This is a genomic window from Teredinibacter haidensis (genome assembly GCF_014211975.1).
Taxonomy (GTDB): Bacteria; Pseudomonadota; Gammaproteobacteria; order Pseudomonadales; family Cellvibrionaceae; genus Teredinibacter; species Teredinibacter haidensis.
Genome location: NZ_CP060084.1, coordinates 4,460,481 through 4,691,166 on the forward strand (window position 1 = coordinate 4,460,481; position 230,686 = coordinate 4,691,166).

Annotated in this window: 177 protein-coding genes and 1 tRNA gene (2 of these 178 only partly in view); 107 read left to right on the plus strand and 71 right to left on the minus strand. The window is 48.1% G+C overall.

Annotated elements, in window-relative coordinates; genetic code table 11:
• A protein-coding gene (locus H5715_RS18230) for a response regulator (protein WP_075184951.1) crosses the window boundary here: on the plus strand, positions 1-142 show its 3' end. It extends 2,804 nt beyond the left edge of the window; only the last 142 of its 2,946 coding nucleotides appear in the window; its start codon lies beyond the left edge, outside the window; its stop codon occupies positions 140-142.
• A gap of 29 nt (positions 143-171) precedes the next feature.
• Here H5715_RS18230 and H5715_RS18235 read toward each other — a convergent pair whose 3' ends face one another.
• The gene (locus tag H5715_RS18235) at positions 172-420 is read right to left on the minus strand and encodes a DUF6316 family protein (RefSeq protein ID WP_075184952.1); all 249 of its coding nucleotides are present in this window, start codon (positions 418-420) and stop codon (positions 172-174) included.
• A 306-nt stretch (positions 421-726) separates the two neighbouring features.
• On the opposite strand from H5715_RS18235, the gene mpl reads away from it, so the two are divergent.
• From mpl to H5715_RS18250, 3 genes are all read left to right on the plus strand, one after another.
• A complete protein-coding gene (gene mpl / locus H5715_RS18240) occupies positions 727-2,127 on the plus strand; it encodes a UDP-N-acetylmuramate:L-alanyl-gamma-D-glutamyl-meso-diaminopimelate ligase (RefSeq protein ID WP_075184953.1) in 1,401 nt (466 codons plus the stop codon).
• Positions 2,124-2,744, plus strand: coding sequence for a flavin prenyltransferase UbiX (locus H5715_RS18245; RefSeq protein WP_075184954.1), 621 nt, complete (start codon positions 2,124-2,126; stop codon positions 2,742-2,744). Before mpl ends, H5715_RS18245 begins: the two co-directional genes overlap by 4 nt.
• A 292-nt stretch (positions 2,745-3,036) precedes the next feature.
• Positions 3,037-5,601: an efflux RND transporter permease subunit gene (locus H5715_RS18250; protein ID WP_075184955.1), complete on the plus strand. Its 2,565-nt coding sequence runs from the start codon at positions 3,037-3,039 to the stop codon at positions 5,599-5,601.
• Here H5715_RS18250 and H5715_RS18255 read toward each other — a convergent pair.
• From H5715_RS18255 to H5715_RS18280, 6 genes are all read right to left on the minus strand, one after another.
• A complete protein-coding gene (locus H5715_RS18255) occupies positions 5,598-6,020 on the minus strand; it encodes a VanZ family protein (protein ID WP_075184956.1) in 423 nt (140 codons plus the stop codon). The two genes, H5715_RS18250 and H5715_RS18255, sit on opposite strands and share 4 nt — an antisense overlap.
• 1 nt (position 6,021) lies before the next feature.
• A complete protein-coding gene (locus tag H5715_RS18260; RefSeq protein ID WP_075184957.1) occupies positions 6,022-7,368 on the minus strand; it encodes an ATP-binding protein in 1,347 nt (448 codons plus the stop codon).
• Between the two features lie 11 nt (positions 7,369-7,379).
• Positions 7,380-8,057, minus strand: a complete 678-nt coding sequence (locus H5715_RS18265) for a response regulator transcription factor (RefSeq protein WP_075184958.1) — start codon at positions 8,055-8,057, stop codon at positions 7,380-7,382.
• A 35-nt stretch (positions 8,058-8,092) separates the two neighbouring features.
• Complete coding sequence (locus H5715_RS18270; protein ID WP_075184959.1) at positions 8,093-8,422, minus strand: PepSY domain-containing protein; 330 nt, start codon at positions 8,420-8,422, stop codon at positions 8,093-8,095.
• A 69-nt stretch (positions 8,423-8,491) separates the two neighbouring features.
• Entirely contained in the window at positions 8,492-9,070 is a 579-nt protein-coding gene (locus tag H5715_RS18275; protein WP_075184960.1) for a glycine zipper 2TM domain-containing protein, read from the minus strand.
• 118 nt (positions 9,071-9,188) lie between these two features.
• Positions 9,189-9,845, minus strand: a complete 657-nt coding sequence (locus tag H5715_RS18280) for an HAD family hydrolase (RefSeq protein ID WP_075184961.1) — start codon at positions 9,843-9,845, stop codon at positions 9,189-9,191.
• Between the two features lie 117 nt (positions 9,846-9,962).
• On the opposite strand from H5715_RS18280, the gene H5715_RS18285 reads away from it, so the two are divergent.
• The 11 genes from H5715_RS18285 to H5715_RS18335 all read left to right on the plus strand — a co-directional run bounded on the left by H5715_RS18285 (position 9,963) and on the right by H5715_RS18335 (position 21,605).
• Complete coding sequence (locus H5715_RS18285; protein ID WP_075184962.1) at positions 9,963-10,718, plus strand: ATP-dependent zinc protease family protein; 756 nt, start codon at positions 9,963-9,965, stop codon at positions 10,716-10,718.
• A 22-nt stretch (positions 10,719-10,740) separates the two neighbouring features.
• Positions 10,741-12,255: an inactive transglutaminase family protein gene (locus H5715_RS18290; RefSeq protein WP_075184963.1), complete on the plus strand. Its 1,515-nt coding sequence runs from the start codon at positions 10,741-10,743 to the stop codon at positions 12,253-12,255.
• Between the two features lie 2 nt (positions 12,256-12,257).
• The gene (locus H5715_RS18295) at positions 12,258-13,217 is read left to right on the plus strand and encodes an alpha-L-glutamate ligase-like protein (RefSeq protein WP_083607952.1); all 960 of its coding nucleotides are present in this window, start codon (positions 12,258-12,260) and stop codon (positions 13,215-13,217) included.
• A 423-nt stretch (positions 13,218-13,640) separates the two neighbouring features.
• A complete protein-coding gene (locus tag H5715_RS18300) occupies positions 13,641-14,897 on the plus strand; it encodes a glutamate-5-semialdehyde dehydrogenase (protein WP_075184965.1) in 1,257 nt (418 codons plus the stop codon).
• A complete protein-coding gene (gene nadD / locus H5715_RS18305) occupies positions 14,890-15,525 on the plus strand; it encodes a nicotinate-nucleotide adenylyltransferase (RefSeq protein WP_075184966.1) in 636 nt (211 codons plus the stop codon). The genes H5715_RS18300 and nadD overlap by 8 nt, the downstream gene beginning before the upstream one ends.
• Positions 15,526-15,547: 22 nt before the next feature.
• Positions 15,548-15,895, plus strand: a complete 348-nt coding sequence (gene rsfS / locus H5715_RS18310) for a ribosome silencing factor (protein WP_075184967.1) — start codon at positions 15,548-15,550, stop codon at positions 15,893-15,895.
• A gap of 8 nt (positions 15,896-15,903) precedes the next feature.
• A complete protein-coding gene (gene rlmH / locus H5715_RS18315) occupies positions 15,904-16,380 on the plus strand; it encodes a 23S rRNA (pseudouridine(1915)-N(3))-methyltransferase RlmH (RefSeq protein ID WP_075184968.1) in 477 nt (158 codons plus the stop codon).
• Between the two features lie 26 nt (positions 16,381-16,406).
• Positions 16,407-18,290, plus strand: coding sequence for a penicillin-binding protein 2 (mrdA, locus tag H5715_RS18320; RefSeq protein ID WP_075184969.1), 1,884 nt, complete (start codon positions 16,407-16,409; stop codon positions 18,288-18,290).
• Positions 18,287-19,435, plus strand: coding sequence for a rod shape-determining protein RodA (gene rodA / locus H5715_RS18325; protein ID WP_075184970.1), 1,149 nt, complete (start codon positions 18,287-18,289; stop codon positions 19,433-19,435). Before mrdA ends, rodA begins: the two co-directional genes overlap by 4 nt.
• Positions 19,436-19,691: 256 nt before the next feature.
• Positions 19,692-20,696 carry a lytic murein transglycosylase B gene (gene mltB, locus H5715_RS18330; protein WP_075184971.1) on the plus strand — a complete coding sequence of 335 codons (1,005 nt, stop codon included), beginning with the start codon at positions 19,692-19,694 and terminating at the stop codon, positions 20,694-20,696.
• Between the two features lie 45 nt (positions 20,697-20,741).
• Complete coding sequence (locus H5715_RS18335; RefSeq protein ID WP_075184972.1) at positions 20,742-21,605, plus strand: septal ring lytic transglycosylase RlpA family protein; 864 nt, start codon at positions 20,742-20,744, stop codon at positions 21,603-21,605.
• A 13-nt stretch (positions 21,606-21,618) separates the two neighbouring features.
• On the opposite strand, the gene H5715_RS18340 is transcribed toward H5715_RS18335, so the two are convergent.
• Positions 21,619-22,713 (minus strand): GGDEF domain-containing protein, encoded by a 1,095-nt coding sequence (locus H5715_RS18340; protein ID WP_075184973.1) that lies wholly within the window; start codon positions 22,711-22,713, stop codon positions 21,619-21,621.
• A 198-nt stretch (positions 22,714-22,911) separates the two neighbouring features.
• Here H5715_RS18340 and H5715_RS18345 point away from each other — a divergent pair, with 198 nt between their 5' ends.
• The 14 genes from H5715_RS18345 to H5715_RS20120 all read left to right on the plus strand — a co-directional run bounded on the left by H5715_RS18345 (position 22,912) and on the right by H5715_RS20120 (position 38,666).
• Positions 22,912-24,663: a glycoside hydrolase family 9 protein gene (locus H5715_RS18345; RefSeq protein ID WP_075184974.1), complete on the plus strand. Its 1,752-nt coding sequence runs from the start codon at positions 22,912-22,914 to the stop codon at positions 24,661-24,663.
• Positions 24,664-24,835: 172 nt separating this feature from the next.
• A complete protein-coding gene (locus tag H5715_RS18350) occupies positions 24,836-26,008 on the plus strand; it encodes a D-alanyl-D-alanine carboxypeptidase family protein (RefSeq protein WP_075184975.1) in 1,173 nt (390 codons plus the stop codon).
• A 6-nt stretch (positions 26,009-26,014) separates the two neighbouring features.
• The gene (locus H5715_RS18355) at positions 26,015-26,293 is read left to right on the plus strand and encodes a YbeD family protein (RefSeq protein WP_075184976.1); all 279 of its coding nucleotides are present in this window, start codon (positions 26,015-26,017) and stop codon (positions 26,291-26,293) included.
• 48 nt (positions 26,294-26,341) lie between these two features.
• Positions 26,342-27,007, plus strand: coding sequence for a lipoyl(octanoyl) transferase LipB (gene lipB, locus H5715_RS18360; RefSeq protein WP_075184977.1), 666 nt, complete (start codon positions 26,342-26,344; stop codon positions 27,005-27,007).
• Positions 27,008-28,003, plus strand: coding sequence for a lipoyl synthase (gene lipA, locus H5715_RS18365; protein ID WP_075184978.1), 996 nt, complete (start codon positions 27,008-27,010; stop codon positions 28,001-28,003). It abuts the gene before it with no gap.
• A 4-nt stretch (positions 28,004-28,007) separates the two neighbouring features.
• Entirely contained in the window at positions 28,008-28,547 is a 540-nt protein-coding gene (locus H5715_RS18370; protein ID WP_075184979.1) for a GNAT family N-acetyltransferase, read from the plus strand.
• 116 nt (positions 28,548-28,663) lie between these two features.
• A complete protein-coding gene (rimO, locus tag H5715_RS18375; RefSeq protein ID WP_075184980.1) occupies positions 28,664-29,995 on the plus strand; it encodes a 30S ribosomal protein S12 methylthiotransferase RimO in 1,332 nt (443 codons plus the stop codon).
• Positions 29,996-30,054: 59 nt separating this feature from the next.
• Positions 30,055-31,878: a putative bifunctional diguanylate cyclase/phosphodiesterase gene (locus H5715_RS18380; protein ID WP_083607954.1), complete on the plus strand. Its 1,824-nt coding sequence runs from the start codon at positions 30,055-30,057 to the stop codon at positions 31,876-31,878.
• Positions 31,879-33,287: 1,409 nt separating this feature from the next.
• Positions 33,288-33,764 carry a hypothetical protein gene (locus tag H5715_RS18385; RefSeq protein WP_139309742.1) on the plus strand — a complete coding sequence of 159 codons (477 nt, stop codon included), beginning with the start codon at positions 33,288-33,290 and terminating at the stop codon, positions 33,762-33,764.
• Positions 33,765-33,940: 176 nt separating this feature from the next.
• Positions 33,941-34,315 (plus strand): hypothetical protein, encoded by a 375-nt coding sequence (locus tag H5715_RS18390; protein ID WP_075184983.1) that lies wholly within the window; start codon positions 33,941-33,943, stop codon positions 34,313-34,315.
• A 574-nt stretch (positions 34,316-34,889) separates the two neighbouring features.
• Positions 34,890-35,567 carry an IS630 family transposase gene (locus H5715_RS18395; RefSeq protein WP_185906569.1) on the plus strand — a complete coding sequence of 226 codons (678 nt, stop codon included), beginning with the start codon at positions 34,890-34,892 and terminating at the stop codon, positions 35,565-35,567.
• A gap of 13 nt (positions 35,568-35,580) precedes the next feature.
• Entirely contained in the window at positions 35,581-35,877 is a 297-nt protein-coding gene (locus H5715_RS20670) for a transposase (RefSeq protein ID WP_185906620.1), read from the plus strand.
• 264 nt (positions 35,878-36,141) lie between these two features.
• Positions 36,142-37,254 (plus strand): carbohydrate-binding domain-containing protein, encoded by a 1,113-nt coding sequence (locus H5715_RS20335; RefSeq protein ID WP_075186420.1) that lies wholly within the window; start codon positions 36,142-36,144, stop codon positions 37,252-37,254.
• A gap of 584 nt (positions 37,255-37,838) precedes the next feature.
• Entirely contained in the window at positions 37,839-38,666 is an 828-nt protein-coding gene (locus H5715_RS20120) for a carbohydrate-binding domain-containing protein (RefSeq protein WP_246434611.1), read from the plus strand.
• Positions 38,667-39,092: 426 nt separating this feature from the next.
• Here the strand turns inward: H5715_RS20120 and H5715_RS18415 are convergent, their stop codons facing one another.
• The 7 genes from H5715_RS18415 to H5715_RS18445 all read right to left on the minus strand — a co-directional run bounded on the left by H5715_RS18415 (position 39,093) and on the right by H5715_RS18445 (position 44,868).
• On the minus strand, positions 39,093-39,866 hold the full coding sequence (locus H5715_RS18415; protein WP_075186421.1) for a hypothetical protein: 774 nt from the start codon (positions 39,864-39,866) through the stop codon (positions 39,093-39,095).
• Positions 39,867-40,154: 288 nt separating this feature from the next.
• A complete protein-coding gene (locus tag H5715_RS18420; RefSeq protein ID WP_075186423.1) occupies positions 40,155-40,559 on the minus strand; it encodes a hypothetical protein in 405 nt (134 codons plus the stop codon).
• Positions 40,553-40,930 (minus strand): hypothetical protein, encoded by a 378-nt coding sequence (locus H5715_RS18425; protein WP_075186424.1) that lies wholly within the window; start codon positions 40,928-40,930, stop codon positions 40,553-40,555. Before H5715_RS18425 ends, H5715_RS18420 begins: the two co-directional genes overlap by 7 nt.
• 31 nt (positions 40,931-40,961) lie before the next feature.
• Positions 40,962-41,384: a hypothetical protein gene (locus H5715_RS18430; protein WP_075186425.1), complete on the minus strand. Its 423-nt coding sequence runs from the start codon at positions 41,382-41,384 to the stop codon at positions 40,962-40,964.
• A gap of 288 nt (positions 41,385-41,672) precedes the next feature.
• Positions 41,673-42,149, minus strand: a complete 477-nt coding sequence (locus H5715_RS18435) for a DUF3592 domain-containing protein (RefSeq protein ID WP_075186426.1) — start codon at positions 42,147-42,149, stop codon at positions 41,673-41,675.
• Between the two features lie 16 nt (positions 42,150-42,165).
• Positions 42,166-43,020, minus strand: a complete 855-nt coding sequence (locus tag H5715_RS18440) for a hypothetical protein (protein ID WP_139309817.1) — start codon at positions 43,018-43,020, stop codon at positions 42,166-42,168.
• Positions 43,021-43,032: 12 nt separating this feature from the next.
• Entirely contained in the window at positions 43,033-44,868 is a 1,836-nt protein-coding gene (locus H5715_RS18445) for a hypothetical protein (protein WP_075186428.1), read from the minus strand.
• A 757-nt stretch (positions 44,869-45,625) separates the two neighbouring features.
• On the opposite strand from H5715_RS18445, the gene H5715_RS18450 reads away from it, so the two are divergent.
• The 4 genes from H5715_RS18450 (at position 45,626) to H5715_RS18465 (ending at position 53,135) form a co-directional block, all read left to right on the plus strand.
• Positions 45,626-48,010 (plus strand): CotH kinase family protein, encoded by a 2,385-nt coding sequence (locus H5715_RS18450; RefSeq protein WP_083608091.1) that lies wholly within the window; start codon positions 45,626-45,628, stop codon positions 48,008-48,010.
• 435 nt (positions 48,011-48,445) lie between these two features.
• Positions 48,446-50,512, plus strand: a complete 2,067-nt coding sequence (locus H5715_RS18455) for an endo-1,4-beta-xylanase (RefSeq protein WP_075186430.1) — start codon at positions 48,446-48,448, stop codon at positions 50,510-50,512.
• A gap of 114 nt (positions 50,513-50,626) precedes the next feature.
• Complete coding sequence (locus tag H5715_RS18460) at positions 50,627-51,949, plus strand: family 8 glycosyl hydrolase (RefSeq protein WP_075186431.1); 1,323 nt, start codon at positions 50,627-50,629, stop codon at positions 51,947-51,949.
• A gap of 139 nt (positions 51,950-52,088) precedes the next feature.
• Positions 52,089-53,135 carry a substrate-binding periplasmic protein gene (locus H5715_RS18465; protein WP_139309819.1) on the plus strand — a complete coding sequence of 349 codons (1,047 nt, stop codon included), beginning with the start codon at positions 52,089-52,091 and terminating at the stop codon, positions 53,133-53,135.
• Between the two features lie 43 nt (positions 53,136-53,178).
• On the opposite strand, the gene hypE is transcribed toward H5715_RS18465, so the two are convergent.
• The 6 genes from hypE to H5715_RS18495 are packed head-to-tail and all read right to left on the minus strand — an operon-like array spanning position 53,179 to position 59,180.
• Entirely contained in the window at positions 53,179-54,186 is a 1,008-nt protein-coding gene (hypE, locus tag H5715_RS18470; RefSeq protein ID WP_075186433.1) for a hydrogenase expression/formation protein HypE, read from the minus strand.
• 25 nt (positions 54,187-54,211) lie between these two features.
• Positions 54,212-56,482 (minus strand): carbamoyltransferase HypF, encoded by a 2,271-nt coding sequence (gene hypF, locus H5715_RS18475; RefSeq protein WP_075186434.1) that lies wholly within the window; start codon positions 56,480-56,482, stop codon positions 54,212-54,214.
• A gap of 12 nt (positions 56,483-56,494) precedes the next feature.
• Positions 56,495-57,622, minus strand: coding sequence for a hydrogenase formation protein HypD (gene hypD / locus H5715_RS18480; RefSeq protein ID WP_075186435.1), 1,128 nt, complete (start codon positions 57,620-57,622; stop codon positions 56,495-56,497).
• A complete protein-coding gene (gene hypB / locus H5715_RS18485) occupies positions 57,619-58,401 on the minus strand; it encodes a hydrogenase nickel incorporation protein HypB (RefSeq protein ID WP_075186436.1) in 783 nt (260 codons plus the stop codon). The genes hypD and hypB overlap by 4 nt, the downstream gene beginning before the upstream one ends.
• Positions 58,394-58,915, minus strand: a complete 522-nt coding sequence (locus tag H5715_RS18490) for a hydrogenase maturation nickel metallochaperone HypA/HybF (RefSeq protein WP_075186437.1) — start codon at positions 58,913-58,915, stop codon at positions 58,394-58,396. Before H5715_RS18490 ends, hypB begins: the two co-directional genes overlap by 8 nt.
• Entirely contained in the window at positions 58,908-59,180 is a 273-nt protein-coding gene (locus tag H5715_RS18495; RefSeq protein WP_075186438.1) for a HypC/HybG/HupF family hydrogenase formation chaperone, read from the minus strand. The genes H5715_RS18490 and H5715_RS18495 overlap by 8 nt, the downstream gene beginning before the upstream one ends.
• A 518-nt stretch (positions 59,181-59,698) precedes the next feature.
• Here H5715_RS18495 and H5715_RS18500 point away from each other — a divergent pair.
• The 8 genes from H5715_RS18500 to pfkA all read left to right on the plus strand — a co-directional run bounded on the left by H5715_RS18500 (position 59,699) and on the right by pfkA (position 69,036).
• Entirely contained in the window at positions 59,699-60,820 is a 1,122-nt protein-coding gene (locus H5715_RS18500) for a 4Fe-4S dicluster domain-containing protein (protein ID WP_075186439.1), read from the plus strand.
• On the plus strand, positions 60,808-61,692 hold the full coding sequence (locus tag H5715_RS18505; protein ID WP_185906570.1) for an FAD/NAD(P)-binding protein: 885 nt from the start codon (positions 60,808-60,810) through the stop codon (positions 61,690-61,692). The genes H5715_RS18500 and H5715_RS18505 overlap by 13 nt, the downstream gene beginning before the upstream one ends.
• A 2-nt stretch (positions 61,693-61,694) precedes the next feature.
• Entirely contained in the window at positions 61,695-62,492 is a 798-nt protein-coding gene (locus tag H5715_RS18510) for an NADH-quinone oxidoreductase subunit B family protein (protein ID WP_075186440.1), read from the plus strand.
• Positions 62,489-63,796, plus strand: coding sequence for a Ni/Fe hydrogenase subunit alpha (locus H5715_RS18515; protein ID WP_075186441.1), 1,308 nt, complete (start codon positions 62,489-62,491; stop codon positions 63,794-63,796). Before H5715_RS18510 ends, H5715_RS18515 begins: the two co-directional genes overlap by 4 nt.
• Before the next feature lie 4 nt (positions 63,797-63,800).
• Complete coding sequence (locus H5715_RS18520; protein ID WP_075186442.1) at positions 63,801-64,307, plus strand: hypothetical protein; 507 nt, start codon at positions 63,801-63,803, stop codon at positions 64,305-64,307.
• Positions 64,308-64,423: 116 nt separating this feature from the next.
• On the plus strand, positions 64,424-65,479 hold the full coding sequence (dctP, locus tag H5715_RS18525) for a TRAP transporter substrate-binding protein DctP (protein WP_075186443.1): 1,056 nt from the start codon (positions 64,424-64,426) through the stop codon (positions 65,477-65,479).
• Positions 65,458-67,845 (plus strand): putative bifunctional diguanylate cyclase/phosphodiesterase, encoded by a 2,388-nt coding sequence (locus H5715_RS18530; protein WP_139309820.1) that lies wholly within the window; start codon positions 65,458-65,460, stop codon positions 67,843-67,845. The genes dctP and H5715_RS18530 overlap by 22 nt, the downstream gene beginning before the upstream one ends.
• Before the next feature lie 228 nt (positions 67,846-68,073).
• Positions 68,074-69,036, plus strand: a complete 963-nt coding sequence (gene pfkA, locus H5715_RS18535) for a 6-phosphofructokinase (RefSeq protein ID WP_075186445.1) — start codon at positions 68,074-68,076, stop codon at positions 69,034-69,036.
• 84 nt (positions 69,037-69,120) lie between these two features.
• Here pfkA and H5715_RS18540 read toward each other — a convergent pair whose 3' ends face one another.
• Positions 69,121-72,930 carry a two-component regulator propeller domain-containing protein gene (locus H5715_RS18540; RefSeq protein WP_075186446.1) on the minus strand — a complete coding sequence of 1,270 codons (3,810 nt, stop codon included), beginning with the start codon at positions 72,928-72,930 and terminating at the stop codon, positions 69,121-69,123.
• Between the two features lie 454 nt (positions 72,931-73,384).
• Here H5715_RS18540 and H5715_RS18545 point away from each other — a divergent pair, with 454 nt between their 5' ends.
• Positions 73,385-75,574: an FdhF/YdeP family oxidoreductase gene (locus H5715_RS18545; protein WP_075186447.1), complete on the plus strand. Its 2,190-nt coding sequence runs from the start codon at positions 73,385-73,387 to the stop codon at positions 75,572-75,574.
• A 25-nt stretch (positions 75,575-75,599) separates the two neighbouring features.
• Here the strand turns inward: H5715_RS18545 and H5715_RS18550 are convergent, their stop codons facing one another.
• Positions 75,600-76,328, minus strand: a complete 729-nt coding sequence (locus H5715_RS18550; RefSeq protein WP_075186448.1) for an NYN domain-containing protein — start codon at positions 76,326-76,328, stop codon at positions 75,600-75,602.
• Positions 76,329-76,553: 225 nt separating this feature from the next.
• Positions 76,554-77,393 (minus strand): hypothetical protein, encoded by an 840-nt coding sequence (locus H5715_RS18555; RefSeq protein ID WP_075186449.1) that lies wholly within the window; start codon positions 77,391-77,393, stop codon positions 76,554-76,556.
• A gap of 148 nt (positions 77,394-77,541) precedes the next feature.
• Between H5715_RS18555 and H5715_RS18560 the strand changes: the two genes are divergently transcribed.
• The 3 genes from H5715_RS18560 to H5715_RS18570 all read left to right on the plus strand — a co-directional run bounded on the left by H5715_RS18560 (position 77,542) and on the right by H5715_RS18570 (position 80,355).
• Entirely contained in the window at positions 77,542-78,402 is an 861-nt protein-coding gene (locus H5715_RS18560; protein WP_075186450.1) for a TolB family protein, read from the plus strand.
• A gap of 63 nt (positions 78,403-78,465) precedes the next feature.
• Positions 78,466-79,455, plus strand: a complete 990-nt coding sequence (locus tag H5715_RS18565) for a lysophospholipid acyltransferase family protein (RefSeq protein WP_246434612.1) — start codon at positions 78,466-78,468, stop codon at positions 79,453-79,455.
• Positions 79,456-79,557: 102 nt separating this feature from the next.
• Positions 79,558-80,355 carry a type 2 periplasmic-binding domain-containing protein gene (locus H5715_RS18570; RefSeq protein WP_075186452.1) on the plus strand — a complete coding sequence of 266 codons (798 nt, stop codon included), beginning with the start codon at positions 79,558-79,560 and terminating at the stop codon, positions 80,353-80,355.
• Positions 80,356-80,385: 30 nt separating this feature from the next.
• On the opposite strand, the gene H5715_RS18575 is transcribed toward H5715_RS18570, so the two are convergent.
• Together H5715_RS18575 and H5715_RS18580 are read right to left on the minus strand one after the other, a co-directional pair.
• Complete coding sequence (locus tag H5715_RS18575) at positions 80,386-81,342, minus strand: YbgA family protein (RefSeq protein ID WP_075186453.1); 957 nt, start codon at positions 81,340-81,342, stop codon at positions 80,386-80,388.
• A gap of 202 nt (positions 81,343-81,544) precedes the next feature.
• Positions 81,545-82,888: a substrate-binding domain-containing protein gene (locus tag H5715_RS18580; RefSeq protein WP_075186454.1), complete on the minus strand. Its 1,344-nt coding sequence runs from the start codon at positions 82,886-82,888 to the stop codon at positions 81,545-81,547.
• Between the two features lie 653 nt (positions 82,889-83,541).
• Here H5715_RS18580 and H5715_RS18585 point away from each other — a divergent pair.
• Together H5715_RS18585 and H5715_RS18590 are read left to right on the plus strand one after the other, a co-directional pair.
• On the plus strand, positions 83,542-85,236 hold the full coding sequence (locus H5715_RS18585) for a serine/threonine protein kinase (protein WP_075186456.1): 1,695 nt from the start codon (positions 83,542-83,544) through the stop codon (positions 85,234-85,236).
• Between the two features lie 107 nt (positions 85,237-85,343).
• A complete protein-coding gene (locus H5715_RS18590) occupies positions 85,344-88,133 on the plus strand; it encodes a TonB-dependent receptor domain-containing protein (RefSeq protein ID WP_075186457.1) in 2,790 nt (929 codons plus the stop codon).
• A 752-nt stretch (positions 88,134-88,885) separates the two neighbouring features.
• Here H5715_RS18590 and H5715_RS18595 read toward each other — a convergent pair.
• The gene (locus H5715_RS18595) at positions 88,886-89,689 is read right to left on the minus strand and encodes a UDP-2,3-diacylglucosamine diphosphatase (RefSeq protein ID WP_075186458.1); all 804 of its coding nucleotides are present in this window, start codon (positions 89,687-89,689) and stop codon (positions 88,886-88,888) included.
• Between the two features lie 287 nt (positions 89,690-89,976).
• On the opposite strand from H5715_RS18595, the gene H5715_RS18600 reads away from it, so the two are divergent.
• A complete protein-coding gene (locus H5715_RS18600; protein WP_075186459.1) occupies positions 89,977-90,180 on the plus strand; it encodes a DUF2061 domain-containing protein in 204 nt (67 codons plus the stop codon).
• 84 nt (positions 90,181-90,264) lie between these two features.
• Here the strand turns inward: H5715_RS18600 and H5715_RS18605 are convergent, their stop codons facing one another.
• On the minus strand, positions 90,265-91,833 hold the full coding sequence (locus H5715_RS18605) for an alpha-N-arabinofuranosidase (protein ID WP_075186460.1): 1,569 nt from the start codon (positions 91,831-91,833) through the stop codon (positions 90,265-90,267).
• Positions 91,834-92,059: 226 nt separating this feature from the next.
• Here H5715_RS18605 and H5715_RS18610 point away from each other — a divergent pair, with 226 nt between their 5' ends.
• Together H5715_RS18610 and H5715_RS18615 are read left to right on the plus strand one after the other, a co-directional pair.
• Entirely contained in the window at positions 92,060-93,655 is a 1,596-nt protein-coding gene (locus H5715_RS18610; protein ID WP_075186461.1) for a methyl-accepting chemotaxis protein, read from the plus strand.
• A gap of 53 nt (positions 93,656-93,708) precedes the next feature.
• Positions 93,709-94,500 carry a TatD family hydrolase gene (locus H5715_RS18615; protein WP_075186462.1) on the plus strand — a complete coding sequence of 264 codons (792 nt, stop codon included), beginning with the start codon at positions 93,709-93,711 and terminating at the stop codon, positions 94,498-94,500.
• A gap of 7 nt (positions 94,501-94,507) precedes the next feature.
• On the opposite strand, the gene H5715_RS18620 is transcribed toward H5715_RS18615, so the two are convergent.
• Together H5715_RS18620 and tcdA are read right to left on the minus strand one after the other, a co-directional pair.
• Positions 94,508-95,053, minus strand: a complete 546-nt coding sequence (locus tag H5715_RS18620; RefSeq protein WP_075186463.1) for a GNAT family N-acetyltransferase — start codon at positions 95,051-95,053, stop codon at positions 94,508-94,510.
• Positions 95,054-95,085: 32 nt separating this feature from the next.
• Positions 95,086-95,880, minus strand: coding sequence for a tRNA cyclic N6-threonylcarbamoyladenosine(37) synthase TcdA (gene tcdA, locus H5715_RS18625; RefSeq protein ID WP_075186464.1), 795 nt, complete (start codon positions 95,878-95,880; stop codon positions 95,086-95,088).
• A gap of 72 nt (positions 95,881-95,952) precedes the next feature.
• On the opposite strand from tcdA, the gene H5715_RS18630 reads away from it, so the two are divergent.
• Complete coding sequence (locus H5715_RS18630; protein ID WP_075186465.1) at positions 95,953-97,431, plus strand: FMN-binding glutamate synthase family protein; 1,479 nt, start codon at positions 95,953-95,955, stop codon at positions 97,429-97,431.
• 86 nt (positions 97,432-97,517) lie between these two features.
• Entirely contained in the window at positions 97,518-98,543 is a 1,026-nt protein-coding gene (locus H5715_RS18635) for a patatin-like phospholipase family protein (RefSeq protein ID WP_075186466.1), read from the plus strand.
• Between the two features lie 44 nt (positions 98,544-98,587).
• Here the strand turns inward: H5715_RS18635 and H5715_RS18640 are convergent, their stop codons facing one another.
• Complete coding sequence (locus tag H5715_RS18640; protein ID WP_075186467.1) at positions 98,588-99,925, minus strand: tetratricopeptide repeat protein; 1,338 nt, start codon at positions 99,923-99,925, stop codon at positions 98,588-98,590.
• A 9-nt stretch (positions 99,926-99,934) separates the two neighbouring features.
• Positions 99,935-102,175 carry a transglutaminase family protein gene (locus H5715_RS18645; protein WP_083608092.1) on the minus strand — a complete coding sequence of 747 codons (2,241 nt, stop codon included), beginning with the start codon at positions 102,173-102,175 and terminating at the stop codon, positions 99,935-99,937.
• A gap of 308 nt (positions 102,176-102,483) precedes the next feature.
• Between H5715_RS18645 and H5715_RS18650 the strand changes: the two genes are divergently transcribed.
• The gene (locus H5715_RS18650) at positions 102,484-103,593 is read left to right on the plus strand and encodes a GGDEF domain-containing protein (RefSeq protein WP_075186468.1); all 1,110 of its coding nucleotides are present in this window, start codon (positions 102,484-102,486) and stop codon (positions 103,591-103,593) included.
• A gap of 169 nt (positions 103,594-103,762) precedes the next feature.
• The gene (locus H5715_RS18655) at positions 103,763-104,884 is read left to right on the plus strand and encodes a GGDEF domain-containing protein (protein ID WP_075186469.1); all 1,122 of its coding nucleotides are present in this window, start codon (positions 103,763-103,765) and stop codon (positions 104,882-104,884) included.
• Between the two features lie 4 nt (positions 104,885-104,888).
• On the opposite strand, the gene pbpC is transcribed toward H5715_RS18655, so the two are convergent.
• Positions 104,889-107,231 (minus strand): penicillin-binding protein 1C, encoded by a 2,343-nt coding sequence (gene pbpC / locus H5715_RS18660; RefSeq protein WP_075186470.1) that lies wholly within the window; start codon positions 107,229-107,231, stop codon positions 104,889-104,891.
• 130 nt (positions 107,232-107,361) lie between these two features.
• On the minus strand, positions 107,362-112,350 hold the full coding sequence (locus tag H5715_RS18665; RefSeq protein WP_083608093.1) for an alpha-2-macroglobulin family protein: 4,989 nt from the start codon (positions 112,348-112,350) through the stop codon (positions 107,362-107,364).
• A 150-nt stretch (positions 112,351-112,500) separates the two neighbouring features.
• On the opposite strand from H5715_RS18665, the gene H5715_RS18670 reads away from it, so the two are divergent.
• The 7 genes from H5715_RS18670 (at position 112,501) to H5715_RS18700 (ending at position 117,769) form a co-directional block, all read left to right on the plus strand.
• On the plus strand, positions 112,501-113,175 hold the full coding sequence (locus tag H5715_RS18670; RefSeq protein ID WP_075186471.1) for a hypothetical protein: 675 nt from the start codon (positions 112,501-112,503) through the stop codon (positions 113,173-113,175).
• Between the two features lie 96 nt (positions 113,176-113,271).
• Positions 113,272-113,883, plus strand: a complete 612-nt coding sequence (locus tag H5715_RS18675) for a hypothetical protein (RefSeq protein WP_075186472.1) — start codon at positions 113,272-113,274, stop codon at positions 113,881-113,883.
• Positions 113,884-113,893: 10 nt separating this feature from the next.
• Entirely contained in the window at positions 113,894-114,451 is a 558-nt protein-coding gene (locus tag H5715_RS18680; protein ID WP_075186473.1) for a flavodoxin family protein, read from the plus strand.
• Between the two features lie 5 nt (positions 114,452-114,456).
• On the plus strand, positions 114,457-114,939 hold the full coding sequence (locus H5715_RS18685) for a GNAT family N-acetyltransferase (RefSeq protein ID WP_075186474.1): 483 nt from the start codon (positions 114,457-114,459) through the stop codon (positions 114,937-114,939).
• 25 nt (positions 114,940-114,964) lie between these two features.
• Entirely contained in the window at positions 114,965-116,554 is a 1,590-nt protein-coding gene (locus tag H5715_RS18690; RefSeq protein ID WP_221892320.1) for a glycoside hydrolase family 43 protein, read from the plus strand.
• 77 nt (positions 116,555-116,631) lie between these two features.
• On the plus strand, positions 116,632-117,135 hold the full coding sequence (locus tag H5715_RS18695; RefSeq protein WP_246434614.1) for a YgjV family protein: 504 nt from the start codon (positions 116,632-116,634) through the stop codon (positions 117,133-117,135).
• 145 nt (positions 117,136-117,280) lie between these two features.
• On the plus strand, positions 117,281-117,769 hold the full coding sequence (locus H5715_RS18700) for an asparaginase domain-containing protein (protein ID WP_075186476.1): 489 nt from the start codon (positions 117,281-117,283) through the stop codon (positions 117,767-117,769).
• Positions 117,770-118,082: 313 nt separating this feature from the next.
• Here the strand turns inward: H5715_RS18700 and fusA are convergent, their stop codons facing one another.
• Positions 118,083-120,173 carry an elongation factor G gene (fusA, locus tag H5715_RS18705; RefSeq protein ID WP_075186477.1) on the minus strand — a complete coding sequence of 697 codons (2,091 nt, stop codon included), beginning with the start codon at positions 120,171-120,173 and terminating at the stop codon, positions 118,083-118,085.
• A 421-nt stretch (positions 120,174-120,594) separates the two neighbouring features.
• On the opposite strand from fusA, the gene H5715_RS18710 reads away from it, so the two are divergent.
• Positions 120,595-120,837 carry a DUF6316 family protein gene (locus tag H5715_RS18710; RefSeq protein WP_075186512.1) on the plus strand — a complete coding sequence of 81 codons (243 nt, stop codon included), beginning with the start codon at positions 120,595-120,597 and terminating at the stop codon, positions 120,835-120,837.
• A 19-nt stretch (positions 120,838-120,856) separates the two neighbouring features.
• On the opposite strand, the gene H5715_RS18715 is transcribed toward H5715_RS18710, so the two are convergent.
• On the minus strand, positions 120,857-121,234 hold the full coding sequence (locus H5715_RS18715) for a DUF3301 domain-containing protein (protein ID WP_075186478.1): 378 nt from the start codon (positions 121,232-121,234) through the stop codon (positions 120,857-120,859).
• A 337-nt stretch (positions 121,235-121,571) separates the two neighbouring features.
• Here H5715_RS18715 and H5715_RS18720 point away from each other — a divergent pair, with 337 nt between their 5' ends.
• From H5715_RS18720 to H5715_RS18730, 3 genes are all read left to right on the plus strand, one after another.
• Complete coding sequence (locus H5715_RS18720; RefSeq protein ID WP_075186479.1) at positions 121,572-122,666, plus strand: sensor histidine kinase; 1,095 nt, start codon at positions 121,572-121,574, stop codon at positions 122,664-122,666.
• Entirely contained in the window at positions 122,667-123,383 is a 717-nt protein-coding gene (locus tag H5715_RS18725) for a LytR/AlgR family response regulator transcription factor (RefSeq protein ID WP_075186480.1), read from the plus strand.
• A gap of 126 nt (positions 123,384-123,509) precedes the next feature.
• Positions 123,510-125,378 carry a serine hydrolase domain-containing protein gene (locus H5715_RS18730; protein ID WP_075186481.1) on the plus strand — a complete coding sequence of 623 codons (1,869 nt, stop codon included), beginning with the start codon at positions 123,510-123,512 and terminating at the stop codon, positions 125,376-125,378.
• Between the two features lie 161 nt (positions 125,379-125,539).
• Here the strand turns inward: H5715_RS18730 and H5715_RS18735 are convergent, their stop codons facing one another.
• The 4 genes from H5715_RS18735 to H5715_RS18750 form a co-directional block, all read right to left on the minus strand.
• The gene (locus tag H5715_RS18735; RefSeq protein WP_075186482.1) at positions 125,540-126,142 is read right to left on the minus strand and encodes a response regulator transcription factor; all 603 of its coding nucleotides are present in this window, start codon (positions 126,140-126,142) and stop codon (positions 125,540-125,542) included.
• Positions 126,139-127,224, minus strand: coding sequence for a sensor histidine kinase (locus H5715_RS18740; RefSeq protein ID WP_083608094.1), 1,086 nt, complete (start codon positions 127,222-127,224; stop codon positions 126,139-126,141). The genes H5715_RS18735 and H5715_RS18740 overlap by 4 nt, the downstream gene beginning before the upstream one ends.
• A gap of 169 nt (positions 127,225-127,393) precedes the next feature.
• On the minus strand, positions 127,394-128,098 hold the full coding sequence (locus H5715_RS18745) for a tetratricopeptide repeat protein (protein WP_075186484.1): 705 nt from the start codon (positions 128,096-128,098) through the stop codon (positions 127,394-127,396).
• Between the two features lie 241 nt (positions 128,099-128,339).
• Entirely contained in the window at positions 128,340-129,542 is a 1,203-nt protein-coding gene (locus tag H5715_RS18750) for a glycosyl hydrolase 53 family protein (protein ID WP_075186485.1), read from the minus strand.
• A 316-nt stretch (positions 129,543-129,858) separates the two neighbouring features.
• On the opposite strand from H5715_RS18750, the gene H5715_RS18755 reads away from it, so the two are divergent.
• From H5715_RS18755 to H5715_RS18780, 6 genes are all read left to right on the plus strand, one after another.
• A complete protein-coding gene (locus H5715_RS18755; RefSeq protein ID WP_075186486.1) occupies positions 129,859-132,579 on the plus strand; it encodes a TonB-dependent receptor in 2,721 nt (906 codons plus the stop codon).
• Positions 132,580-132,707: 128 nt separating this feature from the next.
• Positions 132,708-133,916 (plus strand): glycoside hydrolase family 53 protein, encoded by a 1,209-nt coding sequence (locus tag H5715_RS18760; RefSeq protein WP_083608096.1) that lies wholly within the window; start codon positions 132,708-132,710, stop codon positions 133,914-133,916.
• A gap of 11 nt (positions 133,917-133,927) precedes the next feature.
• Entirely contained in the window at positions 133,928-136,297 is a 2,370-nt protein-coding gene (locus tag H5715_RS18765; protein ID WP_083608097.1) for a glycoside hydrolase family 2 protein, read from the plus strand.
• 143 nt (positions 136,298-136,440) lie between these two features.
• Positions 136,441-137,811: an MFS transporter gene (locus H5715_RS18770; protein WP_075186487.1), complete on the plus strand. Its 1,371-nt coding sequence runs from the start codon at positions 136,441-136,443 to the stop codon at positions 137,809-137,811.
• 7 nt (positions 137,812-137,818) lie between these two features.
• Positions 137,819-138,823: a LacI family DNA-binding transcriptional regulator gene (locus H5715_RS18775; RefSeq protein WP_075186488.1), complete on the plus strand. Its 1,005-nt coding sequence runs from the start codon at positions 137,819-137,821 to the stop codon at positions 138,821-138,823.
• A gap of 190 nt (positions 138,824-139,013) precedes the next feature.
• Positions 139,014-140,621 (plus strand): hypothetical protein, encoded by a 1,608-nt coding sequence (locus H5715_RS18780; protein ID WP_139309821.1) that lies wholly within the window; start codon positions 139,014-139,016, stop codon positions 140,619-140,621.
• Between the two features lie 4 nt (positions 140,622-140,625).
• Here the strand turns inward: H5715_RS18780 and H5715_RS18785 are convergent, their stop codons facing one another.
• Positions 140,626-143,748, minus strand: coding sequence for an ATP-binding protein (locus H5715_RS18785; RefSeq protein WP_075186490.1), 3,123 nt, complete (start codon positions 143,746-143,748; stop codon positions 140,626-140,628).
• Positions 143,749-143,908: 160 nt separating this feature from the next.
• Between H5715_RS18785 and H5715_RS18790 the strand changes: the two genes are divergently transcribed.
• Both H5715_RS18790 and H5715_RS18795 read left to right on the plus strand, forming a co-directional pair.
• Positions 143,909-146,332 carry a TonB-dependent receptor plug domain-containing protein gene (locus tag H5715_RS18790; protein WP_075186491.1) on the plus strand — a complete coding sequence of 808 codons (2,424 nt, stop codon included), beginning with the start codon at positions 143,909-143,911 and terminating at the stop codon, positions 146,330-146,332.
• Positions 146,329-146,856: a YfiR family protein gene (locus H5715_RS18795; protein WP_075186492.1), complete on the plus strand. Its 528-nt coding sequence runs from the start codon at positions 146,329-146,331 to the stop codon at positions 146,854-146,856. The genes H5715_RS18790 and H5715_RS18795 overlap by 4 nt, the downstream gene beginning before the upstream one ends.
• Positions 146,857-146,956: 100 nt before the next feature.
• Here the strand turns inward: H5715_RS18795 and nhaD are convergent, their stop codons facing one another.
• Both nhaD and H5715_RS18805 read right to left on the minus strand, forming a co-directional pair.
• Positions 146,957-148,198 (minus strand): sodium:proton antiporter NhaD, encoded by a 1,242-nt coding sequence (nhaD, locus tag H5715_RS18800; protein ID WP_075186493.1) that lies wholly within the window; start codon positions 148,196-148,198, stop codon positions 146,957-146,959.
• Between the two features lie 558 nt (positions 148,199-148,756).
• Positions 148,757-149,146 carry a hypothetical protein gene (locus H5715_RS18805; RefSeq protein ID WP_175574285.1) on the minus strand — a complete coding sequence of 130 codons (390 nt, stop codon included), beginning with the start codon at positions 149,144-149,146 and terminating at the stop codon, positions 148,757-148,759.
• Between the two features lie 480 nt (positions 149,147-149,626).
• On the opposite strand from H5715_RS18805, the gene yfbR reads away from it, so the two are divergent.
• Positions 149,627-150,250: a 5'-deoxynucleotidase gene (gene yfbR, locus H5715_RS18810; RefSeq protein WP_075186495.1), complete on the plus strand. Its 624-nt coding sequence runs from the start codon at positions 149,627-149,629 to the stop codon at positions 150,248-150,250.
• A 36-nt stretch (positions 150,251-150,286) separates the two neighbouring features.
• Here yfbR and H5715_RS18815 read toward each other — a convergent pair whose 3' ends face one another.
• Entirely contained in the window at positions 150,287-150,937 is a 651-nt protein-coding gene (locus H5715_RS18815; protein WP_075186496.1) for a hypothetical protein, read from the minus strand.
• Positions 150,938-151,102: 165 nt separating this feature from the next.
• Between H5715_RS18815 and H5715_RS18820 the strand changes: the two genes are divergently transcribed.
• From H5715_RS18820 to H5715_RS18840, 5 genes are all read left to right on the plus strand, one after another.
• Positions 151,103-151,798: a hypothetical protein gene (locus H5715_RS18820; protein WP_075186497.1), complete on the plus strand. Its 696-nt coding sequence runs from the start codon at positions 151,103-151,105 to the stop codon at positions 151,796-151,798.
• Position 151,799: 1 nt separating this feature from the next.
• The gene (locus H5715_RS18825; RefSeq protein WP_075186498.1) at positions 151,800-152,525 is read left to right on the plus strand and encodes a hypothetical protein; all 726 of its coding nucleotides are present in this window, start codon (positions 151,800-151,802) and stop codon (positions 152,523-152,525) included.
• A gap of 259 nt (positions 152,526-152,784) precedes the next feature.
• Positions 152,785-153,906 carry an SGNH/GDSL hydrolase family protein gene (locus H5715_RS18830; RefSeq protein ID WP_083608098.1) on the plus strand — a complete coding sequence of 374 codons (1,122 nt, stop codon included), beginning with the start codon at positions 152,785-152,787 and terminating at the stop codon, positions 153,904-153,906.
• A gap of 216 nt (positions 153,907-154,122) precedes the next feature.
• Positions 154,123-155,901: an ABC transporter transmembrane domain-containing protein gene (locus H5715_RS18835; RefSeq protein WP_075186499.1), complete on the plus strand. Its 1,779-nt coding sequence runs from the start codon at positions 154,123-154,125 to the stop codon at positions 155,899-155,901.
• A gap of 35 nt (positions 155,902-155,936) precedes the next feature.
• Positions 155,937-156,560 carry a class I SAM-dependent methyltransferase gene (locus H5715_RS18840; protein WP_075186500.1) on the plus strand — a complete coding sequence of 208 codons (624 nt, stop codon included), beginning with the start codon at positions 155,937-155,939 and terminating at the stop codon, positions 156,558-156,560.
• 313 nt (positions 156,561-156,873) lie between these two features.
• Here the strand turns inward: H5715_RS18840 and H5715_RS18845 are convergent, their stop codons facing one another.
• Genes H5715_RS18845 through H5715_RS18855 form a run of 3 tightly spaced genes read right to left on the minus strand, consistent with a single transcriptional unit; the run spans position 156,874 to position 162,661 of the window.
• Positions 156,874-158,292, minus strand: coding sequence for an efflux transporter outer membrane subunit (locus tag H5715_RS18845; protein ID WP_075186501.1), 1,419 nt, complete (start codon positions 158,290-158,292; stop codon positions 156,874-156,876).
• The gene (locus H5715_RS18850) at positions 158,289-161,486 is read right to left on the minus strand and encodes an efflux RND transporter permease subunit (RefSeq protein ID WP_075186502.1); all 3,198 of its coding nucleotides are present in this window, start codon (positions 161,484-161,486) and stop codon (positions 158,289-158,291) included. The genes H5715_RS18845 and H5715_RS18850 overlap by 4 nt, the downstream gene beginning before the upstream one ends.
• 23 nt (positions 161,487-161,509) lie before the next feature.
• Positions 161,510-162,661 carry an efflux RND transporter periplasmic adaptor subunit gene (locus H5715_RS18855; protein WP_075186503.1) on the minus strand — a complete coding sequence of 384 codons (1,152 nt, stop codon included), beginning with the start codon at positions 162,659-162,661 and terminating at the stop codon, positions 161,510-161,512.
• Between the two features lie 305 nt (positions 162,662-162,966).
• On the opposite strand from H5715_RS18855, the gene H5715_RS18860 reads away from it, so the two are divergent.
• Entirely contained in the window at positions 162,967-163,584 is a 618-nt protein-coding gene (locus H5715_RS18860) for a TetR/AcrR family transcriptional regulator (protein ID WP_075186504.1), read from the plus strand.
• A gap of 236 nt (positions 163,585-163,820) precedes the next feature.
• On the opposite strand, the gene H5715_RS18865 is transcribed toward H5715_RS18860, so the two are convergent.
• Positions 163,821-165,746, minus strand: a complete 1,926-nt coding sequence (locus tag H5715_RS18865) for a methyl-accepting chemotaxis protein (RefSeq protein ID WP_075186505.1) — start codon at positions 165,744-165,746, stop codon at positions 163,821-163,823.
• A gap of 431 nt (positions 165,747-166,177) precedes the next feature.
• Here H5715_RS18865 and H5715_RS18870 point away from each other — a divergent pair, with 431 nt between their 5' ends.
• Positions 166,178-167,185, plus strand: coding sequence for a hypothetical protein (locus tag H5715_RS18870; RefSeq protein WP_075186506.1), 1,008 nt, complete (start codon positions 166,178-166,180; stop codon positions 167,183-167,185).
• 703 nt (positions 167,186-167,888) lie between these two features.
• Complete coding sequence (gene katG, locus H5715_RS18875; protein WP_425507049.1) at positions 167,889-170,042, plus strand: catalase/peroxidase HPI; 2,154 nt, start codon at positions 167,889-167,891, stop codon at positions 170,040-170,042.
• A gap of 197 nt (positions 170,043-170,239) precedes the next feature.
• Here katG and H5715_RS18880 read toward each other — a convergent pair whose 3' ends face one another.
• The gene (locus tag H5715_RS18880) at positions 170,240-172,282 is read right to left on the minus strand and encodes a TonB-dependent receptor plug domain-containing protein (RefSeq protein ID WP_075186508.1); all 2,043 of its coding nucleotides are present in this window, start codon (positions 172,280-172,282) and stop codon (positions 170,240-170,242) included.
• Between the two features lie 821 nt (positions 172,283-173,103).
• Between H5715_RS18880 and H5715_RS18885 the strand changes: the two genes are divergently transcribed.
• Entirely contained in the window at positions 173,104-174,117 is a 1,014-nt protein-coding gene (locus tag H5715_RS18885; RefSeq protein ID WP_083608099.1) for a glycoside hydrolase family 11 protein, read from the plus strand.
• Positions 174,118-175,760: 1,643 nt separating this feature from the next.
• On the opposite strand, the gene H5715_RS18890 is transcribed toward H5715_RS18885, so the two are convergent.
• Both H5715_RS18890 and H5715_RS18895 read right to left on the minus strand, forming a co-directional pair.
• Entirely contained in the window at positions 175,761-176,201 is a 441-nt protein-coding gene (locus tag H5715_RS18890; protein ID WP_075185066.1) for a MarR family winged helix-turn-helix transcriptional regulator, read from the minus strand.
• Positions 176,202-176,252: 51 nt separating this feature from the next.
• On the minus strand, positions 176,253-176,735 hold the full coding sequence (locus H5715_RS18895; RefSeq protein WP_075185065.1) for a glutathione peroxidase: 483 nt from the start codon (positions 176,733-176,735) through the stop codon (positions 176,253-176,255).
• Between the two features lie 436 nt (positions 176,736-177,171).
• Here H5715_RS18895 and H5715_RS18900 point away from each other — a divergent pair, with 436 nt between their 5' ends.
• Entirely contained in the window at positions 177,172-179,280 is a 2,109-nt protein-coding gene (locus tag H5715_RS18900; protein WP_075185064.1) for a TonB-dependent receptor, read from the plus strand.
• Complete coding sequence (locus H5715_RS18905; protein ID WP_075185063.1) at positions 179,280-180,335, plus strand: PepSY-associated TM helix domain-containing protein; 1,056 nt, start codon at positions 179,280-179,282, stop codon at positions 180,333-180,335. The genes H5715_RS18900 and H5715_RS18905 overlap by 1 nt, the downstream gene beginning before the upstream one ends.
• A gap of 247 nt (positions 180,336-180,582) precedes the next feature.
• Here H5715_RS18905 and H5715_RS18910 read toward each other — a convergent pair.
• A tRNA-Ile gene (locus tag H5715_RS18910) sits at positions 180,583-180,659 on the minus strand.
• 146 nt (positions 180,660-180,805) lie between these two features.
• Between H5715_RS18910 and H5715_RS18915 the strand changes: the two genes are divergently transcribed.
• Positions 180,806-181,633: a M90 family metallopeptidase gene (locus tag H5715_RS18915; protein WP_075185062.1), complete on the plus strand. Its 828-nt coding sequence runs from the start codon at positions 180,806-180,808 to the stop codon at positions 181,631-181,633.
• A 71-nt stretch (positions 181,634-181,704) separates the two neighbouring features.
• Here the strand turns inward: H5715_RS18915 and rpoD are convergent, their stop codons facing one another.
• The 6 genes from rpoD to H5715_RS18945 all read right to left on the minus strand — a co-directional run bounded on the left by rpoD (position 181,705) and on the right by H5715_RS18945 (position 192,958).
• A complete protein-coding gene (gene rpoD, locus H5715_RS18920) occupies positions 181,705-183,537 on the minus strand; it encodes an RNA polymerase sigma factor RpoD (protein WP_075185061.1) in 1,833 nt (610 codons plus the stop codon).
• Positions 183,538-183,678: 141 nt separating this feature from the next.
• Entirely contained in the window at positions 183,679-185,658 is a 1,980-nt protein-coding gene (gene dnaG / locus H5715_RS18925) for a DNA primase (protein WP_075185060.1), read from the minus strand.
• Positions 185,659-185,704: 46 nt separating this feature from the next.
• A complete protein-coding gene (locus H5715_RS18930; protein WP_075185059.1) occupies positions 185,705-188,938 on the minus strand; it encodes an ATP-binding protein in 3,234 nt (1,077 codons plus the stop codon).
• Positions 188,939-188,942: 4 nt separating this feature from the next.
• Positions 188,943-190,781, minus strand: a complete 1,839-nt coding sequence (locus tag H5715_RS18935) for a GGDEF/EAL domain-containing response regulator (RefSeq protein WP_075185058.1) — start codon at positions 190,779-190,781, stop codon at positions 188,943-188,945.
• 247 nt (positions 190,782-191,028) lie between these two features.
• Complete coding sequence (locus H5715_RS18940) at positions 191,029-192,561, minus strand: TrkH family potassium uptake protein (RefSeq protein WP_083607964.1); 1,533 nt, start codon at positions 192,559-192,561, stop codon at positions 191,029-191,031.
• 100 nt (positions 192,562-192,661) lie between these two features.
• On the minus strand, positions 192,662-192,958 hold the full coding sequence (locus H5715_RS18945; protein WP_075185057.1) for a hypothetical protein: 297 nt from the start codon (positions 192,956-192,958) through the stop codon (positions 192,662-192,664).
• 511 nt (positions 192,959-193,469) lie between these two features.
• Here H5715_RS18945 and H5715_RS18950 point away from each other — a divergent pair.
• The 6 genes from H5715_RS18950 to H5715_RS18975 all read left to right on the plus strand — a co-directional run bounded on the left by H5715_RS18950 (position 193,470) and on the right by H5715_RS18975 (position 203,346).
• Complete coding sequence (locus tag H5715_RS18950) at positions 193,470-194,801, plus strand: ArsB/NhaD family transporter (RefSeq protein WP_075185056.1); 1,332 nt, start codon at positions 193,470-193,472, stop codon at positions 194,799-194,801.
• Positions 194,802-195,139: 338 nt separating this feature from the next.
• Positions 195,140-197,299: a DctP family TRAP transporter solute-binding subunit gene (locus tag H5715_RS18955; RefSeq protein WP_083607963.1), complete on the plus strand. Its 2,160-nt coding sequence runs from the start codon at positions 195,140-195,142 to the stop codon at positions 197,297-197,299.
• Positions 197,300-197,317: 18 nt separating this feature from the next.
• Positions 197,318-200,119: a PAS domain S-box protein gene (locus H5715_RS18960; protein WP_075185055.1), complete on the plus strand. Its 2,802-nt coding sequence runs from the start codon at positions 197,318-197,320 to the stop codon at positions 200,117-200,119.
• Position 200,120: 1 nt separating this feature from the next.
• On the plus strand, positions 200,121-200,507 hold the full coding sequence (locus H5715_RS18965; protein WP_075185054.1) for a response regulator: 387 nt from the start codon (positions 200,121-200,123) through the stop codon (positions 200,505-200,507).
• A gap of 143 nt (positions 200,508-200,650) precedes the next feature.
• Positions 200,651-202,141, plus strand: coding sequence for a diguanylate cyclase (locus H5715_RS18970; RefSeq protein ID WP_175574246.1), 1,491 nt, complete (start codon positions 200,651-200,653; stop codon positions 202,139-202,141).
• Between the two features lie 2 nt (positions 202,142-202,143).
• Entirely contained in the window at positions 202,144-203,346 is a 1,203-nt protein-coding gene (locus tag H5715_RS18975; RefSeq protein ID WP_075185052.1) for a response regulator, read from the plus strand.
• 88 nt (positions 203,347-203,434) lie between these two features.
• On the opposite strand, the gene gnd is transcribed toward H5715_RS18975, so the two are convergent.
• Positions 203,435-204,889 (minus strand): decarboxylating NADP(+)-dependent phosphogluconate dehydrogenase, encoded by a 1,455-nt coding sequence (gene gnd / locus H5715_RS18980; protein ID WP_075185051.1) that lies wholly within the window; start codon positions 204,887-204,889, stop codon positions 203,435-203,437.
• A 247-nt stretch (positions 204,890-205,136) separates the two neighbouring features.
• On the opposite strand from gnd, the gene H5715_RS18985 reads away from it, so the two are divergent.
• Complete coding sequence (locus H5715_RS18985) at positions 205,137-205,532, plus strand: MmcQ/YjbR family DNA-binding protein (RefSeq protein ID WP_075185050.1); 396 nt, start codon at positions 205,137-205,139, stop codon at positions 205,530-205,532.
• A gap of 354 nt (positions 205,533-205,886) precedes the next feature.
• Here the strand turns inward: H5715_RS18985 and H5715_RS18990 are convergent, their stop codons facing one another.
• The 3 genes from H5715_RS18990 to H5715_RS19000 form a co-directional block, all read right to left on the minus strand.
• Entirely contained in the window at positions 205,887-206,870 is a 984-nt protein-coding gene (locus H5715_RS18990; RefSeq protein ID WP_075185049.1) for a serine/threonine protein kinase, read from the minus strand.
• 18 nt (positions 206,871-206,888) lie between these two features.
• A complete protein-coding gene (locus H5715_RS18995; RefSeq protein WP_075185048.1) occupies positions 206,889-208,745 on the minus strand; it encodes a sensor domain-containing diguanylate cyclase in 1,857 nt (618 codons plus the stop codon).
• 91 nt (positions 208,746-208,836) lie between these two features.
• Entirely contained in the window at positions 208,837-209,547 is a 711-nt protein-coding gene (locus H5715_RS19000; RefSeq protein ID WP_083607962.1) for a ComF family protein, read from the minus strand.
• A gap of 108 nt (positions 209,548-209,655) precedes the next feature.
• Between H5715_RS19000 and bioB the strand changes: the two genes are divergently transcribed.
• The 8 genes from bioB to H5715_RS19040 all read left to right on the plus strand — a co-directional run bounded on the left by bioB (position 209,656) and on the right by H5715_RS19040 (position 218,157).
• A complete protein-coding gene (gene bioB, locus H5715_RS19005) occupies positions 209,656-210,711 on the plus strand; it encodes a biotin synthase BioB (protein WP_075185047.1) in 1,056 nt (351 codons plus the stop codon).
• 194 nt (positions 210,712-210,905) lie between these two features.
• Positions 210,906-212,081 carry an 8-amino-7-oxononanoate synthase gene (bioF, locus tag H5715_RS19010; protein ID WP_075185046.1) on the plus strand — a complete coding sequence of 392 codons (1,176 nt, stop codon included), beginning with the start codon at positions 210,906-210,908 and terminating at the stop codon, positions 212,079-212,081.
• 50 nt (positions 212,082-212,131) lie between these two features.
• Positions 212,132-213,844 (plus strand): malonyl-ACP O-methyltransferase BioC, encoded by a 1,713-nt coding sequence (bioC, locus tag H5715_RS19015; RefSeq protein ID WP_083607961.1) that lies wholly within the window; start codon positions 212,132-212,134, stop codon positions 213,842-213,844.
• Between the two features lie 15 nt (positions 213,845-213,859).
• Positions 213,860-214,558, plus strand: a complete 699-nt coding sequence (bioD, locus tag H5715_RS19020) for a dethiobiotin synthase (protein ID WP_075185045.1) — start codon at positions 213,860-213,862, stop codon at positions 214,556-214,558.
• A gap of 142 nt (positions 214,559-214,700) precedes the next feature.
• Positions 214,701-215,012 carry a hypothetical protein gene (locus H5715_RS19025; RefSeq protein ID WP_075185044.1) on the plus strand — a complete coding sequence of 104 codons (312 nt, stop codon included), beginning with the start codon at positions 214,701-214,703 and terminating at the stop codon, positions 215,010-215,012.
• A 187-nt stretch (positions 215,013-215,199) separates the two neighbouring features.
• Positions 215,200-216,063 (plus strand): putative metalloprotease CJM1_0395 family protein, encoded by an 864-nt coding sequence (locus H5715_RS19030; RefSeq protein WP_075185043.1) that lies wholly within the window; start codon positions 215,200-215,202, stop codon positions 216,061-216,063.
• Between the two features lie 95 nt (positions 216,064-216,158).
• Positions 216,159-217,937: an acyl-CoA dehydrogenase C-terminal domain-containing protein gene (locus H5715_RS19035; protein WP_075185042.1), complete on the plus strand. Its 1,779-nt coding sequence runs from the start codon at positions 216,159-216,161 to the stop codon at positions 217,935-217,937.
• Between the two features lie 43 nt (positions 217,938-217,980).
• The gene (locus tag H5715_RS19040) at positions 217,981-218,157 is read left to right on the plus strand and encodes a DUF3094 family protein (protein WP_075185041.1); all 177 of its coding nucleotides are present in this window, start codon (positions 217,981-217,983) and stop codon (positions 218,155-218,157) included.
• Here the strand turns inward: H5715_RS19040 and H5715_RS19045 are convergent.
• Together H5715_RS19045 and H5715_RS19050 are read right to left on the minus strand one after the other, a co-directional pair.
• The gene (locus H5715_RS19045; protein ID WP_075185040.1) at positions 218,138-218,608 is read right to left on the minus strand and encodes an EVE domain-containing protein; all 471 of its coding nucleotides are present in this window, start codon (positions 218,606-218,608) and stop codon (positions 218,138-218,140) included. The two genes, H5715_RS19040 and H5715_RS19045, sit on opposite strands and share 20 nt — an antisense overlap.
• A complete protein-coding gene (locus H5715_RS19050) occupies positions 218,608-218,922 on the minus strand; it encodes a hypothetical protein (protein WP_075185039.1) in 315 nt (104 codons plus the stop codon). The genes H5715_RS19045 and H5715_RS19050 overlap by 1 nt, the downstream gene beginning before the upstream one ends.
• A 420-nt stretch (positions 218,923-219,342) precedes the next feature.
• Here H5715_RS19050 and H5715_RS19055 point away from each other — a divergent pair, with 420 nt between their 5' ends.
• From H5715_RS19055 to H5715_RS19065, 3 genes are all read left to right on the plus strand, one after another.
• Complete coding sequence (locus H5715_RS19055) at positions 219,343-220,029, plus strand: GntR family transcriptional regulator (protein ID WP_075185038.1); 687 nt, start codon at positions 219,343-219,345, stop codon at positions 220,027-220,029.
• A 107-nt stretch (positions 220,030-220,136) separates the two neighbouring features.
• Entirely contained in the window at positions 220,137-220,565 is a 429-nt protein-coding gene (locus H5715_RS19060) for an FKBP-type peptidyl-prolyl cis-trans isomerase (RefSeq protein ID WP_075185037.1), read from the plus strand.
• Positions 220,565-220,966 carry an acyl-CoA thioesterase gene (locus H5715_RS19065; RefSeq protein ID WP_075185036.1) on the plus strand — a complete coding sequence of 134 codons (402 nt, stop codon included), beginning with the start codon at positions 220,565-220,567 and terminating at the stop codon, positions 220,964-220,966. The genes H5715_RS19060 and H5715_RS19065 overlap by 1 nt, the downstream gene beginning before the upstream one ends.
• Here the strand turns inward: H5715_RS19065 and H5715_RS19070 are convergent.
• The 4 genes from H5715_RS19070 to H5715_RS19085 form a co-directional block, all read right to left on the minus strand.
• Positions 220,963-222,168, minus strand: coding sequence for an acyltransferase family protein (locus tag H5715_RS19070; protein ID WP_075185035.1), 1,206 nt, complete (start codon positions 222,166-222,168; stop codon positions 220,963-220,965). The genes H5715_RS19065 and H5715_RS19070 overlap by 4 nt on opposite strands.
• A 100-nt stretch (positions 222,169-222,268) precedes the next feature.
• The gene (rdgC, locus tag H5715_RS19075) at positions 222,269-223,180 is read right to left on the minus strand and encodes a recombination-associated protein RdgC (RefSeq protein WP_075185034.1); all 912 of its coding nucleotides are present in this window, start codon (positions 223,178-223,180) and stop codon (positions 222,269-222,271) included.
• A gap of 17 nt (positions 223,181-223,197) precedes the next feature.
• Entirely contained in the window at positions 223,198-223,833 is a 636-nt protein-coding gene (bamJ, locus tag H5715_RS19080; protein WP_075185033.1) for a BamJ family beta-barrel-assembly machinery protein, read from the minus strand.
• Positions 223,834-223,943: 110 nt separating this feature from the next.
• Entirely contained in the window at positions 223,944-224,930 is a 987-nt protein-coding gene (locus H5715_RS19085; RefSeq protein ID WP_075185032.1) for an acetylating acetaldehyde dehydrogenase, read from the minus strand.
• Positions 224,931-225,573: 643 nt separating this feature from the next.
• Here H5715_RS19085 and H5715_RS19090 point away from each other — a divergent pair.
• The 3 genes from H5715_RS19090 to H5715_RS19100 all read left to right on the plus strand — a co-directional run bounded on the left by H5715_RS19090 (position 225,574) and on the right by H5715_RS19100 (position 228,434).
• Positions 225,574-226,824, plus strand: coding sequence for a hypothetical protein (locus tag H5715_RS19090; protein WP_075185031.1), 1,251 nt, complete (start codon positions 225,574-225,576; stop codon positions 226,822-226,824).
• 22 nt (positions 226,825-226,846) lie between these two features.
• On the plus strand, positions 226,847-227,863 hold the full coding sequence (locus tag H5715_RS19095; protein WP_075185030.1) for a DUF6976 family protein: 1,017 nt from the start codon (positions 226,847-226,849) through the stop codon (positions 227,861-227,863).
• A 244-nt stretch (positions 227,864-228,107) separates the two neighbouring features.
• Positions 228,108-228,434, plus strand: a complete 327-nt coding sequence (locus tag H5715_RS19100; RefSeq protein WP_139309747.1) for a hypothetical protein — start codon at positions 228,108-228,110, stop codon at positions 228,432-228,434.
• A gap of 114 nt (positions 228,435-228,548) precedes the next feature.
• Here H5715_RS19100 and H5715_RS19105 read toward each other — a convergent pair whose 3' ends face one another.
• The 3 genes in view from H5715_RS19105 to H5715_RS19115 are tightly spaced (at most 12 nt apart) and all read right to left on the minus strand, a layout consistent with a single transcriptional unit that may run on beyond the window.
• Positions 228,549-229,775: a YeeE/YedE thiosulfate transporter family protein gene (locus H5715_RS19105; protein ID WP_075185028.1), complete on the minus strand. Its 1,227-nt coding sequence runs from the start codon at positions 229,773-229,775 to the stop codon at positions 228,549-228,551.
• A gap of 12 nt (positions 229,776-229,787) precedes the next feature.
• A complete protein-coding gene (locus tag H5715_RS19110; RefSeq protein ID WP_075185027.1) occupies positions 229,788-230,330 on the minus strand; it encodes a YeeE/YedE thiosulfate transporter family protein in 543 nt (180 codons plus the stop codon).
• Positions 230,323-230,686 carry the end of a cytochrome b/b6 domain-containing protein gene (locus tag H5715_RS19115; protein WP_083607960.1) on the minus strand. It continues 1,598 nt past the right edge of the window, so only the last 364 of its 1,962 coding nucleotides appear in the window; its start codon lies off the right edge, out of view; its stop codon occupies positions 230,323-230,325. The genes H5715_RS19110 and H5715_RS19115 overlap by 8 nt, the downstream gene beginning before the upstream one ends.

Sequence of the window (230,686 nt, forward strand, 5' to 3'; positions counted from 1 at the left end):
CGAAACGCCGATCATTGCTGTCACGGTGTTATCCTCTAAGTCGGATATTGATGAGTTGAAATCCTGCGGGATAAACGAAGTTGTTTCTAAGCCTCTGGATCAGGAAGCGCTGCTTGAGGTTATTCATCGCTACATTGCTTAATCCTAAGGCTGTTTTGAATGATGTTGTTTCTAGTGCCATAAGGTTGTTGCCCACAGGCCTTGCTTTGCGATTTTGCTGGCGTACTGTTCCCCTTGTCCCGGGTTGGCTTGCATGTAGTGGATGTATAATTGCAATCCGTTACTCGCGTTTAATCGCGACGTATAGGGGCCAATATCAGTCCCTTCGCGAGTAGAAAAAAACCACTTCCCGTCAACACAAAAATAGCGCTCTGATCGATACCAAACCTTTTCTTCAAATTCACCGTCTCTAACTAGCATGCTTATCCCTTCACAGTTTTGGTGTTTTATTTCTGTTAAGGGTTAGTATATAAATCGTACAGCAAAGGGTTAGATTTTTTAGTGCTGGAAAGTGCTCAAAAAACGTTCAGTCGGCATGAAAAAGGCGTTTATTGGTCGTTTAATAATCTTTGGTTCAAAGGGTACACCCTTTTTATAATCATTCGTTTTTTTCGAGGGTAGGGAGAAGGAAAGGAGCGGGGTCGCGGCAGGTGGCGACAGCCGTGGTTCAGAAACCGTATTGCATGTTAAGCTCGGCGATTGTTTATAAAGAGAAATAACGCATCTATGCATATTCATATTCTTGGTATTTGCGGTACGTTTATGGGGTCGCTGGCACAGTTGGCTCGGGCTGTAGGTCACACGGTTACGGGGGCGGATGTGCGCGTCTACCCGCCGATGAGTACTCAGCTGGAGTTGGCGGGAATTGAGCTCATAGAGGGCTTTTCGGCCGATCAGGTTAAAATACAGCCCGATATGTTTGTCATTGGCAATGTGGTCAGTCGCGGTAATCCGTTGATGGAGGCCATATTAAATGCGGGCCTTCCTTATACGTCTGGGCCACAGTGGTTGAGCGAGCATATCTTACAGGGGCGATGGGTTCTGGCTGTCGCCGGTACCCACGGTAAAACCACCACAGCCTCCATGTTGGCCTGGATTCTTGAGTATGCGGGGATGCAACCGGGATACTTGATTGGTGGTGTACCCGGTAACTTTCCCTCCTCTGCACGCCTCGGCGAAAGCGATTTTTTTGTGATTGAGGCAGATGAATACGATACGGCTTTCTTCGATAAGCGTTCGAAGTTCGTTCACTACCGGCCCAGCACCTTGGTATTGAATAATCTGGAGTTTGATCACGCCGATATTTTTCCCGATCTAAAAGCAATTCAACGGCAGTTTCATCATCTTGTGCGCACGGTTCCTGAAAACGGCTTGATTATCTACCCGCAGGCATCGCAGGCCCTTAAAGAAGTGCTCGACATGGGCTGTTGGTCGGACAGGCAAACGACAGCCGTGGAGTCTGGTTCTGCCGATTGGAGCGCGTTGAAGGGAAGTGCTGATGGGGCACGGTTTGAGGTGAGCTTCGCTGAATATTCCGATGCTGTGGGCAATGTATCCTGGCAGCAGAGTGGTGAGCACAACCTGTGTAATGCGATAAGTGCTATTGCCGCTGCGAGGCATGTGGGGGTGTTGCCTCAGATATCTTGTGAGGCACTAAGCCAGTTTAGCGGAGTAAAACGCCGTATGGAGCTATTGGATATTGTTCGCGCTGTTCATGTCTATGACGATTTTGCCCATCACCCTACAGCTATCAAAACCACCCTGGAGGGCTTGCGCGCTCGTGTGGGTGAGGAAAAAATCCTCGCGATTGTCGAGCCCCGCTCCAACACCATGAGGGAGGGCGTGCATCGCCAGCAGTTGGCCGCTTCCGCTGCTGCGGCCACTCAGTGTTTTTGGTATCAGCCCAGTAACCTGAGCTGGTCTTTACAGGAGACTTTGGGTGATATTCCCGGTGCTCTGGTGCTTTACTCCGTCAACGATATTGTTGGAGCCGCTATTGATTACATCGGTCAGCTTGCTGAGGGGGAAGCTTTGCATATGGTCATTATGAGTAATGGCAGTTTCGACGGTATTCACCAGCAATTACTACAGGCACTAAAAGCCTGTTGTCAGGAGCGCATTAATTGAGCCACCAAAAAACGATTACATTGGCCATTACGGGCGCTTCCGGGGCCCAATATGGCCTGCGCCTGTTACAAACATTGCTGGTTTTGGATTGCCGTGTTTATTTGCTGATATCTCAGGCGGCAGAGGTGGTTATTGCAACCGAAACCGATCTTGTGTTGCCACAACAGAGTGGTCGAGAGCAGGAGCAGTTTTTGTGTGACCACTTTTCGGCCAGGCCAGGCCAGCTCAAGGTGTTTTCCGAAAAAGACTGGATGGCTCCGGTTGCTTCGGGTTCGAGTTCTCCCCACAGCATGGTGATATGCCCGGCCTCTGGGGGAACGCTTTCGGCCATTGCCACCGGTGCGAGTAACAACTTGATTGAGCGTGCAGCAGATGTTGCTTTAAAAGAACGGCGACAGTTGATCTTGGTCCCCAGGGAAACGCCCTATTCGGAAATTCATTTACAGAACATGCTAAATTTAACGCGCATGGGGGCAGTGATTCTTCCGGCAAGCCCGGGCTTCTACCACCGTCCCCAATCGATTGATGAACTTGTCGACTTTGTTGTTGCCAGAATCCTCGACCAGTTACATCTGCCTCAAACTGCCGTTCCTCGCTGGGGAGAAACGGAAGAATAAAATATATATCGCTACGTGGGTTTGATTTTGAGTCAATAATGGCGCCTATTTACGGTTTTTTACCTTTTGTCCATTAACGGTTCAGGCTAGTGCGCCGTATAATGCGCGCCTATTTATGAACACTGTGTCAGTACATGTACCGGTCAGCTGGTATATTGAGATCCCTACGACAGGCGCCACGAAACACCTGAAAAACATTTCATTATGTTTCATTATGTTTCACAGAGTCTGTTTTTCTGCCTAGCTTTCTGAAGCTATACTGCTTTTTTTAATCAGGATGTAGTCATACCGCATGTTCGGCCGTCTTTTTGACCGTTATATATCTGTAATAACACGCTTTCCCAAGTCGACTCTAGTGATGCTCGGCTGTGTGGTGCTTTGCGCTGTAGTAGGGCTGCCAAACTTTAAGCTCGACGCATCGTCAGACTCCCTCACACTGGAGAATGATACCGACCTTGATTTTTATCGCGATGTGATAAAAGCCTACGGTTCCGGCGACTTTCTGGTCGTTACTTTTCGCCCGAAAACCCCACTGTTTACTCAGGAATCATTGAGCACCTTACAATCGCTGCGCGATGATTTGGCGGCTATTGAAGGGTTTATCAGCATTAACACCATCCTCGATGTTCCTCTGCTGTATAGCCCTATGCAGGGCTTGTCGGAGATGGTCTCCAGTCCACGCAATTTGTTAACGCCGGGGATGGACTTTGCGCAAGCCAAAGAGGAATTTTTAACCAGCCCGGCCTATCGCGATTTAATTTTGGGGCCGGATGGCGAAACAACGGCTCTGCAGCTCAATTTAAAAGTCGATGAACGCTATATCGAACTTGTTAAGCGTCGTGATGCGCTGAACCTGAAAAAGAAAACGTCTGGCGATTTCGGTGTTGAAGAACGCCAGAATCTTGCGCGCGTTCAGGCCGAGCTTTTAGAGTACAGAACACAGGCGTCTACCCGAGACCACTTGCGCGTGGAAAATGTGCGTGAGGTGGTGGAGGGGTATCGCGATCGGGCGCAGATTTATGTCGGTGGCTTGACCATGATTACCGCCGATATGATCAGTTTTATTAAAAGTGATTTGGTGATCTTTGGTTCGGCTGTACTGCTCTTTATGGTCGTTGTGCTGGCCGTAATTTTTCGTTCCTGGCGCTTCGTCATAATTCCGATGGCCAGCTGTCTGGCTGCCGTATTGATTATGTTGGGCTATGTCAGTTGGGTGGATTGGCGGCTTACGGTCATCTCTTCCAATTTTGTGGCTTTACTGCTGATTATTTCGCTGGCCATTATTATTCATCTTATTGTGCGCTATCGAGAATTTGCTCAACAAAATGCCGACTGGGGGCAGCGGGAGCTGGTCACTGCGACGGTGAAGTTTATGATCTTGCCGTGTCTGTACACGGTGATGACCTCCGTTGTGGCATTTGCTTCACTGGTGGTCAGTAATATTCGACCTGTGATCGATTTTGGTTGGCTGATGACCATGGGTTTACTGCTGGCGTTTTTTCTCGCTTTTACCTTGTTGCCAGCGGCAATGATGTTGTTGCCAGCAAAGGGGGGGGGCAGTGGAGGCTCTTCTACTCAGAGCAGTGACAAGCCTATCACCCTGTTATTTTCCCGGTTTGTAGAAAAACGGGGCGCATGGGTATTAATCATCAGTCTTTTGTTGGCGATTGCCAGTGCTTGGGGCGTTACTCGGCTGGAAGTCGAAAACCGCTTTATCGATTATTTCCACAAGAGCACTGAAATTTATCAAGGCTTGTCGGTTATTGATAGCGACCTGGGTGGAACCACCTCCCTGGATATTATTATTAACCACCGTGAACAGACCGTTGACATTCAACCGCAGCAATTTGCCGATGAGAACGACCCTTTTGCCGAGGCCGACCCTTTTGATGAGGGGGATCCCTTTGAAGATCTGGAGCCCCTGGCGGAGCAGGACCCGTTTACGGAAGTGGACCCTTTTTCCGAGCACGGGGCCGACGATCCCAGCTATTGGATGACGATTAGCGGCTTGCGACAGGTCAATGCCATCCACAAGTATTTGGAAGATTTGCCCGAAGTAGGTAAGGTTCAATCATTGGCAATACTTTATAACATTGGCCTGGATATTAATGGTTCACTCAATGATTTTGAGCTGGCGATTATCCGTAAAAAACTGCCGCAGTCGATCAAAAGTTCGATGGTATCCCCTTTCCTCGACGCCGAGAACAATCAAACGCGCATAAGCCTGCGCGTTCACGATGGCTATCCGGGCTTGAACCGTGCCGAATTGGTGAAGCGTATTCACTACCATTTAACAGAGAGTAAACTGGTCAAGGAAGAAAGCCTTCGGTTTAGTGGTCTGTTGGTGCTCTATAATAATATGTTGCAAAGTTTATTCAGCTCGCAAATATCAACCCTGGGAACAGTCCTGCTGGCTATTTTAGTTATGTTTATGGTGCTGTTTCGTTCCATAAAAGTCGCTTTTGTGGCGATTATTCCAACCATTCTCGCGGCCGTTGGTATTTTAGGTTTTATGGGGCTTTTCGGTCTGCCGCTGGATATGATGACCATTACCGTAGCGGCCATAACCGTTGGTATTGGTGTGGATAATACCATCCACTATGTTCACCGTTTTCGGCGTGAGCTGGAACACGATGGCGACTATATTGCCAGTATGCACCGCGCCCATGCCTCTATCGGGCAGGCGATGTTTTATACGTCAGTGATTATTATTTTCGGCTTTGCCATTATGGTGTTGTCGGCGTTTATCCCCACCATCTATTTCGGGTTGTTAACGGGCCTGGCCATGTTCCTGGCGCTGCTTGGCGCCTTGCTGTTGTTGCCAAAGCTGATCCTGTTAACTCGCCCTTTAAACTAACTTTTCTTGGGGGCGGTCTTTAATTTATTTAAATACCGCTCCATCAATAAGCAAAAACCAAAACCCACCAAGATCCCGCTTAGGTTGGTCAGTGCGTCGAAAAAGTCTGGCTGCCGCATTTCGCTAAAACTCTGTAAGGCCTCGATCGTCATCGAATAAATAATGGCGAATACTATTGCCTTGCGGCGGTTTATGGCGCCAAAAAAAGCTACCCAGGTTGAGCCGATAAGAAGCAGGTTCCCGATAAAGTGCAGAATTTTATCGGAGGTTATGTGTGCCCACTGGGTGGGGGAGGCGCTTAAGGCCATATAGGCAAATATGAGGATAGCCGCAAAAAACTGAAGCCTGCGCAGCAGTTTACATTCGGGAGAAAAAAACAGGTAGGAGAGGAAGCGGTTAAGTGTAGAGACAACTGACATACTAGATTGGGAATAAGAGAGTAAATTTTGCGCCGCCGAGCTCGCTGTCGCTAACTTCCAGCTGCCCCTGGTAGCTGCTGAGTATATCAACAACAATTGATAGCCCGATACCCTGGCCTTGAATGGATGTGTCGGCGCGGGCGCCGCGGGTCAGCAAGCGCTGCTTGAGTTCATCAGCAATGCCGGGGCCATTGTCCTCAATACTGACGGTCAGTACGTCGTTGTTGGTTTGCGCGCCGATCTGAATTTTGTTTTGGCCATATTTAAAGGCGTTTTCCAGAATATTTCCGAACACCTCCAGCGCGTCACTTTCGTCACCGGGAAACTGTAAATTCTCGGGGATATTGATATCGACAGAGAATTGCTTCTCTCGAAAGACTTTGCGCAGTGCCGTTGACAAGCGGTTGATGGTGGCCGCAAGTGGTGTTTTTGCGCGAATACTGCTGGTGGCGGTCAGAGTGGCACGCTGTAGCTGGTGCTGAATGATGTCCGCCATTCTACTTACTTGCTCGTTTATGGCGTTTTGCTGCGTTGGTGAGTTGGATTCCAGCTCTGCACGAATAATGGCCAGGGGCGTTTTTAGGCTGTGTGCCAGATCTGAAAGTGTATTTTTATAGCGTTGCCGCTGCCCTTGCTCCGTTTCAAGAAGCTCGTTTAAATTGTGAATAACCGGTGCAATTTCGGTGGGGTATTCACCTTCCAGCTGACTGTTGTGGCCCTGCTGAAACTTTTTTAAGGCTTGCGCCAGTCGGTCCAGGGGCTTTAAGCCCCAGCGGGTAATAAGAAACTGGGCAATGATAAAAAGTATGGCAATACCGCCCAGCCAAAGCCAGAGCGCATCGCGATAGCCTTTCAATTCTTCCTGCAGCTGGTGTTGGTCGTGAATGATTGAAAATCGAAACAGCGTATCCTGTTGATTAATTTCCCATACGGAGTCAAAACTAAGGACAAAGTGCGGCTCCTCCCGTAAAAGCTGCTCGTTAAAAAGCTCCTGTCCGGGTGCCAATTGAGCCCTGCGGGGGAGGGAGAGTGAATCATCGGCAGGGAAGGAATCGCTCTTCCAGACAATTTCGCCCTTTGTATTGGTGACCAAACCGTAAAGCCCAGATTGGGGGCGGTTAAAGCGGGGTTCCGCCATGGTCTCGGGAAGGTACAGTTGGTGGTCTTCAGGTTCCGCCGCTCCCAAGAGAGAATAGAGGTGTGCCTGTAGGGCCTGCTGCTCAGCGTTTATTAAGCTGTTGCGAAAGGCGCGGTCGAGAGAATAGGCGCTAAAACCGAGAATAACCGGAAGAACCAGAACCGAGGACAGAGTGAGGCGCGCAGCAAGGGAGGGGAGTTTAAAGTCCATGCAATAATGTTTTATCCTGCTTCCAGCGCAAAACGGTAGCCCTGTCCGCGAACCGTTGTAATGGGTTTTAAGTTGTTCTCGGGATCCAATTTTTTACGCAGGCGACCAACAAACACTTCGATCACATTGCTGTCGCGCTCAAAATCCTGGTGGTAGAGATGTTCCGTTAACTCTGTTTTGGATATCGGTTGGCCGGGGTGCAGTGCTAAGTATTCGAGCGTGTTGTACTCGTAGCTGGTCAGTTCAATAAAGCTTCCGCCAACGGTGACTTGTTTGGTGGAGGTGTCGATAACGATTGATCCAAAGGTCAGCTGAGGTGTGGCGCTACCGCCAGAACGGCGAATCAAGGCGTTGGCACGAGCGCGCAATTCTTCGGAATGGAATGGTTTAACCAAGTAATCGTCGGCACCCGCCTCCAGGCCCTTTACCTTGTCTTGCCAGTGACCACGGGCGGTGAGAATAAGTACGGGGTATTTCTTTCCTGCTGCGCGTAAGCGGCGAATGATTTCTATGCCGTCTACCTTGGGTAGTCCGATATCGATAACTGCGAAATCGTAGTCGTATTCTGTGGCGTAGTAGCTGCCGTCTTCGCCGTCGGCTGCCGTTTCAATCACAAAATTCAGCGCGCTAAAATAGTCTGCCAGTTGCTGGCGAATAGCGGCTTCATCTTCAACGATCAACATCTTCATGCGAAGGTTCCTTTTGCTTGCACCGTTCGTGGGGTTTATTTTCCGAGCACTTTCCCGCTGCGGGCGTCTACGGTCACAATCACAACCTTACCGGTTTTCTGCAGGATTTTGACGCGATAGCGATCGCCGCTGCGGCTGACCTTTAGTACTTTGCCGCCGTATTGTCTCTGCGCAGCACTGGCGGCTCGGCTTTTGCTGATGCCTTTGTCGGCTTGGGCCAATTGCCAGTGCGGCTTTGCTGTTGTAACTGTCAGCTCAAATTCCGTTGCCTGGGGTTGGGCATGGCTGGCAGGTACCGCAAAGGAGATCAGGCTGGCCAATACCAGCTTATAGCGGGTCTTCGGGCGGAATAGTCGAGTGAACATAGCTTTTATAGCGAAGTGAGTGAGTGCGTATTGTATGACAAACACAGGTACCAGTTCACTCGTTACTGCTTAGTGTTCTAACGGCTGAATATTGATGGCAATTTTCAGCTTGTTGCCAGGGTCGCGGCGAGTGCGTGTTGTGTAGGTTTCGCCGTTGTAGCGGTAGGTTACGCTATAGCCGGCGGGCACTTCTTCCATTTCCACCCTTTCTTTAACCTCGCAGCGTTGTACATCGCGATAGCTGACTTCGGTGTGAGAATACTGCCGGTTACTGCCGTTACGGCTAATGTCACGGCCTACAGAAGCTCCAAGAATGGCACCCACAACGGTACCTACCTTTTTATTCTCATCGCCTGCACCTACGGCATTACCGATGGCGCCGCCGATTACGCTACCGAGAATGGTACCAGTGGCAGATTTTGGCTTGCCGCTAGAGGCGCGATAATAAACGGGCTGCTGTTCGCGAACTTGCTCGACCCAGCAGTTTTCTACCGGGATGCGTCGTTCGACGGTTTGATAAATGGGCCGAGCATCTACAACCTCGGCGTAAGCCACCATGCGGCTGGAGCCCTGCTCGCTTGCCAGCGTAGGCATTGCCAGACCAGTGCATAAGGCGGATATAGTCAGGGCAAGATTCAGGCGTTTCATTTTCAGTCTCCTTGTTTTTGGCGGCCCTCATCGGGGCATGCTTAAAAGGTACTCCTGTGGGGCTGAATAGAGCCTGAATAAGATTCGTATTGCCTGAGCGAGTCTGGCGCCCTTTTCTCTATAGCCCCAAAGCGATTTCCACAGCCTGTTTCAAATTGTCTACCCTGTAGTCCGCCAGCGATAAATCCTGATGTTTTGAAAAGGCGTAGGTCACGGCAATACAGGTCATTCCCGCGGCTTGGGCTGCTCGAATACCGGTTAGGCTATCCTCAATCGCCATACACTCCCTCGGCTCTACGCCCAGTTCTAACGCGGCCTTTAGATAAGTATCCGGTGCCGGCTTGCTGTTATCGACATCATCTTTACTGACTATCGTTTGAAAAAAGTCTTCCAGTTTGTGGCTGCTTATAGAAGAAGTAACTTCACTGTGATTAGCGCCAGTAGCAACACCCATTTTGACTCCGGCCTGTTTACCGAGATCCAGAGCTTCCAGGGCAAATGGCATTAAGGGGAAGGGATTACGGTTTAATACGACCTGTAATGCCTGTTGTTTGAGGTCGCACAAGTCTTGTGGATTTAGGTTGAGGCCATGTTGTTGTACGATAAGTTCTGCGTTCCGAAGCGTTGGCGTACCGCAGTGGTGGTTGAGATATTCCTGCTTGTTGAACTTAATCCCGAAGTTGTCCGATAATAATTGTTGCCAGATAGTGAAATGGACGCCTTCTGAATCCACCAGTGTGCCGTCGTGATCAAAAATAATAGCTGCAATGCCCAAATTTAGTCCCCTTTGTTGAATTGCTTGCGTGTTTATTCGCATTCGCAAAGTGAAACACTGCTAAGATAAGTTCCCGCAAAATGGGTCATTGTAGCAAACGAGAGTTGTTATATTTCTATGAGTCGAGTTGTGCGTTTTTTTATCCTGTTGGCGCTTATTCCGCTTTTGGTGAACTGTACCTTTATTCGTCAGAAAGAGGATCGGCAGTTGGCGTTACAGCAAACTTTGGACCAGCAGCGGCAATGTATGGAAGAGCAGGCCGAGCAGCTGGAGGAAATGACGCTCACGCAAAAACAAATAACGGAAGAAATGCAGTTACTGCGACGCCAGGTGCGGGAGGTGCATGCCGCTGTGACCCGTAACGATGAGCGGGGTGGGCCGGTTGTTCAAACCCAGAAGCCTACTCCAGCTGCGGGGGTTTCTGTGGGCGCCCAGGCCCAGCGGAGTAGTAAAATTGTTATTGGTCGTATTGAGTGGGCTTGGCTGGAATTGGCCGAGCAACGCTATAAAGCCCGGGTTGATACTGGTGTGGAGGGGTCGTCGTTAATGGTCAAGGATGTTCAGCCCTTTGAACGGAACGGCAGTAAGTGGATTCGCTTTCGCATTCCTACCACCGACGAAGCCCCCTTTCTTGAAACCCCACTGCTTCGCTATAAGAAAAATCGTAATGGTTCTGCAGAATCAGAACGGCGCCCGGTTGTGAACCTGCTTGTACGGGTGGGCGAAATAAACGAAGAAGTGGAATTTAACTTAATTGCACGCGACAGTATGGTGTATCCGGTTCTTTTAGGGCGAAATTTTTTGCGGGACATTGCTATTGTTGATGTCGCCCAAAAATTTATTCAGCCCAAAGTAGAATTCGCGCAGCCCTGAATTTTTCAAAAAGAAAAAGCCTGTGAATCGATCCCGTCTTTCAGTTATAACCCTTGTCGGCCTCTTGTTGTTGGCTGGCAGCCTGTTAACCTGGTATAGGCACCAGGCATTTGACGTCCCCTGGTTGCCGGGGGAAAAGCGTCAGGTATGGTCGATTGAAGCGAAGTTGGAGTTTATCGCCCGCGGCGATCCGGTAAAAGTTTCTCTGGCCATCCCCGGGACACAAACGCGCTTTGAACGCATTGCCGAGCATACGGCCAGCCCCGGTTATGGTTTGGCGTTTGTTGAACAGGGCAGTGAACGCCGTGCCGAATGGTCTATCCGGTCTGCCGAGGGAAGGCAAACGCTTTATTACCGGGTGGATATGCAGGTGAACGATGATTTGACTGTTCCCGGTTTCGCGCCGCAGTCAGACAAAAATAAACGCCTGATGGAGACGGGTCCGCAGGAAACCTCAGCCTTGCAACTGTTGAATAACGCCCTAGAACGTTCAGCCGATAACTTTACCCTCACGCGCGAATTAATTAACGAATTTAACAGTCAGGTGCAGAGCGCTCAGTTTCTTGCGCAGAAGCAAAGCCGTAGTCGCTGGCTGGCGCAGTTGCTTCAGCATGCGGGCGTTCCTGTGCGAGAGGTGCTTAGCCTAACACTGGAAGATGGTCGCAGGCGTCAGCCGTTAAACACCTTGCTGCAGGTGTTTGATGGTAAAGAATATCGCTTATTTAACCCGCAAACGGGTCGCCAGGGTCAGTTTAAGAACCAGCTGCTGTGGGAGTATCAATCGGGCTCTCTGCTGGATATTGTCGGTGGCTCCCAATCTCGTGTACTGTTTTCTATTATTGAACAGGAAGTCCCGGTAGCGCGGGTCATGGAAACCGAGCGGGCACAAAATGTTGGCTTGCTGGATTTTTCTATTCACAGCTTGCCAGTGGAAGAGCAGGCGCTGTTTAAAGGTATTTTTCTGATTCCTGTCGGTGTGCTGGTGGTAGTGTTTATGCGCATTCTGATTGGTCTACGTACTTCCGGCACCTTTATGCCGGTGCTAATCGCCATTTCATTTATTCAAACCAGTTTGTTGACGGGAATTATCGGCTTTGTGCTGATTGTTGGGGTTGGTCTGGTTATTCGCAGCTATTTCTCACGGCTTAATTTACTTTTGGTCGCCCGTATTTCGGCGGTGATTATTTCCGTTATCTCCATTATCGCCGTGTTTGCCGTGCTGGCCTTCCAGCTCGGTTTAAGTGAAGGTTTAAAGATAACCTTCTTCCCCATGATTATCTTGAGCTGGACCATTGAGCGCATGTCCATTCTCTGGGAGGAGGAGGGCTCGAAAGAAGTACTGATTCAAACGGGAGGCTCCCTGCTTGTGGCGCTGTGCGCCTATGTGGTGATGATTAACGATGTGGTGCGGCACCTCACCTTTAATTTTATTGGTTTGCAGTTAGTTATTATGGCGTTGGTGATACTGCTCGGTAGTTACACGGGCTACCGCTTACTGGAGTTTCGCCGCTTTAAAGCATTGGCAGGGAAGTGTTAATCATGAGTATCTGGCCATTCTCACGCTTGGCTGATATGCAGCGCCAGGGTGTTTTGGGTATGAATCGGCGTAATATCGGCTATATCTCTCGCTACAACAGTCGCAACCTTTTTCCACTGGTAGACAATAAGCTCAAAACCAAACAGTTGGCTTTGGAGTGCGACGTTGTCGTACCGGAGCTTGTGGGTGTTGTTGATAGCCAGCACGACGTTGCCTTGGTGGAGGCGCTGATTAATGGTCGGGAATCATTCTGTATCAAACCGGCCAAAGGCTCTGGCGGTAAAGGTATTCTGGTGATCCAAAAGAGCGCGGGTGAACGCTACCTGCGCACCAGCGGACAGTCGCTTTCTTTGGCCGATATTCAACGGCATATTTCCAATATTCTGGCCGGGTTGTTTTCTCTCGGTGGTGCTGTTGATGTGGCGGTTATAGAAGCGCTGATCGAGGTAGATGAAGATTTGGGCCGCTACTCATATGAAGGTGTGCCCGATTTACGGATGATTGTTTTTCGTGGTGTTCCGGTAATGGCCATGATGCGTTTGGCTTGTGCCTCCTCACAGGGAAAGGCGAATTTACACCAGGGCGCGGTTGGCGTGGGCATTGATATAGCGACAGGAGCCGCGATTCACGCGGTGCAAAAAGACCGACGCGTAGACATCCACCCCGATACCCAGCTGGATCTCACCCAGCTGCAGATTTCCCATTGGCCTGAACTGTTGGAGCTGGCTTGCGCCTGTGCGGATATGACGGGTCTTGGTTATTTGGGCGTGGATCTGGTGGTAGACAAAAATATAGGTCCGGCGCTGTTGGAGCTAAATGCTCGTCCGGGTTTATCCATCCAAATTGCGAATGGTGCAGGTTTACTGCCGCGCTTGAAAAAAGTGGAGCAGCTCGCTCGCCCCGAGCGCATGTCAATTGATAAGCGGGTGGGTTTCGCCTGTGAGCATTTTGCCGCTAGGTAAGTCTAGTGAATCTCTGATCAAACCAAGACATGCTCGGCGCGGTTCATCTTCTGCGTTGTTTTTTGTGCTAGGCCGACGTATTCCTACAAAGAGACTCTTTGATCTTGGAAAAGCCAGGAGGTCAGAACATATTTGGACGTTAATCTACGTTCCCTTGAGCGTTTTAGGCTTCGCGAAAAAGACAAATGGAATGGCTAAAGGACCAATCAACGCGCCCAGGACAACCCACGGAGCGATATTAGCTCGACGATTTTTAGCTACGCGATAGCATGTATAACAAGAAATAAGCGTAACTAAGGTTATAGTGAAAGCCATTGGCATTGTGAGTTCCTTTCTTTTTGGTGGACAACTTTTTCTACACTCTCCAATATGACACCAACCTAGGTATAATACCCCGTTTAATTCGTAACCAAAGTGTATGAAATGAGTGTAATAGACTATATGGCAGGGCTTGGTGTTCAGGCGCGTGAAGCATCGCGTTTGATGATGGCTGCCAGCACCGCAGCCAAAAACAATGCCTTGCTGGCGATTGCCGATGCGATCGAAGCCTCGCGTGAAACCATTGCTGTTGAAAATGCCCGCGATCTGGACAATGGTCGAAAGAGTGGCTTGGACGCAGCACTACTGGATCGTCTGGAGCTAACGCCGGCGCGTATCGACGGTATGATCGAAGGTCTGCAGCAGGTTGCAGCTCTGCCAGATCCCTGTGGTGAGATTACAGGTCTAAAACGCCGCCCTTCCGGTATCCAGGTCGGCAAAATGCGTGTGCCTCTGGGAGTTGTGGGTATTATTTACGAATCCCGCCCAAACGTTACTGTTGATGCGGCCAGTCTGTGTTTGAAGTCTGGCAATGCCACCATTTTGCGTGGTGGCAGCGAAGCTATTCACTCCAATCAGGCCATTGCAAAATGTATTTGTGCCGGCTTACTGCGGGCTGGCCTGCCCGAAAACGCTGTGCAGGTCGTTGAAACCACTGACCGTGCTGCAGTTGGCGAATTGATTACTATGCCGCAGTATGTCGATGTGATCGTGCCCCGCGGAGGACGCAGCCTGATTGAGCGCATCAGCAATGATGCCAAAGTGAGTGTGATCAAGCACCTGGACGGTATTTGTCATGTGTATATTGACGATGATGCCGATCTGGAGAAAGCCTTTAATATCGCACTGAATAGTAAAACACACCGCTATGGTGTGTGTAATGCCATGGAGACGCTGCTGGTGTCCTCAGTTGTGGCGGCGAGCATTTTACCAAAGCTGGCTGACGCTTACGGAGAGAAGGGTGTTGAACTGCGTGGCTGTGCTAAAACCCGCGAGTTCCTGCCCTCCGTTATTGAGGCCACAGATGCCGATTGGGACACTGAATATCTGGCTCCAGTGTTGTCCATACGCGTTGTAGCGGGTATGGATGAAGCCATCGATCATATTGCTGCGCACAGCTCGGGCCATACGGAAAGCATTGTGACCGAGAGCTACACCAAAGCGCGTGCCTTTTTGACGCGCGTGGACTCCAGCTCGGTAATGGTCAATGCGTCAACCCGATTTGCAGATGGTTTCCAATATGGATTGGGTGCGGAAATTGGTATTTCTACGGACAAAATCCACGCTCGTGGCCCGGTTGGGCTCGACGGACTGACCTCTGAAAAATGGATTGTGTTGGGTGACGGAGAAATCCTTGCCTGACACCGTTGTCCTCTTCGGTGGTAGCTTCGACCCGGTTCATCGGGGGCATTTACAGGCTGCCGATGAGGCCGCCCAGCAGTTGGGGGTTGATAAAGTATGCTTGTTGCCCTGTCATATCCCGCCGCACAAAGCCACGCTGAAGGCCAAACCCCGTCAGCGAGCGGAAATGCTCGAGCTGGCGGTGGCTGAATACCCCCGTTTGGCAATTGATACCTGGGAACTGCAACAGCACAAACCCTCCTATACTTTGGAAACACTAAAGCGTTATCGCCGCGAGCTTGGCGACAGCGCCTGTGTGATTTTTTTAATGGGTTGGGATTCCCTGCAATCGCTGCCGAGCTGGTACCATTGGCGGGAGTTGGAGAATCTAACGCATTTTGCGGTATGGCGGCGGCCGGGTTACTGTGAGTTGTCACCGCAGGTGCTTGAATGGCTGTCTAGCCGAGAAATGGCTATCGATCAAATAAAGCAGCGCAGCAGTGGCGGTGTGTGTTTTTTACAAACAACGCCAAATGACGTGTCTTCCACCCATCTTCGGCAGGTGGTTGATCTTGACGACCCCGCGGCGCTACTGATTCCCCCGGCGGTGCGCCGCTATATTTATGAACATAAGCTTTACACTCAGTAGAGCCAAATAACTGGAATTTTGAATGCAATCTGAATTATCAACAATCGTAACGAATGCCCTGGACGACTTGAAAGGGAAGGAAATCCAAAGCCTGGATGTCACCACGCTTAGTGATATTATGGATACTCTCGTTATCGCTACCGGCACTTCCAACCGCCATGTGAAATCACTGGCGAATAATGTAGTCGTGGACGCAAAAGCCAAGGGTTTTCGCCCTATTGGTGTAGAGGGTATGGAATCCGGCGAATGGGTACTGGTCGATTTTGGGGATATGGTGGTGCATGTGATGCTGGAGCAAACCCGCTCTTTCTATGAGTTGGAAAAACTTTGGTCCACTGAGCCCGCCTCCCGTCATCACCAACCTGAATAAATCACCAAATGAAAGTTTATCTGCTAACCGTTGGCAGCAAGATGCCGGGCTGGGTGCAGCAGGGATATCAGGAATACGCCAAGCGCATGCCGCGTGAGATGGAAACCCATCTTGTGGAACTTCCGCTGGCAAATCGTTCTAAAAATACGAACACCCAGGCAGTAAAAGACGCCGAAGCCGAGCAGATTCTCAGTGCGATTGATAGCCTGCCTGGCCATAAACACATTATTGCCCTGGATGTTCTGGGTAAAAATTTAACGACAGAAAAGCTGGCCGACAAAATGGCCGGATGGCAAATGGAAGGTGTCTGCCCTTGCCTGATCATTGGCGGGCCCGACGGTCTAGCGCAAAAAGTCTTGCAAATGGCGGCAGAGAAATGGTCGCTTTCTGGTCTGACCCTACCGCACCCTCTGGTGCGAGTATTGATCATGGAGCAGTTATATCGCGCCTGGACGATTCTTCAAAATCATCCTTATCACAAATAGAATGTAATGCGTAAAGTAGCCGTTCCATGATTTGGGCAGGAAAAGAACTGCATCAATTTAAAGATCACCACCACGAAGCCCGGGTGTTTGGGGTGCGGCTGGCCGTCAGTTTTTTTCTGGTTCTTATTCTCTTTGGAGTACTGATTGCTCGCTACTACAAATTGCAGGTAATCGATTATCAGGATTACGTCACCCGTTCCGATCGCAATCGCATTCATGTTCGCCCTATTCCACCTAACCGAGGGCTGATCTTTGATGCTCAGGGTGAGTTGCTGGCGGATAACCGCCCGACTTTTTCGCTTTCTATCGTAAAAGAACATACCAAAGATTTAGCAAAAACGATCGATGAGTTAAGTGCTCTGGTAGCTATCGACGAGGGGCATAAGGAAAACTTTTACAAGTTGTTACGTCAGCGCCGCCGCCCCTTCGAGGCTGTGCCTTTGCGCTACCGTCTCACCGAAGATGAAATATCTATTATTGCCGTTAATGAGTTTCGTTTAACCGGTGTCGAAATCGAGGCGCAGTTAACCCGCGCATACCCCAAAGGGGATTTGTATGCCCATACGGTGGGTTACGTCGGTCGAATCAATGAGCGGGAGTTAAGTGGTTTCGACGAAGAAACCTACCAGAGCTATATCGGTACTCACAGTATAGGTAAGGTCGGTCTGGAGAAATTTTACGAAAAAACATTACTGGGTAATGTGGGCAGTGAGAATATCGAAACTAATGCCCATGGCCGAGTATTGCGCAAGCTGGACTCCATCGACCCCTCCCCGGGAAAGGATCTTCACCTGTTTATTAACTCGCATTTGCAACAGGTTGCGACCACGGAATTACGCGAGCGTCGCGGTGCCCTAGTGGCAATAGATGTTAATAATGGCGGGGTATTGGCAATGGTGAGCGCACCAGGTTACAACCCCAACTTATTTGTGAATGGCATTAGTTATGCTGAATATCGCGAACTGAATGAGTCGCAGGATTTGCCGCTGTTTAATCGCACCATTCAAGGTCAGTATCCGCCAGGGTCGACACTTAAACCCATGCTCGGCATGGGGGCGTTGCACCACCAAATCGTAAATTTTTCCACCAGAATTGTCGACCCGGGTTATTATCAATTGGAAAATGATGAGCGTTTTTATCGCGACTGGAAAAAAGGTGGTCATGGTCGGCAGGTAAATTTGCGGCAGGCTATTATCGAATCCTGTGATACCTTTTTTTACGATATGGCGTTTCGCATGGGCGTGGACCGAATGCATTCTTTTGGCAGTCAGTTTGGTTTGGGGGTGCGCACCCGTATTGATCTTCCCAGCGAGCGCCCCGGTTTATGGCCCTCGCGACAATGGAAAAAAGAAAACCGCGGTATGCACTGGTTTCCTGGCGATAGCTTAAACGTGAGTATCGGCCAGGGCGATGTGTTGACAACACCCTTGCAGATGGCGGTTATGACGGCCACATTGGCTTCGCGAGGCAAACACATTCAGCCGCGATTGGTGAAAAAAATCGGTGGTGACGAAACCGAAATGGTGGTGGAACATCTTGTGCAAGTGGACGATCTCTATTGGGATTTTGTGCTCTCTGCAATGGAAGGAGTAGTACACAATCCAAGGGGGACGGCAAACCGTATTGGCCGCGGAGCAAAATACCGAATGGCGGGTAAGACCGGTACTGCGCAGGTAGTGGGTATTGCGCAGGATGAAGAATACGATGCGGAAAAGCTGAACGAGCGCAATTGGGATCACGCGCTTTATATTGGTTTTGCACCGATCGAAAACCCTCAAATCGCTGCGGCTATTATTGTCGAAAATGGCGAGCATGGTTCCAGTGCGGCGGCCCCAATTGCGAGAAAATTATTTGATGCCTACTTCGAGCAATTTCCTTTGGACAAAATTCTGGGGCAGGTTGCGCAATGAAGGGAGGTAGTAATGATTTTGTCCGGCAGTTACCGGATTCTAAGCAACAATTTTCTCGCGCCAAAGGGATGTGGCAGCGTGTTCATCTGGACCCATTTCTACTCCTTCTGTTGTTATTGCTAACCTGTTATGGACTTATCGTACTGTATAGCGCGAGCGGGCAGCAGGAGTGGATGATTCGCCGCCAGATAGCCTTTTTCTCCGTAGCCTACGTCGCTATGTTTATCACCGCCCAGCTGGACATGCAGATGTTGCGTCGCTGGTCGCCCTGGTTTTACATCGGGGGTGTGGTGCTACTATTGTTGGTTTTTGTTGTTGGCGTGGGCGCAAAGGGTGCTCAGCGCTGGTTAAGTTTGGGCTTTATGCGGTTTCAGCCATCAGAGGTGATGAAAATTGCCGTACCTATAGCCGCTGCAGCGTATTTTTCCTCGCGCAGTTTGCCGCCGCGGTTTAAAGATATTGTTGCCTGCCTCATTATTATTACGCTTCCTGCAATTCTGATTTTTCGTCAGCCAGACCTCGGCACGGCAATATTGATCTTTGCTTCGGGAATTATCGTGTTGTTCTTAGCGGGTTTGCCCTGGCGTTATATCATCGGCAGTGTACTGATCTTAGCCGCCAGCATTTACCCGATGTGGACCTGGGTGATGGAGTCTTACCAGAAACAGCGGGTGCTGACTTTGCTAGACCCGGAGGCCGACAAGCTGGGCGCGGGCTGGAATATTATTCAATCTAAGACGGCGATTGGTTCGGGTGGTCTGCAGGGTAAAGGCCTGTTTAATGGCACCCAGTCGCAGCTGGATTTTCTCCCTGAAAGTCATACGGATTTTATTATCGCGGTGATGGCCGAAGAGTTTGGATTAATTGGGGTTTTGCTTTTAATCAGTCTATATTTATTGGTGATTGGCCGGGGCTTATTTATTGCGGTAAGCGCACAAAATATGTTTAGCCGCCTTTTGGCTGGGAGTATTACGCTGACATTTTTTGTCTATGTGTTTGTAAATATTGGAATGGTGGCTGGTATGCTGCCGGTTGTGGGTGTACCGTTGCCGCTCGTGAGTTTGGGTGGAACCTCGATTGTAACTCTGATGACGGGCTTTGGTATTTTGATGGCCATAGCGACTGAGAAGAAACGACCGAGTTAACGTTTTTGATTCCGTTGAAGAAAATTTTCTAGTGATGCTCGAAAGCGCTTGAGCAGAACAGAGTGTAAGAAGTTGGGCATTCAGGGAAAGGTTTGACGTGCATAGGTGTACCGAGCTGATGCCGTTAATTCGTACCTGAGCTAATCGTATTGTGACCCTTCCGCGGGTATTAAAAACACAAAGTGCCATTGTGAATTTTAGATTCCCATCACGATGGGAATGACTCCTAATTATTAAAGAAGTTTTTGATTTGTCTATGTCTGTAAAGTTATTTCGTTCTCTTGTTGTTGTGATTTCACTGGTGTCAGCTGTTAGCCTTCCTGTCTCCGCCGACTATTCCACCCACCCAAAAGCCGAGAGCTTTATTCATCGCATGGTGAATGAACATGGTTTTGATGCGGTGGAAGTTAAAGCCTGGCTAGCCGCCGCAGAAAAGAAACAATCCATTCTTGATGCTATTTCACGTCCGGCAGAGAAAACCAAGCCCTGGAAGGATTACCGTAAGATATTTCTCGGTCAGGACCGAATTGATCAAGGTGTACAGTTCTGGAATGATAACCGTGAAACATTGCGGCGTGCGTCTGAGCAGCTGGGTGTGGATGAACAGGTGATTGTCGCCATTATTGGTGTTGAGACCCGATACGGTCGGCACACCGGGAAATTTCGAGTGATCGACGCCTTGGCAACACTGGGTTTTGATTACGAGCCGAGAGCAAAGTTTTTCGGTAAAGAGCTGGAACATTTTCTGCTCTTGGCTCGCGAGCAAAAGCAAGACCCTCTAAGCTTAAAAGGTTCCTATGCCGGTGCTATGGGTTATGGCCAGTTTATCCCCAGTAGCTATCGCAGCTACGCCATCGACTTTGATGGCGATAAAGTAGCGGATATTTGGAACAATCCGGTGGACGCCATTGGTAGTGTGGCCAATTACTTTAAAGTCCACCGCTGGGAAAAAGGTGAGATTGTCTTTAGTCGCGCGCGTATAAAAAGTGAATACGATAAGAGCGTACTTAACGAAAGAGTACGCCCCCACTATAGCTTGAATGATGTAGCTGATCTGGGTTTTACACCGATTAATACTCAGTTAAGCGGCGCAGAAAAGGTTGTGCCGCTGGTATACGAAGGCAGCCACGGCAAGGAATTTTGGTTGGGTTTCGATAACTATTACGTTATTACACGCTATAACCGCAGCCAGCTTTACGCTATGGCGGTGTGGCAGTTGAGTGAGGAATTGCGCTACGCCTACGAGCGCCAGTTGCACTGATAGCCGTCGGCTGTTATTTTGCGGTAAATAGCTTAGATCTTCCCCATGATTATTCGTGTAGTTTTCCAGTGTTTGCTTCCTGTTCTTCTCGCCTGTCTGTGTGCCTGTGAGGCGCCCAGCGTTTATACGATGAAAGAGGATGCAGGGCCATCCCAGTCCATGGGGGTGGATCATATTCCCGATGCCGTTCCGCGTTACGAGCCCCGTACTATTGCTGGCAACAAAAGCCCATACAAAGTGCTGGGTAAAACCTATCATGTACTGGCCTCGCCGGAGAAATATAAAGCGGAGGGAATGGCGTCTTGGTACGGCAAAAAATTTCACGGGCACAAAACCTCCAACGGCGAAATTTACAATATGTACGGTATGACAGCCGCACATAAAACGTTACCCATTCCCAGTTATGTCCGTGTGACCAATCGCAATAATGGCCACTCGGTGATTGTGCGAGTCAATGACCGTGGGCCGTTTCACGGTCATCGCGTTATCGATTTAACCTACACGGCGGCGAAAAAGCTGGGCTTTGTGGAGAAGGGAACGGCACCGGTGGTCGTGGAGTATATTGATCCTGCGAGCTACCAAAAAGTGGCTTCCGCCAACGCTCCGGCCAGAACCGCCCCGAGCTCACAGGGCGAGACGCCAGCCCCTACACCGGCCCATTCGGGTGGCTACGGTATTCCAGGCAACACCTTTTTACAGGTGGGAGCTTTTGGTCAGAGAGAAACAGCGGAAAGGCTGCAGCAAAAATTACAGGCGCTTACCGCATACCCGGTACACATATATTTTCCGGATAACGCCCGTTTGTATCGCGTACGTATTGGGCCACTAAAAGATAGTCTTGATCTATTGGCGCTTCGCGAAAAACTGGTGAACAATCAGTTGCACGATGCCCATGTGGTTTATCAGTAAAGGTGTCTGAGCTTTACAGGTCGACTGAGGAAATAGCGTAGTTATCGCCACCCTTATTTTTAACCTGCTCAACGGCCTTATCAGCGAGGGCTATTAAATCTTGTGGCCGGACGGAATGCTCGGGGAAAAGTGATATGCCGATACTCGCGTGAGTTTCGATACTCTTGTCGTTAAAGCTGATTGGGTTGTTTATGGTGGCTAGCAATTTTCTAGCGATCAGGTGAATCTGCTCGTGCTTAACCTGGTCGGCGAAAATGGCCACAAAGGTATCTCCACCAACCCGGCTGAGGGTATCGACGGCCCGAACCACACTGGCAACGCGTGCCGCCAGCGTGCGCAATAGCATATCGCCAGCTTCACTTCCGTAACGCTCGTTAACGCTGTTGAAATCGTCCACATCTATCACCATTACCGCACCCAGTTTGCCATCTCGCTTGCTGCGATCCAGTTCGTGGTGAAGCCGGTCCAGCGTTATTTGCAGGACTGGTAGGCCGGTTAAAGGATCGTACTGGATATTGCGGGGTAGGGCGTGTTCCTGTTTGATATTGGATAAAAACGTGTCGACATGATTTTTACTTTTGGCCAGAAAAAAGATAATAGGTGGGAGCAGAGCCACTGAGGACAGGGTAATGGTTACGCCGAAAAGATAGCGTCCTACGCCTTCGTTCCATTGCTGAAAGCTGGTTGGCAGATACAGGTAGCTGCCGGGAATCAGTATTGCCATGGCGAGCAGTGCAAGGCCTAAGCCCGTGAAATGGTTAAAGATTATGGTGCTAATAATAAGGGCGGCAACAAGTACCGGCAGTGCCGCACTGATCAGGCCTAACTGAAATAGGGTGATAATGACAAAACAAAAAAGTAACGCCAGCAGGCCGATGGCCAAGACTTGCAGGGATAGTTTGTCCCGACAGAACCAGCCCGTTATGGCAGCCAAGCTCAGGCTCAGTTGACCGTAGTCTAGAATCGACCAGCTTGTCACCAGAAGCCGACTGAAACTTAGCGCAATAGCCACGACCAAGGCTAAAAAGGCATATGATACTAACTGTTTTTTATGCTGGAGCAGGGAACGGTTGAATGCCGTGAGCCGCTTATTTTCGATTGTTATCATTGTGGCGGATCTGTCTGTTCGATAGTGTCAGTATAGTTGGCGCGAGCGGCGATGAAAGCGCGCGAGGTCTTTTCGGTTGAGTTAAGCGACGCATGGCAAGTGCAGGTTCTGTAAGTGAGGGCCAGGTAAATATAATTTACGCCTAACGCGGTAGAATGGCGCATAAATCAAAATATTAGTCTAGATACGAGGTTCGCTATGGCAGCACTAAGGCAATTTAACCTTCTGGTTTTGGCCACTTTTTCACTAACGTTAGTTGCTTGTGGCTCAGGCGGGGACGGCAACAGTTCTGTTAGCAGTAGTTCCAGCTCATCAAGCTCTTCGGTATCGACAACCGAGCGGATTAAACTGAATCAGATAGGTTATTTACCTGCCGCTCAAAAAGTAGCGATTGTGCCAGATGTGGCGGCCACTGCCTTTACTCTCGTAAATCAAGCCGGTGAAGTTGTGTATAACGGTAATTTACCGGCGGCCCAAACCTGGGCTCCGGCCGAAGAGTCGGTCAAAATCGCAGATTTTTCCGACTTTTCAACTCCGGGCGCTTACTACATAACCGTAGAGGGGGTGCAGAACTCTGATGGTTTTAGCATTTCCGATACGGTGTACAGTGATGTTCATGATGCGGCGATAAAGGCTTACTACTTTAACCGCTCCAGTTCAGAGTTACAGGCTCAGCATGCGGGCGATTGGGCTCGGGCTGCGGGTCACCCCGACACGAATGTATTGGTTCACGGTTCTGCCGTTTCTGCGGAGCGCCCCGAAGGTACCTCCATTTCTAGCTCAAAGGGTTGGTACGACGCGGGCGATTACAATAAGTATATTGTGAACTCCGGTATTTCCACCTACACCTTACTTGCTGCCTACGAGCATTTCCCTGCTTTTTATGCCGACCGGGAGTGGAATATTCCTGAGTCTGGCGGCGATCTGCCCGATTTGTTAGACGAAGTGCTTTGGAATCTGGACTGGATGGAAACCATGCAGGACCCCAACGATGGCGGCGTATATCATAAACTGACGACGCTTAGCTTTTCTGGTGGTGTTATGCCCGCTGCGGCAACCGCTCAGCGCTATGTGGTCGCAAAAGGCACCTCCGCAACCTTAAATTTTGCGGCGGTAATGGCTACTGCCAGCCGGGTATTTAAGCCGATCGATTCAAGCAAAGCCGCGGCCTATCTCGCCGCAGCGGAAAGAGCCTGGGATTGGGCGATAGCAAATCCCGAAAAGGCTTTCACCAACCCCAGTGATGTTAAAACCGGTGAATATGGTGATGGTGAGTTGAACGATGAGTTCGCATGGGCGGCGGCGGAGCTGTTTATTTCGACGCAAGAGGCTAGTTATCTAGCCGAATTCCAGAAACGAAACGCGGCCTCCGGTGTACCAAGTTGGGGTTACGTTTCACCCCTTGCGTATATCTCTCTGGTTCAGCACGCAGAAACCATGGTTGGTTCAGATGATTACAGCAGCTTCCAGAGCAGCTTGGTTAGCACTGCGGACGAACTTGAGAGTTTGTACCGTTCTTCCGCATACCGGGTTTCTATGCAGGTTTCTAACTTCGGCTGGGGAAGCAATAGCGACGCATTGAATCAGGCGATGATGCTGGTACAGGCATGGCGCATAACGGGTGAGCAGAAGTACCGTGATGCAGCGCTTGGCCTGGTGGACTACGCCCTGGGTAAAAACCCGACTGACTATTCCTACGTAACAGGCTACGGTGCTCGTCCGCCAATGGGTATTCATCATCGTCAATCCCATGCGGACTCTGTCGATGCACCGGTTCCCGGATTCCTTTCAGGTGGCCCAAACCCTGGTCAGCAGGATGGCTGTAACTACACTTCGAATGTGCCCGCGAAATCCTTTGTTGACGATTGGTGTAGCTATGCCTCTAACGAGGTTACCATCAACTGGAACGCGCCTTTGGTCTATGTGTTAGCCGCTGTGCAGGCAATGTAAGTTTTACAAAGTCTTACCCCTGACGCCAGTTCTCCGCTGGCGTCTGACCTTATCTTGGGCAGTTCGTCTAAATACTGTTACAATAGCTCCTCTTTCTGGGCACTAAATCGTGCCTATCCTGTCTTTAACAGAAATCACCTCCTATCTGTAAATAAAGGTAATTGTTGAAACGATGCGATCTATACTCCCGCGTGCTGCCTCCTGTTTGTTAAAACTGGCCATTATTCTCGTGGCCTTCCCTGTGTTTGCGGCTCAGGTGATTATTCCCGCGCCGCCACAGTTGGCTGCGAGCGCCTACCTGCTGGTAGATGCCGATACCGGGAAAGTCATTGTCGAGCACAATGCTGACGAGCAGCTTCCTCCGGCCAGCCTGACAAAAATGATGACCAGCTATATTGTGTCGGAAGAAATTGCCACGGGTCGATTAAAAGATACCGATCTGGTGCATGTCAGCGATGATGCCTGGCGACGGGGCGGCACCAAAAGTGGCAGTTCAACCATGTTTTTGAAAGCGCGTAGCGAAGTGCCGGTTATTGACCTGCTACGCGGTGTAATTATTCAGTCTGGCAATGATGCGTCCATAGCTCTGGCCCAGCATGTGGCTGGCAGTGAGCAGGCCTTTGCCGATGTAATGAACCAGCAGGCGCAATTGCTGGGTATGACGAGCAGTAATTTCCGTAATGCAACCGGTTGGCCTGCAGAAGGCCATATGACCACCGCGCGGGATCTCGCTGTTCTAGCACGCGCACTGATTAACGACCACCCGGAACACTATGCCCTGTATTCGGAAAGATTCTTTAAGCATAACGGCATCAGCCAGCCCAATCGCAACAAGCTGCTGTTTACCAACAAGTTTGTTGATGGTTTGAAAACCGGACATACACAAGAAGCGGGTTACTGCCTGGTGGCGTCGTCGGTACGCGACAATATGCGTTTGGTTTCGGTCGTAATGGGCGCTCGTTCAGAAAGCTCGCGCGCGACGGAATCGCAAAAACTGCTGGCTTACGGCTTTCGCTACTATCAAACCCACAAACTCTACAGTGCTGGCGATGTGTTGGGCACCGCTCGGGTATGGGGCGGCGATCCGCAACAGCTAACCCTCACGATCGCAGACGATATTGAGGCTACTATTCCCCGCGGCGCGCAGGACAAAGTAAAAGCTGAAATTCAGATCGATGCGGCCATCGAGGCTCCCGTCGCCAAGGGACAGGTTCTGGGCAAATTGTTAGTGGCCTTGGATGATGATGCTCTGGTGGAAGCTGATTTGGTTGCGGCTACCGATATTGCCGAAGCGGGATTGTTCGATAGTCTGTGGGATTCCGTTGTGCGACTGTTTGAGGAGTAATAAGCCGTGAGCGATACCCCTCTCGAGCCGCCAAAGATTGAATTCCCCTGTCCTGATTATCCTATCAAATGTATGGGCGAAGCCTCCGCAGGTTACCGTGAAGCTGTATTGAATGTGATGGAAATTCACGCGGCTGGTTTTAATATCGACAAGGTGTCTGTGCGTGATAGCCGTAAGGGCACCTTTCAGTCGGTAACCGTTTTTATCACCGCAACGGGTGAGGAGCAGTTGCAGGCCATTTTCGACGATTTAAAAAAATTGCCCGAAACCAAAATGGTGTTATAGCGCCAGACTGCTACAATCCAGAGCCCTTACCGCCTATTTGCCACTCCTATGATTCCTGAAACTTTACCGTCTCCCTTCGTTATTCGCCACCTGGGGGTGCAGGAATATGAGACTGTCTGGCGGGAAATGCGCGAGTTTACCGATGCTCGCAACAGTGAAACAGCCGATGAAATTTGGTTGGTACAGCATCCGCCGGTGTACACTCAAGGGCAGGCGGGCAAGCCGGAGCACTTGCTGAACCCCCAGTCGGTACCGGTAGTAGCCTCCGACCGAGGGGGGCAGGTAACCTACCATGGCCCCGGCCAACTGGTGGTCTACCCCTTGCTCAATCTCAAGCGTTTAACATTTGGCGTGAGGGATTTGGTTACGTTGCTGGAGGAGGCAGTGATTCAGTTTTTAGCCGGTTATGGCATAGAAGCTGCTGCCAAACCGGATGCCCCAGGTGTTTATGTTCAGGGTAAAAAAATTGCATCGCTGGGCTTGCGGGTGCGTAGGGGTTGCAGCTATCACGGATTGGCAATCAATATCGCCATGGATTTAAAGCCTTTTTTGAATATTAATCCCTGCGGCTACCAAGGGCTGGAGATGACCCAGCTTAGCGAGTGGGTAAGTGAAGATTTGCAGGTGGGGGATATTGCAGAGGAATTTTTGCAGATCCTCGTCCACACTTTAACGACGCAGAAACAACAGCTGCTTCCCAAAGAGAAAAAGTGAATGACCGATAGTTCAGATTTAAAGCCGGATACAACACCCGTAAAGCGTACCCGTCGTATTAAGCAGGGCGAGAAGCTGCGCGACGCCGATAAGGTAGAGCGCATTCCGGTGAAAGTGATTGCCAGCGACCAAATGCTGCGTAAGCCGGATTGGATTCGCATAAAAGTGAGCAGCTCGCCGGAAGTGGATCGTATTAAACAGCTGCTGCGAAAGAATGCACTCTCTACCGTATGCGAAGAAGCCAACTGCCCTAACCTCAGTGAGTGCTTTAGCGGTGGTACAGCAACCTTTATGGTTATGGGCGATATCTGCACCCGTCGCTGCCCTTTCTGCGATGTAGGCCATGGCAAGCCCAACCCTCTGGATGTCGAAGAGCCCAAAAATCTGGCCGCCGCTATTGCCAATATGCAATTGAAATACGTGGTGATTACCTCGGTAGACCGCGACGATCTACGCGATGGTGGTGCCCAGCATTTTGCCGATTGTATCCGCGAAGCGAGAGTCCTGTCTCCCAATCTGCAGGTGGAAATCTTAACGCCCGATTTCCGCGGCCGCATGGATGTTGCGCTGGATATTCTCGTGCAGATACCACCCGATGTATTCAACCACAACCTCGAAACAGTGCCGCGCCTTTATCGTCAATCGCGTCCCGGTGCGAACTATCAGTGGTCACTGGAGCTGTTGAAAAAATACAAAGCGCGCAAGCCGGAAGTGCTAACGAAATCCGGTTTAATGGTTGGTTTGGGTGAAACCAAAGAAGAAATTATTGAGGTGCTTAAAGATATGCGCGAGCACAATATTGATATGTTAACTATTGGCCAATACCTGCAGCCTTCCCGCGATCATTTGCCCGTGGCTCGCTATGTAGAGCCTTCCGAGTTCGATGAATACAGTGTGGTTGCCAAAGAACTAGGCTTTGTACACGCCGCCTGCGGGCCTTTGGTGCGCTCTTCTTACCATGCCGATAAGCAGGCACACGGCGAAGTTGTTAAGTAAGTTTATGATAGTGAGTTGTTCTGTTATTGAGATAGCGAACCTAAGGGATTATCCCGAGTTGGTTTCCACTGTGGCAACCTGGCATCACAATGAATGGTTGCACAGTTATCGTGTGTCAGGAAAAGAGTCGCTGCTGATTCACCGGGATATTGCCGAGGATATTCGTGAGCGCGAGCACAACCTGCGTACACATTTCAGTGAAGCAGCCGTGCCCAGTACATTTATCGCCCTAGCGGTGGACGAGAATACCGGGGGAAAAACCGTCATTGGTTCTGTTAGTGTTGTGTACTACCAGTTTTCCAAACAGCGTAAGCCCAACGAGTGGATTACCAATCTATTTGTGGTAGAAGCCTATCGCAATAAAGGTATCGGTCAGCAGTTGTTGGAATTTATTCATCAATTCGCCGCAGAAAGTGGTATTGCACACTTAAAACTGTACACGCGCGATAAAGAAGAGTTTTATCGCAAGCGCGACTGGCAGTTTAGCCATAAAGGGCTGGTGCAGGGCAACAGTGTTTCAGTGTTGGAAAAGCGGGTAATTTAAGCACCTGCTTGAGTCGGGCGCTGCGCGGCCATGTCACATTACGTATATCTTATATCTCTAGCGCGCTGGGTTTCGCCAGGGCTTAATCCACGCGATTTAATTTTGAGCAAAAAAGTATGAGTCAATCAAAAGTAGGATTTGTCAGCTTGGGGTGCCCTAAGGCCCTGGTCGATTCCGAACGCATCCTTACACAGTTAAAAATTGACGGTTACGAGGTTGTCCCCAGTTACGAAGATGCCGATCTTGTTGTGGTGAATACCTGTGGCTTTATCGATTCCGCTAAGCAGGAATCGCTGGAAGCTATTGGCGAAGCCATAAAAGAAAACGGTAAAGTTATTGTGACCGGCTGCATGGGCAAGGGAAATGATGCGAAAGTGATCAAAGAATCCTTTCCGCAGGTATTAAGCGTAACTGGCCCCGCAGCCTACGAAGAAGTGATGGGGGCGGTACACAATTATATCCCCAAACCCGCCAAGCATAATCCTCACGTGGATTTGGTACCACCGCAGGGCGTGAAGCTGACGCCGCGCCACTACGCTTACCTGAAAATCTCTGAAGGTTGTAATCATCGCTGCTCATTCTGTATTATCCCCTCCATGCGTGGGGATTTGGTTAGCCGACCCGTTGGCGATGTGCTGGATGAAGCAGAGCGGTTGGTCGCTGCCGGTACAAAAGAACTGCTTGTCATCTCCCAGGACACCAGCGCCTACGGTGTAGATTTAAAATACCGTACCGGCTTCTGGCAAGGGCGACCCGTTAAAACACGTATGTTGGAGCTGTGTGAGGCACTGTCTGAGCTGGGTGTGTGGACGCGTCTTCACTATGTCTACCCTTACCCTCACGTAGATGAAGTGATTCCGCTGATGGCAGAAGGTAAAATACTGCCCTACCTGGATATTCCTTTTCAGCACGCGAGCCCGCGTATACTCAAGGCAATGAAGCGTCCTGCACACCAGGAAAAAACGCTAGATCGCATCCACAACTGGCGCAGGCAGTGTCCGGAACTAGTGCTGCGTTCGACATTTATCGTAGGCTTTCCCGGCGAAACCGAAGCGGAGTTCGAACAGCTATTGCAGTGGCTGCAGGAAGCACAACTCGACCGGGTGGGCTGCTTCCAGTATTCCCCGGTTGAGGGCGCATCGGCTAACGCTCTACCTAATCAGGTACCCGATGAGGTGAAGCAAGCGCGCTGGGAGCGTTTTATGGAAACCCAGCAGGCGATCTCTGCAGCGAAACTGCAGGCGCGCGTGGGTACGACGGTGGACGTACTGATCGATTCCACCGAAGGTGAAAATGCCGTAGGCCGCAGTTATGCGGATGCCCCGGAAATTGATGGCGTAGTGATTGTTGAAGGCGGTGCTCACCTAGAGCCCGGTTCGATGGTCAAAGCGACTATCGTGGCGGCGGATGAATACGATGTATGGGCAGAGCTGCAGGCGCAGAATTAGTCTATGCTTAATGTTGGCTCGACCCGCACGGGTCAGAGATGTTTTATGAGCTGTAGAATATGGTCGAAAACGACAATCTGGATATAACCTCCCAAGAGTCACTCCTACAGTGGGTGCATGCGCACGAGCAGGCTCATATCTTTCTGGGGATACAACTGGAATATACACCCGCACTTTCGTCTTTGGTGACAGAGGGAGGGGAAGTACTGTTTGCTAGTCGCCGCCATATCTTACTTGAAGGGGTGGCCGAAAGCCCCGCTGCCATTCAATACGAATCGGATTTGTACCCCGCTTCAATACTGGAGCAAATCGAAACGATTGATGCTGCAGAAGAAATGGGTAGTGAGCGCACGTGGAGCGCTAGCGTAAAACATAAAGACGGTAGTCTGCACCACTACCAGATGCAGCGGTATTACATAAACCGAGAGGGTTTAGATAAAGACGCTTTTGCCAATATCGACACAGGGTCTTGCCTTATTTACACCATTGGTGTTGATGTTACCAAACGCAAATCTGCAGAATCGGCACTACAAAATCAAAAATCCCATCTCAATTTCGTTACCCTTCACGATCCGTTAACAGGATTAGCTAATCGCTCGTTATTTTACGATCGAATGAGTAAAAGTATTTCCCGAGCCAAGCGCAGTAAAAGCAGCATGGCAATTATCCTGTTGGATTTGGATCGTTTTAAAAATATTAATGACAGCCTGGGGCATGATGCGGGTGATGCCTACTTAATTCACGTTGCCCGGAATTTAGTTGATGAACTGCGCGATACCGATACCGTTGCTCGTCTAGGTGGTGATGAATTTGTTGTTGCTCTAGAAAATATTCACGATGCCGAGACAATCGAAAGAATAGCGCAAAAATTACTGGATTGTCTGGCACTACCGGCAGCTATAGAGGGGCAAGAAATTGCTACTACCGCCAGTATGGGCATAAGTGTTTTTCCAAACGATGGAGACACGGTTGATCAACTATTGAAGCATGCCGATACCGCCATGTATCGAGCCAAAGCCGCAGGTAAAAACCGATACCAGTTTTATCTGAGCGCTATGTCTGACACTGCTGTGAATTATTTACTGCTGGAAAATGATTTGCGCCGTGCGTTGGAACAGGACGAGCTCTGTTTGTATTACCAGCCGCAAATCGATTTACATAGTGGGCGTATCATTGGCCTAGAAGCATTGGTGCGCTGGCAGCACCGGGACAGAGGCTTGGTCTCGCCCATTCATTTTATTCCCCTGGCAGAGGAAACCGGCTTAATTGAGCCGCTCGGCGCCTGGGTTTTGGAACGAGCCTGCACACGTTTTCAAAGCTGGCTGGCGGGCGGCCTTAACCTAGGGAAGATCGCCGTCAATTTATCCACTCGTCAATTTCGTGTTAGACACTTTGAAAAAACCGTTGCAGACATTCTGAATCGTTCCGGCTTACCGCCTGAATTTTTAGAGCTGGAGATTACCGAAACCTCGGCTATGGAAAACGCAGCTGAGACGATTGAAATGCTCAAAGCGTTGAGCGAGATGGGTTTGTCATTGGCAATTGATGATTTCGGTACGGGATATTCTTCCCTGGCCTATTTGCAGCGCTTCCCCATTCAAAAGCTAAAAATCGATCGCAGCTTTATCAACGATATTGATACCAATCACCAGGATTCTGCCATAGCAAAATCCATCATCGACCTTGCACACAACATGTCCCTGCAAGTAATCGCCGAAGGGGTAGAGCGCCCCTCTCAATCACGCTGGCTTATTGATCGCGGCTGCGATCAGGTGCAAGGCTTCTACTACAGTCGCCCCCTTAGTGAAGAAAAGCTACTGGAGCTGATAAACGATAGTAGCAAAGCTGTTCGTGATGAGAGTGGGGTGCGACTGATTCTGTAGAAACAATACCGGCCAGCTATAGTCCCTCCTATCAGGCCGAAGCCCGTTCGGCCATCAGTTTGTTCAATGGGGGATGATCGCGCTAGGGGAAGTCTCTACGGATAACACTATCAAACAACAGCAAGTGCAGACGCCTTATTCTCAGTGATCAAATGCGGAGGGGGCGATGTTGATGATCAATCTTAGCCAAGCGGCGAAAAAATTGTTGTTGTATTCCTTGTTAGTTACTACGGTAATTTTATATGTTTGCGGTTTTTTTATAAAAACAGGAATTGATTTTTTTAGCAGCTATTTATGTCGTCTGTGGTTTGTTATATCCGCTACTTGTTTTTTATTGGCTTATTTTTAATAAAACTATGACTTTGGTTGGGCTTGATGTCGGAAGGGATTCCAGCGTGCTGCGACTTTTTTTGGGATAGCAGCCGTACTGTTTTGGACCATTATGTTTGTTTATTGGGTGAAGGGATAATAGAGTTAAAAGGACATCCACCTTTAGAAAAGAGATTTCGAGAGCGTGATTAACCAGTGATCTGATTAGTGATTAAGATAGATCCCAATCAAAATAGAAGGTAAATAGGGCAGGGAAGGAGGGAATAGCAAAAAGTACGCATTCAAGACGGGGGCTCTGTGGCCATGGCTTTGCCATTTTTGCAGTGGTGTAAATTCCAGCAGGGTTAATTGAATAGCAGCTTATCGGCGCTAAAGCTTGGTATTCGAGTATAGCCCAGCCGACTAGTGACATAGGCAGCCCCTACCAGTTATTTTAAACGGCTATTCAACAAAACAGATAGGAGACCCATCTTAAGAGTGAACGGGCATGCTTTGCTTTTGTCCTGTTTGAACATAATTTACTGTTTCCAAAGGTTAATGAGGTAAATAGACTTCAGGGTAAGACCTCTGCGTTTAGAGTTTGCCTGTGCGCTCTATCACGTTACTTCGCGCGACAATCTGCGAGAAGATATTTATTTAACGGATGAAGCCGGGCGTTGTGTTTATCTGTTTTAGGCGAGCTCTGCGAACGGTACAACGGGATTTACCATGCTTATTATTTTTAACCCCTTGCGTGCAAATATAGTGCACCATGTTAAGGGTTGGTTCTGGATTCGCTATCATTCTACCTTCGGTGCGCAGGTCGAAGCTGCACGGAAAAACACGAGCCATAGCCGCTTACAAAGCCGTTCGTGATGAGGCTGGGATGCGGCTGGTTCTGTAGAGAGGCCTATTTATCGTACACCACAAAAAATATGCTATGGGTGAAAACTGTAAAAAACAGCTTAAGCCTCTGAAGCGAATGTTGCTTTCGTGCTCTTTTGGCTGTTATCAAAAGCGCAGCCCGTTCCGAGATTGATCCAAAAGCTTTCGTTTATCAAAATATCAACATTAATTCAAAATCATGGAAGAAGAATAAAATGCTGAAATATTTCCCTACTATTGCAGCTTTAGCTGTACTGATTTGTGCGTTGGACTGGTGGTTAAAAGCTATCTACAAAGTTTCGTTGCACGAGGTTGTAACAACACTTCACAAAACTGATGTTCGATGGGTTATTAGGGGGTTTACTGGCGTAGGCTTTACCCTGTCATTTATGTTTTGCTGGTTCGTACTGGAAGGGATAATCAATATCCCTCTTTTGGAACTCGCAGGTAAAAAAACTGAATTGGTCTACGCCGGTAATCCAGCGGCAGGTGTTTCACAGTACTACGCTTTACCGCTGCATTCCGTGGAGCATGGCCAAACCCATCCTGTTGCCCTCGAGAAAATAAATTTATCCTTCGATCCTATCTTTAAAGCCATTACCTTTACGGGCGTACAGCCAGGCCCGGGGTTCTACGGTTCGCCGTATGGGGCTTTAATGTTTTTACCATTCTATCACCATTATCGGCACTAATATTTTGCGCAACGATTGTTATTGGCTGCTTTCATATTCACGCATTCGAGGCTGCGCGTATACATATCAATAGCGGTTTTTAGCAAATTCCGGACGCCTTCGAGGGTTTTGATTATGCGTTATCAAAGATTGGTATTAACAAGGGAAACTATGCGGGTATCTTGCTCGGCGCTGTTATGGCGGGAATTCCACTAGCCATGTTTCTACCACAAGCTGAGCTGAGGGAACCCATCGTTGAGCTGGCAAGCATCGTACAGCCAGGGAAAACAGTTTATGGTGTTCCTCAGGATGTTCACCATCACCTAGTTTGGAAAAAGCGCTACAACGATTCCGAAAGAAATGAGATGCACGATACAGGAATGCGAACTACGATTTTTAAATTCGACAATCTATTTAGGCTGCCAGTGTATGTAGGGCTGAAATTCGATGGCTTTGGAAATCCTGAAATCGAAAAATCACTTAAAAAACATATTGAAGATAAGCAGTGGGTAGAATTGAGCGTTACCGATGCTCTGAAATTAGAATTTATGACCGAGTGGCCATCGTCGTAGTAGTGTAACGACGCAGCGGGTTTTCGCTGCAAGAATTACCATGATCAATATTGAAACCAGTGTAATATTGCGCCATCCATGGATAAGAATCATTCATCGCTATTGTCGTCGCTAAAAAATAATTTCCAGGTAGGCGGTATTACCCAACACTAAAAAATTAGTTTTATAGGTCCTTGAATCGTCATGAATTCGTGGGGTTTATGGTTGGTCACGCCTCTGTAGGCTTCGTGCTGAATATGTGTTGATTAAGCGCTCCGGACAGAATGTCTCTAAAAGAGAGGGCGTAAGCTCAAATTTAACTGCAGTAGAGCATGTAAACCTTTTGTTTGCGGCAACAGCAGCGATCTCAATGATACATTCACATATGGTGAAGCTGCACGGTGGCTAAATGTCACTCCCGTTTTCGTAAACGCACTTCAACAACAGGAAATTCAGCGCTTGCGTTTCCTACGCGAACATTACGTAGGATGGATCAAATAAACGGGGGGTTGTTAAGGAGGCCTGAAAGGATGCTTCGTACTAGCAGGTCACTAATAATCAATACGGTTCATTTGAAACCTGTATAATAAAAGTCATGAAAAATGACGCAAGAAAACTTAGTACAGAAGAGCAGCATTTAATTCGTAAGATAGCAGTGCAGCGATTGCATGATGGTGAAAGTGCGGTCGAAGTGACACGCAGCTTCGGTCTTGGAAGCCGAACAATTTTCACTTGGTTGCGTTTAGCGCGTGAAAAAGGAATTGAAGCTCTGGCACCCAAAGCACGAACTGGACGCAATCGAACACTATCCAATCTTGAGGAGCAAGAAATAAAAAGGTGGCTAATTGGCGGAGACCCTCGACAGCATGGCTTTGATTTTGGTTTGCGGACACGCCAAATTGTTGCTGATTTAATTCTTGAAAGATTTGGTGTTGCCTTGAGCCCTTCCGGTGTTGGTAAAATTCTGCATCGGTTAGGTTTGACGCCACAAAAACCGTTACGTAGAGCGGATGAGCGAGACGAGAAAGCGGTGCAAGAATGGGTTGATGATGTTTACCCTAAAGTTAAGAAATACGATAGAAAGAAAGGGGCTGAGATATTTTGGTTGGATGAAGCCACTATTCGTTCAGATGATCCTTTACAGCGTACCTGGAGTGGAAAAGGGAATACACCTGTCGTCACAACAAGCGGTCAAAGACAGGCAATTAATGCGATCTCAGCGTTATCGAATAAAAGTGGCTTTTGGTATCACGTTTTTGACGTGAAAATTTAATGCGGATAAATGTATTGAATGCTTAAAAAGTTTCCAAAAAGGCCGTAACTCTCCCGTCATACTCATCGTTGATGGGCATCCTGTACATAAATCAAAGAAGGTCACGGACTATATTGAGTCACTTGAAGGAAAAGTTGAAATGGTATTTCTACCACCGTATGCGCCTGACTTAAATCCAGATGAGCTTGTGTGGAATCAGATGAGAAATATCGGCACATCAAAAAAGCCACTCAAGAAAGGAGAATCACTAAAGAATCGTGCCATTTTAGACCTGGAAAGTATCAAACGGGATAAGGCTCTGATTAAATAATTTTTCCAAGAGGCAACTGTATTGTTTGCTGCTGCCTAGGTAGTAAGTCTGTCGTTTAATATGTTTTTTTAGGTAACTCCCGCCGAATCGTTGCGGAAATCCGTCAAACAATTTCAATTTATTTCATATATTGCGATGCCCGCGTTTGTAACCGGTTACACCTGATGGCATTATCAAACCTGTTTGCGTAGTAAATCTAACGATAAAAGCAAACAAATTCCATATAGGTATAACAATCCTCTCTCCCCGAACGGAGCACAAAAAATGAAATATAAAGTTCCTTTTAAATTCAGTTTGTCCAAGCTGATCCTACCTCTGATAATTGTAAGTCTATTTATTGCTAGCAGCGCCAGTGCGGTGAAAATCATGCCTCTAGGTGATTCCATCACTGGGTCGCCGGGCTGTTGGCGAGCCATTTTATGGAACAATTTACAAAACAATGGTTATTCCGATATTGATTTTGTTGGCACGCTATACGCGCAAAGCTGTAGTCAAAACCATGATGCCAATAACGAAGGTCACGGTGGCTTTTTGGCAACAGATATCGCCAATAACAACCAGCTACCTGGATGGCTCTCTTCCACTAACCCGGATGTTGTGATCATGCATCTGGGAACCAATGATGTTTGGAACGGCGTTTCGACGTCGAACATCCTTAGTGCCTATAGTAAATTGGTCGATCAAATGCGTTCGAATAATTCAAATGTAAAAATCTTGGTTGCTCGGTTGATTCCAATGGATCCTTCCCGCTCTTGTTCGCAGTGTGCAAGCCGGATTACGGATCTGAATAACAATATTCCTAGTTGGGCGAGCGGAAAATCAACATCACAATCTCCCATCACTGTTGTTGATCAGTGGAACGGGTTTAGCGCGTACTCCGATACTGGCGACGGTGTTCATCCGAACGATTCTGGTGATCAAAAAATTGCGGATAGATGGTTTTCAGCCTTGACCTCGGTACTGTCAACCAGCAGTTCCGATAGCGGTTGCGGAACCTGCGGAAGTTACCCTTACTGCTGTAACAGCACAAGTGACGATTGGGGATGGGAAAATAATCAGAGCTGTATAACGCCAAACTCCAGCGCTGCCCAGAGTGTGTGCGGGGGAGGTGGTAACTCCAGTAGCAGCAGTAGTAGTAGCTCTTCAGGGTCAACTTACCCAACTTGTAGTAGTGCATCGGCTGATCCAGATGGAGACGGATGGGGCTGGGAAAACAACCAAAGCTGTGTTGTAAGTTCCGGAAGTGACAGTGGAAGTTCAGGCGGTGTGTGTGATTGGTATGGAACCAGTTATCCACTCTGCGCAAGTACAAGTAGTGGCTGGGGTTGGGAAGACAACCAAAGCTGCATTTCACCGAGTACTTGCAGCTCCCAATAAGCGAGTTAATTAGGGTGGCCCTAACAGGCCACCCACTCAGAGCTACTTAAACGTAATTGGCTAATCAATTGCAGCCTAGGTTCAAGCTTGCAAGAGAAGAAAAAACAGTTTCTCTCTTGCCCCGCCTAGTACACCTTCGCAATATTGAATAAGCCTTATAGCGACAAAGTAAATCCCGAACACCTATTAAATTTAAAAAATAGTGTTCGTAGCGTAACCATGTAGTTTCAGAAAAATCCGCGCGGATATTGTTCAATACTTCTTTACGTGCGTAACTCATACATTGGCACAAACACATTCAGATACTCCCAACGCCAGTTTAGCGGGCCAAAATTTTAATAAATATCGTTATGGGCACATTAAATTAATGGGAGCCTTCCGCCTTCCTACGCCCGCTAATTAGATAACGAAATATAGATAACGAGTTAATATTTCGAATTACAGGTTGTAACCGGTTACATAAGCTGTAAATATACTTCCGTTTTTACCGGTAAAGATAACAATAATATACCCGCACACATTTGTCGGCCGTTCAACGGTCGGCCCTGCCGTAGTGTATGCATAATTACATTTGGAGAAAAACGATGAAACAACGTAAAAAAATTGGTTTAGCTGGGGCACTTATCGCTAGCCTCTGCCTGCTAGCGGTTCATTCATTTGCGCAAGATTACCCTACCTGCAGTAGTGCATCATCCGATCCCGATGGTGATGGTTGGGGCTGGGAAAACAATCAAAGCTGTATTGTTTCCTCCAGCAGCGATTCAGGCGGAAGTGCAGATAGCGGTTACCCGACGTGTAGCAGTGCCTCTTCTGATCCCGACGGTGACGGATGGGGATGGGAGAATAACCAGAGCTGCGTTGTCTCGAGTGATGGTGGCTCTGGTGGTAGTTGTGGAACGGGTAGTTGCCCTAGCTCGCTCGCCTGTCCCAGCGGAATGAACTGCGGTTGTTACACCGTTTCTGGGTTGGGAGCGAACAAGCAAGCTTATCAGGACTCCGGTGCAGACCGTAGTTTCCTGGCCTCGGCCATGATGGAAACAGAAGTAATGGATACAAATTATGCCTACGGGGACAACAAAACCGGCGACTCATTCAACGCCGGTGCAGCCAAGCAAAACTGGGGAATGATGAGACAGTGTCATTCATCCTGGACAGGCTATAGTTCCGGCGACTATTCAGTTTCGGATCAAATGAACAGTAGTCGAGGCTTAGACGTACAAGTCTATTACGAGTGCCGCAATTACTTTGGCGACTCTTGGTTTGCAGGCCACCGTAATGGGTCGTCAGGTCTTAGTAACCCGAACACGACAGATATAAACAATTTTAGATCTGGTTATAACTGGACCTACAATCAACTTTCTGGCCATGAGTGTGATGACGTCCGCTTTTGGGTAGATATTCCAGCGATATAATTCGCATTATCCGTACGGGAAGACGTTTACTTCCTGTACGGATTATTTCGATGCAAGAAAGCCCCTTCCAATTAAGCAATATTACACCGCTTTTTTATAATTTTTTTCAAAATTAAATGAAGATCTAACAATTGGTTTTCGCCGTATGCTGGATTGAAAAAAAAGGTGATTTTATGGAAATATTTCTTATGCCTATCCTGGCGTATTACTGTGTCTGTTTACAGGCAGAACGTATTCAAAAAGTGGCGGTACTTGTAGTGCCAAAAGGGTAAAATTAATCGTGTTAAATAAGAAAATGAGCCCGCTACCGAATTTATTCCTGTATCGGTACGCAAATCGCCGGCCAGGTTAAAAGCATTTCTACCCACTGATATCCGCAAGTCCATTGAAGGAATTACAGCCAGCCATCACCACAAGCGAGTAACATCAGCCCGGGTTTGTCGAGCAGGGCTCTGATCCACGCGAACCAAGGGACGACTCGTCCGTGGTGAAATTCTGACATCTTTCCTCACCTAATCGTACCCAGCTGTATGGCAAGGCCATTCGCCAGCCATTGCCCCGGGTTTGTAAAGCTGGTCGGAATAAAAAACTCGGCCGCAAGCGACCGAGTTTTTTATCATCGCCGATTTTTGATAGTGTTAAATCTGGGTTATTGTATGTATTTAAAATAGCTTTTCTTAGATCAATTTCTGTGGTGCCTGGTTTTTCGTAAAAGGCCAAGTCTGTTTCTCTATTCCGCTCTTCAAATAGCTGCATGACAGAATCTATATCGCCGGTCTCTAGTGCACTTTCCAACAGCCTAAGAATTGGCAGCAATTCAGCTATCGTCTGGTAGTAGTTTTCGTCTGTCATACCATGTACGTCGGGTACTGGGTCGCTTTCAAAAAAACGCCAGAGGGGTAAAGACGAAGGAATGTATAATTTATTGGTGTATTGCCTGGCACCATCATATTCCCCCAAATTTGAATGCTGCGTCTCAAATATTTCGAGATCTCCATTTTCATCTCGTTGCAAATTTTTGTCTGCGCAATATTTTCCCGGCCTAGGCGATGTTTCAGTCGCAGCTAATCCTTCGTTGCGCCCAGAGAATTTAATACTGAAGATATCTATTGGTTTTTCTTTCGTATCGTTATCACGAACGACTATTTTTACATTTAAGTGAGAGCTTGGATTAATTCTCCAACCTTGTTCGTCAGGCATAACTTTTATTGGCAAAGTGTTCTCTCCAGATTTCATTCAAAGATTTATTGGGGATCTGGTTGACATTTGTACGCCCGAATTCATTTCGTCATGTATTACGATATCATTTGCTAGCACGTAATATGCAACACCAAAAACATCAATCTGTAATTCAAATAAAGGCTTATTCATCAATAATGTATGCACAGGTTTCCCCTCTTTACCACTCGCATTACAACCGCTAGCTACTATTAAGCATAGTGTTAACAAAACTCGATCAATTTTAAAAAAGTTAATCATGTCGTTATCCTACAGCTCTGCCTCTTCTAGACGCTTCGACGCGCCGTTACTATCAAACCACGTTTTACTCCCTACAAAAATCCATTTCCCTTCGATGGCCTTAGCCTTTCTTTCCATTTTGTGTGTAATATCACTATTCCCTCGACTATCTCGTTGACTAGCCTTGTCTTCTGTTGTGCTCTTTCGCAAAGAAGCCTCTGCACAATAAGCGTAATACATGGCAAGCCCAGTAACTTTAACCGTGCCATCTATAGCAGGCTTATCTTCGGCGCTAGCTCCCTTCAGGCTTGCTATAAACCCGGCACCTTCACCTGACTTTTCCGCGCCTTTTATTTGAACTTCCATTTCAGCCTTGCAGCTAACACTCCAAACCGTTTTTTTAGCGGAGACATCGGCTTCCAGCCCAATCAGCAAGGTGGCCGACGCTTCAGACTCTCCATCTCCGTCACCCCATTTTTTTCGGCTTCTATTTTATACTCTATTTTGGTCGCTATTTCTCTCGTTGCAACAAAGTCGACTTTAACGACTACTCCTTTGTCTGCTGCCCATGCTTTTACTCTAACAAGAAAGTCGCCGAATTTTTTCCCTCCGGGTCCTGCGACCATGGTCGAGCCGGCAATAATAGGCCAGTCAAAGATGTCCGTTCCTAATTTCATTTTACTTAGCGGGCTAAGCGCAAGATTGATGCTGCCCTCTAGGTCTACGATATTATTCCCGGAAACTTCTTTTAATTCTATCGCACCACCGAGCGAAATTTTAGGAGGAGAGAACGAAAATCGTACCAACTCATGATTCGAAGAGTTAAAGCCTTTCGCTTTAGCCTGGGCGTATATTTTTTTTCGATGGCTTGCCTGTGATATCTGATATTAGTTTTAAAAAATCATCCAAAGCACCCTGAACTTTTGGGAATAAGTTTTTTAATGTGATATCGGTTCCCGCTTCATATTTCCAGTCGGACCGGCCTAAGCTGCCATCGATTTTTCCCTTAATGCTCCACGACGCATCGTCCGCCGACTGGTTTCTGTTGGTTAGATCTGAGCACCCCAGCGATAGACTCCCAGACCATTTGAAATTGGGGAACACGTGTATTTTCGCGTTTTTCTCGTCAATGCCGTCGCAGCCGCAGGTCTTTAGTTCACAGGTTTGATAGGCAAAGGCGCTTCCTAGATCCGCGAGCAGATATTTTCTGTAAAACTCGAAAAAAGATTCTTTCTCGTAGTCCCTTGCTTTTGGATACACTTCCAGTTCATGGCTGCCAGTAGAGAAGTGCTCGTCTGGAAAATCTTCGCTTGTAACCGTTATAGAAGGGAAATCGTTGTGACCGTTAACGCAAGACCCTACGTGAGAAATGCTGAGTCTGTCTGGTGTAGTCGATTTAGAAATTACCTGCAGCCGTCCGTCGCCTGGCTGTATCTTTTAGATAGACAAAGATATCTCAATAGTTCCAAGCTATATCTGTTCGGTCGCATCTTTAGTTTTATGCGATTAATATGTGTGTCCGTTTTAGGGTTAATCGCTAGGCTAAATTCAAAGCTTGTTGAAAATGTAGATGCCGCCAACGACAAACGCCACGACAAAGAGGAAGGCAAGTACAAGAATAACGGCCTGTTTTATACTTAATAACTTACTTGTTATCAAACACGATATTCCTGGATTATCAGGGTTGTAAAACACGGTTAGGGTCAGCCCTTTTGGGTAGTTCGAAACAGATTCCTTTGCTACCCTTTCATCTGAGAATGTATTTTCTATTCTAGGGTATATATTTCTACCAATATATTGTTCTTCGCCTACCGTGTAGTGATATTCGATATCTGCCCTATAATCAAAAACACCACCTACAGAATTTTTAGCCCGCGCTGAGTTCGGGCCAACCGATATTTGTTTTAACTCTGAGTGAACGATTTTGCCTCTGACCGCCTCCCAGTTGGCGCTTCTAAGAAAGAGGTAGAGGGTAGATCCGGTAACCAATACGGCTAAACATACCAACAAGGTATTCATTTTCATCGCATTCTCTAATAGATTAACGAACTAGTTTCCACTCTCCATTAATTTTTGCCATATAAATGGGAATTTCAAAGAAAAGGTCATCTGATTCTAGCTGGAGTACATTGTCACCGTTAGCTTTGCTCACATACACTACTTTATTATCAGCTAGTAGTTTAAGCCTTATATCCTCAAGTGACACCGTGTTGCTCGTGAGGCCTTTTTGTTGAGAAAGCCATTGATAAGTACTGTTCGTAACGCTTATTATTTTTTTAAAATCCTTATTCTCTGCTAGTGCGTCTTCCTGTATTTTGTATATCTGGAGGTTTGTAGCTTCACTAGTATCCTTTGATAAAAGGGAATTTCTCAAGTTTTCTACAATATCGAAAATTATTTTTTTATCTCCATCACTGATGCCAGTCAAAGTCTTCGCATCTCTCCACAAATTCGTTATCACTTCGTCAGTAAAATTGAATTCGACTTTTTTACTAAATGCAGCTGAGTTCTCGTCGACATCTCCAGTGGGATACAGTACGTCCGCATATACTTTTGATGGGGTGGGGGAGTCTGATGATGGATCATGTAGAAAAATACTGACTTTAATAGAGCCTCGAATACGGGGTTCATTTGGCAGCGGGTTTAGGTTAACCTCTAGCTTGTTTTTCCCAGGCATTAGCCATGTTGTTACAGGCTTGTCGACAGTTAAACCGGTACCATCTTTGTGAACCACTAATGGAGCGCCATTCAACGTTACAGTTGCATGAATATTTACTGCCTCCACAGATAAAAAATAATAATCGGGCAAAATATGTTCCTCCGCCGCCATTGGGTTGAGTATTGGCCAGCCGATAAAAATAGCTAACACTAGCATTAATCGATACTTGAACTTCATTAGTTCATCCATCTACTTAGGTAAGACTTTAATTTTGTCGCTCTTATAGAGTTCAATTTTTCCCCATGGAACCCACTTTTTTTCTTCCGACTTAGTAAATATTACCAAGTACTTAATTTCAACTTTCGCAACCCCGATTAGAGGGTCAAGGGTAAACGTCGTTTGCGCAAAAACCCCCTCTCTATTAATATCTAGGACATCCTCTCCCGTAACTTTGGTCTCACCAGAAACGATCAAAGATGCTGAGACAATGTAGTCGCTACCGATTCGCCCTTTAATTGCCAACTTAACTCCACCTTCAACTGTAAATTTTGCTTGTCCATCTATTTTCTGTGTTCCTTCAGGATAAAATTTCGCATGAGGGGAGCCCTGCAGCATTCCTTTACAGCCAGCTCCTACCGAAACCAAAATATCGGCTAAATGATCAGCCGTTAACTTTGAAAGACTAGGAGGTATACCTGACGCAGTCATTGCTAGCGTCATCATGCTAACTGAAAGTGTTAATTCAATACCTAATATGGGGTTTAACCCAAAAGACGTAGATATATCATAAAACGCATTCCAGTCTGAATCCTCTTTCCAGCCCCAGCTTGCAGAAAATGAGCCTGTAGGGCCTGTAATAACTGGTTTTAGTGTGACGGGGCTGGCATTGAAATATTTTTCCCCCCACTTTTCCCAGGACTTTTGTACTTTATCTACCCAGTCAGCAAATATATCGAGGTTTCCTTCCACTGTATAATATTGGCTTGGGTATGTTTCTATTTCGACGCTTTTAATTTCGCCATCACACCCTTTACCTGAAATATTGGTGATCATAGGTTTAGCGTTAATGGGCCATTTATCTGCATCTTTATCTTGCAGGTCAGCAATTTCTACGTCTGATTCTCTTTCGTTTTTCCAAACACTATCGCCAATTTTTAATTGGTGACACTTGTCTGATTTGTTGTTTTTTAGTGTCGACGATACGGTAACGACATCCGTCCCTCCAATTTCCTTCTTAATAGAGATTTTGACCCCCATTAAGGCATATTCGCTTGACTGTGTTATGTCTGGAGTTGGAACAACTCTAATAATTTTGCTTGGTCCAACAGATCTCCCATGCGCGCATCTGACATTCAGGTTAACGATAGAGCAACACGTACATTGTTCACCTTCGTTACAACCGTCAACATGTGGCCCAAGGCTTACTGCTCGGCTTCCGGGCAAATGAGAGAACGCTTCTGGGTAACTACTTTCAGATTCGGCCTTTGGCGATGAGCTACTTTCGGCTTTTTCTACAACAACGATTTTCCCGGCTGCTACCTCCTCTGCTACGCAGTCTAGGGCCGAGATGTCTGGCCTGCGTATATATGGGGTTGTTGCGCCCATGTCGCTGAGTATTTTGTTTAGTTGCGTTTCTGTGAGCTGGAAGCCGGAGATGTAGTCGCTAGCGGCTTTCGGTGAGCCAAACTGCCGGTAATTTCCATTATGGGTGTCTTGCAGCAATGAGGCCGCTGGCAACAGTTGCATAAAGGTGTTGCTGCTACCTTTAAATGTTCGGTGTTCCATTCCGCGCTTGGCTACTTCGGCTTCGGTGATATTAAAGATTCTAATTCTGCCGTTGGTGACAAGTGTGGCAAAGCGGCTTTCCATGGACTGGTTTGAATCCGACGAAATGCTTTGCAAGCATTCCAGCGATACAATTTGCCGCCAATAGCTTTCTGGTGCGCGCAGGTTGCGAATAAATTGTATTGCCGAGACGGGATCTGTGAGCTCTACGGGTGCTAACCCTGGAGGTGCAATACCATCCCGAGAGGTGTGTATTCGGTAGTAGCGGCCGTGATTGTCTTGTATTGCCTGACCAAGCATTGCGGTATTTTCACACTCCCTGTTTTTACAATGGTAAAAATGCAAATGAGTAAGGTAGCCGTTGCGGGTTTTACGTTAATTGAATATGTTTATATTCGATTAAGTCACTTGCGTCCGAGTGATGGGGCTTTCAATTCACCGGAGACAACGCGAAGGCTGGTTACTTTACCCGTTGGCGATGTGGTTAACTTGCGTACAACTTTACCCGTTTACACGGGCTTTTTGCAGTGTGCGCGATTACGTATAGAACTAAGCACGCTCTCTCATTATGATTGATGCTAGCGGCAATATCTTCGGCTGAGCGCACAAAACGCACACATAAGGGGGTAATTATTGCCTTGATTTTTCATCGTAAGCGTGAGCGTGTTGGGCCGCCTTATTCGTGCGGGGAAACGGGGGCTTCACACTATAAAAACACCTAACTGCTGGACGCGGGCCGTTAAGCCAGATTATTTCCTGGAAAAGCACGCATAGTGTGCCCAGCCAGAGAATGATTTTTCTACCATTATCGCGCGGTTGGAACATGGCTACTTCGGTGTGTAGGCTCGTAACTCCTGCGCTCCGGTATAAACGCGGCTATTCTGAGTATTATAAATATAACTGTTCATCCCCTCGCCCTATATCAGGGCATGGCTCGAGTTAATACTTGTGAATAGGTGTTAATCTTAGGCGTTTGTCATTGTGGTTGGCCTTTTAACGGCTATTTTGCTGTGGGTGTTAAAGACCTAAGTTTCGTCGCAACTCTGGAGTGTTTTACATGATTCGTGTTACAGATCCGCTAAAATTTACTTGTTTCGAAAACGTATTGAGTTATGTGCGGGGGCTTCCCAGATATCTATATCCCTCTGTTTTCTTCTGCCTCCTTTCTTGCGGCGGTGGCGGGACTGGCGGTGAGACAGCGATACCGACGATTTCTCCCACGGCGATACCTACTTCGATGCCGACACTGGCCCCGACTCCCGCACCAACCGCAGCGCCGGAGCCTACCCCGGTACCGGTAGCCTGTACGGTGGATTGCGATGTGGATATTCGGATCAACGAGGCGGTGTCTTCAAACTCGATTTTTGAAGACGATGACGGCGATGAAGAGGATTGGTTTGAGCTTTATAATAATGGTACTTCCAATACTGATCTGGCGGGGTGGACGCTTACGGACGATGCCGACGAGCCGGATCAATGGACATTGCCTAGCTACATTTTTCAGCCGGGGGAGTACCTTGTTATTTGGGCGTCCAAAAAAGATCGTGCCAATGCTGATGCAGCCATTTTCCATACTAATTTCAAAATTTCTTCTAAGGGTGAAACCCTTTTCTTGTTTGATGCTACAGCAGCACAAATGGATTCGCTTGCGGTAGAGAACGTAGCGCCAGAAAAATCTGTTGGTATTTCAGCGGACGGCAATACCGTTGTTTATTATGATCAGCCTACGCCTGGCTCGCAAAATGCCACCAGCGAGTATGCGGGTATTACGACCTCGGAGATCGTTTTTTCGGATGATGGCGGTCTGTTTGAGGGTGGCGAAATAATCCTTAGTGGTAATGCGGAGGACGAAGTGATTCGCTATACGCTGGATGCAACTATCCCAACGAAGAGTTCGTCGCTTTACCGTGATCCTCTGGCCGTAAGCGAAAATACAGTTGTTCGCGCGCGAATTTTTCAAGAGGGTTACATTCCTTCTCGAACCGACAGCCGTACATATATTTTAAGTGATGCCCACGATATTCCTGTTATTACGCTGGCAACCGAGCCCGACAATTTTTTTGATAGCGATACCGGGATTTACATCTATGGCGACTCGTATGAGTCTGCTGATCCTCACTATGGGGCGAATTTTTGGGAGGATTGGGAGCGTGATGTTCACTTTGCGTTTTATGAGGAAAATGGTGATTTGGGTGTTGCCATTGATGGCGGAGTAAAAATATTTGGCGGTTGGAGCCGGGCGCACGATCAACGCTCTCTGTCGATTTTTGCGCGTGGTCGCTATGGCTTTAGTGAGCTTGAATACCCCTTGTTTCCGGATCTTGACTACGATGAGTTTCAGGCGTTGGTGTTGCGGAATTCGGGTAACGACTGGATGCGTACCATGTTGCGTGATGCAACGCTTACCAGCTTGATGGATGGTAGTGTTTTGGATCATCAGGCCTTTCGTTCCGTAGCGGTTTACCTGAATAAAGAATACTGGGGTATGTACAATTTACGCGAAAAAGTGAATGAGCATTTTCTGGCTTCGAAGCACGATATTGATGCAGACGATATTGATTTGCTGGAGCGCGATGGGGAGATAATCGAAGGCGATAACAGCGATTACCTCGCGCTTATCGATTACGTTACTACCCGCAATTTAGCCGTAACGGAGTACTACCAACATGTTGCGAGTGAAATCGATATCGAGAACTTTATAAGCTATGTTGTGGCTGAAATATATTTTAATAACCAGGACTGGCCGGGTAACAACATAAAGTTTTGGAAATCCCCCGAGACCAAGTGGCGCTGGATTTTGTACGACACGGAATTTGGTACCGGTATTTATAATAGCGTGGATTATTCTGATAACGCGTTGGTAAGAGCTTTGGCGAGCAACGGCCCCGACTGGCCAAACCCTCCCTGGTCAACGCTGCTGCTTAGGCGCTTGGTCGAAAACAGCAGCTTCAAAAACCAGCTGATTAGTCAATTTGCCGATGAGTTGAATTCCCGCTTTCTGCCAGCGAACGTGCGCTCGCGTATTTCTGCTGTGGCGGCAAAAATGGAAAATGAGATCCCTCTGCATTTTGCTCGCTGGGGCGAGTCCCCCGGGCGTTGGACGGATGAAGTCGAAAACTTTAAAAATTCGATTACAAATAGGCCGGGTTATCTGGTGAGCCATATCGAGAGTCAATTTGGTCTAGCGGGAACACATCGCTTAACGGTCACGAGTGAAAGTGCGGCCTTTGGCTCCGTAATGGTTAATTCGCTTAATATTGCTTCAACCTCTTGGAGCGGCAATTACTTTGAGGGGGTGCCGGTGGAGGTGACGGCGATACCGGCAGAGGGATACGAGTTTTCTCGCTGGACCGGTGCGAGCACCGCAACAACTGCTAGTATTCAGTTGAGTCTTACGGGGAGTGCCAGTATCTCTCCGGTGTTTGTTCTAGTATCAGAATAACCCCTTTGGCTTACAGCTTGCCACTGCAAATGATGGCGTGGCAGGCTGTGAAATAACAAGGGGTTCATTTATTTACAATAAGTCTAACTCAAGCCGCATTACCAGCCCGTTACGAAGAGGGTAGGCTTTGCGGCGTTTATGACTGGTTGGGGGGCGGAGAGTGAACACTGGAAATGGCCTTAGGGCTTATATGTTCGTTACCAGAATGAACTTTGTTTAATGCCAATAGAAGCTTATATTGGGGACAAAATTGTTGACCAGATAAGGCCAATAGCGTAGGTTATAGTCCTTCTGACAAAAAGGTGGGTGTTCTAAATATCCGCCTTGCGAGTGTAGCCGTTGTCAAGGTTTGTGATTGTCAGTTTTAGATCGATTTAAAAAGTATAATTCCTTGAAAATAGGCCAAATCTTCACTTTTAGAATAAGAGATATAGTATGAAAGCGATACATTCCATAGCTTTTGGCTTGGGGCTTGCCCTGGCCTCGGCTGTTCAGGCACAGTCCGACGTGGCTCCTGTCGTTATCGAAGCGGAAGATGGTACTTTGGGTGCCAACTTCGATACTGGTGTAGGCACCGATGACCCGTCCGAATATATTTATCCAAATAATGATCATGGTGATGTAGGGACAACGGATGAGCCAGGTTCTGACGGCCGCGTAGCGACCTACAGCGTTACCCTCCCGCAGGCGGGTGATTACGATATTTATTTCCGTTTTGCTGTGGGGCCAGATGTGGGAAGCGATGACAGTTTCTTTGTTGGCCTTGGCGCTTTAAACCCTTTAGCTGTAGATGGCTGGACTATGTGTAACGGCCTCTGGGAGTTTGGTTACACCGAGGCCAATATTGTCGTGGATGGTGCGGGCAGTAGTGGTGCTGGAGAGTCATTTAGGTGGGTGAGCATGACGGCATGGGATGGCTGTCAGCTAGGTGTAACTGCGACTGCCGATACACTTACCCAAACCTTTAGTTACGGTGCTCGTGAAAACGGCTTGTTTATTGATAAGTTCGTATTTGGATTGAAAGGTGACGAATTTACAGTTGCCGACCTCACCGAAGGTCGTGCCGCTACTGGAGCAGTACCTGTTGTAACACTCCCTCCAATTGCCAATGGAATTGAAGGTAAGTACCTTGGTAGTGCTTATAGCTCCTCCCAAAGTGTTCAGTTTACTGGTTACTTTAATCAACTTGTGCCAGAAAATGCCGGTAAGTGGGGTTCTGTTGAAGCAACTCGCGATACCATGAATTGGGGCACCTTAGACGAAGCGTATGATTTCGCTCAGAGCAACGATATTCCTTTCCGTATGCACGTATTGGTGTGGGGAAATCAACAGCCAGCTTGGATTGAAGGCCTTACGCAAGAAGAGCAATTGGAAGAAATTACCGAGTGGTTCGATGCCGTTGCTGCAAGGTACCCCAATATCGACTACCTTGAAGTTGCCAACGAAGTTATCAATGACCCTCCCTCTGGTGAAGGAAACGGTAATTACATCGATGCTCTGGGTGGTGCCGCTGATAACGCATGGCTGAAAACCGCGTTTAGCATGGCCCGCGATCGCTTTCCCAATGCCACGTTATTGATCAATGAATATAACGTTCTTTCTGGCGGTGTGCTGGATGACTACAAAGCAATAATTGAAGATTTACAGACAGATTCACTGGTTGATGGTATCGGTATTCAGGCTCACGCGTTCTCGACTCGTGGTCCAGCTTCGGGTATTCAGGCAGCACTGGATTCTCTCGCTGAAACTGGCTTACCTATTTACATTACTGAAATGGATATAGATGGTAACCCTACTGCGGCTGAAGACGAAGTCTTTAGCTCGGAAGAGTCCGATATGATTCAGCTTGCTGAATATAAGCGCCTTTTCCCGGTAATTTGGGATCATGATGCTGTTGCCGGTGTAACCCTATGGGGTTACCGTCCGGGTCTTTGGAGAGATGATCAAGAAGCTTTCCTTGTTAATGAGGATGGTGATGATCGCCCGGCTGCGAAGTGGTTGCGCAGCTACGTTCAAGGCTCCAATGCTGTTCCTGTGATAGATAGCAACAGTCTGCAACTTAGCGTTGACGAAGAAGTACTTGATGGTACTACCGTTGCGAATCTGATAGCGGATGACCCCGATGGGGAAAATGCGAACCTGACTAATTGGACGATTGTTGGTGGTACCGGTTTGGGTCGCTTTACTCTTGAAACAGATGCTGATGGCACAGGCCTGCTCTTCGTTTCTGCTGGATCCGTGCTCGATTACGAAACAGCCGCAAGTTATACGCTGGACGTGATTGTATCGGACGAAAACTATGCGGATTCGGCGGTTACAACAGTGACTATCAATCTAAACGATATTGAAAATGACGGTGTTGTCGGTGAGCAAACCATCTGGCCAGCCATTGGCGAGAACGATGGTAATGGCGAAGGTGGCGGTGGTGCTGCTAATGCTGCGTTCCTGCTGATGTTGGCCCTGTTTGGCTTCGGCGCGTATCGTCCACGACGTAAGCACTAGTTTTAATTAAAGACCCTCTCATAAGCCCGGCAATTGCCGGGCTTATTTCGTTCTGATGCATGAGGTGGTTGTTGTACTTGTTTTAATGTTTAGCAAAATGAAAGTGAGGCTGGTATGAATGGGGAAACGAAGGTAAATAGAGCCAGGAATAACATAATTGGAACGATGTTGATTGTTGTTGTGTTAGCGATTTTGGGGTGTGATAACACCGAAAAAGAGAGCGTAAACACTTCGGACAATTTGGCAGTGGGTGCGGTGGCAACGGGCCACTATGCCAATTTATTTGTTGCGGCGGGTTATTCTGCTGCCGACGTAAAAAATAGGATTGACTCTGCTTTCCAATTGTTATTTTTTGGTGACCCTGATACCCAGGCGATTTACTACCCCAGTGGCGGTAATGACAACGGTCCCCTAGCCTATATCTATGATGTTAACAGCAAGGATGTGCGGTCGGAAGGTATGTCTTACGGCATGATGATCGCGGTACAGCTGAATAAAAAAGAGGTATTTGATTCAATCTGGAATTGGTCGCTCACTTATATGTACAACAGAGGTGAAACGCATCCGGCAAAAGGTTTCTTCGCGTGGTCGGTGAAAACGAGCGGTGAGATTATAGATGAAATGCCAGCGCCAGACGGTGAAGAGTATTTCGCCACAGCATTGTATTTTGCTGCAGAGCGCTGGGGTAATGGGGAAGGCATTTATAACTACAGTCATTACGCAGATACCATTCTGCATGATATTCGTCACCGGGAAGTTATCACCGGTATGACCATGCGTGGCGAAATGACAGGCGGTAATCTTTTCGACGAAGATGCGAAAATGGTTCGCTTTACACCTGATATTGCCAATGCTGACCACACCGATGCCTCCTATCACTTGCCATCGTTTTATGAGGTTTGGTCAAGGGTAGGGCCAAAAGAAGATCGTGATTTTTGGAAGAAAGCAGCGCAAGTCAGCCGTGACTATTTTGTAAAAGCAGCTCACTCGGAGACGGGGTTAACTCCTGACTATGGTAATTTCGATGGCACGCCCTGGGCAGCGCCCTGGCGAGCTGAATCTGAGGATTTTCGCTACGATGCTTGGCGTACGGCAATGAACTGGTCGATGGATTGGTCGTGGTGGGCTGCAGACCCTCGTCAGCAGGAGTTGAGTAATCGTCTGCAGCGGTTTTTTGAGTCTCAGGGCTTGGAAGACTATCAAAGCCTCTATTCGCTTGAGGGAAAGATGTTGGGTGGTGGTCAAACAACCGGTATTGTTGCGATGAATGCGACGGCCGGCATGGCTGCAAATGAGGCCAGAAAACATGACTTTATTCGTGCCTTGTGGGAGCTATCTGTTCCCACGGGCCCTTACCGTTACTATGATGGAATGCTCTATATGATGGCGTTTTTACATTGTGGTGGGGAGTACAAGGCCTGGCTGCCGACACCTTAATAGAGGGGGGGCCGAAACCCCATCTGTTTTTTTTACCCGTCATAGGGTGCTAAGATATGGCCGTGTGCTCTGCTAGCTTACGGCCTGTTTTAATGGTTTGTGCTGAATAGCCCGGGGGGTGCGACTAAGCTGATTGTGTATGTCGTCGTTACACATTCAACCTGATCCCCGCTGTTGGGGTGTTTCTGCCTATGGATGCAACCCCATTCACATGATACCTATTCGGTTACTTCCCCTTGAAAGAGTTGTACTGAGTTCTCTTTTTGGTTTAGCCATTTTCCTGTTTATTTTACTGCTAAGTCTTCGGGCATTTTCTCAAGTTGATCTAATTAACTCCTCCGTTAAGCATATTCATATTCGCCATCCTCTGCATGAACAAGAAGAGCTATTGTATGCGAGAAGTACGCAATATTTTGTGAATTTGTTGAAGCTGGCTGCGAAAAATTCGGGGTATACCTTATCACGAGAGCCTGTTGTTCTTCCTTCTATTACGGGGAGCCGTAACGCGCGCAATCTGCAGTCTAAGCTGTACGATATCAACTGGATGCATACAAATAGTGAGCGAGAACAAGAGCTTCTCCCTATTCGGATTCCGTTGTTCCGTGGCTTAATTGGTTGGCGAATTTTTCTTGTGCGTCGAGAAGACAGCGAAAAATTTGCAGGAATAAAAGTTGTCGATGATATCCGTTCATTGACTGCAGGAATTGGACATGACTGGCCGGATATTGCAATTTATCGCCATAATAAATACAAAATATTTTCTTCTTCGGGACGACAAAGCTTGGTTTCCATGCTGAAAGGGCGGCGTATCGACTATTTTCCTCGCGCGATCCCAGAGGCTTGGAAAGAGATAGATCTTCTTAATGCTCATGACATTGTTGTGGAAGATACCTTGGCTCTTCGATACCATTCTGCGTATTATTTTTTTGTAACGAAGGAAAATAGAGAGCTAGCAGAGTTAATAGAGAAGGGGTTACAAATTGCTATTGACGATGGTTCATTCGAAAAAATGTTTTTTGAGTATTATGATGATTATTTGGCCAGAACAAAGCTTGAAAATCGTAAGGTATTCAATATGGCGAACCCTCATTTTCGGGACGTTGCGAACCCGGAAGATGCAAAACTCTGGTTTGAGATTGAAGACTATATACGTTACAAACGTACAAAAGCGGGTATTAAATATTAAGAGCTGCGCATACTAATTCTAGCTGCAAGTGATTCACTGAGGTTTAACAAATCCTTGGTAGAGGCTCATCTTCGAGAGGGTTTAATACGCGTTGACCGCCAATGGATGTGTGCATAACAACCCGTTGGTGGTTTTTTGTAAAGCGTCCAATAATGGCGGCACCTTTTCCATTGTCGCATTGTTTCCACAGGGCGAGCGTTTCTTCTGCGATTGTGGAATCCACAATCGCGACAACTCGGCCTTCACAGGCGAGGTTAAAAGGGTCATATCCAAGCATATCGCAAACAGATTGTACGGCCGGTTGAATAGGCAGGCTTTCTTCAAATAAATCTACGCCCAGAGTCGATATTCTGTTCCAGTCCTGTACTACCATATTCAGCCCGCCCCGGGTGGGGTCGCGTAGCAGTGTTACCTTATCGGGTTGCTGTAGCTTGCAGAGAATATTGACCAGAGGCCAGATGTTGGCCGAATCGCTGACAATATCACTGCGTAATCCAAAGGCTTCTCTTGCCATCATTACCGCAATACCGTGGTTGCCAATAGCGCCTGATACCAGAATAGCGTCGTCGGCTTTGATTTTACTTTCGTCTAATTGCAATTGCTCTATTCGTTTGCCAATGCCTGTTGTAGCGAAGTAAACTCCGCCGCCGTGCCCTTTGGGAACAACCTTGGTGTCGCCGGTTACAATGTTGATATTGGCTTGTTTTGCTGCACTGGCCATTGAATCGACTATTTTTTCCAGGTCTGAAAATTCAAGGCCTTCTTCAATAATGGCATTAAGGCTTAAATATTTTGGGGTCGCGCCCGATACAGAAAGGTCATTAACGGTTCCGTGGATAGCGAGGCTACCGATGTCTCCGCCCGGAAAAAATAGAGGCTGAACGGTAAATCCATCGGTTGTCATGGACCAGTTACCGCCATCGAGATGTAAATAAGCTGCGTCTTTTTCGGTGTTGAGGAAACTATTGGTTAGACGTTTGGCAAAAACGTTGTCCACCAGTTCGCGCATAAATAAACCGCCATTACCGTGTGCCAGCGTTATTTTCGCCATTCTGCTTACTCTATTTATTGCTTGTTTATGCGGGTATAACTTCGCTTAACTTTTTTGAACTCTTTTTCAATACGGCAGCGGCCTCTATCGCCTGGCCGATACACAGGCCTCCATCATTGACCGGAACAGATTGTGGGTGGTGAAGTTTTAATCCGTGCTCTGGTAATAAATGGCTAAGGTGTTCGATCAAAAGGCGGTTCTGGAATACACCGCCACTGACACCAACGGTTGTGATGTGTGTTTGTTCCGAAAGCAGCAGGGCTTGTCGCAACAGTGAATGAGCCAGTGTGTTGTGTACAACGCGCGCTGCAAAGGCTTGATCCTGCTGGTTGCGCATAAGCCATTTGATTAGGCCAAGCCAGATAACTTCTTCGCCAACAATAGGGAGATCAATATATTTATGGGTGTCGGAGGTTTCGGCAATGGCCGCGAGTTGCATTGGTGCCTGGCCTTCGAAGCTGGCGTTTTTACATACGCCCAGCAGTGCAGAGCAGCCGTCAAGCAGGCGTCCGATCGCCGAGGTTAAAGGCGAATTTATATTTTGTTCCCACATGGACTGCAGAAGGGGATCGTTGGATTTAAAGCTTTTCCCGCAGTGCAGCCTCAAGCTATCGGCAATGCGCCAGGGTTCTCGCGCTGCTCTATCTCCGCCCGGTATTTTAAAAGGCTTTAAGTGGAACATGCGCTGCCATTGGCCGGGTTTTCCGAACAGACATTCCCCCCCCCAAAGGCCATTGTCGCTACCGAGACCAACGCCGTCCCAGGTAAAGGCGATTATTGTCTCGTCTGCTTTTAAATCATTGCTTCCAGTTTGAGCATATAAGCTGCTTGCGTGAGCATCGTGGTGATAAACCGCGTGCTGTTTGACCTTTTGTTTTTTTGCCCAGCGGCTAGTGGCGTAATCCGGATGGGCGTCGTGGGCAATGATATGTGGTGTTCTCTGGTAAAGGCGCGCAAAGTCTGTGGCAAGCATTTCGAAAAGTTCCTGGCTGGGCAGGCTGTCCATATCTGCTATATGTGGTGAGACCACAAGCCGATTGGCGAAACTAAGGCACAGTGTGTTTTTACTTTGGGCTCCGGTTGCAAGTAGGGTTTCTCCGTCCAGAAGGGGGTACGGCGAGCGCAATTCTAGGGGAGCGAGGCCACGACCAATTCTAAGCGTATGAGCTTTTTCTGCACATATTTGTATAACCGAATCATCTGCGGGACGGCGAATAGGTCGATTGTGATCGAGTACCCCATCGATTAGATGTGACAGGCGGTTTAGCACGTCTTTGGAATCGGTTATTACCGGTTCACCACTGATATTGGCAGAGGTAACCACAAGCGGTCGCTGCAGTTGATCCATAAGCAAAAAGTGTAGGGGGCTGTAGGGAAAAATAATACCAATTTCGTTTAAACCCGGTGCAATTGAATCTGGTAGTTTCGACTCGGGTCGTTTGGGGCAAAGTACAATTGGTCGAACAGGTGAAATTAATTGTTGTATATGGGCTTCGCTGGCTAGGCTATGTTCACCCAATTGCGCTGGCAGTAGCATTACTGCCAAAGGTTTATGGGCGCGGGGTTTGGTCTGTCGTAACCAGCTAATTGCTGTCTGGTTATAGGCATCGCAAATTAAGTGAAAACCGCCGATGCCCTTTACAGCAATAATCTGACCGTTATCAATAGCTTTGCAGGCGGTATTTAAACTGTCCGCTTTTTTCCCTTCAAGCTTACTGGTAAATTCGATTTGAGGGCCGCATTTCGGGCAGGCAAGAGGCTCGGCGTGAAATCGTCTGTCTTGGGTGTTGTAATATTCTTTTGTACAGTCCTCGCATAGCTCAAAATCTCTCATAGAAGTTGAGCAGCGGTCATACGGAAGTTCATCGATAATGGTGTAGCGCGGACCGCATTGGGTACAGTTTATAAAAGCGTAACAGTGTCGGCGATCATCATCGTGTAGAAGTTCCCATTGGCAGTCGGGGCAGCAGTAAAGATCGGCAGGAAGGTGAATTTCGCTGATGGTATGTGTGTTTGCTTGTGCATCGCTACCGAGGATCACAAATGTTTTTAGTCGATGAACCGTTTTGTCGAGGCGATCGCGAATGGTCGGCTTTGCAAGTGGCGGCGCGTCGGTGATCAGCCTCTGTTCAAATTGTGTGATGGCTGCTTCGTCACCCTCAACTAAGACCAATACGCGGCCGTTAACGTTCTGCACCCAGCCGTTGAGATTGAGCTTGGTTGCCAAACCGTGTACAAAAGGACGAAAACCGACGCCCTGTACTAAGCCCCCCAAAATATAATGCCGGGCAATCATTACGTATTCCTTTTAAGTGCGAGCACTCCACCAAATCTTGCAGGCACCTTCGTCGGATACCATGCACGGGCCAACCGGTTGTCTCGGTGTACAGCTTGTCCCGTAAAGTGGACATTGGTTGGGACGTGTGCGAGCCATCACCACATCAGCGCACTGGCAGCTTTTCGGCATGGCATCTTGCGTGATAAGAGTATGGAGCTTGTCTCTATAAGACGAAAATGTTTTATCTGCATTGATGGTGTCTAGTTCCGGCTGTAATTGGTAGCCAGAATTGTCGATCATACCTATACCACGCCAGTTTGCACTGTTTATGTCAAAAATCTTATGGAGGATTGTTTGTGCGACGGAATTTCCCTTCGCTGTGACCGCCTCTGGATAACAGTTGACTAGTTGAGGGTTACCTTGCAGTGCGTGCTTTAGCACACAGTAAAAGGCGTGTAGCAGGCTTTCGCTTTGAAATCCAGCGATCGCGGTTGGCAATTGATAGTCGTCGACTACAAACTGCCATTCATCGGCGCCCATAATGGTAGCAACGTGGCCCGGGGCGATCATGGCGTTAATGGGGGCGGAGCGTTCATCACCCAAAAGCCGTGCGACCGCAGGCCAGGTGCGGCGTCCGGAAATCAAAAATTGAATGTTTTTTGGAAGACTGCCGCGGTATCGTTCGTAAACAAGTGCTGCCACCGGAGCCATCGTGGTTTCAAAGCCAGCGGCAAAGAACACGATTGTTCTTTCGGGATTGGCCAGCGCAAGCTTACGCACTTCCATCGGCGATGCAATAGCGCGAATATCGGCACCAGCGGCCTTTGCCAGCTCCATGGAGCGAATGGATTTCGGAAGCAGGTTCGTTTTGCTTGCGTTGTTAATCGGTACACGCAACATATCCCCAAAAGCAGCGAGTGTCACATCTTCGTTTAATGCGATACTTATCGCCAGAGCAATATCTGATTCTGGGCATACACACACGGGACAACCCGGGCCGGGGATTAACTTTAGCCAGTTGGGAAGTGCCGAACGTAACCCCGCTTGGGTAATACTGCGCTCGTGTCCCCCGCATACATTTAGCAAATTGAATGGCGATTTTGGCGCTGGAAGGCGATGAATTTTTTCCAGCCAATAGCGCGCATCAAGCGGGGTCATACGGTTTCGCCAATCACTTTTGTTGCCATATTCAGAGCTTGGGTGCGGGTGTTTAACCATTTCAGCCAGCCGTCCATGCCTGCCCCGGTTTTTGCGGAGACCTTCCATACGGGATTTTGGTTGGCCAGTTTACGAAAATTATTTTCGGCACGTTCTACAGAAAAATCATCAAAAAAATCCAATAGTTCGATTTTGCTTATAACCAAACCTTCAACTTTCTGAAACAAAATGGGGTACTTAAGCGGCTTGTCGTCACCTTCGGTTGTGGAGAGCAATGCAACACTCGCATTTTGACCCAAGTCGAAGGCGGCGGGGCAAACCAAATTTCCGATATTTTCAATAAATAATAGATCGATATTTTCCAGGTCTAATTGGTGCAGCGCCTGGTGAATATAGTGGGCATCTAGATGACAGGCACTGCCCGTCGTGATCTGCACCGCGGGAACGCCTTGCTGGCGAATACGGTTTGCATCGTTTTCCGTTTCGAGATCGCCTTCTATAACGGCAATTCGATATTTCTTGCCGAATTTTTTGATGGTGCTTTCAAGTAAAGATGTTTTCCCTGCCCCTGGCGATGACATAAGGTTCACACAAAATATGCCGTGGCGATTTAATGTTGCTCTATTGCGAGCAGCCTGGTGATCGTTGCGAGACATAATATTGTGCAACATATCATGGCTGTGTTCGTCGACGGCGATTTTTGCCGGGACAAAATGGGCTGTTGTCGATATAGGTTGTTGTTTTCTGGGGTGAAGGTTGCAGCCACAAGTTTCACACATGGGAGTTGTCCTCCTCGGGATTAGAAAAATGTCTAAAAATATTCAGTTTTAAATCTGCCGGCTCTTCATGCATTTTTATATTAACAAGCAGCATCTCATCGCCAGAAAGCATTTGAGTATTGTGATTCTCGTTGTTAAGACAGGCTAGGTAATTTTTGCGAAACCTCTGTGCGTCTACTTCGTACCTTTCTTCGCAGTCCCGGCAATAAATGGCGGCGGGAATTTCTTCTATATAAAGTGGAACGATGGGAGAAAAGAAAACACTATTGTGAGTACTGTTGGCGTGTTGTTTGTGGGAGGGCCAGTAACGGTGAAAATCGTGAAGAGCAACATCAAAAGCGCGTTTGAGTAAATGTTTGTCGACGCCTGAAAATAGACTCAGCTGAACCGTGAGCGCGGTAATAATGAGGTTACTGGTGGTGTCGTTGTAATTCGGGTGCAGCTGGCGATATTGGTCTTTTGCTATTTTCAACGCTTCTCGTAGGAGGTTTTGACATAGACTGAACTCATGCATGAGAGCCTCCAGAGTTAGCCCCTTCGTTACTTATTGCAGTTATTTGTTTTGCTTGCATTGCGTCGTAGGTTTCTCTGCTGGCCTGTGCATCGGGAGCAGGTACCTTTTGGATGGCGTAACCCAGGTGAACGAGCACGTAGTCGCCTTCTTGTGGCTGCTGCCCATCGATTAAATGAAGATTTACATCTCGAAAAACACCAGCTGCTTCGCAGTTGGCGATATCCTCACGGATCTCTCGAATTTTCATGGGAATTGCTAGGCACATAAAACAACCTTATGATAATGCGGGAAAACTATTTCACCGTTCAAGAGTTTATGCCCGGCAAAGGTTGTATTTATTGATATATCGCATATTTCACCTGTGTCTTTTGGATTACTTTTAAAAACGGGATTTTTTTAGGTAGAGCGAGTGAAGCAATGCCGGAAGAAACTCCCAATGTTCGCGTTATCTCTAGTACGGTGGAATTGGCTCCGTGCTGTGTATGATTGCGATCGATAAGTAGCAGCTCTCTTATAGCTGTTACTGGTGCTGTACGATATGGCGATTAAGAAAACTTTTTCGGCTCGCCGGGCTTTATTTAAGCTCACAATAATAATTTACTGAAGCAGCTGAAAAAACCTTCCTTTACTGTCTTCGCAGTCTACAAGGGATAGAACGCGGTGTTTATTAAGATCACCACCGTTCGCAACGATCCTTGTTATGCGTATTCTTCATTAAAAAAATATTTTTCGAAATAACAAGACCGTTGCATTGGCTAATGTTTTCGCAGAAGGAAGTTTGCTATGGCTGTTCATTTTCTTGCGCCAGAGAACTTGCCCAATTTACTCAGCACTTTAACCGCATCCGGTTATGAGCTTATTGGCCCAAAAGTTCGCGATGGCACTATTGTTTACGATCATCTGGACGATGTAACAGATTTGCCTCAAGGCGTTGAATCTGTGCAAAAGCCGGGCTCCTACGAGCTCATTGAAACCTCATCGAGCCGCTACTTTAATTGGGCCAACGGCGCTGCCGCGCTAAAGCCGCTTATCTATCAAGCGCGCCAACCTCTCTGGCACGCAGAGCAAGTAGCGGAGGTTCGTGACGGCGGTTTGGTTTTTCGCGACGCGGTTCCTGACCCTGTTCCAAGGGCGGTGATTGGTGTTCGGCCCTGCGATATTGCGGCTATGAAAATTCATGACAAGCACTTTTTAGAGAACGATTTTGTCGATGCTTATTATGAGGCAGAGCGCAAAAGCCTGTTTACGGTTGCGGTTAATTGTTCCTCCTGTAATGAAACCTGCTTCTGTGCTTCAACCGGTGATGGCCCAGCCGTAGAAGATGGTTACGATCTTTTGTTGGATGAACTGGATTCTGGTTTTCTCATTCGCGCGGGTTCCAATGCCGGAGCTGAAATTCTTGCCAAGCTACCGGTTATTAATGCTGGTAGTGATTTAATTGAGCTGGCGGAAGTGCAAACTTTGCAAGCCTCGGCAAAACAAAAGCGTTACCTCATTGATGAAAATATGCATGCGAATTTATTTTCTCAGTTGGATAGCCGCGAGTGGGATTCTATTGCAGAACGTTGTTTGGCTTGCGGCAACTGCACCTCTGTTTGCCCAACCTGTTTCTGTCATCGAGAAACTGAGTCGGCTGATCTTGACGGTAAAAGTACCACTCATTTTCGCGAGTGGGACAGTTGTTTTAATGATGACCATAGCGAGATGCACGGTCATTCGATTCGCGACAGCAGTACGTTGCGTTACCGTCAGTGGATGCTGCATAAATTGGGCAGCTGGGTGACACAGTATGGTCGTTCGGGTTGCGTGGGTTGTGGTCGTTGTATCACCTGGTGCCCAGCTGGAATTGATTTTCCTGCAGAAGCCAATGCTATAAGCGGGGAGTATGCGTTATGGGAACAATAGAGTTAGAGGAAGCCGCAGTGGGTTGTAACGCGAGTAAAATTATTCGTAACGATTATGTGCCAATTGCCGCAACCATTGTAGAGCGCATCGAAGAAACGCCCAATATCTTTACTTGGAAATTGCGCATCGATGACCCGAAGCTTAGGGGTGATTTCACGTTTAAATGTGGCCAATTCAATATGGTGTATTTGTTTGGTGTTGGTGAGGTTGCTATTTCTATTATGGGTAGAGACGGGGACTATCTTTTACATACGATTCAAGCCGTTGGTCGCGTTACCAATGCCATGTCCAATTTAGCCGTTGGACAGAGGGTTGGCCTCCGCGGCCCTTATGGTGTGGGTTGGCCGATGAATGAAGCCAAGAGTCGAGATTTGGTTTTTATTACCGGCGGTCTTGGTTGCGCGCCGGTCGCCTCCGCTATACACGAAGCGATTGCTCACAGGGAAGAGTACGGTCGAATTGTCATTATGCAAACGGTATTGCATCGTAACGATATGCTATGGGAACCCCAGTACGACGAATGGCGAAAAGTACGCGCAACGCAAGTTCTGCTCGCATCCGACCGTGATAAAACCGCATGGCCGAACTGGAAAAAAGGTCGCGTTGCCGCATTGTTTAGCGAGGCAAAATTCGACATTAAACACTGTGCTGTAATGTGTTGTGGCCCACACCCAATGATGACCGGAACATCGCGTGCACTGCTCAATATGGGTGTGAGGGAAGAGGATATTTACCTGAGCCTTGAACGCAATATGCAGTGCGCTTTGGGACATTGTGGCCACTGCCAAATGGATGAAGCCTTTGTCTGTAAAGACGGGCCAGTATTCACCTATCAGCGCATTAAAGATGTGCTTGAACGCAGGGGGTTTTAATCATGACAACGACAAAAAAACCGCGCGTAAGTGTGCACAAATTTGCATCCTGTTCTGGTTGCCAGCTGGCATTCATCAATATGGGTGAAAACTTGATTAAGCTCACCGAACTGGTGGATATCGTCCACTTTGCCGAGGCTGGAGCGCTGGGGCCAGACGATGATGTGGATATCAGCTTTATTGAGGGCTCGATTACTACGCCTCACGATGTAGAGCGCCTAGAACATATTCGCGAACACAGTACCTATGTGATTACGGTCGGTGCCTGCGCAACGTCCGGAGGGATTCAGGCACTAAAAAATAATGCCGATAGTGATGTTTGGATGCGTTCGGTCTATGCCAAGCCGGAATACATCAGTTCGCTCTCGACCTCTGCGGCAATTAAAAATCATGTGAAAGTTGATTTTGAATTGTGGGGCTGCCCTGTCGATGTTCGTCAGATGCTTGCAACGGTTCGCCAGCTATTGTTTGGTGTTATGCCTGTCGATAACAAGGAGAAAGTGTGTCAGGAATGTAAGCGCAGAGGTACAGCCTGCATTATGGTTACAAAAAAAGAGCCGTGTATGGGGCCGGTAACCCGCACCGGTTGCGGCGCTCTTTGCCCCTCTTATGGTGCGGCGTGTTATGCCTGTTACGGGCCGGCAGAAAATACCAATGTGAAAAGCCTGGGTAATCGGTTTATTGGTTTTGGGTTGGATCCGAACAGCGTAAAGCGCAAGTTCCTGTCCATACACAGTGCAACGCCGGAATTTTCCGAAGCCAATACGTTCTGGACCGATACTGGAGGTGTTGAATTATGACCAATATAAATCCGGAACGGGACATTGATATCAATGTCCCCGTAATGGTTCGCGTGGAGGGTGAAGGTGCGCTGGAATTTACGGCAAAAAGTGGTGAGATCGAAAAATTACATTTAAAAATTTACGAGCCTCCACGCTTGTTCGAAAAATTTTTGGAGGGCCAGAATTACACCGAAGTCCCGGTAATGGCCGCACGAATTTGTGGTATTTGTCCCATTGCTTACCAGATGACCTCTATCCGTGCCATTGAGCGTTTGTTCGGTGTTGATCCGGGCCCCTGGGTTCACGATATGCGTCGCGTCGTACAATGTGGTGAATGGTTGCAAAGCCATGCGCTGCATATCCACCTACTGGCAACACCAGACTTTCTCGGTTATGACAATGCCATTGCTATGGCGCAGGATCATCCTGAAACTGTTAAGCGAGGTATGAAACTTCAGGGCTTGGGTAATGATCTTTTGGCGCTGCTCGGTGGTCGCTCTGTTCACCCTATCGGTTTGAAAGTGGGTGGTTTTTATCGCGCACCGGAAAAACGTGAAGTCAGCGATTTGGTGGATCGATTGGAAAATGCGCTGGAAGATGCGCGCGGTGTGGTTGAGTGGACAGCGGGTTTGGACTTACCGATGGATCATCAGGCCTTCAACTGCGTTGCAGTACATAATGATCAGGAATACGGTTTGAACGAAGGTGTTCTGGTTACCACGCGTCATCAGCAAATCAACTTTGAGGATTACCCCACACGCTTTAAAGAGCATCAGGTGAAACATTCCACAGCCTTTTATTCCACTTTGGATAACGAAAGTTATTTCGTCGGACCTTTGGCGCGGATGAATTTGAACTTCGATCAATTGCCGCAGGAAGTAAAAAAACTGTGTGCCGATGTCGGCTTGAAATTCCCTAGTACCAACATGTTTGATAACGTGCGCGCGCGGGCTGTGGAAAGTTATTACTGTATTCTGGAAGGCCTTAGAATTTTGAAAAATTATCAGCGACCGAAGCATGCCTGTGTGGATGTAACGCCTAAACCGGGTATTGCTCGTCACTGCACCGAGGCGCCTCGCGGCATGATTTTCCATCAATTCAAAATTGACGGAAACGGTAAGGTAGAAACGGCTTGCATGATTCCGCCGACCAGTCAGAACCAGGCAAGTATTGAAGCCAACCTGAAAAATGCCGTACTGGAATACGGGCTGGATAATCCTGATGACGATTTACGTATGCTATGCGAGAAAATTATTCGTAATTATGACCCCTGTATTTCCTGTTCCACGCACTTTCTTAACCTCAAGATAAACCGGGAGTAGGGAAGTGTCTGTACTGATTGCCGCTTTGGGCTCGGCTCATGGAGCCGATAGCTTGGGCTGGGAGGTGGCAGATTTTATTGAGCGCCATCTTTCCGGTGGGTGCGTGTTATTGCCCGGCGGCGCCTTCGAAATAAAGGCGGGCGAACTGAGGATTAAAAAATACCTCCATCCGACAGCCATGCTCGCCGATCTAGCCTCCCATTCGCATGTTTTTTTTATCGATGCCTGCCGTTCCAGCGAACACAGCTACGGTGAGCTGCTCTCGTTTTCAGCCCACGAACTCCAGCCCGGAGCGGGAGTACTTTCCAGTCACGGGGCGGGGTTAAGCGATGCGGTGTGCTTGGCAAAGACTCTGGGCGTATTGCCCCTGGACTGCCATGTACTGGGCCTAAATGTCTACGGACAAGAAGCAACTGCTGTGGATGAAGGGCTACAGCAACGGCTGATTAGAGCCGTTTGGGAAGAGGTTTCAGCAGTCCTCACGCAGTCATATCTTCCCCCCACTGTTTAAGCGTGCAGCCTTATAAATTCTCGGTGCTCATAGCGCTATGATTTAGCGCTTCCTCTTATGCTGGCTATACTTTTGTCAGCCCCCCTAAAAATTCACGGTATGTGAGGACGTTTACCATGACGTCATCCTGGTTCTACAGGTTTGGTTTAATACTGATTTCACTGTGGTTATTCTCCTGTGACAAGGAGCGGTCGCAGTTATTTCGCTGGGATATGCAATCCCAGGCGGTTGCCACAAGTATGGATTTTCGTGAACTCGAGGTTTTCGCTCAATCCGTAGAGCGCATGAGTTCAGGCAGGCTTGTGATCACGGTACATTCTGCAGGCTCGTTAACCGATGGTCCCGATATTTTCCTAGCGGTGTCCGAAGGGCGTATACCAATGGGAAATGGCTGGCCTAACTGGTGGAACGGTCAACACCCTGCTTGGTCCGTGATGAATGCCATTCCCTTCGATTTTATGAATCTTGATGCTTCCATGATGTTTTTTATGGTGGGTGATGGAATGAAAATTGCCAATGAAATCTCCCAGCCCCAAGGTGTGATCTGGCGACCTGCCTGGTGGGCGGGAATGGAGTTTGGGCTACTTTCCTCCAGCACAATTACTGAGCTGTCGGACCTTAAAGGCAAGCGCGTTCGTATTGGTCCAGGTTTGCCCAGTGAAGTACTGGCTGCAGCCTCTGGCGCCTATACGATCCCCCTGGTTCCGGAGGAGATTCGTCCGGCACTTGAAGCAGGTGAGATATTCGCCGTAGAGTGGACAACAGCGTTTGGTGTGTTGGATCTGGATTTGCAGGGGCTCGCCCCCCATGCCATCACTCCCGCCGTCTGGCAGCCTTCGGTGTTGTCCGATTTTCTGATAAACGAAAAAGCCTATAACCAACTGCCGCAAGACTTGCAGGAAATACTGGAAACGGCCATGCGAGCATTTTCACTGACGGCGACACTAAAGTTAAAGATGGCAGATTTCAAAGCATTGGATGAGCTGATGCGCCAAGGGATGACTTTTACTCGCTGGAGCGCTACCGACCTACAAAAATGGCGAAGATCTACGGATACTGTGCTGGAATCCTATCGCGAAGGAGATGCAATAAGTGCGCATCTGCTGAATGAAAAGCAGAGATTTAAAACCATCTATGAAGACTACTATAAGTGGTTTGGGCCTTACGACTGATGCAATTTGGCTTATCGAAAAAAATCTTTATTCTGTTTATCGGCGCAACAGTTTTGGTCATGAGCACCTTTATGGGTCTTCGCTATTACCTTGTTTTCTCCCATTTTCTACTCGAATCTGAGCAACGTGCGTTTGAGGTTGCCGAGCGGGTAGCAGAATCGGTAACGCCCTCCATCTGGAGTATTCACCAAAAAACCTTCGACGAGCGCTATTCCACCGAAGTCGCCTCGGTCATTTTCGATGCAGAAATGGCCTCCGATCTAGTGGTGGCTGTGAGCGTTTACGGCAATTTCGGTCACCTCTATATGGGGCGTTATAAACTTTCCAGCGGTGAGCTGGTTGCTCTGGACCCCAAGCGCAGTGCCGAATTAAGTAAATTACACCAGTATCGCATTCGACAGCCGATTCGCCACGGCTCCATGACTATTGGCTCGGTTGAGGTTGTGTACAAGCCACAGAGTGGTGTGACGGCTATTTACAGCGGTTTACAGCTTGAGCTCCTACAGGTGGGCGTTATCAGCCTACTATTTGTTCTTCTGCTTTATTGGGCGCTGAGAAAGTCACTAATCCTTCCTATACGGTCATTGCAGGTTGCTCACCAAACGCTGGATTCGATTACCGAAGGGGTCGTTATGACCGATTCGGATTTTAAAATTGTGCAGTGTAATGTTGCCTACGAAACCCTCACTGGCTTTTGTAAAAGCGATTTAATCGGGCTGCGTCCGAAAATGAAATTGGCCGATCGCAACGTCTCTGAAACCCTTTGGCAGCAACTCAAGGCAAACTGTCAATGGTCGGGTGAGGTGGTGGTGCGCCGACGGGAAAAATTGTCGTTCCCCGCACGCTTAAGCTTTAATGAGGTGTGGCATAAGGGGGATTTGGTTTGCCATGTTGCCGTTATTACGGATATCAGTGTACAGAAAGAATCCGAGCAGAAGCTTGAGCGGATAGCTTATTACGATTCTTTAACTTCCCTGCCCAATCGCACCTATTTTCATAAAACGTTGGAACAGGAAATTCAGCTAGCCAAGCGTCATCGTCGTTCACTGGGGGTGCTGTTTGTCGATCTCGATAACTTCAAATGGATTAATGATCAGTACGGCCATGGGGTCGGTGACCGCTACTTGGAAAGCGTGGCTAAGCGGCTGAAGAAGCGGGTGAGAAATACGGATTTCCTGTTTCGATTGGGCGGGGATGAATTTACAGCCATCGCTACGGGCGTCTGCGATGAGGAAAGCCTGGAGATACTAGCTCGAGATTTGATTCGCCTAGCGGCTGAGCCGGTGCTTATCGATGGGGACAAAGTGTTTGCTGGCGCCAGCATAGGTATTGCACTCTTCCCAAGGGATGCCGGTAATGCCGAGCAGTTGATACAACGTGCCGATGCGGCCATGTATCAGGCCAAAGATGAGGGTGGTAACCATCTGGTCTTTTTCTCTTTAGAGCTTGAGACTCGACGTAAAAATAATCGCAACCTAGAGGAAGCGCTACGCCGGGGATTGGTGCGCGACGAACTGATTGTGTATTACCAGCCTAAAATTCACTACCAAACCTCTCAAAAAGGCGGCGAGCAGACGTTAAAGGGCAACATAATGGGGAGCCGGGTACAGGGCGCGGAGGCGCTATTACGCTGGTCCAGACCGGGTAACGGTATTGTTAATCCCTTTGAATTTATTCCCGTGGCGGAGCAAAGTGATTTGATTGTGGATATTGGTCACTGGGTTATCCGCGCGGCTTGCGCTCAGCTGGATCGCTGGCGTCACACTCCATTAGAGGATCTAACGGTGGCCGTCAATATTTCACCGCGACAGTTGAAGCGAGACGATTTTGTGCAGCGCCTGGGGGATACCATTCAGGAGTTTGGTGTGAACCCCGCACTATTAGAGCTGGAAGTTACTGAGAGTGCCGTAATTGAAAATATTGAGCAATCGGTCGATATTTTAAACCAACTGAAACAGTTGGGTGTCACCATTGCCATGGATGATTTCGGTACTGGTTTCTCGTCGCTTAGCTATTTGAAACAGCTGCCGATAGATGTGATCAAGATAGATCGCTCATTTGTTAATGATCTGCCCAATGACGGTGACGATGTGGTTATCGTCAATGCTATTTTCTCAATAGCGCGGGCGATGAATATTCGCGTTGTGGCGGAGGGTATCGAAAACTACGCTCAGCTACAGTTTTTGCTGGGCCAGGGTTGTGAGTGCAGCCAGGGCTATTTCCACTCGAGGCCCCTACCTGCGGCGGACTTCGAGCGTTGGGTGGGGTTGTTTAGGGTTCGCATCGAAACGGCACTGACAGAATCTACTCGTAATCACCTGTCTGGAAAAGCAGGCATTTCCCCGGCACTAACGGGCGGTTCCTGATATTATTACGCGGATTGGTACGTTATGTGGAAGAACGCCGCGATCTGCTGTGGATTGCTCAAAATATCACCTGGGCAGCTTCTAACGAACGGTACAAGCGGTATTGCGCCAGACGGTGCAGGTGTTACTTGTTCTTGGTCAGATGTTCTCCAAGAAAAACACTTTAAATCTGCGCAAGAATAATTAGCATATCGCGCAATGACTCAGCTAAGGCAACAGGAATAGAAAATGGTACAAAAAATAGGCGTTTTAACCAGTGGTGGCGATGCTCCGGGTATGAATGCGGCGGTACGTGCGGTCGTACGTAATGCCCTCCACTACGGTTTGGAAGTTTACGGTATATTCAATGGCTACTATGGCCTGTATCACGATGAAATCGAACTGCTGGACCGTCGCTCAGTGGCTGATATGGTTAATCGCGGTGGAACATTTTTAGGCTCGGCACGTTTTCCAGAGTTTAAAGAGGAGTCAGTTCGCCGTGAAGCGATTGAGAACTTGAAAGAGCGCGGTATAGAGGCATTGGTTGTTATTGGTGGTGACGGTTCCTATATGGGAGCCAAGAAACTCACCGAAATGGGCTTCCCCTGCATAGGCATTCCTGGCACGATCGACAACGACGTGGCGGGTACCGATTACACCATCGGCTACTATACGGCTTTGAATACTGTGCTCGAGGCTATAGACCGCTTGCGTGATACCTCCAGCTCTCACAAACGTATCTCTGTGGTTGAAATTATGGGACGTTACTGTGGTGATCTGACTATCTTTTCGGCACTGGCTAGCGGTGCAGAATATGCCATTATTCCCGAAAAGCCTTTTAACGAAGAAGAGTTTATTACCGATCTGAAAAACCACGTCTCGCACGGCAAAAACCACGGTATTGTCTGTATTACTGAGCATATTACCGACGTGTTTGCACTGGCCAAGCGTATAGAGGCAGAATCTGGATTAGAAACCCGGGCAACAGTTCTGGGTCATGTTCAGCGGGGTGGTGCACCAACGGCATTCGACCGCGTACTGGCCAGCCGTATGGGTGCTTATGCAGTTGAGTTGTTGCGTGAGGGGGAAGGTGGGCGTTGTGTGGGTATCCAGGCGAATGAACTGGTTCACCACGATATTATCGATGCGTTGGAAAATATGAACCGTCCATTTAAAGAATGTTTACTGGATCTCTGTCACCGTTTGGCTTAACAACCACGTAAATAAAAAAGCACCCTCAATATCGGGTGCTTTTTTTTGCCCGCAATTTAGGGACCTTGTGGAATGCCAACGCCATTATTTAGAGGTGTTCCGGCGTTTATGTGCGGTTAGTTTCAGGTGTAAACCTACCTTGGAAATTAGCTCGGTACTGGCAGCGGGTTTTGACAGGAAATCGCTTCCGCCGGTGCCGTATCCCGATACTATATCCTTGTCGCGATTGCTGGCGGAGAGAAACAATATCGGTAGTGAGTCGAGCGGATAATATTTGCGAATTTCCCGACAGGTATCGTAGCCGCTTATGCCTGGCATTATTACATCGAGAATAATAAGGTCGATCTGTCTAGAACCGCTGGAGAGTTGAGTTAGGGCTTGGGCGCCGCTGTCCGCTTCAATCACATTATAATGGTGAGCGGCGAGCATGGCTTTGATTACCATCCGGCTTACCGTGTCGTCATCAACTATTAAAATGGTGTGGTCGGAAGCGTGTTCTGGCGAGGGCGCTATTGCAAGGGCTTCTTGGGAAAAATCTTTTCCGTATATTACTGGTTGCAGCGTGGCTCTGGCAGCGATCGACTGCTCTAATCGGTGACGGGAGTAGTGGGGCGCCTGGGGCTTTTCCTCCGTTTTACTGTTCGTTTTTTCGATTTGTGCTCCGGCCAGGGCTAGGTCGAAAATGAATTCAGAGCCAGAACCCAGCGCTGATCGAACTTCTATGCTGCCATTGTGTAGCTCTATCAGTTTACGGCAAACCGTAAGGCCGAGGCTGGTTCCTTCTATGTAAGGGCTATCGTTATTATCCGCTTGTTGGAAGGGATAAAAAATAGCTTCGAGCCTGTCTGGCGCAATACCTATTCCACTATCTTCCACCGATACTCGAATACGAGAAGACTGCGCTTCGCCACTGACAGTAATAAAACCTTCGTGGGTGTACTTTATGGCATTGCTTACCAGGTTAAGCAATATTTGTTGGAGGCGTTCTTCATCTGCCCACACCTTAGGCATATTCGGGGATAAGGCGTTAATGAGGCGGATGGGTTTAGGGTGTAGAACAGGCGTTACCAGCGAAAAAACCAGTTCTGTTAGTACGAACAAGTCTACAGACTGGAAATTGAGTTTTAATTTATTGTCTGCCAATTGCGAGTAATCGATAATTTCATTGATCAGTGCGGTCAGCTGCTTACCATTGTGCAAGATGGTAAGCAGTTGGTTCTGTGCCTGTGCACTGCAGTTGTTGCTGTCATCGCACAATATTGCTTCCGAGAGGCCGATCATATTGCTCAGCGGCGTTCTCAATCTGTGAGAAACATTGGCCAGAAAATCGTCCTTGAGCTTGTCAACTTCTTCCAGGCGCTGACCCAGCATTTTTTCTTTTGAGAATGACTGGCGGCGAACCAGTACGGAGATAACACCGAAAATAACTAAAAGCGTGGTTATAAGGTAGAGCACGTAGGCCGTTGTTGTTTTCCAGGAGGGTGGTTTTATATAAAGGTTAAGGTGGCTGGGTTGCGTGCTCCAATCCCCATCGCTGTTGGCCGCTTTAACATGCAGGGCGTAGTGGCCGCTGTCGAGATTGGTATAGGTTGCATAGCGCCTGCTGCCGCTGTGAATCCACTCCCGGTCGAAACCCTCTAGCCAATAGGCGTACTGGCTAAGCTGAGGCGAGCGAAAATTTAATGCCGAAAACTCAAAAGTAATCATCGATTGGTTGTGATCAATCTCAATAGACCGGGTCGATTCAATTGTGCTTTGTAGTGGTGAGTCGGGCTGTTTGTGAGAGACAGGCTGGTTGAATATCCTCAGTTCTGTAAGGACTATTTTTGAATTAGAGGTAGTTGTGCGCAGTTCTTTTGGATCGAACAGAACAAAACCGGTGCTGTTGCCAAAGAATAGCTTCCCATCTCGGGTTTTTAAGCCCGTATTGCGGTTGAACAGGTTGCCGGAAAGCCCGTGGTGCTTATTGAAGTTGCGAATACTGCCGGTGTCGGGATCGTAGCGGCTCAATCCCTGTTGACTACTTAGCCAGAGCATACCGTCGTTGTCCTCCACAATGCTTGTGATCACATTGTCGGGTAGTCCATCGCTAATGCCTGTGTGGTAGAACTTGCCTGTATGGGGATCAAAGCGATTAAGGCCTCCGCCGTGAGTACCAACCCACAAGCGCTGTTGGCTATCTTCAAAAAGAGCGATAACAAAGTCGTTGCTCAGCGAAGCCGGGTTACCCTCTTGTCTGTGGTAGCGGGTGAAACTATGGCTTTCCGGCAACATTTGATAGAGGCCACGGATGGAACCCACCCATATGCGTCCGTGGGAGTCTTCCAGCAGTGCACGGGTGTACAAAGTGACATCGCCATCCATTTGATCCTGCCGGGGCAGGTAATGGGTGAAATTATCACTTTCGGGGTTATACAGATTGATGCCCGATTCTGTTCCCACCCACAGCCTTTTTTGCCGATCAACCAACAGTGCCCAGGGTTCTTTCCCTAGAAGCGAATTCGGCTCGCCCTTTTGCGGCAGGTAATGGCGGTATTGGTTAGAGCCTTTGTCTAGCCGGTTAAGCCCCTTGGACCAAATGCCTAGCCATAGGTTTTGCTGTGAGTCTTTGGCTATAGACAGAACCGTATTGCCACTAAGTCCATCGGGATTATCAGGCTGATAGGTGGCTCGCGTAATGGTATTGCTGATGCGGTCGACATAATTTAAGCCATAACCAGCGCCAACCCAGATATTGCCCTGTTCGTCCTCTAGAGCGGATATGACTCCGCCATCGGCCAAGCTGTTTGCCTTGTTGGGATTGTGTGTGTAGTTGTGGAAAGCCGCTCCTTGTTGATCGATGATATCTACGCCAGACGGAAAGTAGCCTGCCCAAACATCACCGTTTCGGTCGGTAAAAAGCGTGTTTACAACGAAGTTGCCGGGGGAGGATAAGGCGCTGACTTCGTGATGAAAGCGTTCGAATGCTCCGTTTACCGCGGCCAATTTGGACAGGCCGCCGCCGTCGCCAATCCACATATTGCCTTTGCCGTCTTCGGCAAAGTCCCATACGGTGTGACATTTCTCTAATTCTGGCGCGCAGTGGGAGAAAAAGTTGAAGTGGTCGATTGAGCGATCAAAAACAAAAATACCGCCGCCGTGAGTTGCTGCCCACACTTGGTTTTGCGGGTCGACATAGAGTCGGCGTACGTCGTTGGCGGCTTCGTCATCGACCGATAGCTTTGGGAAATGGTTAAAGCTGTTGGTCATCAAATCAAGTCGGCTGACACCACGTTGCTGATTGGCAACCCAAATAGCGCCCTTTTGGTCTTCCGTTATGGTCCAGACAACGTTTTCTTCCGTTAGTCCGCTGGCGGTGTTGCCGATTTTATACTGATGGTAGGTTTGATGGGTTCGGTCGAAAGAAAAGAGACCTCCTCGTGTTCCCAGCCACAAGTGGCCCTTGGAATCTTCGAACAAACTGCGAATATCATCGACACTAGGGGTGTAAGTGCTGGGGTTGGGCTGGCGGTACACGGAGAAGTCATCTGTCTGCGCGTTATACCGATTAAGGCCGCGGCTGGTGCCAATCCACAGAGCGCCTTCTCTGTCTACCAGAAGGGAATAAATATAGCTGTGAGAGAGTGTGCCCGGTTTGTTGTTTTGAAAGCGGTAGATCTTTAATCGATAGCCGTCGTAGCGCGCTAGGCCGTTCGAGCCTCCAAACCACATAAAGCCCAGCTCGTCCTGTGCTATGGCATTAATATAGCCCAGCCCCTCCATTTGGCTTTGTAGGATATGACGGAATGTTATATTCGCGCTGCTGCCCTCTGCAAAAGCAGGGCTGTTGTACACCGAGTAGAACAGCCAAAGCGAAAATACGACAATAAAGGGTTGGCGAAAATACGGGTTCAAGGGCTGATGTTTCCGGTTATGTTCGTTTTTTTAGAAAAGTACTCAGTTCCACCACTTTTTAGCTGCTTTATACTGGCTACTAGTCCCGTAACACAGCCCCTTGGGCTACGATTTATTGAATCGATCAGCGTTGATTGATTGGCGCGATTACGTCAGGATTATGGGCGATGGCCGAAATCAGATAAGAGGCTAATATACAACAATATCTCCGCCGTTACGCATAAGAAAGAAAACTGTAGCTGTTTCTCGTGCCGACAAGCACCTATTCACGGGTGGTAAGCACCGAGTTAATGCCCGCAGAGTGTGAATATCCTGGGGAAACGCCCAGAGAAAGTGCAAATTTATCCTCTGACGGTTACTTTCCGGCGCGCCGCGAGGGCTTATAGCCGAGTGAGTCACCCGTTGATTAAGCCTTTTATGGGACTTTTGAATAACAATAAAAAGCGAAAAGACTATGAAAAACCAAACAGCCATTGTCGGTGGTGGGTGGAAAGCCGTTGTTAGTGTATTACGTTACGCAAAGAAAATAGGCCCGCTCAATTTGATACAAACGCTTCGCTCCAGGAATGCCTGTAAAGCTTGTGCTTTTGGTACGGGTGGTCAAAATGGTGGTTTTAGAAATGAAGCGAGACGAGGAATAGAAATTTGCAATAAAAATATTCAGGCTCATCTGAGTGATGTCCGTGCCGGTATTCCCAATAGTGTTTTTCTTCAGTATTCAGTCGACGAATTGTCTGCAATGAGCGGCAAGCAGTTAGAAGATTTGGGGCGGCTTATTACGCCGCTGTACAAAAAGGCCGGCGATACGCATTTTTCGCCATTGGACTATCAAGAGGCTAAAGCTATTGTGTCCGAGCGAATGCGCGCAACAAAAGCAGAGCGAAGTTTTTTCTACGCCTCCGGGCGAAGCTCTAACGAAGCAGCTTTTTTGATGCAGCTAATGGCGCGACTTTACGGCACGAACAATATTAATAACTGCTCCTACTATTGCCATCAGGCTTCCGGTGTTGGTCTTACGGCAACGCTGGGTACCGGAACAGCGACCATTCAATATCGGGATCTAGATAAGGCCGATTGTATCTTTGTTTTTGGTGCAAACCCTGCCTCTAATCACCCGCGTTTTGTTAAAACCCTTATTCACTGTCGTCGCAGGGGCGGAAAGGTTATTGTTGTCAACCCAGCAAAAGAACCGGGCATGGTACGCTTTGCATCGCCTGCCGACTGGCGATCCATGCTCAAAGGCGGCGAAAAAATTGCCAGTACCTACGTGCAACCTCATCTCGGTGGTGATATAGCCTTTATGCAGGGGGTGGCAAAATATTTACTGGAAAAAAATGCCTGCGATAAGGCGTTTATTGCCGAAAATACGGAACATTTTGAAGCGTTTGCCGCTGGTATTCGCTCGTTGGAGTGGTGTGATATTGAAGCTAGTTCCGGCCTGGCGCGCGAGCAGCTAAATGAGGTCGCAGACATTTATGCCGCCTCCGAAAATACGGTCTTTGCTTGGAGCATGGGTTTAACTCACCACCATCACGGTGTGGGGAATATTGAAACACTTGTGGCCTTAGCGTTAATGCGGGGCATGGTGGGCAAACCGGGAGCTGGCCTGCTGCCGTTGCGGGGGCACAGCAATATTCAGGGTACGGGCTCCATGGGTTTTACTCCGACCCTAAAGCAGGCCGTAGAAACCAAATTGCAGCAAAAATTGAGCAGCGAACTGCCGAAAGCGAAAGGCCTGGATACCATGGCCTGTATTCATGCGGCCCATAAAGGTGAAATGGAATTTGCTATGATGTTAGGCGGCAACTTACTTGCTTCCAACCCAGATACCGCCTACTCCACGCAAGCTCTGGACCGCATTGCTGTGAAATGCTTTATTACCTCTACGTTAAATACTGGTCATGTTAATGGTGCAGGTGGAGAGGTGCTGATTTTACCGATTAAAGTACGTGATGAAGAATTACAGTCGACCACCCAGGAATCCATGTTTAACTTTGTACGTATGAGCAGTGGAGGTATTAATCGATTCCCGCACTTGCCTTCGGAAGTGCAGTTAATTCGCGAGCTGGGACTGGCGCTTATCAAGCCGGATATATTTGATTTTTCTGTCTTTTCTAATCACCACAGCATTCGTTCATTTATCAGTGATGTGGTGCCGGGATTTTCACGCTTGGCAACAATCGATGAGAGGGGTGAAGAGTTTCAAATCGATGGACGTACTCTTCACACGCCGGAATTTCCTACCGATAATGGGAAGGCCCTATTTTCTCTACACACGCTGCCAATTCGGAAGAAATGTGAAAGCACGAACGGCAAGCAGGCCTTTATTCTCACTAGTGTTCGCAGTGAGGGGCAGTTTAATTCGATTATTTATGATGAACGTGATACCTACCGTGGTCAAGATGATCGGTGGGTTGTGCTGATGCACCCAGAGGATATGGAGCGCTGTGGTTATAGCAGCGGCCAAACAGTAACGGTGAGTACTGATACGGGCAGCATGAAGGATGTGCGAGTAAAACCCTTTGATGTTCGCCCGGGGAATATTATGGTGTATTACCCCGAAGCGAACGTACTGATTTCTAAACAGCTGGATCAGCGAAGCTTTACGCCAGGATTTAAATCGGTGGCGGTTAGTGTTCAATAATATTCGCGCAGAATATATCTGAGCTTTAGTTGCGTACGTCTTTAATATACATGGCTTTTCCGTTGCTTCTCATGTCAATCTCAAATAATTCCGTGGCCCTAATAAGGTCGCCGAGTTTTTTGTAGCCGTAATTAATGGCGGAGAACGAGCTGTTATTAGAAATATAATGCCCAACTTTGCTCATATGAGACCACCCGTCATCATCTGATGTTTGTTCTGCGGCTGTTCGAAGGAGCTTGACGAGCGATGTATCCCCTCTTAATGTGTTTCGGTTCTTGCTGCTAGGCGTTTTGGTCGCAATAGGTTTGTCTTCTTCTTCGGGAATTAGGTTCTCTGTGTAAATAAACGGAGAGCATGCATCGACAAAGGGCTTAGGCGTTTTCTTCTCACCGAAACCATATACGGGCAGCCCGCTTTCGAGGATTCTAAGAACAAGAGGAGTGAAATCGCTATCACTTGTCATTAAAGCAAAGGCATCAATATTGTTACTATAGAGTAAATCCATAGCGTCGATGATCATTGCAGAGTCCGTTGCGTTTTTTCCTTTGGAGTATGCAAATTGTTGTATCGGTCTTATAGCATGAGGGTGTAAGCGATCAATCCACCCGGATAAGGATGGATTGTTCCAGTCTCCGTGTGCATGACGGACGTTGACCATCCCGTATTTTGCCAGCTCTTCCAATACGCCCTCAATTGAATTATGACTGACATTGTCACAATCGATAAGAAGTGCTATTCGTTTGCGTTCTGTCACCGGGGTCTCCTTAATTTATTAATGTCTTTACAGTAGATTTATACTGCTTTTTAAATGGATTCTGCTGTGAATATTTGAATTGAAGTATCGGCAACAGGCAGTGTTAAAGCAGAGCTAATGAATTCGGGTTTGTTTGTTGATATGGGTTGTGCAGTGTAACATTTTTTAATGCCCCAAAACGCGATACTATCTTGGTCATGGAAGGTTACTCCCAGGCTGGAGTGTCTAGTCTTTCGCGCCCGACGGGGTGTACCAAAGTTTAGATGTGTTTAGAGGCGTTCGTGGTGGTAATAGAGGGTTGTTGATGCGTAAAATTCGTCGCTTACCAATATTTGATTTGGCTATATCTTCGCCAAAGGTTTCTAGGAAAAGCGCGTTAAAAGAACCATCGGCAATCGCCGCATGCAGCCCTTTTTCGATCATTTTTGCCTGCTCTGAATATTGCTTGCCAACAAAAAAATAGTAGGCTGCAGGGTATTGCAGCACAAGTGTATGCTCCACAGTAAGATTTTTGCTTTTTATTAATTCAGCTTCTTGCCAAATTTCAGTTAATGCGCGGGGGAAATAGTCGATCCGTTTTAAGTGGGTAAGTTCAATCATACTTTCCCATTGCGGCGACAGGCTGAGGCGAAAGCCGTTACTTTTTAATACCGGCGAGTCTGGCCAATCGGTGCCCTGCACCGCGCGATAGCGCTTGAGCTTTTCGACATTGTTTATACCCGCAAATGTCTTAATGGATTCTGGGTGGATAAAGAACAGTCTCCATCCTGCAAGGCCTTTGTAAAGAGGGATTCGAATGGGGATAAGTCGTGTTTCGTGAATGTTGTTGGTCATAAACCAGTGGATGGTATAGCGATTTTGTTGCAGATATATCGCACTGCGGCTTTCGCTCATGGTAGGCAGTGTTTTTTTTGAAAGAGTATAAGACGCCCCACTTTTTTCCAGCGCCAATGTCAGTAACTTTACAAAGTAGGCGTCCCGCTGCTGGTAGTTGAGGGTGAGCGATTCTGGGTAGATAATATTACTGGGCGGCGATGAGCCTTCTGCGCACGCGGTAACGCTCATAAGCAGCGCCAGTAGACAGTATAAATACTGTATACAGAAGGGTGGGTTTCTACGAGTTGCTAACGCAGTTGGCACTATAATGGTGTCCATTGATAAAGACGGGTGACTTTCGCCCAAGTATAGCTATTAAAACATTGGAGAACTCCTTATGCCCCAAGATCTTTCCGTAGAAAGCCAACTCGAACTTCTTCAGGTTGCCACTGGCGAGCGAAGGGTTATCTATCGCGCTGAGGTTGTGTTTGAAGCGCCTAACTGGCACCCAGCCGATGGCTTTCTGGTTTTTAACCAACAGGGGAGGCTGTATCGCTTTGATTTGTCGGGAACCAAGGCAGAACTGATCAATAGCGAATTTGCCGGTCGCTGTAACAATGACCACGGAATTTCTCCTGATGGTAAACATATTGTGATCAGCCACCATGCGGAGGACAGCGAGGGGCAATCGGTGATTTACATTTTGCCTATTGATGGTGGCGAACCGCGCCGTGTCACGGAACGGTATCCTTCTTATTGGCATGGCTGGTCGCCTGATGGAAAAACCTTGGCTTACGTGGCGGGGCGGCCAATAAGCACAGACTACGACATCTATAGTATTGCGGTCGAGGGCGGTGAAGAAACCCGGTTAACATCCACGTCCGGTTTGGATGATGGGCCTGATTACTCCACCGATGGCCAGCATATTTATTACAACTCCTATCAAAGCGGCATGATGCAGGTCTGGCGTATGGATGCTGACGGCTCGAATCCAAAGCAGATGGTTCAATCGCCCCATTCCGATTGGTTTCCCCACCCGTCGCCGGACGGCAAGAAGCTGGTGTTTATCCGTTACCTCGATGACCAGCAGCAGGATCATCCTTTTGGGAGAGATGTGAAGCTGGTATTACTGGATTTACAAACCGGCGAAGAGCGGGATCTTACAGAGGTCTTCTACGGTGGCCAGGGTAGCTTGAACGTCCCCAGCTGGTCTCCAGACAGCCGTCAGTTGGCTTTTGTCAGTTACCGTAAAATGTGAGCCTCGCATTTTGCTTAAAGCTGCGAAATAATGCGCGCCCCAATGCTTTTGTAGTTCTCTGCCATGCCTGAAACATCAAGCTCTTCTGCTGCCTATCGTCCGCCAAACAACAGCGGTATTTCTTTCTCTATGTGGCGAAAGCTGTTTTTCAATGCTTCGCCGAAGTACTGGCTATTGGGGGTGGTATTGTTGCTGTGTCGGCTGTTGGCGTTGCTACCCCATGCCATATTACTGCGAATGGGCCGAGGCCTGGGCTGGCTAATCGCGCGATTGGGTAAGCGGGTGCGCCATATTGCCGAGACGAATATCGGCCTGTGTTACCCCGAGCTTTCAGATAAGGAAAAGCAAGACCGCCTTGAGGCGAGCTTTAGTGAGCTTGGTATAAGCATTGCTGAAACATTAGAGGTCTGGTTTGGAAATCCCGCCAAACGGTTTTGGCCAAATATTGAGCTGAAGGGGGCTGATCACTGGCAGGCGGCGCTGGATTCCGGGCGCGGAATTATTATGCTGTCCTGCCATTATGGTAGTCTCGATTTAAACGCTGCGCTGGGAGGCTATTTGGCGCGTAAAGATCGCACTTTCGCCTTTACGTATCGTCAGCCTTCGGACCCTATTGTCGATGCCTTTTTGCGCGATGCCCGCCACCAGTATGGCAACCATTTTTTCTCAGTGAGCAATTTGGTCGGTATTACTCGAACGCTCAAGCGAAACGGAGTGGTCTGGTATGCGCCGGATATCGAGGTAAAGAATAAAAATACCGTTTTTGCCGATTTTTTAGCAGTACCGGCTTCCACAACAATTGCCCTTAGCCGTTTGGCCGCGGCGACCAACGCACTAGTTGTGCCCTATGGCCACTATCGTAGTGCCGACAATACCCGCTATTGTCTACAGATTTACGCCGCCATAGCGAGTTTCCCCAGTGGCGATGCGCAGTCGGATACCCGGCAAATCAACCGCGAAATAGAGCGTATCATTGCTCCCCATCCTGAGCGTTATTGGTGGAGTATTAAGCGCTTTAAAAATCGGCCTTCGGGAGAAAAACCAGTGTATTAGCCAGCAGAACCCCGCATTTTTGCCTAAACTGTAAACAATGACTGATATGCAAATTTGTGGGTTCTTGTGAGAATGTTAAGAATTTTGGTCTGTATATGTCTTATGGTTATTGCGTGTCCACTGGCTATAGCTCAGGCGTCTTCCCAGAAGGTCTTAACCGTCACCTTTCCCTATCAACTTTCCCAAGATATTAATCACGAAGATTATTATTTTTCTCAGTTGCTGCGTCTAGCGCTGGATAAAACTGTAGCTCAAGAGGGGCCCTGGACTTATCGTTCCCACTCGTATTGGATGCGTGACAAGCGTTTGCGTATAGGTTTAACCAGAGGCTTTGTGGATGTCATCTGGTCTCCCGCCAGCGACGATTTTGAACAGCAGTTGCTAGCGATTAAAGTACCGCTACTTAAGGGGCTGAGTCAGTACCGCTTGCTACTGATACACGAAGACGATCAGACGCGCTTCGATAAGATTGATTCGCTAGAACAGTTGGCGGCTTTGACCGGTGGCATGGGTTCCCAGTGGCCGGATGTTAGTGTGATGGAGGTGAATGGCTTAAAGTTACTGACTGTTCCCGGTTATGGCCGACTGTTTAAAATGCTGGCTGCTCGACGTTTTGATTATTTCTCGCGAGGTATTTATCAAATCCAGTCGGAAGTAGATTTTTACCCCTCATTGCCGCTGGCAATCGAAAAACATTTGCTACTTAAGCAGCCAGGCGCATACTACTTTTATGTGACGAAAGAAAATCACGCGCTGGCGGATCGTATAGAGCGTGGTTTAAAACTGGCTCATAAAGATGGTAGTTTTGACGAGTTGTTTAGTAGTATTCCGCGCTACCGCTGGGCCTACCATGAGCTTGAGCGCAGAGGCCGAACCTTGTTGGAGCTGAAAACTCCATAAAAAATACACAGGCCTATTCCTTGTTATGTATCAAAAGTTGAGCTCGTCTGGGTAGGGGGAAAGGTAATAAGAATTATCGATATAGCTATTTGGGTGTTTGCGAAAATGGTGCCGGAGCAGCGTACGGGGAATGGTTAACGGGCCGCTTTTAATTCTGCAGGTTTCAATCGCCCGTAAGATCTCTTTTTTATCGTCACCATCAATTTTATTTTTCAAATAGCCAAAAATATGCATTAACACATTAACATGATTCTTTCGGCTCGCGAGCTGCGTAAGGGCCGCCATAAGTTGAGTAATATAGCTTTCCCCAAAGGCGTCTAGATTTTCGCCAGGGATATTCGATAGGTAGCGACCGAGCTCGCGATAAGCTTTTTGAGAGTGGCTCATCAACAAATATTTATGGCGGGCGTGAAAGGTAATAAGCGCTTTAGCTGTAAGCCCCCCGGAAAGCAGTTGTTTCCAGCGGTGGTACACATAAACCCGCTCTATAAAATTCTCCCTCAGTGGCAAGTCGTGTAAACGACCTTCCTCTTCGCAGGGTAGTAACGGATTATTGCTCATAAGCTGTGAAGAGAATAGGCCTACGCCTTTTCGCGTGGGGTGTTCATTATGGTAGGCCTTTACACGCGCCATTCCGCAGCTAGGCGAATCCTTTTTGAAAATATAACCGCAAAGGTTGGCCACCCACTCTTGCTGTGCGTCCGCGCAATTCTTTAGCTCTTGAGTAAATTCTTTGCTGGTATCCTTAGTTCCCAGGACTCGTTGCACAGGAGAACTCAAATCGCCCTCCAGCACAATGCGTATGGGTTCGCGTGGAATGCCAAGTCCTATACTCACTTCTGGGCAAAAGTGCGAGAATTCGAAAAAGTTACCCAGGGTTTGCGTAATGTATTTATCGTGTTTATGCCCACCATCGTAGCGAACCCGATCACCTAGGAGACAGGCACTAATACCAACTCTTATTGTGATGGGGTGCGGGCTATCCATGGCGCAGTTCAGGGGGGCTGATGATTTTCATTATTATAGCAGCGTGTTAAGTTTCGGTGAAAGGAGGGATAAACTTAGGGCCGCATAAGAGCTGCTAGTCGGTGGTTGAAAAGCTATCTGCGTTGCCAGCGCGGAGTTAAATATGGGAGAGAGATGCTCATCTATTCGCTATACCCTCCGATTTTTCACCCATTTTTTAGGTCTAATATAGCCATACTTCCACGCGGCTGTTTTTACCGCTGCCGCTGCCGTTAGAATTGGCGACCAGTAAATCGGACCCATAGCCTAAAACTGGCTCAGATTTTATACCATTTCGGAAAAGAGCAATTTTTACTGCGGATGCGCGCAGGCGCGATAATACTTCTGCCCGGTTGTCTGAATCTTCTGAATCGCTAAATCCCACTAGCTGGATTTTTAGTTTGTCCAATTTGTTACTCTTCAAATAATTCGTCAGTCGTATAATATCCTTTTTCGCTTTGTTATCTAGGGAAGATGCACCCGCTTTAAAGCGGAAGTTAACGGATAAGCGTTCTGCATATCTGGCCAGTTGCTGGTACTCCTTTGGACCTTCAAGCTCCGCTACTTTCGATTTAATGGGGTTTTGTGAAATAAAGCCAATTTTTTCTACGATTGTCTGCCCGGCTTCGCCGTGGGCGTATTCAATGAAATCGGTAACGAAGGTGTTGCGTGGTTGTTCCGGCGTGTACATATAAAGCCGACGAGAGAGTGCGTAGTCTTCGGTGGCGACATAAATTACCTCTGGTTTTAGCGGTGTTGTATTGTTTTCGTTGATGGCCATTGCCTTGGATTTTCGTACTGAGGCTAAACCAACAAAGCCGATACCACCCGCATCTGAACTTACGCTGTCGGAAAGCTCATCGTTTGATTCAAATCGCTGTGCTTTCTCCGATAGGGTATAGGTTTTCGCTAATACCAAATTTTTAAAGGTATCCCATGTACCCGATTCACTGTCACGGGCATAGATACTAATGGCTCTGTTTGCGCCACCGACATCGGCCCAGTTGTTAATCTCGCCAGAAAAAATTCGAGCAATTTGGCTAACCGAAAGGCTATCAACCGGGTTCTGGGAGTTTGCGATAATGGCTAAACCATCGATCGCAACCACATGCTCCGCAGACAGGCTATGCATATCGCCATAAGTGGCGCTGAGCGCGCTGACTTCGCTACTTTTAATGCCTCGAGAGGCCATCGCAATGTCTGCAGTGCCCACTAGCAGACCTTTAAAGCCAGTTGTGGATCCGTGGGCATGAAGATCAACATAAATGGATCCATTCTTTAGAGTACCGCTCACGCGATACTCATTTGGATTCTTTTGTGGCTCAACGGAAACATTGGTTGCACCCTTAGCCTCCATCCAAGATTTGACCCAGCTTGGTGCCAGCTTGGCGCCTACGGTATTAGAGCCTTCTACAGTGAAGAGTTTGCCGTCGGTACCTGAAGGAAAAGGTTCGATTGCGGCAACAGAAAAAGAGGAAAGAAGAATAAGAACAAAGAGGACGTGGCGTAACTTCACCAAAGTGTTCATAGCGATTCGCTTTTGTAAGTAAGGACTAAAGTTAGGGTTCATTTTGACTGCTTGGTACCCAGCGCAGCACTTTTATAACTAAAACGCCGTCCTTGTCGCGCGCACAACATACTGTTGAAATATTACAGATATATGACAACTTCAGTGTAGGTAATTTACGCATGTCCGTGTGGCGGTAATACAGTTTTACGTGACATTTTTTGCACGTAGACCAATATCTAAACAATGCCACTTTTGCGGCAATTTTTGCTGTCAATAAAAATTAATAAACTCTTGTTATGTTACTTCCCCATATTCTTTCGTACTTCGTCCTGACAAGTTAACAGCGGCTTTCTCGGACGTGCCAGTGCGAGTGGCAATGCTGGAAAAATGATCGCAAAGGGCATTCCATTTATGCTTTTTTGTCATTCAACCATCACATCTTTGTCATCCAGTTGTCACAAAAAAGCGGAAGTATATGCGCGCCAGATCAATGATTTATGGCGACGGCTTTTTGTACGGGCGGGGCGGGGCTTTCAGCTTTTGCGTGTAGTTGCTTACTTAGAGCCTTGATCAAAAATTTTAGAAAATGCATTTCGTGTTGTGGATAGAGCAGCGGGAGGTGGATTTTTATCAATTTCACATTACGTAACTTCTTAGAGAGAGTTAACACTATGAAAATTAAGAGCTTAGTTGGCATTTGCGCGGTTTCCGCAAGCCTGGTTGCTTGTGGTGGTGGAGATATTAAAATCGATGCAGCGAATAATTCACCCATCGATAACTCCGTTGCTGGTGACCAAATTGTAAATAGTAATAACCAAGCTGGTGACGGCGAACCAAGTACGGGTTCGAATCCATGCGCCTCCTATATTGACAGCAGTGTTACTCGTCAAGGTAGCTACGATGCAGCTACTGGCCACTGTACTTACGGTACAGACTTTGTTTCTCTGAGCAAGCCCTACGATCAGGAAGAAGACCTTACTTTAAACGACCTACCAAACGATGGTGTACATGTTTTCAACGGTAGCTTGGTTATTGGTAAGAACTATAGCTCTAATGCTGACCTGTCGGCTGCTGGTATTGCTCAGGGTGGTGACGGTTCTGTTCTTCGCATTGAAGCTGGCGCAACTTTAGCGTTCCGCTCTTCCGACGATTATTTCGTGATTAACCGCGGTTCACAGATGTTTGCTGAAGGTGCCGCAGATGCTCCCATTACCGTTACTTCTACTAGTGATGCCGTAGATGGCTCTGTAGCTGCTGAAGCTGACGGCGAGTGGGGCGGTATGCTTATCAACGGTTTCGGTATCACCAATAAATGTGAATATACCGGTACCATGGGTGTCGATATTGCCTTGGCAACTGGTGAGGAATGTCACGTAGAGGCTGAAGGTAAAGCCGGTGCTGGTCAGACTCATTACGGCGGTGACAATAATGCGGACAACTCCGGTATTTTGAACTACTTCATTGTTAAGCACACCGGTGCAGAAGTCGCCCCAGAAAACGAGCTAAATGGTATTTCCTTCAATACCGTAGGTTCTGGTACGACTGTTGATTATCTGCAGGCCTATTCAACTCTGGACGATGGCGTTGAAATGTTCGGTGGCGCAGTAAATATCTCTCACTATGTTGCGCTGTATGTTCGTGACGACTCTATTGATATTGACGAAGGCTACCAGGGTACGTTTGATTATGCGCTGGTAATTCAAAGTGAAACTTTCGGTAACCAGTGCGTGGAGTCGGATGGTATTGGTAGCTATAGCAAGAAAGACGCGGTTGTTATTGATGATTATATTGCTCGTGGCTTAAACAGCCGTGCAACCATCCGCAATCTGACTTGCATTATATCGCCATCTGATCAGGGTACTCGAGGTAACGGTGCTGGATTACGTGTTCGAGAAGCTCATTTCCCAACGATTGAAAACGCCATCGTAACGACTGCATACGGTGCCGATGCCGTGGTTGACCCAACTAAAAATGAACATTCCTGTGTACGTATTGAAAATGCCGGCGCGACGGATCTGGCGATAGTTGAATCTGTATTCGGTTGTTCTGACGTGACTAAAGGCGATCTGGATGGTGCTTCCACTCTGGATTGGCTGAACGCTAACAGCAATGACACTATGGCGACTAATGAAACCGGTGAGAATCCAAGTTTTGATGACACCGATGTAAATATTGCTTTGTTCGAAGCGAATAGTTTCTACTCACTGGCTTTGGGTGACATGGTTGTTAACGGTGGTGCAGTGACTGTAACGCCAACAGAAAGTCGTACTTTCATTGGTGCTGTGACTTCAGGTGATGACTGGACTGCTGGCTGGGCTTATGGCCTGGATCCAAGCAACCGTGGTCAGGCACTTTGGTTCGAATAATTATTCAGTGAGCCCTACTCACGAATAAGCAACGGTTTAGGGCGCCAATCGGCGCCCTATCTGTTGTACAACGAACAAAACATCAGTGAAACTACAGGTCGGTTCAGATGAAAACGAAATACTTTAAGGGCCGCGTTGCGCTGGCCGCATTTCCGCTGAGCATTCTCAGTGTTGCGATAAGTGCAGTGGTGCATGCCCAGGACCAAACTGAAGCACCGGTTCCTCCCGCTCATACAGCTCACCAGCTTGAAGAAACGATTGTATTGGGCCGCTTAAAAAGTGCCGCTAACGATGTAATTGTTGAGCGCATGGAGCAGTCGGTTGCTGTCGATATTATAACTTCCGATATGATTGGTCGTGTTGCTGACTCAACAGTTGCAGAAGCACTGCGACGTTTACCCGGCGTCACTACCGTCGATGATAAATATGTTTACGTACGTGGTTTGGGTGAGCGATACCTGAGCACTACACTGAATGGCGCAGTTGTTCCGTCGCCAGATTTAACACGTAATGTTATTCCTTTAGATATTTTTCCAACCTCTATTGTAGAAAATCTTTCGGTACAGAAAGTGGCTTCTGCTGACATGCCTGCTGCATTTGGTAGTGGTCATGTGGATATACGCACCACCGGTATTCCCGATGGATTTGTCTTTACCTTGGAGCTCTCAACGGGTTCCAATTCGGAATCGGATGGTGATTTCCTGACTTACGCTGGCGGTGATGATGACAGCTTGGGCGAGGACGACGGAACACGTGAGCTGAGCGCTGCTTTGCGATCGGGACTGGCTCAGTATCGAGGGAATTTTGATCCTTCCAATATACAATCCCTGTCTTCAGGTGAGCTATCTTTGGATGACGCAGAAGCTATTAATCGAAGTTTAGCCTCTGAGCTCTATCGAGATGTTTCAGTGAAAAAAGATTCCGGCGAGCCAGATGTCGGTATCGATTTGAACATCGGTAATGTGTGGGCATTTGACAATGGTATTGAGCTTGGATTTTTAGCCGGTGGTTCGTACGGTAGCAAATGGCGTAATGAAACCATTTACGAGCGCAGCTTTAGCGATCCAGAAGAGTTGCGGGGTTTTATTGAGCGTAGTACTTTCTCTGTTGATATAACGGGGAACCTGAGCTTGGGGATGGTGCTCAACAGTGAGAACCGTATTGATGCCACGAATTTATTTATTCGAAATACCGATGATCAAGTTCAGTACGATAACTTCCATAATGCCAATGACCAATACTCCAGTGGCAACGGCCGTCGCTATACCGAGTATGAATTTGAGCAGAGGGAAGCTGTTATTAATCAAATTCATGGTCAACACGAACTCGGCTATGAAACGCTGGAAGTTCTTGACCTGAGCGTTTTGAATTTCCTTGAGGGGCTTTCGCTGGATTGGTATTACTCCGATAGCGAAGCGACAACCGATATTCCGAGTAGCTTACGTGTAATTTCATTTACCGAGACTGATCCGAATAACGGTGGTGCAGTGCTAGAGAGCCGGGTAGGTTCCCAGGATAGAAGTTCTGCCCAATACCGGTTTTCTGACTTGAACGATTACTTGGAGAGCTCAGGCTGGGAAATGAAATTCCCTATCGAAACGGGTGATTTCCGCATTGAGTTAATCGGTGGTAGTGAGAGTTGGAAAAAAACACGCTACTTTGAACAGTTGCGTTTTAACTTAGGGGCAACGGCACAAGATTCGGAAGTTTTTATAGGGCCTTTAGGCGAGCTGTATAGTGATGCAAATGTTGTAAACCCCGATTACGGATTTGAAATTAGTGTGCAGGATGCAAGCAGTAGCTATCTAGCGGCAAATAAAGTGAATGCTGCCTATAGTAAACTGGACATTACTTGGAATGATGCTTGGCGTTTTGCTGGCGGTATTCGTTGGGAGGACTATCAGCAAGTAAACCTAGGGTGGAACCCTAATGAGTTTGACGCTAGTCCCATATCCGGTTTGTCGCAAGCGTTCGACAGCCTAGCTGGTTGGGTGGAGGGTGACCCCAACCCTGTGGCGGAATTTTTTGACGAAGCAACCTACGTTGAATCGGACTATTTTGGCTCTGCAGCATTTACATTTATGGCTCAGAACTTCTGGGCTGAAGACTTTCAGCTTCGTTTGAGTTACGCGGAAACGACAGTACGCCCGGATCTTCGTGATATTGCGAACTCTAGTTTCTTGGATCCAATTACGGATGTGTCTGTAAATGGTAATCCAAATGTGCGTCCTTCCATGTTGGATAATCTCGACCTGCGAGCGGAGTGGTATTTCAGCTCTGGCGATAACTTAACCGTAAGTCTTTTCTATAAAGATATTACTGATCCTATTGAACTGTTTGAGTCCGCCGCAACAGATGAGAATGTTGCAGCAGAAGTATTAAACGGTGAAAGTGCTGAAGTTTCTGGTCTAGAGTTTGAATACTATTTCTTGCTGTCTCATATTACGGATGTGCTAAGCCCATTTTTTACGCAGGGTAATGTGACCTTGCTGGAACATGAACTTATTGTTGGCGACGAGGCTGATTCTCCTACTAACGATGTTCGTGGCTTGCAAGGCGCTTCCGATTATTCGGCTAACTTCCTCATTGGTTTCGATGCCGATGATGGCATGCACTCAGCGACGTTAGCGTACAACGTGTTTGGTGAGCGACTATTCTTTGCGGGTCGTAATGGTTCGCCCGATACTTTTGAACAGCCGTTCAATTCGCTAAATTTCACCTATTCGTTCTATCCGACTGATTATTTTACTCTGAAATTTGAAGCGGAAAATTTGCTTGATGAAAGTTTGGTTATACAGCGAACATTTACTGAAACTGACGGCAGTGAAAGGGGTGTGGATGTTATTGAGACTAAGCCGGGATTGGGTTTGTCGTTAAAAGCCAAGCTGAAGTTCTAGTGTGAAAAACATTAAAAGAAGCACTTCAAGTGCGGCGATCATTTGATCGCCGTTTCATTTTGTGCTTTTTGATTGTGGATTTTTATATGAAAAGTGTTGGGAGTTGAGGGCCAGTGTCATTGGGTACAATGTTGTCTTCTCTGGCCGTTGCGGAGTATCTATCGTTAATTTTATTATCGATAAGTTCACCTAATTATTGTGAGTTCTGAATGATTTATCTGTTTTAAATTATTTCAGCTTGTCATATGTTTTTCAAAATCACACAATACAATAACGGCTATAAAAAAACGGAGTTTCAATAATCAAAAACAAACAATAACGATAGTGATACAGTTCGCAGGTATCCCTTATCTGGCATGGATGGTAGAACGAAGGGAATGGAAGAGTCTCTTCAATGTTTAGGACGAACGGAAAGGATTCATTGTTGGTTGTTACATTAGAATCGAAGATCGATTCTTCAGGCATACTTTTCCCGGCCCCTAAAAAGGCCGGGTTTTTTATGTCCAGTGATGGGCGGCAGGCATGTGGATGCTTAAGAGCGGTGTCTACCAGAATAAGTAGATCGCACGTTGAGCTTAAATAGGTGTGCGGCGAAGGGGCAAAGCCGGTTTGGCAGGGGAGCGGCGGTCTAGCCGCCCTCTTGAGCGTACGCAGTGGGACGCTACTGGAACCGTGAAACGAAGGCCGTAAGCAGGATAGGTTTCTGTCAGTGAAGCGCGTCAGAATCCAGCAGCTCACTCAGCCGCGAGCGGTTAAGCCGCATTTAAATCAGCCGCTTCGGGTTTCTGCGCAGGTTCTCTCCACTCTACTTTGTCTACAAAATGGAGTAAGCGCATTTTGCCGGAGTAGTCTTCGGTGAGCGCTGTACAGCTTTCAATCCAGTCGCCGGTGTTGGCGTAGGTAAAACCGTTGCTGGTGTCTAAATCGGAGCTGTGAATATGCCCGCAGATAACGCCGTCGTAGCCTTTCTTGCGGGCTTCGTCTATACACTGTTTTTTATAGCGTTGAATCGCGGCGCGTGCGCCGTGTACATTTTCTTTAATCTGGCCGGCGAGGGAAAAATATTGCATGCCGCATAGTCGACGAAAGCGGTTGCCCCAGCGATTCAAGAAAAGCAGAAAGGTGTAGGCAATATCGCCCGTTACTTTTGTCAGCCAATCGTATTTCATATAGGCGTCCATAGCATCGCCGTGAAGTATCCAGAATTTTTTACCTGCCACGGTTTCGTATTCGTGTTCGTGAAGTATTTCGATAGGGCCAAATTTTTGCCCATCGAAGCGACGCATGGGGTCGTCGTGATTTCCGGGTATATAAATAACGCGTGTGCCTTTGTCGGCCAGTTCATACAGCTTCAATAAAATATGGTAGTGCTCTTGCGGCCAAAAGAGGCGCTTTTTTAATGACCATAAGTCAACAATATCGCCAACCAAATACAGCGTGTCACAATTGAGCGAGCACAAAAATTTGTAGAGGTAATCGGCTTTACAATCTTTAAATCCCAAATGGACATCTGAAATCCAAACAGTTCGAGCATTGATATGGTTGGCAACGGTCATAGCGATCTCCCGAGTTATTTGCGCCAGTTTCGTAAAGGTCGGTGACGTTTTGTTAACAGCCATATGAAGCTTTGGTTAAAACAAGACCTTTTGTTGACGGTTGGATTTCAATTTAATGAAAAGCGCATTAGTTGCGCCGGGGCATTTTTTCTATTTATTGTGCTCAAGGGGCCCGACACGATTTAATAGTCAGAACCTATTACGGTCATTCTCCTGATTAACTATCGGCGGATGCAAATGAGAAGTATTATTGTTAGCATGTTTGGACACAGCAGGAGATCGAGCAAATGATTAAGTCACTTACTTTTACGGCCATGCACTTCGTTATCGCGTTTTCGGTTGCATGGGCGCTCACGGGCGATTGGGCTGTGGGCGGCATTATCGCGCTGGTGGAGCCCGCAGTTAATAGTGTGGGTTACTTTTTTCACGAGAAGGTTTGGGAGAAAATTAAGCGCGGGGAAGATTGGCGGGGTGTACCGCTTTCAGTGTGATGGTGGTATGTGGGTTCGTCTTGCTAAGTACCAATTGACACAAGAGCGTCGGGTGGTATTTAGCAAGACGAAACCCTGTAAAGCTTATTTCAACTCAACCACAACAACGGATTTTGCGGGTAAATCAAGTATCAAGCTACCGTCTTTAGCCTTGGCTTTGTATTCTTTAGGTTGCACAGATTCGGGTGAATCGAAGGTGTTATGGGCATCCATGGCGGCAGAGGTTAATAACTGACCTTTGGCTGTTCTCAGCTTGCCTGCGGTGGCAATGGAAACCGATTTTGCTTCTGAGGGGTGAGTGTTTACTAACGCCAGCCACAGCTTGCCATCTTTGCTCTTGGCTGCAGATGCGCTGATGCCTGGAATGCTTTCTTCCCCAAAGCGGTAGCCCTTGTCACCGGAAATGGAAACTGGGTAGGCGGTGGCATCCTGAAACGGAATATACATTTTGAATACGTGGTAGGTGGGTGTGAGCAGCATCTTTTCCTTATCCGTAAGAATCATTGCCTGCAGCACATTTACCATTTGGGCTATGTTGGTCATCTGTACCCGTTCAGCATACTGATGGAAGATGTTCAGGTTCATGCCTGTTAGCACCGCATCTCGAATCGTGTTTTGCTGATAGAGGAAACCTGGGTTGTCGCCGGGCTCTACATCGTACCAAGTGCCCCACTCATCGACGTAGAAGCCCACTTTTTTCTCCGGATCCAGCTTGTCCATAATAGCGATATTGGCTTTGATAAATTCTTCGATACGCAGGGTGTTTTTCAGGGTGGAGAACCACTCGTTCTCACCAAAGGCTAGCGCGCGGCCGTGCTTGTCCCAGTCGCCGGTCGGCAGGGTGTAATAATGGTGGCTAATGGCGTTCATGCGCAGGCTCCAGGTATTTGGCACCTGCTCCAGTAATGTTTGGGTCCATTCGGTCTGTTCTGTGTGGCCGCCACTGGCGATCATTATCGGGCGATTATTTTCGGGTGTTTTGGCAAAGGTAGCATAGTGTTTGTATAGGTTGGCGTAGTAGTCGGGCGTCATGGTGCCGCCACAGCCCCAGGCTTCGTTGCCAATGGCGAAGTAGTCAACCTTCCAGGGTTTGTCGCGGCCGTTGGCTCGACGTAGGTTGGCGAGGGTGGATTCGCCTTCAGCGGTCATATATTCGAGCCAGGCGGCCATCTCACGTGGGGTGCCGGTGCCGAGGTTGCCGTTGATATACACTTCTGCATCCAACATTTCTGCCAGTTCAAAAAACTCGTGTGTGCCGAAGGCGTTGTCGTCTGAAACACCGCCCCAAGTGGTGTTGATGGTGACCGGTCGTTGGTCCCGTGGGCCAACACCGTCACGCCAGTGGTATTCGTCGGCAAAGCAGCCGCCCGGCCACCTCAGCAGGGGAACCTCAAGGGCTTTTAAGGCTTTAACCACATCTTTGCGGTAGCCATTTTTATTGGGGATTTTTGAATCTTCTCCGACCCAAACGCCCTCATAAATGCCACGGCCCAAATGCTCCATAAACTGGCCATAGATATTGCGATGAATGGTGGCGCCGGGCTGGTCACTGTGAACCTCGACGGTAATGGTTGTCTCTGCGATGGCAGCGCTTGTAAACAGTACAAAGCCAACATATACAAGGAGGGAAAAAAGAGAGGGTCTTACGTTCATTAGGGCAACCTGTAGTTATTAAAATAACATGAATTATAACGTATGAAAGCCGTGAATGCGGGAGGGGGCGAAAGCTTTCGTCTGTGCCTATACTAACAATCCCAAGGTTCAACAATAAATTGGCGTATGTGTTGCGACGCTGGACACACAAACGGTTTGCGGGAGAGCTCCAACACAGCTTCCGGCCCCTACTAACTCAGAATGAATGATTATTTGAGGTTCTTTGATGCGCTATCAGCTTGGCTACCTGTTAAATGGAATCGTACGCTCTCTGGGAATCAAAACGATTGATGGTCAGTTTACGGTGTCTTTTATGCTAATTGTTCTTTTGGCATCTGTTTCTTCACTATCGCTCTACATTAGCATGTCGGTGAGCGCGAATACGGTCGATATCGCTGGCAGGCAGCGAATGCTAAGCCAGCGCCTGGCAAAAGAAGCCTTTTTGGTTGTGAACGGCGCCGAGCAGATGGAAGCTGTTCGCAGCACGATTGGTTTATTTGAAAACTCCCATAGGGATTTGTTGGCAGGTAACCGCAATGCTGATATTCAACCGCCTGCGACGAAGGCGATTGAGTCTCAGTTAAAAAAAGTTGAAGGTGTTTGGAATGGTTACCAGCAGTCCGTGACCCGTTACATCAATTCGCAGCAGCGACCGGATTTGGAACAGATTAAAAACCAAAGTTCGGCTGTTTTAAAAGAAATGAATATTGCCGTTGGGCTCATGACGGCTGAATCTACCAAGAATATGAAAAATCAGCAGTTTGTGGCGATGGTGGCAGCTATGTTGATTATTTTGATTGCACTGCTGGCAAAATTTCTCGGTCTTTATTGGTTAATGAATCAAGTGCGGCTGCTTCGAGAGCGCCTGCTAGGTGTTGCCGGCGGCGATTTTTCCAGCAAAATTGAGGAAGAGTCTAGCCAGAATGAAGTGGGCGATATGTTTCAAGCCTATAATTGTATGATCGATCAAGTGGGTAAAGTCGTAAGTGGTGTGCAGGCGCTTTCGCATAATATTTCGGGCCAAACCTCCTCTCTTAGTGCGGCGGCGCGAGATTCAGAGAACCATGTTGCTAATCAACATCGTGAGCTGGAGCAGGTGGCTACGGCGATGAACGAAATGTCTGCCACTGTAAATGAGGTGGCAAATCACGCGGCAGAGGCTGCTTCCAGTGCGGATCAGGCGAATCAGGATGCGGCTAGCGGCTACAAGATCATGAAGAAATCTTCCAACAGTATTGTTTTAATGTCTGATAATCTTGAAAGCGCCGTGAGTGTTATGCAGCAGTTGGATCTCGACAGCCAGGAAATTGGCAAGGTGTTAACGGTGATTACCGGCATCGCAGAACAAACTAACTTGCTCGCGCTCAACGCTGCGATTGAAGCCGCGCGTGCAGGTGAACAGGGCCGGGGCTTTGCCGTTGTCGCTGATGAGGTGAGAACCCTTGCGCAAAAAACGCAAAGCTCTACCGAGGAAATTCAGAAGATCATTGAACGCTTACAGAATCAAACCACAAAAGCTGTAAGTGTTGTCGAGTCCAGTACCAGTGCGGTGCAGAAAGGCGCTAGAGAAATGGATGGCGCAAATACAGAATTGCAGAAAATTGTTGAGGCCGTTGGTAATATTCAGCAGATGACAACGTTAATTGCTACGGCTGCGCAAGAGCAATCACACGTAGCTCATGAAATCGATAACAAGGTGACCTCTATTTCTGATGCCACCAGCGAAACCTCGCGAGTAGCTTCCATTGTAAAGGGCTTTTCACAAACTATTAATGACGAAGTGAATCAATTAAACAACGTTGTTCGAGAGTTGCGTGTTTAGTTCTTCTGCATGCAACATGTGTTACCGCGTTTTTTTCTGTGCAAAGGAACTCCATGCTAATTGACAGTCACTGCCATTTTGATTTCGACGCTTTTACACCTCAGCGTGATGCTCTATGGGAGAAATGCTTATTGCTGGGTGTAAAAAATATCGTTATTCCAGGGGTTGAGCCGCGACAGTGGCCGGCGCTGATTCCTTTGTGTGAGCGCTATTCGGGTGTTTATTTTTCTGTGGGTGTTCACCCCTGGTGGTTCGCTTCCGTTTTTACCGATTCAGCCAATGAATCGTCTGCTCTGGATGCGTATAGAGAGAAAATAGTACCTTACCTTCAGCACAAAAAATGCGTTGCCATGGGTGAGTGTGGTATTGACCTTTCGAGAAATTTTCCGCTGGAGAAACAAATACATATTTTAGAGTGGCACTGTGCACTTGCTGAAGATATGGGGTTACCCATTATTTTGCATTGCATAAAAGCTCACAACGAAACCCTGCAGTGCCTGAATAAGTTTAAGCGCTTAACCGGCGTGCTCCATGGTTTTAGCGGTAGCCCGGAATTAGCTGAGAGCTACTGGAAGCGGGGTTTCTATTTGGGGGTGGGTGGAACGATTACTTATCCCAGAGCCAGTAAAACGCGAAATGCGATTGCGGGCATGCCGCTGGAAAGCTTATTGCTGGAAACCGATGCGCCGGATATGCCCTTGAATGGCCGTCAGGGCGAAGCGAATAGCCCAGAGTATTTGCCGGAGATTGCTCAACATCTGGCAGAGTTGCGAAATGACAGTGTGGAGACCATTAAAAAAGTAACCACCGCCAATGCTTTCCGCTTATTCCACCGAATCGGCTAAGAAGCCCCTATTCACGCCAGTGCTCTGGCTTATCGAAAGCCCTGCAACAGGCTAGCCTAGCGCTATGGTGTTGCTGAATATCGTTTCCCAAGGTATGAACCATCCAGGCATCGCGCACTTCCTCTGCGATGGGGTAGGGCGGGTCCACGCTTATTTGGTACGCGGGAAAGAAGCCGGCTTTGGGGTAGTACGTAATATGGCCAAGCACAAAAACCCACTCTACCCTTTGCTGCCTGAGAATATCCAGCCCCTTGCGAACTAATTGAAGGCCGATACCTTGTTTCTGGTGGCTGGGAATGACTGCAAGTGGTGCCAGTAGGCGGAAGTTTTTTTGCGGGAGAGTTGCCAGTGTTGCCTTGGTAAAAAGGATATGACCCACGGCCAGCTTTTGATCGAATGCGAGGAGAGATAGATAGGGCTCGGCTGATGAGTCTTGGAATAGGTCCTTACACAGCTGCGCTTCAGATTCGCTCGCAAATGCTGCTTTTTCGACTTCCAGGGCAAACTCGATTTCGGTGGGAGACATTTCCTTTATTTCGATGGACGAAGACATTTGAAGTTTCCTTTTGGATTTGCTCCGAAGTCTTAACCTCTCGCTAGGTAACGTTCAATCGCTTTGGTTGCCGCGTTAAAACCAAAACTGCCCGTCACCATCACGGATGAGCCAAAGCCTCCTGCACAGTCTAGCTTCACTCCATCCTGCAAATATTGTTTACTACTACAAACTGAGCCGTCGGCCTTTGGGTAAACCATTTGTTCATCGGAATACACGGCATCAATACGGAAGCGGCGGTTTTTGCTACGCGCAAAATTATGCTTGTGGTATAGAAGGTTGCGCATTTTGGCCAGTAGGGGGTCACACTTGGTGCAGCCGAGGTCATCGACCATAATGCGGGCAGGGTTCAATTTTCCACCAGAGGAGCCGCAGGTAACCAGGCGAATTTTCTGTCGGCTGCAATAGGCTGCGAGCGCGGCCTTAACATGCACGGAATCAATGGCATCAATAATAACGTGGTGTTGCTCACCGATGTACTGCTCAAGATTGGTCTGAGTCAGGAAATCGTGGACGACGCGTAGCGTAATTTCCGGGTTTATGGCTTTAAGGCGATCGGCCATTACCTGATTTTTTGATTGACCAATATGGGGCTTTAGGGCATGAATCTGACGGTTGGTGTTGGTTACACAAACATCGTCCAGTTCAATAAGAGTTAGCTCTCCAACCCCCGAGCGGGCCAGCGCCTCTGCGGCCCAGGTACCAACCCCTCCGAGCCCGATAACGGCAAAATGTGCTTTTGCTAGGGCCGCCATTGCATCCGTTCCGTAGAGGCGTCCAATGCCTGCGAAGCGCGCGATATAGTCTGGAGAAAGTTCGGCAGTCATATAGAATCTTGATAACACGTGATGACGGACATTCTACCCTATAATGCTCTCGTTCTATTAAAGGAAATAATCATGGAAGCCAGTTTGCACTCTCTCCTCTCTTTACTCACCTTTATATTTGTTTTGGCTGTTGGCTTGGGCGCGGCTTATGCGTTGATTCTATTTTTTGTGGATATTAATCAATCCAAGTCTGCGATACGTCGAAACTATCCCGTCATTGGTCGTTTTCGTTATTTGTTTGAACATTTGGGCGAGTTTTTTCGTCAGTATTTTTTTGCCCTGGACAGGGAGGAAATGCCGTTTAACCGGGCGGTGCGTACTTGGGTGTACCGTGCAGCTAAAGACGTTTCAACTGAGCTGGCATTTGGCTCCACTCGTAATGACACCAATGTGGGCGATCATCATTTTGTGAATTCGGTATTCCCAGTGTTGGAAGAGGAAAAATCCTGTTCCACACCTATCGAGTTTGGGCCCTACTGTAAAACTCCCTATAGAGCGAAGAGCTTTTTCAATATTTCAGGTATGAGTTTTGGTGCGTTATCAAAACCTGCGGTGAGGGCGCTTGCAGGGGGGGCTGCTTCAGCGGGTTGCTGGATTAATACAGGAGAGGGCGGTGTTTCACCCTACCATCTGGAGGGTGGAGCTGATGTTGTTGTGCAAATTGGTACGGCGAAATACGGTGTGCGCAACGAGCGGGGCGAACTCAGCGTAAGCAAGCTAAAAGCGCTGGCGGAAAAGCCGAATATTCGCATGTTTGAAATTAAGCTCAGCCAGGGCGCGAAACCCGGAAAAGGAGGAATTTTACCCGCAGAAAAGGTTACCGCAGAAATTGCGGCGATTCGTGGGATACCGGAAGGCGAGGCCTCTATTAGCCCAAATCGACACCCGGAAATCAATAACACTCAGCAATTATTGGATATGGTTAATCGTGTACGTGACCTTACCGGTAAGCCTACGGGTATAAAACTGGTAATGGGTGATCCTGCGTGGTTAATTGAATTGTGTGATGTCATTCATGCGCGTGGCATAGAGCAGGCGCCGGATTTTATTACGCTCGATAGTTCCGATGGTGGCAGTGGTGCTGCACCTCAGCCTTTGATGGATTATGTGGGTTTGCCTCTGCGAGAAAGCCTGCCCCTGCTAGTGGATATTTTGAACGAGCACAACTTAAAGCAGCGCATTCGAGTGATTGCTTCGGGAAAACTGGTGACGCCTGGTTATGCGGCTGAGGCATTGGCTACGGGTGCAGATGCAATTGTGTCTGCACGCGGGTTTATGTTTGCGCTCGGCTGCATTCAGGCAATGCAGTGCAACAAAAACACCTGCCCTACCGGCATTACCACACACGATACAAGGTTACAGCGTGGGCTTAATGTTGAAGATAAAGCCTGGCGCGTGGCGAATTACCAGAAAAAAATAGTGCACGATGTGGAAATGATCGCGCATTCCTGTGGCGTGAATCAACCTTCTGATCTGGAGCGTAAACATGTGAGACTGGTGACGGAAAATGGTCGCTCTGTTAGCATGGCAGAACTTTACGAGCGTCGATAAGTTAGCACGTTAGCTTTTTCTGCTCGCCTGCAGAAGGCGCCGCTGTTTAATCGATCTTTCATCATTGGTTTAAAACGGAGTTTATTATGACTAAGTTAATCCTATCCCTAGACGGTGGTGGTATTCGCGGTGCAGCTACGACACAATTTCTGACCCGCCTGGAAGAAAAGTTGGTACGTGAACATAGCGCCTCGTCCATTCGTGACTATGTAGATTTCTATGCAGGAACCAGCACCGGTAGTATTATTGCGCTCGCCCTGGCGACAACAGATATGTCGATGAGTGATATCAACGCACTGTACAGCTATCCGAACGCTAAAAAAATATTTTCCGAAAATAAAGGATTTTTTGAGTTCGATGGTGTTAACGCACCGAAATATGATGGGGAAGGAAAAACAAAATTATTAAAAGAGAAAATGGGTGACGCCAAATTAAGTGATGTGCCGATTGACAAACATGTGCTTGCTGTTGCCTACGGAGTAGAGAGTCGCAAGCCTGTTGTTTTTAAGTCGACACACGATGGTCACTGCAAAATACCGTCTTATCGAGTCGCTGATGCTTCCAGTGCGGCGCCTACGTATTTTCCGACAAAAGAAATGGAAAGCCCTACGGGCTGTGAGGACCTATGGTTGGTCGATGGTGGCGTAACGGCGAATAACCCGACAATGTGCGCTATCGCCGAGGCGAGGAAAGCCTGGTCGGAAATCCCTATTGATAAGCTTCGTGTGTTATCCATCGGTACGGGTTACAGAACACGAAAAATTAATGGCCGGGCTTCCAGTAAATGGGGTGCGTTGCAGTGGTTTACCAAGGGTGAAATTCTCGATGTATTGACCGATGAGCGCGTCGTTGCATACCAGGTGTTGACGATCACCAACCCAGGCAGTTGTATTCGCGTAAATGCAGAAATGACAGTTCAGCCAGGTATGACAGATGTGCCCGACGATGCAATGGATGACATCAGCAAGGAAAACATCCGGCGCTTGAAAAAGATGGGCGATTTTTGGTTTGAGAGATACGGTGAAGCGGCAGCGGCGTTATTGCTGAATAGTTATGAGGGGCCGTCTTTGGATAGGATTGACCCTAAAACCGGAGAGCCAATCGAAAAATAACGCTAATAAAAGCGGTTCACAATATCGTGAGCCGCTTTTGCTTACTAATCTAACAAGGGTGAATTCAGCAACAGATTCGCCCAGGTATATTCATCATAAAGCGTTGTGTCACTATTGGCGGCTTTAGCTAAGTATTCCTTGGTTCGTACCATATCCCCCTGTAGCCAGTATTTGTAGGCGTCATAAAAGTAGGCTTCGGTCATTTCACATTGGTTCTCGGCTTGCGTAACCAATGATGGCGGCAGCTGGCCCTTCTCTGTCGAGAACTGAGTAAGTACCGTATTGACCCAGTTTTGTTCGTCATTTTTTAGAGAAACTGCCGGGGCATTTTTTTTTGAACTTAACAGTGAGTATAGCCACTCTTTATGTAACGCCTGAAGCGGGTATTGATTTCCTCTTGGATTTTCGGCCCAATAATTTTCCAGAGCATCTAGCGATTGTATGGCCTTGGCAAAGCTGCCCTGGCCAACATAAGCCTGTGCTTGCAAAATAAAGCCGGTAACGGCATCGTTGTTTTCGATAGAAAAACGTGCTGCTTCAAGCGCTTCATTGTAATGATTTAAATGTAATGACGCTTCACCGTAGTGGTATGCTGTCCACTTGTTTTTTTCTGCTTCCCAGGCTTTCTTACCCTGATGATAAGCCATCGGGAATAAACCGAGCCGCAGGTACTGGAGGCTGGCGTTATCCAAGTAAAGCTGGTTGGGTTCTTTTGCTGCTGCTTTTGCGATGTAAGAGACTGCGCGTTTTGCATACTCTTTTTGTTCGTAGACACAATCACTTTGCTGGATAACATCGTTAATACTGTCGCCCAGTTGATACAGTATGTTGATATTGTCCGGCTCCAATTGGTTGGCCTGTTTCGCTGCTGCGAGCGCCAGCCAATAGTTTTGGCGATTTTCGTAATACGTGGATAACGAATTCCAGCTACTTGCATTGATGGGTTGCTCGCGAATCATTTCGTGAATCAGGCTTTCAAATTCTTCGTCGCTGATGTTTTTATCTTCTTTTGCATCGAAATACAGCAGGCGTGTTGGTGGTGGCACTTCTTTTTGAATTGCGGGATGTAATGCGTAAAAAATATTGCGTAAAGGCGCAATGCTGTCGCCTCCAAAATAAGCTGTTTGCATATAGTGGCTGAGGTAATGATTTTTTTGCACCATGACTTTTTGTGGGTGCTCGAGCAAAGCCCTATTTAGGTAATAAACGGCTGCACTAATCTGCTCACTGGAGCCGCTGTTCAAAAAAGCTGTGTAGGCTTCTGTACCCATTGCAAAGGCGGTCTGATTTTGCGGTGCCTGTGGTTTTACTTGTGTTGTGTTACACCCACTTAGTAACGCGAGTAGAGCGCCTAGCAGGCTGATTTTGATTATCCCTTTCATTGTATTTCCTTAAGGTAGATAACCCAGAGATTTGGCTTTTTTGAAAGAGGCGTTGGCTTGATCGATCAAGGTGTTAAAGCCTTGGGCCGTACCCAGTACGAACCAGGCTTCAGCGCTATTGGGGTTCAAGCGAACGGCTTCTTCTGCCGGAATGAGCGCTTCAGGAAATTCACCCGCATCCAGGTATTTGCGAGCCAGTGCTAATTGATACTCCACACTTTCGAGACCGTGTTTTTGCTTAAGGTTGTCGGTTACGGCCAGACGCTGTTTTTTTGGGTCTTTCTGCATGCTTACAACCCAATTCTGCAATTCACCCAATTTCAGTAGTGCAGTAAAGTATCGCTGGTACTCGTCGACCGAGAGTTTCAAGGGCGGTTTGATAAAACTGATTTCTACGACGTAGTTATTGCCTTCTACTTTTCCGCTTTGCATCAATTCAAAGTAAGGGGTTTTAGTGAGGTCGGAGCTGCTTATCAACGCAGGAACCACGCCAGTATCGCCGTGCAGTAGACTCTTCAGACGGTATTCTAGCGGGTAGGGGTCATACCAGATATTTTTACGGCTTTCCGGAATCTGCATACTCTTGGCTTCGCCGACAAGGTTGTATAGTTGGCCAAAAGAAGTGCCGTAGGTAGGTATCTCCTGCGGCGATTTAAACACGAACTCCGCATGAAGTGCTGTGGGCTCAAAGAGATTCTCTGCATTGCGCACTTCACTGGTAACGGTGTATTGGCCTTTGTTCTCAAAAATGCCACCGAGGAATTGAGCTACGCTGGTGTCACGATTGGTGTCGTGCTTCCACCATTGGCGTAAGCTCTGTTCGAAACTTCCACTGCCAGAATACACGGCGTTCACAACCGTTAAGCCGTTGGTCTCTCGATAATCGAGGTTCAGTGTTGCGATATTGGCGGGCATCTCGGCGTCTACCGCTTTGAATATACCGCCGTTACCGTTCACAATCAGTGCGGGTTGGTCGGCGAGATAATTCGACATCCCAGGGTAAAGCGCCCGGTCTGCTGTGGTGTCCAGCCACAGCGCAGGTTCTTCTCCCTCAGGTGGAATCCAGACCAGCATATGGTCAAAAATCAGGTGTACCAGCGTGGTATCTGACTTGCCTGAACCGGGTGTTTCGACAAGTACCGGTAGAGCTTCGACTCCCAGTATTCGTAGCAGGGCAATGGTAAGCACTGTTTGATCTTTGCAATCGCCATAACCGTTTTTCAGTGCTTCATCCGGGTAGTGCGGCTCGTAGCCCCCGCGGCCCAGATGCGCAAATACATATCGAATATTGTGTTGCATAAACTGATAAACCGCGCGAATTTTTGTTTCGCGGCTGGCGTTATCTGGCAGCTTCAGTTGTTTTATTACTTTTTCCAGTGCCGGTGTTTTATTCAACTTGTCGGCAACTTTCTCCCATGTCCAGGCGTCTACCTGCGACCAGTCACGACTGGTTGAGACGCGAACGCTGGGCAGAATGTTATGCATGGGCAAGAGGTGGGATTCAAGTGGCGTGGAGGGAATGTCCTTCCAGCGCCATCGGCTTACCCTGCGGTCGCCCTGAGCAGAGACCTTGGGCTCTTTTTTAAAACTTCCGTTTGTCTTGGTGAGGAATTTCAGGCCGCGGGGGCTGCTGAGGGTGTATTGGAAATTGCGTACGGCGTCCGCTCTCCAACCATCGTGGCCAACCCTGCGCTGGAACCAGTGGGGGCCCGCGACGTCACTAGAAACCGTGGTGATGGCGCGTCGTTTAGTGGTGTTGACGTACTGGAACTCAATGGTGGAGCCGGGTGCAATATTAGGTAGAGAGAATACGATTTCGCTTCGGTCGTTATAAAAATCTTGCCCGCCGCCCGTCACCCGCAGTTGAACGGCATCTTCTGCCACAGCGGTAACCTTGCCATTCGGGGTTACAACATTGGCAAATTCCAGCAGGGCTTCCGAGTAGTAGTGGTTGTAGGTGATAGCAATACGACCGTAGTCGCGCGCGGCTTCCTGGTCGTTGATACGGATCGAGATATAGTCGCGCCTGGACCAGAAACCCTTTTCATCCAGGTTGGCCTCTGCGATGGAATGGAGCACTTCGGCACCGTCCGTACTGGAGCGCATTTTGGCTTGTTTTGACAGCTCTGGGCCAATGCTGGCGGAGGGTGAGTCCGACAGTGGGCTGGCGACCACGGAGTTGAAAACGGCGAGGGCGAAAAAAAAGAAAAGGCCAAAAAATGTGGCGGTTAGCGATAATGTTTTCTTCATAGCGGCTCCAGATGCTCCCTGAAATGGCTTATCCGTAGAATAAACATGCTAACACTATTTACTTGGTTTGAGGATTCCGGTGCCGTTATGGCAAGGGTATTTGTGTTGCTCTTAAGCTTTGTCGGTTTGCGGCAAAACATAGGGCTCTTTTGATCTGGATTGAGCTATAAGTCGAGAAGAACTCGTAAAACTGTCTAGAATGAAAAGATAATTACGATAACTAACAACCCTTTGTTCCTGAGGCGGCATTTTTTACGTCTTGGTTAACGGGGGCTAACCATTTTGGACGGTAGGCTTAGGGAGCAGTTATGCAATTTGAGCATATAGACGTTTTTCCTTGGAATCAGAACTTTGAAACAGGTATCAAGCAGATTGATGAGCAGCATCAAATACTGGTTGCGCTTATCAATACGCTAGCGAATAGCCTGGTTCATGAAGATCAGATTGAAATGATAAGCGTTTTTGAAGAGCTTGCAGATTACGCGTCCTATCACTTCGAAACGGAAGAGAATATTTGGAAGGAGTCTTTCGTTAGTGACCCTTGGTTCGAGACGCATATGGCGAGCCACACCTCTTTTTTACCCCGGTTGATGAAACTACAGGAAGATAAGAGCGAATCTCCGCAGGTGATTATCGAAAAGGTTGTACGTTTCCTGATTCGCTGGCTGGCCTTGCATATTATCGATGATGATAAAAAAATGAGCTATGTGGTCGACGGTGTGAACAAAGGCTTAAGTTTGGAAGAGGCCAAGCTGCGATCCAGTAAAAAAATGGGTGGCGCTACTCGTGTTCTAATCGATACTGTGATCAATATGTATGACGATCTGTCCTTGTGCGCGATGGAATTACTGCGCGAACGTCTCAAACGTAAAAACGCAGAACAGCAACTGCTTGAGGCGAAAAAGGGGTTTGATAAGCTATCGATAACGGATCAACTCACAGGCCTGTATAGTCGTGGCCATTTTAATGAAGTCTTTCAACGGGAATTTCGTCGGGCGAGAAGAAATTCGACGTATATAAGCCTCGTTTCGTTGGATATTGATTCTTTTAGAAACTTGAACGATGCTTATGGTCGTAAGCGGGGCGACGAAGTACTGAAAAGGGTTGGTGAAGCGATAGGTGGCGCTTGTTGTCGTTCAGATGATTTTGCTTTCCGGGTAGGTGGCGAGGAGTTTATGATTTTGTCGGTGAACGCCAATCATGACGATACTTTCTCCTTTGCGGAAAAAGTTAGAACTACCATTTCCGATCTAAAAATCCCTAATGCGGGCAGCGCTGCGGACGATTTCTTGAGTGTGTCACTCGGTGTAACCGCAAAAATTCCCGGCGACACTGATTCCACTGAGACCTTTCTGGTGCTTGTGGAGAAAAATTTGCACCGAGCTAAGTCCGAAGGTCGAAACCGAATAAACGGGTAAAATTTAGGGAATCTCTGATCAAGTTCAAATAAGTTTTGGTGTCCCGTTTAAACAGGACTGCTGTGCGTTGAGTGTCGCCAGCACAATAGTCGCGAAAAACAGCTAGAATAAATGAATAATGAAACCTGCATTCCCGGTGTATGGAGGTGTGAAATGGATATGGTGAACGATGGAGCTTGAGCATATAGAAGTTTTCCCCTGGAGCAGTAATCTAGAAATGGGGATTCCGCATCTCGATGAACAACATAAAACTTTGGTTGTGTTGCTGAACAGGTTGGCGGATACGCTTGTGCGTGAGGATAAGCTGGAAATTGAGTCGGTTTTCGAAGATCTAGCGGCTTACGCCGCCTATCACTTCAAAGATGAAGAAAAGGTTTGGAGTGAATACTTGGACGGTGATGAGTGGTGTGAATCTCACTTGTACAGCCATCAATCTTTCCTACCTAGGGTGAGAGAGATAAAGGAACAGGGTGAACACAAGCCTTTTCGTGAAGTAATAGAGGACGTTGTACGTTTCCTTATTCGCTGGCTTGCCATTCATATTCTCGATGACGACCGGAAGCTGGCTTTAGTGGTGAAAGGGATTCAGCAAGGGTTGGATATAGAGGCCGCTAAGCAACAAGCGGAGGAAAAGATGGAGGATTCCATCAATGTGTTCACGGATACGGTCTTGGGCGTGTGCAACAGCCTGTCCAGTAGAGCGCTTGAGCTTATGCGCGAAAGGTTACGGCGGCAGGAAGTTGAAAATGAATTGAAACAGGCGAATGCCGAACTGGAAAAACTCACGATTACCGATCAATTAACGGGGCTGCATAATCGACGTCATTTCGACGAGGTTTTACGTTTGGAGCTTCAGCGCGGAAGGCGAAATGCCAGCAGTGTTAGCTTGATCGCCGTGGATATCGATTTCTTTAAAAAATTGAATGATCGTTACGGGCATTCTTCTGGAGATGAGGCCTTAAAAAAAGTGGCCGATATGGTCGGGAAAGCGTGCCGTCGATCTGGCGATTTTTGTTTTCGGGTAGGGGGTGAAGAGTTTTACATCGTATCCTCGAGTCTAGCGCCTGAGGATGCATTAGCGTTTGCAGAAAACGTTCGGTTATCGGTTGAAGCACTAAAAATACCCAATGAGAGGAGTGATGTGAGTAATTATGTCACTATCTCTATTGGCGTTTTGACCAAAATACCGACTAAAGAGGATACCAAAGATGCTTACCTGATTAGTGTCGATAGAAATTTGTATAAAGCAAAAGGCGATGGTCGAAATTGCGTTGTCAGTACAATCACCTAGTCGTTTAGCGAACCTCCACTCTAACTTTATCCACATTTCCCCTGCTATCACTTACCACAATCTGGTACTCCCCAGCTTTGTCTATAATCGCCGTTCCGGCGGCTGAGGCGTGCGACTGGTGGTGAAAGTGGCCGTTAATATACCAACTGTGAATACCTTCCCCGCCACTGGCCTGTAGTGGAATAGCCAGCGCCCGATTAAGGTTTACGGGTGCCTGAAAAATACTGCCTGTTTCCAGACGACCAATTTTTATATCTACACCACTATCAACTGCTTGAGGGCATTCGGGAGAAAGAGGAGGTAGCTGCCGTCGCTGTCGATAGGCGGGCTTAATCCAGGGCTCCAATGACAACGGCCAGAGCGCGACGCTTTGCTGTTGGATGTTTTCGTTGCTACAACCACTGTGTACGCGATCCCCTGTTTTTGTGTCGGTACTGTAGAGTAGTGGGTTTTTTCTAAAGGGTTGTAGTTTGTCTGGCCAAGTAGGGGGCACGGTATCGTTTATTATCCAGGCGAGGTGGGTTGCATGACAATGTTTGAGCTCCTGCTCGTTCTTTAAGGTTCCCAGCGGCCAGCAAATTTCTTGCTGCTTAATCTTTTGAGGTTTTGCTATAGGTTGACGTGAATTTTCTAAATGATCGGCAATCGCGTGCAATAGTGGCCCTGCGTGTGATCGACCACTAGCGCCCGGGCTGGGAGTGCCGTCTGGTCGGCCAACCCATACACCGATGGTGTAATTGCGATCTAAGCCAATGGCCCAGGAGTCGCGAAAACCGTAGCTTGTACCCGTTTTCCAGGCAAGTTTATCGCGGCTCGCCAGCGCCGATATACGGTGAATGGCATCGGGCCTGTCGACGCCACTTAAAATGTGTTGTGTGGTCCATGCCGCCTGTTCACTAAAGAAAAATCTTTCTTGCTCGGGCAGAGATTTTTTTAAGTATTTGAGTGGGCGGGTTCGCCCCTTGTTGGCGAAGGCGCTGTAACCTATAACAAGATCCTCAAGCGTAATACCAACGCCGCCAAGAATTACCGCGAGGTTACCATTTTTATCCGTAGAAATTAATTGAAGGCCAGCATTCTGTAAACGCGCAGAAAAATTGGCGGGCCCAAATTTTTCCATCAGTGATACGGCTGGAATATTTAGAGATCGTTGTAGTGCCTCGGCGACACTTACCGGGCCGGAAAAGCCGCCGCTGAAATTTCCCGGTCGGTAGTCATGCCAGTTCTGTGGTGTATCGTTGAGCAGGGAATGTGAGTGAATAAATCCCTTGTCCATCGCCATGGCATATAAAAAGGGCTTAAGAGTGCTGCCGGGTGAGCGTATGGCTTGCACCATGTCCACGTGGCCAAAGCGTGTGGGGTTGCCGAAGTCTGCGGTTCCAATGTAGGCGAGCACGCTGTTGTCGGTATTATCCAGTACCAGTGCCGCGGCGGATGTTTTTTCCGCTTGGCCTTCCACGTAATAGTGCAGGTAGTCTTCCAGCGCTCTTTGTAGTTCGCCATCCACGGTGGTTTGAATGGTGTGGGTAATCCCTTGTTGTTGAGTGATAAGCCTGCGTGATAAAAGCGGTGCATATTGTGGTGGCGCATGGCGATAGGCTATCACCGGTTCCAGTTTCGCGCTGTCGACTTCATCTGTACTCCACTTGCCGAAGGCGTTTAAACGGTCGAGGACTTTATCTCTCGCGTTTTGCGCCGCCTGTGGGTGAAGGTCCGGGCGGAAGCGCGTGGGGGATTGAGGTAGTACGGCAAGCAGTGCGGCTTCTGCGCGTGTAAGTTCTGAAGCCGGTTTGTTTAGGTAGGTAAAACTCGCCGCCTGCACGCCTTCGACGGTTCCTCCGAAAGGGGCAATATTGCAATAGAGCGTAAGAATCTGCTTTTTACTTAAATGCCATTCCAATTGCAGTGTGCGCAATATTTGATACAACTTGCCGGAAATGCTACGCGAATGCGGATGCAGTAGCCTTGCGACCTGCATAGATAATGTTGATCCTCCGGAAATAATGGTTTTGTGGCGTATATTGCTGATGGTTGCTCGGGCCAAGGCGAGAGGATCGATGCCGGGATGTTGCCAGAATCGTCGATCTTCATAATTCAACAGCGCTTCGAGATAGAGAGGAGAGATGTCTTCCAGTGTGATCGCGTAACGCCAAACGCCTTTACTATCGGGAAATGCTCTAAGGGGGCGCCCGTCTTTATCGACAACAACACGCGTAAATAAATCGTCGGGGCTTGGTAGCTTTAAAGGGAATAGAAAATCGAGCAAGATTGTTGAACATAGTAGCGCGGTAATCACCATCGCTGCTGTGATTACCCGGGAGTATTTTTTTGCGTAGCGGTGTAGCATTGGATATAACTTAACGCTCGTATATAGGCTGACAGCGATGTTCGTGTTTTCGCACTCAATGTTTAGTCGCTAATGTGCGGGTTAATTATCGAACATCGTGCCAGCTGTGGTTTCGGGTATAGTTTTGGGTTTATTCCGCCACAATGGTCATACTTTCCAGTGAGTTTCCTATTGCGCGAATCTCCGGTCGGTACATATCCTCAATGATGGGTGGTGGCACAATGTATGTGCCGGGTGTAACCGCGCGCGCCATAAAAAAGATATGACTGGTACGGTAGTTGTGTTGGGTCAATGCGGCTACGAATCTATCGTCGCGGTATTCGCGGGTCTTAAATTCCGTTTCCTCTTCGAGTTTCGATACTGTCTGCCCGTCAATAATAAAATTATCCATTGGGGTAGCGTTATCAAGGTTTTGATTTTCTAATTCAAGCCCTGCAGGTAGCAGGTTAACTACCAGTGCATCGGGCACACGCCTGTTCGAGGTAACGATCAAATGCCCGAGTAAAAGGTCACCCGCTTTTACAGTGCTAGGCGTTATCGCCTCTCCCTTGCTGTTGTACCAGCGGCGCTCGATATCAATGTCGTGGCTTTGCGGCTTTGGGGCCACCTTGCTATAGCCATTTATTAAGGTACTGAGGTAAAGCGGCTTATCGTGTTGCGAGTGAAGACTAAAGCCTTGTTGAATGTGTTCTGCACTTAAGTTGCGGGACCAGGCTTGGGTTTGGTGCAGCGTTTCCGGTGATTCTCCGGTCAGTTGCCATTGAGCCTTCCAGGGTGTTTGCAGGTTTTGTTCCAGTGCGATACCAGCCATAAATAGGGATATTCGCTCTTGTGTACTTAGCCATTGTCGTGATCGAACGGACTGTTGCAATTGAATGGCAAGTTCCAGAGTGGCATCGGATTGATACTTGTTTTCTATTAAGAGATAAATACTCATACCGAGATCACGAATATTGCTGCCATAGTCGCCCCAGTAACGGTACTCCTCATCAAAATTATCGAGAGCTCTTTCTAGAGCCTGATTACCGCTTTGTTTATCACCCATTTTCAACAATGCCAAGCCGAGCTGAATTTGTGAAAAGCCCGAGTTGGCATCGTCAAAATCGCGAGTATAGAGATTGCGTAGTGCACCCAGCGGCGCTCGATTTAATTGGCTGAGTACGTAACCTGCATAGGCACGCGTGGCAAAGGCGTAGTGCTCTGGTGAATGGGACCAGCGCTGGTGAATGAAAGTACGGGAACTGTGTAAATACTGGTTGAGCCTATCCAATGCTTTTTTCAGAGGTTTGCTCGGTACATCCATGCCCATCTGTTTAGCGTTTAATAAAAAATCGGTTGCGTATACCGTTAGCCAATGTTCCTCTGGTGAATCTTTACTCCATAAACCGAAAGAACCGTTACTGCGCTGGAAGCTCAATATGCGGTCGATACCTTTTTGAATCATATCTCGCCGCGAGGCTTCTGCAATGGGGTTTAAATTGAATCGTGTCTGATTCTCCGGAGTAGCGAAGGTTAGTGGCCAAGCGCGACTAGAGGTTTGCTCAAGGCAGCCATAGGGGTAGGCCAGAAGATTGTTTAACTGATCATTAATATGCAAATTTATGGCCGGCGAGAGTGTCGCGCTGGCTTGTAGGGTACCGGGTAAGGCGTCGGCGAGTAGAGATGGAGAAATATCGAAGGGTTCTCCGGGTTTTAAAATACGGTGAATACTTTGGGTAATCGCCGGGTAAGCGGGTCTTGTGCCCAATTTCCAACTGCGGGAAAAATTTTCGATATCGTCACCGCTGATTTCGGCCCGAATGGTGGCCAGACCTTCATGCCCTACGGCGTGAACGTCGTAATGAAACGTTGTTTTCTCCTTTGGTTTAAGTGTAATGGCGCGATCGCTTGAAGCTAAGTCTAGCGGCCATTCGCTACTTAGATTAACCGTCAGGGCTTGGGGTTCTTCTGTTAGGTTTTGTACATCCAGGGCAATACTGCTGTGATCACCTGCGGCTAAAAATCGCGGCATAGCAATTTCTGCCACAATGGGGGCGGCCACAGTGACTTCTCTGTCACCGCTCCCGTAAGCATTGTCATTAAAGGCCAGCGCCATTAATTTCAGCCGCCCGTTAAAGTCGGGAATGTCGAGTTTAACTTCGGCTTTACCGTTGCTATCAAACTTCACCGGCCCGCGAAACAACGAGATTATTTGTACTTCACTTTGCGGATTCTTCCCTCCGCGAACCAGATCGGCATCGCCGCCGAAGCGGTACTGGGCGACGTTAGATTGATTCGCTTCAATAACATCGGCATAGATATCTTTTGAATCCACGCTGTAGCGGCGTTTACCGAAAAAAAACTCGAAGGGGTCGGGTGTTTTGAAGTCGGTAATATTGAGAACACCAACATCCACCGCTGCAAGTGTTACGTGGGTGTTCGTTTGCGTAAGCCTGTCGAGTGTGAGGGTCGCTGTAAGTGTGGATTCGGGCAGTAATTTTTCTGGGCTATCGATATCGAGTGTCAATTTTCGCGCTTCGCGATCCAAAGGCAAATGAATTAACCCCAATGCACGCTTGGGTGTGGTTTTGACTTTTTTCTCAATTGGTTGAAGCAGTAACGCCGAGATATACAGGTTGTGGCTGTCCCAGTTTTTATTGATGGGGATGTCAACAATAGTACCTTCCGTACTCACGGAGATTTTCTTGCTCCATAGTGGTATATCGGATTCCACCAAAATTAATACCTGACCATCGGCGGGAGGTAAAATTTTAAGTTGGGCGACGACGTCGCTTTTATAGGCATTTTTGTCTAATGCAAGGTTGATTTTATCGGGCCTTGCGGCTGCGGCTGCGGCAGTTTTCGCATTTTTCCAGTCATAGTACCAATCGCGACCAGCGAAAAATCGAACGCTCGTTAGCGTATTGCCATCACTGTTTCGGGCTTCGAGCCGGTAGCGTCCCCATTCAACAGGATAAGAAATGGTTTGCGCCTGTTTTTCATCAAGAGAAAGGGTTTCGCTAACAACGGCAAACTCTTTTTCCGTGTAGTTCCAGTGCCAGCCGCGGTGCTGGTTATATTCCCAAAAATACTGGCGATCTTCACGGATAAGCTTTACGTCCACGTTACTTACGGCTTTTAATTCGCCTGTGCTGCTTGCGTTAATTAAATCAAATTTTGCGTGGCTGCCGGGTTTGGGGTTTTTATTGCCAAAGTGTGGACGTATGCCGATCAGATGTTTTTCCGGCCAAATCAAGATGGGGTGTGCTCGGGTAATGGGACGACCACCGGATTCGAATAAATTGGCGATTAGGTTTACTTTTAGGGGCGAGACGGTTTTTTTCCATGAAGAGGGTATTTTGAGCGTGGTCTGACCATTTTTGTCGAGCAAGATATCGTCGAGTTTTTGCTGTTTTGAAAAGCTGCTATCGTTAAGGTTACCAAAGCTGAAGCCTTTGAACATTTCCAATGGTTCACGCCAGTGAGAAACCTGTACCATGCTACCAAGCTTATTTCCCGCAGCGGGCGCGCCGTAAAGGTATTCACCCAGTATTGGCAATTCAATGTTGGCAAGCTTGTTTGTTATCACGCTGCGCTCGTCACCATTAGCTAGTGTGAGCTTCATCCGCTCCGGCAGGAACTCTTCCACATTGAAGCTGTAACTCACTGGCTTCTCCATAATGCCGGAGACAACCAATTGCCATCTTCCTGTAGGTGCGGTGGAGGGTATTGCCCAGTTGTATTCGAAATAGCCTTGCTTATCCGGTTGCCACTTAAAGCTTTTTACATTGCTGCCAGCGGGGTTGCGGATATCGGCGCTCAGTACTGCAGTTTGCGCCAACCTGCCATCGTGATCGCGTAACAGGCCGCTAAATTGAGCGGCTTCCCCTGGGCGGTAGAGGTCGCGTGGGCTGTAAATAAATAGTTCGTTAGGTAGTTGTGGCCGGGAGCCTAAATCGAATTCGGACAGGTCTAGAGCCGGCTGCTGGAGGTTCAGCAGCGTGTATTGTTTGTTTGTTTTTGCAATCAGCAAGCGCGCGTTAGGAAAGTGCCCGCTAAAACTAGCGAGACCTTTTTGGGTGGTTGTATTGTTGGCGATTACTTGGTTTTGATTATCGATTAGTTGTAGTTCAATATCGCGCAAAGGTTTGCCGGTTGCCAGGGACGCTGCGTGGACATCCATCTGGTTTTTATACTGGCGAATATGCAGGCCAATATCAGTAATGGAGAACCAGGTAATTTCTTTTTCTTCATAGTTTCCCGCCTGGCGCATTATCGCGAGATATAATCCAGGTTTTTGTAATTGTTCGAACTGCTGAATATCGAGATTGCGTTTGACGCGGGTATTTTTCGGTGGGTTGAGGTGGAAGCGCGCACTGTAGATCAGTTCGCCAAAAGAGGACATACGCTCAGCGTACCAGCCCTTGCGACCGTAGTGTTTGGCGTGATCGGTAAAATCACTGATGTGCTTATCTTTTATACGAAAGAAATCCACATCAATTTCTGCAATATTAACACTAACGACGGGCAGTCCCGAAGTGTAGCCTAAGGGCAGAATTGCACCATCGGAATCGAAGTTAACACTGGGTTTAAGTGCGCGGGTGCTAATCATTTCGCTGCGGCTGTAAAACAGTTCGCTTTTGTTCTGTGCGGGTAGGCCAGGGTTTATGGTTACCTTGTAAGAACGTTGTGGCTCGGTATTAAGAAACCACACCTTGCGGGTGTCTTTACCAACAATCCAGCTGCCGTCTACCGGGCTACCGTTGCCTTGGTGAATAACAAAATAGCTTTGAATGTCATTACTCGTATCGACGGCTGTATTAAAGGTAACCGCAATGGCATTTTTCCCTTCGCGGTTGCTTTCGGATATATCCAGAACTTGTATGGGGATCTGGTTGCCTATATTGGCAGATAAATCATCTTCCTGATCGGAGAGTTCTTCGTCCGCGACGGCCGTTTCCGGAGCGCCAGCGGTGCCTTCGGAGGAAGCTTCTTTGGTTCGAGGTAGTGACGGTAATACCGCTGGTTCTACCGTGGGAGTTGGTATTGATACCCGTGCTTGGTCGGGCTCTTGTGGTGCATCGTTACATGCGGAAAGCAGCAGCGTTATAAGTAGGCACGGAAGCAGGCGTAAGTTCATATCGGATTCCCTCGAATGTTGTTCTTTAAATCCTACCTGGATGATGTGGCGTAACCTTGTCACAATTGTGATGAATTGTGGAGATTCTTCTGAGTAAAACGCTACGATAATATGATCGGGGATGATCGAAATTAATTATGGAGAGATTGAATGAAACTTAAAGAATGGAAATGTATTGCTGTTTCGCTGTTGTTTTCTATTGCTGTAGAGTCTCTTGCCACTATTCCGAAGATTGTGAGCACGGAAGGCCCGCTGGCCCACGGGGAAATAATTACGGTAAATGGATTGAGCTTTGGAACAAAGGCTTCTGTAAAGCCACTGCTTTATTGGTGCGCCGATGACGGAATGGAGCCTTCGAGGTTGGGAAGAAAAACAGAGTGGGATTCCACGTTTAACGGTGAGCGCCTAACGCTATCTGATCACGGTGCGATTGTCGCAGAGGGCTCATCTGCCGTAGTAAGGACGGACTTTGGCTTAAATAGTGGCGCCATTCTTGGTCGAGTAAGTTTCGTTTCCGATCGCGCCTATCTTTGGCGTAAACGCTATGACGATTTTGATGTTTCTAAACATTATGCGATCAGAACCCGATATGTTGATTTACTTCCTTTAGGGGAAGAGGCAGATCTGGCCACAGGCATGCTGATGGCCACGGAGGATCGCAACGTGGTTGGCAAAATAATACAATTGAAAGTTGATAGCTCTGTGAAAGGAACGGCTTACTATTCCAATGATTACGGCAATATTCATGACGCATCCGCGATTGAATCCGTCGTTACAGGAGACATATTACACCTCTATCAAAAAGAGGATACGGAACTGCTCTAGCCAATATTTTCTGCGAAAAGTAATGAAGGCGCAGGTATTTTTCATACCTTCAACCATAAGGTTTTAAGCTTTTGGGGAGATTTTGCTGGAGGGCAAATGAACAACTCCTACGTTGGATTAGGTGATGGTTCCTGGTTGCAGGATATGTTTGTTAGCGAATATACCCAGGTTTCCACTCTGTGGTCTAAAAACTGGGCGAATGTCATTGATGGTGCTAAATACCGCTGGGTTATTGAGGAAGCTCAGTATCAGGCAGGCTCGATAGACCAAGTCGATGGGCAATTTTATTTCTGGCAAAACCGCGTTAAGGGGTGGTCGAGTGATAAACGCTTTCGCTTTCGAACAACGGAATACCCCGAAAAATATGGTGATATCTACCAAAATCAAGTTTCAAACGGTGCCCAGCCTGGTTCCTATGAATACTTTGATACACTCTATGTTGACGATTCATGGCATAGAATCTTGATCTGCAGTCAAGCACAGTGGGAATCCTGCACCGATCCAGAGATCCAAATACCGATCGCGTGGTCGGACTCAAGCCTTAAATTTGCGACCAGGATGAATGGATTGCAGTCAAAGGGGGGCGGAGGCTTGTATCTATATGTTGTAAACAACGAGGGGGAAGTGAATGCACAGGGTTTTGCTTTGTGCCCCCGTTGTCCGTCGACAGTGGAAAACCTTTTATTTGAACCAATTAATAAAAATTAGAGGCCGTTGTATGGCAAAAATATTAGTGCTTTATCATTCTTTATCCGATTGTACTTCTGAAATGGCAGCGTTGGTTGCAGAGGGAGCTAAATCCACTGGCGATATGGATGTTCGTCTGGTGAGTGTTGCTGAGGCAACAGCAGAGGATATGCTTTGGTGTGACGGTGTGGCCGTCGGGTCGCCTACCCATATTGGAACGGTTTCTTGGCAGCTTAAAAAGTATTTCGATCAAGACCTTATCGATCACTGGGGGAAAATAGACGGCAAATTTGGTTGTGCATTCAGTACTTCCGGTGGCTGGGGAGGCGGCGCTGAACTAACCTGCCAGACCATTACTAATATGCTGATGAATTACGGCTTTCTGGTGTTTGGTGTGGTGGACTATGTTTCAAGAAATCACACCCTACATTACGGCGCGATTAATGCGAAAGCTCCTCGTGAGAGCTATGCTAAAAAGGCGAGTCACCGTTTGGGCCAAAGGTTGGCAGAGTGGTTGGCCGTTTATGTCGATGGCAAAAAGGAATCTCATCCATTGATTACCCGAACTGAAATCGTCCCAGCGGAATAAAATTTGTGGATATTCGACCCTGTGATTCGAGTGATTATCAGGAATTCTGCACTATCTATAATCACTACATTGAAAATACGGTCATCACGTTTGAAGAGGTACCGATAACCGTGTCGGATATGGCTGGTCGTGTTGAAAAAGTCACGGGGCAAGGCCAGCCCTGGTTAGTTGCTGAGCTGAACGGGGCTGTTATTGGCTATGCTTACGCCAGTCAATGGCACGAGCGCAGTGCCTTCCGTAATACCGTGGAAACGGCGGTTTATTTAAAGCCCGGCATTACGGGTAAAGGTTATGGGCGAGCCTTGTACGGAGAGCTGTTGTCTCAGAGTCGCTGCCACGTAGCCGTTGCCACTATCGTAGCGCCAAATGTGGCAAGTGAACGTCTGCAGGAGGCCTGTGGGTTTCGTCAGGTAGGGTACCTTCATGAAGTCGGTTTTAAATTTGGACGCTGGTTGGATGTGACGTACTGGCAAAAAACATACGTATAAAAATAATAGTCTGGAGGACGGTCGGGTGCGAGCTATTGTCTTTTCCTTTTTATTCCTCGTTTCGCTATTCATTTACGCCGAGCCCTGGGTTTCTGATCTGGGCAATGGTGAATATAAAAATCCGGTTTTATTTGCCGATTACTCGGATCCAGACTTAGTTAAAGTTGGCGATGACTTTTATATGGTTGCCTCCAGTTTTAATGCTATGCCGGGGATACCCGTATTGCATTCCAAAGACTTAGTAAATTGGGAAATTATCGGTCATGTCTATGAACGCCTACCCTTCGAAAAATTCGAACGACCTGCTCACGGTGATGGCTCCTGGGCCCCGTCCATTCGCTTCCATAACAGTGTTTTTTATGTGTATTTCTGCACACCGAATCGAGGCCTGTTTGTTGCAACCGCCAAACACCCTAGTGGCCCCTGGACGCTTGAACATATGGTGGATGTGGCGCTGTGGGAAGACCCCTCCCCGCTGTGGGACGATGATGGCAATGCTTATCTAGTGCGCTCCAAGGTGCGCGCCGATAATCTCTACTTACATCGAATGAGCCCGGATGGCAAAAAGCTATTGGATGATGGTGTGCTGATCTATCGTAATCTCGATGAGCAGCCGGTAATAGAAGGCCCCAAAATAATGAAGAAGGATGGCTGGTACTACATCCTTGCTCCCGCAGGCGGAGTACCCACGGGCTGGCAAGCGGTGTTGCGGTCAAAAAAACTTTACGGCCCCTACGAAACGAAAGTGGTATTACATAAAGGCAGCACGGAGATTAACGGCCCGCACCAGGGCGGACTTGTGCAGCTGGATTCTGGCGAGTGGTGGTTTATGCATTTTCAGGATCGCGATATATATGGCCGAATTGCACATCTGCAACCGGTTCATTGGCAAGATGGTTGGCCCTTAATGGGAGAGGATATTAACGGCGATGGCATTGGCGAGCCGGTAGCGAAATGGAAAAAGCCGGACGTAGGTAAAACCTGGCCTATTCAAGTGCCGCAAGCATCCGACGAATTTAATGTAAGTAAATTGGGTCTACAATGGCAGTGGCATGCCAATCCAAAAAAGGAGTGGTATTCATTAAACGATGCCGCCAGAGGGAAAATGCGTTTGTATGCGGTAAAAAACGTAACTCAGTTTGGTAACTTGCGTTTTGTGCCTAATCTTCTTCTGCAAAAAATCGCAGCGCCAAGCCTTTCCTTCACCACCAAAATCACCTTTGCTCCAGACAGCCTCAACGATAAAAGTGGATTGACGATTATGGGCCGCAGTTGGGGCTATATTGGACTTTATAAAGGTAAGGACGGCGTGAAGCTCGGGGTGTTTGAAGGGAAGTATGAACAGTATGACGATGCAACCGTAGAGGTGGCATCTTTGATGGCAAAGCCTTCAGGTAAAAATACCTATACTTACTACCTGAAAGTGGATGTTGCCGCGGGTGGAGAGTATCAGTTTTCATATAGTCTGGAGGGAAAAACGTTTAATTCGCTGGGAAACAAGATTCAGGCAACGGCCGGGGTTTGGATTGGAGCCAAAGTGGGGTTGTTTAGTGTGAGCCCCAATATTAACCCGAGCAAGGGCTATGCGGATTTCGACTGGTTTCGTACACAGTAAAACGTTGTTTTAGCGCTGGCGGGTTTGTTAGAATCCTGTCGCACTCCTCCATGCAGTAACATTCCATGTTCGATCACGTGTTTGCTCAGGCGCTGGGCTTCGTCAGCTTTGCGCTCGGGATTATGTGTTTCTATCAAAAAGACGATAAACGCCTGAAAATGGTAATGGTGATTATGAGTTTGAATAACATCATTCACTTTGGGCTTCTCGGCGCGCCGACCGCCAGCTTTGGGGCGGCGCTTTCAATGATAAGAGCCTGGATTTCGCTATATACATCTTCGCGCTGGATCGCTTTGGTTTTTATTGTTATCACGCTGGTTCTTGGTTTGTTTCTGTCTGAATCCATTGGTGACATGTTTCCTATTATTGGTACCTGTATTGGTACTTATGCGCTTTTTTGTTTAAAGGGCATAAAAATGAGGATTGCATTTTTATGCGGGGCGCTATGTTGGTTGGCAAATAATATTTTAGTGGGATCGATTGGTGGAACTCTGTTGGAGTTGACTTTACTTGCCGTGAATTTAAACACCATTCGCCGGCTGTGGTTTGGGCGTAAATTAGAATCTTCAGTTGCGAATTGAATGTTTGATGGCATAGATTTTATGTTCACAGTCGCGCTCGCGCAGTAAAAGAAAAAGGGGGCCCATTAACGTGGCCCTCAATGCTCAATACCAACTCTACTTTGGTCTTAGGCCATAGTGGTGTTGTGTAAAAAGGAGGTTGAACATGCCCATTAAAATTTTTACCACTGGAGGCACAATTGATAAGACCTACTTCGATCAAAAAAGTAGTTATCACGTCGGGGAGCCACAGGCGTCTGGCGTGCTCGAAAGAGCAAATGTGGTTGTCGGCTACGAAGTCGTCTCCTTAATGAAAAAGGATAGTCTGGATCTGGATGATTCTGATAGAGAAGTGATTAGAAATGCCATCGTATCGGCGCCGGAGGACAGGATAATCGTCACGCACGGTACAGATACAATGATCATTACTGCTGAATATTTGCAACAAACACCCAATAAGACCATTGTATTAACGGGCTCTATGTATCCCGCGCAGTATCGAGATAGCGATGCTGTTTTCAATTTAGGCGGGGCTATGATTGGGGTCCAGGTTCTGGATCCTGGAGTGTACATAGCAATGAATGGGCGTATTTTTGATCCACTAGCAGCCGTAAAAAATGTGCCGCTTAACCGGTTTGAAGAAAGGAGCCCCTGACTTCAATCTTGCCCCAAATTACGTTCACTGGTTACATTCTTCCCTTTACTTCTTGCTGAGCGGATGGGCAGGTGCCGTTACGCAGGCAGCACAAACGCCACGAACGGATAGGGTGAAAGGAAAGTCCTATATTGAACAAGCAGGGATTGAGGGTGATAGATGACTGAAAAATTAGCTGTGTGGCGTGCATGTGGAAATTAGGTCGCACTTTACGCGAGGATTCTGTACTTCAGGAATATTTGGTTAATAAAAAACCCCCGCCAATAAAATTGACGGAGGTTTTCATATCAACTTGCTAAATAATTAAAGCGGCTTACTTCTTGGCTGCTTCAGCTTTAGCTTTTTCAGCCGCAATAACCTCTTCCGCTACATTCGCAGGGCAAGGCATATAGTGTGAGAACTCCATAGAGAACTGACCGCGACCAGAAGTCATGGTACGCAGTTGTCCGATGTAGCCGAACATTTCTGCCAGTGGTACGTCGGCTTTAATGCGCACGCCGGTAACGCCAGCTTCCTGATCCTTGATCATGCCACGACGACGGTTGAGGTCACCAATAACATCACCTACGTGATCTTCCGGTGTAAATACGTCTACCTTCATAATAGGCTCAAGCAGTTGCGCGCCAGCTTTGGGAATGGACTGACGGAAAGCGCCACGAGCAGCGATTTCAAAGGCAACCGCTGAGGAGTCAACGGCGTGGAAGCCACCATCGTAGAGTTCAACTTCTACATCCAATACAGGGAATCCAGCCAAGGTACCAGCGTTCATCATGCTGGCGAAACCTTTCTCAATAGCAGGGAAGAATTCCTTAGGTACGTTACCACCCACAACAGTGGACTTGAATAAGAATCCAGAAGCCGGCTCCCCTGGGCGGATGCGGTAGTCGATTTTACCGAACTGGCCAGAACCACCGGACTGTTTCTTGTGCGTGTAGGTATCGTCGATTTCTTTTGTAATGGTTTCTCTGTAGGCAACCTGTGGCTTACCGACTTCCAGTTCAACGCCATAGGTACGCTTAAGGATGTCGACTTTAATATCCAGGTGAAGTTCGCCCATACCTTTCAGGATGGTTTCGCCAGAGTCTTCATCGGTTTCGACACGGAAAGAAGGATCTTCTGCAACCATTTTACCAATGGCGATACCCATTTTTTCGGAGCCGCCTTTATCTTTAGGCTTAACCGCAATTGAAATAACGGGCTCAGGGAACACCATAGGCTCAAGCGTACAAGGGTGCTTAGGATCACATAGGGTGTGACCGGTTTGTACGTTCTTCATGCCTACGATTGCAATAATGTCGCCGGCTTGTGCGCGGTCGATTTCGTTGCGATCGTCTGCGTGCATTTCAACCATACGGCCGATACGCTCGGTTTTGCCGGTGAAGGAGTTCAGAATGGTCGTGCCTTTTTCCAAAACGCCTGAGTAGATACGGATAAAGGTCAGAGCGCCGAAACGGTCATCCATAATCTTGAATGCCAGTGCGCGAAGCGGCTCTTCTTCAGATACTATAGCTCTCTCGCCGGTATCGTTACCTTCTTCGTCGGTTAGTGGCTGAGGCTCAACTTCTGTCGGACAAGGCAGGTAATCAATAACCGCATCCAATACCAGTTGAACACCTTTGTTTTTAAAGGCAGAGCCACAGTAGGTTGGGAAGAAGTCCAGAGCGATGGTGCCCTTGCGGATACACTTTTTAATATCTTCAATGGAGGGTATTTCACCTTCCATATAAGCCATCATTATGTCGTCGTCCTGCTCTACGGCTGTTTCAATCAGTTGCTCGTGGTACATATCCACATCGTCAACCATATCGGCAGGAACATCTGTAATTTCGTAATTTTCTGGTAGGCCAGTATCGTCCCAAATGTAGGCTTTCTTGGTGAGTACGTCGACAACGCCCGAGAAGTCCTCTTCGATACCGATTGGCAGGGTCATAATCAGAGCGTTGGCACCCAATACCTTTTTAACCTGTTCGGTAACACGGTAGAAGTCGGCACCCATGCGATCCATTTTGTTAACAAAGATGATACGAGCGACTTCAGATTCGTTAGCGTAGCGCCAGTTGGTTTCAGACTGGGGCTCAACACCACCGGAACCACAGAATACGCCCACGCCGCCATCGAGAACCTTCAGGGAGCGATACACTTCTACGGTGAAGTCCACGTGTCCTGGGGTGTCGATGATATTCATGCGGTGATCCTTCCAGAAACAGGTCGTCGCCGCCGACTGAATGGTAATACCGCGCTCTTGTTCCTGTTCCATAAAGTCGGTAGTCGCTGCACCGTCGTGTACTTCACCTGTGCGGTGAATTTTACCGGTGAGCTTCAGGATACGCTCGGTAGTAGTGGTTTTACCGGCATCAACGTGGGCGAAGATGCCTATGTTTCTGTAATGGGATAAGTCGGTCATAACGCTACTCTATATATATGCTTGGGCTAAAAATGTGCGCAAAGATACACGATTTCGACAAAGATTTTTACTAAAAATTGAACAGATTTTGTCTTAAGGAGGGGTTTTTTTTCGTAAGCCATGCTTAAGAGGGAGAAATGCGGGATTTGGGGGCCAACTCAAGTTACTTTCTACGTGAGAGCTCGTTAATAAAACCCGTCGCTGAAGCTGTGGGAGGGGAGCAGTTATTGCTGGATATTACAGGAGAGGTTCCGAGAGGTACGTCACAAAAATGTCAGATATGTTTACATTTTCGCGCCATTTTACCTGTGGCGCGGTAATTAAGTGGCTGAATTGTAAGGCACTTCTGTTTGTTGGCGCGGGTTTTGCTTTGTGGCGGGTGTTCCATTATTTCCAGTGTAGAAGATTAAGGAGGTTTAAGGTGGTTTACCGGAGAGGTGAAGATCAAAAAGTGTGGTATCGCGTGGATCGATGTTTTCGTATCGGTCTGGATTGGTATGTTTCTACTCGTGAGGAGGGCGATATTGGTCCGTTTAAGTCGCGTGTCGAGGCAGAGAATTCTGTGCCGCGTTATATCAGCGTTATGAAAGCCGACACTGAATACGGCAGTTTTGCACGCAAGCTTGCCATTCAGGGTATTTGGGCCTCAACGCATTATTCCTGAGCCCCACTGCAGTATTAACTTAATGTCTGTTACAGCAGCTCGAATGGTGGTGGGAGGGTTCTATGGTGGGCTCTTCTGAAAACGCTCGCTCCCTGAAGGGTTCCAGTTCTATTCGCTTTAGGCGTTTTCCAAGCATGGTTATCTGCCCGCGATAGCGCACATCACCAACGGACGAAAATTCAAAGCTGTAGTTGCGCTTAAATGCAAACAGTGAGTGGCTGGACCGGCATAGCGCGATTTTTCTCAACACAATGCTCTGATCTAGGAGCGTTACCCCGTTTTTTTCCGTATGGCTTTTGGCGACTCGAAAGGCGCGTTGGCTGATACCCAGGTGCTGCCAGAAAGCGATGCCGAGCAATAAGGCGATGAGTGTAATGGCGAGATCGTAAAGAGTCATGGGGAGTACCCTAGCTTAAACTTCCTGCTACAGCCAGCCCTTTTGCCGCGCTATGCGCGCGGCAATGTCGACGGTGATACTTGACGTTGTTTGCTAGGCGCGGAAGGGGGAATGTACCAGTGCCTTGAGGCTGCTTTTCACTAGGGCGATGTCGCTGATGTTTTCGCACTACCGCCGCTGAGTGCAGTGTATACGTCGTGTTATCGTCTGGTTAGTCTCGATGGGTGCTCGAGGCAAGGCTGGCGTTTTCGTACCAGCAGGGTTTAATATGACTGCACTGTAGAGTAATGATAACCCTATAAAAATCTACGCCAAGACCGGAAAATTAGTCGATAGGATGCCCACTCCTTTTCTCCCCGATAGCCGCAACTTCTGGCTGTACCACTGTTTTGGCTTGCTTGCGCTTGCCGTTATTGAGGTGGCCACTATTTTGTTTGCTCCCCACGCTGTGGGCTTCAAAATATGGGGTAGTCTCGTGTTGTGGCCGGTGTTATTTACGTTTTCAGTATTAGGTTTTCGCTGGCTCTATAAATTCAACCGCTTTTTTCAGGTGGGTGTGGGGCAGTTAATTCCTCTGATTGTGCTCTACTCATTGATCACTGCGACCGTTTCAGCAACGGCCATGACCTTTACTCTTTTACCCTTTTATCTGCCCGATTTTGTTTCTCCAGAGCAGTTGGCCGCCAACAGCTTTAACCTTTTGGATGTTGCTCTACCTATTATTATTGGTGGTTCGCTCTCCGGGCATTTATTTGTTATGGCTTGGGCTTTTATCTATGTGTTCGCCGCTGAGAACCGTCGTGCAAAACAGTCCGAGTTGCGTAATTTAAGGCTTCAAAATAACCTGAAAGAAATGCAACTAAGCCATTTGGCCAGCCAGCTGAATCCGCATTTTTTATTTAATGCACTGAATAATATTCGCTTTTTGATTCACGAAAACCCACAAAAGGCGGACGGTATGATTACCGTGTTATCTGAAATACTGCGCTATTCACTTGCCTGCGGTAGCCGGGAACAAGTTACGCTTGAGGAAGAGTTGGCCGTTACCCGTCAGTATGTTGATGTGGTAGCAGTGCAATACGAAGATAAGCTGACGTTTTCTTGCAGCGTGCCCGATGTACTCAATAAAATTCAAGTGCCGCCAATGTGTATTCAAATGCTGGTTGAAAATGCGGTAAAACACGGTTTGGAGCATTTGCGCGAGGGCGGCTGTATTGCTATACAGGGAGAGCTGGAAGCTCTGGGAGTGAAAGTTACCGTCACCAACCCGGTACCCGATACCGTTAAGTTAGATGGCGAGCGCAATACTGGAACCGGGTTAAAAAATATACGCGATCGCCTTCAGTTGTTGTATCAAGAAAATGCTGTCCTTAATACACGTTACGCGGGTCGTCAGTTTATCGCTGAGCTGTTTTTACCACGGGAGCAATAAGTGCGCGCAATTGTTATTGAAGATTCTCGCCTGGCTCGGCGTGGCTTGATTCGGATGTTAAGTAAGCACCCCTCCATTTCTGTCGTGGGGGAGGCAGAGCATCCTTCGGACGCCAGAGAGTTGATCGCAGTTGAGACGCCCGATTTACTCTTTTTGGATATCCACATGCCGGGCGAGTCCGGCTTGGAGTTGCTGGCATCCTTGGATTACTCGCCTAAAGTTATTTTTACAACAGCCTACCCAGATTACGCAATTCGCTCGTTTGAGCATGACACTGTTGATTATTTACTCAAGCCTGTTAGTGAGGATCGGCTTGAAGCAGCTATTGCCAAACTGAGATCGGATCAAACTGTTGTTAAACCCGTTCCGCTGGAGGCCGCTTTAACGTTGGATAGTAGGATTTTTGTTCAGGACGGTGATGCTTGCCATCTGGTGGTCTTGAATACCATTGAGTACATTGAAAGTTGTAAGAATTACGTGCGCATATTTTTCGAGGGCAAGAAGGCCTTCGTAAAAAAATCCATGACACAGGTCGAGCAGCGCCTGCCTTCCAATGTTTTCTTTCGGGCTAACCGGCAAATGATTGTTAACCTACAGGCTATCGCGGGTATCGAAGAATCTGTAGGTGAAGGCTATGATCTGAGAATGAAAGACGGAACAGTTGTAGAAACCTCTCGTCGCAATACGGCCCGGCTCAAGGAATTGCTAAGCCTTTAACCCCGCCGGGTATTATTTGTCCCTGTATTTTTCCATTCATACCTCTCTATCGCCATTCGGCACCCAATTCACTGCTTAGGGTGTTGTCGCGGGATACTGGGCTCCTCAAAAGATGGAGTCATAGCAATGAAAGCCCAATATAAGAAACTACTGATTGTTTTTACCCTGTTTATCGTTTTACCAATGTCGCTTGCCCAGGCGAGCCCCGCTAACCTTGCTGATCTCAAGCTAGAGATCACACGAATCTTGGTGGAAACAAACGTACCGGCCATAGGGATTGCACTGGTTGAAGATGGAAAACCTGTTTGGGTTGAAGGCCTAGGGACGGCCGACCTTGAAAAGCAGGTTCCAGCCGACAAGGACACAATCTTCCGCATGGGGTCGGTGTCGAAAATGTTCGCCGGTGTAGCGGTGATGCAGTTGGTGGATCACCGGCGCTTGTCACTGGACGACAAGCTGGCCGATATCCTGCCCGAATTTGTATTCGAAAACCCCTGGGAAGATACTCACCCTGTCCGCATTGCTCATTTACTCGAGCATACGACGGGTTGGGATGTTCACATGGGTGAATATTCGGGAGAGGCGCCAGACACCTTATCGTTGGAGGATGGGCTCAATTCGCATACGGATTCCAGGGTCTCCCGCTGGATACCGGGCACTCGTCAGACCTACAGCAATACCGGCCCGGTAGTGGCGGCCCTCGCGGTGGAAAAAATTACCGGAATGTCTTTTGAAGCCTACACACAAAAATATATTTTTGACCCGCTGAATATGCCATCAACGTCATTTTTCAAAACCCAGGCCTATGAGCAGAGGGGCGCCACGAATTACACCCCGAAGGGGCCGGCAGAGTATCTACATATCTTTTCCAGACCCTCTTCATCATTGAATACATCACCCAGCGATTTTGTTAATTTTTTAGCAATGTTTGTTAATCGTGGGCAGTCAGTTGATCAAACGATTCTCAGTGGCGGGGCGGTGGATCGAATGGAAAAATCAGAAACAACGCTGGGATTTAAGGCGGGTATTGAAGCCGGTTATGGTTTAACGGTAGACGCATTCGGATTCGAAAACTGGAACATGCCGTTTTATGGTCACACGGGGGGATTGCCGGGGGCTGTTTCCGAGTTGATTTATCAGCCCGAGCTAAATGCGGGATATGTCTTTATGATCAATCAGGAAAACCGTGCAGCGTTTGACCGCCTCTCCAGAACCTTAAAAGAATACCTGTTAAGAAACAGTGTAAAAGACAAGGCTGAAGTGCAAGTGATTTCCACGGAATTTAGGGGCATCAACGGCTTCTATACGCCTGTTAATCCAATATTCGAGTTGGGCAGAATTCAGTTTGATATTGCCAACGTAATGCGGATGTCCAGTGATGATATGTACTTGCACCGCAGTCCGTTTTGGGGGGGGTGGACAAGCAACGACTACGCACCGAAGAATTCCAGTGGGGAGTATCTTGTATCAGACTGGACAGGTCTCCCGTCAATTGCCATTGTGCATGATCCTCTTGTTGGTGAGGCTGTTCAGGTGGAAGGTGTGTTGTATAAGAAAACGTCGGCTATATTGGTTTACGGGCGATTGTTGGGGCTTCTTGTGAGCGTTACGATGATACTGTCGAGCTTGATCTACGCTCTTTATTGGTTCCCCAAGTCGGTATTCACCAAAAAGATTTTTTCCACAGAAAATCTCGTTCGGATGCCGACGCTACTGTTAAGCGTTACCTTGCTGGCCATCCCTGTCTGGTTGGGGGTGTCGGGAGTTGACCCAAAATTAATTATGCAATCACAAACCGTGATGTTCGCAATATTTGGAATAAGCAGCCTGTACCCTGTAATGGTTGCTTTAAGTCTTTATCCGTTAGTTCTGTATAGACGCTCGATAAAATCCGGAGTGCTATTCTATTACGTCGCTTTGTTGGTATTGACTCATGTGTTTATTGCGATCTATTTGGGTTACTACGGTCTGTTGGGTTTTAAAGTCTGGGCGTAGTTGATAATTTTCACGCAGCTATCAACCGAATCATCTGTCGGGGGCATATAGAAGCTCCCTTTGTCGCTCCCCTGTGTAGGGGAGTTTATTTGGCTGACAGGAACCTTTAAGAACGGTGCAACGTCAGTGACAAGTGTGTATTAGGAGTGCTGCTGCAAAGCTTACAGCCAGCCCTTTTGCTGGGCGATGCGTGCGGCATCGATACGGTTAGTGGCATTGAGTTTAGCAATGGCTTCCGATAAATAATTGCGCACGGTTCCCTCCGACAAAAACAGACTGGACGAAATATCGGAGGTGGACTTGCCTTCTCCGGCCAGGCGTAAGGCTTTACGTTCTTTATCTGTTAGTGGGTCGCAGTCATCCAGCGCGGCAATTGCCAGCTCCGGGTCAATCACTTTGCGCCCGGCCATTACTTTGCGGAGTGCCTGGGCGAGTTGCGCGGAGGGGGCGTCCTTTAACAGAAAACCATCCACTCCTGCGCTGAGGGCGCGTTTGATATAGCCCGCGCGACCAAAGGTGGTAACCACTACCGTTTTTAGATGAGGGAGCTGCTCACGGCATTTTTCGATAAGCTCGATACCGGTCATTTCCGGCATTTCAATATCGGTAAGCAATATATCGGTAGGGGTGTTTTTCAGCAGTGCCAGTGCCTTGCGACCATTTTCTGCCTGCCCGCTAATTTCCAGATCACCTTCCAGTTGTAACAGTGCGCAGAGCGCGCCGCGCACCAGTGCCTGATCTTCTGCTATCAGTACTTTAATCATAGGTTTTCCATCGGGAGGTTAAGGGCTAGGCGAAAGCCGTTGCTGTTGTCTGCAGTGTAATGTCCACCAAAGCTTTGCAGTCTTTCTTGAATGCCCACCAAACCGTTGCCAGGATAAAAACGCTCAACCTGACCATTGTCGTTAATGTGTATTTGGATAAACCCTTCACTGTTCTTCAGGGTAATGTTTACCTCGTTACCGCGGCAGTGACGGATAATATTGGTAACCGCTTCGGTTACCATCAGGATAATAGCGGCTTCTCTCTGGGCATCGGTTTGGTCTAATTGATTCGTGATTGTAGCTTTAAAATTGGCGGCCTCCAGTCGTGTTTGCAGGTGGGACAGTCGCTCGCCCAACCCCCGGTGGCGATAGCCGCTAATCGCCTGCCGCACATTACTCAGAGTTTCGCTGGCGAGTTTTGCGACCTCATCAATTTCAGCTAACGCTTTTTCCGTTTCGCCTCTATCGCCGAGTTTTTTGGCCAACTGTGCTTTCAGGGCAATGCTGGAAAGTGTATGGCCAAGGGTGTCATGCAGGTCGCGGGCAATGCGCTCGCGTTCTGCGACGGTGGCCAGTTGACGCTTCTCTTCTCCGCTTTGTCGTTCGCGCTCTTCGTAGCGTATGTTTTGTTGAATATAGGCGCCCATCAGCGCCATGGCAACAAGGGGCACGAGGCCGGGAAAAATATAGTAAGAGACCCACAGGTTATATACAGTGGCCGAGAAAAAAAGATTAGCGGTAATAATAAGCGAGGCAATAAGTACTTGTTGTCTGGTTAAGTAAAAGCCGGCAAAAAATGCGGCATAGCCATAAAATATACTGGAAGAGGGGTTTTGGCCGGAGCCGATAGTGCCGAGCACTGTCATGGCGACAATATAGAAAACGACATGTTTTTTGCTGCAGCGTGTGAGGCGAATAAAGAGCCCGACAAAGGTAAAGTATAGGGTTAGCGAGATTGTGATAAAGCCGAGTGTTAATGGGGTAAAAAAAAACGAGAAGAAATAAAAGGCGCTGAACATTAGCGATATCCAGCTCCAGGGTTGCTCCATGTGGGCGTTAGTTGTGTGATTGGGTGATGGCATAAATCTATCCAACAAAGGGTTTGGGAGCTTTTTAGTTGTGATTGTTCGTCTATTTTTGCTTGCGTGCAACAGGTAAATCGTTCGCGATGCTAAATCCGGGTGCAAACTAGTTCTCTACCGCAAGTGATTCCTTTATAAGCGAAAGCGCCCCAATAGTGAGGCGCCTTAGTTATGGGTTGGTGTCGAGAAGAGTGCTGGCCCAGTCGTTTTCGGGATTGACCGCCAGGGCTTTTTCCCAGTAGTAACGGGCCATTTGTTTATCGCCCAGTTCAAGGTAGGTGAGGCCTAGCCATACATGAGTTTCGCTAAAGCCCCAATGTTTGCCCGAGTTGTGATCACGGGAAAAGGCGTCGAGTGCTAAGGTAAATGCTGTCTTAGCGCTTTCTTTGCTGCCCCCAAACATGGCTGGCGTGTTGTAATCCAGAATGCCTTTAAACATCAGTACGCGCGGGTTTTCTTTGTCGATCGATAGTGCTGCATCGATTCGATTGTGCGATTTCGGCCCGTAGGTCATGCCCATAAAGGGATTTAAACCGATACTGTAGCCATAAATATTGGCTAACAGTGCCAGGCTCTCTTCATCTTTTGGATGGGATTTAAAGTGGCTTTCCATTTCCTGAATAAGCTTATCCAGTGTCTGCTTCGCTTTTTTTTCGTCCTGGGTAAAACTGTATTTTAAGGCCAGCCGATAGCTTGCGAGAAAGTGCTCGTAGCCCTGGGTGGAGTTACTTATCTCTCGCAATTGACCGATTTTGTTTGAGTAAAAGGCCTGCTCAATCGCATCGATATCACTTTGTGTGGCAATCGCGGTATGGGTGAACAGTAAAATGGCTGCGGTAAAAAGGCGGGTGTTTAGGGTTTTGATCGATTTCATTTGTAGATCCTCCATGGGCAGAATTACCGGTTCCGATATGGATGGTTTGTTTCTGCGATGGGTGTAGTTTCCGCTTTTAGGTCTTGCGGAATAATGGAGGTTTGTCATTGATACGGATGACAAATGTCATGATATAAAAGTGCTTCGGCGAAACTCGACAAAGTCGCAACGCAACAGATTGTGGGTGTGAGATTGCGGCAGGTTTTGTTAAGCCTGCCGCAATCTTTCAGTAGAAACTTGGTTATTGAGAGCTGCAGGTGCTAGCCGAAATACAGCTCTGATTGCTCTCCCAACCCCAGCCACTTTGTAAATTTACGCACAGGGGGAATTCTGTCCCGTACCAGTTGCAGGTTCCGCCGCTGGTACTGCTTTGCGACGAGGTAGAGCTGCTGGAGCTACTGTATGAGCTGCTCGAACTACTAGAGGTTGTGTTACCCTCTAGAAATGCATCCAGAGTAGTGGTCGGTCGTTGAGTGTCGGGATTCCAGGCGCCGAGGGTATAGCCCTTCCAGTTGTAACCCTGTGGCTCCCAGTAAAAAACGCCCAGGCCGCGACCGCCAGGTACTTGTCGTACTTTGTCTATCACATCGGCCACGATAGCTTTGCCTTCACTATGGTCCCAGGGAACTCCCACCTCAACGACCATGACCTCGGTGTTGTAGCGGTTTGCCATATCGTTCAGGTTGCTCTGGCACTGGCTGTTGGCAGTGCGCCAGTCCATGCCTTCTGCGTTGGTGGGGTAGTTGGAGGCTCCGATCACATCCCATTTACCACCGTTATCATTCAATCCATCGAATATCCAGCGAAATAGGCCGTTATCGTGGCAGTTGGAAATATGCACAATAACCTTGGCGGCGGGGAAGATTTCTTTTGTCGCGTTGTAGCCACTGTTTACCAGCCAGGTGAAGTTGCGCATATTTTCAGATGCGCGACCATCGCTCCACAGCATGCCGTTATTAGTTTCGTTCCCCACCTGCACCCACTCCGGGTTGATACCTGCATTTTTTAGTGCGCTAAGAGAGTCGTGGGTGTGCTGCCAAACGGCGGCCATCAAATCATCGAACGACAGGTTATTCCATGCCGAGGGCTTGTACTGCTTGCCTGGGTCGGCCCAGCTATCGCTGTAGTGGAAATCGATCATGATACGCATCCCTGCACTTTTGGCTCGGCGCGCCTTGGCAATCGTGTCCTCGATATTGTTCCAGCCGCCGTCTGGGTCAACCCACACGCGCAGCCGTATGGCGTCCATGCCGTGGTCTTTCAGTATTTGAAACAGGTCTTGTTGGTTACCGCTATCGTTATAAAAAGCGTAGCTGGAGGCTTCCATCTCGGTAATCCAGCTAACGTCGGCTCCTTTAGTAAAGGCATGCGAGAGCGGGGAGCTCAGGGCGGCCAGCAGGCTGACCATTAGTAGGGTACATCGTTTTTTTATTGTTGGAATCATGATGATTTTCCTCGGTGTGTTGAAAGGGCAGGCGAGGACGGCGGGGGTGTTAGCTGCCGAAATGCCATGCTAAAAATTAGCTCTTTACTAAATTAGGGAAAACGTTTACCTTGTTGTTTCGGCGGAGTATACACATAATTATGGGTGTTAATAAGGTAAACGTATAAGTTTGTGTGTTAACGCCTTTGCAAGAGTCGGGAAATCTGTCGCGATGCAGTACGTCTTATGGCTGAAACAGGTGATGAGGGCGGGGCAGGTTTAGAGAGAAGAGTGGTTACAGTACACCAAATAATAGAAATAAATGGGGTAAACCAAGATGAGATTAATTCCGTTCACGACAAGTGCCAGCCTTGGCGCATTAACTATGTTGCTCGGCATGGCTGCACCTGGAGTTTTAGCTCAGGAGGCTGCAGAAGAGGAATACGTAGAGGAAGTTTTTGTTCAGGGCACTTTCCAGAGGAGCCTTCAGTCGGCTCTGGATCAAAAGCGCGATTCTGCCAGTGTTATTGAAGCAATTTCAGCAGAAGATATCGGCCAGCTGCCAGATATTTCCATTACAGAAAGCCTTTCGCGCCTGCCAGGTGTAGCTCAGGACCGGGACCGGGGTAATGGTAGCCAGATTTCCATTCGCGGTATGGGTGGCCAGCTGGGCTTAACCACCTTGAATGGCCGCGAAGTCTCCACGGTCGAAGAGGATCGCAATGTTCGTTACGATCAATTTCCTGCAGAACTCATTAATGCAGCGCAGGTGTACAAAACACCACAGGCGAAAATTATTGAAGGCGGAGTGTCTGGCACGGTTAACCTGCAGACCGTGACACCATTGGACCACGACGAGCGTGTAATCGCCTTCAATGCTCGAGCATCCATGTACGAACTGGGTCGCGATATCGACGATGCTGCCAACGATGGCTTAGGTACGCGTTACAGCGTTTCCTATATCGATAAATTTGCGCAAGATACTCTGGGGGTTGCGATTGGTTTAGCCGGTCAGAGCCAGCCCATTGCGACTCAGCGTTCAGAACTGTGGAACTACGGTGACACCTGGCACAACACCCAGCAGGATGGTGAATCTGGCCCAAGTTACAACGCTCCATGGGGTGGGTCTTCGCTGGTGCGTGGCGGTGAGGATTCCCGCGTTGGAGGCATGGCGGTTATTCAGTGGAAGCCCAGTGAGGTTTTCAGCCTAAACTACGATTTGTTCTACTCACAGCTTGAGATTTCTGAAGAGCAGCGTGGTTTCGACTTTAATGTGGATTCCAGCGCCGAGCGGCAATGGGTGGTGGGCGAGTCTGTTCCAACGAAATTTACCAATTCCGATGAGGGATCTCGGGATGTGCTGTCCGCCAATGTTGGCTTAAGTTCGCTGCGAAACCTGAACGAACAGTTCACCCAAACCGATGACATGTTGGTTCAGGGTTTGAATATGGCCTGGAATCTCGATAAATTGACGCTGAGTGCTGATATTTCCCACTCCGCCACCAACCGTGACCGCTTGTGGCACACCGTGCGCACTGAAACCACGCATGCCGATCCGCGAGCAACGTTTGATGCGACAGGCGATCGGCGTATGACCTTTGAGCTAGCCGGTGGTGTATCACTGACCGACCCCAGCCAAAACCAGATTAATGGTATTCAAGTTCAGCCTTTAGCCGAAGGGAAAGATGCACTGACGGCGATTGATGTGAATGCCGAGTATTTTGTAGAAAACGACTGGATTTACTCCTTTGTTGTGGGGGCACGCGTATCAGAACGTGAAAAGTCGCTGGATGCACAGATCTGGGAGCAGTGGGTAACTGCCGATAGCAGCGACATCGACAGTAATCTGATTATTGATTCGGGTTCTGATTCTTATTGGGGCGATCTGCCGAGCTATATGGCGCTCGACCGCGAAGCGGTAATCGATCAATACTTCGGTGCTTTGCAAACGCCAACACCGGGCGATAACGATGATCTTCTAGCCAGCTGGAGTGTTGACGAAAGAATATCTGCGGCCTATGTGCAATTGAACTTTACTTCGTCCTTGGCTGGTGTGCCGGTCACCGGTAATGTTGGTGTTCGTTATGTGACGACAGAGACCGATTCAAACGGCCACAGTCTTTTGGGATCCAGCAGCTGGGTTGAAGAGCCCGCCGGTTCGGGCACCTGGGTTGAAGTCGCTGCTGTGGCCGAAGAGGTTAGCGTTAGTCACAGCTACACCGATATTCTGCCCAGCTTGAACCTAGCATTTGAACTGAGCGACGATACCGTACTGCGTTTTGCTATGGCGAAAACCATTGCTCGTGCACCACTGGATTTTCTTAGCCCTGCGGTGGATATTGGTCAGGATCAGTGGGGCGCTAACCCCGGTGAATCGGGTTCTGGCAACCCCAAGCTCGAGCCCTTCCGTGCGACTCAAACCGATTTAACCTATGAGTGGTATTTTGGTGAAAGTGACTCGGTTGCAGCGACCATTTATTACAAGGATATGGATAGCTATATTGCCCGTCAGGCCGGTGCCGAAACGATAGAAGTTGACGGTACTGAATACAGCTTATCGCTGCCGGTCAACGGTAATGGCGGCTATATTCGCGGTTACGAACTGGTGTATCAACAAGCGTTCGAAAGCCTGCCCGGCTTTATGAAAGGCTTGGGGGTTTACGCCAACTACGCTTATGCCGAGTCTGATATTCGCCAGGGAACTCCCCTCAATGCAGATCCCTTCGGTTTAACTGGTTTGTCCAATCATGTCGGCACGGTAACGTTGTGGCACTATCTCAACGGTTTTGAAAGTCGTTTGTCTTACAATTACCGTAGCGAATTTCAGCGCGATATCAATCGCGTAATGGGCGAAGAGGGGGTGAATGCCTCCGAAGGTTATATGGATCTGGCATTCTCCTACGAGGTGTCTGAGGATGTAAAAGTGATGCTGCAAATCCAGAACCTAACGGATGAGCCTTACGAGGTTTACGGTTTGGAGTCTAACAACGCCGCACACATCAACAAGTATGAAGAATTTGGAAAGCGCTTTAACCTGGGTATCTCCTGGAAAATATAAGTCAGCGCATTGGCCGATTGTTCTGCAGTCGGCCGTTTTTTATACTGTTTTTTTCGATGCTGTCTGATTGCGGTTAATTTTTTAAACCCCAATCAACCGCGTACTGTTTCAAAGAGGCTGTAGGTCATATGCTGAAATCTCAATTACTATTTCCCATTTTGGGCGTCGCGGCTGTTGTTTCCCTCTGTAATTGCGGCGGCAGTACTTCACGCCAGTCAGATTCTATCACCACCGATATTGTTAGTACTCCCGAGCCGCAAGCACTGCAAATATCGGATCTTCAGCTGCCCCAATCGGGCCGGTTTTATCTAGGGGCCGATCTCTCCTATGTAAATGAGATGGAAGACTGTGGCGCCGAGTATCGAATCGATAATGAACAAAAAGATCCTTTTGATCTATTTTCCGAAGTGGGGAGTAATCTGGTGCGTGTGCGTCTATGGCACAACCCGAATTGGACCCGCTACTCCAACCTTGCGGATGTAACCAAAACAATTCGTCGGGCAAAAGAATCGGGGATGCAGGTGTTGCTAGATTTTCACTACTCCGATACCTGGGCCGATCCGGAAAAACAATATATTCCTGCTGGCTGGGTTGATTTGTATGACGATACCGATGCTCTTGGTCAGGCACTTTACGAATACACATATACGGTTTTAGCTGGATTACAACAGCAAAACCTGCTGCCGGAAATGGTACAGGTGGGCAACGAAACCAATAACGAAATTTTACAGCCGCAAGATACCATGAACGTAGAAAGCATTAACTGGCCACGCAATGCGGCGCTATTGAATAAGGGGTTGCAGGCGGTCGCAGATTTTAATGTGGCTAACGAAACCCAAATCGACAGAGTGTTACATATCGCCCAGCCGGAAAATGCTCTGTTATGGTTTGATCAGGCCTTAACTGCAGGCGTTACGGATTTTGACATAATTGGCCTAAGTTATTATGGCAAATGGTCTACCTACAAGGTGGGTTCTGTTGGTGAGGCGATAAGTGATTTACGGAATACCTATGGAAAAGATGTGATGATTGTTGAAACATCTTACCCCTGGACGCTGGAAAATTACGATCAGGCCAGTAATGTACTAGGTGAAGATAGTTTGTTGGCAGGGTACCCGGCTACGCCGCAGGGCCAGCTACAATATATAATTGACCTTACCGCGCAAACGATCAATGCCGGTGGCCTAGGGGTTATCTATTGGGAGCCAGCCTGGGTAAGTACCTCGTGCAACACTCTATGGGGAACAGGGTCCCATTGGGAGAATGCCACCTTTTTTAATGCAGGCGATAACAACAACGCATTGCCTGCGATCAAAATTTATTCCATTACACAGTAGTAAAAACCGTTATGAAAAAAATAGTATCTTCGCTACTTGTCGCAGTTTTTTTTGGCTCATTACTGTTTGGTTGTGAGCAAAAGAATAGTCGCGATACGGTCAATGATTCCGTCGTTGTTCAATCGATTCCGAGTGCGGTCATCCCGCCTGAGCTATTTAATAGCGGCTGGACTTTTTTTAAGAGCGATCAAGTTGTAAACCTCGATCAGGCCTTGGTAGCAGATAACTGGCTGCCAGTCTCTCTGCCGCACAGCGCGAACATAGAGCCGCGAATTGTTAACGATCAGTGGCAGGGCGATGCTTGGTATCAAAAAACATTTGTGGCGCCGACACACTGGCAAAATAAAAAAATATTTATCGATTTCGAAGCAGCGATGAATGCGGCAGAAATCTGGTTGAATGGCGAGGAGATCGGTGAGCATTTGGGTGGTTATCTACCCTTTTCTGTTGCATTAAATGCGCATCTTATAGCAGGTGAGAATACACTAACCGTTCGCCTGGATAACCGCGATAATGCTATCAGTGGCCCCAAACCTTTGGACGTTTTGGATTTTAATATGTACGGCGGGCTGTATCGTAACGTATGGCTGCGAGTGGAAAATCCCATCCACATTACCGATGCTGTCAATGCAGGGAAGGAGGCCTCTGGTGGAATATTTGTTCGCTACCCCAAAGTGACGGAAAGTGAAGCTCAGGTAGCGGTGCAGACGCATTTGGCGATGGGGCTGACGGAAGAAGATATTCATGTAAAGCAGCGTCTATTTTTTGCCGGAGATGAGGTGGCAGTTGCAGTGGCGAAAGTCACTGGCGAAACCAGTATTCAAACGCTCAGTATTTCTAAGCCCAAGTTATGGTCGCCCGACGCGCCAAATCTATATCAACTGGAAACCCAGGTGTTAGTCGACGGTGTGATTTTCGATAGTGAAATCACGACGATTGGTATTCGCGAATTTAAATTGGTTGATAACCAGTTGTGGATTAACGGCAAAAAAACTTTTTTGAGAGGGGTTAATCGTCATCAGGACTACCCTTATATTGGCTACGCCCTGTCGGATGCGGCACAGTTTCGCGATGCAGAAAAGATTAAGGCCGCTGGTTTTGACTACGTGCGCTTATCGCACTATCCCCACTCAAAAGCCTTTATGAAGGCCGCCGATAAATTGGGGCTTGTGCTGTTGGATGCGATTCTGGGTTGGCAGTATGCAGACAAAGAAAATCCCGCTTTTGTTGAGCACGCTCTGCAAACCTGTCGCGATTTGATTCGTCGCGATCGCAACCATGCCTCGGTGTTAGCGTGGGAGTGTTCGCTCAATGAATCGGATATGGGCGAAAAATTGGTGAACCAGTTTAATACAACGGTGCATAAAGAATTTCCTGGTAAGAATGTCTATTCAGCGGGATGGGTCGACAACGGCTACGATATATATCTGCAAGCGCGACAGCATCGTCTTGGTCACTATAAGGAGCCAGGGAAACCCTATGTGGTCTCGGAATATGGCGATTGGGAATACTACGCTATGAATGCCGGCCTGAATCAAGATAGTTGGGGTGGGTTGCTGCAAGAAGAGCGTTCCAGTCGCCAGCTGTTGAGTGCGGGTGAAAAACGTTTGCAGCAGCAGGCAGCCAATCTTCAGGAATCTCACGACGACAACTTTAATACCCCGGCGTTTGCCGATGGTTATTGGGTGATGTTCGATTACAACCGGGGTTATGCCGATGATATTGAAGCTTCCGGTATTATGAGTCTGGAACGGTTACCTAAGTTCAGCTATTACTTCTATCAAAGTCAGCGTGATGCCGACAGCTCGGGAGGGCCATTGGCAAACGATTATATGGTGCATATCGCCAGCCACTGGCAGCCCGAATCTAGCTCGACGTTCTATGTGTACAGCAATGCTGACGATGTTGAGTTACGTTTGAATGGGCAGATCCTGGAAAAAGGTGTTAGAGATACTGCTCGTTACCCGAACTTGAAAAATGCACCCTTCCTGTTTGATCTGAAAAAATTTGAACCTGGCGTGTTGGAGGCGGAAGCGCTCGTAGCAGGGAAAACGGTTGCGCGACATTCGGTGGCAACACCGGGTGAGGCAGAGTCACTGTTCCTTGCCGTGGATAAATCGTCCATCGCCCCACAAGCAGATGTGAACGATGTCGTTTTTATAAGAGCACAGCTGCTGGACAAAAAGGGCTTTAGTCTTCGTAGTAACAGTACGCAAGTTACCTTTGTGGTGAAAGGTGATGCGGAGCTTGTGTCGCCCGTCACGATTACAAGTGAAGATGGTATCGCTTCGGCATTAGTGCGATTGGGCGGCCAGCTGGAGACGGTTGTGATTCAGGCTAAAACTGCAGAGGGTTTGAGTGGCGAGCTAAAGCTCCGATAACGATTACATCGCTAAAGCGCCGAGCCTCGGCGCCACAGATTGCACCGGTCGGAGTGTTATAAATGACGGTTTTACCGCGGCAATTTGTGGGGCGGCAGTGTTTTTACCTATACTGCGGTAAACCTGATAACTGAATTATCCGCATGAGCAAGCCTGCCAACGTCACTGTAAGTTCTCGTAATCGTTTTGCGTTGGGTTTGGGCTTTTTTACCCTCTTTTTTACCGGGCAGGGTATTCATATTCTGGCTGTACCCTACTACCAGATGACATTAGGTGTTAACCCGCTCTTACTCAGTGTGGCGATGACCTTACCTATGCTATTGGGCAGCACGCTCGGACCCTGGGTAGGCCATTTGTCTGACAATTATTACCATAAGCGCTACGGTAGGCGGCGCCCCTTTATTTTTGTTGCCGCCTGGTGCTCGGGTCTTTTTTATGGTTTGGTCTGGATGGTGCCAGAACACTGGCCGGGTCACTACCAACTGCTGTACTTCGCACTAACCACCGCGCTGTTCTATGTGGCTGCCAGCTTCTTTACCGTACCGCTGAATGGTTTGGCCTACGAAATTACCGATGACTATTACCAGCGCACGCGGATTATGGGGTTTACCGCCTATTTTCTGAAGATGGGTTCACTATTGTACCAATGGGTTTTTCCCCTGGCACAGCTCAGCCTGTTTGCTAGCGTGGTGGTGGGGGTGCGCACGGTTGGTTGGGGTCTAGCCCTTTTGGTCTTCGGTATATTTGGTATGATGCCCGCGCTGCTAATTAAAGAACATGTTGCCAGCGACTTGGAGCGAGGGCATAACGGTATTATCGCTAGTCTGCAGCTGGTCTTAAAAAATCGCGCCATGGTATTGTTGATTCTGTTGATGTTTCTGCAAATGGGAGGTGCAGCATTTTCGGCAACGATGGATTACTATCTATTAGTGTACTTCGTACATGCCGGTGATATTGTCGAGGGTGCGGTTGCAAAAGGTATTTTATCTACTTCGTACGCGCTGGTGAGTATTGCCTGTGTGCCATTGGTGACGCGGCTCGCATGTGAAAATAGTAAATTAACAGTACTGAAAAGTATCTATTTGATTAATGCCATTGGTGGCGTGGCAAAGTGGTTTATCTTTACCCCTGGCGCGGGTTGGATTATTGTACTGGATGCCGTTTTGTGTGGTGCTATATGGACAGCAATGGTGGTGTTAATTCCCTCGATGATTGCGGATTTGAGCCAGCAGCACAGTGAAAAAGAACAGGTCAATCATGCGGGAATGTATGCTTCTGTTCATGCATGGGTCTTGAGTGTCAGTAGTGTGTTGGCGTTTTTATGCAGCGGACTAAGCTTGTCGTTAATGGGCTTTGATGCGCAGTTGGGCGGTAATCAGCCAGCTCATAGTATTAACACAATGCGAATAATTTTGGTGGGCGGCACAATTCTTTTTAGCTTATTGCCGCTGGCTCTTTTTTACGGTGTTAAAAAATATCAACAGCAGGTTTTAGTTCTCTGGAGTCATCGGTAAAGACGTTATGGTAACCATAAAAGATGTTGCGCGGGTAGCGGGTGTGTCGACTGCCACGGTTTCAAGGGTAGTACACGATGGTGGGCAGGTCGGAGACGCCTGTCGAGCACGCGTTAAAAAAGTGATAAAGCAGTTGGGTTATCGCCCCAACACTAATGCCCGTGCGCTAGTGAGTAAAACCAGTGACACCATTGGCGTTGTGACCCCGCGATTATCTATGACTTTTTTTGGTTGCCTAGCTGCTGGTGTAGAAAAAACAGCGAGAGAGAAAAACCTTAAGCTCTTAATGAGCAACTCCCTGTACGAGACCAAAACAGAATTGGAAGCCATTGAATCTCTACGTGAGCACAGCTGTAAAGCCATTATTTTACACAGCGAATATTCCGATGAGAAAACACTTTCCCTGTTGGCAGATGATATTCCGGGTTTGGTGATTATTAATCGTTTTGTCCCCAGCTTGGCAAACCGCTGCGTATGGCTCGATAACGAAGCGGGTTCACGGGAAATGACTAACTACCTAATTAGCCGTGGGCATCGCCAAATAGCGGCCATTAGCAGTGTGTACCAAAACAACGACCCCAGGTTGCGCCTAATGGGAGTGACCGATGCAATGAGGGCAAACGGCCTGAGTCTTGAGCCTTCTTACGTCGAAGAATCTACCGCGAATATGCGTGGAGGTGAAGAGGCCGTTAAAGCGCTTTTGGCTCGCGGCTGTAAATTCACAGCTCTGGTTTGTTATAACGACTTGATGGCTGTTGGCGCCATGAATGCGCTTCAGGATGCGGGTATTCGTGTACCGGAAGATGTGTCGGTGGTCGGTTTTGATAATCTCTACGTTGCCAGCGCGTGCCGTCCAACGCTGACGACTATGCACTATCCTGTCGAGGAAATGGGCAGCTATGCGGCGGAGCTGGCAATCGACCTAAGCTCGGGTGAAAACAAGCTTACTACACGCACACACTTGTTTATGCCGACATTAAAAGAGCGGAATTCTGTTGCAGATTGTCCATAGCACCGAATGTCAGTTTCCCTGAGCTTTCTATTCAGGCTACTATGGCGTTTTTACCGTAGCCCGAAATCATTACATCGACATGCAGCAAGCACTCTCCAGCAAATTTCATAAACATTTTGTTCTCTTGGGTCTGCTTGCTCTGACTCTTCTCGCTGTTGTTGCCTTTTATCCGGGGGTTCAAGGCCCTTGGATGTTCGATGATAAACACAATATTGTCCATTTGCAGAACCTGCAGCCTGAGGAAATAGCGGCAAAACCTATATGGGATGGGGCCAAGGTCAACGATCAGTGGGGGAATCGAAGCGTTGCTCGTTTTACCTTTGCGTTGAATGTAGCCAGCTGTGGCCTGACTGCCAGCTGTTTTAAAGCTACTAATATTGCGTTGCATATCGCTACGGCCATTGCCATCTACATCTTGGTGGTGCAGTTGCTCAGTATTCCAATCCGTCAGCGAATAAAGTTATCGGCTTCACAGAAAAAAGTGGTGGCTTTGATTTGCGCTGCACTCTGGGCGTTGCACCCCATACAGGTGTCTACGGTACTTTACGCTGTCCAGCGAATGACAATATTGTCGGCATTATTTTCTGTGCTGGCGTTGAATATCTACTGCCACTGGCGCTACTGCGCTTCGCGTACGCATCTATGGCTTGCACTGGTTGCCCTGCTTTGGGCCGCTGCGTTTCAGAGTAAAGAAAATGCGGCAATTTTACCGCTGTTGATTTTGGCTATCGAAGTCTTTTTACCTTCGAAAGAGAACAGTGAGAAATTTAACCGTGGACAATTTTGGCTGTTTGTCTTTGGTCTTGCCGTTTGCGCTATTGTCGGGTTCTATCTTATTTCTCGCTACGATTTCTTTACGCAGTATCCCAATCGTGATTTTTCGCCTTGGGAACGGTTGCTAACACAAGCACGCATATTAATGCATTACCTTTGGTGGGTTTTTGGACCAGCAGCAGAGCACTACACACTCTTCCACGATGATATCTCCGTTTCGCGTGCTATCTTACAGCCGGTCAGCACATTGCTCTCGATTTCTTTTCTACTGGTGATCAGTGTATCGGTAGTAATACTCAGAAAAATTATCCCCTTGATCGCCTTTGGCTGGTTCTGGTTTCTCATAGGGCACAGCATTGAATCCAGTTTTTTAAATCTGGAACTGGTCTTTGAGCACAGAAATTATCTTCCGCTTATTGGCTTGGTTATCGCCTTGTGTTACTACGGGTTTTATTCTTTACAGCAGAAGCCCCATTTGTTGGTCGTCAGTTTTGCCGCCGTGATACTCTATTGTATGTCCGTAAGTTATGAGAAATCCCATCAGTGGCGATCGGATGGATCGATGCTGGTCTACGAAGCGCGACATCATCCAAAATCGGTAAGGTTGAATTACAAAGTAGCTTTTCTCTGGTTTCAACTCGCTGAAACATCAGGCATAAGCGCCGAGAAAAAACAGCACTATTTAATGCTTGCTCGCAATTCGATGACACTAGCCTTCAATAATAGCGAGCGCCATGTTCATGGACTGGTGGGGCTTATTTGGCTGCAGGGCCAGGGCTATGGTGATACTGAGGCTGATTTCTGGAGCCCCCTGTTTCAACGTCTTGAGCACCAGCCGCCAACAGCTGATATTGCCAACCTTTTGAAGTTGTTAGCGGCGTGTTATCGCAATCAACAGTGTGTGTTTGAAAAATCTGCACTATTAAAAGCGTATAACATCTATCTTACGCGGCCAATAAAAGATGCGAGCAGAATAAATGCCCGTAAAGAGATGGCAACACTTCTTTCGGTCGAAAAGCTTTAGAGCTTTAGCTCGAAAGCAGTGCCATTTTTTCCTCAAGCTCGAGCCGAAACCGTTTCGCTTCTATCGGGTATTGGGAAAGCAGAGGCTTTAGCTGTTCACTGTTGGCGTGCTCGCCGATCAGTAACTCTATCTCGCAGGAAAGTCGATAAAGAGTGTTTGCGCCAATATTGCCCGAGGTTCCTTTCAATGCATGGACATGGAACTCAAGTTGTTCTGTATCATTGGTTTGAAAGGCGTCTTCTATCTTTTGTAGCCGCGCATCAAGGCTCTCGCTAAACGAGTGGGTAATTTTACTGACGCGGTCGAGCCGATTCTTCAATTTGCCCATAATCAGCTTGGCATCAAATGCTAGGCTGGTGTCGACTGTCATCGCGGGGGCCACCTTTAATCTTGCTGTAGCGGTAGAGGCGGGGAGTTCGGAAATATTTTTGTCAGAAAAATAGGTCTTAATTATACTGTCGAAAGCGTCCTCATCAAAGGGCTTAGGAAGAACGTTATCCATTCCCGAGGAAAAAATACGCTTTCGGGTTTCGGGCAGTATATCGGCAGTCATAGCGACAATAGGTGTGACCTCTTTTCGGTTTTCTTTTTCCCAGTCTCGAATGTGCTGAACAGCGCTAAAGCCATCCATTTTTGGCATATGAATGTCCATTAAAACCAGTTTGTATTCTTGCTGCTTGAAACGTTCCACGCCCTCCATTCCATCATCTGCGGTTATGGTTTCGATACCGTAATCGCTTAAAAATTCTTTCGCTACAATCTGATTAAATGTGACATCCTCGATCAATAGAACTTTGCCACTAAAATTTAAGTGTTTTGGGCTGTTTGAAGCGTGACTTTCTTGTGAATCGTTAATGCTTTGGATTATATCGGAATGAGTCGGCCAGCAAAGGTTATCGAGTTGTTTTCTAATAATGGAGGCCGGTTGGGTGAGGGAAATAGGTAGGGAGTTTTCGATTGGTAAAGCTTCCGAGTGCGGAATATCAAAATCATAAATAATGCCAGTTGGTAGGCCAATTTCGGTAGGGATAACTGAGTGTAACGATTTTCTTTTCAGTAAGTTTGATGAAATTAGAATCGACTGCCACTTTTTATCGGCAGGTATTGATGTATAGTCGATTGCATTACTTGTAGCGTTAATGCAATGCAAATGATACCCCCACTCTGTTAGTCGCATTTTGACAATGGAATCTAATCCGATGGCAATTATATTGGCTTTTTGGTTCGCTGTTGGCAGGCAGACGAATTGTGTTAACGGTAGCGAGACCTTAAATGTTGAACCGGTATTGATTTTGCTGGAAACTGTAATTTCGCCGCCCATTAGCTCGACCAGCTTATGGGTAATAGATAATCCCAGGCCGCTACCACCGTATTGTCGAGTGATGGAATTATCGCTTTGAACAAAGGGATCAAATAGCTTGTTTAGGTTTTCGTCTCTGATACCTATGCCGGTATCTTCCACTGATATGCAGAGATTGTCGTTTGTACTAATGGTAAGCCTGCAGGTTATGCCTCCCGTGTCCGTAAATTTAACGGCATTACCAATCAGGTTAAGAATAACTTGCTTAAGGCGGGTGGGGTCGCCCTCCCAGGTGCCTTCACAAGTCAGAGGGAAATCAACAGCAAGAGAAATTGATTTTTCCTGGGTTTTAAATGAAAAAATATGTGCGATTTCCAGTATCAAAACTTCCAAGTCAAATCCTGTTTTTTCCAAAGTCAGCTCATTTGCTTCTATCTTTGAAAAGTCCAAAATATCATTAATCAATTCGAGCAGAGTGTTGCCCGAGTTGTTGATCATTTTTAGGAGTTTTAATTGCTTTGTGTCGAGTACAGTTTTTTTAAGAATGTTGGATCCGCCAATAATTGAATTCAGCGGCGTGCGAATTTCATGACTCATTGTGGCCAAAAATACACTCTTGGCATGATTGGCGATTTCAGCCTGTTTGGCGAACTGATCAGACCGAACAATCTCGTTTTTGAGCGTTTCGTTTAGCTCTTCCGTGTCTTTTTGAACCTGCTGTATTTTTTTAGTTCGTGCCTGTATTCCCTGTTCCAATAAAGTATTTTGTTTCTCCATATAAGTTTGAGTTAGACGAATATTTTTGATGATATAGAATGTCATCAAAAACGACAGAACAATAGTGGCGGCTACAACCAGTAGTAGCGTTGATCGCCAACTTTCTAATGTGTTCTGCCTGGATAAAAAATGTTTTTTCAGACTTTCTATTTTTGAATTCTGTAGTTTGAAAAAATAGTGCAGTACCTCACCCGTAAGTTGACGCAAGTTTTTATGGTCGATCTGAAGATTGATCAGTTCATTATTTTCTCCTCCGGTTAAGCCCGCGAAAGAGAGCATAACGTGCTTTTCTGTAATGCGCTTTGTTTGACCGATCCATTGTTGGATCAGCTCATTTAGGGCAGGTATGTTTATATGGGCGAAATTGGACGATGTCAGGATATCGCTGATCAAGTTAAGTCGTTCGCTGATCTGTTTTGTTCTGGCATGAGTTGCACTGGTATTGTGTGCCTCCTCAAGGTCGTAGGATTGCAAACCAACGATGATAATGTCTGAAATTAGCTCGGGAATAATGGTGATGGTATGGATTGTGGTATTAATCGTTTCGCTGGAGTCTTCAGGATCGGAGCTGAATAGCAGGTTACCTGCCGCGTTATAAAAAGATTTTCGGGCATTTTCCATTACCGTCCTATTTTTTGTGCCTGGCGGTTGGGTTTCGCCTCGATCTACAGGTGCGGTCAGAGTGTTATATCTGAGCCGCCAGCTTTCGTTGAACTCAGGCAGGTGTTGTTGCGCAAATTGTTCAAACGTTTCGGAATTTAACGTAATGTCCTGAAGCTTCTGGTCAAATTCGTTATCGATAAGATTGTGGTTAAACAGCGGGTTGACATCGGTGCTATCGATAGCATTGGCTATCAGCAGGGCTTTCAGCACATCAACCTGGCGGTTGACCTGCTGTAGATCCTTGTCCGTTTGCGACACGTTTAAATAAACCAAGAAAACCAATGGAATAACCAACAACAAAGCTATAACCAGTAAGCGTAAGCTAACCTGGCGAAAGCTAAACTGCTGAAAATCGTGGGCTTTTTCCATAAATAAGTGGCTGCTCATGCTGCTGGTGAATCTAAGATGAGTTTAATTCAATATATATCGTGGGGGTTCTGCGATCGATTCTGGCAACTGTTCAGATACGCTCTAAACTTAAGAATAGATCAAAAGTAATCCCGGCTCCCGTTCAATTCAGCGCATCCTCGAGATCAATAGTCTATTCATGGTTAATTCTTTCAATACTTGCTGTGCCTTTGTTTCCGGGTGTTCTCGCTGGATCGTTGCCTATGTGGTTTTTATTATCCTGCCGCAAGCGGTTAATGCAGATACAGAAAATACAAATGCATCGGCTACTGGTGATGAGCAAGGCAGTTCGCTGCAGCAGATGGAGCTGCAGGATTTACTACAGCAGCACTCACAGGTTTATCGTCAATCGGTCACGGCTTCGTCGGTTAGTGAAAGTTTGCGAGATGCGCCAGCGGCGCTGGTCGTGATAGACCGGGGGGATATTCGCCGCAGAGGTTACGACAGTCTAGACGATATACTGCAGGACCTTCCGGGCTTTGACACCATTACCACCAATGGCACCGAGCACGTAGTGACTTATCAGCGTGGCTATCGAACACCCTGGACGCAGCGGACTCTTTTTCTTATCAACGGAAAAGTTGATAACAATATGTGGATGCATGGCGCGACTTTTTCACGTCAGTATCCCATGCAGCAAATAGAGCGTGTCGAGGTACTCTACGGGCCGAGCGGTGCAGTATACGGCCCCAATGCGTTTTTAGGTGTCGTGAATATTATTACCCGCAATGTTGATGATTTACTTGATGGCGAAAACACGGTGGAGCTTAGCGTGTCGGGGGGTAGTTTTAACACTCGAGCCCTGGAGCTTTCGCTGTTGGGTAAAAGGGAGGAGTTTGGTTACAGTTTTGGCGCACGAATATTCAAGAGCGATGAGGCCGATCTTTCTGACTATAGCGATTGGGGTTACAGTCGATCGGAGCTATTGCAAGACAGCGCATACTGGGGGGCGGGAATCGGTGAGGGAGAAGACCCGGCTGTCCCTGGATTTGTTAGCCCTGCGGGTGATTTAAATGTTGATGGTAAGGTGTCAGCCCGCGAGCGGATTAATGGTGAAGTGCTAGGCCAATACGCGGACCCAAGCAAAAACACGGGCTTGTTGGGCGAATTATACTGGAAAAACTGGACCCTGGGCGTTATCAGCTGGGAAACGGACGAGTCCTATGGGCCCTATTACTCTTTTGTCGATGCGCAGCCCTCAGCCAACTGGTTTCATAAGTCCAATCAGCTTTACCTGAATAATCATTATGTGATTAAAGACGGTATATCGCTTTCCAGCGAAGGGGTTTACCGGGAAAACAGTACGGGCGGTGATTGGGTCGAATCCTTCGGCACCAACCTCAGTATTTCCGATTGGCTCTCCAGCAACAGCGCATGGCGTTTCGAGCAGCAGTTAAATATTCAATACTCACCGCGACTGCGACTGACTACAGGTATTAAATACGAGCGTAAAGCGCTAACCAAGAGCTATATGATTTGTAACTACTGGGAGGGGTCAGGCTTTTGCCCCGCTCAGGGTGAGCGTTCCACTAATGGGCTGACATCAGATGGTTCCGGTGTGATATTGGCCAGTGAGGTCAGCTCGGCCAATCCTATGCAATTACCACCAAGCCTGGATGATAATATTCCCGATTTTAATATCGAGGATACTAGCGATAAGGGCATGTTTGTTCAGGCAATATACGCGATAGATAAATGGCGCTTTAACGGCGGCATTCGTTGGGATAAAAACAGCGTATACGGCAGTGAAGTGAATCCGCGCGGCGCTGCCATCTATCATTGGAATAAAAGCACCACTCTAAAGTTGGTTTACGGAGAAGCTTTCCAGGAACCCTCGCCCAAAGACTTGTACGGCAGCTGGACCGGCAGAGATTCAAACGCCGATCTAAAATCGGAAAAAGTTCGTACACTGGAATTTATAGGTATCCATCAGGCGGGAAAGCTTCTGTTTGACACATCACTCTATTACAGTCGATACCAAAATGTGATCACCAGCTCTGCAAATGTTGGTGGGCGTGATATTTTTGGCTTGGAGACCAGAACCCAATATCGTATGGATAACTTTATTCCGGGCTCCAGCGATATTACGGGGAATTTGTTTTATGCCTACACGCGCGCAATGGCCGAAAGACAGTATGAAAATAGCTTGGATCAGTGGGTGGATCAGCAAGGTATACAGGGTGATATCGCGCCCCATAAAATCAATTTTCTGGTTAATATCCCCATTAAAGAACGCTGGAACTTCAATTTTCGTGCGAACTGGTTTTGTGAAAGGGAGCTGTTTTCCGAAAACCCGCTTCGTGCAGATAGCAATGCTGACCGCGAGCACAATAGAAAGGCGAAGTCGTATACGCGCTTTGACGCCAATTTGCTGTACAGTGCCGGCCGTTTTTCTGCTGGCTTTAAAATTGAAAACTTATTTTCTGAAGAGTACTTGCTTCCCGGTGTTGAAGGGGCGGGTAGTGGGGACGATTTTAGTGTTGATAGCGACGGTTTTCAGAACTCATTGATACCGCAAGTGAAATCCAGAATATATACCTTAACTGTGAGTGTGCAGCTATGAACACAAGCAGTAAGCGGTATGCGCTTCAATGGCTAAAAATTTTGCTGATGTTTGGGGCGTGCATTGGCAGCTTGAATGTTTACAGTAAAACACTGCCGGCTCCCCTAATGGCGGCACTGCTGGTAAAAGTGGCAAGCTTTGAACGACAAACGAGTAGTAAACAAAATATCGTTATACAGGTTATTAATGATGACCACCTGGCAAAACAGTTGCAAACCTATATTGGCCAATCGATAGGGCAGGGCAAGATCATTGAAATCGTCAGCCGAAGCCAGGCAATTACAGAAACAACGGATATTGTTTTCGTGGGTAGAACATCGCGCTTGATCGATTTACTGGCTGAAACAAGAAAGAAAAATATATTAACCTTTACGGGGCATAAAACGTTGGCCTACGAAGGGGTTATTGTTGGCCTGTTTGACAATGAAGGTGTGCCGGGAATTCTATTAAATCTCATCAGTTCGCGTGAAAGCGGTCTGAGATGGGAAACAGATATTCTTGATTTTGTAACGCTTATTGAATAGTTTCCTCCTGCAACTGATAGCTTAGAGAGCGTAATGTGCACCACCTTCTTTCTTGTGATGCACATCTGTATTCCAATTTTTGGTCGAGTAGCTAAGCGACCTATAGTACCCGCTGTGCCATCCAATAGCTCAACCAGTAGCCCACCGAATAGGCAGTGAGCAGATAGCCAGCCATGGAAAGGTATGAGAAAAACGTCAGCTCCTTTACCTTACTCATGGCGATAATCCCTGCGGCGGAACCAATGATCAATACTGAACCGCCCACGCCGGTGGCATAAGTAACCGATAGCCAGCCGGCCAGATCCATCTCAACATTGGCTTTTAGCAGGGCAGCAGTTAATGGAACGTTGTCTAGCAAAGCAGACATCAAACCCAGAATATAATTAGCGTAGGGCGTTTCCATTACATCGTAAATCTGGGTCAGATGGCTGAGTACACCAATCTCTTTCAGCATTCCAACAATTAACAGTACACCGAGGAAGAACAGCAGCGTATCGAACTCGATTTCGCGAATATAGTTGAGCATATTGCGGTTTGTTTTTTTGCGGAACAAATACTGCGCTACTAAAAACATGCAGCTAAGGCCAAACAAAAAGGTCAGAACGGGAGGAATGTGGAAAAAAGCGTTCAACAAGAGGGTGGCAAGAATTGTCGCCAGAAAGATAAGGGCAATGGCGATATCGGTACGCTCAATGGGCTGTATCTCTGTATCGAATACAATACGGCCGCGCATACGAATCGACAATAATCCGCCCAGAACCAGTACCGCACATAGAGATGGCGCTATAAGCAATAGCAGATCGGGAATCGTGACCTTACCGGCTAAAAAGATCATCAGCGTGGTGACGTCACCCGTAATCAGAGAAACACCACCGCTGTTTACTGCAAACACGGTGAGGGTTGCATACTTCAACCGCTTGCGGGGCTGTACCTTCAAACTGGTAATGACCGCAAGAGCCACCAATGTAGCGGTTACGTTGTCCGCGAAGGATGAAAACAAAAATGCAAAACCACCCAAAAGCAACATTAAAGTGCGTTCGTGTAGCTCGCGCGGCAGTATGCGCTGAACCACAGCATTTACGAAGCCCTTGCTGTTGAGGTAGGCGACAAAGGTCATTGCCGACATTAGGAACAGCCAGAGTATGGCAATTTCCAGCAGGTTTTCGTTTAGTTGCTCGGTAACTGTCTGGGCGCCAGATCCGTGCAGGGGAAACAGGTAAGCGAGCAGCCAGCAAAGGGTGCCAATAAACAGGGTGGATTTGGCTTTGTTAATATGGATAAGGTCTTCAAACACCACCAATAAAAAAGCCGCGACAGCCAAAAGCCCAATAACATAGGTCATACATCACCCAGGGGAAAGAGTTGCGAGAGGGCGCGGATTTTAGCGCTAAGGGAGGCAGCTGCCAAATAAATTTTAGAAAGAAATGTGGGGGCCCGAATTCACCGTACTTTTGTCTCTATCAAATGCACCGTGTTCGGCCGAGAGTGATTTTGCATTGATGCCAATATAGAACAACTGAGTCGTGCTTTTAGGGGGCATCGGAACCCGGATTTGGTGCATGTGAGCATAGAGCCGATATTCGCTTGTGTCGGCTTAAGACCTAATGTGAGGCCGCGAGCAGGAGCTGCGATTAGGGATATACCGAGCTAGGTTATGTGCGGTATGTCGATGGTTGGCCCGAGTCCCTCCCTCTATGGGTGTCGCCATTACTGATTTGCCATTTGAGCTGGTAGCCAATGATAAACCAGATATTGTTCACTACTAAATGTTGGTTTACTGTGTTTTCACCGAACTGTGTTTTTTCGAGAGGGTTAAGATAGCTATGAATTGGCACACTAAGATTGTAATAAAGGCCGTCTACGCCCTGTAAATCTTTTACCCTTATGCCGATAGCAGCGTCTATAGTGGCGACTGGTGTGCGATACGGTCATCCAGTTCGGTATGCCGATAGTTTTTTTCGTAATAGCCGATGGCAGTACTCCAGTAAAATTTATCGCCGAGCGCTCTGCCGTACAAGAGTTCCGGCCCCTTAAATAGCCCTTCGATATTGGATACATCAACAAGCCCGGCGGAGTCGTGTGATAACTGTTCTTCTGTTGCCTCTACATCCCTATACATCAAGCGCATACGTTGCTTGTTACTGAATTCAACACCCGGCTCGCCGGCAAAACGTTTGAATATATTAAATACCATCTTACTCAAATCGTAACCAGTAAAATATTCATTAGCGTGGGTGGTTGGGGTCAGGCTGAGGCTGAAGCTGAAGTAAGATAAATGATAAGGGAACACAAAATTCTCAACATAAAATTTAACTTCATTGTTCAAGTTTTCATATAGACACTAGCAGAAAATTATTACGTTTGTTTTTGCTCTGACGACTATGTTCGACATTGTCGAGATGCAAGTGTCCGTAATTAAATTTGGCGATGTGTTTTACGCTCGCGCTCGCTCGGACAAAAACGTTTCGATGTTCGGTCTATCGCGGTCGCAATTGTGCCTGTATCCACGTCGTGCAATAGGGCAAAGCTTCTAGTCTGATGGGCGATCAAAAAAAACAGAAATGTGTCGATGCGAGCAGATGCCCTAAATGATCGACCGGTATTGTACGCCGTCCTTAAACGCGCCAGACCTAGCGCGTACAAAGCTGCCGTTTAGTTGGACAAATAAGGGTCGATATCTGCATTCGTATTTTGGTATTCTATTTCCTTATAAATTGGCGGTGAAGGTTTCCGTTGGTCCCCAGTTATTACCTGATAAAACGAGGCAATTATGCAAAGCCATTTCTTCGCCTATATTAGCAAAATTCGTTGGATTATCCGTTGGGGCTTAAAGCGCAACGCGATACCTGAAAACGTTATGGAGCACAGTTGGGAGGTGGCGACCATTGCCCACGCCATGGCGGTGATAGGAAACAGGCGTTTTGGCCGTCAGTACGACGTAAATGCCGTTGCCACTGCCGCGCTGTATCACGACGTATCCGAGGTGATAACTGGCGATATGCCTACGCCTATCAAATACCACTCCCCAGGAATGCAGCGTGCGTTTAAAGAAGTCGAGGTTCAGGCAGAGCGAGAGCTGATTGGCTTGTTGCCGGAGGATTTGCGCGAGGATTTTACGCACCTTGTTGTCTCCGCTGAAGTGCCGAAGGATATTAAGCGTATCATTAAGGGTGCTGATACCATTGCTGCTTTTCTTAAGTGTCAGGAAGAACTAAAGGCGGGTAATAAGGAGTTTTCAAAAGCCGCAGAAGATATTGTCGCACGTATATCAGGGTTTGATATGCCTGAAGTGGATACCTTTTTAGAGATATTTTCGCCGAGCTATAAACTGACTTTGGATGAATTGCTTAATGGTAACGATAAGGTAAGGAAGCTTCCGCTTCATCAGCAATAACGGAATAGTGGTGGCGCTATTGTGTGGCTTGGTAGTTTATTTTTTCGAATATCTCTGGTATTTAATTTTCTCGAAAAAAGTTTTTAAATGGTTTTTTCTAAGGTAGACCGAAAAGGCAAAAAGGTTTACCCAGAACAGGAGGGAGAGAAAGTTATAGTAGATGCTTAAGGTTTTTGGTGATCCCTTTGATACGCCTAGAAATGTTGAGCTTATTAGAAACACCGAAATGACCAGTGTGATCTGTGTCATATTGGTGCAGTTATGAATGTGTTGATTGCTTCTGTTCCAGAGGCTAAGCGTTAAATAGTACACAATGTGGACAAGAATGGCCGTGTAGATATGGTTGAACCTTTCACCCAACAATTCAACGCCCTTTGTACTTTCTCCCGTATGTGTGAGCTGTATAAGAATAATAAGTGAAATAAAACCGGCAGAAATGCCAATGGTGCGGGCGTAAACAAGTTGGTAGGGGCTGTCTTCAGCGTCTGTTTTGTTTTCAATTAGGTAACTGAGTAGACAGAAAAGAATCAGAACAGGGAATGCTAGAACCACAACGTAGGAGGAAATTTCCGGTACGGCTGATTTTGTAGAAACAAGTGTCACCACGCAAGATAAAATTACAGCGTAATACGGGGATTTTTTTGGGCTGAACATGCTTAAGAAGGTTGATACGGATTCACTGAGCATTTCAAATTGTCCTGTCCGTGGTTCTTTTTTATAGTAGCATCGGTCCCCACTATTTGGAATTGCTTAGCCAGTGAATAAATGGCGCACATTTAGTTAATAGAAAACATTGTTGATAAACGGAATAACCTTTTTGCAAACAAGGGAATGCTTAGTGTGAGCCGTAGGATGACAAAAATATTGGGTGTTTTTAGCTACTGTCTGGGTTTAAGCGCTTGCTTCGACTATCGGCAGGAGCTTCAGGTAAACTATGACGGGACGTTTATCTACGATATTGAATTGGCGTTTAAAAAAAGTGAGCTGGATAATTTGGGTGCGACTTTTGAAACGTCTTCCTGTAATACAACCTTGGCGCCAGTGTTTGATGATCCCGATGTAAAACTACAGTTTTTGCATGCACGTAAGTACGATACAGGTTCGTCTAATCGCTATCTCGTTTGTCGGTATCGACTTAATGGTCATATAGACGAAGGGTTTGCCTGGACATTGAGATCGAAGGGAGAGGTGTTTGTAGGCGATATGTTTAAGGACTCTATGGGCTTATCGGTAAGCCTGAAACGAGAGCGCGACGATACTTATCGCTTGCAAGCGGAGCATATTGTCGTTCCACCTGAACCTATCGATCCAAAAACAATAGGGGATATTGCCAATTGTGAAGGAGTACTGGGGTGGGTCGTTAAAGTGCCGAAAATTGTGGAAACGAATGGCCGTATCGATTCAGTGAATCGCGTGTCATGGTCAGTTTGTAATCGTGATGCGTATAAGGGGTACCCCTATACGCAAAAATTTTATGTAACGTTTACAAACAATGTGGGTTATTGGGAGCGCTTATTACGTTTTATTCCCACCATGGTAGCGCAGTAATATGCCTGTTTCTGGCATTGCACGAGTGCGCATGTTTATGCGTTTTCTGCTGGGCGTAAGTTGCTTATTGTTTTCCGGTTGTTTTCAGTACGACCAAATTTTCACCGTTCGTGAAAATGGTAACTTCGACTATAGCCTTAAGATGGTTTTTAGTAGTGACCATTTATTCTATTTTGACATCCCCTTAGAAGACAGTAGTTGCCAGTCGGAATTCTTTCCCGTTGTGAGCAATAAAAAAATAACGGTTCGTTTGGTTAGTGCGGAAATCGATAAGAGCAATAATATCAACAGTTTTTTGATTTGCAGTTATGCCATATCCGGCAACGTGAAAGATTCATTTTCCTGGCGTTTACATTTAACGAGTGAGAAAGCATCCAAGCCTAAGAATGTTTTGGACAATCTCTTTTTCGATATGTCGCTACAGCGCCAATCATTGGGGGTCTACAAACTTGCTTCCAAACAGATTGTATCGCCAGCGCAGCGGGAGGATCCCTATAAAAAGGCCTCTGTGCGCAGCTGCTCTTACAAATTGGCGTGGTCTGTTGAAGTACCCAAAATTATCAGCAGCAATGGTATTCAGCTTGATAAAAGCAAAGCCACCTGGCAGGTCTGCAGTGAGGATGCTCAGCATGGGTTCCCCTACACGCGTGAGTTTTATGTGGTGTTTAAGCTTGCAGATAGCGTTTGGGAGAGACTGTTGCAACGTATTTCGAGGCTACTGGGGTAAACATGTCTTCACGCGTTTTAGGGGTTCAATACCGTCTACACTTTTATTGCTCTGTTTTTTGATCGTGGGGGGTTTAACGGCCGACTTCCCTTTTGATGCGTTCCTGCTATTAAAAATGGAGTGCTAAAGTATGAAGTTATGGCCGGATGAACGTCTGGCAACGTATAATTGACCGAACTGAAGCACTCGGCTGAGAGCGCTGTATAGCGGCGATAGTTGAGAGTATCTCAATAAGTTGTATCTAAAGGGGCCTGTAAAAGTGATAGACAATAATATTCAACGCGGTGTCGGTATAGCCGCACGCACGATAGTTTTCGGACTGATCGCTAGCGTCATGATTGCCTGTGGCGATTTAAATTCAGAATCGGAAATGGCGGCAACGACCGATGTTGCGCCGAGTAACCCGCTTATCGCGCGTTCAGGGCGAGTAGAGGTGTTGGATAATGGGGCAGTTCGTTTTGGCTTCCCTGGTGTTTCATTCAAATTTGAATTTACGGGCAGCTCTTTACAGCTCTTGGCCAGCAGTGAACAGGGCAACAGCTATCTGGACATTGTGGTTGATGGTGAATCCAGTGTTATCAACATCCCACAAAATCCCACAAAAATTGCCTTGCTTTCGGGTTCAGCCATTGGCAAGCATTCGGTTGAAATCTTTAATCGATCAGAAACCTGGCACGGTATTACGACCCTTTCTTCAATAGAGGTTGGGCAGGGAACACTGCTGGCTAAGCCAGCGTTACCGGAGCGAAAAATTCTGGTTATTGGAGACTCTATCACCTGTGGCGAGGCCATTGAATCACCGGCAGAATGCGGAACTAAAGCCAACGATTGGTGGAATCCGCGTTTATCCTACGGCATGTTGATGGCGGCAGAGTTTGATGCGCAGGCGCACCTGGTATGTATGGGCGGGCACGGCCTTATTCGCAACTGGGACGGCGTAACAACCGATATCAATGCGCCGGTATATTATGATCTCGCCATTGTTGCTGGCGATGCATCGGTGTCATGGTCGCAGGCGGACTATACGCCGGATCTGGTCTATATTGCGCTGGGCACCAATGACTTCAGTACCCACGCTGGGCCAATACCCTCAGAGAGTGATTACGTAGAGCCCTATATCGGCTTTGTGAAGAAGATTCTGTCGGATCATCCCAATACCCAGGTAGTGTTAACCGAAGGTCCAATGCTTGATGGTGAAGCAAAAGCGGCCCTGTCAAAGTACCTTGGCATAACCAAAGCCAGGGTCGGTAGTGATCAGGTTCATGTCGTGCACGCAAAGAAATACCCCAGCGGCCCCTGTGATTTCCACCCAGGAAAGGCAGAGCACGCGGGCATTGCCGCAGATATCATTCCGCCAATCAAAACCATTATGGGCTGGTAGTAGCGCTCGACTTGCCGAATAGCGCCGTATGGTTTGCGCTTTTCTTCAACTGTTAAGCAGCGGCGATTGATATCAATCGCCGTTTTTGATTGTGCTGCTGGCATTGGCTAAAGCAAACGCCGGTCAACGGCGAATAAGGAACTTTCTTGCAACGCTGACGTTTGTTCCGATTTTGTTATACAGTGTTGTGAATAGCCCGCCGGTATGGACAAGAGAATGACTGAATCGTCGACAGCAAGCTCTAAAACAAACAAATCTTTGTACACCCTGTGGCCCATTGTGGGGTTTGTTCGCCCTTATACCAAACGAGCGATTGGCGCCGTTATTGCGCTGGTATTTGTCGCGGCCATCAGTTTGTCCATTGGGCAGGCGGTGAAGCTGGTGATAGACGAAGGGTTTGTTGCGCAATCGGAATCGCAATTGGCGGCAGCCATTGGCTTAATGTCAGTACTGATTTTCTTAATGGCAGCTGGAACCTTTATCCGCTTCTACCTTATGTCCTGGATGGGAGAACGGGTGAGCGCCGATATTCGAAAAGCCGTATTTGAACGGCTGATATCCCTTCACCCCAGTTATTTTGAAGAAAACCTGAGCGGCGAAATTATGAGCCGCCTCACAACCGATACCACCTTACTGCAATCCATCATTGGCTCATCGTTTTCTATGGCGTTGCGCAGTGCACTGACGCTGGTAGGTGGTTTGGTCATGCTGCTTATCACCAATATTAAACTCAGTTTGATCGTGTTAAGCGGGATTCCTTTTGTGTTGTTACCCATGGTGCTGTTTGGCCGTCGTGTGCGCAGCCTGTCGAGAAAAAGTCAGGATAGCGTTGCAGACGTTGGCGCCTACGCCGGGGAAATAATTCAAAACATCAAAATCGTACAGAGTTACACCCGCGAGCGGGAAGAAAAAATTGCCTTTGGCGACGAAGTCAACGCAGCATTTGAAATTGCCAGAAAGCGTATTCGTCAGCGTGCTAGCTTAATCGCCGTTGTTATTTTATTAGTCTTCACCGCTATTTCCATGATGCTCTGGGTAGGTGGAACCGATGTTATGCGCGGGAACATGAGCGCGGGTGATCTGGGCGCATTTGTGTTCTACGCGATTATGGTTTCCATGTCGTTGGGCACGTTATCGGAAGTGTATGGTGAGTTGCAGCGCGCGGCGGGAGCGGCAGAAAGGCTGATGGAGCTGCTATCGGTAGAGCCGCAAATTAAAAGCCCCAACAAGCCACAGGTGCTAAACGTCGGCAGCGCTACCTCTGCGCTGGAGTTTAACAAGCTCAGCTTTTCCTACCCCTCCCGACCAGAACAGTTGGCATTAAAAAATATTCAGCTAAACATAAAAAAGGGCGAAACTATTGCTTTGGTTGGCCCATCGGGTGCCGGTAAAACCACATTATTTGAATTGTTGGAACGATTTTACGACCCACTCGAAGGCGAGGTTCGGGTGTTTGGCTGCGCGTTAAAAACGCTAAATATTCAGGCGGCTCGACAAACGATTGGGCTTGTACCACAGCAACCTATCCTGTTCAGTGCCGACGTTTGGCACAATATACGCTATGGTAGGCCCGAGGCCAGCGATGAAGAGGTTCAGGCCGCAGCGCGGCAGGCCCATGCGCACCAATTTATTCAAGCATTGCCGCAGGGTTATGGCAGTTTTTTAGGTGAGCAGGGCGTGCGACTTTCCGGTGGACAAAAACAACGTATTGCTATTGCCAGAGCCATACTAAAAGATCCGGCAATTTTATTGCTTGATGAAGCGACCAGTGCACTGGATGCCGAAAGTGAGCAGCATGTTCAGGCGGCGTTAAATGATCTAATGAAAAACCGAACCACACTGATTATTGCCCACCGCCTTTCAACGGTTATACATGCCGACCGTATTGTGCTTTTGGATAATGGTTGCATCGTGAAAGTGGGGACACATCTAGAGCTGCTGGCGACTTCGCCGCTGTATAAGCGCTTGTGCGATTTGCAGTTCAGGAATGGTTGATCGATGTAAACAATCGTATATAAAAGGAGGACGAAGTGAATAAGGACAGTAAATTCTGGGACAATATTTCTGAGCGCTATGCAAAAATGCCCATTGCCGATGAAGAGGCTTACCAGAAAAAACTCGCCGTTACACGAGAGCACCTTAGCTCGGAAATGAATGTTCTGGAGTTCGGCTGCGGTACGGGCGGTACCGCCATAGCGCACGCGCCTTTTGTAAAACAGATTCTGGCAATCGATATCTCTGCGAAAATGATCGACCTCGCGCGAGGCAAAGCCAACACGGAGAATGTTCACAATATCACTTTCAGACAATCGACTATTGACGAAATCGTGATACCGGATGAAACGCTGGATGTTGTTCTTGGTTTGAGTATTTTACACCTGCTGGAAAGTAAGGAAGATGTTATCGCCAAGGTTTATAACATGTTAAAGCCAGGTGGTACGTTTATTACCAGCACCACCTGCCTTGGCGATACCATGAAGTTCTTTAAATTTCTCGCGCCTATCGGACGTTTCCTGGGTTTCATGCCGCTGTTGAAGGTCTTTCCCCGCGAAGAATTGGAAGGCGCTATTGTGGATGCAGGTTTTCATATAGATTACCAATGGCAACCAGCCAAAGGAAAAGCAGTTTTTATTGTTGGCAAAAAGGTGGTTTAGACTTTTTCTGCGGCTTTCGTTTTTTTAAAAGCTGTAGCATCATACTTCTATCATGCCACGGCTCTAGGCTACCCTGTCGGCACTAGTTCAATGCTTCTAAGCTCCTTCATATACTGCTCGGCTTTTTGTTTCAACTCACGGGCTGCGGCTGAATTTAAATGGGCGCCGCGAGAAACGATTTCCTGAGTATTAAATAGTTCAGATACGTCTTCGCGCGGGGCGCCTGCAGTTAACACTTGGGAAACCTTTTTTCGGTGCGATTGTACCGATGTCCTTCGGTACCTTTATTTTGCTTTATGTCTCAGGCATTTCTCTACCCGTTTTTAACGACGGGCCAGCCACCGCCAAGATTTTTGTATATGTCGACCAAGCGCTGAAGAATGGCCTCCTCGCTCTGAATTAGTTGCTGCGCAGTATTCAGTCTGACTTGCTCTGCATCCAACACGTCGCGTAAATCTCCCCGACCTTTTTCATAGGTCTGGCGGGCAATATTGGCGGCTCTACCACTGGCCGAAGCTGCTTGGTGTAAACGCTGACGACGCAGTTCCTCCTGAGTGAAGCTAGTGATAGCGTTGTCGGTTTCGGTGAGAGCAATGAGTACGGTTTTTTCAAATTCAGCCAAACGAGCCTGCGCGCGAGCATCTGCTGTCGCGATTTGGCTTTTGACTCGGGTAAGGTCTAGAGCTGCCCAACGTATCGCCGGAGTAAAGCGAAAGGTTTCGCTGGGCTCCTCTCCCAGACGTGACCATTCTGTGGAGAGGTAGCCGAAATTGCCGGTTAGGGAAATTTGCGGATAAAAATCGGCTACGTGCAGATTGTATTCGGCTATCGCGCCTTTCAAAGCCTGTTCGGCGCGGAGAATATCTGGGCGGCTTTTTAATAGATCTCCTGCCTGGCCTATAGCAACCGAGGGTGGCACCGAAGGTAGCTTGCCGTCGAACTTTATCCGCTTCGACAACTCTTCTACACTTAATACCGTCAACACGCTTAGACGGTTCAAACCGAAGCGGTAATTTTGTCGTAGAGCAGGCAAATGCGCTGCTGAGATTTCATATTGTGCTCTGGCTCTCGTTAGGTCGAATTCGGAGCTGCGACCGACCTCGGTAAAGCCTTCTACCAAGCGCAAGTTTTGTTGCTGAATATCAACTCCACGCTGTGCGACGTCCATTTGCGCTTTCAGAGCCTGTACGTTCAAGTAGGTGCTGGCTACTTCCGCAGCCAAGCTGATTTGTACTCCATGAAAATCCACCTCATTGGCGCGGAGTTGGGCTTGGGACAATTGGACTTGATTGTGAATGCGGCCAAAAACGTCCACCTCCCAGGATAAGTTCATGCCAGCGCTGTAACGCTCGGAAATACCGCTGGCAGGCGAAATATCCCGGCTGCTTTGTTCTCGTGTACCCGAGATTTCTGTCGTTAGTGAAGGTAGGTAGTCTAAGCGGTTGTACCTTAACAATGCCCGTGATTCATTGATCGCTGCTAAGGCGATACGTATGTCATGGTTGGCGGTTAACGCTTGCTGAATTAGATCACCGAGCTGTTCATCCTCCAATTCCTGCCACCAGAGTGCGACAGGCAAGTGATTGTTGATGGACGTATCACGGCTCACCATTTGACGGAATTGCATATCTGGTAACTCGGCGCCTGAAACCGTATTGTTCGCGTCGCGGTAGGACACGCAACCAGAGATCAATAAAGTGGCAATGCTCAAGGCAAAAGGAAATTTACTCATGCTTCGGCCTCCTTCTGTAAATTGGCACCATCTTCCGAAGGTGTCGCCGAGTTGGTTGTCGGTTTTAAGCGCTTCTCTATCGAACGCAGCAACACATAAAACACTGGCGTAAAAAACAGGCCAAATACGGTTACGCCGAGCATGCCAGAAAACACGGCAATACCCATAACATTGCGCATTTCCGCACCGGCACCTGTTGAAAATACCATAGGTACAACGCCCATAATAAAGGCGAAGGACGTCATTAAAATCGGACGCAAACGCATATGGCTTGCGGTAACGGCAGCCCGATAGGTTTCCATTCCTTCAATCTCCAGTTCGCGAGCGAACTCCACGATCAAAATGGCGTTTTTACAGGCGAGCCCTGCGAGCACAAACAAGCTGACCTGGGTAAATATATTGTTATCGCCACCAGTCAACCAAACGCCGGCCAGCGCCGCCAAAATAGAAAGTGGTACCACCAATATAACAACCATGGGTAAAGCTAGGCTTTCGTATTGTGCGGCGAGTACAAGAAACACTAGAATCAAACACAAGGGGAAAATGTAAATGGCGGTGTTTCCAGACAAAACCTGCTGGTAGGTGAGATCCGTCCATTCATACTCTATTCCCGGTGGTAACACCGATTCCAACACCTCGTCAATGGCGCTTTGCGCCTGCCCACTGGAATAGCCTGGAGCTGCACTCCCGTTTAAATCGGCAGCCAGGTACCCGTTATAGTGGGTAGCGCTTTCCGGCCCGAAACTTTCCTGCATCTGTAGGACTGAAGCCAGTGGCACCATATCGCCTGCGGTATTGCGAACTTTTAGATTAAGCGCATCTTCCTTCGTTCTACGAAACTCACTGCCGGCTTGAGCAATAACCCTATATGTGCGACCAAATTGATTAAAGTCGTTGACGTACAGAGACCCAAGATAGACCTGCATGGTCTCGAATATATCCTGAAGGTTTAAGCCTAACTGTTTGGCCTTGGTGCGGTCGAGATCGGCATATAGCTGGGGCACATTAATTTTGTAGTTTGAATACACGCGGCTCAACTCAGGCCGCTGCATGGCCATTTGCTGAACCTTGGCAACGACGTCCGCCAATTTTTCATAGCCGAGCCCTGCCCTATCTTCAATTTGAAGTTTGAAGCCCCCGGTAGTGCCCAATCCTCTCACCGGTGGTGGGGGGAATATGGCAATAAAGGCTTCTTCGATGCCGGCAAACTTCATTTGCAGCCGTTGGGCAATTGCGGCGGCCGACTCGGATTTGTCTTTACGGTCGTGAAAGTCTGTAAGCGGTAGAAAAACGATACCTGCACTGGAGCTGTTTACAAAGCCGTTGATGCTCAACCCAGGAAATTGTATCGCATGAGCAATGCCCTTTTCTGCACGCGCGATTTCGCCCATTTCTTTGAGTACTTCTCGCGTTCTGGACAAGGTGGCCCCATCGGGCAAATTCGCGAAACCAATCAGGTATTGTTTGTCTTGTGCAGGGACAAAACCCTTGGGAATATTGTTGAAGCCAAACCATGTAATTCCTAAAAACACGGCATATACCACCATCATGATGGTTTTTCGGCCCAATAAACCTTTAACTCCACGGCCATAGCCCTTGGCGCTTGCACCGAATCCACGATTGAACTGGCGAAAAAAACCGCCGAAGACTTTGTCCATGCCGCGTGTTAATGCGTCTTTGGGTTCGTCTCGTCCCTTTAGCAACAAAGCAGACAAGGCTGGGCTGAGTGTTAGTGAATTAACCGCGGAAATGACTGTGGATATTGCGATCGTCAAAGCAAATTGTTGGTAAAACTGTCCGGTCAAACCACTGACAAAAGCAATGGGTACAAATACCGCTACAAGCGTTAGAGAAATAGCAATAATGGGGCCGCTGACTTCCTGCATTGCTTTATATGTTGCCTGGAGAGGGCTCAGTCCTTCTTCGATATTTCTCTCGACATTTTCAACTACCACTATAGCGTCATCCACAACAATGCCGATGGACAGCACCAAGCCAAACAGCGATAAAGTGTTTATGGAAAAACCGAAAACGTGCATGAGAGCGAAGGTGCCGATGATAGAAACTGGCACCGCTAAAAGCGGAATAATCGATGCTCTCCAGGTTTGCAAAAATACAACAACAACGAGAACAACTAAGAGCAGTGCCTCCAATAGCGTTTTAACCACGGCTTTGATGGAGCCTCGAACGAATACGGTGGGGTCATAAACCAATTCATAACTCATGCCTTCGGGAAAGCGTGGGGCGAGCTTTTCCATTGTGCTGCGCACGTCATCGGATATTTGAATCGCATTAGCGCCGGGCGTCTGAAAAATGGGAATGGCTACAGCGGGTTGATTATCTAACATAGCGTTCAAACCAAAATCAGAGGCTCCGAGTTCGATTTGTGCGACATCACGCAGGCGAGTTATTTCTCCATGGCTACCTGCTTTGATAATAATCTCACCAAATTCTTTTGGCGTATTTAAACGACCTTTCGCGTTGATGGGAAGCTGCACTTCGATTTCGTTGGCGATGGGCGCGCCACCAATAAGTCCCGCCGCCACCTGAATGTTTTGTTCGCGAATGGCATTCACGACATCACTAGAAGTGAGGTTATATTGGGCAATTTTATCCGGGTTCAGCCAGATTCGCATGGCGTAATCGCCTGAGCCGAACAAGCGTACCATGCCGACACCCGGTACTTTGGCCAGCTCATCTTTAACGTTAAGAACGGCGTAATTCCGTAAGAAGAGATCGTCATAACGCTGGTCGGGAGAGGTAAGGTGCACGAGCATCGTCAAGTTCGGAGAGCTCTTCGCAACGGACACACCGATCTGGCGGGTAACTTCCGGCAATCTGGGTAAGGCCTGCGATACGCGATTTTGTACCATCTGCTGAGCCAAATCTGGATCTGTGCCGATTTTAAATGTCACCGTTAACACCATTCGGCCATCGGTGGTAGCTTGGGAAAACATGTAAATTATGTTTTCCACACCGCTGAGCTGCTCTTCTAGCGGTCGGGCCACGGTTTCGACAATAACTTTGGGGTTAGCACCAGGGAATGAGGCATTCACCACTACCGAAGGTGGTGCGACTTCTGGGTATTCAGATACAGGCAACTGGAACATGGCCAGTAAACCCGAAATAAAAATGAGCAGTGAGATCACTCCAGCGAAAATGGGGCGATCCACGAAAAATCGTGAGATATTCATAGTATTTGCTTAATTTGGGTAGATTAGTGTTCGGAGGACGCTGCTACTTCTTGCAGCGAAGCCGGCGCGATATCGACCGGTGCTTGAGGGCGTATATGGGAAAGGCCGTTCACAGCTACATGTTCACCTACGGTCAGGCCAGAGCGAACGACTCGCTGTCCCTTGAATTGATCCCCTAAGGTAACTTCGCGGTACTGAGCCAAATTTTGCTCATCGATAATATAAACAAATTTTCTGTTTTGGTTGGTGCCTATTGCGCGCTCTGGGACGAGATAGACCTGTTGCTTTATGGCTGAACCAATGCGCACATTCGCATACATACCGGGTATCAATACCCCGTCCGTATTATTAAAAACTGCTCTCGCACGGATGGTGCCGCTGGCAGCATCGAGCTGGTTGTCAAAAGCGTGGACATGGCCTTCGTAGACTGTTTGAGCATTGTTAGACAGATTGATAAACACCGGCATATCGGAGGGGGCTTGTGCATTTTCAAGCAAATCAAGGTAACTTTGCTCATCCACACGAAACTCTGCGTAAACTTGGCTTTCAGCAACGATCGTTGTAAGTAATGGAGCGCTTGGACCCGCACCAACGATATTACCTGCGGTGAGCTCTGCTCGTCCGACCCTACCCGAAATAGGGGCAACGATATGCGCATACTCCAAATTCAGGTTGGCATTCAGCAATTGACCTTCTGCCTGTAGAACGGCGGCCTTAGCCACGTCGTTAGCAGTCAAAGCCTCGTCATAGATACTTTGAGAAATCAGCTTATTATCTAACAGCTCTTGAGATCGCGTATGCTCCTGCCGCGTCAGGCGAGCTTGGGCCTTCGCCGTGGACAATGTTGCTTCAGCCTGCTTAACGGCCGCTTCAAAAGGGCGAGGGTCAATAACAAAAAGTGCTTGCCCACGCTTCACTAGCTGCCCGTCCTTAAACAGGATTTGGTCTATACGGCCCCCTACCAATGGCCGGACTTCCACGCTTTCAACTGCGCTGATTCTGCCGGAAAAATGATCCCAGTGACGTATTTCACTGGCTGACACTTTAATCACTTCCACTTTAGGCGGGGGCATTTGAGCGTGCGCCAGCGGCATCCAGGACGCGAATAGCCCGAGGAAATAGACAATTTTTAGAGGGCTGAGTGAAAAGCCCAAATACGAACGACCATACAACATAATTAAGCCTTAGCATCAGAAGTGTAAATATAAAAGGCTGGGCTCGACCCGCCTTGGATTTGCTAAAACTATACATACCGGTAGGTATGGTGTCAATATTGATGTAGCTCAAATTCATTTGGCTCTGGGGTAGCTGAGATCCCCAATTCTGCTCATTATGGAGGGCAATGCGGTTAAGTTACGATATATTTGTTGCCATTAGGCGACAGTGGCCGTATGTTTAAAAAAACGTATAGGTTTGATATTACAAATAGAAACAAGCATACCGGTAGGTATCTTTTAGGTTGTAAGGTTTTAGGCAAGCTATGTCCAGTCAAGAAACGCGCACACGCCTCCTGGAAACTGCTCTCGATCTCATTTGGCAGAGCAGCTACAACTCTGTGGGTGTCAACGAAATCTGTAAGCACGCGGGTGTGACAAAGGGCAGTTTTTATCACCACTTTGAATCTAAAGCCGCACTGTTCTGCGAAGCCAGTGAATACTCCTGGCAATCCACCAAGAAAGAGGTGGATGAGATAATGTCGCCACAGAATCCGCCGCTTGAACAGTTAAAGCTGTATCTTCGCTTTATTTTTGTTCATAAATTTGGTGAAGCTAAGGGCACGGCTGGCGGTTGCTCCTACACTTCGTCTGTTGTTCATCTTGGTTGCGACGACGAGAGCATTGCAGAAACCCAACGATCCATGCTCAATAAAGCTATTGTTTACAACGCTGCGCTAATTAGAACACTTCAAGCCAATGGATTCCTGGAAGCTGTTGGTGATGAGGTACGTGTCGCCAGACTATTTTCCCAGTATATTCACGGCATCGTGAGTTTTGCTCGCGTTGATAACGATTTTTCTATCATTAAGGGCGACATGGCTGAAGGTTCGTTCAGAATACTTGGTCTGAAGCGAGAGTATTGGTTCAACCCTTTTGACTAGCTCCGGGTATTCCGACCGCTTTATATCTCTGTGTTCACACTCTGACTGTCTGGTCGCGGAAGATGCGCTACTACAGCGGTGAATGGAAACATTGCCGGGTGGTAAATCGGTTTGGGTTACGAAAAATTTAGCTCAGATTTAAACCCGAGCCGAGCTGACAGGCACCGTTCAAAAACGAGTAACTGTAAGATCAAGTCTGAGCTACTACACTTTAACTTGTTTGCCGCGAATACTCGCTAGTAGCGAAAGCTCCCAAGTTGCTCTTGTATGCGGCGCGATAGATCCGCTAGCTCCACAGCCGCCGCCGACGTATTTTCCGCCTGAGTTTTACTGAGTTCCGCATCCTCACTGATACGCGTTACATTCACGCTAATTTCTTCCGCAACCTCACTCTGCTGCCTGACCGCGCTGGAAATTTGCTTGTTCAAATCACTAAGGCTGCCAACACTTTCTCGTACCGCATCAATCGCCTCGCCAGAGGCAATGGCCGCCGACACATTTGCGTCCCCGGTACTTTTCGCGCTATTCATTTTTAGCAGCGCGGTATCCGTGCTCGCGTGAAAGCGCCGCAGCATCTCATCAACCTCTTCAGTAGAAGTCTGGGTAAGCTTTGCGAGTGAGCGAACTTCATCGGCGACAACGGCAAAGCCTCGGCCTTGTTCGCCAGCCCTGGCCGCTTCGATAGCCGCATTCAAGGCTAAAAGATTGGTTTGATCGGCTATGCCGCGAATAACATTCAAAATAGCGCTGATCTCCTTGCCTGAGTCGACAAGGTCACTCAGCACCTTCGACGTTTCCTGAATGTTCTCGGCAGCCACTTCCGTGGCGGCAATAGAGCCTGTCACTTGGTCGTGGCTGTGACGTGCCTGCTGGTCCGCTTCCTCGGCTGCGACCGAGACTCTGCCTGCAGTATCGGCGACGTCGCCGGCCGATGCGGACATTTCGTGGATAGCCGACGCAATTATATCAATATTACTGCTTTGATCGCTGAGCACGCCTTTCGAGGCAAGGGAAATCTCCTGTAAACCTTTTGCTGCAGTATCAAGCCCCGTGGCAATATTCGCGACAGACTTAATTGTGCCTTGCAGCTGATCCATTAATCGATCAAAGGCGCTTGCCAAGCTCCCGAGTTCATCCTTTTCTTTATTGTTGATTCGCCGTGTAAGGTCGCCATTGCCGTTGGCAACGTCCTCCACCCTTAAGATTGTTTCATTCAGTGGGCGAATAACCATGTATGACAGTAGCCAATACACAATACCCAAAATAACAACACCCACGAGAAATACTACAAGCGCCATCGATAGTGAAGCCGTGAACAGGTGGTCTCTAACTTCTTTTTTGGGATACGCAGTAATGACTTCATAACCCCACTTGTCGAAGCCCTTGCGGGACAGCGTCCAGTCGTCTATTTTGCCATCCACAATACGATCGGCTTCAGCTAAATTAATATTGTCTGAGTGAACCCGAGTTTTTCCCAGGTTGTCGCGAATCAAGATGAAGCCCTGGTTCAGTATGCGAGTTCCTTCAATAACAGTATCCAAATTTTTTAAGTCGGCCTTGTATCCAACATATAAAATACCAATGGCAGCGCCAGAGTTATTATCCAATATCGGTTCATAGGCTGTAAGATAGGGGGAGTTCAAAATACTGACAAGACCGTAGTATGGCTGGTTTTTTCTAATCTTTTTTATTGCCGCCCCTTCGGGATTTAAACGCGTACCGATAGCCCTGCCTTTCGCAGTCATAACATTGGTGGAAATTCGAATGAAATCGCCGTTATATTGCGAAAAAATTGTCGCGGTACCGCCCGCCAACTTGGTGACATGATCCACCAGCTCGAAGTTGTTTCCCATGGCGGTACCGCCAAAATTTAAATCTATTGTGGGCTGACCGTTTATCTCAAGCTGGTCGCCAAGAGATGCCTCGCCATAAGAGCTGCTTAACTCCTTAAGCAAACGCATGCTTGTGGCAACTTGATCCATTACCAGACTGTCGGTAACCTCAATGAGGTTGAGGGCCTCTTCGCTGGCTCGGGCTGCGCCATCTTCTGCTTCTGCCTGTATTTTTTTGGCCGCAATGGTATGGGTAACAAAAATTCCCGCGGCAATGCACAGAGCAAAAACCACAACCAAAGGGCGCATGAATTTCATTTTGATGGACACAGACTTACTCCAGTAAAGCTTTAGTAACTAACTATAGGATAGAAGACACTCACAGCGCTTTCCAATGCCATATATCCCGTCAGTTTGTGGAGTTATATGACATGAGATTGTTTTGGGGCTAGAGTGCGGCGCAAGTTCGTGGCGTTAATGTGCTTGGGAAACGCCTTCTTATAAAATAATACGCGCCAATGTTGTTGCTGGGCTTATGTGAAAAATATCTGCGGGATTCTAGTATTTTACACGCCACGTACTTTTTGATTTTCCTCCCCCTAAATTCTGTCCTGTTCTGGCTTCGTGTTTTTCGTGATTGTTATTACAACTACACAAAACATCCATTGACATTTAATTGCTGTTAATAAAATCTGCTGTACAGTAGAGCTTACTGCTTTCACCTTTAATTACGCTATTTAGTTAACCTGTGAGGAATGTTCATGAAAAAACGAAATCCACTTTGGTTGTTAATGGTCATGCTAATGTTTGTTGTTTCTGATATTGCCCTGTGTGCAGACAAGTCAATAAATGTCGATAGGGTTCGTTGGAAAAAATCAGTCTTTGTGTGGAAGGACCATCCAGATTACCCGGAATGGTCTAACGAGGGTATTTGGACAGAGTATCGAAAAAATACCTACATTGGTCGCTATTGGAATCCGGGCGTTAGTAACGCCAGAACAATGATACTGCTGATACCTGGTCAGCAGGGCTCATCGGGATCATCGGGTTGTTCTAATTGTGTTACCGGGCAGGATTCGAGCTGGGATGACAGCTGGGGTAAGGGCGACCGAACAAAAGCGGCTTACCTTAAAAGTCAGTCGCTCGCCAGCCGTCTGATCGATTCAGGTCAGTTCAGTGCGAGCAATACTTTTTTGGGGGTTGTCTTTAATTCAAATTTTAATTGGGAAAATACCAGCAGCGCGAAAATAAAAGCGGAAAAAGCTTTTACTAACTGGTTTCTTAAGCACGGTGATTATTCGAAGGTGGATAGGATTATTCTGTTGGGCTCAAGCCGCGGTGGCGCTTTGGCAATGCGCATGTCTAAAAAAATTAAGCAGCAAACGGGTTGGAACAATGTACCCGTCTATGTTGGCTTAATCGATGCGGTTCCCAATACGCTACAGGACGAGCTAGAAACAGCCGGCCAGCCGAGCTGCCAAAACCCGTTAAATTCAGCTTACTATGCTCGGCGTGCCGATCTCGCAACGTTTTATAGCGGCCTAAATAAACCCAACATTAAGCACGTAGTAACGGGTGCGCCCGTAATTCTGGGAGCCGCCGTTCACGGGTTTTGCGCGGACAGCACCAGCTGGTACAGTCAAACGTGGGAAAATCTGCAGCATACTGACATTGGACGATGTAATTCATCGGAAGGCGCGCCCTATAACGCCAATTTTATGGAAGCGGGTATAGGCCGACTGTACGACTGGGTTATTGGTAATTTGTAATTTTCCGTTAATCACCGTGAAAATTTTACGCCATTAATGCTGTAATTTCCGGATCACAAATATAATAACCGCTCGCCAATATTGACATCGCATAAATCCGGCGAGCTACGAAAAGGGCACCATCATTTACCTATTGGGGAGGCGGTTTTCGTTATATGTGCTGAGCCCGCGGCGTCACCAAGATCAAAACGTCTCTTTGTAGGAAGTGTTTCGTGCCAATAAACGTTTTGGCTTCACGTAGAACTTATCCGGGTTTAATCAGATTTCCCCCGACACCATCATTCAAAAAATGATGGTGTCGCTTGATATTTTATTAATCAATGTCGCTATGACGTTATGGGAAAAAAAGCGTACTATCCTTCGGTATTATGGCGAATCATTCTTTACTCCTTTTCCCAGGGTGTGATTTCAAGCCGTAACATCGCCGTCCTTTGCGAATACGCTTAACACTTAAGACGCCTGCTGTTCGGACGGCGCCCGTACTTTCCTCCATTGCCAGCTTGGTCAGCTCGCTGATATTAGTTTTCAATCCAGCTGATAGCTTAAAAATGTAATACATCCTTTCGATACACATATATTTTATGGCTACACGCTGTATTTCTTATCTAATCTAAGGGAGACAAATTCAATGTTTAAACAAACGATACTTATACTGACTACCTTAGCGGTAGCCATACCGTCACTCGCACTATCGAGCCCAGATATGGCTCAGGGTGAACCAACCTCCAATAAGTTCTGGTGGCCTGAACAACTGAACCTCAGCCCGCTTCGTCAACATAGTGCTGAGTCCAGTCCCATGGACGAAAAATTCAATTACGCTGAAGCGTTTAAAACTCTCGATCTTAAAACCGTGAAGCAGGACATCGAAGCGGTATTGAAGACATCACAGATCTGGTGGCCCGCCGACTACGGAAACTATGGGCCATTCTTTATTCGAATGGCCTGGCACAGTGCCGGTACCTACCGTATGACGGATGGTCGCGGTTCCGCCGATGGCGGTCAGCAACGATTCGAGCCGCTAAACAGTTGGCCCGATAATGTCAGCCTCGACAAAGCGCGGCGCTTGCTCTGGCCGGTCAAGCAGAAGTATGGCAGTAAACTATCCTGGGGAGACCTCATGGTTCTGGCAGGAAACGTTTCCTTGGAATCCATGGGCTTTAAAACCTTTGGTTACGGTGGTGGGCGAGCCGACGACTGGGAACCCGATCTGGTTTATTGGGGGCCCGAAACCACGTTTCTTGCCGACGAGCGTCACGGCAGCGACGGAAAACTTGAAAAGCCGCTGGCGGCGGTACAGATGGGGTTGATCTACGTGAACCCAGAGGGGCCAAACGGTAACCCTGACCCTATTGCCGCAGCGAATGATATTCGTGAAGCCTTCGGTCGCATGGCGATGAACGACGAAGAAACCGTTGCACTGATCGCGGGTGGCCACACCTTTGGTAAAGCGCACGGCGCTCACAAACCAGACGACTGCTTAGGCGCAGAACCTGCAGCTGCTGGTATTGAGGAGCAGGGTTTTGGTTGGAAAAACAAGTGTGGCAAGGGCAATGCAGAAGATACCATCACCAGTGGTTTGGAAGGGGCGTGGACCGTTAGCCCCACCCTGTGGAATTCTAACTACCTGGACAACCTGTTTGCCTTCGAATGGGTGAAAACGAAAAGCCCCGCTGGCGCGACCCAGTGGATACCGGCGAATGGACAGGCATCGAACCTCGTGCCAGATGCCCATGATCCGTCGAAGCGCCATGCGCCCATCATGTTCACCACAGACCTAGCGTTGAAGTTCGATCCCAGCTATCGAAAAATCGCAAAACACTTTTCGGAGAGCCCGGAAGCCTACCGGCTCGCCTTTGCGAAGGCATGGTTTAAGCTGACTCACCGTGATATGGGGCCACGTGCGCGCTATCTCGGGGAAGAAGTCCCCAATGAAGAACTGATTTGGCAAGACCCTATACCTGCCGTCGATTACAAATTGATTGATGCAAAGGATATCGCCAAATTGAAATCTGAGCTTCTCGATTCAGGCTTGAGCGTATCCGAACTGGTCAGAACTGCCTGGGCATCGGCCGCGTCTTTCCGTGGCACCGATATGCGCGGTGGGGCGAACGGAGCACGTATTCGCCTAGCCCCCCAAAAGGATTGGGCGGTCAACAATCCGAAACAGCTTGCGAAGGCCTTAAAGCGAATTGAGCGCGTTCAAAGTGAGTTTAACCGCGCGAAAAAAGGTGGCAAGAAAGTGTCACTCGCCGATCTTATCGTTCTTGGCGGAGCTGCAGCTATTGAGCAGGCAGCAAAAAAATCGGGCTACGACATGCAAGTTCCCTTTACACCGGGGCGTGCCGACGCATCGCAAGAGCAGACCGATGTGAATTCTTTTGCCGTACTCGAACCCATGGCAGACGGATTCCGCAACTATTTCAGTGCGGGCCTGAGTCGGCCTCCTGCAGAAATGCTGGTTGATCGTGCGAACCTGTTGACCCTGACCGTTCCTGAAATGACTGTTCTGGTGGGCGGCATGCGAACGCTGAATGCAAATGCCGGAGAATCTCAAAATGGCGTGTTTACCGATCAGCCCGGGAGCTTAAGCAACGACTTCTTCGTGAACCTGCTCGACATGTCCACCAAGTGGACGAAGTCCGCTAAATCCGAAGGCATTTACAACGGCGTTGACCGCAAAACCGGCAAACTTAAATGGAGTGCCACACCGGTTGACCTTATTTTCGGGTCGAACTCCGAACTGCGCGCCGTAGCAGAAGTGTATGCCGCAGACGATGCACGAGAGAAGTTTACGCGTGACTTTATCCGTGCATGGACCAAGGTGATGAGCCTCGACCGCTTCGACCTCCACCACTAATCGATTAACCCGACAATCAAATAGGTCGTTCAGGCCTATTTGATTTTTACCGGTTTAAGCAGAGGTAAAAGCAGTATTGGTGCGGGCATTTACGGTGAGCAATGTTTTATGCCATTGTCGGAGGGGGGAAACTAAGGGCCGTTAATGTCTTTAATAGGCCCTCGTTATTGCCGATTCGTTTGCTGAAGAGTTTACACTTAGAATTGCCAGTTAACGCCCAGCAGCACGCTTGTGCCTCGGTTGGGTACGCCGTTGGCCAGTACATCAGAGGACGCCGGGGTGAAATACTCGCTGTCGTCAATATTTTTTACCTGTAACGAAAGCCGCCAATCGCTTTTAAGCTGGTATTGCAGCTTGCCAAAGGTATACCAATAGCTGTCCAGCGCCTGTAAACCGCCGCCGGGTACTAGCATATCGCGCTTGCCTGCGTAATGAGCACCCAGGTTTACATTCCATTTATTTTGCTGATAATTTACCCCCAGCGAGCCCAGGGAATCGGCCTCGCGAAAGCTGTTCTCACTTGTTTTCGTTATACGCGTAAAGGTTGCAAGCACTCTCCAGCTCAGCCCGAATTCATGGTTTAGTTCAACTTCAAAGCCACGAGAGCGCTCATCCTCTACAGCGTTTCCAAATTGAAGGTAACCGTCAGCATTAATACTCTGGCTGATCGCCTGCTCAAACACATTTTCAAAATAGCCAATAGAGGCCCGGGTTTTGCGCCACTGTCCTAGCCATATCAGCTCTAGCGTTTTTACCGTCTCGGGTTCGAGGCTGGTATTGCCCGCGAAACGGGATGAGACCGACAGGTTGAGCTCCTCTTCCGAGGGAGCACGGAAGGCGTGGCCGTACAGTAATTTAATACTCTGAGATTCTGTCAGTGACTGCACCAGGCCCATGCGAGGGCTTAATTGCTCACCTAGCTGGGAGAAGTGGTCATAGCGAAGCCCAAGAGTTAGGTGAGTGTTGGGCAGAATATTGCGTTGATATTGACCGTAGGCGCCGTAGATATCGCGTGAAGACGCTTCCTGGGTTGTGCGCTCCGCGCCAAAGTCGCCATTGAACCACGTTATGGGATAGTCCCTGGTGCGGTAGGCATTTAAATCATAGTTATAGCGTGTCGTGAATTCCGGCATATTCAGTGCGCGGTACTCCAGTCCAAACTGAAGGCTGTGGTCCGAATTAAGGCGTAAATCATTGCTCCACAACGCCCTCCACTCAGAGAAGGGCTCCCCTTCACTGAGCGTGACCAGGGGATCGTTGCTGCTGGGGTTACTGATGGCAGCCAACACGCCCGCGTCTGTGGCTTGGCTGCTAACTTTTACAGAAGAACGGTTGTAGCTCAGCCGAAACTTGGAGTTAACGTTATACCATTTAAGCGGCGTGGTTAAAGCCAGGGAAGTGGACTGCGATAGCCTATCGTTATTGCCATCGCCCGGGCCAGCGTAGCTGATAAAATCCTGCGCCTCGTAATGAAAATGCTGTAGGTTTAGCAGTGTTTCCCCCCGCTGGTACTTCATGTTCAATTCATACTGACGGCGAGGGTCCTGCGTGCTGGTGGTCTGTATATTATCGACATTCAAAATCGAGAACTGATCACCCGAATCCCTATCCGCCGTCAGGTAAAGGTCAAAATAACTGTTGGCGGATGAATAGTTGGTTTTCACATGGCCCTTAAAACGGTTGAAGCTGCCAATACCGGCATGTAGCTCTTTTTCGTGTTCGCGCGTAACAATATTGATCACGCCCATCATGGCGTTTGAACCATAGATGGCAGCCCCCGGCCCGCGAATAAACTCGATATGTTCTATATTGGCGACAGAGAGCATGGGCATGGAAATAGCCGCACCACTGGTGCGTGCTTCATTTAGCCGTTGGCCATCCAGCAGTATCAACACTTCGGCGCTGGCCGTGCCAATGCGGCGGCCACGAACAGAAAAGGGGTAATCCAGAGCGGTAGTGGACGAGCGGTAAGATTGAAACCCGGCAACCATATTCATCAGCTCACCCAGCGAGTCTACGCCGAGCTCGCGTATTTGCTGATAGCTGAATACCGTTACCGAAGAGGGGGCAAGTTTTTGTTCCTGCTCCGTGAGTGTGGCGCCCAGAACATTAACGTCCAATAGCTGCTCAAGGCTTAAATCGAAAATATTTATCGCGTTCTGTTCGGCCTGTGACGGCAATGCAAACACGAATAAACATGTTGCGAAAAAGGCCCGCTGCTTTTTTTTGCGTCCGCGCATACAGTGCCACCCCTTTTATTTTTGATATGTGGCGATATACAAAGGTATCTGTAAATTATGGCCGCTAGCAGAAAATAATAAAGTTCCCTAAGGCCTATTCAGCGTATTTCTTGCAAAAAACACCTGTTATGGCGTAAAAGTTCTACCGTGAGTTCCCGCTACCGCCCCGCATATGTAAAAATGTTTTAAATTAGCGAGTTTGATATTTCGATACCGAAATGATGCGATATAGATACTGGCACCGATTTATAAGGCGGTCCCCCAGCCTTGGGTTACGGAAAAGGAAAATTATTTTTGGGGGCATCGAGCAATGGTGACACATTAATAATGGCGGAAATTCCAAACGTCAAAATGGCTAACACAAAAAGCGACTCATCTTTTATCTACGAGATTTAAGGTTCCGTTCGTTTGATCTTTGTAGAGTATCTACATATTTCCCTTTGTTCATTGTATAGCTGGCGCGAAATTCAATCTTCGTAGGTCTAATTTCATACCCCTTTAGCACACCTCTATAAAAAATTAAAACCGACTAATCGAGCCACAAGAAACATATTGCTATGCTGACCACATCGATATAGTTTATTTGACCATATGGATATAGTTGTATAGACATTAAGATACTTGGGTTATACAGTGAAACCGGTTACACGCGTTATCGAAACCATCCCCGAGTTTGCCATGCGGTTTTAACAATAACAGCAACACTGTATGGCGCTCGATTAATCTCCCCCGCTTGCAACACGCAGGGTCAGCCTTCCAACAGCCCTCTCTTCCTTTTTCGGTAATGTCGGTTGAGAGGCAATATATGGAGAATAATAAAGATGTTAACGAAATACCTAAAATGCAATATTACTGCAGCACTTATCTGCGCCGCAGCTTTATGCATGCCGGCAGCTAATGCCCAAACCTATACCTCCAGTCAAACCGGAACCGATGATGGTTTCTACTATTCTTTCTGGACCGATGGTGGTGGGTCGGTATCATTCACCTTAGGGAGTGGAGGTAACTACAGTTCTTCCTGGAGCAATGTTGGGAACTGGGTTGGCGGTAAAGGCTGGAGTACCGGTGGACGTAAAACGGTGAACTATTCTGGCAGTTTTAATCCTTCTGGCAATTCGTACTTGGCACTCTATGGATGGACAACGAGTCCGCTCGTGGAGTACTACGTGGTTGAAAGCTACGACAATTATAAGCCTGGCGCGAGTGGAACCTATTACGGCACGGTTAATACCGATGGTGGTACGTACGAAATTTATCGCACACAGCGCGTCAACCAACCCTCTATTCAAGGTACGGCAACGTTTTATCAGTACTGGAGTGTTCGTACATCAAAGCGGGTGGGAGGAACCATCACCACGGGCAATCACTTCGACGCATGGGCTAACAATGGTTTGAATTTAGGTAACCATAATTACATGATTATGGCCACTGAGGGGTATCAAAGCAGCGGCAATTCGAACATAACGGTAAGCGAAGGCAGTAGTTCTGGCGGTAGCACTGGAGGCTCCACTGACTTTCCCACCTGTAGTAGTTCATCGTCAGATCCCGATGGCGATGGATGGGGCTGGGAAAATAATCAGAGTTGTATCGTCAGCAGTTCAGGTGATTCTAGCGACTTCCCAACCTGCAGCAGCGCATCATCAGACCCCGATGGCGACGGATGGGGTTGGGAAAATAACCAGAGTTGTATCGTTAGCAGTTCTGGGAGCAGCGGTTCCGGTGGCGTCTGTAACTGGTATGGCACTAACTACCCCCTATGCACCAGTACCAGTAGTGGTTGGGGTTGGGAGAATAGCCAAAGCTGTATTTCTCCAAGCACTTGTAACTCCCAATAAAACAACGCACTACGTCCGGCGCTGGAGTGCCGGAGCTCAACTTTAGGCGGGTTTTGTACCCGCCTCTTTTTTATGGAATGTCGCAATATATAGAGTTAGTTATAAATTAAGACGGCAAACCGAAAAAGAATAAAGTTATATCTGCTCAACACCTTACGTGTTAAAAAAACCGCTGTGGGGCAAGAAACTACCAGAAGCTTCGCCCATAGTTTCATCTATACAGAAATAATTTAAGGTAACAGGCTGGGAAAATCGGTGCTGGTATTCTAATTGAAAATGTAACGAGTACAGCGGCGAGTGACGATTCAATATTCCCATATAGCGTTGCCTCGGTGTCACCTAGCCCACGTCCTAGGGTAGGTATTCACGGTGTTCGTTCGAATCATCCATTTATGGCGGGATAAAACGATAGAGCTAACCTCTCTACGCTATATGTGGGACGACATACCCGCCGGTGCGAATATACAAAATAGCGAAACCTTGCCAACCGAGCCGTATTGGGGGGAGTGAATTAGAGCGGTGGTAGTGCTTGGGTTGACGTAAGTGGTGTTTCTTTTGGCGATACCGCTAAGTACTATCTGAATCAGAGGTCGGTATATCAAGAACAGGCTATTCCAAAGGAGACGGTAGCAGACGTTTAGGTTTCTTTCTGTATCGGTCTGCTCGCGATACGTTGTACTCCACCATCCCCGATCTTGCCGATGAGTTGGCGTAAAGTATTTTTCTTAAGAAGGGTTGCCCAAACTATGCCTATAAGGGGCTTATAGGCGAGCCCCAAGTGTCTATAGCGGTGCACCATGTTTTTACTGGAGAAGCGTTAACGGAAGAGGATAAAGCCTTTCTTCCGCAAGAATTTATTCTAAACAAATAGGCGTGAAGCTTAGCGGGTAAGCATAGAGCTTTAGCTTGGGTGTCCATGTTGATTACTACAGAAAAACAAACCCGCCAACCGTATCCAAAAAACAAAAAAAAGATGCGACAAAAGGGCACCTAAAATACGTTACAAGCTTAAACCCTGTAAGCCCATTCTGCCGTTGCTGGCGAGGTGGGTCATCCTCTTACACGGACGGGTCACCCACCACCTACACGGATCGGGAAATCAGCCTCCAGGAAGGGTCACCCAGCTCCAGGAAGGGTCACCCGGCTCCAGGACGGCTCACCCAGCTCCAGGAAGGGTCACCCAGCTCCAGGAAGGGTCACCCGGCTCCAGGAAGGGTCACCCAGCTCCAGGAAGGGTTCCCCCGGCTCCAGGAAGGGTTCCCCTAGCTCCAGGACGGCTCCCCCGGCTCCAGGAAGGGTTCCCCTAGCTCCTGGACGGCTCCCCCGGCTCCAGGAAGGGTTCCCCCGGCTCCAGGAAGGGTTCCCCCGGCTCCAGGAAGGGTTCCCCTAGCTCCAGGAAGGGTTCCCCCGGCTCCAGGACGGCTCACCCAGCTCCAGGAAGGCTTCCCCCAGCCCCAGGAATCCGTTTCTGCTTTAATGTGCGTGCTTTATTGGGGGCGAAATGCGAAATGCGAAATGCGAAATGCGAAGTTTGGTTGTCCGTCTGAACTCGGTCTACGGTATCTCGCGCTTAACGCCGGTGTGCTTGTAGGCTGTTGAACGACGATCTGTGTTGCCGGAGTGCGGTGCGCGCAATGCTGTACTTATACTGCCAGGGCGTCGATAAGTTCATGTAATAATTTGCGTAGATGTGTTCCTTTTTCCACATCAAATCCTACTGAGTCAATCAGTTGTTTCGGTAGGCATCGGAGGTTTTTTTTAAGGTCGAGACCTTTCTCGGTTAGATACACCAGCAGTTTTCGTTCGTCGTCCTCATGGCGACGGCGGACCAATAACTCGTTTTTCTCCATTCGCTTTAAAATGGGCGTTAAGGTGTTGCTATTGAGCACGGCTTTTTCACCTATTTCACCACACGTGACGCCTTCCTTTTCCCACAGAATCATTAAAATGACATATTGAGGGTAGGTTAATCCATGCTCTTCCAGCAATGGTTGATACATTCGAGTAACCAACCGCGATGCCGCATACAAAGGAAAGCACAATTGATTTTCCAGCTTTTGCAGATTTACTGATGCCGATCTCATAAAGAACCTGTTCTTTAAGTTTACATTGAGCCTTCCATTTGTTTTTCCGCTCTAGCCCTTTAAAGAGCGTTTAATATACCTTTCCAATTTTTGCGGTTTAGTGATTGGAGCGAAACGTCGCAACGGGTTTCCGTTCTGATCGATCATAAATTTTGTAAAATTCCATTTTATTTTATTGCCAAAAATACCCGGCATGGATTCTCTTAAATAACGAAACAGCGGATGACTGTTCTCCCCGTTAACGTTGACCTTTTCGGTGATCGTAAAATCTACACCGTAGTTGATCAGACAACCTTCAGAGATAGACTTCTCGTCTCCCGGCTCCTGATTGCCAAATTGGTTGCACGGAAACCCCATTATCACCAAGCCCTGATCACTGTATTTTTTATGCAATGCCTGCAACCCTTCATATTGAGGCGTAAGGCCGCACTTGCTGGCGGTGTTCACCAGTAGCAGTATCTTTCCTTTGTAGCTTGAGAAATCAATAGTTTCGCCTTGCAGGCTGTTAATCGAAAAATCATAAATAGATGTCATGGTAGGCTCCGGGTAAACTTTCAGTAAATATATCGCGCACGATGTTTTTACGCAAAACTACTTCAGCTTTTGAGATAACGGACAAAAGACGAAGAGAGGGCTGGTTCTAACGGTTGAATTTTAGTTTATTGAATCGTTCCCATACGTCGGTGTGGGAATACAGCTTGGCGATCTCATCTGTCGGACATCTTCTCTAAAGCAAAGTTACTTGTCGTTCCTTTTAGCTACATTTAGCGCCGGATCTCTAGGAGAACAAGTTCTGGGTACCGTCGCGTCAATAAGAAAAACCATCCTTTGTGTTGTACAAGCGCTGGCTTGTAAATGTGAGGGCAGCATCTCGGCATGACTCTAATGCTATTGATAATGATTAGCAATAACATTAATATGGCGCAAAATTCATTGTCGCCCATTGAAAATGGGCTTATGCGGAGTGATTATGCGCCTTTCCCCTACTTTTATGGTGTTGCCTTTGGCGGCAGCGATGGCTAGCCCGAGCTATGCCGATAGTTCTGATGAGCAAAAACTTGAAGAAACCGTGGTAACCGCCAGCCGAGTTGAAAAGCCGCTGGCGACCATTCCCAATACGATTACGGTGATTGGCCCCGATGCCCTGCAGGCACAGCTTTCTATTCACTATGATCTCTCCACTGTGCTTGGCAACTTGATTCCGAGTTTCTCCCCCAGCCGTCAGAAAATGACGAATGCCGGCGAGAGTCTGCGCGGCCGTAAACCGCTCTACATGATCGACGGTGTACCGCAAAGTAACCCTTTACGCAGTGGTGGCAGGGACGGCCATACAATTGACCCCGCCGTGATTGAGCGCGTAGAAGTTTTGCACGGCGCGAACGCTATTCACGGCCTCGGTGCGGCTGGTGGTGTCATTAACCTGATCACCAAAAAGCCCAGCGATGAGTTGAACCAAAGCTTCCGTGTCGACAGCAGTTTTCAGCTAGAAGATCTGAGCGAAAGCTTAGGCTATGGCGTAGGCTACTCCTTTTCAAACAGCGAGGGCGCCGTAGATTGGCTGGGCAGTTTGAATTACCGAGCGACGGGCATGTCCTATGACGCTGAAGGTGAGTTTATCGGCGTCGATAACACCCAGGGCGATATGATGGATTCCGATTCGCTTAACGTGTTCCTTAAAGGTGGCTACAACTGGGGGGACCAGCGGTTGGAACTTATGCTTAATCGTTACAACGTGGCCAGCAATCACGAGTGGATTTCGGTAAGGGGTGATTTGGATACGGGGCTTGCGAGTGGGGCAGAGAAAGGCCAACTGCCCGCCGAGGGCGCGCGCAACAAAGTACAGGCGGTGAGCCTGAACTACAGCAATGACGAGTTTTTTGGGCAGGCGCTTAGTGTGCAGGCCTTTCGCCAAGATTTCGAAGCAACTTACGGCGCGCAGGTAACACCTATAGCCACCTTTCAAGACTCCGTCTACGGGGAAGACCTTATAGATCAGTCGCAAAACAATTCGGAAAAAGTCGGCGTGAAAATAACCGCGTCGAAAGACGATATTGCCGGAAGTTCGCTAAATGCCGTCTACGGTATCGACTTTTTACAGGATGAAACGTGGCAGGCACTAATTCAAACCGAACGCGCTTGGGTGCCTGAAACGCAGTACCAGAACATTGCTCCGTTCGCGCAACTTGAATACACGGGTATCGATAAGCTGACTTTGGCCGGTGGCCTGCGCCACGAAGAGAGCACGTTGACGGTGGATGATTTCACTACACTGGCCTCTTACGGCAGCCGTTTTGTTGAAGGCGGCAAGCCAGAGTTTACTGAAACCCTAAAAAACCTTGGTGCCGTATATCAGGTTAGTTCGGCATGGCGTGTGTTTGCCAATTATGCTGAGGCCTTTTCGATGCCCGATGTGGGGCGTGTGCTACGCGGCATTAATGTCGACGATCAAACTGTTGAGACCTTTCTAGATCTGAAGCCCATTCTCACCGAAAATACGGAGCTGGGGCTAGAGTACAAGAGTGAAAGTGTCGATGCAGAGTTCGCCTACTTTGTTTCCGATTCGGATTTTGGTCAGCGCCTACAGCGTGGTGACGACGGTATTTACACGGTGAAGCGTGAAAAAACGGAAGTGGACGGTATCGAGTTGAATGTTGACTGGAGCTTAACGGGGAGCGATGAGCTTGGCCTGGGTTACGCGAGTACCACAGGGCGTTACGATTCCAATGCCGATGGCAAGGTAGACAGTGATTTGGGCGGCTCGAATATTGCGCCAGACCGCCTGAACCTAAGCTGGAACCGCGACTGGAGTGCTAGCTTACGCACGCGTTTGCAGTTCAATCATCTGTTCGATCGCGATTTCGAAAATAGCGAAGGAGAGAATATTCGCACATTCGGAGGTTATTCAAGTGTCGACCTTAACGCCGACTTTGCTGCCTTCGGCGGGAGCTTGAGCTTGGCCATTCAAAACCTAGGTAATACAGATTACTTTACGTATTACTCGCAGGTGAACCCCAATGCCGCGCGATATTTTAAAGGCATGGGGCGCAGCTTCTCCGTTTCTTGGCGCCGTGATTTTTAATGTTTGCACTGCGCTGGTTGCATCGCTGGATTGGGCTCGCTGTACTGCCCCTGTTCCTACTAGCCTGCACCAGCGGCACCCTGTTGGTATTTCAAAAGCCCTTGATTCGCTTGGTGGTTACGCCCACGGCTGAAATGCCCGTGAGTTATAGCATTGACCAGCTTGCCATCGAGCTTGAACAGCTTGTGCAGCATCCGCTGTTCGATACCCGTCAGCTGATAAAAGCACCCAGTGTCGAAGAGCCGTTCTGGAGTGTGCGTGGGGACGGTAAAAAAATACTTTTAAGTATCGGCCATCTGGAACGTTACGAGCGCGGTCAATGGCTTATCGACGGGCTTGAATGGCTGCGACAGTTTCACATCGAATTGCTCGCAGGAACAACAGGTAAAATACTTTTACTTATTGTGGTGCTGGTCGCTTTATTAATGTGTGTTACCGGCGCAATAGTGTGGTGGCCGATGCGCCGCATCTACCATTGGTCTTGGGTGTTGCCGCCACGCTCCAAGTGGCGTTTGAGATACATGATCCGCTTTCACAGCCACAGTAGCTTTACCGTATTGCCCTTGCTTATGGTGGTACTGCTCTGTGCGGCGGTGATGATGTGGAACAAGGTTGACCACGCACTTGCGGCTACTGGCAGCAAAAAAAGTTCTCCAGTACTTGTGCCGCAATCAATTTCTCCCGATTACGTGAATAATATTGGCGCTGCACTTAAGCGTGCGCACCGCGCATTGCCCCATTCCTGGCCAACCTATATCCGGATTCAAGGGCAGAACATGAACCACCTGCGCGTTCGAGTACGCTTAAATGGTGAGTGGCACCCGAATGGCCGCAGCTCGGCCACGGTGGATTTACAGCGCTTGGAGATGACCGAATTCGTGCGAGCCGACACGCAACCCTTTTTGCTGCGTTTACGAAACCAAATGTACCCGCTGCACTCGGGTTACGGCATGAGCCCGCTCTACATGGGGCTCGTGTTTATCGCCGGTTTAGGCGGAATTTGGCTGAGTGTGACAGGCCTAATTGCATTGCTTCGGCGCTATAAATTACTTTGAATCGAGGCGCGATAAAGCGCAAAAAACACCACACTTAATGCTCATGCAATTTTGGTCAATATGAAGGCCGTTATGCTCGCGCAAGAGTTTTGCCCAGGCTGCCACAGTCGTGCGCGGTGGGGTGAAAGGTTGGCGCGCTGCTGATTACTTGCGCAATGTTGTGAACGGTGAACTGGCTTGGGCGAACAAGTTTAGCAAAACCCACCGCCCATAAAAAAGGTCGCCATAAGGCGACCTTTTTCGTAGATGGTGGGCCTTCCCAGACTTGAACTGGGGACCTGCCGATTATGAGTCGGATGCTCTAACCAACTGAGCTAAAGGCCCACATGCGAGGGCGGCTATTCTCTTCGAAAAGTGCTCAGATCGCAAGTGTAAAGCGTGTTGTGGGTGTGCTTTTGCGCGCTTTTGCCTTGTATTTATACAGGGGGGGTACCATTAAAAGGTTTTAATGGTAAAAATCTGGGGGGCGTGTGAGCTTAACGCAGCAGTGGTTTTTGTTTTTGGGGGCGGGGCTGGTTTTGGCTGCGGTGTGGTTTGGTGTGAAGCGGTTGCGTTACCGGCTTGCGGTGGGGCGTGCTTTTCCGGCGGCGTGGCAGCAGATTTTGCGGCAGCGTCTGCCGGTTTATGATCGTTTAACGCCCGAGTTGCGGGCTGAGCTGGAGCATTTGATTCTGCACTTTCTTTATACCAAGCGGTTTGAGGGTTGTGCGGGGCTGGAGATGACCGACGAGATTCGGGTGGTGATTGCCGCCGAGGCGTGTCTGCTTATTTTGAATCGCCCCAGCCGACGCTATGCGGGGTTGCGCTATATCTATGTGTACCCGTCCACTTTTGTGGCGCGGCGCGATCGGCAGGATGAGTATGGGGTTGTGTCTAAAGCGACGACGCATCTGCTGGGTGAGTCCTGGAGTAATGGCCGCGTGGTGCTGGCCTGGGATAGTGTCGAGCGCGGTCGGGCGAATTTCACTGATGGCCAGAATGTGGTGTTGCATGAGTTTGCCCACCAGTTGGATCAGGAGGACGGTAATGCTGATGGTGCTCCATTGCTGTACACCCGTGATAGCTACAGTATTTGGTCGCAGGTGTTTAGCCGTGAGTTCGATACGCATCAGCGCCAGTTAATGGCCGGTGATCAAACGCTTATCGATGCCTATGGGGCTACGAATCCCGCGGAGTTTTTTGCGGTGGTGACGGAGTTGTTTTTTGAGCGGCCAGCGCTGATGCAGCAGCGTCACCCGGCGTTGTACGGGCAGTTACAGCAGTATTATCGGCTGGACCCAATGCTTTGGGCTGAGTAGTTGTTTAGCTGGCGGTAGAACGAAAAACGGCGCACTTTCGTGCGCCGCTCTGTTTACTCTTTTCGCTGTTATTACTCGTCGAGGAATCCGCGCAGGTGGTCGGAGCGGCTGGGGTGGCGCAGTTTGCGCAGAGCCTTGGCTTCGATCTGTCGGATACGTTCGCGGGTTACGTCGAACTGTTTGCCCACTTCTTCTAATGTGTGGTCGGTGTTCATTTCAATACCGAAACGCATGCGCAGTACTTTGGCTTCTCGTGCGGTTAGGCCAGCCAGTACAGATTTGGTGGCTTCCATCAGGCCCTGGCCGGTGGCTGCTTCCACGGGTGAGGTGATGGTGATGTCTTCGATAAAGTCACCCAGGTGCGAATCTTCGTCGTCGCCAATGGGTGTTTCCATGGAGATGGGTTCTTTAGCGATTTTTAAGACTTTGCGCACTTTCTCTTCGGGCATTTCCATGCGTTCGCCCAGTTCTTCTGGTGTGGGTTCGCGACCCATTTCCTGAAGCATTTGGCGGGAGATGCGGTTGAGCTTGTTGATGGTTTCGATCATGTGTACCGGAATACGAATAGTCCGGGCCTGGTCCGCAATGGAGCGGGTGATGGCCTGTCGAATCCACCAGGTGGCGTAGGTAGAGAATTTGTAACCGCGACGGTATTCGAATTTGTCTACGGCTTTCATTAGGCCGATGTTGCCTTCCTGGATAAGGTCGAGGAATTGCAGACCGCGGTTGGTGTATTTTTTGGCGATGGAGATAACCAGACGCAGGTTGGCTTCTACCATTTCTTTCTTGGCGCGGCGGGCACGGGCTTCGCCGATGCTCATGCGACGGTTTATTTCCTTAACGCTGGAGAGATCCAACTGGCTTTCGTTTTCTATTTGCTGCAGCTTGCGCTGGGAGCGGGCGATGTCTTCTGCAACGGTGCGAAGGCTTTCGGAGTAGTCGCGCTTTTTCTTGATGATTTCGGGAATCCAAGACTCTTCGGTTTCGTTACCGGGGAATTCTTTTACAAACGTTTTGCGCGGCATTCTGGCAATACGGACAGTCAGGCGCATGATTTCGCGCTCTTCGGCTCGAATGCGGGCGAGTACGCCTCGTACGTAATTGTAGATGGGGTCAAACTGACGTGGTGGTAGTTTGAAGTACTTAAATACTTCGCCCAACGCGTCCATTTCCTTGCCGGCCAGCTTGCTGTTGCGGCCGTGTTTCTCGATGATTTTGTCGGTTTTCAGAAGCTGTTTGCGCAGTTCGTCGAAACGCTCTTTGGCGTATTCCGGATCGATGCCTGTTGTTGCTTCATCGTCATCATCGTCATCGTCGTCAGATTTTTCGTTTTTGGCGGCGGCGGCAGCTTGAGGGTTGACGGGTGTGGCCGCTGTAACTTCTTCGGTTGGATCGAGCCAGCCACTGATAACGTCACTTAGGCGGCGCTCTTCCTTTTCGACCATATCGTATTCGGTCATGAGCTTCTGGACTGATTCGGGCCAGTAAGCAAGGGCGTGCATTAGTTCGCGCAGGCCTTCTTCGATGCGCTTGGCAATGGCGATCTCGCCTTCGCGAGTCAGTAGTTCTACTGTGCCCATTTCGCGCATGTACATACGCACGGGATCGGTGGTGCGACCGGCTTCGGTTTCTACAGCGGCGAGTGCGGCGGCGGCTTCGGCGGCGGCGATCTCGTCGGCGCTACCTTCGCCCTCGTTCATTAATAACTCATCGGCATCGGGCGCAACTTCGTATACGCGAATACCCATGTCGTTGATCATCTGAATGATGTCTTCGACCTGATCGGGATCGGAGATGTCGTCGGGAAGGTGATCGTTGACCTCGTCGTATGTAAGGTAGCCTTGTTCACGGCCTTTATTGATCAAATCTTTGATACGAGACTGCTTTTGGGCCTGTTCGCTCATTAAGGTTCCTGCGGCATATAAAGTGAGAAAATTCGGGGGTGGGCGATTATACCGGGATATGGGGTTTCTATCTAGAAAATCAATGAAATTCAGCGTTTTTAAGTATTTTTCGCACGTGTAAAGCTTAGACTATATTTGGCGTCAGATGTTCGGTGATGGTCGATAAGACTGGATTAGTTCACGAAAACGGTTTTTTTCTTCCGCACTTAGGTTCGCCAAGCCTTTGTTCTTGAGTTCGGCCAGCTCTCGTTGGCGATCTTGGTTGGTAAATTGTTTGTGAATTTTGTCGAAGGCATGGCGAAGCACCTGGGCTGGCTCGAACGTGGATAGCTTGCTGTTGCGGGTGAGTTCGTGGGTGGCGAGCATTTTTGCCAATTCTTGCTGTGAGTCGATGCCGTAGGCTCCGCCCCAGAAGCCCAGCAGTGTACTGAAGTTGCTATTGGGGCGTTTGTGCAGATATTCGATCAGGTTGAATAGGCGCAGTAGTTCTGTGTCCTGTGTTTCGTGGGCCTGAAGTTGCTGCTCTTTGTCGAGTTGTTGCAGCAGTTGCGGGTTGTCGAGCAGTAGCAGGGTGGCAGCTTTAACAGGGTTGAGGGATACGCTGGTGCGTTTGCGAAGCGTGGGTGCGCTGGTGGTTTCTTCGGATTCGCCCTGAAACAGGGTGCCGTAGTCTTCCTCGTAATTGGCTGGCGGTGGTTCGGGTATGTCTATGTCGCCGCTTTCATTGGGGCCCTGGTTCAGTTCTGGCGGCGGTATTTCTTCTGTGGCGGGAGCCGGGGCAGGAGCGGGTGCAGGTCTCTCTTCCAGGTTGGCCAGTTGCGCTTTTTCTGCCGTTAGTTCCATAATGGCAGAGCTGCTAAGGCCGGTGCGTTTCGCTAAGTTGGTAAACATTAACTCACGGTACACCCCTTGCGGTATCTTGTTTAGCAGCGGTGCGGCGACTTTTGTAAAGCGCGCGCGGCCATCCATGGTGTGGATATCGATACCTTCGGCGGCGGCGTCGAAGAGAAAGTCTTCCAGCGGGATTCCGGCCTTTACCTGTTCCAAAAAGCGCTCGGCGCCTATCTGGCGAACCATGGTGTCTGGGTCTTGGCCTTCGGGTAAAAACAGGAATCTTATCTGGCGGCCATCTTCCATCGAGCTGATGGAGTTCATCAGTGCACGCTTGGCGGCGGTGCGCCCGGCGTTATCACCATCGAAGCAAAACACGACTTCTTGTACATAGCGAAAGGCCAATCGCAGGTGGTCTTCGCCACAGGCGGTGCCCAGGGTGGCGACGGCGTTGTTGATGCCGTATTGGGCCAGGGCGATGACGTCCATATAGCCTTCCACCACCAGCAGTTGTTCCAGGTTGCGGCTCGCCTGCCGGGCTTCATATAGCCCGTACAGTTCGCGGCCTTTGTGGAAGACATCGGTTTCCGGTGAGTTGAGGTATTTGGGCTTGCTATCATCCAGTACCCGGCCACCAAAGCCGATGGCGCGACCGCGAGTATCGCGTATGGGGAACATAATGCGATGGCGAAAACGGTCGTATAGCTTGTTGTTGTCGTCGCGGCGAATGACCAAGCCGCTGTCGATCTGAAGGTCGATGTCTTCTTCCGTAAGGCCAAACTTGATCAGCAGGTTGTCCCAGCCGGGCGGTGCGTAACCCATGCCGAAGCGCTTGGCGATTGCGCCACTGAGCCCGCGATTTTGCAGGTAGCGAACGGCTAGGTCGCGCTTGGGGTTTTCTTTGAGTTGTGTCTGGTAGTAGTCACTGGCTTTTTCCAATGTGTCGTAGATATTTTTTTGTTTGAAGTGCTGTTCGCGGCTTTCTTTGGTTTCTTCTTTGGGGACTTGCATCCCAGCGGTCTTGGCCAGGCTTTCCACGGCATCGACAAAGCCCTGACGCTCGTATTCCATTAAAAAGCCAATAGCATTGCCCGAGGCTCCGCAGCCAAAACAGTAGTAGAACTGTTTATCCGGGCTTACGCTAAAGGACGGTGTTTTTTCGTCGTGAAAGGGGCAGCAGGCACTGTAGTTTTTGCCAGACTTTTTCAGTTTTACGCGGTGGTCCACCACTTCGACGATGTCGAGGCGGTTGAGTAGGTCGTCAATAAAGCTTTGGGGGATACGATTCATAGGGGCGCAAGTTTAAAGTGCTAGTCGTGCCAGTGCCAGAGGTGGTTTATTCCGGTGTCAGCCATTCGTCGATAAGTGTTTCGATCGTTTCGAAGTTGTAATGTTCCTGCGCGCTAAGAAGTTCACGGTAGCGGTTCTGGCCGATATGCTTAGACGAAAGCTGGGCTATGAGTTCGGCAACCTGGGTAACTTCCCCTGCCATCGCTGCGTGTCGCAGTTGGGTGAGCAGTGCCCGCTGAGGGGCTGCGAGGGGCGGGGTATCCTCTGGGGTGGGGGCCAAGAATACGGTATGGGCTTGGGCGTCTTCCCCGGCCCCGGTGAGCGGTAGCTTGAGCAGTTGACGAAGGCTCTGGTCGATTTCGGGAAATTGTACGGGTTTGCCGATAAAGGCGTCGAAGCCGTTGCTAAGAAAGTAGCTGCGTTCCTGATCCATGGTGGAGGCGCTTACGGCAACGACGGGCATTTGGCTGTGTTGCGGTAAGCCTCGGATCTTACCCAGCAGTTGTTCGCCGGAGGTGTGGGGCATGCGGATATCGGTAAAGACAATTTCTGCCGAATTCTGCTTGAGGTAGTGGTAGGTGCTTGCACCATTGCTGAACTCCTGCACGGTCAGCCCCACGTTTCGCAGGTAGCGGGTAAGAATGTTACGGCTGTCGTCATCATCGTCTACCACCAGGGCCGTTAGTGACTGATGGGCGGGAATTTTCAGCGTGGTGCGGCTGTCGGTATTGAGTGCGTGATGTACTTCTGGCTGATCCTGGCTGATATTCAGCGGTAAATCAATGTTCACTGTGGTACCGCTATCGCTACTTTTTTCGATATTGAGTGTACCGCCCAACAGTTCAGTGAGGCGTCGCGAAAGCGCTAGTCCCAAGCCTGTCCCTTGTCCCTGTGTGGTGCCTGCCTGGCCTTGGGTAAATGGCTGAAACAGCCGTTTGAGATCGTCTTCGCTTATGCCTGTACCGGTGTCGGTAATGGTGAACATAACGCCCTGTTTGTGTTGCCGGGCGCTTAGGATTACCTGCCCGGCGCTGGTGAATTTAATCGCGTTGGTGAGCAGGTTTAGCAATATCTGGCCAATTTTTTGTTTGTCTGACCATACGAAGGCGTTGTTTGGCAGCTGGTTGTCCAGTTGTAGTCTTAGGCCTTTGCTTTGTGCGCTAGCCTTTAGTAGATGGGTAACATCGAACAATTCACTGTTTAAATCGAAGCGCGCGCGCTGAACGGACATATGGCCCGCTTCAATTTTGGATAAATCGAGAATTTCGTTAATTAGTTGCAGTAGGCGTTGACCGGAATTGAATATTTGCTTGATCTGCGTTTTTATCGAGTCGTCGATATTTTCTTGAACGAGTAGTTGGGAATAACCCAGTATGGCGTTCAGCGGTGTGCGTATTTCATGGCTCATATTTGCCAGGAATGCCGATTTACTTCTGCTTGCTTGCTCGGCAACTTCCTTGGCCATTTCCAATTCGGTTTCAAATTCTTTTTGGTCGGAAATATCCTGAATAATATTTCCGATAAAGACGGGCACATCTTGTTTGTTCCGTATCGCAAAAAAAGAGCACAGGGTTGGAATGTGTGTTTGGCTCGAAACTTCTACCAGTAATTCGCCGGTCCAGATGCCTTTTTCCAGTGTTGTTGGCAGTATTTCATCGGCTATTTTTTTGTGCAATGAAACGGGATAAAGCTCGCTAATATTCTCTGCCAGTTGATCGGAAAGGGAGGGGATAAGCTTTTTGAGGTAGGGGTTGATGTAATCCAGTTCGCCAGAAATTTTGGCGATGGCAAGCCCTTGTTCGGATTGTTCGGCAAAGCGCTTGAATTTTCGCAGGTTATTGACGGTTTCCTGCCATTCGGTAATGTCGCGCCCAACACTGAGAGCGCCACTGATATTACCTTTTGCATCGAGCACCTGGGTTTTGAGGGTTTCGATTAGCCTGGGTTTGTCTTCCTTTGCAAAGGCCAGCCACTCAGACACTCTTATGGGGTGCTTGCTGTGTAGGGCTTTTAGGTCATTATTTTTTAATTGTTCGGCAATATCTTTGGGAACAAAATTTTCATCGGATTTACCGATAATCTGATTCTTTTTAACGCCGAACATCGTTTCGAAAGCGCTGTTGCAATTCAGGTAGGTGCCGTGCTCGTTTTTTAGGCTCACCATATCCGTTGTTGTATTTAGCAGGGCACTGAGAAAGTGCTGGTTTTCGGTCAGCTGCTTGCGGGAACTGTTAAGGTCGAGCTGCATATGGGTAAAGGCATCGATATTTTCCAGTATGCCAGTGCGGATGATTTTATGGTTTTGCTGTAAGGTTTTACCTTTTGTGCGTATCCATAGGTAGTGGCCCTCTTTGTTTCGCATGCGAATTTGAGCTCGAGTGGATGCTTTTCCTGGTTGTGCGTCTATCTCCAGTGCGGTCTTAAAAAGCTCTACATCCTCAGGGTGAATAATGTTTAGCAGCTCGTCTGGCGTTTTTGGCAGTTCCTCCTGGGTATAACCAAAGGCGCCGTTTTCTATGCCGGTAAGCTGATAGGTGTTTTTATCCACATCCCATTCCCAGGCAACAATCTGTGCCGCCGACAGGGCGCTTTCGAACTTTTGATTAACGGCGTTGGTTTTACGTATCTGGTGGATATAAATAAATGACCATGCCGTTAAAAGGCCGATAACAATCGCGAGCAATATTAGTTCTTGAGCCAGTAATCGCTGCGCTATTTTTTCTAGATCATTGAGGGCGAAGTCGGCACCGATCACGTAGGTGTTGCCGGCGCTGTTGGTAAAAGGAATAAACGCTGAGCGATGTGTTCCCCAGCGGTCTTTGTACTCGGAAAAGTCGGCCTTATTGTTGCGGAATACAGCCCGCAGTTCTGCGGGAGCTTCCTGATACAGCGTCCAGTACGCGGCTTCGTAAGTATTGTTTTCGATTTCTTCCGGCGCTTTGCTGGAGGAGGTAAAACGAATAGCGCCATCTTTATCTTGTATCAGTGAGTAGATATAGGTGAGCTTGCTGGTTTGGGATATTTGTGTGAGTTTCTGAGCGAGCTGCATTTCAGCTTGGTAGGAAATGGTGTTGGGTAAGAGGGGCTGCTGATGAAGCTCTTTTGCGACTAAGTGATTGACTAGCTGTACGCTGGAGAGTAGTTGGGTGTCTATAAGCGAACGTTGGGCGTTATACCGTTCGTGGTAGCGATAATACGCTGAGGCGGCAATAACGACTGCTAGCGTTAGTGTGACCAAAAGCGAAGATGTTACGGGTTTTTTGGTAAAGAAACGGCTCATAAATTCATGTTTTAACGTTCAATTTTTTAGCTCGGCCTGTGACTTCTTTCAGGTTGTTGTATGTGAGTTCAATTGGCCGGTGATAGTGGTAACCCTGGGCCCAGGTTACGCCGAGTTTTATCAATGATTGTGCGATGGATTCATTTTCAACAAACTCGGCAATCACCTCTTTGTTTAGTTCGTGAGCGACTTCAGTAATAGATTTTACTAGGGCTTGGTAGGACGCGTTTTTGTCCATATCTTTCACGAAGACACCATCGATTTTGACTATGTCGAACGGTAGTTCGCGCAAATAGTTAAAAGAGGAAAATCCACTGCCGAAATCATCCAGTGCGAGCTTACAGCCGAAGCGGCTTAGCGTTGTTAAAAACTGCTGGGCCCCTTCAATATTGACAATGGCTTCCGTTTCGGTGATTTCGAAACATATTTTTTCGGCCGGAATATTGTGGGATTCGATGGCGTGAATAATATTCTCGGCAAAACGTTTGTCGCGAATGGACACTGCCGAGAGGTTGATGCCAACGCTGCTGATGTTTTCCAGCAGGTTGGGGTTCTCGCGCATAAACCTCAGTGTATTGTGTACCATCCAGTTATCGACATGGGGTATTAGGTTCAATCGCTCGGCTGCGGGAATAAATTGGTCTGGGCCAATAATGCTGCCATCGGTGCTATCGATTAGGCGGGCCAGTACTTCAATTTTGTGCTGGTCCTCACCTGGCTGTGGCGCGAGCCTGTGGATGTGTTGAAACCAAACGGAAAATTGATCGTGCTTCAATGCATCGACCAGTTTCAGGCCCCAGTTGATGGTTTTGTGTCTGGCATTGGGCGCGCTATCGAGCTTGTCACTATAGTGAAGGACTTTGTTGCGACCATCTTTCTTTGCCAGATAACAGACTTCGTCTGTCATTAGCATCAGTTGATCAAAGCTGGTGATATTGTCGTTAATTGTAACGACGGCAATGGTGGTGTTGAGTTCGAAGGAGCGTTTTTCCCACTCAAATTGAAATTCGGTGGTGCTTTTGGATATTCTATGGGCAATCGCCATTCCTTCGTCTGCCGACGCGCCGCGACAGACAATCGCAAAGTTATCGCCACCAATTCGGGATACGAACATATCGCTGGTGCACTGGCCGGCGACAATTTCAGCAAACTGTCGGAGCAGTTCATCACCGGCAATACAGCCGCAACTTTCATTGATCAGGCGAAACTGGTCTATATCGACCATTAAAAACTGGCAGTTAATATGGTCGAGTTGTACTTCTGCGATGCAGGATGTCACATGTTCATCCAGCGCGGTGCGGTTGTAGAGTTGGGTGATAAAGTCGTGCGAGGCCAAATACTGCATGCGATCCTGCATATAGCGGCGCTCTTTAATTTCTTCTCTTAGCTGGCGGTTGGTAATGGCCAGCGCGGCGGTGCGATCGCGTACTTTTTCTTCGAGAGTGCTATTGAGATCTTTTAGCTTTCGAATAAGCTTTTGCTTATCCAGATGGTGTTGCACGCGGGAAATGACTTCACTGGCATTAAAGGGTTTGGTGATGTAGTCGTCACCGCCGGAGTCGAAGCCAGTACTGATATCGTCGGTTCGTGCGGTCACAAATATAACGGGAATATCTTTGTACCTAGCATCGCCTTTCAGGCGTCTGCAGACTTCAAATCCGTCGATGCCAGGCATCATTACATCTAGCAGGATAAGTTCAGGAGGGCTTCGTTCAATAATTTTTAACGCCCTTTCTCCGTCGGTGGCTACGGATATTTGGCAGTCCAGACCATTGAGCGTGGCTCGCAATATATCGATATTTGCTGAGGTGTCATCAACAATCAGTAAACGAGAGGCGTACATAACGTCAGCTTTTCTCCCCCTGCTTTCAGCAGGAGTTTTCTAATTATTAGAATTATGGGCTTCAGATGCCCCATCTTACTGTGAGCTTGAGTGTGGGGACAACCTTCACTGCTTGCCTATAACTATAGCAAGGTCTAGGTAACGAGAGTGCTGAACACGCTAAGACAGTGTCTGCGCGCTAAGCGCTATTATCGAGTAGCCTGCGATAGGGCAAGTTTCTCGATAATAGCGAGCCGGTGATATTGACCTAGCTGGACCAGAATCGAGGGCTAAACAATACTAGCAGTGTAAAAAATTCCAGTCGTCCCAGCAGCATGGCGAAGGATAGTACGCAAACGCCAGTATCGCTGACCGGCGCGAAGTTGCTGCCAAGTGTGCCGAAGGCGGGGCCTAGCACATTCAGGCAGGAGGACACTGCAGAGAATGCAGAGAGAAAGTCCAGACCTGTGGTCATGAGTGTGAGCGTTAGAATGAGTGTGGCCAGCGTTGATAACAGTAGGAATGCCATGGTGGCATCACGCACGCTGGGGTCAACAATGGCACAATTGTACTTGATGGCGAAACTGCCATTGGGGTGTATGAGCCGTTTCATCTGAATGTTCAGCACTTTGAAGCCAATAATATTGCGTACGGTTTTGTTGCCACCCGCCGTGCTGCCGGTACAGCCGCCCAGGTAGCCGACAATAATCAGCAATAAAATGGCTGCAGGTGACCAGCTTGTGTAGTCGTCTGCACCAAAGCCTGTGCTGGTCATAAAGGAAATGATATGGAAAAAGGCGCTGAGAACGGCTTTTCCTCCCTCCATCATTCCTGTGGATTCCGATCGAATATTGAGAAACGTCAAGAGCAGGGTAAAGGCGAGAATCAGGAATATAAACGCGCGCGTTTCCTCGTCGCGAAAATAGCTGCTTATTTTGCCATGGTTGAAGAGCCGAAAGTGCAGGCTGAAATTGATTGCGCCGAGCAGCATAAAGAGGTCGGCGTTTAATTCTACGGCCAAGCTGTTGAAGTATCCCAGGCTGGCGTCGTGCGTGGAAAATCCTCCGGTGGATACGGTGCTGAGACTGTGGGCGATGGCATCGAACACGCTCATCCCGGCCAGCCAGTACCCCAGGCAGCAAAGCAGGGTGAGCAGGCCGTAGACGTACCAGAGAATGCGCGCGGTTTGTCTGATTCTGGGGGCCAGCTTGTTGCTTTTCATAGGGCCGGGCGTTTCGGCCTTATAGACTTTTAGCCCGCCAATATTGAGCATGGGCAAAATGGCCACTACAAAGATGACCACTCCCAATCCGCCCAGCCACTGCAGGAGCTGTCGGTACATCAGCAGCGAGGGGGCTTTGTCATCGAGACCGGAAAGCACTGTTGCTCCGGTTGTTGTGAGCGCGGACGTCGCTTCAAAAACGGCATCGGCATAACTGATGGCTTCCAGTAGGTAAAATGGAATGGCGGCAATAAGACTGCAGGTGATCCAGGTGAGGGATACAAACAGCATGGCATCGCGGTAGTGAAGGCTGGCGTGATTTCTTTTAGGAAACAGTACTTGCAGCACAATGGTCGCCGTTGCCAGAGCGGCGAATCCGGGTAGAGCAAATTCAAGATAGACGTTATCGAGAAAAATTAAATAGGAAAGCACGGCAAAGATCGCTTGCACCAGGCCAATCAGCAGTAGTGGGTAGGCCAGCAGAGACAAAACGGCAGATAGTCGTGAGGAGCGACGCTCCGCGGCCTCATAGGTGTATGTTGGTAAGGGTGATCTTGCGGCCAATACAGCTTCAGCCATGGGCTCAACTCCGCTAGTTTTGCGTTTGGAATAGCCCAAATGGAATGGCGCAAACACAATGTTTAAGTGTGTGGCGATGGCTTCTGGGCAGTAGCAGTTTTTAGCAGAGGGGGGAGGGGGGAGCGCGGATTTGGTCAGCCGTGAGGCTTACTTCAGATGCAACGCGTCGTTGAATACCGCTGGTTGATGCCTGCTTATAAATGCGATGTTGAGAGGCTACAGCGTAAGCGACGTGAAAGGGGGAGTCTTCTGCGTTTTTATCGCTCGATTCGTTGGAATCGCTTTGGATGTCGAGAGCTTCGGCAAACGGGGATGTTTCTTCAATAAGGTCCAGAGGCTCGGCTTGTAACAGCATACAACCCAGAAAAACCAGACAAATCAGAAATGCTCGAAACATACAGATATCGATCAGAAAAAATGAATTCTCCGCCGCAGCGGGATGACACTAATATAGTCTTTTTAGTGTAGCTGTTTAAGTCGGAGTTGCTTATCTTTTGATCGAAGCGAAAAAAATATTAGAAATCACGTCGACTCGGTAGGCCCTGGGTTTAGTTCAGCTAGCAAACGTTACTTCCATTCCTTTAGATCGAGCCGAGTCGGGGAGCTGGATTATATTTACTTTTGTTAGCGCGCATCGTTTGATTGATAGCAATTAGTTATTTTAGGTATCCCCGTACAATACCCCGCCTTTCTCTTGGTCGAGCTTTTAGATGTTGTTCGTAGCCAAAACCTTTCAGCCAACCGTGAATTTATAAATATAAGAGAGTGGCTCTTTAACGCTCATTTCACAACTCATTGCCATTGAATATCGGATATGGCACTCCCCCGCAGGATGCGCAACAAAGCTGATCGCTAGTCCCTGTGGGCCTGGCTATAGCCGATTTTATTCGTTTGACGAGGTGGTTTTCATGGTAGAGCTTACAACGCCCATGATAGTGTCTGGACTGATTCTTAGCCTGACTTTTCTTGGCATTTTCACTGAACATTTACATGGTATTGAGCGGGCAAAGTTCGCGATGGCTGGTGCTGGCGCTATTATTATTGCCGGTCAAATATATGGTTTTTATTCTCCAGAGTTGGCGCTAGATGCCATCGATTGGAATGTGGTTTTCCTATTGGGGATTATGATGGTGATTGTGGCCATTATGATCAGTACCGGGGGCTTTGCGCATCTCGCCCAATATCTGGCCAAAGTCAGCGATGGCTCACAGTACAAGCTGATGATTACGTTGGGGACCGCTGTCACCGTAATCTCGCTGCTACTGGATAACGTGACGACGGTTATTATCTTTGGGCCGTTGATTATCTTAATTTGCCGCAGTATGGGCGTATCGCCCATTCCCTACCTGATCGCGGCAGCCCTTCTGTCGGATACCGGCGGGGTCGCGACTCTGGTTGGTGACCCTCCCAACCTGATGATCGGTTCAGCCGCCGGTATCGACTTTAATACCTTCTTTATACATATGGGCCCACCGGTATTGCTGGCCTGGGTAGGTATTCTGCTGGCACTGAAGTTCCTATTCGCAAAAGATCTGGGAGCCAGGGTTGAGCATGAATATGAGAAAGTCACTGAATATAAGAACAAATCACTCTGGTACAAATCGCTTTTTGTGCTGGCAATGATGGTGGTGCTGTTTGTTATCCACCACCATATTGGCTGGGAGCCCTGGATGGTAGCGGCAGCAGCGTTAACGTTATTGGTTTTTCTGGCCCACCGCGTGGAGCTGGAAAGTGCGACCAACTATCTGGAAACGCCCCTACTTATTTTCTTTATTTCGCTGTTTATCGTGATTGGTGGTGTCGAGCATTCAGGTCTATTGAGTCTCGCGGGTGAATATTTCCGGCCGTTGATCATTGATCACCCGGTTGCGGCTGCGCTAATTTTGCTGTGGGTTGCCGCTATATTATCGGCCCTTATTGATAATATTCCCTTTACCGCCGCTATGATCCCAGTGCTAGTGGGACTGCAGAACGAAGGCGTGAATGTCAGCGTTATGTGGTGGTCACTGGCAATGGGTGTGGGTATGGGGGGGAACGGCTCCCATATAGGTTCCACTGCTAATGTGTATATTGTGACAATCTCCGAACGCTTGGCGAGGGAAACGGGTAATCCTGAATTGGCGATTACACCTGGAATGTGGCTGAAGAAAGGCACGCCAGCGATGCTGATTACGCTGGTGTTGTGTAGTTTGTTTATTTGGCTGGGGTATGGCTGGCTATATATACCCGGGCCTCTTTAAGGCAAATCGCAAAAAAGCCCCCGTCGTCGTGGTTATTTATGATAGCTGCGACGACGGGGGCTTTTTTGGTTTAGGGTATATCCAAATTCGCTTTTCGGTTCGCGCTCTATCGTGCAAAACAATAAAAAAATGCTGGATTGGGCTATGGTTGTAACAAGAGAATGCGTTCGCAGGCCATGCTAATTCTAAGGTTATAGGCCTCTATCGCTCACGCTAATTTTAAAGCTGACAGTATTTTGGCTCTGAAGCGAGGTGCGGGTGCCGACGGTGTCTTCGTACGCGAAAGCTGACGCGATTCGATCTGCTTAAAGGGAAACGGTTTGAAGGACGATTGATCCATGCTGGTAGTTGATTTCGACATTAAAAAACACAGAAAAATGCTGTTTCGGCTCGGTTTTTTGGTGCTGTTTTTGGGTGTGCTTTCGTGTGAGAGGGACAATGAGCCTGTGACGCCGAAAGCTGCAGTTGTAGACGTGAAGGCTCTGCGCTTCGGTCATGATATGCACGAAGACAGTGCGCAGCACTTGGCCGCATTGATGTTCGCGGAAATGGTTGCCGAGAAGACTAAGGGAGCGGTAACGATTTCAGTGTATCCCAATCAGCAGCTGGGTAATGACCGGAAAATGATTGAGCTGGCGCAGAATGGCTCTCTGGATTTTATTTTGCCGCCAACGGCGAAAATTTCCCATATTCTTCCTGCGTTCCAAATGTTCGACCTTCCCTATGTCTTTAATAGCCGCGAACAGGTGTATCGGGCGCTCGATGGTAGTTTTGGTCGCGATCTACTTTCCTCTATGAACACGCAGCAATTGGTCGGGTTGTCATTTTGGGAAAGTGGTTTCAAACAGCTCACGTCAAATAAGCGGTTTACGACAATAGCTGAGCTACGTGGACAGAAATTCCGCATTATGGAGAGCCCGCTGCTAGGGGGCCAGTTTAAATTGTGGGGTGCTCAATCCCGGGTGATAGATTTCGCCAGCACGTTTGCCGCGCTGGAAGAGGGTGCCGTAGACGGCCAGGAAAACCCGCTTGCATCCATTGTTGGAATGAGATTTCACCAAGAGCAGAAGTATATTGCCATGAGTAATCATGGTTACCTGGCGCAGGTGTTGGCGATATCTCAAAACACTTATAATCACTTGAGCGGTAGTGAAATAAAAGCGATAACAGAAGCCGCACAGGAAGCGACCTTGTCTCAACGGAAGATGGCTAAGGAGCAAAACGAGTTGTATTTTGAGGAAATACAGAAATCGTCAATAGACGTTATAAACCTATCGCCAGAGCTAAAAGCTTTTATGAAGTTGCAGTCGCGGCGCTTGCTGGAAAAGTACCGGCCAACTTTTGGTACAAGCCGTGTTGAGCAGCTATTACAAATATTGGAGGATGAGCGAAAATTTAGCGACAACCAACTGGTTATTGCGCTTGATGCCGATTTGCAGGGGAATTCCGCTCAGTCTGGTTTGGCTATCCGTCGTGGGATAGAGCTGGCAATTGACGAAATAAACGCCGCTGGCGGCGTTCTGGGTAAGCAATTTGTACTTACGGCCAGAGATAATTCAATGATTCCTGCCAGGGGGCTCGATAACCTCAAAAAATTTAATAGTATCCCTAATTTACTTGCCGTATTTGGGGGGATCAGTAGCCCGGTTGTACTGGGGGAGCTAGAGTATATTCACCAGCACCAACTGCTATTTCTCAACCCCTGGGCGGCCGCTACGCCGATAATCAATAACGGATATAAAACCAGCTACATTTTTCGTGTTTCTGTGCGTGATGAATATGCGGCTGGTTTTCTTGTGGATGAGGCGTTGCGCAGCACTGATCGGATCGGTCTGCTGTTAGTGAATAATCCCTGGGGGCGAAGCAACCACAAGGCAATAACCGCTTACCTGGAAGAAAAGAATCTGCGGCCAACCGATATTCAATGGTTCGAATGGGGAACAAAAACATTTAAAGAGGTTGTTGCAAGCTTTAGCGAGTCTAAAACGGAGAGTGTTATCTATGTCGGAAACCCGGTGGAGGGCGCCGCGTTTATTAAAGCTCTTGCAGAACTGAGCGATGCTCCTGCCGTTGTATCTCACTGGGGGGTGACGGGATCAAATTTTTATCAGTTGGTTCCGGACGAACTCAATAGCGTTGATTTTAAGGTACTGCAAACGTATAGCTTTATTGGCAACCGGTCAAAGACGGCGCGCAGGCTGGCATCTCGATATCACCAGAAGTATTTGACCTTGACGGAAGAGGATATTGTGTCGCCGGTGGGGACTGCTCATGCATACGATTTAACGCATCTGCTGGCGGTAGCGTTAAAGCAGGCTGGTACAACCAATAGAGAAAGCGTAAGAGATGCGATGGAGAACATACCCATGTATCGAGGAGTTATTAAGAGCTACCAATACCCATTTAGTGCTACAGATCATGATGCCTTAGATGCATCGAATTTCATATTTGCGCGATACCAAAATGGCGCTCTTTACCCTCAAGTGTTAAATGAATAGCTTGTTTCGGGGTACAAAATGAAAATTCAGGTTAGTACCCAGCTGTCAGCCCGTTTTTCCAAGATTATTTTGGGAATACTGCTGTTGTTCTTTTTGGTTGTCTTGAGTGCCACATTAGTGCTGGAGACTTTGCGTGTAATGAATATGCAGAAGCAAGTACTGGATACTTCTGCTAAGAACATACTAAACATTATTGATTTAAGATTAAATGCCTCTGTAACTGCGCTTACCCGGGCAAGTTCCAGTGCGCTAACGATCAACAGTCTTGTTGATATGGCTGCAGGAGGTTCGTACTTCAAATTCACCTTGAACGATTTAACGTTTAATTCGGATATTGATCAGGCCGTTCTATTTGATTATGCCGGGGAGATGTTGCAAACGACAACGGAAAAACCGCCGGAGTGGTTTTCGCGCGATTTGGTGAGTTCCGTGGTTGCGCTCGGAAAGCAAGGGATTAAATTTGATAACGGTAGCCTTTACCTTATATCGCCCATTAATTACTACGATACGGCTCAGGGAGGAATAGCTGTTCGCGTTGATTTTAAAGCGTTGATAGATAAGGTGATGGAAGGTTACGAATACCGTTATGCCATTAGTCTATCTAATGGGTGGACACATTCATTAATTCCAGAGGGTTTCGACGGGACATCCCATTCAGTTGCTCTTTCTGAAGAAAGCCTCTTGTTTGAGTTTCAGCCAACATTAACATTGGCGGCAAATCCCCATTATGTTAGCCGGCAAATTGTGCCCTGGTTTACCCGGTTTACTGTATTGGGCGTTTTTATGATGTTGGGTATGGTGGTCTTGACTCGGCGCATAGGGAGGCGCATGGCTGCGCCAATAGTCTTGCTCACCCAGCGAGTGAATGATGGGGTTTACCCCGTAGCGCCGCTGAATACAAATGATGAACTGGATATATTGGCGGAAGCCTTTGATAGAGCCTCGTTTGAATTGCGGAAGGCTTATGCTGAAAAATATGAAATTGAAAAAAAGGAACGTGAAAATCAAGTTAGAGCCATTGTCGATACCGTGCTTGATGGGATTATTACTATTGATAGTTCCGGTGGGGTGGAAACCTTCAATCCGGCTGCTGAGCGAATTTTTGGCTACCAAGCGAGTGAAGTGATTGGCCATAATGTCAAGATGCTTATGCCAGAGCCCTATCATGGCGAGCATGACGGCTACCTACATAATTTTATTGAAAGTAGTGTGGCGAAAATCATTGGTATTGGCCGCGAAGTGAAAGGCTTACGAAAAAATGGTGATATTTTTCCGATGGAGTTGGCGGTTAGTCAGATGTATGTTGGAAACAGAAGGCTATTCGCCGGTATCGTACGGGATATTACCGAGCGAAAACAAAATGAAAAATTGAAAGGTGAGTTTGTATCCACCGTTAGCCATGAGTTACGTACCCCTTTAACCTCTATTCGCGGTGCGCTGGGCTTAGTGTTGGGTAAAAGTGGTGTTCAGCTGCCCGGTAAGTACCAAAAATTATTGGAGGTTGCGCACCGGAATAGCGAGCGTCTTACCATTCTAATCAATGACCTCTTGGATATGGAAAAGTTGGAATCCGGCAAGTTGGAGTTTAAATTAGAGGTTTTTGACGCAGTACATCTTGTTAAGCAAAGCTTGGAAGATAACGAGGGGTTTGCCTCGCGTCACGGTGTTAACCTTAATTTGGATTATGCTGGCGATAGCGTACTGGTTGAAGGTGATTTTAATAGGGTGCTTCAGGTTATGGCGAACTTGCTGTCCAATGCCATTAAATTTTCACCGGAAGAAGAAACCGTTTCTGTTCATATAAAGACTTTCGGGAGCAAAATCGAGATTTCCGTTACGGATAAAGGTTCTGGTATCCCAAAAAAATTCCAGTCTCGTATTTTTGAGCGCTTTGCGCAAGTAGATAGTTCCGACACACGGGAAAAGGGCGGTACCGGATTGGGCTTGAGTATTACCAAGGCGATTGTTGAACAGCTTCATGGCGAAATTGAATTTGAATCAGTAGAAGGCGAGGGTACGACATTCAGGGTGTTTTTACCTGTTGTACAAGAACAAAAGGATGTTGTTCCTGAATCGAATGATTTTGTATTGATTTGTGAGGATGATGTAGGGTTTGCAGATTTTTTGGCCGGAGTTGTGAACAGTGAGGGCCGTGCCTGTCGCGTTGCCCATACGGTAAGTGAAGCGGAACAACACTTGGCGTCTGGTTCCTGTAATCTTATGTTGTTAGATTTGGTGCTGCCAGATAAAGGTGGATTGGAGTGGCTAAAAGAATTGAGGGCCGATGATAAAACTATAGATCTTCCGGTTATTGTTGTCTCTGCGTTTGCTGTTGAAGAAGATAATGATCACCAATATCAGGCCCTTAACGTTTTGGGTTGCCTGCAAAAACCGTTGGATGTTGAGGTGTTCCGTTTGGCCCTGCATAAGGCTTTGGTAAATACGTCACGGCCCAAAATATTACATGTGGAAGATGATTCAGACATTATTGATATTACGACCTCTGTCCTGGAAAATCTCGGAGAAATTGTTCCCGCTCGATCACTTGCGGAAGCCAAAAAATTACTCGCTACGGAAAAGTATAGCCTGATTATTTTGGATCTGGATTTGCCGGATGCCCGCGGAGAAGAGTTGTTAGATGAATTTTCTGAGGTGCTCCCGCCTGTAGTGGTTTTCTCTGCACAACCATTGTGTAAGGACGCCTTAAAAAAATGGGAATCAAAAGTGGTGGCCACGCTGATGAAATCTGTTACAACGAACGAGCAACTCGCGAATAGTATTCGACGCACGCTTAATTCTACCAACCAAGAGGATATGTAAAGTGGATCGGATCATTAAGGTCTTATACGTAGAAGATGATATCGATATTCGAGTAATTACAGAGTTGGCGTTGGAAGACGAGGGCTTCGAGTTGATTGTGTGTGAATCGGGTAACGAAGCGGTAAGAAAGGCTGAGCACTGCCAGCCAGACCTGTTGCTTTTGGACGTGATGATGCCGGGTATGGATGGGCCAACAACTTTAATGCGGTTACGTGAAATGGCTCATTTGGATAAAGTACCGGCTATATTTATGACCGCGAAAGTACAACCAAGTGAAGTCGAGGGCTACTTCGCGCTCGGCGCGATTGGAGTGATTGAAAAGCCATTCGATCCATTAACGCTTGCCGATAAGATTCGCGAGTTACTGCAGGATCATAAAATTATATGAGTGGAGCGGGAAACAAATTCTCTGAGGCTGTAGCGAGATACACAGAATCTCTTCCAGGTAAAATAGAAAAGCTTCGTTCACTTTATTCATGTGCGTTGGAGGAGAGCGAATTCTCTCCTCAGTGTTATGCGGATATTTTGGCTATGCTCCATACTTTTTCGGGAACGGCACCCACGTTAGGCTATACCGAACTCGGTGCTAAAGCTCGCGATATAGAGCAGCGATTAAGGTCTGCGCCACTAGAAGATGCACATGGAGTTGATTTTCATCGGTTATTAAAAGGGGATATAGACGAGCTTCAGAGTTTGTCATTGCAGCCGCCCAATATCAGTGGGCTTATCAAACGGTATGAACAAAAAACGAAAATAAGTTCAGATCATCATTTTATTTATGCTCTTAAAAGTACGGATGAATTAGATGCCTTCTTGACGCCGCTGCTGGATCAGTTACATTATCAGCTTGTTACCTTCTCCACGATAGCAGACTTGAATATCGGAATTCGGCAGAAGCAACCAGACGTGTTAATTCTGGAGGAAATTGACTTCAAAAAATGTTTGTCGATTTGTCTGGTTGAGAAGAATGGCACTAATGGCAGCGATAGCCTTCCCATTATTTTTATTGGCCGAGCCAATACCTGGCAGGATAGGCTGGAAGCTTTCCGGCTTGGCGGCGTGGCTTATTTTAATTATCCGGTAGATCTGGATGAACTGGCCGATTGCCTGGAAAAAACCTTAACGCCTTCATTCGAAAGCCGTTATAGAATTCTTGTTGTTGATGACGATACACATCTGTCGAACCACTATTCCTCAGTGCTGCAGGTAGGCGGGATGGATACCTGTGAGTTGAATGATCCATCAAAATTACTTGATGTGATTGCCGAGTTTTCACCTGACTTGATTTTAATGGATATCTCTATGCCAGGTTGTAGCGGTATAGAAGCCGCAGCCATCGTTCGTCAGCAATCTCGCTACACAAATTTGCCCATTGTATACCTCTCAGCAGAAAAAACGTTGAACCAGCAGCTCGCGGCGTTGCGCGCTGGCGGTGATGAATTCTTACATAAGCCGATAGGCGAGTTCCACTTGCAAACGGCGGTTAGTATTCGGGCCAAGCGTTTCCGTGAAATAAACGCTCTTCTTGAGAAAGATGGGCTTACCGGTTTGCTCAATCATACCAATATAAAGCTTGCTTTAGGGAGAGAGTTGGCTGGTGCTCAGCGCCAGGGAAAAACGCTTGCGCTAGCAATGATTGATATTGATCATTTTAAATCGGTTAATGATCTCTATGGCCATTTGGTTGGTGATAGAGTCATCAGATCATTAGGGCGATTATTTTCACGGCGCTTGCGTAAAAGCGATATCGCCGGTCGATACGGTGGTGAGGAGTTCGTGGTTATACTGCCGTATACGGATATAGTTGAAGCTGAAAAATTAATAAACGAGTTACGTGTTTCGTTTTCAAAATTAGTATTTAATACGGATAACGGCGAATTAAATGCGACATTTAGCGCGGGCATAAGCGTTAGTGGTTTGGCGCAATCTGCAGAAATGTTATTGAGCGTGACGGACACGGCGCTCTACAAAGCGAAAGAGAGTGGTCGAAATTGTGTTGTGGTAAGCTCTGTGGATGAGTAGCTTTGTTTAATGAAATAGCAGTTGGTGAAGGTATGAACAACCAGATATTCCAAGACAAATTTAGGCGTTTGCAAGATGACTACGTTAATCGACTTGCACAAACGTATGAACGAATGGAAGAATTCGCATTAAATCGCCATACGGTAAAGTCTGCGGAGTTGCGCGAAATTGCCCATATAGCTCACAAACTCTCGGGGAGCGGAACAACCTTTGGTTTCTCTCATATATCAGAAGCCTCTAAGTCGCTGTTATCGGCAATAGGAAGGTTGGCGGTTCCGGAATTACCAGTAACCGATAATGCTGAGTTCGCATGTTTTCTTGAGGCCATAAAAAGTGCGTCAAATCGGCAGTGCGATATACCGGATATGCCGACACTCCAGAAACCGAATTCCGGTCACGCTATTAAGCTTATCTATCTGTTGGAGGATGACAATGAGTTGGCCGGGTTGCTCGCGACCGAGTTACAGGAGTGTAATTATCATGTAGTGGTGTTCGACAATACGGGTGAGATTAATAAGGCCGTTAAATTGGAGCGCCCGGATGCCTTGATCGTCGATGTTGTGTTACCCGAAAATGAGCATGCGGGTTTGGATTGGGTGTTGGCGTTGAAAAGTGAGCACGCTCCGCCAATTCCCACAATCTTTCTTTCCCAGAGAACGGATTTGCCTACAAGATTACGAGCGGTTAGATCTGGCGCAGATTTCTATTTGCAAAAGCCTACTAATCTAGAGCAGCTAAAATACACACTGCACGAATGTATTTTCAAATTGCCAGAGCAACCATACAGATTGTTAATAGTTGAGGACGACGTGCTTTTGGCTGAAGCTTTGTCGCTAGAGTGTGGAAACAATGGCTTTACAATACAGATAGTTGATCATCCCTTGGATGCGCTGGAAGCGATCGTAGAGTTTAAACCGGAAATTATTTTACTGGATGTTTACTTGCCCTATTGTACCGGAATAGAGCTTGGGCAGGTTATTCGTCAGACGCTGGAACACGCCGCCACGCCATTGGTTTTTATGTCGGTCGAGCAGGATTTAAGTAAGCAGTGTGAGGCTATTCGCCTAGCAGGGGACGATTTTATTGTTAAACCCTTTTCGCCTTGGCAGCTTTCGATGAATTTGCGGGCGAGAGTGAGCAGGGCAAGAATGGTTAAGCTTTACCATGAGCAGCTGGCGGGTGCTGAGTTGGTAGCAGTGGAATAGCTGCATCCCCTGTGTGGTTAATTCTTGAGGTATACGTGAATTTGGAGGTAAAAAAAACCCGCTTCAGCGGGCTTTTACGGTGAAATATTTAGGCGTTGTATGTAGAGGATGCGGTATCGCCGCCTCGGCCGGTCCAGTTGGTGTGAAAAAACTCACCGCGTGGTTTGTCGGTACGTTCGTATGTGTGGGCGCCGAAATAGTCGCGCTGAGCCTGCAGTAAATTTGCCGGCAGGCGGGCGGTGCGATAGCCATCGAAGTAAGACAGTGCAGAGGTCAGAGTGGGTGCGGGAATACCGTTGATAGTTGCCGCAGCCACTACGTTGCGCCAGCCCTGCTGGGCTGCTTCTACACGTTGCTGGAAGTAAGGGTCGAGCAACAGGTTGGCGAGGTCAGGATTGTTGTCGAACGCTTCTTTGATATTGCCGAGAAATGCTGAACGAATAATACATCCACCGCGCCACATCAGTGCAATGCCGCCGTTGTTTAGTTTCCAGTCATACTCTTTAGCGGCTTCTCGCATTAGCACGTAACCCTGTGCGTAGGACACAATTTTGGAAGCGAAAAGCGCATTGCGAAGGTCTTCAATAAAGGCTTTTTTGTCGCCTTCAAACTTGGGCGTAGGGCCGGAAATAAGCTTGGCCGCTTCTACGCGTTCTTCCTTCTGGGCTGATAGGCAGCGGGCAAACACGGCTTCGCCGATCAGCGTAAGCGGTACGCCCATATCCAGAGCGGCTACGCCTGTCCACTTGCCGGTACCTTTTTGGCCTGCGGTATCCAAAATTTTGTCGACCAACGGGCTGCCATCTTCATCTTTAACTTTGAGAATATCGCGGGTAATTTCGGTGAGGTAGCTGTCTAATTCCCCATCGTTCCATTCGGCAAAGACTTCGTGCATTTCGTCTGCGCTCATACCGAGTAAGTCTTTCATTACCTGGTAGGCTTCGCAGATCAGCTGCATATCGCCATATTCAATACCGTTATGGACCATTTTCACAAAGTGGCCGGCACCGTTATCACCTACCCAGTCGCAGCAGGGGCTGCCGTCTTCTACTTTGGCGCAAATGCCTTGGAAGATAGGCTTAACGGATTCCCATGCGGCTTTGGCGCCACCGGGCATGATCGATGGGCCGGTCAAGGCGCCCTCTTCGCCACCGGATACTCCAGCACCTACGAAGAGAATACCCTTGCTAGCGCAGTAGTCTACGCGGCGGTTGGTATCGGGAAAGTGGGTATTGCCGCCATCGATAATAATGTCGCCTGCTTCCAGGTGAGGTAGCAGTTGCTCGATAAAAGCATCGACCGGAGCACCAGCTTTGACCATAAGCATCACTTTACGTGGCCGTTCCAGTGATTGCACCAGCTCTTCTACAGAGTGGGCGCCGCGAATGCTTTTGCCCTGTGCGCGGCCGGCTAGAAAGGCGTCCACTTTTTCGGTTGAACGGTTATATGCAGTAACGGTGAAGCCCTTATTCGCCATATTGAGAACAAGGTTTTCGCCCATTACGGCGAGGCCAACCAGGCCAATGTCTGAGAGTTCTTTCATAGTAGAATCTTAAATATGAAGGTTTTAGAGGTTGTTGGTTAGCGTCGAACGGCTTGCATGGGGCTGGCTCGACAGCGTGAAGAAGGCGTTGTTTCGTCGCTTATGCCTTAATTCCACAAATTTAGCCGCTGGATGTTTAAATACCACGAAAGCAAATGCTATTAATCAAGAGCGGCCGCAAACTGGGACTGCAACTTTACCACTAGCCCGGATTATTTGCATCTAATCGCACTATGAGGTTTTAACTATGGATGAGGGATTGGCCAGAATCTACATGCTTTCGCTGCCGGAAGCGGTTGAGGATTTTCCTTTTGGGCCCGAGGCGAGGGTACTCAAGGTTCGAGATAAAATGTTTGGTTTGGTTTCCCATTGTGAGTGGAAGGGGGTGGCGAGAGTTTCAAGGCTAAACCTGAAGTGTGACCCTCAGGAGGCGTTAATGCTTCGCGACGTATTTGACGCGGTTTTACCGGGGTACCACATGAATAAAACCCACTGGAATTCGGTTCTGCTGGATGGCTCGATCCCCCATGGTGAAATTGAGCGCATGATAGATAAATCCTACGGGTTGGTTGTTCGGGGGTTAAAAAAAGATCAGCGTCGGGCGCTAGAGTTACGATGGGGTGAATCGGCTATTTACCGATAATTTAAGTGCGAGGACGCCTTTGGTTATTTATCGTTAACACGATGCTTTAGGAGCTAAAACAATAACCGTTGGTAGGAACTTAAAAAAGTAGTGCGGAAATTTAATATTTGAAAGCGTGGTTACTCGATTAGTAACACAAGAGCCAAGTCTAGTACGCTCAAATGTGCCCAAAAAAATGTTGGCCTAGATGATGGTGGCGCTGGTACGGCTAACGGCGGGCTTGCCGAGCTACCCGTGTACGCCGCCACTATGTTGGGGATTGGCTGCAGGTGGCTTTGCCCATCGTTTTTTTGATCTTGATTGGTGTGCTGGTCAGCGCTGACAAAGCCTCTCGCGTGTCGTTAAACTCTCTTGTTACTCGGAAACTTTTAGGTTGGGCTCATCCAGTGCAAACAGTTGTTCACGTAACTCCAGAATATGTTCAGACCAGTATTTCTCGGTGTTAAACCAGGGGAATGCTTGGGGGAATGCTGGGTCGTTCCAGCGGCGGGAGAGCCAGGCGGCATAGTGCATTAAACGCAAGGTGCGCAGGGTTTCGATCAGCGGCAGCTCGCGCACATCAAATTCACAGAATTCTTCGTAGCCTTCGATAACTTCGGCCAGTTGCTGGTTTTTCTGATTGTAATCGCCGGACAGTAGCATCCAAATATCCTGTACAGCTGGACCCGTGCGGGCATCGTCCAGATCGACCAACCACAGGGAGTCCGGGCGTAGTAGGATGTTGCCGGGGTGGCAGTCGCCGTGCAGGCGCTGACTTTGGTATGGGGTGGCCGCGAGAATGGTTTCCATTTTCTCGATAAGGTGCTGGCTGAGGGTGCTGTATGCTTCGGTTAGGCTCGCCGGTAGGAAATTGTTTTCGAGTATAAATTCGCGGCTGTTGATGCCAAAACTTTGCAGGTCAAGTATTGGTCTGTGCTCGAAAGCCTTGACCTTGCCTACGGCGTGCAGGCGGCCTAGTTGTTGGCCAAGCCGATAAAGTGTTTCCAGATCACCAAGATCGGGTGCGTGACCTCCACGGCGTGGATAGAGCGAAAAACGGTGTTCGCCAAAGTGAAACAAGCTGTCGCCATTTTTATCCTGCATTGGGGCAACCACAGGAATCTCCATCTCTGCCAGAGTCAGTGAAAACTGGTGCTCTTCCAAAATTTGCTCATCGCTCCAGCGGTTGGGGCGATAAAACTTGGCAATGATTGGGTCTCCATCTTCTACGCCGAATTGGTATACACGGTTTTCGTAGCTGTTTAGAGGAAAAACCCTGAGGTCGGAAAGGTATCCCAGACTTTCGATTGCATCGATAACTCTGTCGGGGTTGAGGTTTTCAAAAGGTGTCTGATTCAAAAGAGGTGTGGCCGCCGTTTAGGGTGAGTCTGAAATCCAGGGGAAAATAGTAACAGAATCTTTATTCTCCTGGATGCTGGAATGCAATTCTTTGTAAAGTAGCTCTACCCTTGCCATTAAGTCGACTTTTGTATCGTTGGTGATGCAAACACCTATGGAGCAGGTGATATACACATTTTTTTCATCCAGTTTAGTGGGCGTTACCTTGACCGACGTACGCATGCGTTCGGCCATTAATTCGGCTTTGTCTGGTGCGGTATTCAGCGATACCAATACAAAGGTATCATCGCCATAGCGAAACAAGGTGTCAGATTTTCTCAGGCGGTGCTTGAGTGTGCCGGTAATAGTCTGCAGTACGCGGTCGCCAAACTCTCGATCATAGCGATTATTGACCAGTTTGAAGCTGTCCATATCGATTATCATAAGGCAGATATGTTCGTCCTGCTTGCGCAATGCGTGCTCTTCAAATGTTCGACAGTATTTTTCAAGCTCGTATTGGTTGGGAAGTCCGGTAAGGTGGTCTATCTGTACGCGGTGATTCAGTTCCGCCAGCTCGGATTCCAGCCCGGAAAGTTCGCGAAAAATGGCAACAACAAAGACGTCGGAATTGTCGAGGAGCGTATCGGCGTGCTCGTGTTCTGGGGTCGAGTGAAGGTCCAGCACATCGCCTGAAGCGGTAATTTTTTTACATTTGTGCAGGGCAATAGAGACGGGCTTTTCATGGCCTCGGTTGGTGAGTCCAATGGCTTTGCCACGATTATCGAAGTTTCTACAGCGTTCATCCGAGGCCAGGAAATTGTGAAATTGCCCAATGTCACTGCTGCGGTAGCGTATAGGCACTAGCATTTCTACGGGGTTGCCGATGAGCTCTTCCGGTAGCCAGCCAAAAATTTTACTCGCGCCCTCATTGGCTCGCAGAATGTGACGTCGCTCGTCAATAAGTACTATTCCTTCATCCGCAGCGCTTAAGACTTCCAGCAGAGCTTTATCTTTTTCGTCGGAATGGAGGTTTCCAGTAGGGTTTTTCCTCTGCTGTGTATGCATCACCCTGTAGCAAATGGCAACAAAGTAAAGCATCAGGAGGATTAATGTCGTATTAAAAACGACCAAAATTAGCTGGGTGCTACTCCATTCGAAACCCACTAGCAATGTAGAGCCCAAGCTGAAAACGATAATTGCCAAGCCAATCGTTAACAGGGCGCGACGAAATTGCCGGCAGGTGCCGTCCTGCTCCTGGAAAATACTACAGAAGCCATTATGGGTTACTCCCGCTAGGCCGGTAATAAAGACGAGGAAGAGTATGGTGGAGGGCAGGCTGTAGGTGCTGAAAAATCCAATACTGTTAAGCGCATTGGCGGTGGCCGCATAGTTATTAACCGCGAGCAGGGGCGCAATCAAATAAATGACCATCAGCACACTGTAGAACAGGGGGTGTTTGTTGGAGAACAGTTGATGGCCAAGCAAGAGGCCTGCCGCAAGAGTGAACCCCACGGCACTTGCAAAGGCCATTCTTCCCGGAGCTTCACTGGACCATTTGTCGTCCAAAAAAAGATCGTTAATGCCAAGGTTAACATCGAATATAAGTTCAATTAGCGCGCAGCTGGCAATCAACAGTGTTGTTATGGAGCAAAAAATGACGAGTCGTTGATATTGTTGCCTCAATGCCAGCAGCCCGATACCCAGCATAATAAAACTGATGGCAGCGTTAACTTTCATGGTGGGAAGAGAAATGGATGCAGAGAATGACGTTAGCGGCCGGTAGTCTGCAATCCAGCCAAACAAAACAATGCTGGCTGTCAGTAACAGAATTGCGGCGCAAATATCTGTGAGATGAAATCCTCTACGCGCTTGCGATTGTCCCTGTTTGGTACCCATTTACATGGCCTAATCGTTTAAATGTATGCGACAAGTATTGACGGAATAGGAATGAAGCGCAATTCCTAATGTATGTGATGCTGGCTAATTGTTAATGGATTTTAGGTGTTCGTGCCAACGCACAAAGCGTTACTTTTGTAACCCCTTCTTTTTTCAACAATCGGCTGATAATTTCGGCGGTTGCTCCGGTAGTGACGACATCGTCTATAAGCGCAATATGGCGAATGGCGAGCTGAGATTCACAGCGAAAGGCCTGAAGATTATTCGCGAGGCGTTGTCGCCGTGTGAGCTGCTGTTGATGGTGGCTGGCTTGTTGTTTAGTGACCAAATATTTGACCGGAATCTGCAGTCGCTTACCGAGTTCCCTTGCGATAACGTCAGCCTGGTTAAAGCCGCGCTTGAGTTGGTTTTTCCAGTGGAGGGGAACCGCCAGAAGGGCGTCGGGGATGTCTTGGATCTGACTCAACTGAACGGCTAGTTGCGTTGTTAACTGACGACCAACGGCATGCTGTTCCCGGTGCTTAAAATCATTAATCAACGTGGGTATGTGGCCGCTGTATGCGTAGGCAGTGACACACTTGTCAAAGCTGGGTTTTCGTTTTTGGCACTCGCCACAAATACCTTGGCTTGGAAGCGGTAATGCGCAGATATGACAGTGATCGCTCTGGCTAAGCGGAAGATCCGCCCTGCACTGGGCGCACAGCGTTTGTGAACAGGTTTGATCGCACAAATAGCAGTGGTTGGGTAATAGCAGATCGAGCGCTTTGTTGATGATTTTGTTATAGGTCAAAGTTTGATCCATGTGCTGGCAGCACTTTGTAGTAAACCTTAGAATGGTTTTTTGGTTGACAACTCATAGTGGTCGTCTTTATTGTCCGCTCCAAGAAACCTAACTGATTTGAGGAATTCCATGAACATTGCCGCTGATGCCATTCGCCATAACTGGACCCGCGCCGAGGTACAGCAACTGTTTGATCTTTCGTTTAATGACTTATTGTTTCAAGCCCAGTTTGTACATCGCCAACATTTTAACCCCAATGAGGTTCAGGTGAGCACCCTTTGCTCCATTAAAACGGGTGCCTGTCCTGAAGATTGTGCCTACTGCCCTCAGAGTGCGCGTTACGACACCGGCTTGGAGAAAGAAAAACTCATGGCGGTAGAAAAGGTTCTGGAGGAAGCGAAGGCAGCCAAAGCGAGCGGTGCCACCCGTTTTTGTATGGGGGCCGCTTGGCGCTCGCCCAAGGCCAAAGATATGCCCTTCGTGACGAAGATGGTTAAAGGTGTAAAAGAGATGGGAATGGAAACCTGTATGACGCTGGGTATGTTGTCGTCGGATCAGGCGGTTGAATTGAAAGATGCGGGGCTGGATTACTACAACCATAATTTGGATACCTCGCCAGAATATTACAAGTGCATTATTTCCACCCGTACCTATCAGGATCGCCTCGATACCTTGGATAAGGTGCGCGCTGCGGGCTTGAAGGTGTGTAGCGGTGGTATCGTTGGCATGGGCGAAGAAGAGGAAGACCGTGTCGGGCTGCTAATGCAGCTGGCTAATATGAAAGACCATCCGGATTCTGTGCCCATTAATATGTTGGTTAAAGTGGAGGGCACTCCGCTGGCCGATCAGGAAGATTTGGACCCCTTCGATTTCCTGCGCACCGTCGCTGTTGCGCGTATTATGATGCCGGTATCTCATGTTCGTCTTTCCGCTGGTCGTGAAGAGATGAATGACCAGATGCAGGCCCTAGCGTTTTTAGCTGGTGCCAACTCCATTTTCTACGGCGAAAAATTGCTAACAACCCCCAACCCGGAAGCGAACAAGGATATGCTGTTGTTCAAGCGCCTGGGTATTAACCCCGAGTCACGAGAAGAGCGGGCCAGCGAGGAGGAGCAGGAAGCCGTTTTGGCTGAGCAGTTAGTCGAGGCCAAGATGGATAAATTCTTCTACGATGCTGCGAGCTAACTAAAAGCAGGGTGCCGCTATCCCCGGCCTTTGGGGTGTTCGTTTCGCTCACTGCCATGTCCTTTGGCTTGCGGGTGATACAACTCCTGAGGGCTGCTGCAGGTACTTCTCATCCCAGATGGTTGCATGACTGCCGCTCCAGACGCCGCCGTTGGTGGCGCTCCTCCAAATCATAAAATCGATCAGGTAGCCCCTTGAATTTTGAACAATTCCTAGCGCAAAAACTGGATGAACGAAAAGCTCAACATCGCTACCGCACGAGAAAAGTGGTGGAATCCCCGCAAGACACGGTTATTCGTGAGGGTGGGCGAGAGCTGCTGAACTTCTGCAGTAATGACTATTTGGGGTTGGCGAGCCACCCAGATGTGATTGCGGCCATGCAACAAGCTGCGGGAAATTGGGGTGTGGGTAGCGGTGCCTCACATTTGGTCAATGGCCACTCGGAAGAGCACCATAAGTTGGAAGAAGAGCTGGCAGCTTTCACTGGTCGGGAGCGGGCATTGCTTTTTTCCAGCGGTTATATGGCTAATCTGGGGGTGATTAACGCCCTAGTGGGAAAAGGCGACCTGGTATTACAGGATAAAATCAATCATGCGTCACTTATCGATGGCGGTTTATTGTCCTCAGCCGATTTTAGTCGCTACCGTCACAACGATATGGAACATCTCGAAAAACGCCTGAAGGCCAGTAAACACGGGCGAAAGCTGATTGTGACAGATGGTGTTTTCAGTATGGATGGCGACCTCGCAGCACTGCCCGAGATGGTTAAATTGGCCGAAAAGTATGGCGCGTGGATTATGGTTGATGACGCTCATGGATTTGGCTCTCTTGGCACTGGAGGGCGAGGAAGTGTGGATCTATTTGGGCTGAATCAACAACAGGTACCGGTATTGATTGGTACTCTGGGCAAAGCTTTTGGCACTTTTGGCGCTTTTATTGCGGGAAGTGAAGCGCTGGTCGAGAGCCTGATACAATTTTCCCGTACCTATATTTACACGACCGCGCTGCCTCCCGCTGTGGCAGCAGCGACCCGCACCAGCCTTAAATTACTGCAAGCGGCCGAGGGTAGAAGACAAAAATTAAAACAGCTAATTGAGATGTTTCAAGAAGGCTGCGCCAATCTCGGGCTTGAGTTGATGCCATCGTCATCACCCATTCAACCCGTTGTGGTCGGCAGTGATAAGCAGGCTTTACAAATGGCAAATGACTTGGCGCAGAAAGGGTGCTGGGTTAGTGCCATTAGACCACCGACGGTTCCCGAGGGAACCGCCCGGCTTAGAGTTACCTTTACCGCACAACATACACCACAGCAGGTGGAGCAGTTACTGGATGCCTTTGAATATGCATTAGGGTCTGCAAACGCTAGCTGAGTTGTCACTAACTCAATTGGTGTTTACAAGGCCCTAGCTAGGAGCAAAAGATGACTACACCCGAAGCGTCAGCCAAAGTGCCGACAACAGAATTCCCTAAAGCAGAGAAAGTGACTAAATTGTTAAATAGAAAAGAAGTATCACCGTCCAACCCCGTTGCCGATCGTTCTGTATTGGTTTTTTTACATGGTTGGGGCTGCGATAGTCGTATGTGGGACAGTTTTTTACCGACGTTGCTAGAGGCTATCGGCGACGAGCGCGAAATGGTCTTTATTGACTTGCCCGGTTTTGGTTTTAACCGCGACCTAGCGGTTACCGACAGCGAGGAGCTTCTGCTGCAACTGTCCAGACAGCTTCCCGCCAATACAACCTTGATTGGCTGGTCGCTCGGAGGGATGATTGCCACTCAATTGGCTAGTCGCCACCCGGAAAAAGTTGGGCGTATTATTACCATCGCGACCAATCCTCGCTTTGTAAAAGATGATATCGGTGCAGCGAGCCCCAAAAAGCCCTGGAAACACGCGATGGAGCGCGATGTGTTTGATGCATTTTGTACGACTTTTGCGGATGATAGCGAAGGTACGCTAAAGCGTTTTATTGCGTTGCAATCTATGGGTGACAGCGAACGCCGTGACGTGGTGGAAGCATTGGAATCCGTTCTGGACTTTAATGCCGAAGAGCAAAGCCAAAGCTGGTTGCAGGCGCTTGAATATCTGGATGAACTGGATAACCGAACCGCCCTGCGCAACCTGACCTTGCCGGGGTTACACATTTTCGGTAAGGGTGATACCTTGGTGCCAGCCGGTGCGGGTCGCATGGTGCAGCGTCTCGCGCCCAGCCATTGGGTCGAAACCATTACCGGTGCAGGCCATGCGCCACACATCAGTCATAGCCGACATGTTGCGGCTGCCATCAACTCCTTTTTAGATCATCAGCCGTCACGCCCAAGTTTGCGTAAAAAGCGTATTGCCAACTCTTTCAACAGCGCTGCGAAAAATTACGATACGCTGGCGCGCTTACAAAAGCGGGTGGTGGATTCGTTGGTGAAGTTTAGTGTCGGCAACAGTGAACCGGTGGGACAAACCCTGCTCGATCTTGGCTGTGGTACCGGCTACTGTATCGAAAAGCTTCTGCAGGAATTTCCCACGATTGCACAGCCGGAGGGCCGTATTCATGCACTGGATATCGCTGAAGGAATGCTGGAGCAAGCGGAACAAAAATTTGAAGAGCTGGGGCTGGAAGAAAATATTCAATGGCATTTGGGAGATATGGAGTCCCTGCCATTTGTAGATGAGACCTTCGATGGTTGTATCTCCAGCTTGACGGTTCAGTGGAGTGAAAACCCGCAGCAACTGTTCGATGAGATGAGTCGTGCCTTAAAACCCGGTGGCTGGTTTGCCTTTACCACTTTGGGGCCGGAAACCTTGTTTGAGTTGCGGTCTGCCTGGCAGCAAATCGACGAATTTGCCCACGTAAACCAGTTTATGCCGTTGGAAAGTATTAAAGAGGTGGCAGAACAAGCGGGCTTTAATATCGTCGCTTATAAATCGGAAACACCGGTGCTCTATTACCACGATGTCACTCATCTGATGCGTGAACTCAAGGGTATTGGCGCCCACACCATCAATGAAGGTCGTCAGCAGGGCTTAATGGGTCGTCGAACCTTCCATCAGCTAGAAAAGGCTTACAGCTCCTGGCTTGACCCCGACAGGGGTTTACCGGCACGCTACGAGGTCTACTACATCTACCTGAAAAAAGCTTAGCCCGAGACAATCTGCATGAGCCAAACATTCTTTGTTACCGGCACCGATACCGATGCAGGCAAAACTCTTGTTGCCGCCGCGCTGCTGGAAAAAGCCCGTGAACAGGGCAAGCAAACCCTGGGGTTGAAACCTCTCGCAGCCGGTGGAATAGAAACTGACGAGGGATTATGTAATGAAGATGCGCTACTTCTGCAGCAGGTCTCCACACTTAAATTGGGTTACCAGCAGATTAACCCAGTATTACTTGGTGAGCCCATGGCGCCTCATATTGCCGCCATGCGTGAGGGCAAACGCCTGTCGGTGGATACGTTGTTGGGGTACACCCGCGGCGCAATGATGTCTCGCCCAGGTGGCGTGAAAGCAGATTTCTGTGTGATTGAGGGGGCCGGTGGCTGGCGAGTTCCTTTGTCGCCAGGGCAAACGACAGCAGATTTGGCAAAAGAGCTGGGGCTTCCCGTTATTCTGGTTGTTGGAATGAAACTGGGGTGTCTTAATCACGCCCTGCTTACGGCAGAAGCTATATGTCGGGATGGATTGACAATCGCGGGCTGGGTGGCCACCGTCATTGATCCGAAAATGGCTGTGGTGGACGAAAACCTCAATACCCTAAAACACCTGCTGCCCTTCCCTCATCTGGGGTTTATTCCCAGGCTGGAGCTAGCGACGGCCGCGGCTGCGGCAGAGTATCTCGACTTGTCTCCACTGGGCATATAAACAAAACACCATAATGACGTATTTGTTACCACCAATCGGTCTTATTTCTGGTGATAAAGAGTGTCATTCTGTCTGTTTTTTACGCGCTATTTTTCGTAAACTTCAGTAGTAAGTATGGTTTTCCGTTGAAAGAGGTGAATCGATGATAAATTCAGTCATGAGCGAAGGTCTGCGCGGAATGCAACACAGTCAGCGAGAAATGCTGAAGTCCGCTGATGAGATCGCCAAGGCCAATGTGCGGGAAGACCCTGTAACGCAAGCAATCGATCAACAGCCTTTGCCGGCCAGTGAGCCTCTGGCGCCTGTATCTCGTTCCGTAGAATCGGATTCTGGAGGCGATATTATTGAGCCATTAATTGAATTGCGACGACAGGAGCAGTTATTCAGTGCTTCTGCGAAACTCGTTTCTGTCTCGGATGAGACGCTAGGGAGCTTAATTGATGTTCAATCCTGACGCTGTAGTACACTTTTTCCGTTGGTTACTGGGGCTTCCCGAGCAGCCACAAGCTCAGTTAATTCCAATTGAAGAAAACGATCCGCGGGTCGGTAGGGCTAGACCACCGAGGTAAGTCGAATGCACAATTCGTCTTTGTGGTTGGTTGTTACAACGGCTGTTATAGCGGCCGTTGCGGTGAAGCGGCGTGATTAGCGGTAACCTTCCTGTAAGTTTGGCGAGTATAGTCGCCCCCCCTCATCCCGCCGGGCATCAGCTGGCCGGGCGGCAAGACCCATCTGAACGAAATACCCCCTTTCAACCTGTTGAGGAGCTGGCCGCTAGCGGTCGTCAGCAGTTACGTACCCGTAGTTCCGAACAGGGTTTGCCTACTGAAGGGTCCGCTTTGATTGGTGCGGAGGAAGGCTCTAGCGGGCGACGAGAGCAGGTAAGCGTAGAAGCAAATCGCCTTCAGCAGAGTCGCGAAGCAAACCAGCTGGAACAGGATCAAAACGACATTTCCCGTCTTGCTGCGCGTGATCGTGAGGTGCGAGCTCATGAGCAGGCGCATTCTTCGGTGGGAGGTCAATATGCGGGTGCTGCGCAATACCAATATGCACGAGGGCCGGATGGCGTGCGCTATGCGGTAGGAGGGGAAGTCCCTATCGAGATCGGTCGTGAGTCCACGCCCGAAGCTACCCTTCAAAAAGCGGAAACCGTTAAGCGTGCGGCACTGGCGCCGGCGGAACCGTCTCCCCAGGATCGACAGGTTGCCGCCGAAGCGACTCGACTGCAATCCGAGGCCCGCCGTGAACTGGTAGTGGAAAAAGCGGAAGAATCCGCAATCAAGGACGAAATTAAGCAAACGTCCGAGCAGGAAGTTGTGGACAATAACGTGTCGACGTCAGCTTCAGGCGATGAGCGTCGCTCAGACGCAACGGAGACTAGCGAGCCCCAAGATGGCTTCGCTCGGACGGCTGCGAACCTTATCAGTTCCCGTCTTAGCCAGGGTATTGCCAACTCCAGTTTGAGTTCCCGAGAACCGGGTTCTATTCTCGACCAGATTGTTTAAGCCACGTTATTTCCCTACTGGCGGCGATAATTTACTGGCTCTTCTCCCCATAACCACCTATTTTCTATAGAAATAATGCCCAACAGGAGATTTCCATGGCTGACTATCGCCCGCCACTCGATGATATCCGATTTGTTTTAAAGTACCAGCTGGAGACCGAAAGATTGTGGCGTTCTATGCCGGCGTTGGATGATGTGGATATGGAGACCGCTGATGCAATTCTGGAAGAGGCGGGCAAGCTGGTAAAGGGGGCCATCGCTCCCTTAAACCGCGAAGCGGATGAGCTGGGTTGTCAGTTCGATAACGGCGAGGTTGTCAGCCCAGAGGGTTTTAAGAAGGCGTATCAGCTGTTTTGTGACGGTGGCTGGGGCGCGCTGAGCGGCAATCCTGAGTACGGTGGTATGGGCATGCCTAAAAGCTTGGTCGCGGCAGTGGAGGAAATGGTGCAAGGAAGTTGTATGGCATTCGGGCTCGCGCCTATGCTGACTTCCGGGGCGTGTTTAGCGTTGGATGCCCATGCTACTGATGAGCTGAAAGCGACCTACCTCGAATATCTGTATAGCGGCGAATGGTCTGGGGCGATGGATTTAACCGAGCCGCACGCGGGAACCGATCTGGGGCTTATTCGCACACGGGCAGAGCTCGCTAGTGATGGTAGCTACCGTGTCACGGGAACTAAAATATTTATCACCTGGGGAGAGCATGATCTTGCCGCCAATATCGTTCATTTGGTGCTGGCTAAGCTGCCCGATGCCCCGGCGGGTTCTCGCGGGATTTCTTTATTTCTAGTTCCCAAGTTTTTACCGGATAGCAATGGATCCGTAGGGGAGCGCAATGCCGTTCACTGCGGTTCGTTGGAAAAAAAAATGGGGATCAAAGCTTCGCCCACCTGTGTGATGAATTTTGATGGCGCTACCGGCTGGCTTGTGGGCGAGCCTAACAATGGGCTTGCTGCGATGTTCACCATGATGAATTACGAGCGCCTTGCCGTTGGCATTCAGGGCGTGGGGGTTGCCGAAGTGTCTTACCAAAACGCTGTTGAATATGCTCGCGACAGGCTGCAGAGCCGAAGCCCCTGTGGTGTAAAGCAACCGGAAAGCCCAGCTGATCCTATACTCGTCCATCCGGATGTGCGTCGTATGTTAATGACCATGCGTTCATTAAACGAAGGCGGTAGGGCATTTTATCTCTACGTGGCTCAATGGTTGGATGAGGCGAAATTCAGTGAGGATAGTACTGCCAAAGTACTGGCAGGAAAAATGGTGGCGCTGCTAACGCCCATTGCCAAAGCCTTCCTCACTGATCGTGCTTTCGACGCGGCTGTTCTGGGGCAGCAGGTTTTTGGCGGCCATGGCTATATTCGGGAATGGGGGCAGGAGCAGCATGTGCGTGATATTCGTATCACCCAGATCTATGAGGGCACCAACGGTATTCAGGCAATGGATCTTATCGGCCGAAAAACACTGGCAACTAAAGGCGAGCTTCTGGATCTTTTTCTGGATGAAGTAACGCGCTTTATGGACGGCTTGGAAGCCGACGACCGCTTGCAGGATATGATCACGGCTTTAACCGCTGCGATGAATACAGCGAGAAGGTCGACGGCAAATATCATCTTGCAGGCTGGCAGAGATCCTAATGCAATAGGTGCCGCTGCCGTCGATTACCTCAATTTACTTGGCTACATCTGTTTCGGCTATATGTGGTTGCGAGCCGCCGCAGCGGCTCAAAACGCCGAGAATAAAAGTTTTGCTGAAGCTAAACAGCAGACTGCCCGGTTTTTCTTTCAGCGTTTACTTCCCGAGGTGGAGCTGCTGGCGGTGCGTATCGAGGTCGGCGCTGATTCGCTAATGGCATTGCCGGATGACAGCTTTTAAGTTGCAGTAGTACACTGAGGGAAAGAACATATCGAGACGCGCCATGCCAGAACTCTACCCGGAAGATCAAAAAAAAGTGGACGAATACCTTGCCTCTAATGTCAATGCGGTCGAGAGACGCACCTTCAAGCCACTGCGCTTGCTGGGCATTATTCTTGTTGTCTTGGGTGGTATTACTTTACTGAGTTATTGGCTCGCGATTAATCACGGCGTGATTTAGTCAGCGTCAAAATTTTTTTGAATTCTGCTGTTGTTACGGGTTGTATCGACAGCCGTGGCTGTTTTAACAACACCATATCTTTTAATGCGGGCTCATTTTTTATCTGTGCCATTGGGATGGCATGCGTAAACTGTTCTTCTAAATGAATATCGACACAAAACCAGCGAGGGCTTTCCGGCAGTGATTTGGCGTCGTAATAAGCTGATTTATGTTCGAACTGTGCCGGATCGGGGTAGGCGCTTCTAACGACACTCGCAACTCCCTCGATAGCCGTAGGTTTGCAATTACTGTGATAGATCAAAACCTGGTCGCCTGTTTTTATGCTATCCCGAATAAAATTTCTAGACTGATAATTCCGAATGCCATCCCAGCGCCCTGTTTGATCACTTTCTTTGCTGAGGTCGAGGATGCTGTATTCGTCAGGTTCGGTTTTAAACAGCCAATGGCGCATTATTCTACCCACACCCAGCGCAGCGGCTCACCAAAGTCATCGGTTATCAGCTTTTTCTTGGGTCTTGAATGTCTATTGAGCGGGGGGCCAGGTTTTTGTTTGCGTCGCTGCTCAACCTGTTTGATGACCTCGGTAACCGGCGTACGATCCTGCTTGGGTTGAAAGTTGGGAGAATTGGAAAAGTGGTTGCAATTATTCAGGTTACCGCTGATGCCAGACTCAATGGCGTTGACCTCGCCCCCTGATGCAAGGTATTGGTTAATCTGGCCATCTATTTCCGCTCGGATTTGAGCTTTGGTTTTTAAGGGTTTCATAATAATACGGTTGGCTACAACCTTGTAATTAAAGCACAAGTTGAGGGGTCAAGGCACGTTTAATGTATGCGGTGGTTCGTGCGCTCCGTTTTTTCTCTAACTTAGAGTTGGATATCGATCCAAATAAATATAACATGTTAAATAGTGTGATTTTGTCGATTCTCTGGTAGATAAGGGAGTACTAGAGAATTCTACCGAAAGTATTAGGCACTGTTCTGGAAGGTTTAGGGGGCAGTGTTATGGGTGATTGGTACCAAAGTAGGGAATTCAGCGAAAGCGAGTAAATTTCACGTAATTCTCACTTTTGGCGCTCCACAAGTGAGAATTACGAGTGTTACAATCGCCAAAACATAAATGGTTGGATATTTTATTGAGGGAACAATTTTTCGACGCCTAATATTCTAATAAAAGTAAGTGGTTATGAGTGAGCAATACGAAATACAAGAGCCAGGCCTGTCTCGGGTTGAGCTAGCCTACCGAAGACTCAAAGATAATATCCTTTCCAACGAATTTCCCCCAGGTTATCAAGCATTAGAGCCGGAAATAGCGCGCAATTTGGGTGTGAGCCGAACGCCGGTTAGAGAAGCTTTGATTCGTTTAGAAGCAGAGAAGTTAATCGAGTTAATTCCGCGACGCGGTATGAGGGTGTTGCCTCTTGTTCCTGACGACATTATTGAAATCAGTCAGGTGTTAAACGCGTTAGAATGTATGGCGGTTGAATTAATTGCTAAGCAATCATTAAGCGTTGATACTCTTCAGCCTATGGTTGATGCTGTGAATGAAATGCAGCAAGCTCTGGTTGTCGATGATATCGAAGCTTGGGCAGCAGCCGAAGAGAAGTTTCATCGCCTGCTGATGACGTTTGCAGGTAACAAACGCTTAGCCTCGCTGGTGGAAACCGTTCGCGCCCAGGTTCATCGTGCTCGGAAAATTACCCTTAAGCTCCGTCCCAAACCCTACAGTTCAACGCAGGCTTATACTGAGGTTCTGGCCGCCATTCGCGTGGGTGACGGGAAGGCCGCAAAAGACCGCCACTATCAATTGCGTGTAGAAATTACGGACATTTTGAAAGAGCTTTTGGATCGTTACCAGCTACCCCACTTATAGTTTTTCTCAGTCGAACATAGGATAGTTTGGCTGAGCATCCTCCCTCTGCTTTCAATAGCGTGTAAAATAAGCTCCACAAGCTCTGTCCTGTGGTGACGTTTTTTAATATGAGAGAAAAAAAGAAGCTCAACAAAGGTTCCTCCGGTCAAAACCGAAAATCGGGGGAAGCCTTCCTGCATAAATATGCCCAACGCGATGGCGTGATGAGTACGGAAAGCGGATTGCTCTATAAAGTGATTGAGAGTGCAGAGGGTATTCACCCCGCTGAACGGGACACTGTAGTTGTCAATCAGCGTGTTTTAAGTGCCGCTGGCAGTATTATTGCTGACACCTACAAGTCTGGCGTGCCCGATAAATTTACAATGACGGAAGCCATTCCAGGTTTGCGTGAAGGTTTACAGTTAATGGCGGAGGGGGCGCGTTTTGAGTTTGTTGTTCCCCCCAGTTTAGCTTGGGGCAAGCGTGGTGCCGACAACAAAATTGGACCAAATGAAGTCCTTATTTTTGATGTTCGTTTAGTGGAGGTGACGTTCTGATGGATTTTAAGCACCGGCTTGAATTAAAGGTTCGCGATTACGAGTGCGATATCCAGGGAGTGGTGAATAACAGTGTTTATCAGCAGTACCTAGAGCATGCGCGCCATGAGTTTCTATTGGCTTCGGGTATTGTTTTCGCAGCGCTGGCCGAGCAGAAAATCAATTTGGTTGTTGTGCGTGCTGAGCTTGATTACAAGCAATCTCTGCGGCCGGGAGATAAGTTCTGGGTGGGAACCCGCCTGGAGCGTTCGTCTAGAATTCGCTTCAATTTTATTCAGGGCATTTACCGTCAAACGGATGATGCCCTTATGCTGCAGGGAAAAATTACAGGCACTTCGCTCAATGAGCGCGGACGACCGTTTTTACCTGACGTTATATTAGGCCTGATTGAGTCGGCTTAGTGTTCAAATTTACGACGTAATTTCCGGGCTATGGGCTTTTCGATCCAGTAGGTACTTATAACGGAAAATAACGCCAGTCCGAGGGGCGCAGCCCAAACCTGTTGGTAGCCCGTGCCACTAAAGCTGGCTGCGGTAGACCAGCATAGCGCCATTGCCATATTTTGCCAGATAAAGAGCGAATAAGCGGTCTCACCAAAAAAACCGGTTCCGGGTAGTGAAAACAGTCTTGCCGCCAGGCCGTTACCTCGGGCAAAGTCGAGAATAATAATCCAGAATAGTGGCATCAATAGCCCATGGCGAACGAAGAATTTCAGCGGCTCTTTAATCGTTGTAAAGCAAGCGGTAGCGATTAACACGAGAAGAGCGATGTCGCCCCACGCAAATTTTTTGCCACTGTCCTTTCTCCAGCTGTTGCTGAAGCGACTGATACCAAAGGCCCGGCTTAACAGCATGCCGGAAGAGAATTGCGCTAGCCAAAACAGTGGTGTCGAGCCAAGAAAAATTTGCCAGTTCTGAATAGGTTCACTTCCGTGTGGAAAGTAAAATGAATAAACCACCGTAGGGAGTAGCGAAATAATGGGTAGCAACAGTAGGACGATAAACATTTGTTTGCGGCTTAGTTTCGCCAGCTGCCTGCACAAAAAGGGCATGATGAAATACAAAAATGCGAGCGCCGAAATGGTCCAGGCGGGCCAGTTCCATTCTGGTACCCAGGGGGGATACCAGGATTGAACCAGGGCAAGTGTTCCGATGGCGCTGGGCAATAAGTCTGTCAGTGACCTGAAAGAGAGGTAATAGGAGCCGATAAATAAAAAAGTTACCAGCATTACGATAATATGTATGGGGTATAGGCGACCGATTCTACGAAGCCAGAAGCGCTTGTCTCCGCCTACAATATTTCCGTCCTTATCCCAGTATATATAGGCCAGAATAAAGCCTGACAGGATGAAAAAAAAACTGGTCGACATCCAGCCGTGACTGAAAAAAGTAATAAGTGTATCGGGGAGCCGGCTATAGCCGCTCATTAAATCGGAAAATTTTTCGGGTTTTTCCATATCGTACAGCACCCATAGGTGGAACATAAAAATATGGAAAACGGCAAAAAAGCGCACGCCGGTAAGGGCGGGGATATGGGTGTGCGCTTTAGTGATTACCTGTGCTTGAAGTTCGGTTGCTTCTCGGTTTGTTATTGTTCTTTCCATTCGTCAGTTCCTTTGTTTTTCGAGCGATGCAACCTTAGCGGTATATTGCTGAGTGAAAAATTACTCCCAATAAAACAATTTCCTTACACGCTTTTTGGGGTTAATCGTTAGCCGTGTTCTCCCCCCCCAGAGCTTTAAGTAAGTCACCGATAAAGTGTTTTAGCTCGGTTGCCATAATGGCAAAGTCGGCATCAAACTGTTCCGCTGCGGTTTCTGTGTGGTGGTCATTGGCTTGCTCAATAAGCTTATCTTCGAACTTTACCCGTTTAATGGCCAGCTGGTCATCCAGTATAAAGTGAACGGCGTCTTTCCAGGTAAGTGCGAGCTTGCTTACCACCATGCCAGAGTTGATATGGCTGAGCACTTCGTCTGCAGTGAGGTCCTGATTTTTGCAGCGAATAATGCGTCCGTCTTTCGGCGCCTGAAGCTCGCACTCTTCGCCAAAAGTGAAAGGTGCCGGAGCCGAACTTTCTCGCAGCCAGCTGGTCATGGCCGCTACGGGTGTATCGTGGCTGCTGAGAGGAACTGCTGGCAGTGAGCCGATTGCTTCACGCAGGCCGCTGGCAATTTCTTCGGCATGTTTGCTTGAGGCGGCGTTGGCGATAATCCATTTTTCGCGTGGAGCAATGTAGGCAAAGTCGAGTGATGATTTTGCGAAGGCTTTCGGTAGCAGAGAAAAGATGACTTCGTCTTTTAATGCATCGCGCTCTTTGCGTCCGACATGACGAGCCTCTTCTGCAGATATAGCGGCAATACGGTCTTCCATTTCCTCTTTAACTACCGCCGCCGGCAGGATTTTTTCCTGCCGTTTGGCGCAGACCATAATGTTGCCGTTGGAAGCGTGAACCAGCTCAGTCCCGTGGCGGCCCAAGGGAGTAGTCCACCCATATTTTGCCGGGTCCAGTTTTCCACAGGGTTGAAAGGCAAAAGGCTCCATTAGCTCGGACAATTCTTCCGGGCTGATAGTAAAGCCTTTGCTTAAACGGAAAATCCGCAGGTTTTTAAACCACATGTTATTAGCCTGTTGGGTTAAGCTACGATATCAAGTAATTCAACGTCGAAAATCAGCGCTGCGTAAGGGCCAATAGAGCCACCGGCACCACGCTCGCCGTAGGCCAGTTGATACGGCACGTATAAACGCCATTTGGAACCCACTGTCATCATTTGCAGGGCTTCGGTCCAGCCTGCAATAACGCCATTAACGGGGAACTCTGCTGGCTCGCCACGATCGACTGAGCTGTCGAAAACCGTGCCATCGGTCAGTGTGCCGTGGTAGTGAGTGCGAACAGTTGAGTTGGCAGATGGCTTTTCACCTTCGCCGGTTTGCAGTGTTTCATATTGTAGGCCGCTCTCGGTTACGGTAATGCCGGGTTTTTTTGCATTCTCGGCAAGAAAAGCTTCACCTTCGGCTGCTTGTGTTTTTGACTGCTCAGCTTGCTGCGCTTCGATACGTTGGCGGATCTCAGCGAAGGCTGCTTGTAAATCGCTTTCTGCAACACAAGGCTCGTTGCCTTCCAATGCATCAATTACGCCGCGAGCAACCGCTTTGTAGTTCATGCCTTCGAAACGATTGGATGAGAGTTGTTTGCCCACTTGAAGACCTATGCCGTAGCTAACGCGGCTTTCGGAGCTGGTGAGAGTGTCGAGTTGAGTTGTGTCGGTCATGGCTGGCCTCTTTAAGATAAAAAGGGGCGCAGTTTAGCATGAAGGTCGGTGTTGAGGGAGGAGCATTTGGACGACAGAATGCCGCCCGGAAGCTCGATGCTATTGAGTTCCTAGGCTGCGCCGGGAACGCTCTTGCCACCTTTACCCAACAGGCCAAAAATCGAGCCCAGTGCACCTTGCATAACGTCCCGACCATTACTGCTGGGTGCGAGTGCCGGATTGTAGCCAAGGTGCTCTGCATACTTTTCGGCAATTGCGATTGCTGCGCAGTTGATGATATCCAGGTTGCCCGCGTGGGCGGGAATCCAGTCGCCCTGTCCTCGTACGCTAACCAGTAACTCTACGGCGCCATCCTTATAGCGGGGGGTACCAACAATATTGTAGCCAGGGACTTGCTTACGTACGGAGGCAACACGTTGTTGTAGTGGTGCAAAGAGCTTTTCTAGGTCGCTATCATCAGTGTAAGCGCGAATCACCGTCAGCATATCGGGTTTCCATGCACTATTCTCCACTTGCAAATCGACGGAGACATTTTGTATGCAGGAGTAGGCGGAGATGGCGGAGGCGGTGCTGGAATAATATTCATCAATATTTGCTAGCGTTCCGGGACCTATGGAGTCGGCGGCCAAGTGTGAGCGAACTTCTATCTGGGTTATTCTGGGATACACATGTGACAGTGTATGGATAACGGGAATGGAGGCCTGGCCACCGCAGGTGATCATATTTACGTTGGGTTCAAGCGTAACAACATCAGCATCAATTGTCGGGACGCAGAACCGCCCTACTTTTGCGGGGGTCATATCAATAGCTTTGATTCCTTGCTCGCGAAAGTAAGAGGCATGGCCTACATGGTGGGCTGCAGAGGTAGCATCAAAAACTAAATCGAGTTTTCTCGGGTGATCTTTAAAAGCTTGCAAGCTTTTATCCGAAACGTTGATGCCGATAGATTTTGCTTTTTGAATGCCGGGCGAGTCAATATCTCTGCCTACGAAGAGTTCGCAGCGAAGAAGTTCAGAGCGTAAAATTTTAATCAGCAAGTCAGTGCCGATTTTTCCAGAACCTATAATGCCTACATTTAATTTCGAATTGATAGTCATGTACTTCAAACTCCTCATATCATACGTATTTCGAATTTATGACTAAAAAGTTATAAAACGTTTTAGGGTGTGGATAATAATTTTTTAATCGACATCCGTAGTAGGTGAAATCAAAGTGTCGTTAAATTTTACATACAGATTGGGAATATTCGTGAGGGCGATTAGCGCCACGCGGAAGTTATTTGTGCCAACAAGTGTTAACTGGTTGCAAGTTTTATGATTAAGGAAAATATTAATGTAATTGTTTTTAATAAATACGGTTGCGCATGCACAGGGCGTGGAGAAGTTAAGGATTAAATATTTTTCCTAGCTTAGAACTTGAAAATGATATTGTTTGTATGGAGAATGTTTTTTGATCTAAGTTCGAAGATTTCATAATTATTTTACGGCACTTGTTTGTAACTAGCCTTAATAAAATATAGATATGTCTTTTAGACGGTAATAACGATTGACAATAACTTATATTTTCTGGTTCTATGCTTCGGACGAATCTTTGTGCGCTGTTCACAATTTAAAATTTACTATAAGTTGATCGGCGTTTATTAACGAATGTAACTGCTAGAGTTACATTGGATATTGTTGTGGCGTGTTTTGCTGGATGCATTTTAACTTCACGTCTGTGCTAATTATTTAGGGGTGCAGGATGGAACGAAATGATCTTCGCGACCTGGAGCATGCTCTGGGTATTCGATCTCCTTGGACGATAAAATCGGTTAGCGTTAACGAGCAGGAAAAAGTTTTTGATATAGAACTCGACCTGCACGATAAAAAACGCCTTTTCGGTTTATTTGGAACAAGTAAAAAAGAAGCCACCGAGGAGTTGGTCTCCGGTCGCTGGCGTTACATGAATTTGGGTACATACAGTTGTATGATCAGCGCTCAAGTACCTCAGTCGGCGTTATCCGATACGACTTTCCTTAGTAAAGATCTAATTGGTCAGCAGTCATTCGTCGGTCACCCTTCACGTTACTATTCCAATTTTTTACGACAACAGGTTGCGTTGGGCCAAATAAAGGGTGTGGATTCCAGTGTGGTTTCGGATCTCTATGGTATTAACGATACAACACTCAAAGCCATTAAGGATGATTTGGAAAAGGCATCGGCAACTGCTCGCGCTCTCGCTTATCTGCCTACCGAAATTGACAAAGCGTGGGATCGTATACTGAACGATCAATTGATCGTAAGGACAAGCGTATTACCGCTTAAATTCTTACTTAGTAAGTTAAAACTTGCCGCCGCAAAAACGGATGATGCGGATGAACTATTGGGTTTGAAGTTACAATTGCGACAGTTTTTTATTGAAAATAGCGGGCAACTTGATGGTGAGATAGAACAGGTCTGCGGTATAACAACAGAAAAGTTACAGCAGCGCGCACGGGCAGTTAAAAGCAGGCAACGGCTGGTATTGCCTGCATTAAAAAGTGTTGTCTGGATCGAACTATTGAGCGGTAAGTTGGGGCTAAATTCTCAGAGCATACCGTTCAACCTTCTAATATCCCGGCAAAGGGCGGCTTTTGTGCAAGGCCGCACGAAAGAACAAAAAATTCAGGCAATTGAAACAATTCGAGAGTATTTTCGTAAGAACTACCGTACTTTAAAGCCAGAGTTAATATTGCTGAATCGTGCAATGGATATACGGCAAAAGACCGGGTCCTCTCTACCCGATGTTGAACATAGAGTTTGGCAGCGAATATTGGAGGATGATGCTTTTGTGCCAAGTGAGCATATTGCCTACAAGTTGCTTCTGGCAAGATTACGCGCTCAGGTTATTAAGCAGCCTGAACCAGTCATTAAATTGGAAGCCGCTCGTCGAATTCGCGAGTTCTTGAACTACAATCAGAAGGCCATGCGCCAGGAAGTGGGTGTTCTGCTAAAGCAGGTCGCTATTGTCTAAATTACTGTTTTCGGAGTAAAAAATGTCTGCAGCAGGTTCTGTATCTTTCTCGAGTCATGCGGTGACTCGTGACGAAGTCGTAAATATGATTTCTCGTGGTGATTATATGGTTATCTCGGGAGACGAACGAGCGCTGGCCTCTTTGCCCTCTGGTAACTGGATTGCTGGCACAATTCCTTATTTTATGACAGAAGAGGGTGGGAAGGTTGATCAGGAGAAATTGTATGTGAATACAATTTCTGGTTTGACCTCTAGCCATTTGCCTCGCTTTACGCTTTACGATGTAAATAATATTTCTCGTATTGCCTCTGAAGCGCCAGAACAGGGGTTTACGATTCTTATCTTACCTGCAGGTTCGGAGGTTCATCTGGCCTACGCACAAAACGCACCGGATTTCCCGAAGATGTTTTTCTCGCCTATTATCGGTTGGATTGCGGGTGTGCATCTGGATGAGTTAGCTACTCGCTCTGCTAAGGTCGGATTTGGGCCTGCTGGTGGCCTGTTAAGTGATACGCAGGCAGCGGCGATACATATTCCTCTGCCAGATAATCAGTTTGCTCAAATTAAAACCGTAAACCTTTTTGAGCCGGGTGATGGAGCTGCAATTCAATTTCCAGAAAATGGTTTTACCGTATCAAACTGTAAAGTTGATGGTGAAGAATATAACCTTGCCGATTACGTTAAAGAAAATAGTATTGATACGCGCTTGCCTTTAGTGGCAGATTATTCTGGCGTTAAGGTAAATGTTAGTATTCAAGAGCTTGGTGACGGAGATGTTACGCTTTATGCTCCGGTTTTTCCCGGTGTTGAATATCGCTTTGCTAAGCCAGTAGGCGATTATGTCAGCGAATTTAATGAAGCTATACCTGCAGCCGATAACAACAGTATTGCGTTTTCCTGTAACTGTATTCTGAACTTCCTGTATTCTGAACTGGAAGGAAAAAAGACGGGCAAGCTTACTGGGCCGATGACGTTTGGTGAGATAGCGTACCAATTGCTGAATCAAACACTTGTTTATTTGACGTTAGAAAATATGTAAAAAGCGTGGTTTAACACAAAAAGGCCAGTCGTTTATGCGGTTGGCCTTTTTTGTGTCTGTGTATCTTCGATGGTGAGTCGTCGATGGTAAATGGAGCTTATTAGGTTGTTTTGTTGAGTTGGGCGCCATCCTCCGGTAATGTGCTAGCACTTTTGAATGGGTTTAAAGGGTGTTACAAATGAGGGCGATTGGTGTTCCTTTGGTCTTGAGCTTTTTACTATTGGCTTGCGCCAGAGTACCGGTTATGAAAACGGAGCGTTTAAGCCAAGAGGATCGCGCGTCTATCGAACGTATCCACAGAAACCCCACGGCTGAAAATTATTCCAAAGCTTTGGCTCGGTCGCTATATCTAGAGCAGTACGAATATGCGGTTATGCATCACAGCGTATCAATGGGAATGACCTGGGTCGAGGTTGTTGCTGCAATCAATATACCCTATGCAACCGAAACCCTTGTTACGCATACTTATACCCGAGAGCAGATGGTTTACGACCGAGTAGGCTTCCGAAAATATGGCTACTTTTACGTATTTTTAGACAATGGGGTTGTAACCGGTTGGAGTGGACGGTAAGAGCCTTGGCAAGTCTAGAGTTATCCACGAAGCATATAATATCCGTTTATATGCTTCGTGGATCAAACGGAAGCGCTGTTTTTGCGTCTTGGGGGTACGCATCATAATTATCTGCTAGCCACAGCCACCGCCTGCCGGGGCTCGCTTCACTTCCAGCTTTACTTTGTCCACAAAAGGCTCTGGAAAGGCTAGAAGGTTTGGGCTTGCCATGGGGTAGCGGTTGCCCAGTGCTTTGGCAAAGTGGAACCCGACTTCATCTGAGCCAGATTCTGGTTGCTTGCTATCTAACAAAAAGCTTTGCGGTGCAAACTGACGAATCCAACCATTAACTCCTCCCTCTAATACGTAAAGGTTAGGAATACTAGCCGCGCGTAATTGTTTCCAGGCTTGAGTCGCCCTCAGCTCTCCATTACCAGCAATAATGTTTACCGTATTGGCGGGCTGATCGATCAAGTCTCTCGCCAGTGATTGAATCTTGTCCAAGGGCGTATGTTCTGCTTCGCGAATATGGAAGCTATTGAAATCTGATTGGCCGCGAATATCGAGTAGTCTTACTCTTATTTGTCTATCGTTTTGTAAGGTGGCAACTTCCATTGGGGATACATAAATTTCACGATTTTCGATGCGGGTTTGTTCTGTTCCAGCGATCCACAACCAGCGATCTGACAGATCGGGCTGGCCTAAAATTAAGGTTATAGTTGCCAGTGATGCCAGCGCAACGGCGGCAGGCAAACGCCATTTTGGGGGGGGCGGGAAATCGGACAAGGCATTCTCTAGCCACTCGGCGCCCCAAAACATAGCTAAAGCCATTAGCACTACAAGTAATACAACGGTACCATAACTCAGGTTAAAAATTTCCGGAAGCGTAACACGACCGAAATAGCTCCCATTGAAAAATTCCGAATAAAAATCGACTGTATCTCCAAATATAAAAATACCGAGGAGAACGCCCAGAACAAAAAAAATGCCATCGAGTTTCAGTGTTGCTGCCGCGACCAACGATGTACCCGGGCAAAAACCACCGATGATAAAGCCAGCGCCCATTATTAGACCGCCAAGAATGCCTGGCCATAAATAGGTGGGGTTCACCCATATCAACTGATAATCCAGAAGCCCTAGTGAGCTTGAGAGAAATATAAGCACCATTGCTACAATAATTGCGGTAAACATTACTTTAAAAACGGTGAGCTCTTTGAAATAGAACTGCGCCGCAAGCTTACGGGAATTGCCAAAACCCGCGCTTTCTAAAATAAAGCCAAAAAATAATCCCAATACAGCATAGATAAAATAACCAATAGTCGAGCCGTATTCGGCAACAACGTTAAGAGGAAAGGCGGTCATCGTGTGTTACTCCTAATTCCAGCTCTTGCGGAATGCCCAGGCTAATAAATAAGCACCCGCAAACACTGCTAACATAAATGCCCAACTGCCAACCGAAAGGGTGGCGCCGCCGCTTAAGGCTTGCCCAGATGTGCAGCCCCGTGCAAGCCGGGCGCCGTAACCCATTAATATTCCACCAATAAAGGCCAAAGCCCAGCGTGAGTTTCTGCTAATGTGTGGCCCTTTGTTGGTTTCTATTTTTACGCGTCCACGTAGCCAGCCGGAGATAAAACCACCGAGTAGTGCGCCCACTACCATTGGTACAATCCAGCTCTCAAGTGGGTTCGTGTCACCGCCGGCCATGGCGAGTAAAAATGGCGTTGTGTCTACGTGCTGCGGGAAAAAAAAATCCTGTAGATAAACAGTAAAGCGATTTAGCCCGCCGGACGCACCGAGCCCGTTGCCGGTAATAAAGAAAGAAAGAAATAGAACGATGCCTAACAATATGCCGGAAAAATAGGGGTTCCAGTAATCCTTTCCAGTACTGGGCGTGATGGGATACTGGTGTTTATTCATTAGGAGTGCTCCCGTTTATATCTTCCACTTCTTCCCAGCCATTAATCATGGATTGAATGCCAGATAAAGGTCTGGGGCCGGAAGTCGTGGTGAGGTAAATATGCATAATTAGGAAAGATACAAATGCCCAAGCCAGCAAACTATGTAATGGGCCTAGCAATGTTAAGCCGCCAATACTATCGGAAACTATTGGCCATTTCTGTGCGCCCCACATTAACAACCCGGTGAACATCTGAGCAGGCAGCAGCACATTAAGTAGACCGAAGTACGCAATTTTTTGTAATGGGTTAAGCTTATGCTGTGGATCCTTTTCGAATGGGTGGGGTGCGTTTTCAAATATACCCTTGAGATAAAAA

Excerpts from the sequence above, each read along its gene's own strand:
- H5715_RS18235 (WP_075184952.1), bottom strand. The coding sequence starts at position 420 with ATGCTAGTTAGAGACGGTGAATTTGAAGAAAAGGTTTGGTATCGATCA.
- mpl (WP_075184953.1), top strand. The coding sequence starts at position 727 with ATGCATATTCATATTCTTGGTATTTGCGGTACGTTTATGGGGTCGCTG.
- H5715_RS18250 (WP_075184955.1), top strand. The coding sequence starts at position 3,037 with ATGTTCGGCCGTCTTTTTGACCGTTATATATCTGTAATAACACGCTTT.
- H5715_RS18255 (WP_075184956.1), bottom strand. The coding sequence starts at position 6,020 with ATGTCAGTTGTCTCTACACTTAACCGCTTCCTCTCCTACCTGTTTTTT.
- H5715_RS18260 (WP_075184957.1), bottom strand. The coding sequence starts at position 7,368 with ATGGACTTTAAACTCCCCTCCCTTGCTGCGCGCCTCACTCTGTCCTCG.
- H5715_RS18265 (WP_075184958.1), bottom strand. The coding sequence starts at position 8,057 with ATGAAGATGTTGATCGTTGAAGATGAAGCCGCTATTCGCCAGCAACTG.
- H5715_RS18270 (WP_075184959.1), bottom strand. The coding sequence starts at position 8,422 with ATGTTCACTCGACTATTCCGCCCGAAGACCCGCTATAAGCTGGTATTG.
- H5715_RS18275 (WP_075184960.1), bottom strand. The coding sequence starts at position 9,070 with ATGAAACGCCTGAATCTTGCCCTGACTATATCCGCCTTATGCACTGGT.
- H5715_RS18285 (WP_075184962.1), top strand. The coding sequence starts at position 9,963 with ATGAGTCGAGTTGTGCGTTTTTTTATCCTGTTGGCGCTTATTCCGCTT.
- H5715_RS18295 (WP_083607952.1), top strand. The coding sequence starts at position 12,258 with ATGAGTATCTGGCCATTCTCACGCTTGGCTGATATGCAGCGCCAGGGT.
- H5715_RS18300 (WP_075184965.1), top strand. The coding sequence starts at position 13,641 with ATGAGTGTAATAGACTATATGGCAGGGCTTGGTGTTCAGGCGCGTGAA.
- rsfS (WP_075184967.1), top strand. The coding sequence starts at position 15,548 with ATGCAATCTGAATTATCAACAATCGTAACGAATGCCCTGGACGACTTG.
- rlmH (WP_075184968.1), top strand. The coding sequence starts at position 15,904 with ATGAAAGTTTATCTGCTAACCGTTGGCAGCAAGATGCCGGGCTGGGTG.
- mrdA (WP_075184969.1), top strand. The coding sequence starts at position 16,407 with ATGATTTGGGCAGGAAAAGAACTGCATCAATTTAAAGATCACCACCAC.
- rodA (WP_075184970.1), top strand. The coding sequence starts at position 18,287 with ATGAAGGGAGGTAGTAATGATTTTGTCCGGCAGTTACCGGATTCTAAG.
- mltB (WP_075184971.1), top strand. The coding sequence starts at position 19,692 with ATGTCTGTAAAGTTATTTCGTTCTCTTGTTGTTGTGATTTCACTGGTG.
- H5715_RS18335 (WP_075184972.1), top strand. The coding sequence starts at position 20,742 with ATGATTATTCGTGTAGTTTTCCAGTGTTTGCTTCCTGTTCTTCTCGCC.
- H5715_RS18340 (WP_075184973.1), bottom strand. The coding sequence starts at position 22,713 with ATGATAACAATCGAAAATAAGCGGCTCACGGCATTCAACCGTTCCCTG.
- H5715_RS18345 (WP_075184974.1), top strand. The coding sequence starts at position 22,912 with ATGGCAGCACTAAGGCAATTTAACCTTCTGGTTTTGGCCACTTTTTCA.
- H5715_RS18350 (WP_075184975.1), top strand. The coding sequence starts at position 24,836 with ATGCGATCTATACTCCCGCGTGCTGCCTCCTGTTTGTTAAAACTGGCC.
- lipB (WP_075184977.1), top strand. The coding sequence starts at position 26,342 with ATGATTCCTGAAACTTTACCGTCTCCCTTCGTTATTCGCCACCTGGGG.
- lipA (WP_075184978.1), top strand. The coding sequence starts at position 27,008 with ATGACCGATAGTTCAGATTTAAAGCCGGATACAACACCCGTAAAGCGT.
- H5715_RS18370 (WP_075184979.1), top strand. The coding sequence starts at position 28,008 with ATGATAGTGAGTTGTTCTGTTATTGAGATAGCGAACCTAAGGGATTAT.
- rimO (WP_075184980.1), top strand. The coding sequence starts at position 28,664 with ATGAGTCAATCAAAAGTAGGATTTGTCAGCTTGGGGTGCCCTAAGGCC.
- H5715_RS18380 (WP_083607954.1), top strand. The coding sequence starts at position 30,055 with ATGGTCGAAAACGACAATCTGGATATAACCTCCCAAGAGTCACTCCTA.
- H5715_RS18385 (WP_139309742.1), top strand. The coding sequence starts at position 33,288 with ATGCTGAAATATTTCCCTACTATTGCAGCTTTAGCTGTACTGATTTGT.
- H5715_RS18390 (WP_075184983.1), top strand. The coding sequence starts at position 33,941 with ATGGCGGGAATTCCACTAGCCATGTTTCTACCACAAGCTGAGCTGAGG.
- H5715_RS18395 (WP_185906569.1), top strand. The coding sequence starts at position 34,890 with ATGAAAAATGACGCAAGAAAACTTAGTACAGAAGAGCAGCATTTAATT.
- H5715_RS20335 (WP_075186420.1), top strand. The coding sequence starts at position 36,142 with ATGAAATATAAAGTTCCTTTTAAATTCAGTTTGTCCAAGCTGATCCTA.
- H5715_RS20120 (WP_246434611.1), top strand. The coding sequence starts at position 37,839 with ATGAAACAACGTAAAAAAATTGGTTTAGCTGGGGCACTTATCGCTAGC.
- H5715_RS18415 (WP_075186421.1), bottom strand. The coding sequence starts at position 39,866 with ATGCCTGACGAACAAGGTTGGAGAATTAATCCAAGCTCTCACTTAAAT.
- H5715_RS18435 (WP_075186426.1), bottom strand. The coding sequence starts at position 42,149 with ATGAAAATGAATACCTTGTTGGTATGTTTAGCCGTATTGGTTACCGGA.
- H5715_RS18440 (WP_139309817.1), bottom strand. The coding sequence starts at position 43,020 with ATGAAGTTCAAGTATCGATTAATGCTAGTGTTAGCTATTTTTATCGGC.
- H5715_RS18445 (WP_075186428.1), bottom strand. The coding sequence starts at position 44,868 with ATGCTTGGTCAGGCAATACAAGACAATCACGGCCGCTACTACCGAATA.
- H5715_RS18450 (WP_083608091.1), top strand. The coding sequence starts at position 45,626 with ATGATTCGTGTTACAGATCCGCTAAAATTTACTTGTTTCGAAAACGTA.
- H5715_RS18455 (WP_075186430.1), top strand. The coding sequence starts at position 48,446 with ATGAAAGCGATACATTCCATAGCTTTTGGCTTGGGGCTTGCCCTGGCC.
- H5715_RS18460 (WP_075186431.1), top strand. The coding sequence starts at position 50,627 with ATGAATGGGGAAACGAAGGTAAATAGAGCCAGGAATAACATAATTGGA.
- H5715_RS18465 (WP_139309819.1), top strand. The coding sequence starts at position 52,089 with ATGTCGTCGTTACACATTCAACCTGATCCCCGCTGTTGGGGTGTTTCT.
- hypE (WP_075186433.1), bottom strand. The coding sequence starts at position 54,186 with ATGGCGAAAATAACGCTGGCACACGGTAATGGCGGTTTATTTATGCGC.
- hypF (WP_075186434.1), bottom strand. The coding sequence starts at position 56,482 with ATGATTGCCCGGCATTATATTTTGGGGGGCTTAGTACAGGGCGTCGGT.
- hypD (WP_075186435.1), bottom strand. The coding sequence starts at position 57,622 with ATGACCCCGCTTGATGCGCGCTATTGGCTGGAAAAAATTCATCGCCTT.
- hypB (WP_075186436.1), bottom strand. The coding sequence starts at position 58,401 with ATGTGTGAAACTTGTGGCTGCAACCTTCACCCCAGAAAACAACAACCT.
- H5715_RS18490 (WP_075186437.1), bottom strand. The coding sequence starts at position 58,915 with ATGCATGAGTTCAGTCTATGTCAAAACCTCCTACGAGAAGCGTTGAAA.
- H5715_RS18495 (WP_075186438.1), bottom strand. The coding sequence starts at position 59,180 with ATGTGCCTAGCAATTCCCATGAAAATTCGAGAGATCCGTGAGGATATC.
- H5715_RS18500 (WP_075186439.1), top strand. The coding sequence starts at position 59,699 with ATGGCTGTTCATTTTCTTGCGCCAGAGAACTTGCCCAATTTACTCAGC.
- H5715_RS18505 (WP_185906570.1), top strand. The coding sequence starts at position 60,808 with ATGGGAACAATAGAGTTAGAGGAAGCCGCAGTGGGTTGTAACGCGAGT.
- H5715_RS18510 (WP_075186440.1), top strand. The coding sequence starts at position 61,695 with ATGACAACGACAAAAAAACCGCGCGTAAGTGTGCACAAATTTGCATCC.
- H5715_RS18515 (WP_075186441.1), top strand. The coding sequence starts at position 62,489 with ATGACCAATATAAATCCGGAACGGGACATTGATATCAATGTCCCCGTA.
- dctP (WP_075186443.1), top strand. The coding sequence starts at position 64,424 with ATGACGTCATCCTGGTTCTACAGGTTTGGTTTAATACTGATTTCACTG.
- pfkA (WP_075186445.1), top strand. The coding sequence starts at position 68,074 with ATGGTACAAAAAATAGGCGTTTTAACCAGTGGTGGCGATGCTCCGGGT.
- H5715_RS18545 (WP_075186447.1), top strand. The coding sequence starts at position 73,385 with ATGAAAAACCAAACAGCCATTGTCGGTGGTGGGTGGAAAGCCGTTGTT.
- H5715_RS18555 (WP_075186449.1), bottom strand. The coding sequence starts at position 77,393 with ATGAGCGTTACCGCGTGCGCAGAAGGCTCATCGCCGCCCAGTAATATT.
- H5715_RS18560 (WP_075186450.1), top strand. The coding sequence starts at position 77,542 with ATGCCCCAAGATCTTTCCGTAGAAAGCCAACTCGAACTTCTTCAGGTT.
- H5715_RS18565 (WP_246434612.1), top strand. The coding sequence starts at position 78,466 with ATGCCTGAAACATCAAGCTCTTCTGCTGCCTATCGTCCGCCAAACAAC.
- H5715_RS18570 (WP_075186452.1), top strand. The coding sequence starts at position 79,558 with ATGGTTATTGCGTGTCCACTGGCTATAGCTCAGGCGTCTTCCCAGAAG.
- H5715_RS18575 (WP_075186453.1), bottom strand. The coding sequence starts at position 81,342 with ATGGATAGCCCGCACCCCATCACAATAAGAGTTGGTATTAGTGCCTGT.
- H5715_RS18580 (WP_075186454.1), bottom strand. The coding sequence starts at position 82,888 with ATGAACACTTTGGTGAAGTTACGCCACGTCCTCTTTGTTCTTATTCTT.
- H5715_RS18585 (WP_075186456.1), top strand. The coding sequence starts at position 83,542 with ATGAAAATTAAGAGCTTAGTTGGCATTTGCGCGGTTTCCGCAAGCCTG.
- H5715_RS18590 (WP_075186457.1), top strand. The coding sequence starts at position 85,344 with ATGAAAACGAAATACTTTAAGGGCCGCGTTGCGCTGGCCGCATTTCCG.
- H5715_RS18595 (WP_075186458.1), bottom strand. The coding sequence starts at position 89,689 with ATGACCGTTGCCAACCATATCAATGCTCGAACTGTTTGGATTTCAGAT.
- H5715_RS18600 (WP_075186459.1), top strand. The coding sequence starts at position 89,977 with ATGATTAAGTCACTTACTTTTACGGCCATGCACTTCGTTATCGCGTTT.
- H5715_RS18605 (WP_075186460.1), bottom strand. The coding sequence starts at position 91,833 with ATGAACGTAAGACCCTCTCTTTTTTCCCTCCTTGTATATGTTGGCTTT.
- H5715_RS18610 (WP_075186461.1), top strand. The coding sequence starts at position 92,060 with ATGCGCTATCAGCTTGGCTACCTGTTAAATGGAATCGTACGCTCTCTG.
- H5715_RS18615 (WP_075186462.1), top strand. The coding sequence starts at position 93,709 with ATGCTAATTGACAGTCACTGCCATTTTGATTTCGACGCTTTTACACCT.
- H5715_RS18620 (WP_075186463.1), bottom strand. The coding sequence starts at position 95,053 with ATGTCTTCGTCCATCGAAATAAAGGAAATGTCTCCCACCGAAATCGAG.
- tcdA (WP_075186464.1), bottom strand. The coding sequence starts at position 95,880 with ATGACTGCCGAACTTTCTCCAGACTATATCGCGCGCTTCGCAGGCATT.
- H5715_RS18630 (WP_075186465.1), top strand. The coding sequence starts at position 95,953 with ATGGAAGCCAGTTTGCACTCTCTCCTCTCTTTACTCACCTTTATATTT.
- H5715_RS18635 (WP_075186466.1), top strand. The coding sequence starts at position 97,518 with ATGACTAAGTTAATCCTATCCCTAGACGGTGGTGGTATTCGCGGTGCA.
- H5715_RS18640 (WP_075186467.1), bottom strand. The coding sequence starts at position 99,925 with ATGAAAGGGATAATCAAAATCAGCCTGCTAGGCGCTCTACTCGCGTTA.
- H5715_RS18645 (WP_083608092.1), bottom strand. The coding sequence starts at position 102,175 with ATGAAGAAAACATTATCGCTAACCGCCACATTTTTTGGCCTTTTCTTT.
- H5715_RS18650 (WP_075186468.1), top strand. The coding sequence starts at position 102,484 with ATGCAATTTGAGCATATAGACGTTTTTCCTTGGAATCAGAACTTTGAA.
- H5715_RS18655 (WP_075186469.1), top strand. The coding sequence starts at position 103,763 with ATGGAGCTTGAGCATATAGAAGTTTTCCCCTGGAGCAGTAATCTAGAA.
- pbpC (WP_075186470.1), bottom strand. The coding sequence starts at position 107,231 with ATGCTACACCGCTACGCAAAAAAATACTCCCGGGTAATCACAGCAGCG.
- H5715_RS18665 (WP_083608093.1), bottom strand. The coding sequence starts at position 112,350 with ATGAACTTACGCCTGCTTCCGTGCCTACTTATAACGCTGCTGCTTTCC.
- H5715_RS18670 (WP_075186471.1), top strand. The coding sequence starts at position 112,501 with ATGAAACTTAAAGAATGGAAATGTATTGCTGTTTCGCTGTTGTTTTCT.
- H5715_RS18675 (WP_075186472.1), top strand. The coding sequence starts at position 113,272 with ATGAACAACTCCTACGTTGGATTAGGTGATGGTTCCTGGTTGCAGGAT.
- H5715_RS18680 (WP_075186473.1), top strand. The coding sequence starts at position 113,894 with ATGGCAAAAATATTAGTGCTTTATCATTCTTTATCCGATTGTACTTCT.
- H5715_RS18700 (WP_075186476.1), top strand. The coding sequence starts at position 117,281 with ATGCCCATTAAAATTTTTACCACTGGAGGCACAATTGATAAGACCTAC.
- fusA (WP_075186477.1), bottom strand. The coding sequence starts at position 120,173 with ATGACCGACTTATCCCATTACAGAAACATAGGCATCTTCGCCCACGTT.
- H5715_RS18715 (WP_075186478.1), bottom strand. The coding sequence starts at position 121,234 with ATGACTCTTTACGATCTCGCCATTACACTCATCGCCTTATTGCTCGGC.
- H5715_RS18720 (WP_075186479.1), top strand. The coding sequence starts at position 121,572 with ATGCCCACTCCTTTTCTCCCCGATAGCCGCAACTTCTGGCTGTACCAC.
- H5715_RS18730 (WP_075186481.1), top strand. The coding sequence starts at position 123,510 with ATGAAAGCCCAATATAAGAAACTACTGATTGTTTTTACCCTGTTTATC.
- H5715_RS18735 (WP_075186482.1), bottom strand. The coding sequence starts at position 126,142 with ATGATTAAAGTACTGATAGCAGAAGATCAGGCACTGGTGCGCGGCGCG.
- H5715_RS18740 (WP_083608094.1), bottom strand. The coding sequence starts at position 127,224 with ATGCCATCACCCAATCACACAACTAACGCCCACATGGAGCAACCCTGG.
- H5715_RS18745 (WP_075186484.1), bottom strand. The coding sequence starts at position 128,098 with ATGAAATCGATCAAAACCCTAAACACCCGCCTTTTTACCGCAGCCATT.
- H5715_RS18750 (WP_075186485.1), bottom strand. The coding sequence starts at position 129,542 with ATGATTCCAACAATAAAAAAACGATGTACCCTACTAATGGTCAGCCTG.
- H5715_RS18755 (WP_075186486.1), top strand. The coding sequence starts at position 129,859 with ATGAGATTAATTCCGTTCACGACAAGTGCCAGCCTTGGCGCATTAACT.
- H5715_RS18760 (WP_083608096.1), top strand. The coding sequence starts at position 132,708 with ATGCTGAAATCTCAATTACTATTTCCCATTTTGGGCGTCGCGGCTGTT.
- H5715_RS18765 (WP_083608097.1), top strand. The coding sequence starts at position 133,928 with ATGAAAAAAATAGTATCTTCGCTACTTGTCGCAGTTTTTTTTGGCTCA.
- H5715_RS18770 (WP_075186487.1), top strand. The coding sequence starts at position 136,441 with ATGAGCAAGCCTGCCAACGTCACTGTAAGTTCTCGTAATCGTTTTGCG.
- H5715_RS18775 (WP_075186488.1), top strand. The coding sequence starts at position 137,819 with ATGGTAACCATAAAAGATGTTGCGCGGGTAGCGGGTGTGTCGACTGCC.
- H5715_RS18780 (WP_139309821.1), top strand. The coding sequence starts at position 139,014 with ATGTTCGATGATAAACACAATATTGTCCATTTGCAGAACCTGCAGCCT.
- H5715_RS18785 (WP_075186490.1), bottom strand. The coding sequence starts at position 143,748 with ATGAGCAGCCACTTATTTATGGAAAAAGCCCACGATTTTCAGCAGTTT.
- H5715_RS18790 (WP_075186491.1), top strand. The coding sequence starts at position 143,909 with ATGGTTAATTCTTTCAATACTTGCTGTGCCTTTGTTTCCGGGTGTTCT.
- H5715_RS18795 (WP_075186492.1), top strand. The coding sequence starts at position 146,329 with ATGAACACAAGCAGTAAGCGGTATGCGCTTCAATGGCTAAAAATTTTG.
- nhaD (WP_075186493.1), bottom strand. The coding sequence starts at position 148,198 with ATGACCTATGTTATTGGGCTTTTGGCTGTCGCGGCTTTTTTATTGGTG.
- yfbR (WP_075186495.1), top strand. The coding sequence starts at position 149,627 with ATGCAAAGCCATTTCTTCGCCTATATTAGCAAAATTCGTTGGATTATC.
- H5715_RS18815 (WP_075186496.1), bottom strand. The coding sequence starts at position 150,937 with ATGCTCAGTGAATCCGTATCAACCTTCTTAAGCATGTTCAGCCCAAAA.
- H5715_RS18820 (WP_075186497.1), top strand. The coding sequence starts at position 151,103 with ATGACAAAAATATTGGGTGTTTTTAGCTACTGTCTGGGTTTAAGCGCT.
- H5715_RS18825 (WP_075186498.1), top strand. The coding sequence starts at position 151,800 with ATGCCTGTTTCTGGCATTGCACGAGTGCGCATGTTTATGCGTTTTCTG.
- H5715_RS18835 (WP_075186499.1), top strand. The coding sequence starts at position 154,123 with ATGACTGAATCGTCGACAGCAAGCTCTAAAACAAACAAATCTTTGTAC.
- H5715_RS18845 (WP_075186501.1), bottom strand. The coding sequence starts at position 158,292 with ATGAGTAAATTTCCTTTTGCCTTGAGCATTGCCACTTTATTGATCTCT.
- H5715_RS18850 (WP_075186502.1), bottom strand. The coding sequence starts at position 161,486 with ATGAATATCTCACGATTTTTCGTGGATCGCCCCATTTTCGCTGGAGTG.
- H5715_RS18855 (WP_075186503.1), bottom strand. The coding sequence starts at position 162,661 with ATGTTGTATGGTCGTTCGTATTTGGGCTTTTCACTCAGCCCTCTAAAA.
- H5715_RS18860 (WP_075186504.1), top strand. The coding sequence starts at position 162,967 with ATGTCCAGTCAAGAAACGCGCACACGCCTCCTGGAAACTGCTCTCGAT.
- H5715_RS18870 (WP_075186506.1), top strand. The coding sequence starts at position 166,178 with ATGAAAAAACGAAATCCACTTTGGTTGTTAATGGTCATGCTAATGTTT.
- katG (WP_425507049.1), top strand. The coding sequence starts at position 167,889 with ATGGCTCAGGGTGAACCAACCTCCAATAAGTTCTGGTGGCCTGAACAA.
- H5715_RS18880 (WP_075186508.1), bottom strand. The coding sequence starts at position 172,282 with ATGCGCGGACGCAAAAAAAAGCAGCGGGCCTTTTTCGCAACATGTTTA.
- H5715_RS18885 (WP_083608099.1), top strand. The coding sequence starts at position 173,104 with ATGTTAACGAAATACCTAAAATGCAATATTACTGCAGCACTTATCTGC.
- H5715_RS18890 (WP_075185066.1), bottom strand. The coding sequence starts at position 176,201 with ATGAGATCGGCATCAGTAAATCTGCAAAAGCTGGAAAATCAATTGTGC.
- H5715_RS18895 (WP_075185065.1), bottom strand. The coding sequence starts at position 176,735 with ATGACATCTATTTATGATTTTTCGATTAACAGCCTGCAAGGCGAAACT.
- H5715_RS18900 (WP_075185064.1), top strand. The coding sequence starts at position 177,172 with ATGCGCCTTTCCCCTACTTTTATGGTGTTGCCTTTGGCGGCAGCGATG.
- H5715_RS18905 (WP_075185063.1), top strand. The coding sequence starts at position 179,280 with ATGTTTGCACTGCGCTGGTTGCATCGCTGGATTGGGCTCGCTGTACTG.
- rpoD (WP_075185061.1), bottom strand. The coding sequence starts at position 183,537 with ATGAGCGAACAGGCCCAAAAGCAGTCTCGTATCAAAGATTTGATCAAT.
- dnaG (WP_075185060.1), bottom strand. The coding sequence starts at position 185,658 with ATGAATCGTATCCCCCAAAGCTTTATTGACGACCTACTCAACCGCCTC.
- H5715_RS18930 (WP_075185059.1), bottom strand. The coding sequence starts at position 188,938 with ATGAGCCGTTTCTTTACCAAAAAACCCGTAACATCTTCGCTTTTGGTC.
- H5715_RS18935 (WP_075185058.1), bottom strand. The coding sequence starts at position 190,781 with ATGTACGCCTCTCGTTTACTGATTGTTGATGACACCTCAGCAAATATC.
- H5715_RS18940 (WP_083607964.1), bottom strand. The coding sequence starts at position 192,561 with ATGGCTGAAGCTGTATTGGCCGCAAGATCACCCTTACCAACATACACC.
- H5715_RS18945 (WP_075185057.1), bottom strand. The coding sequence starts at position 192,958 with ATGTTTCGAGCATTTCTGATTTGTCTGGTTTTTCTGGGTTGTATGCTG.
- H5715_RS18950 (WP_075185056.1), top strand. The coding sequence starts at position 193,470 with ATGGTAGAGCTTACAACGCCCATGATAGTGTCTGGACTGATTCTTAGC.
- H5715_RS18955 (WP_083607963.1), top strand. The coding sequence starts at position 195,140 with ATGCTGGTAGTTGATTTCGACATTAAAAAACACAGAAAAATGCTGTTT.
- H5715_RS18960 (WP_075185055.1), top strand. The coding sequence starts at position 197,318 with ATGAAAATTCAGGTTAGTACCCAGCTGTCAGCCCGTTTTTCCAAGATT.
- H5715_RS18970 (WP_175574246.1), top strand. The coding sequence starts at position 200,651 with ATGCTCCATACTTTTTCGGGAACGGCACCCACGTTAGGCTATACCGAA.
- gnd (WP_075185051.1), bottom strand. The coding sequence starts at position 204,889 with ATGAAAGAACTCTCAGACATTGGCCTGGTTGGCCTCGCCGTAATGGGC.
- H5715_RS18985 (WP_075185050.1), top strand. The coding sequence starts at position 205,137 with ATGGATGAGGGATTGGCCAGAATCTACATGCTTTCGCTGCCGGAAGCG.
- H5715_RS18995 (WP_075185048.1), bottom strand. The coding sequence starts at position 208,745 with ATGGGTACCAAACAGGGACAATCGCAAGCGCGTAGAGGATTTCATCTC.
- H5715_RS19000 (WP_083607962.1), bottom strand. The coding sequence starts at position 209,547 with ATGGATCAAACTTTGACCTATAACAAAATCATCAACAAAGCGCTCGAT.
- bioB (WP_075185047.1), top strand. The coding sequence starts at position 209,656 with ATGAACATTGCCGCTGATGCCATTCGCCATAACTGGACCCGCGCCGAG.
- bioC (WP_083607961.1), top strand. The coding sequence starts at position 212,132 with ATGACTACACCCGAAGCGTCAGCCAAAGTGCCGACAACAGAATTCCCT.
- bioD (WP_075185045.1), top strand. The coding sequence starts at position 213,860 with ATGAGCCAAACATTCTTTGTTACCGGCACCGATACCGATGCAGGCAAA.
- H5715_RS19025 (WP_075185044.1), top strand. The coding sequence starts at position 214,701 with ATGATAAATTCAGTCATGAGCGAAGGTCTGCGCGGAATGCAACACAGT.
- H5715_RS19035 (WP_075185042.1), top strand. The coding sequence starts at position 216,159 with ATGGCTGACTATCGCCCGCCACTCGATGATATCCGATTTGTTTTAAAG.
- H5715_RS19040 (WP_075185041.1), top strand. The coding sequence starts at position 217,981 with ATGCCAGAACTCTACCCGGAAGATCAAAAAAAAGTGGACGAATACCTT.
- H5715_RS19045 (WP_075185040.1), bottom strand. The coding sequence starts at position 218,608 with ATGCGCCATTGGCTGTTTAAAACCGAACCTGACGAATACAGCATCCTC.
- H5715_RS19050 (WP_075185039.1), bottom strand. The coding sequence starts at position 218,922 with ATGAAACCCTTAAAAACCAAAGCTCAAATCCGAGCGGAAATAGATGGC.
- H5715_RS19055 (WP_075185038.1), top strand. The coding sequence starts at position 219,343 with ATGAGTGAGCAATACGAAATACAAGAGCCAGGCCTGTCTCGGGTTGAG.
- H5715_RS19060 (WP_075185037.1), top strand. The coding sequence starts at position 220,137 with ATGAGAGAAAAAAAGAAGCTCAACAAAGGTTCCTCCGGTCAAAACCGA.
- H5715_RS19065 (WP_075185036.1), top strand. The coding sequence starts at position 220,565 with ATGGATTTTAAGCACCGGCTTGAATTAAAGGTTCGCGATTACGAGTGC.
- H5715_RS19070 (WP_075185035.1), bottom strand. The coding sequence starts at position 222,168 with ATGGAAAGAACAATAACAAACCGAGAAGCAACCGAACTTCAAGCACAG.
- rdgC (WP_075185034.1), bottom strand. The coding sequence starts at position 223,180 with ATGTGGTTTAAAAACCTGCGGATTTTCCGTTTAAGCAAAGGCTTTACT.
- bamJ (WP_075185033.1), bottom strand. The coding sequence starts at position 223,833 with ATGACCGACACAACTCAACTCGACACTCTCACCAGCTCCGAAAGCCGC.
- H5715_RS19085 (WP_075185032.1), bottom strand. The coding sequence starts at position 224,930 with ATGACTATCAATTCGAAATTAAATGTAGGCATTATAGGTTCTGGAAAA.
- H5715_RS19090 (WP_075185031.1), top strand. The coding sequence starts at position 225,574 with ATGGAACGAAATGATCTTCGCGACCTGGAGCATGCTCTGGGTATTCGA.
- H5715_RS19095 (WP_075185030.1), top strand. The coding sequence starts at position 226,847 with ATGTCTGCAGCAGGTTCTGTATCTTTCTCGAGTCATGCGGTGACTCGT.
- H5715_RS19100 (WP_139309747.1), top strand. The coding sequence starts at position 228,108 with ATGAAAACGGAGCGTTTAAGCCAAGAGGATCGCGCGTCTATCGAACGT.
- H5715_RS19105 (WP_075185028.1), bottom strand. The coding sequence starts at position 229,775 with ATGACCGCCTTTCCTCTTAACGTTGTTGCCGAATACGGCTCGACTATT.
- H5715_RS19110 (WP_075185027.1), bottom strand. The coding sequence starts at position 230,330 with ATGAATAAACACCAGTATCCCATCACGCCCAGTACTGGAAAGGATTAC.